The following is a 230,686-nucleotide window of genomic DNA, read 5'->3' on the forward strand; positions in this document are numbered from 1 at the left end:
GCAAGATAAAGGTTTTTGTAATCTTCAGCCGGTTTTAAATTGGCAAAACCTTCTTTAATGGCTTCTTCCGTCAACGAGGAAATCCACAAACGCTGAGTCGGTTTATTGCATTTCGCTTTCTGTAAAACCCATCTCTGAATCAGCTCTCCCTCTTGACCGGCATCCCCGCAATTGATAACCTCATCACATTCTTCTACCAATCTTTCAATCACTTTAAACTGATTTTCAACGCCTTTGTTTGGAATTAATTTGATTCCGAAATTTTGAGGAATAATCGGCAGCAAAAACAGATTCCAGGATTTGTATTGCGGACCGTAATCGTGAGGCTCTTTGAGGGTGCAAAGATGTCCGAAAGTCCATGTCACGCAATAGCCGTTTCCTTCCATATAGCCCTGTTTAGGCGTAGTCGCACCTAAAACTTTGGCAATATCTCTGGCAACACTTGGTTTTTCGGCAATACAAAGTTTCATGAATTTTCGGAATTTTTGAAGAGGGGGCAAAAGTCGGGATTTTTTTTGGATTATCAATTTAGTTGATATTAAAACTCCATTTTTTAACCACACATGAAGCAAAAGATTTTTATGCTGTTAAAGAACTTGCAAAAGAAAACAACAGATTAGTAAAAAGTTTTTCTTTTCTACTTTAACATCCAATTTGTCATTCCGGAGGAATCTAAACTATCATTTTTTAATATATTGAGATTCTTTCAGAATGACAAACACACTGATCAATAATTAAACAATTACATCCAGCCAATAAAAATTAAGCTAATGAATTTCCAAAATACTGAATCGCTCCCACTTCCGACACCTGCATTTCTTCGCATGAATTATGATCTTCTTTTTGAGAATTTTTCAAAAAAGAATGGCTGTATAAAGCATAAGATGGCTGTTCTGCGAAACCATTTTTCAGCATTTGATGAGCTTCTACAATGGGTTTTCCGTAGAGTTTTCTGAAATTACCGATGTTGTACTGCGAAAATTTTCCATAATGAACGATAAACTTTAATGACAGATCAATCGTGGTATTCAACATCTCACTTAATTCCTCAATCTTCATATTGAAAGCCTTTCTCATGTTGCTCAGCATTTGTGAAATCTTTTTATAGGAAGGTTTGCTGTCGTAACGATAAAATAAAATCGCATCGCCTTCAATTTCCGAAATATCAAAATACTGATGGTTTACATCAATTAAAATAGAAAGTAGTTGTCTTACAATATATTCGCCGGTATAAAGTTTTGTATTGAACACAAATTCAGTAAATCCACTGAAATCGGGAATCAAAATAATTCCGTTTTGTGCGTTTGTATTTTCCATAATTTTTAGGTTAAAAACCTTTTAAATACAGACGGAAAAGAGTTTATTTTACTTTAATTTTTTTAAATATTTAAAGTTAAATTTCGATAATCAGCTCTTTATTATAACCATTATACTTTTCAGAGATGTAACCATGCGGATTACAGATAATTTCTGTCTCTCCGATTTTGTATCTTGTCGGGGTATGAATATGACCATGAATCCAATAAAGAGGTTGATGTTCTTCAATAAAATCTTCAAGATTGGAAGCATAAGCTGAAGTAACGGGATCGGTTTTAAAATGCTCAGGAACCGATTGTAAACTTGGTGCATGATGCGTAACGACGATATTTCTCATTCCTTTTGAATTTTCCAGACTTTCCTTTAGCCAATGTCTTGAAATTTGATGAATTTTAAATGTATCAATAGTTCGCAGCTTAGAGTAAGAAGGATCTCTTCGTATTAATTTATAAGCATTCATCTGAGTCTGACAAAGACTTCCATAAGCCATCGGACTTCCGAATAATGAGAAATCTGTCCATAAAGTTGCACCGTGAAATCTAATATCTTGGATATCCACAAAAGAATTTTCCAAAACAGATACATTAGAATTTTCCGCAGCTTCTAAAATTTTATTCAGAGTTTTTGGATAAGAACCTTTGTAATATTCATGGTTTCCTAAGACATAAATAACCGGCTTGTCGGGAATTTTATTTTTAATCCATTCAATTCCTTTTGTACCTAAATTAACATCTCCTGCCAATACAACAACATCAGCATTGTCAAAAGACAAATCGCTGAACCCAAATTCCTGATGTAAATCGCTAATGATTTGAATTTTCATAAATCTAAAATATGATTTCTTTTGATCAATCATCTTTGATAAATGAATTTTAAAAATAATTAACTGATTTACAACATATTAAAATTAAACTTAAAAATAATCACTAAAAAGTCTATAATTTTAATGGACTAATAAAAATATATGTTTTATATTTGCAACCGTATTCAAGTATGGAAATGAAGATGAAATCAAAATCCAATAACAATTTTATGACGAAGATGAACATCAGATTAATGATGATGTATTGCTGTATGCCTTTATATAGGAATTTTTGTGGGTGACCTTACTTTTATTATGACATATTTTTAAAGGCTCTACCACGTTGTAGAGCCTTTTTTATTAAAAAAATTGCAGAAAAAAAATGATAGAAATAAAAAACATTTCAAAGACATTTCATCAGAAAGAAAAAGCATTTAAAGCTTTAGATAATATTAACCTAACGATTGAAAAAGGTGATATTGTCGGAATCATCGGTTTTTCAGGTGCAGGAAAAAGTACTTTAATCAGAACGGTTAATTTGCTTGAAAGACCGGATGAAGGGCAAATCATCATCAACGGGAAAGATTTTACAAAATTAAATTCAAAACAATTAGCTTCTGAAAGAAAGAAAATCGGAATGATCTTTCAACATTTCAATCTACTTTCGTCAAGAACGGTTTTTGAAAATATTGCACTTCCATTAGAATTGGACAACTCAGGTAAAGAGAAAATCAGAAAGAAAGTAAATGAGCTTTTAAAAATAGTCGGATTGGAAGATAAAGCCAATGATTATCCGAAGAGTCTTTCCGGTGGACAAAAACAGAGAGTTGCAATTGCAAGAGCACTCGCAAACGATCCTTATCTTTTGCTGTGTGATGAAGCAACAAGTGCGCTCGATCCGGCAACAACACAATCTATTTTAGAATTATTAAGGGACATCAATTATCGGTTAGGAATTACCATTTTGCTGATTACACACGAAATGGAAGTGGTAAAAACCGTCTGTAACCATGTTGCAGTAATCGATAAAGGACAATTAGTAACAAAGGGAACTTTGAGTGAAATTATTTCTGACAAAGAAAACCCGATCATCAAACAATTTTTAAAATCTGGTGCTATGACTATACCACAAGAACTGAATAAAAAACTTGAAAAAGAACCAAAAGACGGCTTGTTTCCATTGATTGAAGTTGAGCTTAACGAACAAATTTCTGTTGAAGAATTGCTTTCTATAGTTTATGATAAATATAAAATCCCTTACAAGCTTCTGAAAGCTGATGTGGAATATCTTGGCGACTCAAATTTCGGGAAATTGTTGTTACAGCTTAAAGGAGAAGATGAGGACAACCAGAAAGCCATCTATTATTTTAATCAAAACAAAATTCAAAATACGGTAAGAGGATATGCTTAGTGACACGCTAATTTCGCTTCTTTCGAAAGGAGTTTGGGAAACAGTTTTTATGACTTTCGTTTCAGGATTTTTCGGTTTTGTTCTCGGACTTCCCGTTGGAATTCTTCTATTTTTAACACGAAAAGGACAGCTTTTAGAAAATAAAATTTACAACAGAATCTTATCGGTTTTAGTTAATATTTTCAGGTCAATTCCTTTCATTATCCTGATTGTTTGGATGATTCCTTTTACCAGATCTTTGGTTGGAACTTCTATTGGTATGAATGCCGCACTCGTTCCGTTAAGCATCGGTGCAGCTCCGTTTATTGCAAGACTCGTTGAGAACAGTTTGTTGGAAATTCCCAACGGATTGATTGAAACAGCGAGAGCTTTAGGAGCAAGTCCGTTACAGATCATCAGAAAAGTTTTACTTCCTGAAGCATTGCCTTCGCTCATCAATAATGCAACAATTACTTTGATTACGCTTGTCGGATATTCTGCAATGGGCGGAGCTGTCGGAGCCGGCGGATTGGGACAGATTGGTTATCAATACGGTTACATCGGTTATGATGCTTTGATTATGAATCTTGTTCTTGGCTTGTTGGTCGCTTTGGTTTTTATCATCCAGTTTTCCGGTGACCGATTGGCGAAAAGATTTGATCATAGGTAAGTTTGAGTGTTTGAGAGTTTTAGGGTTATTAAGAATGAAAAGTCGATTGACAAAATTTTAATCATACAATCTCTAATCGTATGGTATTACTGAATAAACACCCAACTTCCATCATCCAACACCCAACTAAAAAAAATAAAAAATAATTAACAATGAAAAATATCAAAATTTTAAGCTTAGCAGCGGGATTGCTGTTATTTGGAGCTTGTAATTCTCCAAAAAAAGATGATCCAAATTTTATTAAAGTCGGAATCACTTCAGGACCTGAACATGAAATTGCCGAAACTGCTAAAAAAGTGGCCAAAGAAAAATACAATCTTGAAGTCGAACTGGTTTCGTTCAACGATTACGTCGTTCCCAATGAAGCATTGAATAACGGTGACATTGATGCTAATGCTTTTCAGCACGTTCCTTATTTGAATGAACAGTCGAAGCAGCGTGGTTACAAATTAGCGGTTATCGGAAATACTTTTGTATATCCGATTGTAGCGTATTCCAAAAAGATAAAAAACATCAGTGAACTTCAGAATGGAAGCACGATTGTTATTCCAAATGACCCTACAAATGGCGGTCGCTCTCTCCTACTTTTGCAGAAAAACGGATTGTTAAAACTAAAAGACAATGTTGGCTTATTACCAAAAGTAACCGACATCGTTGAAAATCCAAGACAGCTAAAAATCCTTGAAATTGAAGCACCACAACTTCCGCGAGTTTTGGATGACAAAGAAGTGGTCATTGCGATTATCAACAATAATTTTGCCGCTCAAGCCGGATTGGATGCCGACAAAAATGGAATTTTTAAAGAAGATAAAGATTCGCCGTATATGAATGTTGTGGTCTCAAGAGAAGATAATAAAAATACAGATAAAGTAAAAAACTTTCTGAAAGCCTATCAGTCTAAAGAAGTGGAAGATAAAGCAAGAGATATTTTCAAAGGTGGTGCTATCAAAGGTTGGTAGTCATGTTGTTGGTTGATAGTTGATGGCTTTTAAATTCCCCTTCTCTGAAAGGGTGGATTTTTGCGAAAGCAAAAAGACCGGTAGTGTGAATATCTGAAGTCTTGAATTTTTCATCCCAAAACTTTAAACATTGAATACTAAACCCTGAACCTGCAAGAGATTCTATTATTATATGTGAACATCGTTTCGGAAAAAACCTTTGCCTCCGAAGCGGTGTTTTTGTTTTAAACTTAAACACATTCATACTTTAGTGTTTAAAAATTATCTTTTTGATTAGTTAAATGAAATAGATTTCCCCTTTATCTGCGTAATCCATAAAATCTGCGAGAGTCAAAAAACTTGTTTGATCTCCTTATAAGTATTGGTTATAAATAACCATTTGTTGAAAAATATATTATCTCAATTTGAGAAAATAAATATTTTCCCTATTTTTGTAAACAATCAATAAAAAGTTTTTTATGTTGAAGAAAACTGTAATTCTAAGTTTGTTTACGCTTATATCTGCCTCTTCTATGGCTCAAAATACGACGGTTCCTGTTTATTTGGATGAAACTAAACCTGTTGAAAAGCGAATTCAGGATGCACTTTCCAGAATGACACTGGAAGAAAAAGTGGCCATGCTTCACGCACAGTCAAAATTCAGTTCACCAGGAGTTCCAAGATTGGGAATTCCTGAATTCTGGACAACCGATGGTCCACACGGAGTTCGTCCTGAAGTAATGTGGGATGAATGGGATCAAGCCGGATGGACGAATGACTCCATTATCGCTTACCCTGCCCTGACTGCTTTATCCGCAACATGGAACAAAAAAATGTCATGGAATTACGGAAAAGCTTTAGGCGAAGAAGCAAGATACCGTAAGAAAGATATTCTTTTAGGTCCCGGAGTAAACATTTACAGAACTCCACTCAATGGAAGAAATTTCGAATATATGGGAGAAGATCCCTATTTAACTTCAAAAATGGTGGTTCCTTACATTCAGGGAGTACAATCCAACGGAGTAGCTACTTCTGTGAAGCATTTTGCCTTAAACAATCAGGAAATGTTCCGTCATACGAGCAATGTGATTGTGGATGACAGAACGTTGTATGAAATTTACCTTCCGCCTTTCAAAGCTGCCGTGACTGAAGGAGATTCTTGGACAATTATGGGAGCTTATGATATGTACAAAAATCAGTACGCAAGTCAGAACCAATATCTTTTAAATGATATTCTTAAAGGAGAATGGAAATACAAAGGCGTGGTTGTTTCAGACTGGGGTGCCGTGAATAATACCGAACAGGCAATTCATAATGGTTTAGATGTTGAATTCGGAAGCTGGACAAACGGTCTTTCTGCCGGAACCAGAAATGCTTACGACAACTATTATTTAGCAAAACCCTATTTAGATTTAATTAAATCAGGGAAAGTGGGTACCAAAGAGCTTGATGATAAAGTGACAAGACTTTTGCGTTTGGCTTACAAAACAACAATGAATACCAAGAAACCTTTCGGAAACATTGCTTCTGACGAACATAAAGCGGTTGCAAAAGAAATCGGTGAAGAAGGAATTGTTTTGTTAAAAAACCAGGGAAACGTACTTCCTATCGACATTAATAAAGCTAAAAAAATTGCCGTTATTGGTGAAAATGCTATCAAAGTGATGACTGTTGGCGGTGGTTCATCTTCATTAAAAGTAAAATACGAAACATTACCTTTAGACGGAATTAAAGCGAAATTCGGTAAAAATTCTGATGTACAGTACGCAAGAGGTTATGTAGGAGATATCGGCGGTGAATATAATGGTGTAAAATCAGGACAGGATTTAAAAGACAGCCGCTCGCCTGAAGAATTATTGAATGAAGCCGTTGAGTTGGCTAAAAAATCTGACTATGTAATTTTCGTTGGAGGTTTAAACAAAGCAGATTTCCAGGATAGTGAAGGAAACGACAGAAAAAGCTACGGACTTCCTTACAATCAGGATAATGTTATTTCAGCTTTGGCAAAATCCAATAAAAATTTCACTGTCGTTCTGGTAACCGGAAATGCCGTTGCAATGCCGTGGATTAAGGAAGTTCCTTCAATTGTTCAGGGTTGGTATTTAGGTTCTGAAGCAGGAAATTCTATTGCTTCAATTTTAGCAGGTGATGCAAACCCTTCAGGAAAACTTCCATTTACTTTCCCCGTAAAACTGGAAGATAATTCTGCTCATGCAATGGGAGAATATCCGGGAAATAAAGAAGAATTAGCTGCAGGAAAAGGAAAAGACCAAAAAAACCCTATCAACATCAAATACAACGAAGGAATTTTTGTAGGTTATCGTTGGCATGACACGAAAAAGATCAAGCCATTATTTAGTTTCGGTCACGGTTTAAGCTACACCACTTTTGAGTTCGGAAAAGCAAAAGCTGATAAATCTACAATGACTCAAAATGATAAAATTACCTTCACTGTAACCGTGAAAAATACCGGTAAAAAAGCTGGTGCTGAAGTTGCACAACTTTATATTACCGATATAAAATCGTCTGTTGAGCGTCCTGCAAAAGAGCTGAAAGGTTTTGAGAAAGTATTTTTAAATCCTGGTGAACAAAAAGAAGTCACATTTACGATCGACAAAACAGCGTTAAGCTTTTTTGATGCCCAAAAGCACGACTGGGTTGCAGAACCTGGAGATTTTGAAGCGCAGATCGGAAATTCCTCTGATGCAATTAAAACAAAAGTGAAATTTACCCTCCAGTAATTCCTTTATTTTACTCATATTAACAGAAATCCCCATGACTATTCGAGCCTTGGGGATTTTTATTTAATATCCTGAAATTTAATTCAAATAAAATCAATATTTCATATGTAAATTAATTTAGATTCTGGTCCTCATGCTTCCCTTCATTAATTTCTTCAACCATTTTTGCATTAAAAGCAGGAAGATCTTCAGGAGTACGGCTGGTTACCAATCCGTTATCGACCACTACTTCACTATCTTCCCAAACTGCTCCGGCATTTTTAAGATCAATGCTGATCGAGTTTACAGAAGTCATTTTTCTGCCATTCACAGCATCTGCACTGATTAAAATTTGCGGTCCGTGACAGATTGCTGCGACCGGTTTATGCTGATTAAAAAAATCCTGAACAAAAGACAAAGCTGTTTTATTGGTTCGTAGCTGATCGGGATTAATAACTCCGCCCGGAAGTACAAGTGCATCATATTCTGAAGCTGAAACCTCATCCAAGGTTTTGTCAACGGTATACTCTTTTCCCCAATCCTTTTCAGCCCATGCTTTGATGGTTCCGGATTTAGGACTCACAATCTGTGCTGTCCAGCCCTGTTGTTCCAGATGTTCTTTCGGAGATTTCAATTCGCTTTCTTCAAATCCGTTGGTTGCTAAAATTGCAATTTTCTTAGACATAATATTTTATTTTTAGTGTTAATGCCTATAACTAAGAAAATATAATGCCGTGGTACGAGGATGTGGTATTTAAAAAATGTTAAATTGGTTTTCGGTTTTTAGTTCCTGATTATTGGTTTTTATAGCAAATTTAAATTTTCGGGCAAAAATTTAGTATATCCAACAACAATCAGGATCTGCAATAGAATAATTCCAAAAAACTTCCACAAAAAGCTTCTCTTAGAAATCTTATGTCTGAATATGAGCATGGCCGAAATTGCTCCTGCTGTACCTCCAAAAAAAGTGAGAATCAATAAATTAAATTCTGAAATTCTTCTTTTATGTTTGGTTGCCTTCCATTTATCCAACGAAAAAATGATGAAAGTGATGAGATTAATGATTAAAAGAAAATATAACATATCGCAAATCTAAATATAAAAACGAATACCGCATTCTTATTATCATCGTCTAAAAGTTTTTAAATTTGTTTTTTTTAAATGAATCAATGACAATAGAAGATCTGGTGGGTAACTATTCCGTTCAGGGAAGCAATCAGGAAGCAGAAAATCATATCAGTTACCAAGGTATTCTGACATTATCTCTTGACGAAAATAATCGTATTGTCGCACAATGGATGATTGGTGACCATATTCAAAATGGTACTGGCTTTTACAAAGATGAGATTTTGGTCATTAATTTTAATTATGAAAGTGAAGATCGTAAAATTTATAAAGGTGTTGCCGTTTATCGATGCATTACTAAAGATATTCTGGATGGTTTTTGGTCTGAAAAACACGGCAATCCTCTATACTTAGGGAGCGAGTACTGTGTAAGAATTAGTAATGGTGATTTTTTAAATTAAAAATGCACTTTTTTTAATCATAATATATTATTTAAATCAAATTTATATCAAAAATAATTTATGGTTTGATTATTGTTTAGTCAATCTCACCACCAAAATTATATTATTATGATTACGATACTTAATGATGCACCCGAAAACGTAGCTGCATTCAATGCTACAGGCGAAATTAACCGAGAAGATTTTGATAATCTGGTTATTCCCCACGTAAGAAATAAAGTTGAAAAGTTCGACGAACTGAATTATCTTTTATATCTAGACACCGATTTTACCAATACTGATGTAAAATCCTGGCTCAAAAGTTCTCTTTCCGAGATTAATAATATCTCACACTACAACCGTGCCGCTATTGTAAGCAATGATAACGAAATACAGAAATTTACGGATATTCCGGGATTTTCAAACTTTAAATTCTTTCCGAAGGATAATGTCTACAACGCACTCTATTGGTGCAACAATGGTAATGAACCGGAATATAAAGAATAACACAGGGGCGCTTAATGCGTCCTTTTTTATTGATTCATAAAAATTTTTAAAAGTTAAAACTCCGTATTGAGAATCATATTTTTTTTTGTAGTTTAGTTATTCAAACAAAAAACAGCCATACCGTTTCACAACCATGAAAAAAACATTTATTTTTTTATCCCTTTTCTTAGCAACACAAATTTTCGCCCAGCAACAAGGCAATAAAAATAGTTTCACTCTTATAAAACAAGCTATCGGTGACCTGAACAAAGACGGATTGCAGGATAAGATTATCCTTTCTGAAGATACCTCCAATGCAAAACGGCCATTAAGACTTCAGATATTTTTTCTGGGATCGGATAGAAAATTCAAATCTGCATTCAGTTCTACAGAGGTATTTGAGCCGCAAAATCATGAAGGAGAAAACAACAGTAATCAGATTCCGGATATTCGTGTAGAAAACAACAATCTTGTTATTTCTAAAGAAATAAATGGTGAAAAACAGGAACAGACTTTCCGCCACAACAAAGGAAAATTTGAGCTTATTTCTGTTTTTAAAATTAAATCGGACGAAAATGCAACTATCGAAACAAAAACTGATTTAATCGCCGGAACGATAACAGAAATTACCAAAAAAACGGGTTCGAAAAAATCGAAAAAAAATCAGAGAGAAATTACAGTCAACACACTACCAAATCTTGATAATATTAAATCATTTAGCGCTGAATTTAGTCAATAATCAAATTAGCAGAAAATAAGAATTAAAAACCTTCGATGGGTATAATAATAAAAGATCAAAAACCTCAGCTTATGATTGCTGAGGTTTATCTCTATTGAACTGATAAATTATAAACAAAGCTGTATTTTAAGATTGAGCAAAAAACTTTTCAGGCGTAATCGGCAAATCTCTGAAACGTTTTCCTGTCGCATTAAAAACTGCATTGGCAATCGCAGGAGCAACCCCGATAATTCCAACTTCTCCCAAACCTTTTGCACCACTCGGATTGATGTTTGGATCGGGTTTGTTAATAAATGCAACCTCAATAATCGGCGCATCTGCATTCACAGGAAAATGATAACCAGCAAGATCATTTCCAACCAAGCTTCCCAATCTTTCGTCAATTAATTGTTTTTCCATTAACGCCATACCAATTCCCCCTACTGCAGCACCCGTAATCTGATTGGTTGCGGGCTTCGGATTAATAACTTTTCCGCCATCAACGACAGCAACCATTTTTTCTACAACGATTTTTCCTGTTTTAGAATTAACTTTTACCTTGCAGAAATGCGCTGCTGAAGAGCAGAATGCGTATTTTGACCTTTCGTCTCCCGGACCTGAACTGGCTTCTACCTCAATAAGTGTAAGATTATTTGCTTCCCATATTTTTTGATACGGAACAAAACGCTGACCCGCTGTTTTCAGTGAAACTCCGGTATCAGAAAGAATGATATCTTTTGCTATAGCATTTTTATAAGCCGAATCTAATTTTGTAACATATTCTGAAAGTTTTAGTTTTAAAACATCAATTACCGCAACCACGGCTCCACTGATGGAAGACATCCCAGTACTTCCACCCTGACTTCCTGCGGGAGGCAAATCTGAGTTTCCTAACTGTATTTTAATTTTTGATTTTGAAATCCCTGTAGCGTCGTGCAGAATGTTCAGCATTCCTGTTCCCGTTCCCGTGCCAATATCAGTCATTGCAGTTTGAAGGATAATATTTCCTTCCTTATCCATGATAATTCCTGCACTGGCTTTATTTCTTCCGGCATTCCACATTCCGACTGCCATTCCGTAGCCGATTTTCCAGTCACCTTCCGTTTGTGAATTTGGAACTGCTTTTCTTTGATTCCAGCCAATCATTTCAGCCCCTTTTTGGATGGCCTCTTTTAAATAATTCGTTGACCAAGGCAAACCTGTATCCGGGTTTTTATCTAAAGCTAAATTCTTATACCTAAGTTCAACCGGATCCATTTTAAGCTGATAACTTAATTCATCTATCGCTGATTCCACAGCAAAATCTCCTGTACAATCTCCCGGACCACGCATCCAGGTTGGCGCACTGAGATTGAGCGGAACGACAGCATTTTCAGTTTTTAAATTATCAAACTGATAAATTAATCTTGTAACACGGGTAATTCCGTCACTGAAAGGGTCATAAATCGCACATCCGTTTTTTGCCTGATGATGTATTCCTTGAATCTTTCCTGTAGAATCTGCGCCCAATTTTATTTTCTGCCACGAAGCAGGTCTGTAACCAACAGAATGAAACATTTGAGGTCTTGTCAACATCAATTTCACAGGCCGATTAACCTGTTTCGCTCCTAAAACCGCAGCCAAAACATGAGGCCAGACTTTTAAGCCTGAACCAAAGCCACCGCCAACAAATTCACTGAAAACCTGAATATTATCTGTCGGTAAATTAAATAATCCTGAAATCGTTTTCTGAACACTATTCACTCCCTGATTCTTGTCGTACAATTTTAGTTTGTTTCCATCCCATTGCGCAATTGTTGCATGCATTTCCATAGGATTGTGAACTTCTTCCGCAATATTGTATTCCTGCTCCACCGAAAACGGAAGATTTTTCCAGGTTTCAAGGCTTCCTCTTTCTTTTCCGGCAGGTTTTAATTCTGTATTAATTCTTGCTTTATTAAAATCAACTTCGAAAGGGGCTTTTTCATATTCTGCTTTTACCAAAGAGGCAGCATACACCGCTTCCTCAAAAGTATTGGCAATAACCAGAGCAATTGGCTGACCTTTGAAATAAATCGTATCGGTATGAAAAACCGGTAATCCGAATTTGGACTCTTTTATTTTTGCTTCATCTGCAAATCCGGGAACTTCAGGTTTTTTCAAGTGTGAAATAATATCAATAACCCCCTCTGCTTGTTTCGCCTGTTCAAGCTGTAAAGACTTAATCTTACCCGAAGGAATTTCGCTTGTCACCAATACAGCATAACAAACATTTTCTACTTCATATTCTGCAGCATATTTTCCTTTTCCAGTCACTTTCGCCAAAGCTTCTACCCTTCCATCAACAGGAATTGGATACTTTCCTGTTTCGTCAAAAAATCCCATTCTTTTAATTTTAAATTAAATACTCTTTACTTATTTAAGATTTCAAGCTGTTTTGTAAAGCCGTTTCAATTGCACCTTTCAGCATCGGAATTTTATATCCGTTTTTTGAAAGTGGTTTAATATTTTCTGTTGCTATGGAAGCTGCTTTTGCAAAAATTTCTGCAGAAGGTTTCTTTCCTTTTAAATAATTTTCCGCTTCATACCAACGCCAAGGTTTGTGGGCAACTCCACCTGAAGCTAATCTTGCTTCAATAATTTTATCACCATCTAGATGCAAAGCCGAAGCAACCGAAACCAATGCAAAAGCATACGATGTACGCTCACGAAGTTTCACATACGCAAAGTTTTTAGAGAAAGGTCCTATCGGAATTTCAATATGCGTAATTAATGCATTTTGAGGAAGTGTATTATCCAGTGAAGGTGTATTTTCCGGCAACTTATGAAAATCTTTAAAAGGAATTTTTATTTTCTTTTTGTTTTCAGAAGTTGCAAAAACTTCAGCATCAAGAGCAGCAAGTCCAACACATAAATCGGAAGGATGCACCGCAACACAATTTTCATTATAACCTACCAAGGCACTCATGCTATTCTCACCCTTCAACGCACTGCAACCGCTTCCAGGATTTCTCTTATTACAAGGCATTGTGATGTCGTAAAAATAGACACATCTTGTACGCTGCAATAAGTTTCCTGCCGTACTTGCCATATTTCGAATCTGCGGTGAAGCTCCTGCCAAAACTGCTTTTGCAATCAGTGGTGTATTTTGCAGAATATTTTTATCGGTTGTTAATGCCGTATTCCGAACCATTCCGCCAATGCTGATGTTCTTTTTCGACACAACGATTTCACTGGAAACAGCTGACGTAATGTCTATCAAAGCATCCGGTTGAGCAATGTTTTTTTTCAGAAGGTCAACCAAGTTCGTACCGCCTGCAACAAAATGTGCTTTTTCATTTTTCGAGCGTAATGCAGCATTTGTATTGGCTGCTTTTTCAAAAGTATAAGGTTTCATCGTGCTGCAACTTTTTGGATAGATTGAACAATTCCGTTATATGCTCCGCAACGGCAGAGATTTCCGCTCATAAATTCTTTTATTTCTTCTACCGAATTGGTATGACCTTCGTTCACACAGGCAACGGCAGACATAATCTGTCCCGGAGTACAATATCCGCATTGAAAACCGTCACATTCAATAAAAGCTTCCTGCATTGGATGAAGTTTTTCTCCATCGGCAAGACCTTCAATTGTTGTCACTTCCTTTCCGGGAACCATCACCGCCAAAGTAAGACAGCTTAAAGCTCTTTCTCCGTCAATATGAACTGTACAAGCTCCACATTGACCGTGATCACAGCCTTTTTTCGTTCCTGTAAGATTTAAATCTTCTCTTAAGACATCTAAAAGTGTTGTACGGGAATCACTTTTCAGTTCGTATGATTTTTTATTGACAGAGATTTTTACGGGAAGTACGGTTTTTCTGGGAAGTATAAACGTTTTCACATCATTGTAAAAAGCTTTGACTGACGATGGTATTGCAGCCAATAAAGCGGCCATTGCAGAAGTTTTGAGGAAGAGCCTTCTGCTGTAATTTGATTTTTCAGGCATTGCAGTAGAATTTTAAATTCAAATTGTATGATGTATTTTTGTATTTAAATGAAAAATTGAAAAAAGTCTTTATCTTTAAATAAAAACATCATATCTTTCAAATATACTTAAATAATCAATCGTAATTAAGGTTTAAAACTAATTTAGAGATAAACAAAATAACAGAAACTGATATTGAATCATCATCTTTTCGATGAAAATACAGTTTGTTTTATTACTTAGATTTGGCTTAAAACTTTCATCCGGTTTCTGCAAATTATTGCCATGAGAAAAATTTATTATGTTCCGGGATTAATCAGTGCGTTGCTACTTCCTGTTTTGCTTTGGTATTACATTACACCTTATATAGACTTCACGGTAACCAATGTTATTGATGTACAGCTTCCTTCAAAAGATAAAAATGCAAATATCAATCAGGAAGAAAATAGTATCGGAAATTTCTTGCCTTTACAACGTGACCATTATTCGAAAATAACTGTTAGCGGTAATGAAGCAAAAAAGAATTCTGATTTATATGTTTCAGAAATCAGAAAACTCAGGAACCAAAATTCAGAAAACAAAGGAATTGAATTTGTTTTAAATAAAAACAATACATACGGCGATTTTGTATCATTATTGAATGATTTTCATATTTCAAAGCATGAATATTACGGTATAGATTTGGAAAGCGGAAACTTGGTTGCAAGTACCAATTATAGCGTACCACAACAAGGGGTAAATACTGATAATGTGCAAATGTGCATCGAAATTTTTGAAATCGTTGATGCGCCAAATAAAAATATCTGGAATTATCTGAATGACTTCGCAGACAGAAAATTTGTAAATATCTTTTCAGAAAAAATTGTTCAACTTCCTACAGGAAGCTTTCCCATAATTTTTGGTTTTTTATTATTCCTAAATATTTCACTGCTGAGTATTAAAGAAAGGTTTCAACTATCTTAAACAAAAAAGACTGCCTTTCGACAGTCCTTTCATTTTACTTTATAAGACACTTATTTCTTATCTAAAAGAGAAATATAATCTCCGTAACCTTTGTCTTTCATTTCAGCTTTGGGAATAAATTTCAAAGATGCTGAATTGATGCAATATCTCAATCCGCCTTTATCTTTTGGTCCGTCATCGAAAACATGTCCCAAATGTGCATCTCCGGTTTTACTTCTCACCTCGGTTCTCGTCATTCCAACTGTATTATCCACTTTTTCGTCAATCAGTTTCTGGCTAATCGGTTTTGAAAAACTTGGCCATCCGCAACCAGATTCAAACTTATCGGTCGAAATAAATAATGGTTCACCGGTTGTAATATCCACATAAATTCCTTCTCTTGTCTCATCCCAATATTCATTTTTGAAAGGCATTTCCGTAGCATTTTCCTGGGTTACTTTATACTGCTCAGAAGTCAGTTTCTGTTTCAAAACGTTTTTGTCCTGCTTTTGATATTTCGTTACTTTTTTAGGAGGGTTTGCATTTTTTGCCATTTCAAAAAGTCCCGGTTCGATATGGCAGTAACCTCCCGGATTTTTATCTAAATAATCCTGATGATAATCTTCAGCACTGTAGAAATTTTTCAACGGAATCGTTTCTACTAAAATAGGCTTGCTGTAATTTTTAGCTAATTTTGCCACTTCCTGCTTTACGATTGCCTCTGTTTCTTTATCGGTAGAATAAATTCCGGTTCTGTACTGATCTCCTCTGTCATTTCCCTGTTTGTTTAAACTTGTAGGATCGATTGTTTTAAAATAAAGATCAATTAAAAGTGCAAGATCAACCTGTTCGGGATCGTATTTTACTTTTACGGTTTCTGCAAAACCCGTTGTATGGCTGATTACTTCCTCGTAAGTCGGATTTTTCTTGTTTCCGTTCGCATATCCCACTTCCGTTCCTACCACGCCACGAATTTGTTGAAAAAAATGTTCAGTTCCCCAAAAACATCCGCCTGCAAAATAAACTTCTTTTACATTTTTGTTGTCCATAATGGTCTCATTTTCTTTTTTAGTTTCTGTGGATTTCAGTTTCTTTGAATCTCCACAGCTTGTTGCAAATACTGCTATACTCAGAATCATTCCGAGTAATATAAATATGTTTTTCATTTTTATCTTTTTATTCATTTTAATTCTTTTTGTTCAATTAAATCCGCAATTCTTATTGCAAATTTCGGACTATAACTCATGATCAATTACTGATAATTTCTATTAAAACAATAGTGAAATTACCTTCAATTTACCTAGAATTATATACGATGAAAGTTGAAATGTGGTTTTAAATAAGGAGAACTTTCATTGAGAATGAAATTCATCACCGAGTGTTTAATATCTCGATTATCTTGGTTAATTTTTAAGATCGTTCCGTTCATTTTTTAAGATTTGAATTAATACTTTGTTGTTTTCAAAAGTATAGTCGGAACAAATTCAAAATCCTGACAAAAATTTTATTAAATATCTAAATTTTTAATGATTTTATCTTTAAATGACTGAATTTCAGAATCATTAATTTTAGTACTATTTTCCTGAGCAATCTTTCTTTTCAGAATATCGTCTAAAATTTCCAATTTCTGCTTGTAAGCTCTGCACCATTTACAGATTTTTAAATGCAAAGACAATTTCCAGTTTTCTTTTGAGGAAATATTTTCTGCATTTCGTTTTTCCATCAGTAAAGTTGCTTCACTGCATGGTAAAAATATGATATGGATTAGTTTTCTTAGCATCTTTTAAATCATTTATGACTTGGCAAACCAGTTAAATTCCAGACATTCTCTCAGCTGCATTCTGCTTCTTTGCAGAATCTTCCATAGATTAGTCGTAGAAATATTCAATTCCTGACTTACTTCCGGTGCTTTTTTTTCTTCAAGATAATACATTTTCACCGGAATCTTCCATCTGGAAGGTAAATCTTCAAGACAATTCTCTAATGTTTGATTAAAGTCCCTGTCGTCAAGAAGCTCGGCTTCTCTATTTTCGGTGTTCCAGTTATTTAAAACATCATTATTTCTCCAAGAACCGTTTTCTTCAAAAAAATGGTCGAGTTTAATTTCCGGTTCCGATTTATATTTTTTCCGGTAAAAATCAGCGACTTTATAACTAAGAATCGTCATCAACCAGGTTATAGGTTTGCTTTTCCCTTCAAAAGAATCAAACGACGAAAAAGCCGAAATAAAAACCTCCTGAACAATATCTTCCGCCTCCACTTTATCTGAAACCAGATAAACTGCACGTCTTAACAATGCTTCTGAGTATTGCTCGATCCAGCTTTTGAGGGTTTCATTTTTTGTCATGCTAAACTTTTATCTTTTCAGATCGTAACGAAGATAATAAGTTAAAAGGCAAATAGCAAAAAAATATACGGCATCAAAATTCCCCTCCCTTGGAAATCGAGGAACGAGATTCGCCGAAACAAAAAATAAATAAAAAATAATGAGGCACTGGTGGCGAAAATTCGAAAGAATTTTTGACGGGGTGGTTTTTGTATGCGTACTCAAAATAGTTGAATTTAGATTTTTCCTTCGTCGAAATGACAAAAATTGTAATAACAACCAAAATCCTAGCCCCGATTGCAGCTTTGTTTGAGCTCATTTCGTATGTTTCTACGGCGTGGCTTCGCCACGCCGTAGAAACATACGAAATAGCGAGTGCGGAAAGCGGGAAAGAGCTCCTAAAAAATATTTAAAACTAAATCAGCTAAAAACATTAAATTTGCATCTTATCAAAAATTTAAAAAGCAAAGCTCTATATAAAATGACTTCACAGGAAATAAGACAAAAGTTTTTAGACTACTTTCAATCAAAAGAACATCTTATCGTTCCTTCTGCACCGATTGTGCTGAAAGATGATCCGACCTTAATGTTTTCCAACTCAGGAATGACGCAGTTCAAAGATTATTTTTTAGGATATAAAGAACCTAAAGCCTCAAGAATTGCCGATACGCAGAAATGTTTAAGAGTTTCCGGGAAGCATAATGATTTGGATGATGTAGGTCGCGACACCTATCACCATACGATGTTTGAAATGCTTGGGAACTGGTCTTTTGGTGATTATTTCAAAAAAGAAGCGATTACTTGGGCTTGGGAATTACTGACTGAAGTATACGGAATTCCGAAAGAAAATCTTTACGTAACCATTTTTGAAGGTGACGAAAAAGAAAATCTTGAAAGAGATACAGAAGCTTATGATTTGTGGAAACAGTTCATTTCTCAAGACCGAATTATCAACGGAAACAAGAAAGATAATTTCTGGGAAATGGGCGCAAGCGGACCTTGTGGACCATGTTCAGAAATCCATGTTGATTTGAGAAGTGCTGAAGAAAAAGTAAAAGTTTCAGGATTGGAATTGGTGAACAACGACCATCCACAAGTGGTAGAAATCTGGAATCTCGTTTTCATGCAGTTCAACAGAAAAGCAGACGGTTCTCTGGAAAATCTTCCGGCAAAACACATCGATACCGGAATGGGATTCGAGCGTCTTTGTATGGCTTTACAGCAGAAAGAATCCAATTATGACACGGATGTTTTCACGCCTCTAATTGCTAAGGTTGAAGAGCTTTCAGGTAAAAAATATACAGGAATTTTAACAAACGAAAAAGACATCGCCATTCGTGTTGTGGTTGACCACATCAGAGCCGTTTCGTTTGCAATTGCAGACGGACAGCTGCCTTCAAACGGAGGAGCGGGTTATGTGATCAGAAGAATTTTAAGAAGAGGAATTTCTTACGCTTACCGATTTTTAGACCAAAAAGAACCTTTCCTTTATCAATTGGTTGCAGTTCTTCAGGAACAAATGGGTAAATTCTTCCCAGAGCTTGAAAAACAGGGAACTTTGGTTACGGAAGTAATTAAAAGTGAGGAAGAATCTTTCTTAAGAACGATTGAAACAGGATTAATAAGGGTTGATAAATTAATTCAGCAGACGATTTCTGAAGGTAAAAAAGTATTGCCAACAGAAGAAGTTTTCGAGTTATATGATACTTACGGTTTCCCGGATGATTTAACGAGAATTATTGCTGAAGAAAAAGGTTTAACCATCGACGAAAAAGGATTTGAACAAGCTTTAAACGAACAAAAACAACGTTCAAAAGCGGATTCTGCCCAGAAAGTTTATGATTGGGTAACTTTAGAAGAAAGAGAAGAAAACTTTGTTGGTTATGATAAAATCGAATCTGAAACCTACATTACAAGATACAGAAAAGTAGAAAATAAAGACGGAGAATTTTATCAGGTGGTGTTGAGCGAATCGCCTTTCTATCCGGAAGGTGGTGGACAAATCGGAGATAAAGGTGTCCTTGAAAATGCTACCGAAAGCTTTGAGGTTTTAGAAACTAAAAAGGAAAATGGATTGATTATTTCTTTAATCAGCGGACTTCCGAAAGATGCAGGTGCTGTTTTTTATGCTAAAGTAAATGCAACCGACAGAAAAAATTCTCAGGCGAACCACTCTGTTACACATTTGTTGCATGAAGCTTTAAGAGAAGTTTTAGGAACGCACGTTGAGCAGAAAGGTTCTTACGTTGGTCCAGATTATCTTCGTTTTGATTTCTCCCATTTCAATAAAATGACGGAAGAAGAACTGGCTTTGGTTGAAGAAAAAGTGAATACTAAAATCAAAGAAAGTATTGCTTTACAGGAATTCAGAAATATTCCAATTCAAGAAGCGATTGACAAAGGTGCGATGGCCTTGTTTGGTGAAAAATATGGAGACAGTGTGAGAATGATCCAGTTTGGAAGTTCAAAAGAGCTTTGTGGTGGAACTCACGTGAAAAACACCAGCGAAATTGGTCATTTTAAAATTGTTTCTGAAAGCTCTGCAGCAGCGGGAATCAGAAGAATTGAAGCGATTTCAGGTGATAAATCTGCAGAATATTTTAAAAATTTAGAAAAACAGATTACTGAACTTTCTCAATTGCTAAAATCTAAAGATGTTGTGAAATCTATCGAGAAATTAATCGAAGAAAACGCATCATTGAAATCCGAAGTTGAAGCATTCAAAAAAGAAAAAGCGAAAGGCGAAATCGGTGACTGGAAAAACGCTTACGAACACAAAGGAGACAAGCAACTTTTGGTAAAGAAAACCTCTCTTGATGCAGGTTCTGTAAAAGATATCGTGTTCCAGTTGAAGAAAGAAATCCCAACTTCAGTAACGATCATTCTTTCTGATGCAGACGGAAAACCAATGATTACCGTTGGTGTTTCAGATGATTTGGCAGCAAGTTATCAAGCCGGAACCATCGTAAAAGATTTAGCAAAAGAAATCCAAGGTGGCGGCGGCGGAAATCCGGGCTTTGCAACAGCAGGCGGAAAAAATCTTGATGGTCTGGAAAATGCATACCAGAAGGCGTTGAATGTTTAATTAATTCTTGGTAAAATAGACCATATTGTGGTTTAAAATATTTGATTTTTTATAAATTAACAATCCCTTTCAGTTTGAGAGGGATTGTTTTATTCTACAACATGAATCGTACGTCGTCACTTCTAGTAATGCAACGAAGCGGAGTGTATCGAGAAGTTTTTGTTTAGAAAACAAATTTTGTACTTCGGTTAACGAGTTCTCGATACATTTTCTTCCACTGCGTTGCAGAAAAACACTCGAACTGACGGTTCAACTGACAGTGATAATATCTTATTTTAACAAATCGTCAGTTCGAGTAGCGGAATGCAATGGAGCGTATCGAGAACTTTTTGATGAACAGACAGATTTCGTGCTTTCGTTCATAGGTTCTCGATACATTTTTCTTCCACTTCGTTGCAGAAAAACACTCGAACCGACGACTCGACTGCATATTAATCTTTTTATTTAAACTTCTTTTTCGCAAGATTGGGTAAGTCTTCATATCTTCCTTCAATCAATGCTAATTTTTTCGCTTGAGACCATTTTTTTATCTTTTTCTCAAAAACAATTGCTTGTTCTATATCCATAAATTGAGTAAAATAGACTAATTGTAATGGACGTCTTGAGAAAGTATAAGAGCCAAAATATTTTCCATCCTGATGTTCGTCAAAGCGTTTGTAGACATTTTCGGTTACTCCAGTGTAGAATGTGTTATCAGAACAAAGTAAGATGTAGACAAATGATATTTGCATGATTAATTGTTTAATAGTCTGATTCATAATCCGTCACTTCGAGTAGGTTTTTGAAGAAAACCGTATCGAGAAGTTTGTGATAAGAAAACAAAATATCCTCCAATTCACTAAATTCTCGATACATTTTTCTTCCACTGTGTTACAGAAAAACACTCGAACTGACGACGCGATTTTCCTTACGTCACTTCGAGTAGATTTTTGAAGAAAATCGTATCGAGAAGTTTGTGATAAGTGAACTAAATATCCTTCAATTCGCTAGTTCTCGATACATTTTTCTCCGCTTCGCTACGAAAAACACTCGAACTGACGTACGACTGACGCAGCGCAAACTCACTAAATGTTAACCTGCACCGGATCTGTCGGTGGTACTTCCGGCAAACCGCTTGGGGTGTCGTAGATGATGTAGTCATTGTATTTGGCTTCGTTGGTTTCGTAGAAAATATCCTGACCGATGCCCGCGTATTTGGTGAGCAGTTGGTATAGAATATTGAGGGCTTCTACCCTACCTTCGGCGGCAACATCACGGTCGGAAATTCCCTGAGCCTGTGCATCGATGGCGAGATCCAGCGCGTCGCGTTGGGTAATGAGGGTGTTGATTTTATCTGAGGTCAGACCTTCTTCCGAAAGTTCGGTAAGGTACTTTTCTGCGGTGCTGCTCATGATTTTGGCGACACGGACAATCTCGGCATCGCTTTGCTGACTGATTAAGGCATTGCCGAATTCTTTGTATTTGGCACTGAACTGCCCGAAAACATTTTCTGCCATATTGAAAATACTGCGCATGGATTTTTCCAAGGCTTTTCTGGCGGTATCCTTCTGTTCGGTGAGATTGATTTTAATGGCTTCGAGCTGTTCATCGCTTGGAAAACTGTCTACGGTACTTCGTGCAGCCATCAGCTCGGTCTTTTTTGCGGGACTGTAGCCACGGTCGGTGAATTCTGCAATATCTCTATCGATGAGAGCGATGAATTCATCTGCTTTTTGTTTCAATACGGAATCTGCTAATTTGAAATTACGTACTACCTGTTCTTTTTTCATAATGGATTTGTTTTTGTGTTTAAAATATAGTTCTGAAATCTCAATTTCTCATTTGCACTTATGCGTCAGCTTTTACAAAAAGCCTGTAAAGCACTGATAAATAATAAATTGTACTTGATTGGCTCTTCGGAGTGGTTGATTGCTTCTTCGGAACGGTTGAACGGCTCTTCGGAGTACTTGACTGGCTCTTCGGAATGGTTGATTGCCTTTACAGAACACTTGAACGACCTTTCGGAAGGGTTGATTGCCTCAACGGAATACTTGAGAACCTTTTCTAAACGGTTGAAGCGGTCTTCGAACTCCTTGAGCGATCAAACGGAATGATTTATTGGGTTTTGAGGTTAAAACGTTGTTGTTTAGAATTTGGATTGCTGTGGAATCCTGTGGTGCAGGAAACCTGCGCATGAACTGCGGGATTATTTTTATAAATCATCATTTTGTTTTTTGTTGTTCTTCAAACAAATATAAAAATATTTTGGATAGTATGAGATTGGAAAGTTTTATTTTTTTGAAATGGAAAAACCTCGCATGGGCGAGGCTTTTATTTTATTTAAAGATTATTGTTGAGAAAAAATGATATTATTATATTTAAATTGATTTTACCAATTTTCAGAATTTTCTCCTTTTAAAAAATCAGAAAGAATTGAGATATTTTTATTAAAATAATTTTCAATATCGATTTTTGTTTCTTCCTTTTTTAATTCTCCCTTTTTGTTAAAAATAAAAAACGAGATACCGCCTCCTGTAATATTAAGGGTATAATTTGAATCATTAAATATTCTCAAGTCAATAATTTCATATTTAACTCTACCATCTTTAAACGACAACTCCGTTGTATATTCTACATTAAATGGAACTTTTGCTAATCCGTTTTTAACATTTATAAAGTGAGGTGCGTAAGTTACAAATTTGAGATATTCACCTTCGGTTTTACCTTTAATGACCTCATCAGGATTTTTGTAATTCTTATTTATGAATTTAATAGATTCATCATATAATTGTTTTGATGTTTTGTTCGCAATATTAAGAACAATATAATTTTTTCTGACTTCTACGTTTTCTGCATCCATTAACCCTGTAGGCAATAAAACCATCTTTTGTGCAGACACTAAGAAAGAGACAACTAAAAGTAGAAAAAAGAGTATTTTTTTACAATTAAAAAATTGTTTAAACATTATACTTGGTTTTAATTTTTTGCAAATATCTATATTTATTAAAATTATAGAACTAATTTCTTTACTTAACTTTACTAAAATGATTTGCATATTTTAAGTAATATATATAATAAGCAAGTACATTTTCTAAACTGAGAAGCATATTTTTTTTCTTTGTCTTCATTAAACAATGACTAATATTTTTTAAAAAAGATTTAATTGGTTATCCTTAATTTCTAATTCAGTACTATGTTTATAAGATTGTAAATCTGTGCTAATGCCAAGTTGCCGCATTATTTCTTTAGCTGATTGTAAATCATTATCAGAATAGTAACATAGAGTCCAATTCACAGAATCACCTATTTGTTCCGAAATTCTTTTAAAGTATGGGAAATCAATTTCATTATAAGAATGTCCAATAACAACAATTTCATCAATATCTCTTAAGTTATTAAAATACTCAAAATTATTTTCTATTATTTTTTCTGTTGGTTTACGCATCATATCATAAAATGAATCAACTGCATTTTCTGCAAACTTTTCATGCCCCATTTCTCCAGACTCAACATTGCCATCCTCATCTATTGTAAGAAACGCATTTTCATCACCATATAATGCTTGCCTAACATTGAAATTTTCAGAATTTTTACCGTGACCAAAAATTAATTCTTCACCAACTTTATTATGAATATGCATAATTTTAAGCAATGGTATATTATAAATCCTTTCCAAAATTTCTGTATAGTTAAAAGTAATGTAAAAATCTGACTTATCTAATTTATAAATCCTATTTATATCACTAATATCCAAAGAATTAATCCACTCCTCAAATCCATTTCTGATATTTACTAATAATTCTTCGCATTCATCTTCTACATAAACTTGTGCAGTATACCAATCACCATCACTGAAATCGTCAGATCCACAATTTGGGCTATTTTCACCAATAATTTCTTTTAATGAATCATAAATGATGTCTTCTTCTAAGCTGGTTTCAAAATCAGACCATAAATCGGAATCGCTTTCAACGTAATAGAATTTTTCCATTACTTCTAAGATGTCGTTTCTGTTTTCCAGTAAGTAGCTATAAAAATCAGAGTATCTGCAAGGTATTTGATGACTAATGTCAAAACCATTCCCTAGAATAAATAATTTCATTTCTTATCTTATCTTAATATTTTTGTTAACTGTAATATATTATATATGAGTTATTGATTATTTAAATCCTAACTATCACTTTCGCTAAAATAAATAATTCTTTTTAAAGAACACCTTTTTAATTCAAACCAAAATGAAAAAATTTCTACTCTAACTGACGGAGATTTGACAATAGAAAAATATTTAAGTAAAATACCTTAAAAACTCTTAAACAAAATATCATTTCTCATTCCTACGGGAATTGAATAATATAAAAATCAGCGGTATTGCATTGAAGTACAGCTGATTTTATTTTTAACAAAAGATTATATTTTCTTCCTTCATTTTGTAACTTTCTTATCAATAGTTTTGTCTAATTAATAAAAAGCTACATGACCAAACTTTTATCTGCTCTGTTTTTATTGTCCACGCTCTTGTTTTTCGGGCAAACACAATTGAAAGTTTTAAGCAAATCAACCAAAGAACCGGTTCCCAATGCGGCGGTTTACTGCGATGATGAACTGCTTGGGAAAACCGATTACAGCGGGAATCTCAGTTTGAAAACAAAATGTAAAAAAGTAGAAATTCTTGCCAGTAATTTTGAAGATATTTCCGTAGATGTGAAAAAGAATATGGAAATCTCAATGATTCCGCTTTCTGAAAAAAGAAGCAATATCGACCGCGTGGTTATTCAGGATAAAAGTGATCCAAGAGCATTGAGGATTCTGGATGAAGTGAATAAAAAAGCAAAAGAAAATTCTCCGAAGTCTTTAGATTCTTATCATTTCAAATCTTATTCTAAATTTTCTATCGATGTAGACAAAGATTCTGTCGATGTCTACAAAAACTTTTTAGCAATCAGAAAAGATTCGCTTTCAAAAGTTGATAAGAAAGATTTTATTCAGAAAGAAAAAGACAAAAAAGATTCTCTTACCGCCGAAGATTTCATTGGGGCTACGGAAGAAAGTCAGATGTTTCTTTGGGAAAAAGCTACGGAATACAAATATTCTCAGAAGTTTGGTGAGAAAACCAATATCATCGACAATAGGATGTCCGGTTTCAAAAATCCGATCTATGAAGCTTTAGCCATTAACATTTCTAATTTGGATCGTGTTCCAAGACAGCTTAGACCGGAAAATAGAAAATTATTTAATTTTTATCTTTCTGATACTTTGCAGCTGGACGGAAGAAAAACTTTTGTTATTAAATTCAAGGAAATCACAGACAAAAAGAAGCAAAATCCCCGAAAATTTAACGGAAAAATATATATCGATTCCGAAACTTATGCCTTGAAAAAATTTGAAAGCCAAAATAAGAAACAAAACGAAGGCGACATTGTTTCTGTTTGGAAACCTGTTAATGGAAAATGGTTTTTAGACTATGAAGACATTAAAGTCAAAATGGGAAGCCAAAGTTTCAATACATCAAAAAAAGACAGTATAAAACCCGGACAAACCGCAAAATACAACAGAAAAAAATTCGGAAATTATTTATATGTTAAAAACCGTTTTTTTGATTTTAACATTAATGAAGAGCAAAAAGCGTCAGAGTTCAAAGGTTATTCTCTGGAAATGAAAAATTCTGACGGAAGTCTTCTCGATCAGTACAGAACCGACAGTCTAACTGCAAGAGAAAGCGCAACCTACACCAAAATCGACAGTTTTGTACAAAAACATGACTTCGAGAAAAAACTAAGCTTTTTAACCCAATTAATGAGAGGAAATCTGCGCTACAAAATGATTGATTTCGATATTACCAAACTTTTCAGCTACGATAAATACCAAGGTGTTCGTTTGGGAGCAGGTCTGAAGCTGAATGAGAGATTCAGTAAAACATTTTCTCCGGATGGTTATTTCGGGTACGGATTTAAGGATCATACCTGGAAATACGGTCTAGGTTTAGATGTGAAATTATCAGATAAAAGAACTTCTGTTTTCAGGATAGATTATGTGGATGATGTTTTTGCTGCAGGAAGATTTAGCAACAATATGTGGGATATGATGACCAGAATTAATGATTTGAATCTTGATATTCACAATGCCAATTTCTATAAAAACCAAAAATGGGGAGCATCTTATCTTTATGATATTTCGAATTCTTTAAGCATGAAATTGAGCTTAAATAAAGAAAAACAGTCTGCTGTTTTTGATTATCAGTACAAAAATTTAGGCAACAGCTTCGACAATACAAGTGCTACTTTATCTTTAAAGTTCGCTCCGAATGATAAAAATATTATGACACCAACCGGAAAATATACTTACGAAAAGGCATTTCCACAGATATTTATGAATTTTGAAAAAGGATTTAACGCTTTAGGCGGCGATTTGGATTATCACAGATTAGATGCATTGATCATTCATCAGTTTAGATCAAAATTAGGCTACACAAATATCAAATTGTTTGGAGGACTTTCTTCGGGAACAGCTCCGATCTGGAAAAACTTTGAAATCGCAGGTCATAGAGACGGAAGCCCGGATAAGTGGTATCAGAATATCAACACGCCATCCAATCTAGGATTTACAACAATGCCTGCAGGAACTTTTTATGCGGATAAATTTGTTGGATTTAAAATTTCACAATATTTACCTTTCAGATTTAAAACTTTCGGATCAAGATATTCCAATCTTGAGGTAGAATACCAATCTGCCATTGGGGATTTTAAAAACCGCAGCGATCATCAGTTCGATTTTCAGGTTCTGGATCATTATTATCAGGAAGTCGGAATCATCTGGAACCGTTTTCTGGGAAGAAATTTCGGCGTAGGTTTTTCTTATAGATTAGGACATTATCAAACGTCTGAGTTTAAAGATAATTTTGGGATTAAGCTGAGATTTAATGTTTTGAATTAATCTTTATATGAATGTCCCTCTTTAAGCATAATACTAAAATCAGCAGTTATTTTGTCATTGACTACGTCGAATCATAGATTTCCGTAGGAATCTCTACACACTGAAAATAAATTAGTTTAGATTCCTCCGGAATGACAAACATGCTGGTAAGAATAAATTATTAATAATAGAGAATAATTACTAAAAGTTCAAACAGAAGTTGAATGGCTTCTGTTTTTTTACTATCTTTTCTAAAATATTATTATATGAAAAAATTACTCTTTGTTTTAATGGCTTCAATGCTGTTAATGGCATGTCAGACAAAAAAAGACAAGGTTCAGGATTTTGTGGATATGTACAACCGCTCATCGAACATGATCGCAAATAATAAAATCAAAGCAACCAAAGCTACGGCCGTTTCTCAGGATCAGATCGATATTTCGGTTGAAACAGATTACGAAAAAGGCGAAATGGAAAGCGATCTTGTAACCAGTGCACTTCCAGACCTTATCGGACAGGCGATTAAAAGTGAAAAATTAGGAAAAGAACTTTTCGACAGCGGCGTGAAATTCAATATCAAAGTATATGGTAAAAACGCACAGGTTCTTTTAGATAAAGCCATCGATAATAAAAATTTATCAAAAGATGTAGATTTTAAAGCCATTGCAAAAGGTGATAAGCCAAACAGTGACCAACTGAACAGCATTCTTGAATCATTTAATAAAAATCTTCCGATTGAAGACCCTTCAACAGGGACAAAAATTACCAGCATCAAAGCTGATGCAGAAAATAATTTGGTTTATACCTGTGAAGTTCCTGATAGTTTTAAAACTGCTTTAGCAATTGAAGGAACAGAAAAAGCCATGAAAGAAGCAATGCTGCAGTCAGGGCAAATCAGACAGGTGTTTTCGCAAACTTCAGTTTTAGGAATTAATCATATTAAATATCTATACACCGATAAAAGCGGTAAAGTATTAAAAGAAATTACTATTACTAAAGAAGAAGCTAATTTATAAATTGTATTTTTCGCAGAAATTACAGTCCCGGAAATTCCGGGATTTTTTATTTTATATTGAAGATAAGTTCATTCTAAAACTTTCTCAACACAAGAAATAATAGTAATTTTGAACTGAGAATTTCTGTATGAAAAGGAGTCTGGGTTTTATCTTTTTATGGGCATTTATTTTTGGTTTTTCACAATCAAAAGTTTCTGTTTATAATGATGCAGACCACACTCCTGTAACGAATGCAATTGTTTCGTGTGACAATAAAATTTTAGGCAAAACCAATGCTGAAGGCTTTTTGGAATTCAAAACAAAATGCAGAAATATTCAGATTGAAGCTCCAGGTTTTTATAAAGAAAGCACTTTGGTTGAAGATCAGACGAAAGTGATGCTTACAAAAACTTCATCTCAAACCCATGCTATAGAAACGGTAATTCTTGAGGATAAAAGTGATCCACGAGCTTTGGAAATCCTCAGAAAAGTTGATAAACTTTTTAAAAGCAATTCCCCCGAAAGTCTTGATTCTTATGCTTATAAATCCTACGAAAAGGTTTCATTGGATATTGATCAGGATAGTATTACGGCATTTAACAATGTTTTTACCAATAATTTAGGATTATTTAAAAAAAGTAAAAAAGAAGATTCTCTAAAAGATATTTCGGCCAAAAAGATTTTCGCCAACAGCAAGCTTTTTCTTTGGGAAAGAGCTCAGGAATTTTTGTATTCTAAAAAATACGGTGAAAAAATAAATATTCTCGACAACAGGATTTCCGGACTTAAACAACCCATCTACGAAATGATTGCCTTGCAGAGTAACCGAAACAAAATTCCGAACCAAATCAAACAGGAAAATCGTGGTCTTTATCGTTTTTTTCTTACTGACAGCATTGAAGTTGACGGAAGACAGACGTATGTGATTCGTTTTCGTGAAGTGAACTACAAAAAACCGATGAAGAAAAGAAAATTCAGCGGAACCATTTATATCGACACCGAAACGTACGGAATTAAAAAAATCGAAAGCATCAGCAAAGAAAAAAACGAAGGAAACATAACCAGTACATGGATTTTTTTCAACAATAAATGGTTTTTATCCGAAGAAAACGTAAAACTTCGAATGAGTCGAATGATGATGGGTCAGGACAATGAAAATCCTGAAAAAGAGAAAGAAAAAAAGAGCAGTTTCGGGACGTATGCTTATCTCTATTCAAAATATTTTAACTACACCTCTCCTATCGAAGAAAACCCTGATGATTTTAAAGGCTATTCTTTTTCTGTGAAAAACACTGACGGAAAAACGCTTCATTTCTACAGGACAGAACCTTTATCAGCAAGAGAAAGTCATACCTACAAAACCATTGACAGTCTGGGGAAAGTTTATAAAATTGACCGCACAGCAAGGGTTTTAACCGGTTTGATCAATGGGCAGGTTCGTGTTGGAAATTTAGATTTTGATATTGGAGAAATCGTCAATTACAACCTGTATGAAGGTTTCAGATTTGGGCTCAAAGGAAAGCTCAATGAAAATTTTGATCCGTATTTTTCGCCCGATTATTATTTTGCCTACGGTTTGGGTGATGATAAATTCAAATATGGGATCGGGCTTGATATGAAAACGACCCTCGACAAAAATTCCTATTTCAGAATTGAGTATTATGATGATGTAAATTCTTCGGGAGAATTTTACCGCAGACTCTGGACGTTCAGAATGCGGATGATGAACTATGGAAATAATATCAACAACGACAAATATTACCGTTACAAAGGTGCTTCTTTGTCTTATTTAAATGATATTACCAATGGTTTGACACTGGCTTTTGCGACCAGAAGAAATACCGAAGAAGCCCTATTTGATTACACTTTCCGTGGAAAACAGGGTGCTTTTGAAAATTTTAATACTTTAGTTACCTTGAAATATTCGCCAAACTCAACCAACATCATGACACCACAGGGAAAATCGCTGATCGATCAGAAATATCCTGAACTTTATTTTAATTACGAGCAAAGTGCAAGAGTTTTTGGTGGAGATTTTAATTATACCCGGTTTGATGCACTGTTTGTTCACAATTTCAAAACAAGACTGGGAACAACAGGAGTTCGTCTGTATGGTGGTGTTCTTTTAGGTGAAGCTCCGATCTGGAAAAATTTCACAACGAACGGTTTGGCTTCTCCCAGTCGCGATATTAATTTTAACCTAACCTCTTACCTCGGTTTTGCAACCCTAGAAGGGGGGAAATATTATAATGATAAATTTATTGCCTATTATTTTACCCACAAACTGCCTTTTTACTTCAAAAGCATTGGTCAGAATGTTACAAGTTTTGATTTTGTGCTTAGAGGAACGATTGGCGATATGAAACATCCCGAATATCATGATTTCAGGTTCAGAAAGCTGGATCATCTATATCAGGAAGTCGGTCTGGAGTGGAATAATTTCCTTTCATCTTATTTCAATCTTGGGTTGTTTTACAGAGTCGGATATTATACAACTACGAATTTTAAACAGAATTTTGCGGTACAGTTTAAATTAAAACTTCTTGAATTTTAACATTAGTAATGAGCAATAAATAATAAGTAATTCTAAAGAAATGAAAAAAATAGAAATAAAAGCAGAACAGTTTTTTGAATTATTAAAATTAAAAGACACATCAATGTGGTCGGTTTTCTCCCAAATGATTGATGGTGAAGAAAAAGAAATCATTTTTTTAGATAATGAAGAAAAGATTCTTTTCAATTACATTCTCCCTTCAAATGCTGAAAAACTTGAGGAAGACCGAAAAGAATTTTCAAAACAATTTTCAGATAAACTGACGAACCTGAATTGAGTTGGAGGGCTTGAGAGTTTGTGAGTTTTAGAGTAAATCTTCATCAAAATACTCTAAGACTCTCAAACACGACTACTTTCCCACTTCAAAATGCTTTTCTTCGCTTCTGCAACATCGTGAACTCTTAAAATTTTCGCACCTTGTTTCAAAACCTGTACATGTAATTTCTGAGTTTCTTCGTTAATCTCTAAAGCCGATTTTCCTAAAGGCTTATAAATAAAAGATTTTCTCGAAATTCCAATCAGCAAAGGAAATTTTCCGAACCCGAAAAACTGGGTCTCGTTAATCATTTTCATCTGATCTTCAACCGTTTTTCCGAATCCGAATCCAGGATCAAGAATAATATCTTTAACTCCTTTTTCTAATAGCTCTTTTGTTTTTTTTGTAAAATACTGATTGATCGTCAGTGTAATATCATTAAATTTAATTTTATCGTGCATCGTTCCGTATGAAGGATTGACGTGCATCAAAATATATGGAAGTCTCGTTTCAGCAACAACATCGAACATATTTTCATCAAATTGTCCGCCCGAAACATCATTGACCAGATCAATTCCTTCATTAAAGCCAAATTTTACCGTTTCTGCATAAAAAGTATCCAGCGAAATTAAAGCTTCGGGAAATTCCTTTTTAATTTCAGAAATCACCGTTCCTATTCTTCTGATTTCCTCATTACTGTTCAGAAATTCAGCATTCGGTCTTGTCGATTGCGGACCAATGTCAATAAATTCCGCTCCGTCTTTCAATAATTTTTCAGCATGTTTCAGCGCTGATTGTTCATTATTAAATTTTCCGCCATCAGAGAAAGAATCAGGAGTGATATTTAAAATTCCCATGATTTTTGGGTAGCTTAAATCAACCAATTTCCCGTTGCAGTTTATTGAGTGGGAGAATTTTAGAGTTTGAGAGTTTGAGTTTAATCCGGAGGAGTTATTTATGAACATTTAAATCGGTCAAATTTTATTGCTGTAAAATTAATCAAAATACTTTTCAAAACACGTAAATTCTACAACTCTCAAACTTCAAATCCCACCTCAAAAACCTAAAAATTTGTATATTTGAAAGATTAAGCAAATTTATGTCAAAAACTTCAGAACAGTTCGGTAAAGTTATCAGTGAATGTCGTGATCTTTTCAGTAAAAAAATGCATGATTACGGTGCAGCATGGCGAGTTTTGCGACCAAGTTCGATTACCGATCAGATCTACATTAAAGTCAACAGAATCCGTACACTACAGATGACCGACGTTAAAATGATTGACGAAAGCGAAGAAGGAGAATTTATTGCTATCGTCAATTACTCAATTATCGGGCTGATTCAGCTGGAGAAAGGTCTTTCAAATGATTTTAATGAAAATCCTGAAGAAATTTTAAATCTTTACGACAAATATTCTGCTGAAGCTCAGGCTTTAATGGAAAAGAAAAATCATGATTACGGCGAAGCTTGGAGAGATATGAGAATTTCATCCATCACCGATTTGATTTACCAAAAAGTACTGAGAACCAAACAGATTGAAGACAATCAGGGAAAAACATTAGTTTCCGAAGGTTTGGATGCCAATTATTTTGACATGCTGAATTATGCCGTTTTCTGTCTGATTAAATTTTCTGAACAAACACATCAACCAAAATAAAAACAAAAGTATGATCAAAGGTTTATTACGTATCATTATTGCTATCATTTTCATCGCTTCAGGTTTTGTAAAAGCTGTGGACTTGGTAGGTTTTTCCTTTAAAATGGAAGAATATTTTTCACCTTCGGTTTTTAATATGCCGTTTCTTGAAAAATTTGCCCTGCTATTTTCAATCATTGTGGTGGTGCTGGAATTGTTTCTTGGCTTTTTATTGTTATTAAAATTAAAACTGAAATTCACGCTTTCAGCATTGATTGCGCTGTGTGTTTTCTTCGGATTTTTAACTTTTTATTCGGCATATTTCAATGTTGTTACAGATTGCGGATGTTTCGGAGATGCGATTAAATTTACACCTTGGGAAAGCTTCGTGAAAGACGTTGTTCTTTTGGTTGGTTTAATCATTCTTTTTGTTTTATACAGAAAAGAATTTAGCAAAAAAGATCCTTATGGAGAAAACAATAAGCCTGAAAACAATAAATTTAAATCAGTTGCTTTGGGAGTTTTCTGTGGAATCATGATTGTTATTATGTCGATGGGAATCATCAATGAGCCGATTATCGATTTTCGTGATTATAAAATCGGAACAGACTTAAAAGCAGAAAAAGCTAAAATCAATAAAAATCCTTCTGAATACAAAACTTTTTATACTTTGAAAAATTCTAAAACAGGGGAAGTTTTAAAGGTAAATCAGGATGATTACGTCAATAAAACAGAGTATTGGGAAGAAGGTTCGCCATGGAAAATTGAAGAAGGTAAAAATGAATCTGTTCTCGTAAAAGAAGGTTATAAATCTGAGATTGTAAAATTTAAAATCGAAGATCCGACCGGAGTTGACTTAACTGACGAAATCATCAATGCACCAAAAGCAGTAATTGTATTTGCTTATCATCCCAAAGATGTTTCGCCGGAATTACTGAAGAAAGTGGAAACTAAAGTAAATACTCAAAAAGGAGCTGTGATCTATGGAGTTTCTACCGAACAAAGCACTTTTAAAACCATTAAAAATGCAATGATGGACGGAACTGCCATTAAAACTATTGCAAGAAGCAACCCGTTTGTTTTAACATTGGAAAAAGGAAAAATTGTTGACAAAAAGCCTGCAAAAAACTATGTTAACTAATTTTAGTTAATTGTGAAATGGTGAATTGTCAATTTTAAATATTGAATCTGGAATTTTAAATCTAAAAAAAATGCATAAATCAAATAAGCCTATTGCCGGGTATCACTTGTTAATGATTCTTTCATCTGTTGACGGAGAATTTGCTCCCGAAGAAGGAATGTTGGTACAGCAATATCTTGCTGACGAATTTCCTTTTAAGATGAATTTGGATAATGAATTGGAAACCATCGCATTGCTTCAGCCGGAAGAATGGAAAGATCATTTTGAATTCCATGCACGTTGTTTTTTAGACGATTCTACGGAAGATGAACGTGTAAAATTTGCTGAATTTGCAAAATCGCTTATCAAGGCAGATAACATTGTGACCGATGAAGAACATACATTTTATAAGCTTCTGAAGAATCTTTGGAATTTAAATTAGTACTAAAAAACCAAATATATAAAATGAAAAAAATTTATTTCTCCTTATTAGTTATGAGTGCAGCGATGTTCCAGTCTCAGATATTTCCGGATCTTAAAGCTCCGGTTGCCGAAAAAAAACAACATCTTCGTGAAATTCACGGTGATAAGGTAAATGATCCTTATTACTGGATGATCGACTATTTTAAAAAAGGAAAAGACTCTACACAGGTTGTAGATTATCTGAAATCTGAAAACTCTTACTGGGAAAGAATGATGAAAGATACTGAGCCATTCAGAGAGAATCTTTTTAAGGAGATGAAGGCAAGAATTAAAGAAAAAGACGAATCTGTACCTGTTTTAAGAAAAGGCTATTATTACTATACGAGAACTGAAACCGGAAAACAATACTTCAAATATTGCAGAAAAAAGGGCAATCTCAATGCGCCTGAAGAAATACTGCTTGATGTAGATCAGCTTGCGGAAGGACATGCATATTACTCTGCATCGGGTTTCAGCATCAGTCCTGATAATTCTAAAATGATTTACGGGGTCGATGATGTTTCAAGAAGACAGTATAAATTGTTTTTAAAAGACCTTAATACGGGGAAAACAACCGATTTAGGAATTAAAAATACCACAGGCTCTGCAACCTGGGCAAATGACAACAAAACCATTTTCTACACCGGAAAAAATCCTGAAACGCTTTTAACGGAGAAAATTTTCAGACATTCTTTAGGTACCGATCCGTCGAAAGATGCAATGGTTTACGAAGAAAAAGATAAAAGCAATTACATTGGCGTAGGAAAATCTAAGAACGAAAAGTTCATCATGATTTATTCAGGCGCTACAACTTCTTCGGAAACACTGTATTTAAGTGCTGATGAACCGAAAGCAGCTTTCAAAGTTTTTCAGCCGAGAATGAAGGATGTTTTGTATGATGTAACGCCTTTGGAGGATAAGTTTTTGATCACAACCAACAAAGACGCACTGAATTTCAAGGTAATGGAAACTCCTTTGGATAAAACAGGCGTTGAAAACTGGAAAGATTTTATTCCGCACAGAAAAGATGTTTTGATGGAAGGAATCAGTGAGTTTAAAAATTATCTGGTCTTCAGTGAAAGACAAAACGGGCTTTCTCAATTGGTTATTTTTGACAGAAAAACCAATAAAAAGGAATTTCTGAAATTCGATGAACCAACATATACCGTATACCCTTCAGGAAACCCTGAATATAATACCGATAATTTCAGATTTGGTTATACTTCGATGATTACACCAAGTTCGCAATTTGAACAGGATTTAAAAACAGGAAAAAGAACTTTACTAAAGCAACAGGAAATTTTAGGCGGCTACAATAAAGACAATTATGTAACCGAAAGGCTTTTTGCAACAGCAAAAGACGGCACAAAAATTCCAATTTCCATCGTTTATAAAAAAGGGTATAAAAAAGACGGAAACAGCCCGCTCCTACTTTATGCTTATGGTTCTTACGGAAACTCGATGGATGCCACTTTCAGCAGTACAAGGCTTAGTCTTCTAAACCGTGGTTTTGCCTTTGCAATTGCTCACATTCGCGGGGGGCAGGAAATGGGAAGACAATGGTATGAAGACGGCAAAATGATGAAAAAGAAAAATACATTTACCGATTTCATCGAAGCCGGAGAATATTTAGTAAAAGAAAAATATACTTCTCCAAAACATTTGTACGCACAAGGAGGAAGTGCAGGAGGACTTTTGATGGGAGCTGTTGTGAATATGAAACCAGAACTTTGGAATGGCGCAATTGCTCAGGTTCCGTTTGTGGATGTCATCAATACAATGTTGGATGAAAGTATTCCTTTGACAACAAACGAATACGATGAATGGGGAAATCCTAATAACAAAGAAGCATACGATTACATGAAATCGTATTCTCCGTACGAAAATATTGAGAGAAAAAACTATCCTAATTTATTGGTAACAACAGGCTTGCATGATTCTCAGGTACAATATTTCGAGCCTGCAAAATGGGTAGCCAAATTAAGAGATCTGAAAACCGATAAGAATGTTTTATTCTTAAAAACAGATATGGATTATGGTCATGGTGGAGCTTCCGGAAGATTTGATTACCTGAAAGATATTGCTTTGGAATATGCTTTCATGTTTAAACTGGAGGGAATTAATAAATAGTAAAAACGAGTTAAAATTACAATTAAGACTTATTTTTAACGCAACGTTCGCAAAGTAAATTAGATAGTAATCATTATTTCGTTCACAAAGGCACTTCGTTCAGCAAAGGCTAATTGCGAACATAGCTGAGTGAAACGCCTTTGCGAACGAAAAATATTTTCAAGTAGCTAAAAAAGAACTTTGCGAGCATTGCGTTTAAATAAAATTTAATGTTTAGATAAAAACAAAAGAACAAAAAGATAATATAGAACTATGAGAAGAAAAATAGTTGCAGGAAACTGGAAAATGAACAAAAATGTAATTGATGCTCAGCAATTAATGATTCAATTACTAAGCTATAAAAACAGCAACGCTACTAATTGTGAAGTGTGGATCGCACCACCTTCACTGTATTTAATGATGGCTAAAGATATTTTTGAGAAAGACGAAATCGGAGTTTTTTCTCAGGATATGAGCGAATTTGAAAGCGGAGCTTACACTGGTGAACTTTCTGCAGATATGCTTGAATCGATCGATGCAACAGGATCTTTAATCGGTCATTCTGAAAGAAGACAATATCACGGAGAAACTGACGAAAGCTGCAACAAAAAAGTAAAACTGGCTTTAGATAAAGGTTTAATTCCTGTTTACTGTAACGGTGAAACTTTAGAGCAAAGAAAAGCCAGACAACATTTTGACGTAGTAAAAACTCAGACTGAAAAAGCTCTTTTCACGCTTTCTGCTGAAGAAATCAAGAAAGTGGTAATCGCCTACGAACCAGTTTGGGCAATCGGAACGGGAGAAACTGCAACTCCGGAACAGGCGCAGGAAATTCATGCACACATCAGAGGAATTATTGCTGAAAAATACGGAAAAGAAGTTGCTGACGAAATTTCGATTCTTTACGGAGGTTCGGTAAAACCTGATAATGCAAAAGAAATTTTCTCTCAACCGGATATTGACGGTGGTCTTATCGGCGGTGCTGCTTTGAAACTGGAAGATTTCTCAAAAATTATTGAAGGTTTCAATTAAGATTTAATTCATATTAAAAATAGTAAAGACATATCGTTTGGTATGTCTTTTTTAATTTATTTATCAAAATAGATATTCAAAAAACGACAATTATCTATATTAATTTAAAGATCATTGAATTATTAATAAAATAACAATCAAAATTTAAATAATATCTTTGCAGAAGTTTAAGGTTGAACCATAGCGTTCATTAATAGGGAATCAAGTGAAGTAACATAATTCTTGAGCTGTACCCGCAACTGTAAGCTAATCAAATTATTATAAAAACACCACTGAACTCAGGTTTGGGAAGGTTATAATAAGATGCAAGCCAGGAGACCTGCCTTAGATGAATTTCAACTTTCGGGAATAAAAGTTTATGAGATCAAATCTTCGGATATTTTTTCATGAATGTTTTGTCCTGCAGTGAAGTTTCGGGAATAAAACTTTAATTTAAATTATATCATGAAGAAAATCTATTTTCTTATTCTTGCATTTGTAGTCTTTTTTACCAATGCACAAACTGAAGGAATTCTCGTTCTTAACGAGGGCGGAGCAGGAAGCAATACTGCTGAAATTTCGTTCATCAACAATCAGTCGGTTGTTACCAACAACTATTTTAAGCTTAAAAATAATAATGCAACGTTAGGCGATACGGCGCAAGACATTAAAATTTTTGGCGATAAGATTTTTGTGGTTCTCAATATTTCCAATACGATCAAAGTCATCAACAAATCTGATTTTTCTTTGATTACTACGATTTCAACAAATGTTGCCAATCCAAGATACATCGCATTCAGCGGAAATAAATTTTATGTTACCAATTGGGGAAACAACAACATGGCAAACTATGTGGCGGTTTATGACCTGAATACATACGCTCACGAAGCCAATATTCCTGTGGGAAATGGTCCTGAAAAAATCTTCAGCAAAAACAACAAATTATATGTTTTACTGAAAGGGGGTTACGGACTCAACCATTTTATGGATGTCATCAACACTACAACCAATAGTGTAGAATCACAGGTAAATGTAGGAGACTCACCGAACAGTATTTTTGAAAAAGATAATTTACTGTACATTATGAGTTCGGGAGATCCTTATTCTGCAACATCTTTCGGAACACTTACGGTATATAATACAAACACTCAAAGTACCGCCTCAAGCACAACATTTCCTGTAGGGGTAAAACCTTCTTATATGGACACCGACGGAACAAATATTTACTATATGAATGAAGCTTCTATCTACAAAACACCGATTGCTTCGCCATCAATTAATACTCAACCAATAGCTGTTACGCCGATTACCGTAAACAGTTATGGTACCGCATACGGATTTAATGTTGTGAATAATACCATTTACGCAGCAGATCCTTCCGGATATATTGCTCCCGGGAAAATTTATGCCTACAATTTGCAGGGTACTTTACAAAATACTTTCACGGTAACTTCTTTACCTAATCAAATTATTGCTTACAATAGTGCTTCACTTTCAACAGTTGAAAACACAAAAGCTTCTAAATTATCATTATATCCAAATCCTACAAGTAACAGATTCTTTGTTCAAGGCTTAAATTCAGGAAATATTCAGGTTTATGATGTTAACGGAAGAATGATTATCAACACTCAATACACTCAAAACGGAATTGATGTAACTGCACTTTCTAAAGGAGTTTATGTTGTGAAAATCTCCGGTAAGAACAATAGTTTCTCAGAAAAATTAATCATTAAATAAGATTAAAATGCCAAAAATATTAAGTTTTATATTTACTCTTATTGTTGGATTTTGTTTCGCACAATTTACCGCAAATGATGTAAAGTTTTTTGTAGGAACAGGTTCTCAGACTGCTTACTTTGTAGCAGATTTTAAAGACGGAACAGATGACAGATCTTATGCATGGGGTATAAGATTCAATCCCGGACAAAATCCTACCGGACCACAAATGCTTCAAATGATAAAAAATGCAGAACCTGCGTTTGATTATAATTTGACTTTTAATAATGGATTTCTTGACAAAGTAACCTTCAATGATCACACCGCACAATCATCTCCTGACTGGTGGAGTTTATGGGTAGGAAATGATACCAATAGCTGGTCAACAGTGGGATGGATGAACAGTGGAACCCTTTCAGACGGAAAATGGTATGGAGCAAGTTACGGTTTTAGTAATCCTACCGCTCAAGCTCCTGCAATGCCAATTCCAGCATACAGTTCTTTATGGTACAATTCTTCTCAGATCACCAACTGGATTGGTTCAGGTTCCAATAAAAGTTTAGTTGTTGTAGATTTTGGAACTAATGATTCAAACGGAAATGCCAATTCCTTTGTTTTCGGAATTCAATACAACGGAACGATCACGGCTGAACAGGCTTTACAGCTCATTGATGCGCAAACAAGTTCATTTAATTACACTTCAACAGCAAATCAGGTTTCAGCTCTATCTCTAAATTCTTTTTCAGGAACAGCAAACGGAACAGATTCATGGAAACTGTATAAAGGAAGCAATTTATCCAACTGGAAAACCAACACCAATCTTTCTACTGTTACTTTAAATAATAACGATTGGTTCGGATTAAGCTTCGGAACAAGAAGACCTTTTACCCCAACGGAAGCAAACGTTACACTAAGCGTTTCAGATGTCGTGAAGGAAAAATTTAAAATTTATCCGAATCCTGCAAGCAACTTTATTGTTATCGAAACAAAGGATACTATTAAAGACATCAACATCTACTCGGTTTCCGGGCAAAAAGTAATGAATACCCAGAATAAAAAAATCAATATTCAGAATTTACAGAAAGGAGTTTATTGGGTTGAAATTAAAACCGACAAATCAACAACAACTCATAAAATTATCAAAAAATAATTCTAAAGAATCATCTATAAACATTTTCGGCGCGCCCTTTGGGCGCGCCGAAACTTATTTTTAAACCAAAAAAACTATTTTTCTTTAGATCTTTGTAGAACTTCATCTACCATTCCAAACTCTTTCGCTTCGGTAGAAGTCATCCAGTAGTCTCTGTCTGAAGCTTTTTCAACCCACTCGTAAGTCTGTCCCGAATGATCTGAAATGATATCGTAAAGCTCTTTTTTAAGCTTCAACATCTCTCTCAAATTGATTTCCATATCAGAAGCAACACCTTGAGCTCCACCGGAAGGTTGGTGAATCATCACTCTTGAGTGTTTCAGCGCAGAACGTTTCCCTTTTTCACCTGCAACCAATAAAACAGCTCCCATTGAAGCGGCAATACCGGTACAGATTGTAGCAACATCCGGTTTAATAATCTGCATGGTATCGTAAATTCCTAAACCAGCATAAACACTTCCTCCTGGAGAATTGATGTAGATCTGAATATCTTTCGAAGGATCAGCACTTTCTAAGAATAGCAACTGAGCAGTAACGATGTTTGCAACCTGATCATCAATCCCTGTTCCTAAGAAAATAATTCTGTCCATCATTAAACGAGAGAAAACGTCCATCTGTGCAACGTTCAATCTTCTTTCTTCCATGATGTACGGTGTAAGATTGGTTGGGTTGAACATTCCCATATACTGATCGGTTACCAAACCGTTGTTTCCTAAATGTTTTGTAGAAAAATCTCTGAATTCTTTTTTAATGTCCATATTTCTATTGGTATTTTTAAAATTTATTTAAACTCTAAATTACAACTTTTATTCCTAAAAATTTATAAGACTTTTTGTCCGATTTTAAGCTTTTAAAATTAAAAAGTTAGAGTTATTTGTAAGTGTAAATACCCGTAATTGCAGAATAATCCAGAATTTTGGCAAGCTCTACACGAACTTCAGAAAGCATCTGTATTTTTTTTATCGCCGCAAAATAGAATTCCGGATCGGGAATTTCAGAAAGTTCTTTTGTAAATTTAGCAATGAGGAAATTAACGTATCTGAATTTGTGAATCAGAATATCTCCGGCAACCTGTTCAGGCATTTTATCACCATAATTGGGTGCATCAATATTTCTGGTCGTCCAGTCCTGAAGATCATTGTAGATATTCATCGAATTGGCGGCTGCAGAGCTTATTTCTTCATCCATCAAGGTAAAAAAGAAACTTCCTTTGCGGAGCTCTTCATTGTCAATCCCTTCTTTGATGTGTCTTACAATCTCTTTATTGATTTCAACCTGGAACTCATAGTTATCTTCTTCGAAATGATGCAGAATCTCTTCAATCACCGTGATGTCATACTTTTGATTGTCGGGTGTAGTTCGATGAAGAATCATGTCACCATAATTCAGAATATGTTTTATTAAATCATTTTCGAGTTTTGTTACAGGAAAAAGAATTAAATCTAATTCTGAAACAGGCTCATCGGAAACTTTCAGCTGAATCGGTTTTTCTTCCGCTTTTGCCTGAGCTTTCTGAGTCTGATTTTGGGTAATCTGTTTCTGAATATCAAGTTCATTAAATAAACTCTGCTCCGACAGTCCGAATTTTGTGGAAACTTCTTTTAGATAAACTTCCTTTTTCAAAGCATTCTGAACAAAAGAAACCGATTTTACAATATCCCTGATTGCTTCAGCTTTTTTGATCGGGTCATTTCCGACTTCTTTTAAAAGAATTTCCGCTTTAAAATCAATAAAATCCATCGCCTGATTTTCGATGAATTTCTCCACATATTCCTGCGAATGTTTTCGGGCAAAAGAATCCGGATCGTCACCATCAGGAAAAAGCAGCACTCTGATGTTCATTCCTTCCGTTAAAAGCATATCGATACTTCTGAAACTCGCTTTTATTCCTGCATTATCACCATCAAAAAGAATCGTTACATTTTCCGTAAGCCTTTTTATAAGTTTAATTTGTTCCGTCGTTAAAGAAGTTCCCGAACTTGCGACAACATTCTCAATTCCGGACATATGAAGTGAAATTACATCCATATAACCTTCGACCAAAAGACAGACATTTTTTCTTGAAATTGCCTGTTTGCTTTGATTTAAGCCATAAAGAACATTCGATTTATGATAAATCTCGGTTTCAGGTGAGTTGAGATATTTGGCAGTTTTAATATTATTCTTAAGAATTCTTGCGCCAAAACCTAAAACCCTTCCCGAAAAACTGTGAATCGGGAACATCACTCTTTCACGGAAACGGTCGATTCCATTCGGAGCATTTTCAGGAAAAATAGAAAGTCCGGATTTCTCTAAAACTTCTTTGGTATAACCTTTTTCAATCGCAAATTCTGTAAAAGCATTTTTCTTTTCGGGCGAAAAACCAAGCTGGAACTTTCTGATAATATCATCTTTCAGTTCACGCTCTCTGAAATACGAAAGTCCGATTGCTCTACCCTCTTCGTTTTCCCAAAGTATATTCTGAAAAAAATCGTTCGCTACTTCATGAATTTTATAAAGCAAATCTCTTTCAGATTGGGCATTTTTTGCTTCCTCTGAAAATTCACGCTGATCTTCTTCAATTTCAATTCCGTATTTTTTGGCAGCGTGGCGAAGTGCCTCAGGATAGGTAAAATTTTCGATTTCCATTAAAAAAGAAATCGCTGTTCCTCCTTTTCCTGTCGAGAAATCTTTCCAAATCTGTTTACTCGGTGAAACTACAAAACTGGGCGACTTTTCTTCATGAAACGGACTCAAACCTTTAAAATTTGATCCCGCTCTTTTCAGCTGCACATATTCACCAACAATCTCTTCTACGCGGATTGTTGAAAATATTTTATCGATCGTCTGTTTGGAAATCATACTGCAAAAATAATGAAATGATTTTGAGCTCAAGCTAATTTACATCTAATTGCAAAAATTTCAGTTTAAGTCATTGTTTTTTAGTGTATTTTTAGCAAAAAAAATAAATGAAGAAAATTTATTCTGTTTTAGTTTTTATTTTGAGTCTTCACCTTTTGATGTCTACAGATTGTTCAGGCTTTCATGAGGAAGATATTGAAGTAGTACCGAATAAAATAAAAATCAGTTTAGATAATTCGAAAGTATATCATGTAAATGATACCATTACCATTTACGGTCGTGTTTCTGTAAAAGGATTTAATGTGGTTTCAAAAGATTCGGTGAAAATGGAAGGAAATCCACTTTTCATGATTTCTGCTTCTAAGTTATTAAAAAATCAGAGTGCTTATAATTTAAAATATTCGCTCGATAAATTTAAAATTATATCAAAAGATTTTCAGATCGATAATTATGTAAACTGCCCTAACTCTATGCTGTATAACTCTGCAACAGAAGATACGGGATCAAAACTTTTTCGATATGAAGTTAAACTCATTCCTCAGGAAACAGGAGATTTTTTAATTTATTTTGATGATACTTTTTCACTTCAAAATATAATTAAGAAGCAGAACATACTTCAAAGCTATCCTATTTCAGATACAAATCCAATGGTTTGGGAAGCTTGTGGAAACAGCAGTGTAAAGGCAAATCTTGCGGAAGGAGATGTGTTTATTGAAGTAAAATAATTTAATGATGAAATATCTCAAAAGAATATTTTTTCTGTTTCTTACATTAATTTCTCTGTTTATTTTATATCTAGGATTTGGCGGAAATTATATCTTAAATATAGATGCAAAAAGAATGATAACTAATAATTTAAAAACTAATAAAAGTCTTCCGCAAAACATAACCAGCTTTTACAATACTATTTACAAAAATTCGTTATCAAAAAATTCGTGGAACTTTCTTCTTAATTCCTATTCTCAAAAAGATTGCCCTTGTTATCAAATGACGCATAAAATTATGCCTCAATTAAATATCAAAAATCTATCTGCACTTGATTACATCCTTGTGACACGATATATAGAACATAATTTTAGCCAAAATGAATGTTTAAACTTTAATTTAAGCAGTTTTGATTTTTTAGAAAATAGAAAGGGAATTGAAAGTGTTTCAAAATCTTTATTCAATAAATCAGTTGAAAATTTAAAACCTATTGAAGTTGCAGAAGTTTTCGCATTATATGAAAAACCTTTAAAAAATAACCGAAATAGAAATCCTGCAAATGCCAAGAAAAGAACTGAACAGTTATATCAGTTGTATTTAAAAAACTCAAACAATTAATAATTCTGTTTAAAATTTATTTATACCTAAAAGGTTTATTAATTTTGTAGTCTTAAATAAATTTCATGCATTTCGAAATTAAAAACATCAGCGACTGGCAAAATGTCGTAAACTCAATTTTACCCGAACTGAAACACAATATTCTTTTATTAAAAGGAAATTTAGGAGCCGGAAAAACAACCTTTACACAGTTTTTATTGAAAAATCTTGGCAGTGAAGATGAAGTAAACTCCCCTACTTACTCGATTGTAAACGAATACAAATCACCCAAAGGAAAAATTTATCATTTTGATTTATATCGTCTAAAAAATATTGATGAAGTGTACGATATTGGTATCGAAGAATATCTCGACAATTCATTCCTGTGCATCATAGAATGGCCGGAAGTGTATGAAGACGAGCTTTACGGTTTAGAATACCATTCAATGAGCATCAATAATACAGGTGAAAGCAGAGAAATCACATTCGAATAAATAGTATATCTTTGCTTAAAGAAATCGATTGTACAAAATAATTTTCTGTAAGCCATAATTGTATCAAAAATGAGTACGACAAATATTTTTACTCCTTTTTCCGAGGAAGAATTAATGCCAAAGGAGGAGAAGTTAGAAGTTATAAAAAAAGGGAAACAATTCAGTATAGGAATTCCTAAAGAGACCTGCCTCAACGAAAGAAGAGCATGTATTACACCAGATGCGGTACAGGTTTTAGTAGAGCACGGCCACGAAATTATCATCGAATCCGGTGCAGGACAGGGCTCATTTTTTACAGACTTACAGTATTCAGAATCAGGTGCAAGAATTACGCAGGATGCAAAAGAAGCTTTTTCTCAGGATCTGGTTTTAAAAGTAAATCCTCCTACAGAAGAGGAAATAGATTATTTTAAACCCAATACGTATCTGGTTTCTGCCCTTCAGATCAATTTAAGAGACAAAGATTATTTCTTAAAATTAGCAGAAAAAAAAGTCAACGCAATTGCTTTTGAATTTATTGCTGACGAATACAAACAATTGGCATTGGTAAGACTGATTGGCGAAATTGCAGGATCCGTTTCTATTTTATATGCATCAGAATTATTAGCCCTTTCAAATGGCTTAATGCTGGGCGGAATTACAGGTGTAAGACCTACCGAAGTTGTCGTTTTAGGAGCAGGAATTGTGGGTGAATTTGCCACAAAAGCCGCAATCGGTTTGGGAGCGAGTGTAAAAGTTTTTGATAATTCACTTTCAAAACTTAGAAGACTTCACACATTGGTTGACAGCCGTGTTCCGACATCGATTATCGATCCTAAAGAATTAAGCAAAAGCTTAAGAAGAGCCGATGTCGTTATCGGAGCTTTACCAAGACTCAATATGCAGCCAATCGTAACCGAAGATATGGTCATGAAAATGAAAAAAGGCAGCGTTATTATCGACATTGTGATCGACAACGGAAAAGCCATCGAAACTTCCGAGCTGACGACAATGGAAGATCCTTATATCATCAAACATGGCGTTATTCACTGCGGATTACCCAATCTTACTTCGAAAATGCCAAGAACAACCACAAAAGCAATCTCCAATTTCTTCCTTTCTTATATTTTGAATTACGATGAAGAAGGTGGTTTTGAAAATATGCTGATCCGTAAAAACGAAATGAAACAAAGTCTGTATATGTATAAAGGAAGACACACCAAGAAAGTGATCTGCGACCGTTTCGGACTTACCTATCACGACATCAATCTTTTAATTTTCTAATTTTCTTCATGAAAAAAATAAAATTCTTTTTAATCGGTCTTGTTCCGGGATTGATTATTGTATTTTTTGTTCTTAATAAAAAAGGGGTTAGCTGCAGCGGTTATTTACCAAACAGCCGTGTGATTGCAGAAACACTTTCAAAAGATTTTACGTATTCTGATCAGTTTAAAGCTGAAATGACAACTTTAAAGATTAACGAAAAATTCTTAAAAGACAGCATCATTACTTTAGGAAAAATAGATTTTGACCGTAGCCATGCTCAGAAAAAGCCTTGTCCGGATTACGTTATAACCTATCCTGAAAAAAATCCTGTTTATGAAGTTACATTTGAAAAGTGTGAGGAAAAAGCAGTTCTGAACAATCTGAAAAAGCTTAAATAAGTCTCAATTCTTAATTAAAATGGAAGGCAATCTCTATCTGGTTCAGGATTATCTGATTTTCATCGGAGTTTTTGCCATTTTCCTTTTTCTTGCAGCAAGTATTTATCTTTTCGGGCAAAATCAGCGTTTAAAAAACAGAAATCTAAAGCTAAACGCAGCCAACAAATTAATAGAGCAGAAACTAAACGATGTACAGCTTGAGCATATCGGTACAAAGCTCAATCCGCATTTATTTAAAAACATTCTCAATTCTGTACAGTCACACGCTTATCAGACCTATATGTCGCTTGATAAATTGGCAAATGTTCTGGATTACATTTTGTATGAAAGCAACAACAAATTTGTAAGCCCAAAAGAAGAGCTGCAGTTTGCTTTGAGCCTTATAGAAATTAATAAGATAAAGATCAACCCGCTTTTTGATTTCAGAATTAAGTCTAAAATTGACAAGTCAGATTCTATTTTTGAGGAAAAAGTTTTTGCACCGCTTATTTCGGTTGATCTAATTGAAAATGCTTTTAAACACACCGATTTTTTAGCACAGGATTCATTTATTTCTATACAAATGGAACTCGAAGGCGGAATTTTCTCCATGAAAGTAAGCAATAAAGCTTCCCTGAAAAATGTTTTGCCCAAAGAAAACAGCGGATTCGGAAGCCAGTCTTTAGATCAAAGGCTTAAAATGATTTATACCAATTTTTATTCGCTTCAGAAAAACTCAAAAAACGGTATCTTCACGGCAGAATTAACAATCAATTTAGGAGAATTCTATGATAAAATGCGTTATTCTTGATGATGAATTGTTAGCGATAAGCTATCTTAAACTTCTCTGCGAACAAATTGATAATGTAGAAGTTGTAAGAGCTTTTAATGATCCTAAAATCTTTTTGAATGAAATTGAAAACATTGATTGTAACCTCTGTATTTTAGATATCGAAATGCCGGGAATGACCGGCTTACAGGTTGCAGAACTGATTTCAGGCTCAAAAAAAATCATTTTCACCACTGCATACAAAGAATATGCAGCCGAAGCTTTTGACCTCAATGTTGTGGATTACGTAAGAAAACCGATCAAAAAAGAAAGGCTGATTCAGGCATTTGAAAAGGCAGCCGATCTTTTAAGCAGTACTCAAAAGAAGGAATTCATTGAATGGAATACCAATATTGGTAAATCTACCATTTTCACAGAGCAGATTGCTTACATCAAAACTTCGGAAATCGACAGTCGAGACAAAGATATTATCCTGAAAGACGGTACAATGATCGTTCTAAAAAATCTCAATTTCAAATCTCTTCTGGAGATGCTTCCTTCAAAGGATTTTGCACAGGTAAATAAAAAAGAGATCATTGCTTTATCATCGGTAAAAGTTTTATCTACCAACGAAATTATCACCACAATTTCTACAGATTCTGATCAGTTTCTAAAGCTTCATATTGGTGAAACATATAGAAATTCTTTGATGGAAATGTTCGGAAAGTAGAAACTGTTTTCTTTTATTTCAGATTAAAATTTCGTCTGCTTATTTCTAAAAAGTCTTAAATTGCAAATCACTTTCAGATTCAATTTTAATCAAAATAATATGAAAAAAATAAGCTTTCTTTTCCTTTTGATCTCGGCATTTGCTTTTGCCCAGCAATCTGTTTTAGACCAGAAAATAAGCTCCATTATTAAAGATAAAAAAGCAACCGTAGGAGTTTCTGTTTTAGGATTTGAGGATGGATTTAAATATGATAAAAATGCCAATAAAAAACTGCCGACTTTAAGTGTTTTCAAGTTTCACATTGCTTGCGCGGTCTTAGATCTTGTTGATCAGGGAAAATTATCCTTAAATCAAAAAGTTGTTTTAAAAGAATCTGAATTATTACCAAAAACCTGGTCACCGATAAAAGAAAAATATCCTACAGGTGATATTGAACTGACTTTGGATGAAATTATCGACTACACCGTTGCATTAAGTGATAATAACGGCTGCGACAAATTATTAAAAATGATCGGTGGAACACAAACTGTTCAGAAATTTATGGATTCTAAAGGTGTAAAAGGCTTTCAGATCAAAGTAAATGAAGACGAAATGCACAAAGACTGGAAAAATCAATACAAAAATTACAGCACTACAAAATCTGCTGTAACTCTCCTTAAAAATTTTGATGCCGGAAAAATTCTCTCGAAAAAATCAACTGATTATTTAATGAAAATCATGCTTGGAACAAAAACCGGAATGAATAAACTGGTAGAACAGCTTCCTAAAAACACTCCTGTTGCCCATAAAACAGGAGCTTCCGGGAAATATGATGATGATTTAACGGTTGCAGAAAACGATATGGGAATTGTAACCTTACCGAATGGCAAACATTATGCAATAGCTGTATTTGTAAACAATTCTACAGAAACAGATGTTGTAAATTGTAAGATGATTTCAGACATTTCAAAGATCGTTTGGGATTATTTTAATAAGTAAAATTTTAAGCTTAATTTTAAAACCATTAAAATGAAAAAAATATTTTTAGTTTTCGGAGTCTTTGTAAGTACATTTTTCTTTGCCCAGAAAAGTGAAAACTTCTATGAAATAAGCTACAACAGTATTTGTTGCGGACCGCCCTCCACAGCTCCGGTGATGAATTATGTTGAAACTTTTCAAAGCAAAAACAAAAGAAAAGCGATTGAAATCTTCAGACAGTCAGGTTTGGGAAGAGAAGGCGAATTTAAACTGTTTATCGGAATTGATGCACTTTCGAAATCTCAAAGAAGTAAGTTCTTAAAAGGTCTGGAAACAGCAGTAAATTCGCAGAATAATGCAAAAAACCAAAACAGTGACGGAATCGTGAACTTCAGTTCTCAGCCTGTAAAAAAAGAAAATCTTAAGCAAATTAATAATTTAACTATATATAAAAAAGAAAAAGTAAAATGATCAAAAACATTGTCGTTATCGGAGCAGGAACCATGGGAAATGGTATTGCACACACTTTCGCACAAAGCGGTTTTAAAGTAAATTTAGTTGATGTATCTCAGGACGCTTTAGACAGAGGATTAAAAACGATAACCACTAATCTTGACAGAATAATTGCCAAAGGAAATCTTACAGAAGAGCAAAAAGCTGAAACCTTAGGAAATATTACGACCTTCACGGAACTGAAAAATGCGGTAACCAATGCTGATTTAGTTGTAGAAGCTGCGACTGAAAATCAGGATCTGAAACTGAAAATTTTCGCTCAGATGGATGAGTTTGCCCCTGAAAACTGCATTTTATCAACCAACACTTCTTCAATTTCTATTACAAAAATTGCTGCTGCGACAAAAAGAGCCGACAAAGTAATCGGAATGCACTTCATGAATCCTGTGCCGATTATGAAATTGGTAGAAATTATCAAAGGCTACTCTACTTCAAAAGAAACTTTTGCTTCGATTTATGAAATGAGCAAAACTTTAGGAAAAGTTCCGGTAGAAGTGAATGATTATCCTGGTTTTGTGGCCAACAGAATTCTGATGCCGATGATCAATGAATCGATCGAAACATTGTATAATGGCGTTGCAGGTGTTGAAGAAATCGATACCGTAATGAAATTAGGAATGGCTCATCCGATGGGACCACTTCAACTAGCAGACTTCATAGGTTTGGATGTTTGTTTAGCGATCTTAAACGTTATGTATGACGGCTTCAAAAATCCTAAATATGCACCAAACCCTTTATTGGTAAACATGGTAATGGCAGGAAAATTAGGTGTAAAATCGGGAGAAGGTTTCTACGATTATTCTGAGAGCAAAAAAGCCGAGAAAGTAGCGAAAATGTTTTCAAAATAAGAAAAATCCTCAGTGATTTGAACTCTGAATTTTAAAGTAAATTTTTATTCATTGTTTTGAGACATTCGCTCAGTTTAAAAAATTGAATTCAACAAAATTATACCTCAAAGAGAACAAATACCAATAATTTTATTATCTTTGATTTAAAGTTAAAACATTAAAAAAATGAAATTACCAAAGTTTTTATTAGCAGACAATTCGGAATTTCCTGAAGATTTATTTGTAGTTCATACAGAATATCCAAGATTCATCTTAAACGTTGAAGAAGAGGAAGTTGAGTGGCTTGATGATTTGGAAGGTGACGATGAAGAAACAATGGCAGACGAAGCTACTAAAGTAGTGGAAGCAGCTTTCAAGTGGTGCGACGAAGAGTTGGCTAAGTACGACGAAGAAGAGGAAGAATAAGAAAATTCACTTATAAAAAGAAAGGAACTCATTGCGAGTTCCTTTTTTATTTTATTCTATTTATTCAGTTTTATTGAATTTCAATAACAACAGATTATCCTGATACAATTCTAAAGTAGTTCCAGAAACTACATATTTATTGGCTTTCTGAATCATATCCATAAAGTTTTTCTCAACGCTCATATTTTCGCAAGCCATTTTGGTAGATCCCATCTGCGACGGAGTGAAAGTTCCCGAAGCGGTTTCCATCACTACAGAACCGAAATATCTGTTGCAACCTGCATTACCATTCAGTTTTGATCCTTCAATATTCAATGTAGGAGTCTGTCCTTTTACGTTATCCGCTAAAGTCCATTTTGTATTGGCAATCGAGGGTTGTGCTTTACCCACTTTCGATGTTGACGAATTTTTCATTGTTCCGCACGATGCTACAAGCGCCATTGCGAATATTCCTAGAACTATATTTTTCATGTTACTTTTTGATTTAGCTCAAATTTACGGAAATTATTGATAAAAACTCCGAACAAATAAAAAGACTACCTTAAAAGATAGTCTTTAGTATATATGAAATGAATATTTTTATCCTCTCAATTCTGCATTGAATTCTTTCTGGAAAGACTTAATTAAAGAATCCATTACCTGAGAAATTTCTTTTTCCTCAAGCGTTTTTTCTTCGTTTAATAATTCAAAACTCATTGCATACGATTTTTTGCCTTCCGGAAGATTTTTCCCTTCGTAAACATCAAAAAGATTAATGTTTTTAATGAAAGGAGATTTATTCTTTTTAGCGGTCTGATACAGTTCCTGGTAGGTAATATTTTTATCAATCAACAATGCCAAATCTCTTCTGATCTTGTTGAATTTAGGAATATCTTTGAATTTCAGTTCATTCTTAGAACGCAATTCCTGAGCAAATTCAAGCTCGATTTCTGCATAGAAACACTCCTGGTCTACATCGAAATCTTTCAGCATCTGAGGAGCAACTTTTCCTATTCTTACCAAAGTTTTACCTTCAGCTTCATAAGCAATCGCATCAGAGAATCTTTCGTCATCCAAAGCAACTTCTTTATAATCAATGGTCAGTCTCTCCAACAAAACTTTTACATAAGCTTTCAGATTGTAGAAATCGGTCGCTGATTTTGGCTGCAACCAGTTTTCAGCAACATTTCTTCCGGAAACTAAAATTGCCAACTGCTTTCTCTCTTCGTACTTTTCTCTTTTGTGATAGATTTTTCCGAATTCGAAAAACTTAATATCCTGGTTTTTTCTGTTGATATTGTACACTGCATTCTGCAAAAGACCTTCCAATAAAGACTTTCTCATAAATGCCAAATCTCCGCTTAAAGGGTTTAATAATTTCACAGCATCAGTTTCATCTTTTACAGAAGTTAATGAATTGTTCATCACTTCGTTGAAACCTAAACTCTGTAAATTTCTTGCCCAAGAATTCTCCAGTTCATCCTGGTCGTTTGCGCTTAATTTTACAGGGGTAAAAGAGATTTTTTGGGGAGCATCAATTTTGTTGTATCCGTAGATTCTTAAAATCTCTTCAATAACATCGATTTCTCTAGTTACATCAGCTCTGTAAGCAGGAACAGAGATTTCAAAGCCATTTTGAATTTCATTCAATACCTGAATTTCAAGTGCTTTTAAAATTTCTTTTACTTTTTCTCTGTGAATTTTTGTTCCTAAAATCTGTTCGATTTTTGAAAATCTGATGATCACATAATTATCTTCGATTTTCTTAGGATATTCTTCCAACAACTCTCCTACTAATTTTCCTTCTGCTAATTCTTCAATTAATTTAATGGCATGAGTAATTGCTGTTCTTGTAATATTCGGATCAACCCCTCTTTCAAATCTGAAAGAAGCATCCGTATTCAAACCATGGAATTTTGCACCTTTTCTTACTGCAACCGGATTAAAATAAGCGCTTTCCAGGAAGATCGTTTTTGTCTCGTCAGAAACTCCAGAATTCGCACCACCGAAAACTCCGGCAATACACATTGGGTTGTCCTGACCGTCTTTAATGATTATTTCAGAACCGTTCAGCGTTCTTTCAACACCATCCAAAGTTGTGAATTTTGTACCTTCTGTAACGGTTCCTACTTTTACTTTTTTGTCTGCAATTTTATCGGCATCAAAAGCGTGAAGCGGCTGTCCGAAACCGTGAAGAATATAGTTTGTAATATCTACAATATTGTTGATCGGGCTCAAGCCGATAGCTTTTAATCTGTTTTTTAACCAAGATGGAGAATCTGCCACTTTTACGTTTTCAATAACGGCACCGATATATCTTGGCGTTAATTCTGTATCTTCAACTTCAAGAGTAAAATCGTGGGAACCTTCGTTGTTTAAAGCCACTGAAGACACTTTTTCAAAGTCGGATTTCTGCTTGTTTGTTGAAAGAAAGGCATAAAGATCTCTTGCAACACCATAGTGTGACATGGCGTCGGTTCTGTTTGGCGTTAACCCGATTTCCAGAACTTCATCATTCGTTAATTCAAAATAATCTGCAAAGTTTTTCCCGACTTCGTATTTTGTTTCGTCTAAAACCATAATTCCACCGTGATCGTTGCTCAAACCTAACTCATCTTCTGCACAGATCATTCCCTGAGAAACTTCACCTCTGATTTTAGCTTCTTTAATTTCAAAAAAACTTCCGTCTTTAGCATAAATTTTAGTTCCCACTACAGCAACAGGTACGGTTTGTCCTTCTGCAACATTCGGAGCACCACAAACGATGTTTAAAACTTTCCCGTTCCCAACATCTACAGTTGTTTTGTTTAATTTATCCGCATTCGGATGTTTCTCGCAAGTCAGAACTTTTCCTACAACGATGCCTTCAAGACTTCCTTTTACACTTTCAAACTTTTCTATTCCCTCAACTTCAAGACCAATATCCGTAAGAAATTCGCCGATTCTCTCGGTTTTCAAATCTGTTTTGATGTAGTCTTTCAGCCAGTTGCTTGATATTTTCATTAGTAGAAATTTTATAAAAATTAATCTTCAGATTTATATTCGCTGTTTTTAACAACAAGCAATACCTCTGAATTTTGCGTCTACAAATGTCGTGTTTTTTTAAGAAATACCGAAATTCAAAAAGGTTAAAAAAATCATATAAACGCTTATTTGGATTGAAGAAAAACTATTATCAGATAAATTTATTTTCTTGAAAATTTTTGGAGTCTTGTTGGAAAACACAAAGACGTAAAATATTTAATTCTATTATTTTGAAAATGATGCAAAGATTTTACCTCCCCACAGCATCACTTTTCTTAAACGCATCAACAGGTTGATAAGAATCATTCTTTTCTTTTTCTTTTTTATCTGAAATTAAAATTCCAAAAAGATGGTCTATTTCATGTTGGAAAATAACCGCTGTAAAACCCTCTACCATTTCTGAAAATTTCTGACCTTTTAAATCAACATATTCCAGCTGAATCACTTTGCTTCTGTAAAACTGGTCTCTAAATTCTGGAATCGACAAATCTCCTTCCGGACCGAGATTCTGTAATTCTGATCTCCATGTAATGACCGGATTGATGAAATATTCCAACGGTTCACCTTCTTTATCAAAACGCTGTACCCAAATTACTTTTCTATTGATCCCGACTTGTGGTGCAGCAATTCCTACTCCACCGTCGGTAGACAAAAGGGATTCTTTCATTCTTTTCACCAAAGTCGCCGTGTTTTTATCCAGTGGATCGATTTCTGTGGAAAGACTAAGTAAAGTTTTATGCTGATGTTCATCCGTTGTCTGATAAATAGGTAACGCTGAATTGATATTTCCCTGATTAATCAGTTCTATCTCAGATTTTGAAAATTTTTGTGCGTTGATGAAACCGATGAATAGAACGAAAAGTATGGAGAGTTTTTTCATTTTTAAATTATATCAAACAAAGATAAAGATGTTTTTAAGTTTTGGCTAAAGCCAATGGAATTTTTCAAATTAAAAAACGGGCTAAAGCCCGTTTTTATTGAATATTTCAATTTGCCATTCTGACACAGCATGAATGACAGACCTCACCATTTTTTTTCTCGCAGATTTAGGAGATTTCGCAGATTTTTTTCTGCTTAATTTGCTCAATCTTCCAGAGTTTTAAAATTGGCTCTTTCTACTTTTTACTTGTCTCTTTAAACTTAATAGGTTTTCGTCATATCCGCCGGAACAATCAGATTAAAATCTGTTGGGATATAATCTTTTTCAGGAACTTTCAATTCAGAATTTTCAGATTCGAAAACGGAGATCACTGCCATTTTCAGATTCGGGTTTTTCTGTTTGATGTACCAGTAGATTCCACCAAATTCTTTGCTGTGGAAATTTCCGTTGTAATGAATGAAGGTTTTTCCGGGTTGAAGATTTTTCAGAATAGATTCTGCCATTGTAGCATCTTTTGTTGCCTGAGCTGAAATAAAATTCATCACTTTCGTTCCTTCTGCGTGATCACCCATCATTTTTTTCATTTCCTGATAGCCGGGAGTATCTAGCGTTACATTGATCGGCAACTGAGCGATGTAGGATTTTTCTTTTTCGCTTAATTTATTCAAAGATTCAAGACCTTCTTTTGCCGTTTGAGAAGCGTATCGTCTCGGAATATTGGTTGCGATAAAATTCAGATTTTTATCTTTTGCAAAATCAACCAGAGGCTTGTAATCTGTTGTATAATTGTTCCATAAACGTACTGAATCTTTCAGGTTTTTGGCTTCTATTTTACCTGCAAGATATTTATTAAGCTGAATCTGATTGTCTCTTTCAAACATTTCAGCTCCCAAAGTAATCTGCTTATTTTTTTTCTCATACAAAGCTTCTGTCACTTTCAACTGAAGCCAGTGAACGATTGAATTATTGTGCAGCTCACCAAAGAAAACCACATCATAATCGGCAAGCTGTTTGATCATTTTCTCGGTTTTAACCGCTTTTCCTTTTTGGTTATAAAACTGGTAAGGCTTAAAATTCTGGGCTTTAAATGCAGAGAATGATAAAACTAATATGGCAATAAGTATATTTTTCATCTTATATTTTTTGGTTATTAAACACGAAGGGCACAAATTATTTCACAAATATCAAAAATTATTATTGGATATCTTTTCGATAAATCGATATTTGTTTTTCCCATCGCATGAATGTAAATTTACAATAAGAAAAAGTAAAGTCACATAGCTAAAAAGTGAAGTTACAACTTAAGAATGTAAACCTACAATGCAAAAATGTGAACTTACATTACAAGAATGTAAACCTACAATGCGAAAATGTAAAGTTGCAACACATAAATGTGAATTTACATCGTTAAAATGTTATTTTGCAAAGGTTTAAACACTAATGACACTAATAATTTTCACAAATATCACAATTAAACTGATTAAAGACTTGTTAGTTTTTCGCAAAGGCGCAAAGATGTTTTTACTTCCATTCTTTTTTAAGGCGCAAGAAAATCAAAGATTTTCAGCAAATAATTAACTAATCGAATTAAGTAAATATGCAGTTTTTAAATTTTATCTTCGATAAAATCCTTGCGCCTTAAAAACGTAAGATTTCAAAACTTTTGCGTCTTTGCGTTTTCCAACACGAATATTACATTATCAAATAATTATAAATTTACAAATTAGTGTCGTTAGTGAAGAATACTTGTGCAATTTATGTTTCAAATAAAGCAAAAAAGACCGCTTTGAATTTTCATACAAAACGGTCTCGGCAAATCATTTAATTCTTATTTTTCTAAATCTGCTACAAGATCTTTCCATTCCTGCAGTTCAGGGATTCCCGGTTTTCTTTTTCCGAAGAACTGTACGATGAATTCTCCGTCTTTGTTGAATACTTCAATTGCTGTCACTTCACCATCTTCAGTCGGTTTTTTCACGATCCACGCTTCTGCAATTTTAGTTACGTCTAAATGCAAGTTGAAATCAGGATCCATTACGTTGAACCATTGCTGATGCCATAAGGTTTTCTTCACATTTCCTGTATGAATCTGAATAATTCCTCTGTTTCCAACAAAGATCATGATCGGAAGTTGTTTTTCTGAAGCATCTTCCAACACATTCACCACTTTTGAAGGATCAATTTTCTTAGCATAACCTTCCGGAGCGAGTCTCAAAGCCTGAGTTCTTGATACTCCGAATTTTCTGGTCATCATAAAGAAATCGTGCGTATCTTTTAGTTCTGTCCATGCTTTTTTGAAACCTTCAGCATCAATTTCTGAATCTGCTTTTTCAGGAGCTTTTGGAGCGACTGCTTCAAATTCTGAAACTTCATTTTGATTTTCAGCTTTAAACTGATCAACGATAACGTCGAATGCTTCAACATTGCTGTCTTTTGTAAGGTAAATTTTATGAAGTGCTAAACCGTCTTTTCCGAAGAACTGAAGACTTCTTTTATCGCCTTCCACCACCGCAAAAGCAAACTTCCAGTGGTTCATAAAGATTCTCAAATCAATCTCTTCACCTACGAAAAGCTGCGCATGAGGACTGCTGAAATCACCATTCAGGTAAGTTCCTTTTCTTTCGTGAACACATTCATCATTTCTTGTAAGAGCCATTACTTTACCTAATTTTTCAACCTCCGTTAAGATATTTTGAAATTCAGGTTTTAAAACTGTTACACTTTCTCCTACGTTCGTTGCCAACAATTCAGCTTCGCTTACTCCCAACTGATCGGCAGCATTTCTTATTCTTAAATGTGGATTTTCTGCTTTCAGAGCTTCCCACTTTTCTTTTAAATCGTTAACTAATGTGCTCATTATTTATTTTTTTATGGTTAAAACTGTGTAAATTCTATTAATGGTTTCGTTACCCGTTTTGCTTTTTATTTCTTCTCCTTTTTCGGAGATTTTCATTCTTTTAAAATGACTTTGAGAAATCAATTCTTCCAGTTCGGAGTTGTTGTAAAGCCTAAAATCATAAGCCGTAAATGGTAATTTCTCCATAAAATCTTTTTGGGCAAACGTTAAAACAAAAGTTCCGCTGTCTTTTAGAACCCTGTAAATCTCGTTCAGAAAATCGACAGGATTCTCCCAGAAATAAACCGTATTTACCGTAAAAATTTTATCGAAAACCTCATCCTCAAAAGGAAGTTTTTTTCCTTCATATAAAATAAATTCAGCCTGATCTTTAAACTCTTTATTCAGATTTCTGGCTTCTTTATTCATGGTTTCAGAAATATCAATTCCTGTGTACTTCAGTTCTTTGGCTTTATCTAAAATATTTTTAAGATGTCCTGCATTTCCGTGACCAATTTCAAGGATGTGCTCATTATCTTCAATTAAAAGTGTTTTGATGCTTTCCAGCGTCATCCCAATATTGGTGGCATTCATCATTTCACCGATCTCAATGCCTTTTTCACCCTGTGGATTGGCAAGGTTCTGTGCTAATATTTTTAAATCTTTTGCTTCCATTTTATCCAAAAATAATCATTGGGGTAGCATTCACAGGATGCGGACAGATCGTGCATGGAAAGTTATAAGCTTGAGAAATATTCTCTGAGGTAAACACCTCTCCCGGAGTTCCGTAAGCCGAAACTTTCCCGCCTTTCATCAACAGAATTTTATCTGCAAACTGGGCAGCAAGATTCAGGTCATGCAAAACTACGATCGCTGAATTGGCATTGTTTGTAAATTTTTTAATGATTTCCAAAGCTTTATACTGATGTTTTACATCAAGATTGTTTAAAGGTTCGTCCAAAAAAACAAGCTTTTGCTCGATTTCATTTTCAAGCTGAGCCATTACTCTCGAAAGATGCACCCTTTGTTTTTCGCCTCCTGATAAAGTGTTATAATCTCTTTCTTTCAGATGATAAACATCAGTTTCGTACATCAATTTGTTCATCGCTTCGAAATCCTCTTTTCTAGGTTGAGAATCAAAATAAGGATATCGCCCCATCATTACTACATCTTTTACCTGTAAAGGAATTTCATTGGAATTGTGCTGAGAAAATTTAGCTTTATGAACCGATAATTCTCTGACTTCCCATTCATAGATCGATTTATCTTTAAACAGAATGTTCTGCTTCCATTGCTTTACTTCATTGGCAAGAATACTGAGCAAGCTTGATTTTCCGGCTCCGTTCGGACCAACAATAGCCAGAAATTCACCATAATTTAATGACACATCTACACCATCCAAAATATGGAAATCTTTGTGAAGATAATTGATCTGATGCGCTTTTATCATTAGAGTGATTTTTTAAATTTAATTAAAATAGCAATGAAAATCGGACCACCCATCAATGCCGTCAAAATACCGATCGGTAATTCCGAAGGCTGTACAATACTTCTGCTGAATGTATCGGCAACCAAAAGCAAAATACTTCCGCAAACTGCAGACAAAGGCAAAATGAAGGTATAATTTGATTTAAATAAAAGCCTTAAAATGTAAGGCACAATCAAACCTACAAAACCAATCGTCCCTGAAAAAGCGACACAAGTTCCGACCATTAAAGCCGTTATAATCACAATCTGCTTTTTTAGTTTTTCAACATTGATTCCTAAATGCTGTGCATCTTTTTCACCCAACATCATTGCATTTAAAGCTTTCCCTTTTGGAAGAAGAACCGTGTAGGAAATGATAACAACGACTGCCAAAACAATATTTTTCGTCCAAGTTGCAGCTGCCAAACTTCCCATATTCCAGAAAGTAAGGTCTCTTAACTGCTCATCTTTAGATATATAAATCAAAAACCCGGTGATCGAAAAACCGATTGCCGTAATCGCAACACCACTCAGCAACATCATGACAACATTGGTTTTTCCACCGCTTGTAGAAATCCTGTAAACCAGCATCATTGCCAATAAAGCTCCTATAAAAGCCGCGATACCTGTGAGTGAAAACTGAACCATCTCAGGAAGATATTCTTTGAAATACCCTCCTAAAACAATTGAAATTGCGGCAAGTAAAGTCGCTCCCGAAGTAAGACCTATTAAATCTCCCGTTGCCAAAGGATTTTTGAATAATCCCTGTAAGCTTGTTCCTGAAACCGCCAACATACTCCCAACTAAAATCGCCATCACAATTCGAGACGCTCTCACATCCCAGATCACATATTTATCGCTTAACTGTAAATTCGGATCTCCCTGAATAAACTGAATTAAAACCGTAAAAGGCGAAACCCCATTGAAATCATAAACGCCAACATAAAGTGCCACAATTGCCAGTATAACCAGCAAAAGGACACTCGTGACGAAATAAAAATATAATTTATTTTGTGTTTTCAACTAATAATTTGTTTAATGCAACTGCAGCCTCACCCAATCTAGGTCCGAAACCTGAAACTAAACCTCCGTCCATAGCGATAATTCTCTTGTTTTTACCCGCATTGGTTTGAGAAACACCAGGCATTTCCAAAGCGCCCTTATTTCCACCAGAACTTTCAAGACCTGATGAGAAAAAGAATAATACGTCCGGGTTGGCTTTCACAACCGCTTCCGGAGTTAAAGGTTTGAAATCTTCAAAATCATTTATTGCGTTTTCACCTCCTGCAAGACCGATCAAAGCGGCCATTGGCGTATTTTTACCGGAAACCATCATCATATTACCTCTTGCGTAGATAAATAAGACTTTCGGTTTTTTAGCTAATGGCTGAATTTGCTTAAAATCTGCATCAATTTTATCGTTTAATTTCTGATAATCTGTGTTGCCGATAGCTTTTGCTACATCAGTAATCAATTTTTTGGTTCCTTCTACCGAATATTCCTGCTTGAAAGTCTCGGTTTTGATTCCTGAAGCCTTGATTTTGCCCATCAATTCCGGATTGATGTCTTTATCTGAAGCTAAAATCAACGTAGGACTCACTGCCATGATCGGCTCAATAGTAATTGATCTTACGTGACCTAAATTCTCAGCAGAAGACTTTAAAGATTCAGGATAGGTACTTGTAACATCTGTTGCTACAATTTCCTTTTCGTGGCCTAAAGCCGCTACGATTTCTGTAATTCCTCCATTTAAGGTTACAATTTTATGATTTGATTTCGGAGTTTCAGCAACCACTTCATTTCCGTTTTCGGTAGGTTTATAAGCTTCTTTTTTGCAAGAATACACTGCCATTAAAACAGAAGCTGCAAGGATGAATTTTTTCATTTTATACTGATTATTATTGGATTATTACAAAGGTTCAAATTCAAAGTTCGGATGACCACGTTCTCCGCTATCATTTTTCATTTTATTAAATCTTAATTTAAAATAAAATCCTTCGGCATCTTTTATCACAAAGAATCGATCGGTATGAACAAATGCACTTGATGTGGTATTATCCCCGGTTGTAGTTCTCCATTTCTCACCGATAGCTCTGTGATCATTAAAAATAAACTTTGTCTCGTCTATATTTGCCAGTTTAAAATTGTTGTATTCCTGATCTAAGTTTGAGCTTACTGTAACCTGATAAGCACCAACACCACTTGCTGTATTTGTAATTACGTAATCTGCATAGAAATAGGTTCCCTGACTTACGCCATTTAGGAATACTTCATTAATAAAAGTTGTAAATCCTAAATCCCAGTTATTTTTTGTAGGATGAATATTTACTTTTGCCCCTTTTTCGATACTGAAAAAATTAAAGTTATAATCAGGATCTTTTGTCATGATAAACTCCTGATGTGTAGTATCATTAATATTGGCGTATTTAATTTTATAGCCATTCGCTATTCTTATAAACTGTACTTTTTTCCAGCCTCTCGCATCACCAACTAAGGTAACCGATCCGGGAGCCACTACAGTGCCGCTTGTAGGAAGACCTCTACCCATATTTACAAGATAGATCGGGTTTTCATTCTCATTTGTTTTAACCTCGGCAATTCCTGAAGTCTGTGCTAAAAAATTTCCGTTCGGATTATCTACAAATTGTAAATTGGTGCTTGTGAATGTTCCGACCTGTACTTGTGTCATTAAAGCATTAACGTCGGTCTGTTTTACATTATCAATATTTGTAGCGCCCGAAATTTCACCTGCTGCCATCGCAATTGATCCGTTCATAATAATTCTGAATTCATCACCGTTATAAAACCCAAAATCCCAGTCTGTTCTTTTATTGACACGTGAATCGCTCACGTTACTAAGATCGATCCAAACCTGATTAGGCTGTGTTCCGCCCATATTCTGCTCATCACCGTGAACATTGGGTGCTACTACAGAACCTGTCATTGGTGGTACTATAACAATATCTTCATCTGCAGGAAGACAAGACTGTACTGCTACAATGCTAAGAATAAATAATATTTTTAAATATTTCATATCTGATTTTATTTTTTAAAACTGAAACATTAACCTTGCGAAATAACTTCTTCCGTAGAATAGATTTAACCTGTCTGTTCCGGCATTATGACCTGTAGATGAAGCAGTAGAATTGTTTACACTCGTCACATCAAATATATTTTTCACACCTACAGAAAGTTCTAACCGTTTGTTCCAAAACGGCTGGCTCACGATAAAATCCATCATATGAAAATCATCCACTGTACCCAAACGGAAACCTTCGCCTGTATTTACATATCTTCTTGCCGGACCTGTGAATTTATAATATAGCGCAAAAGAAGTTAAAATATCTTTCAGCCTATAAGTAGCTGATGCTCCTGCCTGAAAGTTGTAATAAAAATCTGTAGGAGTAGAATACTCAAGCTCTGTCATATCAACAGAAGTACCCAATAATGAAGCTCTCAATCCTAAAGCAAACTGATTTTTATTGAAGTCTACGTTTGCAGAAAATAGCATGCTCTTGTACTTATCAAGATTCATAAACTTATATGTTGAAGGTTCTTTTACCATCACCATTTCTATTCTGTCTTTTACATCCAGATATAAAGCGTTCGCTCCGTAAGAAATCTTCCAGTCGTTCGATGCAGTAAAGCGCTGATCCCAGAGTGCACTGATGGAGTATCCTTTTTCAGGATTCAGGTTTGGATCTCCCTGAATATCGTGATTAATATTCACCATATAAGTAAACAGCTCATCATAAGTAGGATATCTGTTCGCAGTACCAAAAACAGCTCTTAAATTAGAATTTTCTGTGGTTTTCAGACGTGTGGAAATTGAGTAATTAAACTGATTATCAAATCGGTTGCTTGCTGAAAATCGTGCTCCGGGTCTTAATGAGAATTTATCTGAAACATTCCACTCCGCTGAAAGAAAATTTGAATAGGTAAAAATTGCGCGGTTGATATTTTCACTGTTAAATTCACCAGCAATAAGCGCAGCAAATCCGTTTGTATGATCTAATTCATACCCAAGCTGGAAATCAAACTTTTTATTATCTAAAAAATTACTGAACATTCCTCTAGAATAGATAACATCCGTATTGTAATAAGATCTCTCCTCCCCCTTTGTTCTGACAGATCTTTTAGGAATATCATAGTTATAATCAAAATATCTTCTATCCTGAGTCTGATAAGAGAAATCTCCCATATAGTTGATATGCCCTAATTTCGACTGAACATTTAGCTGATGAATCCATCTCTCCGTATTGTATTCTCTGTCTGTACTTTCGTAAGTGACACCTCCCATTCCGTCGTTAAGAGGTTCGCGAATCACAATTGGATTATAAAAATTGAATTTTTCGTTTAAATAAGAAACTTTGTAGAATAATGATGTTTTATTTTTTGTGTATCGGAGAATAGCTGATGCATCATATTGGTCTTTCGGATTCCAGTCCATCCCTCTGGTTCTGGTTTTATCTGAACTGTCAAAGAACTTATACCCTTCTCTACTTCCTTCATATCCCATGAACTGATTATGATTAAAGCTGATTCCTGCAAACCAGTTTGAATTTAAATTATAATCAACATTAAGATTCTGAATATGCCTGCCGTTTCCTTTCTTCTTTATATCATAGCTATCACGTACAGTTTCCTCCTGTAAAGATGCTCTTACGCTGATTTTTTTTGTTGTATTTTTCCTTGTAATGATATTGATTACTCCTGCAAGAGCACCATTCCCATATTCAACCCCCATGCTTCCTTGTACAATTTCTATTCTTTCGATATTATTAAGGCTCAGTTTAGTAAGGTCGATATTGCTTCCCAAGCCTGTATCACCAACAACCGGAATATTATCTATCAAAATCTTTACGTAATCTCCTCCAAGTCCTAAAATATTTGCTGTCGAGTTTCCGGAATCAGTATCCGGTGTGATCAATATGTTTAAACTTTGGTTTAAAACTTCTGCAACATTTGTAGCGGCCAAATTTTTAATCTTCTGAGCATCGATCACTTCTACTTTATAAATAGACTTATCGATTGATTGCTGCATATATTGTCCGGTAATAATAACTTCTTCTATTTTTTTCTGTTTTAGAGAATCTTGCACCTGCGCTTTTATACATAAAAACACAGACATTGTAAGTATAGAAAGTACTTTCTTCTTCATGGATGCAAAAAAATTTTGACAAATATAGCGTTTTATTTAGAACAATTAAAAATAATTATTTACTTTTGTAGAATAATTCTAAATAAACATAAAATAAATATTTTACTTATGAAAACAAAGCTACTATTAGCCTCTCTATTAGCTGTCGGTGTACAACAAACCGTGCTTGCACAAACAGATGCATTGGGTTACACCACCGTAAACCTTACAATGGGGCCTGCTTATGCAAATCGCGTATTCTTTGATTTTTCTGGTAATAATACCGTTTCTCAGGTAGGAGACAACTGGGATATTGCTTTCTATAGAAACAGTGCAATGGATGTGGGTGTAAAGATTAATGATGCGAAAAATGCAACTGTGTATCAGGTTTCTGCTACTCCATCAGATTTCGACACCGTTTTACCATCTCAGAAAAGCACTTGGGGTAGTCCACTTTACAATCCTGATATTACGACACGTATTCAGGACGGAGCATTTGATCAGTCAAATTTATTACCTGCAGGTCCTTTCAATTTCGGATGGGGCAACTATGATATCTTAACACATAAAGTAAACGGACAGGTAGTTTTTGTAATTGATTATGGTAATGAAAATTATTACAAATTCTTTATTTCTGAATTTTCTGCCGGTTATGCATTTAAATATGCACAATGGAATGGAACATCTTGGGGCGCTACACAAACTAAGACTTTAGCAAACGGTACAGATGATGCTTACTTCAACTATTTCTCTTTTACTACAGGAGATAAAGTTCCAAATATGGAACCACCAAAAGCTAACTGGGACTTAATGTTTACAAGATATTATACCTATTATACTTCTCCAATGGGTTCTATGATGTATAAAATGGCAGGTGTAATTCAGAGCCCGAACACAACCGTTGCGATGGTAAGACCAGAAACACAGGAAACCGCTACATTTACAGCTCCTGCATCAACCGCATATTCAAACAACATTACAACAATTGGTCACTCTTGGAAGCCAACGACTGGTTTTTACACCGATGCAGTTTATTATGTAAAACAGGGTTCTGAATATTACAGAATGTATTTTATTTCAAACGGTGGTACAACCAACGGAAATATGTACTTCAAATACAAAAATATTACCTCAACATTAGATATTACCGAAGTAAGCAAAAAAGCATCTTTCGGAATTTATCCGAACCCGACGACTGCTGATAAAAAAGTTACGGTTTTATTTGATGTAAAAGAAAAAGCAAACAACAAAGGAAGCGTTGAAGTTTATGATCTTACAGGTAAGAGTGTTTACAATGCAGAATTAAGCAATCAGACAGGCTTCTACAAACAAGATATGAATTTATCTCACCTTCCGTCAGGAAATTACATCGTGAAAATTTCTTACGGAGGCAAAACAGAAGCAAAAAAACTTATTGTAAAATAAGACGATGTAAATAGTGAATCAGCTTTGCTGTCAAGATTAAATTTTAAAATTGACAATTATCTGCAAAGCAAATTAACAATTTACTTTTTTAATTAATACTTTCTATTTTTTCTAATAAAAAGGCAGTTTCAAAGAATGATGAAACTGCCTTTTGACTTCTAGCTTCTAGCTTCTAGCTTCTAGCAAAATTAATAAATCTTAAAACCTTTGTAAACCTGCGCCGATTCTTCAGAGATTTTGGATGCATTTTTTCTGAATTCCATTAAATGATCTGTTCCGTTGTGAGCATTGTGATGCTCTACACTTTCCCAAAGTTCAACAAGGAAAAAAGTTCCTTTATTTTCTTTGTCTTCGATAAGGTCGTATTGCAGGCAACCCGCTTCTTTTCTGGTTTCTCTTACCAAAGTCTGGAACAATTCTACAGCTTCCATCAAGTGATTCTCTTTAAACCTGAACAATGCAATGATATGTAAATTCATGTATTATTTTTAGGCTATAAATGTAAATTATTTTTGATTTTATTCTAAAAACAATTCTGCTAAATTTTTCACAAAAAAAAATAATGTCTTTATTTTAAACGCAAAGGGCGCAAAGTTTTTTTAATATCAGCTTGTATATTTTCCGTTCGCAAAGGCGTTTGACTTCGTCGAATCTTCTATTTCACTCAGCTAAGGTTTGTAACACATTCAGATGACAAGCTAAATCTTGAACTTTAAATTTTAAATCTTGAATTAAAAAACTGATTTAAAAATCGTGATTGAGCTCATTACAATCACCAAAGTTCCGATGATGATGAACATGTTTTTCACAGGAAGCTTTGCAGTAAGCATTGCGGAAAAAGGCGCAGTAATAATTCCGCCAATTAAAAGTCCTAAAATAATATTCCAGTGTTGAATTCCCAAAGTAAAAAAGAAAGTTACTGCTGCTGTAATGGTTAAAATAAATTTAGCAACCGTCGAACTTCCCACTGCAAATCTTGGCGTAAAAGAATTTTTAATTAAAGTTCCCGTTACCAAAGGTCCCCATCCTCCACCTGCAAATGAATCGATAAATCCGCCGATGATTCCCAATCTTGTAAGATTTGTTTTTTTCTTTAAAGATTTATTCTGTTTTGGTTTAAAAGCATTCGAGAAAATTTTAAATCCAAGATACAAGGTGTAGAAAGAAATAATTGTTTTGGTAATTTTAGAATAATATTCTCCTAAATAAGTGAGAGAAATAGCTCCGATAATCGCTCCAATTATAGCAGGAATGGCCAATTTTTTAACCAAACTTTTGCTGACATTTTTCAATTTAATATGACTGATACTTCCTGCTGCCGTCGTAAAACTTTCCGCGGAATGAATACTCGCACTTACTGCATGCGGAGGAATTCCCAAAAATAAAAGCGTCGTTGTACAGATCACACCATATCCCATTCCCATTGAGCCGGCAACAACTTCAGCAAAAACTCCAACCAAAAGCATCCAATAAAAAATGTAGTTGTCTGTGGCAAGAATTATCTGAAGTTCATCTAAATATCCCAAGCTGTAAAGCGATATAAATGCAATGACCAAAACAATGACGGTGATCAGAAGTACATTGAGCCTGAACTGAATTTTCGGGGTTATTACCATAAAATATAATGTTTAAAAAAATGAAACATTAAGGGATTTAATTTTTTAAGAATTTAATTTGTTTACAAATCTTAATCATTCTTTATAACTTATCAATCTTAATGGTTAAATGTTTAGGTTTTAAAATTTATAAAATCATCACCGCACCAACGGTTGAATTGCTTGTTTCATCAATCAGAATAGCATTTCCGGTTGATTTGCTTTCTTCGAAACTGTCAAAAACCAAAGGTGACGCCGTTTTTAATCTTAATTTTACCACTTCATTCAGTTTGATACTTTCTGTAATTGGCGTTTGTTCAAGAGTATTCACATCAATTTTATATTCGATTTCTTTGATGATTGCTTTCAGGGTTTTGCTTTTATGCTGAATAAAATATTTGTTGCCTTCATTCAGTTCTTTTTTGTCGAGCCAGCAAACAACGGCTTCAAACTCATTTTCAACTTTAGGCTGCTGATTGGTTTTCACTAAAAAATCACCACGACTGATGTCTATATTATCTTCAACATGAATCACTGCAGGTTGGTTGGTAAATACAAATTCGGTTTCTTTTCCCCCTGTTTCTATTTTTGAAATTTTGGTCTGAATATTTTGTGGCAGAACTGTAATCTCGTCTCCCTTTTTATAAATTCCAGAAATCACTTCTCCGGCATAACCTCTGTAATCATGCAGTTCATCGGTTTGCGGACGAATCACATACTGCACCTGAAATCTAGGGTTTTCATTTTCCTGATTGCCGTTGATCTCTACATTTTCCAGAAAGTTTAAAAGAGTTTCTCCGTTGTACCAATCGGTTTTTTCAGATTTAGAAACAATATTATCTCCATGAAATGCCGAAATCGGAAAATAATTAACGTTTTCCAGCTTCAGTTTTTTAGCAACCAGTTCATATTGTGCTTTAATATCATTGAAAACTTCTTCGGAATAATCAACCAAATCCATTTTATTAATGGCCACGACAACATTTTTCATCTTTAATAATGAAGCAATAATCGAATGTCTTCTTGTCTGTTCAATTACTCCTTGTCTTGCATCAATCAGAATGACAATTAATTGTGAATTTGAAGCTCCCGTAATCATATTTCTGGTGTACTGAATATGTCCAGGTGCATCCGCAATAATAAACTTTCTTTTCGGCGTCGAAAAATATCGGTACGCCACATCAATCGTGATTCCCTGCTCTCTTTCGGCTCTCAAACCGTCCGTTAGAATCGCAAGATCAATTCCGTTTTCGTTTTTATTTTTTGATTGTTTTTCCAATGCTTCAAGCTGATCAATCAGTATATTTTTGCTGTCGTAGAGAAGTCTTCCAATCAGCGTACTTTTGCCGTCGTCTACACTTCCTGCAGTTATAAATCTTAGTATGTCCACGTTTATTTTATTAGTAATGAGTAATTGGTGATGAGTAATTAGGTTAAGGTTAAGGTTGAGATTAAAGCTAAGGTTGAAAACTTAATTTTGTAAACTTCCAGCTTCCCTCATCCATCTTCCAGCTTAAAAATAACCTCCTTTTTTTCTATCTTCCATCGCAGCTTCTGTCACTTTATCATCGATTCGGGTTTCGCCACGTTCGGAAATTTTTGAAGCAGTAATTTCGTTGACTACCTCATCCAAAGTTTCGGCTGAACTTTCAACAGCTGCAGTACAGGTCATGTCTCCTACTGTTCTGTAACGAACTTTTTTATTCACAATCGTATCGCTTTCATCAATCTGGATAAAATCTGAAACGGCAATCAATTGTCCGTCATATTCAATCACATCACGGTTGTGGGCAAAGTAAATTGACGGGAGTTGTATGTTTTCTTTTTTAATATAATTCCAGACATCCAATTCTGTCCAGTTTGAAATCGGAAAAACTCTTACGTTTTCTCCTTTATTGATTCTTCCGTTGTAAATATTCCACAATTCGGGACGCTGAAGTTTTGGATCCCATTGTCCGAACTCATCACGAACTGAGAAAAAACGTTCTTTAGCTCTGGCTTTTTCTTCGTCTCTTCTTGCTCCTCCAATACATGCATCAAACTGAAATTCTTCAATGGTGTCTAATAAAGTATGTGTTTGAAGCCAGTTTCTTGAAGCAAATTTGCCTTTGGGTTCGGTTAATTTTTTAGCTTTAATCGTATCTTCTACTTTTCGCACAATTAATTCGGCGCCAAGACTTTCGGTAAAATAATCTCTGAACTGCAATGCTTCCGGAAAATTGTGTCCTGTATCGATATGTACAAATGGAAAAGGAATTTTCATCGGAGCAAAAGCTTTTTTCGCCAAATGAACCAAGGTAATTGAATCTTTTCCGCCACTGAAAAGCAAGGCAGGTTTTTCAAACTGAGCCGCAATTTCGCGCATAATGTAAATGCTTTCGGCTTCCAGTTGTTCGAGATAATTTAGTTTATAGTCACTCATTATTATTTGAAAGATTAAATGTGAATTAATGTGAATGCAGACCGCATTCTTTTTGTGAAGTTTCCCACCACCAACGTCCTGCTCTGGGATTTTCGCCTTCTTCAATAGCTCGAGTACAAGGTTGGCAACCTACACTTATGAAGCCCTTTTTGTGTAAAGCTAGTTCCTGAACTTTATTTTGTTCCAGATAATTGAGAACGTCCTGATAAGTCCAGTTGATTAATGGGTTGTATTTGTATAGATTTCTTTGCTCATCCCACTCCAGAATCGGCATATTTTCACGGTTTTCCGATTGTTCGGCACGAAGTCCGGTAATCCAGACTTTAGCACTTTCTAAAGCACGTTTTAAAGGCTTCACTTTTCGAATGAAACAACATTCCTTCCTATTTTCTACGGAATGATAGAAAGCGTTAATTCCTTTTTCTACAACATATTTTTCAACATCGGCAGATTCAGGAAAATAAACTTCAGTTTTCTTTTTGTAACGTGAATTGTTTTTTGAAAGTAAATCGTAATGCTCATAAAAAAGTCGACCTGTGTCTAAGGTGAAAACTTTTATCGGTAAATCATTTTTAAAAATAGCATCGGTAATAACCTGATCTTCCTGACCAAGTGAAGTTGAGAAAACAACTCCTTCTAAAATTTTAGACGAAATAAACTGTAATCCGCCTTCTAAACTAAGCTGCTGTAAGGTATTTATATCTTCTTTTGAAAACATAATTTTTTGTTTGATACCAACAAATATCGAACAAAAATATTATCCTACCAAATAAGTAGACTTGTGAATTTGAAATTTATGATTTATTTAATCAATCAAATCCAGCAATGTTTTCTCTTCCAGAATCTTGAGTGAAGCATCTCTTACCTCTATCAAAACATCGTGTAAGCTGCAATGTGCTTCATTGCAATCTGCACATTTTTCGTAAAAATTAAGACTTACGCAAGGAAGCATGGCAATCGGACCATTCACGAGACGTATAATCTTTGCAAGATTTACATTTTGAGGATTTTCTTTAAAAAAATAACCGCCTCCTTTTCCTTTTTTACTGTCGAGGATGTCAGCTTTTTTCAGCTCGAGAAGAATATTTTCAAGAAATTTCAACGGAATTTTCTTATGTTCTGCGATTTCCGAAATAAGAATCGGGCCTTCATTTCTCTTTTCTACGAGATACGAAAGCGCCTTAAAAGCATATTGAGATTTTTTTGACAGCATTTCAGCAAAAATAGGAAAAAGTTTTTTTAAAGAACCAAGGCAAAAGTAAAAAGATTCAAGGATAATTCTTCTGCAATCTATCGTAGGGAATTTTACCTGGCTCTTTTTACTTTTCACTTGGCTCTTTTTACTTAAATTTGTTCCATGTTCAGTAAACAGGAAGCACAGCAATTAAAGAAAGAATTTTGGACGGCCTTCGGAAAATCGTTTCCGAGAAAATGGATTTTGTATGATACTAAAATTAAGAATCTTTCGTTTAAGTTTTACGCTGACAAGAAAAAGGCAGAAGTTTCTTTGGATATTGAAATGAAAGATGAAGTTTTCAGAGATGCTTATTACAATAAAATCTGGTCGCTCGAAGATATGCTGAAAGATTATATCGGTGATTTTCATAAAGAAGAGTTTTACACTTTGGAAAACGGAAAAGTCATCAGCAGAATCTGGGTTGAAAAAGAAGGAGTTTCTGTTTTCAATAAAAACACATGGCAGCAAACCTTTGAATTCTTTGTTGAAAAGATGGATGGCTTTGAAAGGTTTTATTATGAATTTGAGGATTTTATAAAGGATGTTTAAATCATGATTTTAGAAATTTTAGCAGAAATATTATTTGAACTGATTTTTTTCAAGTTTCCTTTTTACATTTACAGGAAAGCAAAATTGTTTTTTTATCAGGAAAAATAAAATTAAAAAAATACTCTAAATAAACCATGAAAATCAGATATTGCTGGAGATGCAGAACAGATGTTCCTATGCTAGATTCTGAGGAAGGAAAAATTGCTTCAAAGTTATTGGCTGAAGGATTTAAGGAAAGTAAAAGACAAAGAAAGCATTCACCTGAAAATTTCAGAAAATTGCTTGATTATTATAAAGATTTAACAGGTTATGAAGAAACAAACCCTAATGCAATTATGCACCATTTTATAGATATGTATGGTCCGGATTGTGAAAACTGTGGGAAACCTTACAGAACTGAAACTGCTACTTTTTGTCCTAAATGTGGAAATAAAAGAGAAATATAGATAATAAAACTTTAGTCTAACAAAAACACACTTATGAAAAAAATTATTTTACTGCTATTTCTATTGGTATTTCCCTTATTTTCAGCTCAAAACGTTTTCAAATCACAAAAACAAATCTACTTAGCTGAATATTATGCCCATCAAAAAGAGGATAAAAAAGCTTTGAAGCATTATTTGGAAGCAATTAAAATCAATCCTAAAGTACTGATAAGTGATTCATATTTAGAAGCTGCATCAATAGCATTTAAATTAAATGACAATAAAACAGCTAAAGAATTACTTACACAAAGTATTACCAAACAATTAGCTCCTTTCGATTTTTTAAGAGAATTTAAAAGCCTTCAGCCTTATAAGGATTCAAAAGAAATGAAAGAAGTTCTGTCTCAATATGACGATTTGGAAAACCAGTATTACAGAGAGCTTAAAAATCCTGCAGCCTACATGGAAATTCAAAACATGATTGCTTTAGATCAACTCATCAGAGAAGAAGAAAATACTTTTCTAAAATTATCTGATAAGGTAGACTCTGTAAATATTGTGAGACTTAAAGAGCTTACAATAAAGTATGGTTGGGAACCAAGAGCATGGCTTTTACTTTGGCACCATAGAGGATTTACAGAAAATCAAAAATTTGTTTGGGATTTTTTCAAACCTTATTTGGAAAGTGAAATTAAGAAAGACAACGTTAATAAAGATTTTTTTGTTGACTTTGAAGAGTTTGATAAATCGATGAATGATTTTAGAAACCAAACAAAGTCTGGTTCACTTTATACTTTACAAAGTCTTGGAAATATAAATCGCAACACCGATTTCATAGATATCAAAAACCTGGATAAAAGAAGAAAATCCGTAGGTTTGCCCCCGTTATATTTTGATCATTTGGTTTATGGTTCAGAGCTTCCCAAAGATTATCAGTACAATCCCGAAAATCTTCTGACAGACTTAGAAAATTTATAGTTAAAAAAATTTAAAATAAATAAAATTAAACTCCTGTTTAATTTATTTCCGTATTTTAGTAATCCAAAACATTAAAATCTATCTATTCATCAAGCTTTTGGGCAGAATATCTTTTGATGTTTATTTTAAACTAAATCACAAATCTTTACAATACAATGGAAAACAACTCGTTTATTTTCTCAGACGGAGCAGACCCCAAAATGATTGCAGCATACAAAAAAGCACAGGAAACCTTTAAATATTTCTGGAGAGAATTGTCTTGGGAATACCGAAGAGTTATTCCCGCATTGAATCTGGCTTGTGTAAAAGCTCAGTTTTCTGAAAATCATCCCGATTCCGGTGAAAAAATCGTAGAGCATATGTGGCTGAATGACATTAGTTTTGATGGCGACACCGTGAGCGGTTTTCTAATTAATGAACCCAATAACCTTATCACAATACAACCGGGAGATTATTTTGAAATTCCTCTGAATGAAATCAGCGACTGGCTTTTTGCAATTACGCCAGCTCAAAAGAAAACCAAAGGACTTTCTAAATTATTTTCATCTTCATCAGAACCTATTCCAAAAGCTTATGGCGGATTTACCATCCAAAAAATGCGTGCCGATATGTCTGAAACCGAAAGAAGAGAGCATGACGAAGCTTGGCAACTGGATTTTGGAGATTTTAATGACATCGAAATTGTCAACGAACAAAAAGAGTATCCCGAAAACCTCATTGAACATCCGATGAGCAAAAATATGCAGGAAAGTTTTGTGAAATTTCTAAGTGATTATCCAACAGAACTAACAAATGCTGATGAAAACGGATTCACGCTTCTTCACACAGAAACCATTGCAGGAAATCTAAGCTCGGTAGAAATTCTTCTTCAGTCAGGAGCTGATAAAAATTTAAAAACCAATAAGGGAAAAACAGCTTTGGATTATGCAAAGCAACTTAATTGGGAACATCTGATCCCGGTTTTGGAAAATTAATTTAAAAGAGAAGCTTTCGGGTTTCTCTTTTTTGTTTCATAATTTTTCCTTAATTGGTGATATTTAAATAAGCTTTTTATATCTTTGGATGCTTGAAATAATGATCAATAAAAGATTTAGCCAATTGACTCATTAGTTTTTAAATAAAGAATATTTACTTGCATAAAATTTACAGACATTTTCAATTCAGATTTAATCAGAGTTTCAGGATTTTTAATTTTAATCCGAAAGTCAGCCTGCCTGTATTTCTGATTTTTGGAGTATTGATGATCATTGAATTACCCGAAATATATCTTTATCCTCTACTTTATTTTTCGTTGGTGTTAGTTTTTCATATTAACAGAAAAGACATTCCGTTTCTGAAGAAAATATTTATACATAACTGGAGACTAATCATTTTCCTCGAATCTGCCATTATTTATACTATTTTTCTAATGGCAAACATCAATTACAAGATTGAAAAATTTGGTTTAATGATGTTTGGATCAGTAGTTTTATTGTGTTTTTTACAGCCAAAACCCAAACCTTTCCCTACTCTGCAATGGAATTTTATTTCTAATGATTTATTTGAATGGAAAAGCTATCTCAGAAAAAATACATGGATGTTTATTTTGACTTACCTTATTATAATTGCATCTGCTTATTATCCTGCAAGTCTTATTTTATGCGGAATTTTCCTGCTTGATTATTTATCTCATGTTTACGAACATAACGAGAACAAAGAAATGCTTGAAGTGTATTTCAAAAAGATGTCTTTTAAAGATAAAATCTATAAAAATCTGATATTCTTCAACTCACTCCTTTTACCGACTTACATCGTTTTTATAATCATAAATTTTAACGAAAGTCTGTATCTGCTTTATTATATTTTCTTTATGAATCTTTATTTCTTGCTGATTATTACGAGAAAATATAAATTGTATCATCATCACGAAAAGTCAAGTTACTTCAGCATCATCGTATTTATTGAATTTTTCACGTACAGCATGTTGATTATCCCTGCATTTATTATGATTCGTTTACATATGAAAGAAGCTCAGCAAAACATTAATCAATATGTTGGAAATTAGAAATCTTTCGGTCAGTTTTAAAGATAAAAATGTACTTCAGGATTTAAATTTAAAAATTGAAGAAGGAAAAATTTTAGGCATTTTAGGTAAAAACGGAGCCGGAAAAACTACTTTTTTTGAATCATTGTATCAAAGTCAGAAATACAATGGAGAAATTTTGTGGCAAAACAAAAAAATTCTTCGTGAAAATATCTCTTACCTTGAAACTGAGAACTATTTCTATCCATACATTACCGGAAGAGAATATCTGTCTTATTTTTCAAAAGAAAAGCTTGCAAAAACTATTGAATTGGCTGAAAAATTCCAGCTTCCGCTAGATAAATACGTGCAATATTATTCGAGCGGAATGAAGAAAAAACTGGCTTTGATCGGAATGTTGATGCTTGATAAACCGATCAATATTTTAGACGAACCTTTTAATGGAGTTGATTTTGAAGGTGTTCATTTATTGTATGATATTATTTTAGAATTAAAACAAAACAATAAAACCGTTATTATCAGTTCTCATATTATTGAAACGCTTTTTCACACCTGCGACAGAATCGTCACTTTAGAAAACGGAAAGATCAGCAATATTTTTGAGAAAGATAGGTTTGAAGAGCTGAAACATTTTAAATTTTAAACTACAAAGGTAGCGCTCCTACGGAGCGCGCCATCCAAAATACACAATCATTCTACAAAGATTTTACTTCTCCGGAGAAAGTAAAATCTGTCATTTTACAAATGAAAAAGACATCTGCATTTCTACAGATGTCTTCCTATTTTTATTACTGATCAGATTATTTTTGGTCAGCTTTTACATCGATAGCAATTTCGATGTCTTTGCTGATCATCCACTCTGCAGGATCAGTTTCGTCGGTTCCGAATTTAATTCCCCAATCAGCACGATTTACTGTGAATTGAGCTTTTACAGTTGCAGATTTTTCAACGATATCTACTTTTGCAGGGAAAGTTACGTTCATTGTTTTACCAAGAAGAGTAAGGTTTCCACTTACTGTTTTGTTTGCTCCAGCTACAGCATCTGCTCCAGGAGTTGCAAGATCTTCCACTTTAGTGATTTTGAAATCAGCCGTTGGATGTTTTTCAACATCAAAGAAATCAGCATTTTTTAGGTGACCTTCAAGATCTGTGTATTTCTTGTCTTTTTCAGTTACAGAAGCTGGGTCTACTTTTAGAGATTTCATGTCGATTACAAATTCTCCGGATGCCAATTGATTGTCATTAACAGATAATTCTCCTGTACTTACGTTAAGCGTTCCCCAACGTGGAGCAAAACCTCCTTTGTGGAAAGCTTTCCAGTTTACTTTAGAAGCTGTAGTATCAACAGTGAATACATTACCTTGCTTTTCAGCTACAGTTTGTTCCTGACCTGCAGTTGCAGCTTCTTTTTTATCACCACACGATGCAAGAAGTAAACCTAAACTTGCCAAAGCGATTACGCCAATTTTCTTCATTTTTTAAAGTATTTAATATTAATATTATTTGTTGTTACTGTTAAAACCACAAAACAATTATTTTATTGTTTCGACTTTGCAAACCTCCGAAAAAAACATGATCCGAATCATTAACATAGGGTAAGAAAACTAAAATTATAAAAAAGATTTGAAAAACTGTGTTTAAATCATTATTAAATTAAAGAAATATGAATAATTGACGACAATTCAGAAGGTATAACTTTTCTTTCACAGGTGATTTTACTTAAAGATTTTTCTATATTTGAAGAATTACTAAAACTAAAAACAATGCGAAAATTTTTGCTGTTTACCATTATTCCGATTTTAAGTTTTTCTCAAGACAGAGATGCCGCTGAAAGAAAAGTTACTGACGGCGTTACTCTTCACGATGAAGGTAAATTTAGTGAAGCTCTTGACAAATATGACGAAGCCCTAAAACTTGATAAAAATAATCTGCTTGCACTTTCAGAAAAAGCAATGACCCTTGAAGCTTCAAAAAGATACGACGAAGCTATCGATATTTGCAAATTAGCAATCGCAACACACCCAAAAGAAGATATAAAAACCATTTATCTTACTTATGGCAACAGTTTAGATCAAGCGCAGAAACCAAAAGACGCAATAAAAATTTATGATGAAGGAATAAAGAAATACCCGGAATATTATCAGCTTTATTTCAATAAAGGAATTACTCTCGTGAAAGAAAAACAAATCGAAAAATCTTTAGAATTGTTTCAAAAATCAGTGACGTTGAATCCTAATCACGCTGGTTCTCTCAATGCTTTAGCAGCACTAAACCGCGACAAAAGAATCATATCTATTTTAGCTTCTTTAAGATATCTTTCTGTTGATAATAAAACTTCACGGGCACAAGGAAATTTAAATTCTGTAATTGATCTAATGAAATTAGGTGTTTCCCAAACTGATGAAAAAAACATCACTTTAACTATTGACCCAAAAACAGTTGAAGATGCGGGTAAGAATAAGAAAGGAATGGATAATTTTTCGACAGTTGATATGGTTTTATCAATGACTGCTGCATTGGATTTTGACGAGAAAAACAGAAACAAAACACAGTGCGAGAAAGCTATTGATAAGTTTGAAAGTATTTTTGCCGTTTTGAAAGAAGGGCAAAATGACAATAAAGGTTTCTATTGGGAATTTTTAGCACCTTATTTTATTAAAATGAAAGAGCAAAAATTAACAGAGCCTTTTACCTATATTGCTTTTCTACCTTCCCAGACTGAAGATGTAAAAAAATATCATCAGGATAACGCAAAAGAAATTCAGCGTTTTTATGATTGGAGCAAAAATTATGTTTGGAAATAATATTTTAAACAAAAAAAGAGAAACCTCACAGTTTCTCTTTCTTATACATTCTATCCAAATTTCTTTTTTCTCAACCAGAAGAACAATCCTCCTAAAAGTCCGATGATTGTTAAAGGCAACAGTAAATTCAGGTATTGCCAGTTTGTTCTCTCATCATTAATTCTTTTTCTGTCGAGAAGACGTTCTTCGATGTTTCTGTTTCGCAGTTCCATCAGATTGCTGTCATCGAGAAGATAATCTAAAGCATTTCTCAGGAACTGTTCGTTACCAAACTGTTCGTCAGTCAGCATATCAACTCCTAAAGGTAAAGCCTGACCTTTGATGACTTTATTTCTACCCACATCTCCGTCTGCAATCACAATCATTTTATTTTCAGGACTAGTTGCTTTAAAGCCTGGATACGATTTTCTTTCAATTCTTGAAGCATATGCCGAATTAAATTTCCCTTCCAAAGCCACTGCAAAAATCTTTGGAGTGCTTGGTTTTTCCATTTGTCCGAGACTGTCGACGCTTGCAATTTCTTTGAGTTCAACATAATTCGGAACCTGCTTTAATAAAGTTCTTTCACTCGATTCAAATAAAACATGGGTTTTAAATTTCTTTCCGCCTAAAGTATCAATAGAAGTTGGAAATTCTAATTTTACAGGATTGATATTTTTTGTAATCGGATGGTCGTGTTCTGCAATTCCTAAAGGAAAATACGGCCATGGCAGACTTGAATATTGAGCATTTCCACCCACTTCACCGGTTACTAATTTTAAAAGCGCATATTTTTTCACATCTTTTACCAAAGCCGGATTGATTCTTAAACCATAATTGAAAAAGAAATCAGTCATGTTGATATCGACTGGGAAAGGCATCACTTTTTTAGCTCTTGTCAGCGTATCCATTTCGGCATTTACAGCATCGATCATCCAAAGTGTTTTACCACCGTTCATGATATACTGATCCAAAATTACTTTCTCGCCGTCTGTAAAAGCTTTTCTAGGTTTTGCAATCACCAGGGCACTCATTTGTTTCAGTAACGGAATGTCTGCCTGAATAATTTCGACATTGTTTTTAGGAACAATCGGACCTGCGTCATAGCTCTCGGTTGCCAATCTCATAAAGCTTTCAAATTCTGTAGGGCTTAATTCGTCCTGATTAACCAGAATTCCGACTTTTTTTCTTTTATCTGTCGCAACTGATTTTATATTTGAAACTAAATTATATTCTAAATTTTCTATCGACTTTCTTAGCTGATCATCTGCATTGATATTCGCCTGCTGCACCACCAACGGAATAGAAATTCCTCTTTGGTTGTATTTTACCACTGCATAAGGAAACAAATAGATCTGCGTCATTTTACCATCTTTGAAATCCGGAAGCACTGAAGGCTGCATTCCCATTGCCATCAAAGTATCCTGAGACATTTTGGTTTTCATGGGATCTATGAATTTAAAATCAATCTTCGGATTGATCTTTCTGAATTCTTCGAGCATAAATTTAGTCTCACTCTGAAGCTGTTTAAAGCTTGCCGGAAAATCTCCTTCAAGGTAAACATCAACGGTTAAAGGCTTTTTTACTGATTTTAAAACTTTGATGGTACTTTCTGAAAGAGTATATCTTTTTTCTTTGGTTAAATCTAATCTGATGCCCGAAAATGCAAGAACCAATGCAATGACAAAAGTTCCTATCAATAAAATAGCAGATGGAGATTTTAGGTTGATCTTCTTCATGTTTTTACTTCTTTTTATTGATAAAATGATTAGACAACGTTAGCGTAAGACCGATGATGAAAACAAAATAGGCAACATCTTTAAAATCGATAAGACCTCTTGTAAAGCCTAAGAAATGCTGGTAAAAACCTACATTCTGCAAAATAAAATCTGCTCCGCCCAACAATTTATAACTTGCCAACTGCTCAATCCCAAAATACATAATGAAACACATGAGAACTCCCAAAAGATAAGCCATAATCTGGTTCTGAGAAAGTGAAGAAGCTAAAATTCCCACTCCGGAAAATGCTGCAATCAGAATAATTAAGCCAAAATAACTCCCAAAAGTCATTCCCATATCGATATTACCTTCCGGAACTCCCAAAACATACACTGTATAAAAATAAATGATCGAAGGGATCAGACACAATATTCCGACAACCCAAACCGAAAGAAATTTCCCTGAAACCAATTCTGAAACTTTCAGAGGCTGAGAAAATAACCAGTTTAAAGTTCCTGTTTGTTGTTCTTCCGCAAAAGTTTTCATCGACAAAGCCGGAATAATAAACATCAGCAACCAAGGTACTAAAACGAAGTAGCTCTGTAAGGAAGCTAATCCAATGTCGAAAATATTAGAATCATTCTCGAAAAAAAACAGAAACAGAGTCGTTATCAGACTGAATGCCGCAATGATGATCCATGCGCTCCAGTTCCCGAAATAACTCCAAAGTTCTTTTTTTAATATTGCAATCATATGTTGATTTGAAATTTAAGATTAATAATCAGATTTGAGATTCGAAGTTTGATATTTGAGATTCATCCTGTCACTACATTTTACATTCTCTTTTCTCAATGACTCTTTCCATCTGGCTCTTTTTTACTTTTTACTTGTCTCTTTTACTTTTATTCACCAGCTTCACTGTCATCATGATTAAAAACACAAGAACGAAAAATCCGGTAATTAATTGCCACCAATATTCTATGACCTGAGATTTTAAGATAACCGTAAACACGACCAAAAATAAAATAAATGTGGCAATTTCGTTTGCCTGTCTCAATTTTAAATTGGCTGTTTCTAAAGTATTTCCTTTAAACTGGACTAATTGTTTCACTTTTTTCCAGCACCAGTAATGATAAATTGCCAACCCTACAAGAAAGGTAAGTTTTAAATGAAACCACGGCGTTTTCATTAAACCTGTATTCAGAAATATCATGATAATGCCACAAACAGCCATGATAATTCCTGCAGGAACGGTAATGATATTCCATAATCTTCTCGCCATGAAAGTGTATTGCTCTCTGAGAATCAGCTTTTTTTCTTCTGAGAAAGCATCAGTATCTTTATAGTACACAAAAATTCTGACGAGATAAAAAACTCCCGCAAAATAACTGACCATAAAAATAATGTGCAACGCCTTGATGATGGTATAAAGCATCGTAAAAATTTGTGTGCAAAGATAGTATTAATGATAAAGATATGTACAAAAAAATAGAATATATACTTTTAATACTTATGAAAATTATATTTATTTTTAAGTATTGATTTAAAATTAGAACAAGAGAAGAGTATATGAATAAAATTTTACAAAAGCTAAATGATAATAAGATAGTTTCTTTAATCAAGGATTATTCTTCTTTTTTTCTTTTAATAATAACTATTCTAGGAGGAGCAAAACAATTTGCGGTTTTATTTTATTACTCATCCAACTTAACTCAATACTTTTCAGTTTCTCAAGTTCTAATTGATGGCATTGCTTTAATAATTAAATTTTGTATTTTTCTTTTAGGAATATTTTTTTACTTAAGCCTCTTTAATTATTATGGTAGATTAAGACATATTATATTTTTCTCTCTTTTACAAGCACTTTTATTTATCCCATTAACTTTATCTAAAATTTCAAATCTAGGATTTGTGATTGTTAACCTATTTATTATAATTATTATGGGTATGCTTTTTACAGCAATATATATTAATTCTAAAAATGAAGTTCAAATTGATTACGAATCAAAGTATGATGGGAGAATAATTTCAATATCCTTTTTTATTCTATGTATAGCTTATATCTTCTTTTCAGAAAAGAAGCCTAATGATATTGTAAATATTAACGTGAACACTTCAAAAGTTAGAAACAAATTACCTAATGCAGAATTGATTTATTTTAATGACACATATTTAATCTATGGAATAAGAATCAAAGAAAAAACTCCTGATTATAAAAAATTATATGATAGTTTGAAAAATAAACCAAATTTTGACAAACGTTTATTAGTTATACCTCCAAACAGAGGAGGCACTAGCTATTCTGGCTTTTATATACAAAAGCATGAGACATTATTTACTGATTAAAAATTATTGATGAAAAGAAAGACTGTCAACTTTCTTACCGTCGGTATATTTTTTAATATATTTAAGTTTGCCGTTTTCATCGTAAAATTTCCAGTCGCCGAAATAATACCAGTGACGTTCGTTTTCTGAAATATCGAGTTTGCTTTGTCCACGCTCCATGATATTGCCATTCTTGTGATAAACGAACATTTTGGTTTGCTTCTTCCCTATTTTTTCTTTTTGATAAAGCCTGTTTCCTAAAAATGTTTTCCAGACTCCTACTCTTTCTCCTTTTTTATATTTTCCGAAAGTGACTAAAGTATCTTTTTCTACCGGATATTCTTCTTTCCATTTCCCGTGGCGTTTTTGAGACTTTTCCGAAATCTTGATATATTGATTCATCTTGGTTTTACAAGAAATAAAAACTGTCGCCGAAATTATTATTAATAAGAAATTTTTAAGCATAAAAAAACAGAATTTCTGTAAAGATAGAAATTCTGTCTTATTCTACAAATGTAGAAGTGTTTATTTTATGAAATTACTCCCAAATCTTTTCCAACTTTTTCAAAAGCAGCAATGGCTTTATCCAAATGTTCTCTTGTATGCGCTGCAGAAAGCTGCACTCTGATTCTCGCTTTCTCTTTTGGTACAACCGGATAGAAGAAACCAATTACATAAATTCCTTCATCCATCAATTTCTCAGCCATTTTTTGAGCTAATTTTGCATCGTATAACATTACTGGAACAATGGCAGCATCTCCGTCAGGAATGTCGAAACCTTTCGCCTTCATTTCTGTTCTGAAATATTCCGCATTTTCCATTACGGTATCACGAAGTGAAGTATCGTCAGAAATCATTTCTAAAACTTTCAAAGCTGCACCTACAATTCCCGGAGCCAAAGAATTTGAAAACAAATAGGGTCTTGAACGCTGTCTCAACATATCGATAATCTCTTTTTTACCGGAAGTAAATCCGCCTAAAGCACCACCCAAAGCTTTTCCTAATGTAGAGGTAATAATATCTACTCTGCCCATCACTTCATTGGCTTCGTGAGTTCCACGACCAGTTTTTCCAATGAAACCAGTTGCATGAGAATCATCAACCATTACCAAAGCATCATATTTATCTGCCAAATCACAAACTCCTTTTAAATCTACAACGATTCCGTCCATTGAGAAAACGCCGTCTGTAACGATGATTTTAAATCTATGATTTTTTTCTGAAGCAGCAATCAACTGGGCTTCAAGATCTGCCATATTGTTGTTTTTATAACGGTATCTTGCTGCTTTGCAAAGACGAACTCCGTCGATAATCGATGCATGATTCAGTTCATCAGAAATAATTGCATCTTCTTCTGTAAATAAAGGTTCAAAAACTCCTCCGTTCGCATCAAAACATGCTGCATAAAGAATAGTATCTTCAAGACCTAAAAATTCAGCAATTTTTTCCTCCAACTGCTTGTGAATATCCTGAGTTCCGCAGATAAAACGTACAGAAGACATTCCGTAACCATGAGATTCGATCATATCCTGCGAAGCTTTCATTACTTCAGGATGATTGGAAAGTCCCAAATAGTTGTTGGCACAGAAGTTTAACAGCTTTTTTCCGTTGGCTTCAATTTCTGCGCTTTGCTGAGACGTGATAATTCTTTCTCTTTTGTAAAGCCCATCGTTTTCGATATTTTTCAGTTCGTTCTGTAGATTTTCAAGATATTTTCCGGAGATCATTATAATTAAATTTAAGTTGCGCTAATTTAATAAAAACGCTTTAAACCGGGCAAAGATTCTCGTATTAAAATAAATCTGCCGTAATTCCGAAAGGTTTATTATAATGTACCATTTTATTTCTTGATAAACTTTTTGGTAAATTCTGATGTTTTGGTTTTCACTTTAATTAGATAAACTCCAGCAGCAAATTCCGAAACATTAATAGCTCTTCCGTTCGAAATTCCATTTTCCTGAATATTTTTAATCAAACTTCCTTTAGCATCAAAAACTGTAATTGAATTGATTTTTTCCTCGGTTTGTATATTTAATCTTTCAGTTGTGGGATTAGGATAAATTTTAATCAATTCTTTTTTTGAAACTTCATTAGTAGACAATACCGGAAGATTATTGATCTGAATATTATCAACTCTGAAGCCCGTTCCAAAATCGTCGTACACAAAGTCGATTGCCTGTACATTTTTATTGGTTCCTAAAGCTCCGGAATAAATTTGATTTCCATTTGAAAAGTACTGAAGCGTATTATCCGACTGCTTAATAATTATTTTTAAATTATTCCATGTATTAGCCGTTAATACAGGTCCGTTTGCCAGTCCTGTTGCGGTTCTGTACTTCAGCATTCCGGTTTGATAATCTATTTGAAAAGAAGCCGTGTAATCTGAGACTAATGCATTATTGTATATAGCAATTTCATAAGATGACGAATTAAGTCCGCCAAAATTATAATCAAACGAAATTTCTACATCGCTACTGGTCACAAAACTGGTTATATTTTTCTCAACTCCACATGGCTCCAGTATCAATCCATTACTAATCATGCTAAAAGACCTTGTTCCATCTGTCGGAAGTGTACTTACAACCTGTGCATTTCCAACAGGAAGTCCACCCCAAGCAACCCAACCTTGTTGGCCGGCTAAATTTCCAACAGCATATCCTTCTGAACTTTCAAAAGATATTTTTTGCACCTGCGCTTTAAAATAAAACGCTCCAAACGACATAAATGCCATTAAAGTAAATAAAGTTTTCATCATAGAAAATATTTAACAATTAATGAATCAACAAGTTATAATTTCACAAGGCTGCAAAATTAATACCTTATTTTCAATAATTTAATAATTTCTTATTATATTTATTTAATATTCAAACTTTAAAACATATAACACCTTCATCATTAACGTCTGATAAATATTTTCACGAAATTAATTTCACAAAATAGAGAAAACAAAAGCTTTCAAAAAATGAAAGCTTTAATATGAATAATAAAAAGAATAATTTTCTCTATTCTTTTACAAATTTAAAATTCGAATTGGCAACTGTAATAAGATAAACTCCTTTTTCTAAAAGAGAAATATCAATCTTCTTATCTGTTTTTCCTTTTTTCACCAATCTTCCATCAGCTGTAAAAATCTGGTACTCCGTTTCTTTTTTCAATCCTGAAACAAATAACTCATTTTTTGCGGGATTTGGATAAATGCTAAATTTTTCAGTAATAAAATCAACTGTGCTCAAAGTATTATCCTGCGTAACCGTCGAATTTCTCTCCAAAATCTGGTATTCATAATTGAACTGAACGCTTGAAATCGGAAAACTCACTGTTTCTGTAAAGTATTGATTGTTTGAAGTATTATTTAAAGCAAAAAAAGCAGTCTGACCTCCTGTTCCGGTTACCTTGATAGGCAATGGCATCTCGAAAAAGCCAACAGAAGAATGACTTTGTGTTTGTGAAGCCTTGAACGTTACCTGATTTCCCACTTGTTTCCAACGAATATCATAGCTTGGATGACCTTGTCCGTAAATCCAGTCATTAAAGAATTCGGTGAAATCTTTTCCTGTTGAAGCTAAAAAAGAAGCATTTAAATCTGAAGTTTTTGCATAACCATATGCTAAATTCGGTCTTGCATGATAATCTTTCAGTGCCTGATAAAATACGGTATCACCTAAGATCCATTTCATCATTCTTACAACGTATCCTCCTTTAGAATAGGTTAATCTGCCATTAAAAATAGAACCAATATTACCTAAACTGCTGTCAGGAACATAAACACTACCTCCTCCTGCTACACTTGTGATATAATTTTTTTCACCTAAAAGATAGTTTAGAAAATCGGCATTGCTCATGATGAGTTTTTCATAAGCTACATGCTCACCAAATGTTGCAAAACCCTCATTCAGCCAAATATCATTCCATGCACCGCAAGTAACTTTATCGCCAAACCATTGATGCGCCAATTCATGAGCGATTAATTGCTTACTCCATGATCCCATCGAAGACATGGTTTGGTGCTCCATTCCACCTCCGGCCTGAAATTCCATGTGACCGTATTTTTCATTTCTGAAGGGATAAGGTCCAAAATAATTTTCGAAAGTATCCATAACGGTTTTCGTCCAGTTAATATTTGCCATACTTCCTGCATCAGCATTAGTAGAAGGGAAAATATAATTGACGAATGGAAAAGGCGGCGTTCCCATCGTATCATTCAGTTTAACAAAATTGGTAACTGAAATTGCTACGAGATAAGCAGTTACAGGATATTGTGTTCTCCAGAATGTTCTTTTTTGCCCGTTTCCTAAATTGGTTTCAGACATTAATTTTCCGTTTGCCGCAACACTGTATTGACTTGGAGTGGTTATTTTAATATCAAATTTTTCAATCTTGTCATTTAAACTTTGCTTTGTCGGAAACCAGTCTTGCGCTCCGTAAGGCTCATTTAAAGTAGATAAGACAGCAGTACCTCCTTGTGTACCATTAAAAAAAGCATTATTTGCAGTTGAAGGAGCACCATTATACTGAATGGTAAGTGAATCGAGAACATTTGCAGCTAAGGCAGTTGTAAAATTAATTTTCAATTCTTTCGTAGAAAGCTGCTGAAAAGTAAGGTTCTGACCATGATAACTCACCTGAGAAACATTCATGTTATTATTTAAATCAAAATAAATATTGCTCATTACCTGGTTCGGCTTGAAATGAGAAGTCACAGAACCCGAGATATTATAAACCGCAGGATCAATGGAAACATCCATTCGCTGATACTGTAAATCGTAATTTAAAGTATTCGGATTAATATTTCCTGCAGTCATTTTTGCTGCGTAAGATTTCATTTCTTTTTTAATTAAACCCTTCTTTTCAATGTTTTCATGTGAGTTTTGAGCTGATAATGCATGAACAGCAAAAATACTTAAACATAGAAGGTAAAATTTTCTCATAGTCAGATAATTAGGCAATAAAGATAAAAAAAACCTTTCAATCAGAGATTAAAAGGTTTTATATGAAATTAATTTTATTTATAAATCCAAAGCCGGTTTCAGTATTTGTTCCATTTTACTTTTCACCTGACCAACTGAGCCTGCATAATTATTAACCATTAATGAAAAACAAAGTGTTCTTCCTGAATTGGTTTTTAAATATCCTGCCAAAGTTTTTACTTTATTTAAAGTTCCTGTTTTTGCAAAAACCTGCCCGTTTCCTTCTGTTACAAACATACTTTTCAACGTTCCCGATTGTCCGCCAATTGGCAAAGAATTAAAATAGGTTTTGTAATATTTCTCATTCATCAGAGAAGTTAAAAATTTCACCTGAGAAATTGGCGTTACATGATTGCTTCTTGACAAGCCGCTTCCATCCATATAATTTAAACCTTCAAGGTCAAATTCAATATCTTTAAGGTGATTATTAACAACGATTCTACCTGATTCTGAAGTCTGGTCACCCATTTTGAAATAACCCACAGTTTTTAATAAAGCTTCCGCTAACGAATTATCACTTCTTTGATTTGTGTAATAAATAATATCACCTAAAGTCGGAGATTTATAGGCAGAAATCATTTTTCTCACTTCCGGGGAAGCATCAGTCGTTTTAGGTGTTACTTTTCCTGTAACTGCTACTCCACTTTTTATTAAGCTTGCTTTAAATGAATTTGCTAAAAAAGCCGGAGCATCCGGTAATTTTGTGGTTAAAGTTCCGTCTCCGTCATATTTTTCAGCATACACCATTTGATTGGCATAAGGAGAAACATAAAAGAATTTTTTGTCTGAAGCAGAATTCATAGATTTTTTTACGATCAGCTTCTCATTTGCCGGGTTAATTTCACGGGTTGTACCAACTGGTAAGTAGTAATTATTGCTTTCTAACCACACAACATTTTCCGGAAGTCTCGAAATGTTACCTTTGAAAAGCGCTGTCTGAATAATAATATCACCATTTACCTTTTTGATGCCTTCACGTGCAATACCGCCTGCAAAATCCGAAACAATATCTTTGTAAGACCAAGCTCCTGCTTTATTGGTTCCCAAACTCGGGTCACCACTTCCTACGATGTAAAGATTACCGTTTAGAACTCCATTCTCATCAATTTCTCCAGAATATTCCAACTGCGTCATCCAACGGTAGTTTTCACCCAACATACTCATAGCCGTTTCGGTGGTCAACAATTTCGTTGTAGAAGCAGGAACAAGCGGAGTATTTTCGTTGTACGAAGAAATTACTTTCTTTGTTTTTGGGTCATATACTACAAATCCCCAAGTTGCATTTTTCAGCACGGGATCAGCTATCATTGTATTTACACTGATATCTACAAGCTCTTTGGGCGACAAAATAGCTTTCTCCACATACGCAGCAGGCGAAGGAAGGTTTAAGCTACTTTTCTGATTGTCATAATTCTGAGAGTAAAGAACTGTAGAAACGGTCGATTGAGCAAGTAGAAAACCAGCAGTCAAGACCGTAATACCTGAAATATATTTTCTGAAATTTACCATCTAATTTTTCTTTTTGTCATATTTTGGATGGGTTAAAAAACGATTGGTTAAATCATTAGTTAAAATCCAAACATATAATCAACGTCCAAATGTAGAAATTATTGTTGTATGGCAGTTCAGTAGACTATTATAAAACACCATAAAGTTTGTTAAAGTTTGTTAAAAATCCACAAAAACATCTTTTTTAATACTTTGATAGGCAGTGATTTCGTCAAATTCTTTCAAACTTAGTAAAACTAAACTTTTAAACTTCTCATAATTTTTTCCGCGTGGAAGTTTAAGCAAAATCTGAAACTGGTAGAGGTTATTCAATCTTGCAATCTGCGCTCTTTCAGGACCTAAAATACAATCTTCAGGAAGATATTTTCTTAAAATCGAACCTAAAAACTGAGAAGCACGATTCACTTTTTCGTCTTTTCTGTGTTTCAGCTCAATCATAATTAATTTTGTGAAAGGCGGATAAAGAAATTTCTGGCGTTCTGTAAGAAAATATTTATAAATCTTAGAAATATTATTCATTTTAATCAACTGAAAAACAGAATGATCCGGATTGAAGGTCTGAATTAAAATTCTTCCCTGCCCCGAGACTCTTCCTGCTCTTCCGGAAACCTGAGTAATCAGTTGATATGCTCTTTCTTCTGCTCTGAAATCCTGCACATAAAGCATAGAATCCGCTTTTGGAATGGCAACCAGTTCGATATGATCAAAATCCAGACCTTTTGAAATCATCTGCGTTCCGACAACAATATCGGTTTCTCCTTCTTCAATTTTCTCGTATAATTTTTCGTAGGCAAACTTTTTCCGCATCGAATCGACATCCATTCTATCAACTTCACTGTCTGGAAAAATCTTGGAAATTTCTTCGTGAATCTGTTCTACCCCTACTCCTCTCTCATTTAAATTTTCAGAATAACATTTCGGACAGGCTTTTGGTTTTGAGGCTCTTTGTCCGCAATAATGGCATTTCATTTCGTTTGCGGCCTTGTGATACGTCATTACAACATCACAATTTGAGCAGTAATTTACATAACCGCAAGATTCACATTCCAAAACACTAGCGTAGCCACGACGGTTGTGAAGAATCATCGTCTGATTTTTTTCTTCTAAAGTTTTTTTGATCTCATCAATTAATTTCAAAGAAAAATTTCCGGAAACTTTTTTCGAATCCTGTGCTTCTTTAAAATTTATCAACTCAAATTCAGGAAGCTTTACATTTCCGAATCTTTCATTCAGAAAAATATATTTCATCTTCTCTTTTCGTGCTAAATAATAGCTTTCCACAGAAGGCGTTGCAGAACCTAAAATCACATTCGCTCCATAAAAATTCGCCAAAACTAAAGCAGAATCTTTTGCATTAAAAAACGGAGAAACTTCTCTTGGTTTATAACCAGAATCGTGTTCTTCATCCACAACAATTAATCCTAAATTCTGATAGGGTAAAAACAAAGAGTTTCTTGTCGCAATAAGGATTCTGATGTCGTTATTTTTAATTCTTCTCCAGATTTCAACCTTTTCAAAATCGGTGAGTTTCTGATGATAAAAACCAAGTTGTCTTCCGTATTTTTTCTCTAATCTTTGGGTAATTTGTTTCGTTAAAGAAATTTCAGGAAGCAAAAACAGAACATTCTTTCCTTCAGCAATACATTCTTCGATTTTCTCTAAATAAATATGAGTCTTTCCCGAAGAAGTTACGCCGTGAAGCAAAACATTTCGACCTTCTTCAAAGGCTTCATCTACTTCAATTTTTGCAGATTTTTGAACTTCAGTAAGCTCTTCAACTTCTTCAATTTCACCTTCATAACTTTCGATTCGGTCTTTCTGCATATAATATTCTTCAACAAGATCTTTATCTGCTAAAGATTTAAAATGTGAACTCGCAAAATAACCGTCTTCAAATAATTCTGATTTTTTAATAGGCAAATCAGGGTTTTCGGTCTGTTTTTCCAAAATATGAAGGAAAAGATCTTTCTGTTTCTGGGCTCTTTTTAAGCTTAAAAGAATCTCGGTAAGATTGTTATTTTTTAAAACCTCATCGTTGATTTTCACATAAGCAACTTCTTTTGCTTTGTATTTTTCAGCGATTTTCTCGTCAATTTCAATGTATTGTAAATCAATAAGTGAATTGATGGTTTTAATAATATCTTTTTTCGGGATAAACGCTTCAATATCCGTTAAATTAATCAGCTGTCGAACTTCCAATGCCTGAATCAGGTACATTTCGTTGACATCCAAATTTTCAAACTCAACGGTCACATTAGGTTTTAATTTAAGATACGTTTCACTTTCCAGTTTTAATGATGAAGGAAAAGCAAACCTGTAAATTTCGCCAAGATTGCACAGATAATAATCTGAAAGCCATTTCCAGAATTTAATCTGTTGTGGTGGCAAAATCGGCTGTTCATCCAAAATACTAATGACTTCCTTGGGAACAAACTGAGTCGGTTCTTCATCATGAAACTCAAAAACAATTCCGGTGTAGATTTTCTTCCCGCCGAACTGCACTAAAACTCTCATTCCGGGTTGAATTACAGAAAATAATTCTTCAGGAACTTTATAGGTGAAAGTTCCTTTCAGGTTGAGCGGTAAAATAATTTGAGCGTATTGCAAGGGAATAATTAAAGTGTAAAATTAGATTTTTCTTTTTAAAAACAAAAGTTTTCCTTGGTTGAAACCCAACAGGCTTTAAAAACCTGTTAGGTTTAGTTTTTGCAGCAACAATTAACAATATTGAAACTACATTCAGAATTCAAAAAAACTTTATCTTTGCGACTATGATTTTACGAGGAGAAAACTTAATCAAAGAATACGGTCCCAAAAAAGTTGTAAAAGGCGTTTCTGTACAGGTTCAGCAGGGAGAAATTGTAGGTTTGCTTGGCCCGAATGGTGCCGGAAAAACCACTTCATTTTATATGATCGTAGGTTTGGTGAAGCCTACTTCAGGAAGAATTTTCCTCGACAAACAAGAGATTACCAATGATGCAATGTATCGCCGTGCCCAAAAAGGTATCGGTTATCTTGCTCAGGAAGCTTCGGTTTTCAGGAAACTTTCAGTTGAAGATAACATTCTTGGGGTTTTACAATTGACTAAACTTTCAAAAAGAGAGCAGCAGATCAAATGTGACGAGCTGATTGAAGAATTTTCTCTTCAACACGTTCGTAAAAACAGAGGAGATCTTCTTTCCGGAGGGGAAAGACGTAGAACAGAGATTGCAAGATGTTTGGCAACAGATCCGAGCTTCATTCTTCTGGATGAACCATTTGCAGGAGTTGACCCGATTGCCGTGGAAGATATTCAAAAAATCGTAAGAAGTTTGACCGATAAAAATATCGGAATTCTGATTACCGATCACAACGTACAGCAGACTTTGGCAATTACCAACAAAACATACATCATGTTTGAAGGAAAGATTCTGAAAGAAGGTCTTCCCGAAGATTTGGCAAATGATCCGCAGGTAAGAGAAGCATATTTGGGTGAAAACTTCGTTTATCAGAGTATTTTCGACAAACCAAGCAAGAAAAGCTATGCTTACAATATCTGGGCTGGAAATTTTGATTCTAAATCACAGCTTCAGAGTTTTGTTGATGAAAATCTTAGTCAGTTTGATGATTTGAGATTGATGTACGGATTTGAAGATATTAGTTTTGCTTCATTAGGAAATTCAGAAATTCAGCATATTTTCAATGATGTTGTTGATAAAAATGCCAATAATTCTTTTGTTTTCCAGAAAAAAGAAATCAATTCAAATTATTCATTGGAACAGGCAAAGGCAGAGTCTAAAAAGGCCAGCAATCCTGAATTGCATTACCTGACGACGTATGTTTTTGAGGGATAGATTTTAATTTTACTAAAGATGTTTTTTAAGAATTTATTCAAAGATAATAAGTCAAATGCTTATTATAAAACAGATCGGCTATCGAAAATTGAATATTTTGAAAAATATCAGCTTAAAGAATTATTCAATCTATTACATCAAGCCGAAGAACTACTTGAAGAAGTTTGCTCAGAAAATTCACATACTGATTTTATAAATTTCAAAAAACTTTTTGTAGAAGAAATTTATGAATTGGAAGGAGATAATATAGCTGATTTTACAAATATTTGGAATTGGTTTCAAACTAACAAAGAATGGAATCAGTTTACAGGATTGACCGGTAAAGAACTCGGTCATAAAATTCTAAACATTACAACCAACTGGAAAATTGATGATGACTTCATTTCAGGATTTAAAGTCTTTTTAGATAACGAATACGGAGTGATTCTCGATAAGGAGAGAAATAATAATTTTGGAATCATCAGATGGGATACTTTAAAAGAAGTTGATGAAGAAGATTGGATTGGGATGTTTTGGAATTTTAAACAGATGGGCGGAAAAGTTATTAGTCAAAATCATCAATTTAAATATATAAATGATAATGGGAACTTAAAAGATGAATTTAAAAGCAAATAACCTCTTGTACTAAAAAATAATAAAACGTACCTTTTCTCTCAGAATGGTACGTTTTTCATTAAAACCAAATCATGGCAAAACCTTTTAACAGAACAGTGACTTTATTCGGGATCTACAGACAGCTGGTTCCGTTTATAAAACCTTACCGACCGATGATTTACGGAACTTTGTTTCTTACTTTTCTCGGCGCTTTGGCAGCTCAGGTAAACCCTTTAGTTTTAAAATATACGGTGGATGAAGTTACAAAACTGACGCATTTACCCAATCCAATGAGTGAAGGAATTCACATTTTAATTATTATTTCGATTATTTTATTGGGAAAAGAATTGTTGAATATTTTCATCAATTTCGGGCAGAAATTTTATGGTGAGAAAATCAGGATTAATGTAAGTTCGGTTTTAGCACAGTCTGCCATTGATAAAATTCTTACATATAGAGTCGCTTATTTTAATGACGAAAACCACGAATCAGGGAAGCTTCAAATTAGGATCGACAGAGGAATTGAAAGTTTAACGAGATTGGTTCAGAACTTTTTCATTGATATTTTACCGCTTTTCTCAAATGCGATAATTGCTTTGATTATCATGTACATTCAGAATGTATATGTTGGACTGGTTTCTACGATTATTGTTCCGATTTATTTTTACATCAGTTCGTTACAGGCAAAAAAACTCGGCGGTGTGAGACGAACGTTGAGAAATCAGCGTGAACAGAAAACTTCAGGACTTTTAAATCTAATCAATTCTATTATGGTGATTAAAAGTTTTGTGCGTGAAAAGTTTGAAGGTAAAAAGCAGTACGATTTGCAGTTGCAGTTGATGGATAGCCAAATGTTTACCCGAAAAACCAATTTTATTTATGACGGTTTAAAAACATTTATCGAGCAGTTTGGGGTTGTTTTAATCATTCTTTTGACGGTTTATCTGGTTTTAGACCAACAAATGACGATTGGAGCCATCATGCTTCACATCATGCTTTTCAACAATGTTTCTTCGCCCATAAGACAGCTTCATAGAATCTATGACGATATGAATGATGCGATGATTTATGCGGAAGGTTATTTTGATATTTTAAATGCTGAAAACGAGATTGAACCGAACGGAACCTTTGTAGAAAATGAAATCAAGGGTAATTTTGAACTGAGAAACGTAGATTTCACATATCCAAACGGAACAAAAGCTTTGAAGAATGTATCGATGACAATAGAAAACGGGAAAACTACGGCTTTAGTAGGATTAAGCGGTGCCGGAAAATCTACCATTATCAATCTTCTTTGTAAATTTTATCTTCCGGATTCCGGAGAAATTATTTTAGATAAAGTTGATTTAACCAATTACAACAATACTTTTTTAAGAGACGATCTAGGTTTGGTATTACAGAAAAATCACATTTTCCAGGGAAGTATTGAAGATAATATTCGCTATGGAAATATGAATGCGAGTTTTGAAGAAATTGAAGAAGCGGCCAAAAAAGCCTATCTGCACGAACAGATTTTAGACCTTCCGGAAAAATATCAACACGATGCGACTCAACTTTCCGGTGGACAACAACAGAGAATTGCGATTGCAAGATTATTTCTGAAAAACCCACCCATTATTTTCCTTGACGAACCGACTGCAAGTCTTGATGCGATTGCTACCGAACAGATTAAAAATTCTTTGGATGCAATAAAAGAAGGCAGAACCGTTGTAATTATTTCGCACTCGCTTTCACAGATTTTAGATTCGGATAAAATTTATGTCATGAAAAAAGGTGAAGTTGTAGAAAGCGGAACTCACGATGAATTGGTACAGATGAATGGAACTTACCGAGAAATTTTTGATGCTTCTGCGAGAAGTCTGAATCTGGATAAATTGGTGAATACTTTTAAGAATTAATATGTCATTTTTTAAGAATTAACGATTTTTTATGAATGATTCTTACCACAAAGTGCACCAAGAATTTCACAATGAACTCAAAGTTTTGTGCTCTTTGTGAAAAACCTTTATATACCTTGTGGTAAATAAAAGTTTAATATTCATTTGCATTAAAGTAAATTTACATCAACAAATTCTTCACTTCTCACTACAAATTTATCACTCAAAAATGAACGACCATTACCTCAAGAAACTCGACCGTGTCACCGCCATTCTTACGCAACTGCAATCAAAACCGATTGTAAGAGCACAGGATTTGGCAGAAAAATTCGACGTGAGCATAAGAACGATTTACCGCGATGTGAAAACTCTGGAAAATGCGGGAATTCCAATTATTGGAGAAGCCGGAAGCGGATATTCTCTGATGGATGGTTACAAACTTCCGCCTGTGATGTTTACCAAAGAAGAAGTTCTGAGTTTCATTACAGCTGAAAAACTGATGCAGCGTTTTTCACACGAAAGCCTTGGAAGTCATTATAAAACTGCGATGGAAAAGGTTCGATCGGTTCTGAAATATTCCGACAGAAATCTATTGGCAAACATCGAAAAGCAAATTGATATTTTTGATAACTATCCAAAAACTGAAGATAAAATTAAAAATATCATCCCGACTATTTTGGAAAGTATTGCCGAAAAAGTACAGATTTGTATTGATTATAAAACGGTAAATGAAGAAATTTCTACACGAACGGTTGAAGTGGTCGGTGTTTTTTTTGAATTTAATTATTGGTATATCATTGCGTACTGCACGTTAAGAAATGATTTCAGGCAATTCAGAATTGACCGTATTTTAAAGCTTAGTAAAATGCAAACTCCTTTTCTACAGGAATACGGACAAATCAACGATTACCGAAAAAATCCGAATGGAAATAAAACCATCGTCAAGCTTTTAGTCGATAAAAAAATCATGAGACATTTGGGAAATTCCAAAGTGTATTATGGTTTAACCGAAGAAAAAGAAGCCGAAAATGGTTTTGAATTAACCTTTGAAACTGAATGGATTGACGAAGGATTTCCCCGTTGGTTGATTACTTTTTCTGATTATGCCGAAATCATCGAACCTGAGTCTTTAAAAACGACAATGAGGGAATTGGTTCAGAAAGTTTCGAAGAATTTTTAATTATAAAATATTCGTGTCTTGATGACAGTAAAAATCTCCCACTGATTTCACAGATACTCACAGATGATTGAAAATAAAATCTGCTGAATTTGCAAAATCTGCGAGAGATTTAAATTTTAAGTATAAAAAAAATGCTTAGAATCTTTCCCAAAAGAAAGGCGGCTCAATTCCTAAAGCTCTTAAATAGGTATAACCCTGCCCACGATGATGAACTTCATTATCAATAAAATAAAGAATATTCTGATACACCGGAAATTCGTACTGACCAAATAAATTGAATGTTTCCTGAAATCTTTCTTCAGAAATCTGATTGAAATAATGATTGATTACCTGCGTTTCAGAATCCCATTTTGCCAAAAGCTCTTCTTTTGTTTTTGGCTGAAAAGCTTCCTCCGAAAAACCTTCGATCTGCTGTTCTACAATTCCCTTCAAAGCAGGACCTGCAATGCTGATCAATTCAACCGCCAATTTTGCGAAAGGTCTCATTCCGCCTACTGAAAATTCAAATAATTCTTTTTCAGGAAATGATTCGATTACTCTTCTTGTTAGATTTCTGTGACCTTGCCAATGCTCTAAAAGTTGGTCTGAAGAGATAAATTGTTTCGTTGCTGTTGCTGTAGTTGTCATAACGTTTTTATTTTGTTTGTTAATGTTAAGACAAAGGTAATCCCAGTTGATGACAACAGTTTGTCAGTAGGTTTTTTTATAATAAAAAAAATTTAAAATTTTTAAAATAAATAGATATTTCTCACGTTAGATTGACATCCGATACACAAATGTTTTAACTGCAAATCATGTAGAGGTAGATAAATTTGAATTAGGCCGGTTTTTAAAATCGGTCTTTTTAATTATTCATGGTATCCCAAAGACTCATCACCTCAACTTTCTCCAAAGGCTTAAAAAGTGTAATTCTCTTTGAAGTTTTTGGAAGCAAATCGAAGAAATTATCGCTAAAATTAGTATCTCCCATTAAATAAACATCTTTCGCCAGAACGTCTGTGGAAACTTCAATTTCTGTTGATGAAATCCTCTTGATTTTTATGGTTGGTTTTGATAATTTTAAATCTTTTGGTTTTACTAAGAAATGATTGTTTTGAGCAATGATTTTCCTGTTTTTGTCTTTTAGGGTTAATTTTAAAAAGACTTCATTTTTATTGGAATATTTAATTAAATTTTTGATTTCAATATGCTCAAATTTTACAATTCCGTCCAACGTTTTTCCATTTTGAACAGCTGTCAGATCATTTAAAACTTTTCCATTGAAACCAACAACCTGAATTTCAACTTTTATATCTTCAAACTTTTTCAATTCATCATTAATGCCATAAAAATTCAAAAAATCATCTTTTTCCTCCGTTAAAACCACTTGATTTTCAAAGCTTCTTTTGATCTGATAATGCAACGCTTTCCAATTTCCCAAATAATCAATAGAAGCCCACGAAACCACAGGCCAACAATCATTCAATTGCCAATACAAAGTTCCCATATTATAAGGTTTTGCACGACGATGCGCTTCAATGGCAACCTGCATTCCGCGAGCCTGAAGCAGTTGAGAAACGTAATTATATTTCACAAAATCGGCCGGAATTATATAATCCCTTTTCATGTACAAATCGATGATTTCCCAACCTCTGGAATGTTTTTCGTGTGCTTTTATTGTTCCATTTTGTAAACTTAAATCAGGAGTTTCGGAGAACATTGATTTTGTCGTTCCCAATGTTGGCATTCCCTGAAATCCGTATTCAGAAGCAAATCTCGGAACTTTTTCATTAAAAATCTCAAATGGCTGTTCGCCCCACCAAACGCCCCAATAATGAGAATCTCCTTCAGTTAAACTTTCTTTATTTCCCCAACCGATTGACGGTGAACTCGGCCAGTAAATAGATTTGTCGCTTGTTGCGTATTTTTTTATAGCATTTGGAATCACTTCATGAAAATTTTTTTTGTAATCTTTCCAAACCTGTAAAGAATCTTCTTTTGAATATTTAAATTGTTTCTGATATCCCCAATTGACAATCGCTTCGTCCACCTCATTATTTCCACACCATAAAGCCAATGAAGGATGATTTTGCAGTCGATTGATCTGATCCCGAACTTCAAATTCCACATTTTTCTGAAAATTTTCATCTGATGGATAAAAACTTCCTGCAAACATAAAGTCCTGCCAAACTAAAATCCCGTTTTCGTCGCAGGCTTTATAAAATTCGTCGTCTTCATAAATTCCGCCGCCCCAGACACGGATCATATTCATATTTGCTTCTTTGGAATCTTTGATGAGTTTCTGATATTTTTCTTTGGTAATTCTCGGGGTAAAGCTGTCGGAAGGAATCCAGTTTGTGCCTTTCGCGTACATTGAATTTCCATTGATTTTAAAATAAAAAGATTTTCCTTTCTCGTCTTTTTCCTGAATTAATTCAACCGTTCTCAATCCGATTCGTTCAGATTTTTCATCAATCCATTTTGAATCTTTTTGTAAGGAAATTTTTAATTGATATAAATTCGGATCACCCCAACCATTGGGTTGCCACAATTTCGGATTATCAATAGTAAAAGGAAGCGAAATGGTATTTTTTCCTTTTTTTAATTGAATAGTATTGATTGTATTGTTAATCGAAAACAAACATTTCCCTTCTTTATCCGCTACAATATCAGCGTAAATATTTAAATCCGCTTTTTGCTCTGTTAAAACTTTTTGTTCGATTTTTACATTTTCAAGTTTTGCCTGATTCCAGAAATTTAGTTTTACATCTTTCCAGATTCCTGCCGTCACCAATCTTGGTCCCCAATCCCATCCAAACTGATATTGCGCTTTTCTTACATAACTTCTTGGAGATTCTGGCGTTGTGAAAGGAACTTTTTTCGCCAATTCTTTTCCTACATTTACAGCAGAGCTGAATTTGATCTGTAAAATATTTTCGCCAATTTTTAAATTTTGTTTCACCGGAATCGTCCATTTTCTGAACATATTATCTGTTGATTGTATCAACTTTCCGTTTAAATAAATTTCAGAAAACGTATCCAATCCATTAAAAACCAATTCAATATTTTGATTCTTTAATTCGTTTGAAGAAATCTTAAAATTCGTCTGATAATCCCAGTCTTCATTTTCTATCCACTGTACTTTTTTCTCATTTTCATCTTTATAAGGATCGGGAATAATTTTATTTTTCATTAAATCCAAATGAACCGTTCCCGGGACCGTGGCTGTCAGCCAATTTTTATCTTTTGAATTTTTGAATTTCCAATTTTCTGAGGATAAATTTCGCTCAGAAGATTGTGCGTTGACTAAAGTTAGTATGAAAATGAAAGAAAAAAGTAAAATTTTGTTCATCAATATTTTGATTTATATTTAAATTAAACGCAATCTTTATCATTCTGACGAAGGAAGAATCTAAGCAATGGAAATTGAGATTATTCACTCCGCTTTGCTTCGTTCAGAATGACAAAGTGAACGTATATTTTTAATGTTTATTTACTCTTCAAAGCAATAATCTCATCTGCAACCGCAAAAGCGCCGCCATCCGTAATCGCAGAAGAATGAAAATATCCGGCCTTTGTAAAGTCTCTGATTTCTTCAATATTTGTTGAACGAAGTCCGCCACCGACAAGAATTTCGATTCTTCCGTTGGACAATTCAACCAGCTTCTTCAGATTTTCTTTTCCCTCCAAAACATTTGGTTTTTGGCCTGAAGTCAGAATGGTTTTAAAACCACATTCAATTACTTTTTCTAAAGAGTTCTCTAAGTTTTTTGCTCTGTCGAAAGCACGGTGAAAAGTACATTGATAAGGTTTTGCCAACTCCACCAATTCTTTATTTTGTTCCATATTCACCTCATTATTTTCATCTAAAATTCCAAAAACGAAGCCGTCGACATTTAATGATTTTAATCGAATTAATTCTGATTTCATTTGTTCAAACTCAGCATCAGAATAGGTGAAATCTCCTCCACGAGGACGAATCATTACAAAAATGGGACTGTTTATTTTTTCTCTAAGCTGTTTGGTGGTTTCAAAATCGGGTGTTGTTCCGCCTTCGCTTAATCCGTCGCATAATTCTATTCTGTCTGCTCCGTTTTCGTACGCAATGATTGCGGATTCGGGGTTGAAGCAGGCTATTTCTATTTTTGACATTTAGTTTTCTTTTAAGTTTTGGCTAAAGCCAATTGATTGTTTATATTCTGAAAACGGGCTAAAGCCCGTTCCTATTGATATTTTAATGTATAAAATTATGATCTCAACACAAAATCAGGTTTTTCAAGACGGTTTCCTTTTTGGTCGTAAACGGCAAAATTAAACCCATCCTGAATACAATACGAACCATATTCACCCTTTTTATTGATCGCAATAAAACCAACCTGAATATCTTTTAGATTTTTCTTTCTTGCTTTTGTAATTCTCACGATCCTTTCAACTGCTTCTTTACAAGCCTGTTGTGGATTCCTGCCCTGTCTCATTAATTCTACAACCAAATGAGTTCCCACCGTTCGAATTACTTCTTCACCATGACCTGTCGCCGTCGCTGCACCTACCTCATTATCAACAAATAAACCCGCTCCAATGATTGGCGAGTCACCCACTCTTCCATGCATTTTGAAAGCCATTCCACTGGTTGTACATGCTCCGGAAAGATTCCCGTTAGAATCCAAAGCAACCATCCCAATCGTATCATGATTTTCTATGTTTACAATAGGTTGATATTTACTGTCTTTCAACCATTCTTTCCATTCTTTTTCAGATTCAGCGGTAAGAATATTTTCTTTTTTAAAACCCTGAGAAACTGCAAATTGTAAAGCTCCATCCCCAACCAACATCACATGAGGCGTTTTTTCCATCACGGCTCTTGCCACTGAAATCGGATTTTTAATATTTTCCAAAGCAGCAACTGAACCAATATTATAATTTTCATCCATAATACAGGCGTCCAACGTTATTCTTCCGTCTCTGTCTGGGCGGCCTCCATAACCCACACTTCTTTCTGTAGGATCATTTTCAACCAAACGAACTCCTTTTTCCACAGCATCCAAAGCTCGACCTCCTTTTCCAAGAATTGTCCAGGCTTCTTCGTTAGCTTTTAAACCAAAATTCCATGTAGAAAGAACGATGGGTTTGTTAACTGTTTTTGTATTGTTTTCAGGTAAATCTTTTGCAATTAAATCCAATGGATTCAATAATAATGCTGATGATGCTATTGCTGTATTTTTTAGAAATTTTCTACGTGAATTCATATTTTAGATTGAGGTTGAGGTTAAGGTTGAGTTTCAACTAATTTTGAATGTTAAATTTTAAATATTGAATTAATTAGCACCGATTTCATCAACAAAAAGCCATGCTTTCGAATCTGCACCGGGATTTCCTGCCGGAATAATTCCTGCATTTTCTATTTGAATTTTGAAATATTTCGAATTTTGATTTCCTACATTTAATTTAATTTTACCTTTTGCAGCAAGAATTTCATCTTTCCCTATCTCTTTAATCATTTTAAAATTCGTTCCGTCATCAGAAATAAAAACCTGAGCTGATTTTGCAAAGTGAATCCAGCTTCCTTTATTATCCAAAGTATTGAAATAAATTTCCGAAAACTGAGTTTTTTGTCCAAAATCAATGGTTGCAACTACATCCTTTCCTTGGAAACCCAACCAAGTTTTTCCCAGTTGTCTTTGATTTCCGATAATTCCGTCAACCAAAGTAAACGCTCCCCCGAAAGAATAATTTTCACTAGGTTGCTGTTCTAAGGTAATTTTTTTCCCAGTCGTTTTTGAAATTGTGAAAGTCTGTGAAGAAACTGCACTTTTCAATTGTCTGTTTTCAAAATATGCAGATTTTATAGTCATCGATTTTGAAACAGGAATTACCTTCTGATACGTTTGGGAATTTACATTTGGCTCCTTTCCGTCCAGCGTATATCGGATTCCGTTTTGATTTTGGGATGTTGACAATTCATAAGAAACTCCATCATTTGCTGCTGCGGCTTTTCCTGAAATGTTGTAAATACTTTTCGCATAATTTACCCCCATTTTATCCAACACCTTGAATTCATTAATCACTCTTCCTTCAAATTCTTTATAATTTTTAGGATCTGCTGTTCCCCAACCCACTTCTGAAAGTGCCAACAATCTCGGGAAAATCATATATTGAACCTGCTTGAAATCAAGAATATATTCCGTCCATAAATTGGCCTGAACACCTTTGATGTATTTTGCCTGTTCTGCATTTAATTCAGTCGGAATCGGGTTGTAAGAATAGACTTTATCCAAAGGTGTAAAACCTCCGAAAGCATTTGGCTCTGTTGCCGGATCTCCTTGATAATGATCGAAATAACAATAAGATCCTGGTGTCATAACAGCGAAATGTCCTGATTTTGCTGCCTCAACTCCTCCTTTTATTCCTGTCCAGCTCATTACGGCTGCGTTTGGAGCTAATCCGCCTTCCAAAATTTCGTCCCAACCTATGATTTTTCTTCCTTTTAAATTTACATATTTTTCAATTCTATGAATGAAATAACTTTGCAAACCATGTTCATCCTTCAGATTATTTTTCTTAATTAATTCCTGACAATGAGCACATTCTTTCCATCTTGTTTTCGGACACTCGTCACCTCCGATGTGAATGTATTGAGAAGGGAAAAGCGTGATTACCTCATCCAAAACATTTTCTAAAAATGTAAATGTTTCATCTTTCGGGCAAAAAACATCATCAAAAACGCCCCATTTTGTTGCGGGTTCGAAAGGTCCTTTTGTACAAGCTAATTCCGGATAAGCAGATAAAGCCGCCAAAGCGTGACCCGGCATTTCTATTTCCGGAACTACTGTGATATGCCTTTCTGTCGCATATTTTACAACATCTTTAATTTGTTCCTGAGTATAAAAATACGGTCCGTAAGGTTTTCCGTCAAAAGTATTATCAACATACGCTCCAATCATGGATTCTTTACGCTTTGCTCCTACAGTTGTTAATTTCGGATATTTCTTAATTTCAATTCTCCAACCCTGATCGTCTGTTAAATGCCAGTGAAAAGTATTCAATTTATACATTGCTAAATAATCGATGTATTGTTTTACTTCTTCAACCGTGAAGAAATGACGGCAGACATCGAGATGCATTCCACGCCATGCGAATTTTGGCTGGTCTTCTATAACCATTGCAGGAATTTTTTTGGAATCTTTGAACTGATCTATAATTTGGATTAGAGTCTGAAGTGCCAGAAAATAACCCCGATCTGTTACCGATTTAATATGAATGTATTTTGGTGAAATTTCCAATACATACTTTTCTTTATCCTGTTCAGTCATTAAATGGTTTGCAGGCAATGAAGAATTTTCAAGCTGAATATTTCCTTCCTTTACTCTATTTTCAAATTTTAATATTGAACTCAATTGTTTTTTTAAGTAATCTGTTTCTTTTTCGGGAAGATTTCCACTTAGTACAAAAGTTTCAGGAATAATAAATTCTCCCTTTTGAAATTCCACTTTTTGTGGATAAGGAATTAAATTTAATCTATTCTGAGAGAAAAAAACAGTAGAAAATAATAGACAAAAGACTAGTAAAATACGCTGCATTCTGAATTTGATTTGAGTTTAGCGAATATAATTCTTTTCTTACGATTTTTGGATAATTCCTACTATGTGTGTCTCCTATGAAGCTCAAAATTTTTGAAACTTCTTTTTCTATAAAGGTGTCGCTCCTCCGGAGCTCGCTAAAAACCTGCATTATTTAAATTTTTGTTTAAATATAAAAGTCTGCATTTAACTTTTCTGTGTTTAAAATATCTAATTTTGCATAAAATAAAACGATGAAAAAAACAATTTTATTGACGAGCGTGTTATTATTTTCAGTTTCTACGAACGCACAAATTTTTGAAGCTATAAAATCTTCCGTAAAAGATCAGCTCAAAAAACCGACAACCACTACAACGAAAACCAATTCTACAACTCCAGCTAATTCTTCTTCGCCAGTGAACTTAGGAAGCCTAACTTCAACCCAGATTTCATCAGGTTTAAAGGAAGCTTTAAATCTTGGAGTAAATGAAGGAGTAAAAAAATTAGGAGTAACAGACGGTTTCCTGAAAAATGAAGCAGTAAAAATTCTAATGCCTGAAAAATTAAAAAAAATTGATACTACTCTTCGTACTTTAGGAATGGGAAGTTTGGCAGATCAGGGCGTGAAATTACTAAACAGAGCTGCTGAAGATGCAGTTGTAGAAGCTGCTCCAATCTTTACAAAGGCTATTACTTCAATGACCATCACCGATGCTAAAAACATCTTATTGGGAAGTGATAATGCTGCAACAAGTTATTTGCAGGGTAAAACCCAGAGTCAGCTATTCAATGCATTTCAGCCGAAAGTAAAAGCTTCATTGGGAAAAGTGGGTGCAGATAAAGTATGGACTAATCTAATTTCGAAATATAATACATTAACCGGACAAGCTGTTTCTACAGACCTTAACGAATATGTTACCAACGAAACCATCAATGGTGTTTTCAAAATGGTAGCAGAAAAGGAAAGCGGCATCAGAAATAATTCTGTGATGAGAACCACAAGTCTTTTGCAGAAGGTTTTTGGAGCGCAGGATGGTAAATAGTTTTTTCTTAAATTGTTCATTTTGCCTTGATGCAAAACGAACCAAAAAATCAAGACTGGGAACTCTTCGCTAAAAATAAATTCTGTTTTCTAAAAATTCTAAAACTCGTGCGGATTTAATATTGTTAATTCGGTTGAATATTTGTTCCGCACTCAAACAGTAGAATTTTCTTAACGTTCACAGATTTTATTTTCTTAACGCTACGATTTCCTATGTCGGTTTTTCACTACTAACCTTAAATATTTCAATAAAAAAAAACCTTGTCGAGCGGACAAGGTTTTCTTTATCTTAAAATTGCATTTCAGGAATTTCTCCGTCAATGATCAAATCTGCTTCTGTTGACTGAATAATGTGCTCTACTGAAACTCCCGGAGCTCTTTCAATAAGCTTAAAACCTTCCGGAGTCACATCTAAAACTGCTAATTCAGTTACTACCCTTTTCACACAGTTAACCCCAGTTAAAGGAAGTGTACATTTTTTGAGAATTTTACTTTCTCCGGCTTTATTGACGTGCATCATTGCAACGATAATATTTTCTGCAGAAGCTACCAAATCCATTGCCCCCCCCATTCCTTTTACCATTTTCCCGGGAATTTTCCAGTTGGCAATATCTCCGTTTTCTGAAACTTCCATCGCTCCAAGAATCGTTAAATCTACTTTTTGAGCTCTGATCATCCCAAAACTAAAGGCTGAATCGAAGAATGAACCTCCATCCAAGATCGTAATTGTCTGTTTTCCGGCGTTGATGATGTCTGCATCTTCTTCCCCTTCGAAAGGAAAAGGCCCCATTCCCAATACTCCGTTTTCACTCTGAAACTCTACGGAAAGATTGTTGGGAACATAATTCGCAACCAATGTTGGAATTCCGATTCCTAAATTTACATAATACCCGTCTTTTACTTCTCTGGAAATTCTTTGTGCAATTTGTTCTTTCGTTAGCATAGCATAATCTTATCCCGCCAAATTAGCCATTTTTTCAGAATTACGAAATAGTTTCTTTTCTTATCCTATGATAAATCTTTCGATGTAAATTGTTGTAAATTTGTGCGCTTTAAATTTACAAATGAAAATTCTATTACAATATTTAAAACCCTATAAATGGCTTATCATCGCATCATTGTTATTAGCCGCTATAAATCAAGTGTTTTCACTTTTTGCTCCTGCAATTACCGGGAATATTCTTGATAAACTTGTTAATCAGCCCAATCATTTTGATAAAGAAAAACTGATTCCAAGAACTTTAGAACAATATCTTTACGGAACCGATATTTATCACGGTGTTTTCTATTTTTTAGGACTTTTGATAGGAACCGCAATGATCAGTCGAATTGCCAAGGCTTTTCAGGATTATGTGGTGAGTGTGATTATTCAAAAATTTGGTGCAAAAATTTTCACGGATGGTCTCCAACATTCGATGAGACTGCCTTTTCAAGAGTTTGAAGACCAAAGAAGTGGTGAAACACTCTCTATTTTAACAAAAGTTCGTGAAGACTCAGTGAAATTCATTAATAATTTCATCAATGTATTTTTTGGAATTCTGGTAAGCATTATTTTCGTTTCTGTGTATGCCATTCGTCTGCACTGGTCGATTATGCCGGTTTATGTAGTCGGAATTATCTTCATTGCGGTTGTTACCAATTTATTGAGTAAAAGAATAAAAAACATTCAGAAAAATATAGTTACTGAAACTACCAATTTGGCAGGAAGTACCACAGAAAGTCTTAGAAACATTGAGATCGTAAAAAGTTTAGGACTTACCAATCAGGAGGTTGAACGTCTGAATAACAATACCTACAAAATCTTGAATCTGGAATTGCGAAAAGTAAAAAGTATTCGTTCTTTGAGCTTTGTGCAGGGAACTTTGGTTAATTTTCTGCAACAGGTAATCACCTTCACATTATTATTATTGATTTTTAAAAATATTGTAACTCCTGGACAATATTTATCATTAATGTTTTACGGATTCTTCATTTTCGGACCGATGCAGGAAATCGGGAACATCATCATTTCGTATCGTGAAGCCCAAGCTTCATTAAATAATTTTGACCGGGTGATGAAAAAAGAAGTTGAACCAAAACCGCTGACTCCAAAGAAAATCGGAGCTATTGAAGAATTAGAATTTCAAAAAGTTTCTTTTCAACATCAAAGTGCGCATTATAAAGCTTTAAATTCTATTTCATTTCATGTAAAAAATGGCGAAACGATTGCTTTTGTAGGGCCAAGTGGATCAGGAAAAAGTACATTGGTGAAATTGCTAGTCGGTTTATACAGACCGCAGGAAGGTTCTATTCTTTACAATAATATTGACGGAAAAGAATTTGATTTTGATGAATTGAGAAACCAAATTGGTTTTGTAACTCAGGATACACAACTTTTTGCAGGAACAATTAAGGAAAATCTTTTATTTGTAAACCCCTCTGCCACTGAGGAAGATTTACAATTAGCCTTAAAAAAATCAAGCTGTACTGCGCTTTTAGAACGTGCTGAAAACGGAATTGAAACGGTAATCGGAGAAGGTGGATTAAAATTAAGCGGTGGTGAAAAACAGAGAATTGCCATTGCCCGAGCTTTATTGAGAAAGCCTCATTTGCTAATTTTTGATGAAGCAACTTCTGCTTTGGACAGTATTACAGAAGAAGAAATTACGACAACCATTAAAGAAATTTCAAGAGAAAAGGAACAAATTACCGTTCTTATTGCACATAGATTAAGTACGATTATGCACGCCGACAGAATTTTTGTTTTGGAACGCGGAAATATTATAGAAACAGGCTCACATTTACAATTAATAGAAGAAAAAGGATTATACTACGCGATGTGGAGACAGCAGATCGGAGAAAGGAAAACTCTGGCTTAGATGGATGATGGAAGATGGATGATGGAAGTTTATATGATTGAGAATAATAGATTCTTCACCACGCTTTTGCTTCGTTATGAATGACAGTTTAAAATAACTGATAAAATAAAATTACCCCGAAATTGACTTTCGGGGTATTATTTTTCAGGAAATTGATTAGAAATTAATCTTTTTTTCTAACGGTTCTCTGTTCGATTCTTTTTTCAAATTTTTCTCCCTGGAAAATTCTTTGGATCATAATTCCCGGAATGTGAATCTGGTTTGGGTCTAGTTCTCCCGGTGCAACCAGTTCCTCCACTTCAGCGATCGTTATTTTTCCTGCTCCTGCCATCGGATGATTGAAATTTCTTGCCGAACCTTTGAAAATAAGGTTTCCTGCATGGTCACCTTTCCAGGCTTTTACGATGGAGTAATCTGCTTCGTAAGCGTGCTCTAAAATATGAGGTTTTCCCTTGAAATTTTTTACTTCCTTACCTTCCGCTACTTCAGTTCCGAAACCTGCAGGCGTATAAAAAGCAGGAATTCCCGCTTGTGCCGCTCTGCATTTTTCCGCTAAAGTTCCCTGCGGAGTCAGTTCTACCTCTAATTCTCCCGAAAGCATCTGTCTTTCGAACTCAGCGTTTTCTCCAACGTAAGAAGAAATCATTTTCTTGATTTGTCTTTTGTGAAGTAATAATCCCAATCCGAAATCATCGACTCCTGCGTTGTTTGAAATACAAGTTAAGTCTTTTACATCACTCTCTACCAAAGCATTAATTGAATTTTCAGGAATTCCGCAAAGTCCGAATCCGCCCAGCATTAAGGTCATTCCGTCTTTGATTCCTTCGATTGCTTCGACCGCATTTTTTACTCTTTTATCTATCATTTTTAAGTATAAAATTTGAAGGTCTTAAATTAGTATTTTTATTCGAAATTGAAAATGTTTTTATTTCCCACAGATTTCACGGATTTCCACAGATTTTAATTGAATTAGTTTAAATAATTCTTCACGCAGATTGTCATGCTGTAAGCATCTCCTCCTAGATTCAGTATGAAAATATATCATGTCATCTTTGATAATTAATATCGAAAGAAAAACGAATTTTGTTTTGCGTGAGCGATGGTAGTGAAAATCCTTTTGTCTTGGCGGCGGCTTTGCCGCCGCCAAGACAAAAGATTGTAGCGGACGTAGCGACCCGAGATGTGGGTATTGCGATTGAGAGGGACACGCCCAAAATATAAGTAATGGATAATGAGCAATTTACAACAATGGATTGTTTGTAAATATTTTAATAATAATATTTGCTATATTGATTTTTAATTGTATTTTTGCAATCTGTTATTCAACCTCTAGCGATAGACGCGTAAGTTGCTTAGCTTTAAACATTTTTATATTATTAATAATGGATTTATTAAAGTACGTACAAGACCAGTACATTACAAAAAAAGAATTCCCTGAATTTAAAGCAGGAGACACAATTACTGTGTATTACGAGATTAAAGAAGGTCAAAAAACGAGAACTCAGTTTTTCAAAGGAACCGTAATCCAATTGAGAGGAACTGGTGCTACAAAAACTTTCACTATCAGAAAAATGTCTGGTGATGTAGGTGTAGAAAGAGTTTTCCCTATCAACATGCCGGCTTTGCAAAAAATTGAAGTTGACAGAAGAGGTAAAGTTAGAAGATCTAGAATCTATTACTTCAGAGATCTTAGAGGTAAAAAGGCTAGAATTAAAGACGTTCCTTACAAGAAGTAATTCAGACAACAACACATACGAAAAGAGGCTTTCTATTTTAGAGAGCCTCTTTTTATTTTTGGTATTTTCCAATTTGCATTTTGATAGGATTTTATCTTATTATTTAGAAGAGCGTTCCTTTGGGACTTATCGTGGAAGTATTTTTAAATAATTTATTTTTAACCACCCCGTCAAAAATTTCTGTGAAATTTTCGCCACCCCTCCAATGGAGGGGAATTTTGAAAGTGTGCAAAACACGAGTGTTTTATTTCCAGTATTATAAACTTCCCACCTCACTTCAAACTTTCATCCTACTTAATAAAATCATACAAAGCACTCCAGAATTTATCATAAACTTCGATGTGCGGAAGGTGACCTACGTTTTCTAATTCTACGAGTTTTGAACCTGTAATCTCTCTTTGGGTTTTCTTACCAAGTTCTTGATATTGTCCCATTGTCGGCTGAATTTCTTTTGGAGCACGGTCTTTTCCGATGGCAGTTCTGTCTCTTGTTCCGATGATCAGTAAGGTCGGTGCTTTAATGTTTTTAAATTCATAAACAACTGGCTGATTAAAAATAATATCACTTGTTAATGCAGCATTCCAGGCAACTTGGGGATAATCTTTGTGTAAAGTCCAACCTGCGATTAAGTCAAGCCAGGGTTGATATTCTGATTTCCATTTGTTATCGTAATAAAATTTCAGCTGGTAATTTTTATAGGTTTCTGCAGTGTTTTTTAATTCAGACTGATACGCCTCATCGACCGTCTGATATTTTGCTAAAGTTTTATAATCTTCTAATCCGATTGGATTTTCAAGAATTAATTTTTCTACGGTTTCGGGATACATTAAAGTGAATCTTGTCGCAACCATCCCACCCATCGAATGTCCTAAAACAATGACTTTATTGATTTTTAGTTCATCTAAAATCGCTTTGGTGTTATCTGCCAATTGTGCAAAAGAGAACTGATAATTTTGAGGTTTTGAAGATTTCCCAAAGCCAATCTGATCCGGAATTATCACTCTGAAACCTTTGTCTGAAAGATCTTTTGCTGTTTTTTCCCAATACGCTCCATTAAAATTTTTCCCGTGAAGAAGCATAATGGTTTTCCCATTGGATTTTTTCGGATTAACATCCATATATGCCATTTTCAGGATTTGTTTCTGAGAATTCAAATCTTTAAAATGAACTTCAAAAGGATATTGGTAGTTAGAAAGTGTTGCGTCTAAAGGTTTTATCTGTGAAAAAGCTAAAGCTGATGTGATGGTTAGTGAAATTCCGGTGATTATATTTTTGAAATGGTTCATGAAAATTGAATTTAGATATAAATTTAAAAAAACCGCTTCAAAAGAAACGGTTTTGGGTGTTATTTATAATTTAATTATGATTGTTGTTATTAATTTTTAAACGCAAAGTTCGCTAAGATTTTTCTTTAATGTGTTTGAAAATATTTCCGTTCGCAAAGGCGTTTCACTCAGCAAAGACCGCAATATTTTCTAATTTAAATTTTAACATTGGCTCTAAGAAATTTCTTGAGGAATCAGTTTTTCTTTTTTGGAAGGTAAATTCATCAAGACGATTGCCATTAAAATCAGAATAATTCCAATCCATTGAATAAGGATTACTTTTTCACTTAAAAGAACAAAAGCCATTGTTACGGAAACCGGAAGTTCAAGTGATGAAATAATGCTTCCCAATCCCAAACCTGTATTTGGAAATCCTAAATTGAATAAAATCGGCGGAAGAACAGTTCCGAATAGTGACAGTATAAAACCATACGACCAAAAAATTGAGTAATCAAAAGGTCTTATGTGTTCGGTGTTTTCAGTGAAATTTAAATAAAATGACTTTAAAGTTTCAGAATGCAACGGTCCGATCTGGGCAAAAAACAAGAACAGCATTACGATTACAGAACCGCCTGTAAGCATAATGATACTTTTTCTGAGAACCGGTAAATGTGTTGCCAAAGTATTGGATGTAAACATCGTCATCGTAAATGATGCTGCAGCCATTAATCCCCAAAAGATTCCGTGTCCGTCTAATTTCACTTCCAGATTGATGAGATTAGTAGCTAAAACCGTTCCGAGTAAAACGACTAAAGTTGCCACTACTTTTTTGGTATTCGGAAATTTTTTAGTGATAAAACTTTCTACCACCACACTGAACCAAACGGATTGCATTAACAATACAATCGCAATAGAAACAGCAATATACTGAACTGCAATGTAATAAAACAAACTTGTACAACCCAAAGAAGTTCCTGCCAACAAGAGCATTCTGAATTCTTTACGGCTTGGTGATGATAATCTTTTTTTTGAGGTAATGGTCTGAATGAAATTTAAAACCAAAAGTCCGATCAAACCCAATACAAACTGAGAGGTTGTAACTTCTGATGTTGTAAAACCGTCTTTGTATGCCATTTTCACAAAGGTTGCAAGCATTCCGTAGATACTTGCACCCAAACCAACAAACAATACTCCTTTAAAAATATTTTTCTTCTTCATAAATTTTTTCACGGCCGGCAAAGTTACAACATATTATTTTAAAAATCAGATAACTGTGTAATAACAAAAATCACCTTAGAAATTCTAAAGTGATTTTATAATTATGAAATTTAGATGATTATTTTTTTACTATAATTTTTGTGGAGGAATCAATTCCGATACCCTGAATTTTCACAATATATACTCCGTTCTCAAAGTCTTTGGTAGAAACCGGAATTCTTGCATCCTGTGAAGATCTGTTTTCAGAAAGCACTAATTTTCCGGAGATATCGTAAATCTGCAGATGAAGACTTCCAATCGTAAAATCTTTTAAATAAATAAAAAATTCATCTTTTGCCGGATTCGGATAAATTGATATTAAATTTTTATCCGGCTGAACATTTGAATTTCCGTCGGTACAGTCTTTAGGAATCGAAAAATCTTCTACCTGATCATTGATATTCATTTTATTTCCCGGCAAAGCATTTAATCCTAAACCTCTTCTGGCAAAGGTTTTCCAGATCATACAACGGTCTTCTCCTTTGGTTGTGAGCATTTCAGCAGATAAAATTGCATTTCGTCCGTCGATAAATGTAGGGTTACAAGTCTGTAATTTTAAGGCATCGGTTACCAATTGTAAAACTCTTGCACTTCCGCTGTTTATGCTTGAAGTCACATCTGAAGAATAGCCGTATTTTGCAGCATATTGCCAATGCAGATCCCAAAGCATTGATGCCCAAATAAAACCAATTCTGTGCACATCGGGAACAATTTCGCCATCTTCCTCAATTTCCATTCCGTTGGTATCACCGTAAGTGTAATTATTAATTGAAAAATCAGGGGAATATTTTGTAGGTCTGAATCCTGCTCCGCTTACAGATTGTCCGCTTGCATAAGTTCCGATACTTCTTGGAACACTCGCATCATCGCCCGGTTTATTTGTAAGCATTAAAGCAAAAAAATCTGACCAGCCTTCTCCCATTTGCTCTTTGCTTGCAGATTTTAAAAGACAGGTATAGCCATTTCCTGTCAATCTATTGGAGATTCCGTGTCCGTATTCGTGAGTAATAATTCCGTTGTCAAAACTTCCGTCTGGTGTTAGTGCAGTTGCCGGATCACTTTTTAAAGTTACATTTACAGTTAACGAATTATTGAGCTGGGTTTTAATAAATTCACCTTCGTCATTGGTAATTAAAACTGAAGGAATTGTAATTGTAGTATCTGTTCCGCCCATTGAAGAAGGAAAATTTGCAGCAGTCGGATTATTGTAAATAATTGCCGCAACAGCTCCTGCAGCTTGAGCGTTTTTCACTTTAGAAGCGAATGTACAGTTTGTTACACCTCCTCTTTCAATCAAGCCTATTTTTCCTGCTAAAGAACCTGAAGGTAAATCCGAACAGCCATCAATCACAGAGGCTAAAACAACATCTCCAGTGACTCCGGTTCCGTTGAGTTGCGGGCCAAATTGTGCAGAACTTGCCTGTGGAATTCTCGGAATTGCTGTAATGGGCGCATTATAAAAGAAATACCTGTTTACAGTCGACCAGAGATACATTTGCATCAAAGGTCTGTTTCCGTCGGAAGGAGTTGTGAAATTGGCGTTATTCAAACCACCACCATCCTGGGCTTCTGCCAAAACATAATCGTTTCCAATCCCTCCTTTTCCGAAATTATTTTGCTGAAAATTTCTGGCGGATTCTGTAAATCCGAATTTGTAGAAAATATCGTGTACTTTATTATTAATATAAAAAAGATTCGTGATGGCTGCGTTTCTGTTGAAAGTAGGAGTTCCGTTTATCGAAAATGGAAAATCAAAATTTCTTGCAGCACCACCATCAGGAGAAAAACCGGGCAAATTTTTATCTGCTGTATCTTCATAAGCATACACATTGTTTCCTCTTGTGATCGTATAATTTGCAGCTCCTGTCGAGTGCCATCCTTCAGGTGACGAACTTAAAATCCATGGATTTGAAACAACAGATCGACTTCCGAAAGTTGGCGCTTCCACTGGCAATGGAAAAACATTATAACTTGCGTTATCTGCTAACTTAAAAAAATTATCCTGAATATTTTGAGGTTTTATAATATCACCCGATCCTCTTGAATAGGCATCTGAATGAAAATTACAGGATATATTTAAATTTTCTTTCGAAATAATCTTGCCCGAATTAGCATCCACTAAAACATTCCAATAGTTTGGAGAATCAGGTTCCTGCAAAGAAAATTCATAAGCAAGTTTTAAATCTGAATTTAATTCCCAGAAAACCAATCTCTGCTTAACGAAATTTTTATAACCTGAGTCATGGGAAGAACTTTCTAAAATCTGAAAATCTGCTATTTCATTTTTATTTAAAGCAAGAGCAATATTTTCAAGTGCTTTTTCTTTATTTATTGCAGTTGTTAATGATGCCGAAGAATTATAATCTTTAATGAATGAATCTGAGTAGTAAAGAACTTTATTGTCTTTTATCAAAGCTGTTCCGACGGCATTGTACACAGGATAGCCTTTAAATTTTTGTTGAATTTTTACAATATCTCCGTTTAAGGATTCAGATTTATCAACATTATCTATTTCAAAATCTCTGAGATCAGATTTTTTGAAGCTCTGATTAAGTTTTGTCGAGATATAATTTTGTAAAACTCTTTTGTGATCCTGAGAAAACGCCGATAGTGGTAATAAAGCAAAAACAAGAAGTAAGATCTGACTTCTTTTAAATTTTACGTGCAAAATAAAGTTTCTGATCATGGTTATCGTATTACTTTATAAAATTAAGAGATTTTGTGCAATATATTCTCCTTTACTATTAAAAAAAGCTGCCTTATAGGTAAGACAGCTTTCATTATTAGTACTTAAAAAGTTTTATTTGCTTATAATCACTTTTGAAGTTGTGTCGATTCCTAAACCTTTTACTTTTACTAGATAAGTTCCGTTGATTAATTTATCAGTAGAAATTGCCTTTTTCGATTCCGGAGAAACTTTACTTTCTGTTGAAACCAATTTTCCTGACATATCGTAAATTTCAACATTTACTTTTCCTAAAGTATTGCTAGGGAAATTGATATAGAATTCATTCTTCGCCGGATTTGGATAAATTGAAATTCCAACATTTTTAACATTGTTTGTCTCTGATGTAGAAAGTAAACAATCGGCAGGAACTGTAAAATCCTGAACCTGATCATTTATGCTAGTTTTAAGTCCTGCAGATGCATTCACACCTAATCCTCTTTTCGCAAAAGTTCTCCAGATCATGCATCGGTCTGCACCATTTGTTTTTGCCAATTCTGCAGCCAAAATTGCATTTCTACCGTCTACAAATGTAGGATTACATGCCTGTAGCTTTAAAGCATCGGTTACTAATTGCAGCACTCTCGCGCTTCCGCTCGTCGTATTTGCAGTAACATCAGAAGCATAGCCATATTTTGCAACATATTCCCAATTAAGATCCCAAAGCATCGTTGCCCATACAAAGCCAATTGAATGTACATCCGGAACTATGGCAGAACCATTGTTGTATTCCATACCATTGGTATCGGTATAAGTATAATCATTAATCGTGAAATCGGGTGAATATTTTGCAGGTCTGATTCCGCCTCCTGTTATAGACTGACCGATAGGATAAGTTCCCATTCCTCTTGGTACAGAAGCATTATCTCCTGGTTTATTGGTAAGCATTAATGCAAAAAAATCTGACCAACCTTCTCCCATCTGCTCTCTACTTGCTCCTGCATTTAAACAATTATATCCCGTTCCCGTTAATCTGTTTGAAATACCGTGGCCGTACTCATGAGTAACAATACCATTATCAAAACTTCCGTCATACTTAGCGTCTACTCTCAGATCAACATTTACCGGAATATTTGAAGACAGTTTTGTTTTGATATACTCTCCTTCAGCATTGGTAATCAGAATAGAAGGAATTGTGATTGTAGTATCTGTTCCGCCCATATTTCCTAAATTAGAACCATTCGTCGTATCATTATAAACAATAACTCCAATTGCTCCTGCATTTTGTGCGTTTTTTACTTTAACAGAAAAAGCACAATTTGTACCACCACCTCTTTCAATCAGTCCAATTTTTCCTATAAATTCTCCAGCCGGGAATGCTGTGCAACCAGTAATATTGCTGGCAAATTTTACTTCTCCGGTAACTCCGACATCATTAAGACCAGGCCCAAACTGAGCCTGCCCTCCAATCACAGTACGAGATACAGCATCCGTAGGCGCATTGTAAAACAATACTTTATTTGACCCTAACCAAAGATACATCTGCATCACCGGATTATAATTATCCGGATAAGGAGCAAAATTAGCATTATTGTAACCTCCTCCATCTTGAGATTGTGCAAAAACCTCATCATCATCCAATCCACCATTTCCGAAATTGTTGCTCTGGAAGTTTTTGGCAGATTCAGTAAAACCAAATTTATAGAATACATCATGCACCATATTGCTTATGTAAAACAAATTGGTGGTAGATGCAGGTAAATTATTAATTGCTTTCGCACTTGCGCTGTATGGGAAATCAAAATTACGTAATGTACCACCATCTGGAGAGCTTCCAAATGTCGTTTCATCATCATCTTTATCATCATAAGCATACACATTATTTCCTCTTGTAATTGTATAATGTGTTGTTCCGTTAGAATGCCATCCTTCCGGTGAAGAAGCAAGAATCCAAGGATTCGTAACTAAGCTTCGAGATCCGAATGTAGGTGCTTCTATAGGTAATTTGAATACATTATATGAAGCATTATCCGCTATTAGAAGCAAATTTTTATTATCTACAACCGGATAATAATCTTTATTTTGTGGTAAAGCTAAAATCTGCGAGTCATGCGAATAAGCCTCTTCGTGAAAATTACAAGATAAATTCAGGTTTAATTTATTGATTATCTTTCCTGAATGAGCATCAATTACATAATTCCAGTGATTAGAAGTTTTTGGCTCGTGAACTAAATATTCATAAGCAAATTGTAGATTTTCATTTTCATCTATTGCATATACCAATCTTTGTTTAGCAGCAATATGTTTATTTTCTCCTTTCTGAAAAAAATCTAAAATAGGAAGTTCTGAAATTTCACTCTTACCAAGATCTGCCGAAATTTTATCTAATGCTGCTTTTTTATCTAATGAGGCAGTTGCAGGTGATGAAGTCTTATAATCTTTTATAAAATTATCTGTAAAGTAAGTTATATTATTATTCTTAATCAATGTGGTAGCAATTGTACCATATACAGGAAAACCGTTGTAAGTCTGCTGAATCTTTAATATATCACCATTTAATGATTTTGAAGAATCTGTATTTTCTATAATAAATTGATTAAGATCTGATTTTTTATATTCTCTCGACTTATTTTGAGAAATATAATTTTTTATAAGTATTTCATTCGTCTGAGCAAATGATTTTGAAGGCACCGCTGTAAAAACAGCAATAACAAGAGGCAGAATTACTTTTTTCATTTTCACTTTAAAGGCGCAAATGTACAATTAAAACCATAATAAAAATATAATATTTTTACATTATTCATAAAATAAATAAAATAAGAAAATCTAACAGATTACATCAAAATAGTAAATAAAAAAACCACTCTTTCGAGTGGTTCATATTTCAAAAAAGTCTGGTGGATTATTTACCTCCTTCCATTTTCTTTTTCAATTCTGCTAAAGCATCGATATCTCCAAGAGTTGATCTTTCTTCATTACCAGAAGAAGTTACATTTCTAGAAGAAGATTCTTTCACATTTTTCTTCTCTTCGTCTCTGAAGATACCTGTGTGAGAAACAACTACTCTCTTGAATTCTTTGTTGAATTCGATTACTTTGAACTCAGCAGTTTCACCTTTCTTGATTTTAGATCCGTCTTCCTTCTCTAATAATCTTGATGGGCAGAATGCTTCAACTTCAGCATCTTCGAATTGTACAGAAGCTCCTTTATCGTGAACTTCTACAGCAGTTCCTGTGTGTACAGTTCCTTCAGCATATTTAGTTTCGAATGCATCCCAAGGGTTGTCAGTCAATTGCTTGTGACCTAGAGATAATCTTCTAGCCTGGATGTCTAGTTCAAGAACGATAACATCTAATTTGTCACCAACTGCACAGAACTCAGATGGGTGCTTGATTTTCTTAGTCCAAGAAAGATCAGAGATGTAGATTAAACCGTCGATACCTTCTTCTAACTCTACGAATACACCAAAGTTTGTGAAGTTTCTTACAGTTCCTACATGCTTAGATCCTACCGGATATTTAGCTTCGATATTTTCCCATGGATCTTTGCTTAATTGCTTGATACCAAGAGAGATTTTTCTGTCTTCTCTATCTAAAGTAAGTACTTCAGCTTCTACTTCATCACCTACTTTCACAAAATCACCTGCAGATCTTAAGTGAGTAGACCAAGACATTTCAGAAACGTGGATCAATCCTTCTACACCTGGAGCGATTTCTACGAATGCACCATAATCAGCAAGAACTACTACTTTTCCTTTTACTCTGTCACCAACTTTCATATCAGCAGAAAGAGCATCCCAAGGATGAGCTTCTAACTGCTTCATACCCAATTGGATTCTTGTTTTCTCATCATCAAAATCAAGGATAACAACTTTTACAGTCTGTCCGTCCTCAAGGATTTCAGATGGGTGGTTCACTCTAGACCAAGAAAGGTCTGTAATGTGGATCAATCCATCAACACCTCCTAAGTCGATGAATACACCGTAAGAAGTAATATTCTTAACAGTACCTTCAAGAACCTGACCTTTTTCAAGCTGAGCGATGATTTCTTTTTTCTGACCTTCGATATCTGCTTCGATCAATGCTTTGTGAGATACTACTACGTTTTTGAACTCAGGGTTGATTTTCACAACTTTGAATTCCATAGTTTTACCTACGAACTGATCGTAATCTTTAATTGGCTTAACATCAATTTGAGAACCTGGTAAGAATGCTTCGATTCCGTGAACGTCAACGATCATACCTCCTTTAGTTCTAGATTTCACAAAACCGTTAACAATTTCTCCAGTTTCGTGAAGCTCATTTACTTTATCCCAAGCTTTAAGCGTTCTAGCTTTTCTGTGAGATAATTGTAACTGACCTGTTTTGTCTTCTCTTCTGTCTACCATTACTTCAACTTCGTCACCTACACTTAGGCCTTGGTTGTAACGGAATTCGTTAAGAGAAATAACACCTTCAGATTTGAAGTTGATGTCTACGATAGCTTCTTTGTCAGTTAATCTTACAACTTTACCAACTAAAACGTCGTTATCGCTTAGGTTGTTAAGAGATCCGTTGTAGATTTCTTCTAAATCGCTTTTTTCTTTTCTCGCATCTGCATCAAGACCTGATTCGAAAGAATCCCAATCAAATTGTTCTGGTGCTACGTTTTGGTTTAAAATAACCTCTGCTGAATTTGTCTCTTTTGACATTTTCTAATAAAATTTGTATTCCTTCTTTCTTAATGGTTTGAATAAATGTGGATTTAAAAAATATGGAAGTAATTAATTTATAATAATTTAACTTTTCAAACCTTCCCACAAAAAGTGACTGCAAAAGTACGATATTTTTTTATTTTAACAATAAAAATTCAAAAGTTTATTAATTCAATATAATTTCATTTTCAAACCGTCAGTAAAGCAAAAGAGGCTGTCTCCTGAGACAGCCTCACAAAAAAACACAAATCATGTAAAATCTCTAATTCAGAGACTCTACTACCGTAGTACTTAGAGAAATTTTAGATAAAAAATTACTCATATTATCGCAAGGATTTCCATTTTCGTATCTCGCAACTCCTCCATAAACAATTTGTTGTGTAGAAGAATTTGTTGTTGAAGAGATATTTCTGGCCATCACTTTTATTGTATGATTTCCTATACTCAAATCATTCACCACTCCGTTTAGAATAAATTTGTGCCAAGAACAAGTAAATGCTTCTGCCTGCTTATGATACTTTCTCACTACAACCAGCTTATCATCAACAAAAACTCCAATTGCATATTCATAAAACTGGTCTGTACTTTTGTCAAGCTGCGTCATGCCTTCAATTGTAAAAGCCAGAGAATTTTTTGATCTCGAAAACGTTTTTGTATCAGCAATTCCTAAAGAAGTCCAGCCGGATGTTCCAGTTCCCAAAGAAATGGCTCCTGGAGTGAAACCGGTAATTGTAATATTTCCGGGTGAAGAAACAGCACTTACGCTTACCAGATCAAGTTTAGAAACTACATGTTCTTTCGTATAGAGTGCATTCCATTTTCCACTATCAAAATAAGCCACGGTTTGTGGAAGTGTTGAGGTAGAATTTGTATTAAATACAATGTTCCCGTTTTGAGGATTTGCAACAGTTGTAATATCTGTATTGGAAGTCAAGGGAATTCTTGGGTACAAAATTCCTTTTTTATCAGAATCCAGTTTTAAAATAGCACTTTTATCTACAATTGCCTGAGCTTTATCTGTCATCACAACCTGCGAAAACATAAACATGGGAAACAGTATTAAAATAAATAGGTTGATAGATCGTTTCATAATTAATAAGGTAAAGGTTGATTAATTAAAACAATAGCACTTATTTTTGTTTCATCGCTAGAAATATTTGTACAGCCGGCTGCCTTTTGTCCGTAAGAAACTGCCGCAGTTGTTGTGCTTGATCTGTTCATGACCGCCAATCGCAAGGTATGATTACCTATCAAAAGATTATCTTTTAATCCTGTAATAGTAAATTCCTGGAAAGCGCACGTATTATCTACATTCACCGAAGCAGATTTAGATGAAATAAGCTTATCGTCGATAAATATTCCCAGTCCATAAGTTAAATTACTTCCTGCTGATAAAGTATTATTGAGCTGAAGCATTCCTGTGAAAGTAACCACTATGTTATTCACTGGTCTGTCGACCGTAAAATTTAAAGTTGAACCATCGGTGATCTCAAGCCATGGAGAAGACAGTGAACTTCCATTCACGAAAGAAGTAACTGAAGTTGCATCTGAATTATAAACATTTGTAGAAGTTCCCGAATTATAAATTTTTGAATAATATTTTGTGATGCCTAGTAAAAGATTAATATTAGCCGAATTGAAGTAATAGCTCCATCTTGCACCATCCCAATAATAAATTCCTCTTCCACCCGGAAAGCCAGCATTCGTATTGTATATCAGAAGTGATTCTGTAGGTGCGGAAGCCATAAAACTGTAATCTGAAACATTGGAAGGATTAAGAGAAATCTGAGGAAGCATAATTCCTTTATCAGAAGATACCATATCTAATATTGCTGATGAATTCGGCGAACTCGTTCCAATCCCAACCGATCCAGTTTGAGCAAAAATTTTGCTCCAAAAAAAGATCAATATTAAACTAAAAAATAACTTTTCCATTTGTGCTTGTATTTTATCTTACGATTTTTCTGTTAGTTTAATAAACATATTTATCTTAGACATATCTGCATTCACCGAAGAAGTATCTGCAGCCCCTCCAAATCTCCACGAAGAAGCATTGGAGTAATTATTTACTCTCACTGTAACATACGTTTTTATTGTATGATTACCTAAGCTCAGGTTTTTAAACAACGTATTTATTGAGAAGAAATCATATTGATAAGATTTACCGTAATTGGCTGAGTAGTTTCTTACGCCGGCCAATTTGCCATCCACAAAAATCCCTACAGCATAAGTAAAGGTATTGGTTCTGCTTGCAATCGTATTATTAGACTGTACCATGCCTTCCGTAATAACAAAAATACTGTTGTTGCTCTGAGTAATGGTAATATCTTTTGCAAGACCGGGAACTTCAGTCCAGATTGTACCGGGCAATGAGTTTTCTGCATAATTCAATGCTCCGGAAAGAGTTGTGATACTTGTAGGTGACGAGTTTGATGTACTGTAAGAAATTGTTAAGCCTAAAACAGAATAAATATTTCTCGAATCTACCAATTCATTCCATTTATTTCCGTCCCAAAAATTAAAACCTTTTTTACCGTTATAATTATTATAAGCAAGTAAACCTAAGGTCGGAGAACTCACAGGACTAGCAACATTGAGATTAGGAATTGCAAGATTGGGAATAAGAACCCCTTTATTTACCGAAGAAATCTTCAATAAAAGATCATTTTCAACCGTAGTTGTACCTATCCCTACTTGAGCTTGATAATTCTTAAAAAACAGCAAACTATAAGCTGCCATCAATAGAAACTTTTTTTTCATCTTGAATGCATTTGTGTTTATAATCAGGCTTAAAGCTTTTTCAAATATTACTTTGATTACCCAACAAATATACACTTAATTCTATTATGTGCAAAATAATTTATAAATAAAAGTTGCTTTATTGAAAGAATCAATAAAGCAACTTTTATTTATAGTCATTTTCAGGAGAATTATTATTCGAAAGTTTTGCTGGAATCCTGTAATAAAAAATTCAGATTTTTCATTTCTTCATCTGTGAGATCTCTCCATTTTCCAACGGGTAAATCCAGCTTAATATTCATTATTCTGATGCGTTTCAGCTTCTTTACATCGTATCCGAGATATTCACACATTCTTCTAATCTGTCTGTTCAGACCTTGGGTGAGAACAATACGAAATGTCATGTCATCAATTTTTTCAACTTCACATTTCTTGGTAACAGTATCCAAAATAGGAACACCATTTCTCATTTTCTCTAAAAACTTAGGATTGATGGGCTTATCAACTCTTACCAAGTATTCTTTTTCGTGGTTGTTTCTTGCTCTTAGAATCTTATTTACAATATCTCCGTTGCTTGTCAGCAAGATTAAACCTTCACTGGGTTTATCTAACCTTCCGATCGGGAAAATTCTTTTTGGATGATTGATAAAATCTATAATATTATCTTTTTCTCGTTTGGTATCTGTAGTACAGACAATCCCAACAGGTTTATTAAAAGCGATATAGACAGGTTTTTCTTCAGAATCACGAATAGTTTTCCCGTCAACTTCTATTATATCTTCGTCTGAAACTTTTGTTCCCAGCTCAGGAATTTTACCGTTAATGGTAATTCTGCCCTCTTCCAAGAGTTTGTCGGCTGCTCTTCTTGAGCAATAACCAACTTCTGAAAGATATTTATTGATACGTGTCTTTTCCATTAATCTATTCCTTCTATTGTATAATTCTTATTACTGAAAATGGTAATTCCGTAGCTTAAGCCTATAAAAAAAGGATTATTTCCTCCCAATTTATGACCTTCAAAAAACAAACCACCTTCTTGGCTTAGCCTTTTTGAGTAAGACATCTGAACTCCTAATCTTGCGCCCCAAAATTCAGAATTTGAAACAGCAGAATTATTTAATTGCTTCCCATAATTTAAATCAATATAAAAAGCTTCATCACCGGGAGTGAAAATAACTTTAGGTTGAATCACCCAATACATCAGATGAAAATTATCTTCAGCATACATATACTTCAAACCCGTTCCCAGTGCAAAATTAGGAAGAAAATGATAACCACCAACAGCGGTAATGCCATAAGTAAACTTCCTCACTCTTTCGGGCTGAATGTATTGAGTTGTATTTGGAATTTCAGGCTCCTTTTTTAAATTTAAACCTGCGTTGATAGATGGATTCACATAAAAGCCCATTTTTTCTTTCTTCCCCGTATCAACCTGAGAAAAAGCGGTAATTGAGAGAATAAGAAAGGATAAAATAAATAAATTTTTAATCATAAGATTTCAAATCTGTAGTCGTTATTTAAAAAATCGGACGTTGCACGGTCAACATGGTAGTCTCCGATTTTCGTTCTTCTTAATTGTGTTAAATAGGCTCCAACTCCCAATTCCTGACCGATATCGTGCGCTAAACTTCTGATGTAGGTTCCTTTTGAACAACCAACCATAAAACTTATCAAAGGAAAATTAATTTCAATATCTTTTATATAATGAATGGTCGTTTTTCTGGACTTCATTTCTACTTCTTCTCCTGCTCTTGCTAAATTATAGGCTCTTTCACCGTCAATTTTTATGGCTGAAAAAACAGGTGGTTTTTGTTCAATTTCACCTAAAAATTTGTCTAATGTATTCTTTACATCCTCTTCAGTAACACTTGAAAAATCCTGATGAAGGATTTCCGGTTTTTCGGTATCGTATGATTCGGTCTGAACTCCTATTTTTATTTCCGTCCAATATTCTTTCGGAGCATCCTGAATTTCCGGAATTTTTTTTGTGAATTTCCCGGTACAGACAATCAACAAACCTGTTGCTCTCGGATCTAAAGTTCCGGCATGACCGATTTTAAACTTTTTAGGAAGATTAAATTCACGTTTAAGCTTATATTTCATTTTATTGACCGCCTGAAAAGAAGTCCAATCCAGCGGTTTGTCTAATAAAAATATGTGTCCTGACTGTAATTCTTCTGCGGTCATTGGGATATTTGAAATTTGAGGTTCGAGATTCGAGATTCGAGATTATTGAAGCTGAAGTTAAAGTTTTATTAAAAATTTCTTATTCTGACTTTCTTGCAGCCCGACTTGAGCGGAGCTCTTTTTGCTGTAGCGAAGCGGAGGCAAAAAAGCGGGAGCGGAAGGCGGAAATTGCTGCCCAAATAAACATAAATAATGTGTAATTGGTAATGATTAATGATATTATTTGAAATAATAAAAATAGATCAGCAATGCAACCCCTACAAAAATACGATACCAACCCCAGGGTTTGAAACCATATTTGTTTAGAACACCTATAAATGCTTTAATGGCAATAAGTGCTACAATAAATGCAACAACATTCCCAACGATAAAAATGATGATGTGATCCTGAGATTCAAGAATCATTTCATAACCTTTACTTTCGTTTGGAGTTCCTTTACCCCACGTTTTTACAAAAACGGAATAAACAGTTACCGCCAACATGGTAGGAACCGCCAGAAAGAATGAAAATTCTGCCGCTGCTTTTCTGCTTAAACCTTGTGTCATCCCACCGATTATCGAAGCCGCACTTCTGCTCGTTCCGGGCATCATCGCAAGACACTGCCAAAAACCGATAGTTACTGCTTTTTTAATCGAAATATCTTTCTCGTCATTGATCACAGGATTCTTAAACCATTTATCCGCAAAAAGCAAAACCACCCCACCTAAAACTAAAACGGATGAGATCGCAATCTGATTTCCAAGAACTGCTTCGATCTTATCATCGAAAATATAACCTAAAACCAAAGCCGGGATCACTGCAAAAGCAAGCTTATAGTAAAACTGAAGGTTTTTGAGATCAAAAAATTTTTTCCAGTAGGCAACAACCACCGACAAAATCGCTCCAAACTGTATGGAAACCTGAAACATTTTTAGAAATTCATCCTCTTTCAAGCCCATCAGATTGGCGGTAAAGCCCATGTGAGCGGTCGATGAAATCGGTAAATATTCTGTAAGTCCTTCTACAATGGCAATAATGATTGCTTTGATTAAATCCATTTTATTGAGTTAAAAAAATTAAAAGACTAAAAAATTAAAAGATTCAAATAGGTATTCAAATCTTTTAATTTTTTAATCTTTATTGATAAGAGTATTTTATTTTCTTTTTAAAATTGCGTACACTTCAATGGCGAAACCAATGACAACCAACAATGGAGCAATCCTGATTCTTCTGATCGAGAAAATATCGTCGTTCCACACATTGGGGTCCAGCTTTCCGTCAACTGTATTTGCATCGGGTCCCATCATCAGAAGAAAACCAACAATGATGCAGGCAAGACCGATCAGCATCCATTTAAAATTCTCTTTACCGAAGTAAAAATTACTTTCTTTGGAAACTTCTGTTTCGTTACCATAATCTGATGCCGAAAATTTATTTGTTTTTTTGCTCATTTTTAAGAATAATATAGATCGTCAACGTTGGATCTCAAAAATCTCCAGGTTGCAATAATTGTACTTAATACTGTAATAAAAATACCCACTCCGAAGATTGAAACAACTAGCCAAACATATTGGTTGGTGTCTTGTACAAAAGGAGTCTTTATGGTTGTTGTGAAATAATACCAGATTCCGAAAAGCGCCAAAAGACCGATTACCGCTCCGAGAAGTCCTAAAATAAGTGCTTCTTTGATAAACGGAGTCAAAATGAATCTTCTTTTCGCTCCTACCAACTGCATTGTTTTGATAATGAATCGTTTGGAGAAAACCTTCAAACGAATCGAATTGTTAATCAATACGATAGCAAGAATCAAGAATAAAACACAGAATGCAAGAATCCATTTTAAAATTTTATTCAGGTTATCATAGATTTTTTGTGAATCTGAATCGTTTTTAACATCAACAATTCCCGGAACAGCTTTAATATCTTTCAAGACCGCACCAATTTTTGTAGAATCCGTATATTGAGGTTTCAGAGCAATTTCAACAGAAGCGGGGAAAATATCTTCTTCAAAAAGAGCTTCACTATTGATGCCCAAACTTTTCTTCGCTTCTTCAGAAGCCTGTTTTTTTGAAATATAAGTAGTACGCTTCACCGATTCCATTCCTTTGATCACTTCAACGGCAACGGCTTCCTGTTTCGCTATTTTAGCTGAATCTTTAATATCGTAGTTTTCATCAAAATAAGCATTCACTACAAGCTGCTCTTTCAAATAGTCTGAATATTTTTGTGCATTGATCAAAATAAGCCCCATCAATCCCAACAAAAACAATACTAAAGCGATACTTACTACGACTGTAATATTGCTGGACCGAAGCCTTTTCTTATTAAACTCATCTACAGATTTAGCCATTAATATTAAAATTTTTGGCTAAAATAGAAAAAATCTTCCGAAATTTGGGACGAATTAAAGAAAATCATTGTTAACAAAATCATAAAAAACATTGAGTGTAAAAGCAAAAAAACATCTCGGTCAGCACTTTTTGACCGATGAAAATATCGCAAGGAAAATTGTAGAAGGTCTTAGCTTTGAAAACTACGGAAACGTACTTGAAGTAGGTCCCGGAATGGGTGTTCTTACCAAATATCTGATTGAAAAAGAACAAAAAGTATATCTTGCCGAGATCGATACAGAATCGATCGAATATCTGAAGCAGAATTACGATAAAATTAAAGAAGAAACATTCGTTGGCGATTTTCTGAAGCATGATTTTGCTGATTTGAATGGAGAGCAAATTGCTATTATCGGAAACTTTCCTTATAATATTTCGTCACAGATTCTTTTTAAAATTATCGATCATTACAAACAGATTCCTGAAATGGTGGGAATGTTTCAAAAAGAGGTTGCAGAGAGAACAGCTGCTGTACCAAGAACGAAAGATTACGGAATTTTATCTGTTTTAATTCAGGCTTATTATGATGTAAAATATCTTTTCACAGTTCACGAAAATGTTTTCAATCCGCCTCCAAAAGTAAAATCGGGAGTCATCAGGCTGACAAGAAATCCTAAAGAAGGTCTTGCCGGAAATGAAATCCTTTTTAAACAAATTGTAAAGGCAGGTTTTAACCAGAGAAGAAAAAAACTTTCGAATGCCTTGAAAGTTTTAAACATTCCTGAAGCCTTAAAAGCTCATGAGTTTTTAGACAAAAGAGCAGAAGAGCTGAGCGTGACAGATTTTATTTCGTTCACCCAACTTTGGATAGAAAATCAATAAAAATAAAAAATGCCTTTCATATCGAAAGGCATTTTTTATTTTAATCTTGAGAATTATTCTCTGTTTTTCAACATAATCCAACCAGATCTGCTCATCTGAGTTTTAGACTTGTTGTATTCAAAATTGAATTTGTACCAGTAAGTCGCAGTTGGTAGTCTTTTCCCACCCACAGTACCGTTCCAAACCGGGTTTTCTTTTGTAAACTTAAATACTTCAACGCCATATCTGTCATAGATTGAGCCCGTAAAGTTTTTGAAGCTTCCTAAAGAAGTAAGATCCAATACATCATTCACCCCATCATTATTCGGAGTAATGACATTATTAATTTTTAATGTAAAGAATTCTATAGAATTACTACAGCTTGTCCCTTTGATTCTTACATGCAGCGTATAATTTGTGTTGTCTAATAATCCTGAGAAAACATTAGACTCCTGCCAAACCACACCATCAATTGAATATTCAAGAGTTTGAGGAATATTGTTGATTGTCGGATTATGCGCTGTAACGGTTAATGTCTTGTTATCATCATAACTCATATTAACGAAATAAGGCAAAGCTGCAGCCTGAACTTTCACTTTAAACTCATCCTGACAAACTCCATTATCAATTACTACACTGTAAATTCCCAACTCATCGGCAACAATTGTTTGTGTCTCTGCTCCGGTGTTCCAAAGATACGTATAGTTTGTACCTGCTCCTGCATCTAAAACAATACTGTCACCTATACACATTTCAACATCCAATAAAGGCGAAGTAATGGCAGGAATCACCTCGATTCGTACTTTTGCAGGTTGCAAAGATTTACATCCTTTGGTTCCAACCGCATATACTTCAAAATCTGTAGACTGATACAGTGTAACGGTCTGAGTATTTCCGTTTCCGCCAAAGTTTGGCCATTCGTAAGTAACACCACCAGAAGCGGTAAGTGTAACAGATTCTCCCGCACAAATTCTGAACTGCGAAGCTGTAAGATCAGCTACAGGTGTTTGCTCTTTCAACAAGGTAAGTTCAACCAATTCACTACAAAAGCCACCGTTTGAGACTACAACATACAAAATCTGTCCGTCTGTACCGTTATAATCGTATATATTGGAAATGAAACTACCGTTTTGCGCTAACGCATCTGCCTGATTTTCGTAAAAATGGAATGTTGCAGTCAATGCATCATTACTGATTGCCGGTTTTGTTGCATTTAAATTGAATGTATTAACATCCGGTGTAGCACATAGTAAATAGGTTCCGTTATGAGCTTCAGGCGTTGTTCCGCCATTGATTTTTATGCTCGCAGATCCAGGACAAGGATTTCCAGGAATGCTTACTTCAATTTTATAATCTCCCGGCTGAATTGCTGTAATGGTGTTGGTAGTAGCATTCGGAATCGCAACGCCATTGAAATACCACTGATATACCAAATTAGGACCGCTGGTAGAAGCAGTAATCACCTGTGGCTCATTATCACATACATTGATCTCTGCTGGTAAGACAGCACCAGACGGATCCTGTAAATTTACACCAATATCGAAAGAACCTGCTTCCAGGAAAACCGCTGAATCATAACTTCCGTCTCTTGCATCTGCTATTACCATTTTAATATGATAACTTTGCCCCGGAATTACCGTTGCTTCTGCTGTAAGAGGTATTGTTCTTCCGTAATAGTTTACCTGATTTGGTGGTAAAGAACCAAAGTATTGTGCATTAATAGGTCCACAAGAAAACAAAGGATCCTGAGGTACAATATTGGTGGCAGAAACTGGTCCTGCACCACCCGGTAAAACCGCCAAGTTTGTGTAGGTAGATCCTGCTATATTCGGTTTTAACAATAATGCAAATGCATCATCATAATTTGAACATGGGAATCCTCCGGTATATTCTTCTGAAGCAAATATATAATTAAACTTCATCTGAGTACTTGTAGGTACAAAGTCAAATTCCAAAGTGACAGCATCAAAAAGCTGCTGTGTTGTACCAATTGCCGCAACCAGATCGGGATCAGACATTGTACCCGTACTTCCAAGAAGCACATCACCAATTGCATCATTACCTGCCTGTCTTGCATAACCAGTAGTTAATACAATACCTTCATTAAAAGGGAATCCTGAAGTTGATTTATTAAAGTATCCCCAAAATCTATCGGTGTCTGACACAGGTTGATTGGGTGTAATGGTAACATTCGAAATATTAGGTGTTCCACAAGAACCCGAAGTACCAACCAATACATCAGTAACCAGTTGAGTGGGTGTATAATTACTTTCCGGATAAGGAGGAACATTTACATCTATATAGTCACCTGCTTTTGCATTGATCGGAATGCTTTTTTTGAGGATTGGTCTTTTAGTCTGAGAATACGAGAAATTAAATAAAGTTAATAAAAAGAGTGAGAAAAGCAGTATTTGTCGATTCATAATAAATTTTGTTTCAACAAATTTATGTTTTTTATGCATATTATCTAAATAACTATAATTTTTTAACATAAAAAAATAAAGCTTCTCAATGATGAAAAGCTTTAAAAATTATTATTATCGTTTTTTACTCTCTGTTTTTCAACAATATCCATCCTGATTTCATTTCAAGTTTTTTGCTTGCAGGATTCTCCCATTGTACTCTATACCAGTAACTTGCCGTAGGAAGATTGATTCCTTTTAAAGAACCGTTCCACATTGTGTTGTCTTTACTTGCTTTAAACAATTCCGCACCATATCTGTCGAAAATTGATGCAGCAAAGTTTTTGTAACCACTTATTCCAGAGAAGTCTATAAAATCATTTAAGCCATCATTATTTGGAGTAATAGCATTATTTAAAACAAAAGTAAAATACTGAAGAGAAGTTGCACATTTTGCTCCTTGTGCTCTTACCACCAAATTATAATTCGTGTTTTTGAGTGCATTATAGAATATATTAGAAGCCTGCCAAGTTACTCCACCGTCAATAGAGTATTCTAAAGCTCCTCCTGTTGGATTTGTAGCTGTAATCGTAAGAGAGTTATTACTGTTGTCATAAACCACATTTGTAAATTGCGGCAAATCAGGATTTATGACTTGCGCCGTAAATAATTTTGAACAAGTTCCGTTACTGATCGTTACAGAATATGAGCCCGGAACATTTGTCGTAATTGTCTGTGTCGTTTCACCCGTACTCCAATTATAGGTATAACCCGGACCTGCTCCTGCATCAAGTGTTGCAGGATCTCCTGCGCAAACATTTACATCTGCTAAAGTTGAAGTAATCGCAGGAACGACCTCTATGGTAACTGTTGCCGGGGTCGTAGAAACGCAACCGTTTCCTCCCAAAGCAAATACCTGATAAGTGGTTGTGGTTGTAGGTGTTACTATTTGTGTATTTCCATTTCCTGTAAGACCAACCCAGTTGTAAGTAAAACCGCCCCCTGCCGTTAAGGTCACTGGTTCACCTGCACAAATTTTTATTTTAGAAGCCGATAATGTAGCGGTTGGCGGTCCTACGATCACTGTAATTGTTGCTGGGGTAGCAGAAACGCAACCGTTTGCTCCAACAGCAGTAACCGAATAAACAGTAGTAGTTGCCGGTGATACAACCTGAGTGTTTCCATTTCCAGGTAAGGTTGACCAATTGTAAGTAACTCCACCCGATGCAGTAAGTGTAACCGATTCTCCGGGACAGATTTGCCCAACAGAAGTTGCTAGCGCAGCAACAGGAAGAACTTTATCTTCTACAACCGTAACATTCGCCGTAAAAGTACAGGTAAGATTTCCTGGTTGGGTAATATTAGTTACCGTCAAGGTATAGGTACCGCCTGCATTTACTACAGGATTCAATGTAGTCGCTCCCGAAACAATGTTACCTCCCGTTGTTGTCCATTGTATTGTAGATCCTGTAGGAATTGTTGAAGATGATGCATTCAGTGTAATCTGAGGTACTGTACAAGTTATCGTCTGTGGCGCAGCAATCGTTAAATTAGTTGGCGCTGTCGCTAATAATTGTAGGGTAACTACATAAGAACATCCTCCATTTTTCACAAGAACATAAATTGTCTGATTTCCGGTACTTGGAAAGGTTGTTGGAGCAGCAATTGTACTGGTATTACCTGCATTTGCATCCGCCTGATTTAAATAATAAGCAAAGGTAGCGGAAGGAGCTGTTGTTATCTGAGTTTGAGCTGAAGTAAGATCATAAGTGATATTTCCCGGCTGATAACATTTTAAAAGTGTTGCATTTTGTACCGTGATTGGTTGTGAAACTTCTATCGTGATTGTTGCTGGATTCGTAGAAACACATCCGTTTGCACCAACCGCCGTTACGGTATAGGTAGTCGTTGTAGCCGGAGTTACTGTTTGTGTATTACCTGTTCCTGTAAGTGGTGCCGTCCAATTATAAGTTGCTCCACCTGAAGCAGTAAGTGTAACAGATTCTCCTGCACATATTAATATTTTACTTGCAGCCAAACCAGTTGTCGGAGGTGCACTGTTACCAGCTACGGTAACCGTTGATGCACCGGTACAAACAACGTTTCCTGGCTGAAAAGTATTTGATATTGTTAAAGTATAAGTACCTGCAGCATTTACAACAGGATTCAAAGTATTACCTCCGGAAACAATATTACCTCCGGTTGTAGTCCAAGCAAAAGTTGATCCTGCCGGATAAACAGAAGCAGAAGCATTTAATGTAATCTGTGAATTTGTACAGGTTAATGTCGTTGGTGTAGCAATCGTAGCCGTTATTTGTGGGGCTTTAATCAATTGCAGCTCGGCAACTTTTGAGCAAAAACCATTTTTTACCAATACATAAATTGTTTGCCCTCCTGCACTTGAAAAAGTCGTAGGAGCAGAAATTGTACTTGTATTTCCTGCATTTGCATCTGCCTGATTTACATAGTAAGAAAACGTTGCTCCGGATGTTGTACTGATGGCTGATTCTGCTGCCGTAAGATTAAAATTTACATTTCCAGGACCGTAGCAACTGGTAAGTGTTGCATTCTGAACTGTTGGTGAAGTTCCTCCAACAATTGTAACTGTCGCCGATCCCGGACAAGAATTTCCAGGAATTGTAACCTCAACTTTATAAACACCCGGTTGAGTTGCGGTATAAGAAGCTCCTGTTGCTCCAGGAATAACTCCATTATTTAAATACCATACATATGTTGCATTCGGAATCTGAGTGGACGCGGTTAAAGTTTGAGGTGCGTTATCACAAACATTAATCGATGCCGGTAATTGAACACCACCCGGACCTAAAATCTGCACACCGATATCAAATGAACCCGCTTCTAAAAAAACACCTGAATCATATTGGTGATCCTGAAAATCTGCCAAAACCATTTTAAAATGATAAGACTGTCCCGGAACTACAGTTGCCTGCGCTGTCATCGGAATAGTTCTTCCACTGAAATTCGTTTCTATGCTTGATGTATTGTAACCTCCAAAATAAGAAGCATTCAATGCGCCGCAAATTAAAGAAGAGCCATCAAATTGATTTCCCGGGCGAATATTTTTCACACTTACCACACCTGCACCACCAGGTAATACCGCCAAATTTGTATAAGTGGAACCCGGTGTATTAGGCTTTAATAATAATGCAAAACCATCTGTAAAATTACAAGGGAAATCGCTGAAATATTCCTCCGATGCAAACAGATATCTAAATTTAACTTCAGTCGCTGTAGGAATAAAATCAAACTCTATGTAACTGGCATCTTTTAAAAGATTGGTAGAAATTCCCAGTGCAGCAGCAAGATCCGCATCTCCCTGTACAGAAAGAGGGTCACTTAGTTCTCCTGATATTAATGAGTTACCAGACTTTCTCGCATATCCTGTCGATAAAACAATACCTTTTGCAAAAGGAAAATTGGTAGTACCCTTATTAAAAAAACCCCAGCTTCTGTTTGGATCCCCTGCAGAAAGATTGGGAGAAACTACAACGTTCGATACATTAGCCGTTGAGCAGGTAGAACCACCTGCAATTAAAACATCTTTTACAAGCTGAGTAATACTGTAAGCAGATTCAGGGTAAGTTGCTGTATTTACATCGATAAACGCCCCTGCCTTCATAGATTGACTTGAAGGACTTGGCAGACTTTTATTTTTTATTCTCTGCTGAGAAAAACCTAAGTTGCCAAGAAACATCAAAATCAAAACCGGAAGTAAATTTTGTATTCTGCTATTTAACATTTTTAAACTATTTTCAACAAAAATACTATTTTTTTAATTTAAAATTAAAGCAAAGTTCATTTATATTGGTATTATTACAATCGTACAACCAACATATTTTCAGTTTCTTTTACATCATAACAAAAAAAGACCGAAAAATCGGTCTTTTTAGAATTTATCATTTTAAATATTATTCAAAGTTTTTCAGCAAAATCCAGCCGGTTTTTACCGTAAGTTGCTTACTTGCAGGGTCTTCAAATGTAACCTGATACCAGTAAGAAGCTGTTGGTAATTTTTTGCCCTGGAAATATCCGTCCCAGAAAGGTCTTGTTTTTTCTGCCTTGAAGACTTCTTTTCCATAACGGTCTGAAATTACAGCCTGGAATTTATTGTATTCGCTCACACCACGGAAGTCGATCATATCATTTACATTATCTCCGTTTGGCGTAATCACATTCTGCATTACAAAAGTAAAATATTCAAGGAAGCCTACACAGCTTGTTGTTTTTACTCTTACTCTTATAGAAACAATTTTATTATTTGCAACGTTGTTGAATACATTTGATCCTTGCCAAGTTAATCCTCCATCTATAGAATATTCTAAAATACCATTACTCGGATTAGACGCTGTGATGATTAAAGTACCACTTTGATTATAATTTACATTAATAATTTCCGGTACGATAGCAAGCTTTACTTCTGTAGTATATCTTTTCATACAAACTCCGTTGCTGATGTCTACATAATAAGTTCCAGGAGTTTCAACACTGATCGTCTGAGATGTAGCTCCGTTACTCCAAGTATACGTATAGTTTGGTCCTGCTCCTGCATCTAATATTATTCTGTCTCCTTCACAGATAAGCCCTCCTTTAAGGTTTGAAGTTATCGCCGGAACTACTTCCACGGTTACGATTGCAGGTTGTAATGATTTACATCCTTGCGCTCCGATAGCGTAAACGGTATAAGTTGTGGTCTGAGTTGGAGAAAGTGTACGTACTCCGGTACTGATTGCAGAATCACTCCATTGATAGGTAGCTCCTCCTGTTGCAGTTAAAGTTATAGATTCACCCACACAAATTTTCACTTTTGAAGAGGTAAGCAGAGCAACCGGAGTGGCTTCTTTATGAAGAGTAAGTGTTACAAGTTTACTACAGAATCCGCCGTTCGAAACAACAACATGTAAAACCTGACCATCTGTACCCGGATAGGCTGCTAAACTTGCATCGGAAAGATAATTACTGTTCTGTGCCTGAGCATCAGCCTGATTTACATAAAAACGGAATACAGCTGCTGCTGTTGTACTGATCTGCGGTTTTGCATCATTTAAATTAAAAGCAATAATACTTGGCGTGGTACAAAGTTTCAAAGTAGCATTCTGTGCTGCAGGAGTTGTACCTCCAACTATAGTTACTGTGGCAGATGCGGGGCAGTTATTCCCCGGCACAACAACTTTTACATCATATTTCCCAGGTGTAGTTGCTATATAAGTTGATGATGTAGCACCATTTATTATTGCATCATTTAAATACCATTGATAAGTCGCTCCCGGAACTGCATTTAACTGTGCAACTAAAGTCTGAGGTACATTATCACATATATTTAAAGTTGAAGGCAATACGACACCATTGCCATCTACAAGTTTAATCCCGATATCAAAAGATCCCCCCTCAATAAATACTGCTGAATCAAAGCCGTGATCTCTGTAATCTGATAATACCATTTTAAAATGATATGCCACTCCGGGCGTCACCGTTCCGACAGCAGTTAAAGGAACCGTTCTTCCATCATAATTGGTTACGATATTTGGTGAAGAATTGTAGCCTCCAAAATATTGCTCATTGATTGCAGGACAACCGAAACTACCAGGAATAAGAGGGTGAATATTTGTCATGGCAACCGGTCCGGCATTATTTGGCAATACCGCCAGATTAACATACGGACCACCCGAAACAGGTTTGATCAATAAAGCGAATGCATCGGAGTACTGACAAGGATAAGTTCCCGAATATTCTTCTGAAGCAAAAATATAATTAAATTTCACCTGATTGGAATTCGGTACAAAATCAAATTCCAACATGACGTTATCATTATAATCATCATTAGGATTCGGATTGGGTACTGCTACAAGCAAGTCCGGATCATTGATTCCCGAATTCGGAATCGTATAACTGGCTCCGGAAGCAACGTTTCCTGCTTCTCTGGCTCGGCCTGTTGTCAAAACAATTCCATCAGTAAAAGGAAAGTTTGTCGTACCTTTATGAAAATACCCCCAAAATCGATCTGTACTCGTAACCGGTTGTGCAGGAGTAATTGTCACATTTGATACATCAGGAACAGAGCAGGTAGAACCCCCATTAATGAGAATGTCTTTTACCAATTGCTCTGGAGTATAATTGGAAGGAGCATACCCTGCTGCATTTACATCTATAAATACTCCGGCTTTTTTGTTGATTTCGTTGACTACATTTTTAGGTGGTTTTCTTTGAGCAAAAATTGAAGTAGAAACAAATAATAGTACTGAAAGAAAAAGATAATTTTTTAGTCTATATTTTAACATTTTGTAATTGTTTGTTCAAAATTACCATTTTTTAATGATTTAAAACACACCTTTACAGACATTATTGGCAGTAATATTGTAATTTGCTTAAATTCTAATGAAATTTTAATTTAAATTTAATTTCGATACATAAAAAAGACTTTTAAAAGGTAAATTTTTAGATAATTTTTTTAGGAAATTTTTTAATCTTTCTTCATTTCGTCAATTTTATTCTGAAGTTCAGCAATTTTATCTTTTAAAGCTTTGATTTCGTTTTTATTAGAGCTTACATTGCTTTTAAGGATCACATTTTTTGCTCTTTCATTGTGGTCTTCATCGTCTTCATCTTCGTTGATTTCTTCAATGTCTTCCTGAATATCTTCAATATCTTCGCTGATCTCTTCCAGATCCTCAGAAATTTCTTCAATGTCTTCACTGATTTCCTCAATATCTTCCTGAATATCTTCAATATCCTCCTGGATATCTTCAATTTTTTCGTGACTCTTGTTCACCGACATCTGGATGAGAATCGAGAGATAAATAGCTTCCAGAGATAAAACCGTCGTTAAAACAAGCAGCATTTTATCAAAATCAATAATTCCTAAAGCAGGCAATAAAAATGCAGTAATAAAGAATAAGGTATGCAGAATAAGAGATGGAATAGATCCAATCCAGGAAGTGATTCCGTCTGCCAGTTTTTCTAAAAACTCTATTTTCTCGTGCGGTGTTTTCATTATTCTTTATTTAAAATAATTCTTTCGTTACTCCCAATCCAAACAATGCAAAATCATATTTTGCAGGATCTTTTTCATCAAATTTTCTGATGATGAGATCCAATTCTTCCACTGTTTTCCAGTCATTCTGAGTTCGGGAAATCAATCCGAGTTTTCTCGAAATATTTCCGGTGTGAATATCCAAAGGAATCGACAAAAATTTCGGATCAATGTTTTCCCAGATTCCAAAATCTACACCGCGGTTATCTTTTCTGGTCATCCATCTCAAAAACATGATGATTCTTTTTGAAGATGAATTCTTGTAAGGAGAACTTACGTGTTTATGGGTTCTGTGTTTTTCAATTCCTAAAAAATGAGCCCTGAATCTTTCAATCGAATGATAAAAATTGTTTTCATCTTTATGAATTAAAAACAAATCCTCAAGACTTTGATTTTCCTGATAAATTTTGCGAAACTGTTTAATAAAATAAGAAAAATCTTCTCCGTTAAATGTTCTGTGAATGCTTTTATCTTTAATTATATTTAAATCAGATTCAGAATGATTCAAAACAAAATCATACGGAGAGTTTCCCATAATGTCGAGCATTTTCTCAGCCGATTTTATAATTGATTTTCTGTTTCCCCAAGAAATTGTCGCTGCCAAAAAACCTGCAATTTCAATATCCTGCTTCAAAGAAAACCGATGCGGAATCTGAACTGGGTCATCCTGAATAAACTCAGGATTATTGTAAACATCAGCTTTCTCATCGAGAAAATCTTTTAATTCTGAAAAATTCAACTTCATTATTAAACATTTCTTTTATCAAACTATTTTTAATTGAAACATTAAGATTTCGTTAAGTTTAATAGATAATTTAAGAAAAATATCTCCAGATATTTATTAAGCTACTGCTTAACTCCACTTTATCTGCCCCTTAAACATTCTTAAAACTAAAAATCTTAATGTTTAAATATTTTTAATTTCAAAACTAAAATTTCACACATTCCAAAGCTTTAGGAAGATACGTATTCGGGAAAATCTGTCTTGCTTCATCTGTAAATACCGTCAAATCTCCGTAACGGTTTGAAAAATGTCCCAAAATAAGTTTTTTAACTTCCGCTTTTTTAGCAATTGTTGCTGCTTCCAGAGCTGTTGCGTGACCTGTATAATCTGCCATTTCTTTTAAATCGTGTAGAAAAGTCGACTCGTGGTACAAAACGGTCACATTTTTCACAATCGGGATTACAGATTCCAAATATCTTGTATCACTACAGAATGCGTAGGAAACTGAAGGCGCGGGTTCGGTCGTCAGAACTTCATTTTTCAGAACATAGCCGTCACTTAAAACAAAATCTTTCCCGGCTTTTAAATTGTGATAATCGCAGGTTTCAATCTCGTCATATTTTGCCACTTCTTTCATATTGATATGACGGTCTTTTGGTTTTTCCCTGAAAAGATAACCATTACAGTAAATCCTGTGATCGAGCGGAATAGTAAACACCTCTACTCTATTATCCTCATAAATTTTCTCGGAATAATTTTTATCCAGCTCGTGATAAATCACTTCAAAACCACGATGTGTTTCCGTAATCGTAAAAATGGTTTCGAGCATATTTTTAATTCCTTTCGGACCATAAACATGTAATGGATTTTCTCTTCCCAAAAGTCGGAAAGATGCAATCAAACCAGGAAGACCAAAACAGTGATCTCCGTGAAGATGCGAAATAAATATATGATTGATTTTTGAAAATCTTGCTTTTGCTTTTCTCAGCTGAACCTGCGTTCCTTCCCCGCAATCAATCAAAAAACATCTTTCCTCCATTTCCAGAATCTGTGATGTAGGTGATGTATTGACAGTAGGAATTGCCGAATTAAAGCCTAATATCGTTAAATAAGTACTCAAATCAATAGTTTATTAAAGCAAATGTACAACAAAAGGTTGAAGTTGAGAATTTAGGTCGAGGCTGAGGTTTAGGCTAATATTAAAAATTAAAATAAACTAAGCGGCAAGCTCAGCCTTAACCTTAACCTTTCAAAAACTCAAGAAACAGATCCAAAGCCTGTTTTCTGTGGCTGATTTTGTTTTTATCTTCAGGATTCATTTCTGCGAAAGTCATTTCATAACCTTCAGGAAAGAAAATAGGATCATAACCGAAACCTTTGAAACCTTTATTCTCTGTCAGCAAATTCCCATGAACTCTTCCGTCGAAATATTGAGCTCCGTTTTCATCATAATAACAAAGAACGGTAATAAAATAAGCTTTTCTGTTTTCAACACCTTCCATTTCGCTTAAAACTTTTTCGATGTTTTTCGCAAAATCATGGTCTCCTGCATAACGGGCAGAAAAAATCCCGGGTCTTCCATCCAAAGACTCTACAACCAAACCACTGTCATCGCCCAAACTCGGAATTCCTGTTTTTTCGAAACAGTATTTAGCTTTAATTAAAGCATTGGCGTTGAAAGAATCTCCATCTTCAACGATTTCTTCATGAAGATTATAATCGGTAAGGCTTTTTACGACAAATTCGTTTCCTAAAATCTGTTGAATTTCTTCTTTTTTATGCAGATTGTGGGTTGCAACTAATAATTCCATTTTTTTTTAATTATTTTTTTTAAACACAAAAAGCACTAATTTTTTCACTAAAAAACACAATTCCTGCATTGTGAAACTTGTGAAAGCATTCGTGAGATTAGTATTTAGTTAGATTTCAGAATAATACACTTTGTTTTTCCTCATAAACAAATAGTAAAACAAAGAAAATAGCACAATTCCTATAGCCAGAATAGTGTATTCTGAAACTTTAAAAGCTTCGGCAAAGCTTTCTTTTTCTGTATAAAATATTAAAGCCGAAGAGCAAAGATTATTGAATCCATGCAAAAGCATCGGCAGAAGCAAAGATTTTGTTTTATAATAAACTAAACCTAGAACAGCACCCAATAAAGTCGCACCAACAAATTGCCACGGATTTGCATGAATAATACCAAATAAAATACTTGAAAGCAGAATTGCCTTCCAAGGTTCTACTCCTTTATTGATCAAACCTTTCTGAATAATTCCCCTAAAAATAATTTCTTCAAAAATCGGTGCCATAATAACCGCAGTAATGATCATAACAATCGGGTCATCAACAAGATTTGACATTAGATTTTCAAAAAACTCATAATAATCACCAAAAAAAGGTCCGGTTGTCGGAATTTGTGACGTAACAAACTCACCGATAAACATCATCCCCAACATTAATGGAAAAATTAGTAAATAGGTATAAAAATTAGTTGGTGAAAAATTGAAATTGAGCTTTTTACCCGTCTTTGGACGAACCATCAGAAAATCAAAAGCTGCAATCATCAGACAAAAAACAACAGCATTAGAAAGCATTAAAAACCATGGTTTTTGCATAAAATCTACTCTGAAAACAAATTTTGATCCTAATCCCACAAAACCAACTGCAATACTTCCTGCGATATAACCTGCAAAGAGTATTAAACCGCCAATCCAGTCAAAAATATATTTCGGATACCTTGATCGCTCCATAAAGTCTGATTTTTTTTAAGAAACAAAGATAATTTATTTTAGCTCAAAATCTTGAGCAATAAAATATTTTACTCTACGGATGCTTCATTTTGTCAATATGAAACAATAAGTTTTATCTATCATATTCTTACCGATTTCAACTCACATCAAACTATCTTTGCAGCTTAATTTTTTCTTTTACATGGACAGCTCTTTACACCGCAAAGAAAATGTGAATCTTCAGCTCCTTACATACGTCTGTTTCACATTTGTCGGTTATTTCATTATTGGTTTATCATTATCGGTTCTTCCGATCTTCATTAGCAAAAATTTAGGCTTCAGTCTTTTAATTGCCGGACTGGTTATCAGCTTGCAATATGTTTCAACGTTTTTTCTTAGAGCGTACTCGGGAAAGGTCATTGACGGAAAAGGTCCAAAACCTGCTGTTTTATTCAGCATGATCAGCTTTTCTTTGACCGGAGTTTTTTTGATCTTAGCTTATTATTTTAAACTCTCACCTTTAATCAGTCTTTCGTTTTTGGTTATTACCCGTTTATTGACAGGCTGTGCTGAAGGAATGATTGGTGCAAGTCCTATTAACTGGGCAATGATGGCGGTTGGCGAAAAGCATACGGCAAAAATTATTTCTTATAATGGTGTTGCCTGTTACGGAGCGTTGGCAATCGGAGCTTCTTTAGGTGTTACCATTGAGCATGAATTCGGTTTGTATGGAATCGGGATTCTTTCCATAATTCTGGGAATTTTAGGATTTCTTTTTGCAAAAACCAAAGAGAATAAAACAAATACCAATCCGCAGGAGGCCCAGTCTTTCTGGAAAGTCTTAGGAAAAGTTGCTCCTTTCGGAGTTTGTCTTGCTTTAGGCGGAATTGGTTTTGCAAGTATTTCTACATTTATTACTTTATATTATAATCATTTTCACTGGAACAATGGTGCGTTGTGTCTTTCCGTTTTTGGAGGATTATTTGTTGCGGGAAGACTGGTTTTCAGTAATGTTATTAATAATTATGGTGGAATTAAAGTTGCTATTGCCTGTCTTTTAGTTGAAACGATTGGCTTGCTTTTCATAGCCTTTGCCCCGAATGCACAAATCGCATTAATCGGAGCAGGAATTACAGGATTAGGATTTTCATTAATATTTCCGGCTTTGGGAGTAATGGCCATAAAAAGTGTTTCTCCATCCAGTCAAGGATCTGCTTTGGCAGGTTACGGACTTTTCATTGATATATCTTTAGGCGTTGCAGGACCAATTATCGGTAGTGTTGCTGATTTTTTCGGGATGCAGTTTATCTTTCCGTTCAGTGCTGCAATGGTTTTTATAGGATTGGGATTGGCGTATTTCCTTAAAATGAAATCAGCAAAACATTAATGACAGGAATGTCTTTCAAAAATGTGATTGTATTTTCTAAAATCTATCATATTTATTCTTATAAAAATTGATAATTTGAATTTCAGGTTGGTGTTTCGCAAAGGCACCAAGCTTTTATGTAATGCCATACTTTAAGGCGCAAAGATTTTATCTACGATAAAATTATCATCTGCATTATAAAAGAAAATCTCCGATTTTCTCCTTGCGCCTTAAAAACAGAAAAATTCTTATTAAACCTTGCGCCTTTGCGTTTTTCCAATAAATTTAAACTTAATCATAAGTTCTAAAGAAAAAATAAAAAAATCAAATTTTCAGGATTCGACAAAATTCACGATTTTTGCAACTTCAAAATACGATATGTCAGACTTAATCAAAGAAATAGAAAAAAGAAAAACCTTCGGAATTATCTCTCACCCCGATGCCGGAAAAACCACTCTTACAGAGAAGTTACTACTTTTCGGGGGTGCGATTCAGGAAGCGGGCGCGGTAAAATCCAACAAAATAAAAAAAGGAGCAACCTCCGATTTTATGGAAATTGAAAGGCAGAGAGGGATCTCTGTGGCAACGTCCGTGTTGGCTTTCGAATACAGAGATCACAAAATCAATATTCTGGATACTCCGGGTCACAAGGATTTTGCAGAAGATACTTATAGAACTTTGACCGCGGTTGATTCTGTAATTGTTGTCATTGATGTTGCAAAAGGAGTTGAGGAACAGACTGAAAAACTGGTTCAGGTTTGTAGAATGAGAAACATCCCGATGTTGGTTTTCATTAATAAGCTTGACCGTGAAGGGAAAGACGCTTTCGATTTGTTGGATGAAGTTGAACAAAAATTAGGATTAACGGTTTGTCCGCTTTCTTTACCAATCGGTATGGGTAGCGACTTCCAGGGAATTTACAATATCTGGGAAAACAATATTCAGTTATTCTTGGAAGAGAAAAAACAGAAAGTTGGTGATTCTATTAAGTTTGATGATATTAATGACACATCTATTGATGAGGTGATCGGTGAAAAAGCAGCTGCCACTTTAAGAGAAGAATTAGATTTAATTCAATCGGTTTATCCTGAATTTAATCGTGAAGATTATATGAAAGGTGATTTGCAGCCTGTTTTCTTTGGTTCTGCTTTGAATAATTTTGGAGTTCGTGAATTATTAAACGCTTTCATCGACATCGCTCCGATGCCACAGCCAAAAGAAAGCGATACCCGTCTGGTAAAGCCTGAAGAAAGCACTTTCACAGGGTTTGTTTTCAAAATCCACGCAAATATGGATCCGAAGCACAGAGACAGGCTTGCCTTTGTGAAAATTGTTTCGGGAACATTTAAAAGAAACGAAAATTATTTATTGGTAAGAGAAGGCAAAAAAATGAAATTCTCTTCTCCAAACGCATTCTTCGCCGACAAAAAAGAAGTAGTGGACGAAAGCTTCCCTGGAGATATTGTTGGTCTTCATGACACAGGAAGCTTCAGAATTGGTGATACGTTGACAGGTGGCGAGAAATTAAGCTTTAAAGGTATTCCGAGCTTCTCCCCTGAACATTTCAGATATATTAATAATAATGATCCATTGAAGGCAAAACAATTGGCAAAAGGTATCGATCAGCTGATGGACGAGGGAGTTGCCCAGTTATTTACGCTTGAGATGAACAACAGAAAAATCATCGGAACCGTTGGAGCCCTTCAGTATGAAGTTATCCAATATCGTTTGGAGCACGAATATGGTGCAAAATGTACTTATGAACCCCTTTCTATGCATAAAGCCTGTTGGGTTGAAGCTGATGAAAAATCAGACGAATTCAAAGAATTTGCAAGATTGAAACAAAGATTCTTGGCAAGAGATAAATATAACCAATTGGTTTTCCTGGCAGATTCTTCTTTTACCATTCATATGACACAGGAAAAATTCCCAAATGTGAAACTGCATTTTATAAGTGAATTTCAAAATGCTTAATCAGTATTAAATCTGATGAGTTTAAAATAACAACCCGCTAAGTCTTTACTTAGCGGGTTTATTATTATTGATAATTATAATCTTATTTTCTAAGCATCAATAGCTTCTTAACAATTTTCTCTCCCTGTAGCTCAACTTCGATCATGTAAGCTTCAGTAGGTAAATGTGTCAGATCAATTTTCTCTAAATGCTCTGCGAAGAAAAGGCGATTTCTCTTAGGAATTACAAGCTTCCCATCCATTGCATAAATAGTATACGAGAATGCATAAGGTGCAAGCGGACTTAGTCTAGGGAAATCTAATTTGATGTAAACATACCCGTCATAAGAAGGAATAGGATAAATCATTAAACCTTGGTAAACAATAGAAGGTGAAGTTCCCGGTGTTCCAGGAGTACCCGGTGTACCCGGAGTTCCAGGGTTGGGAATTGGCGGCACCACAACAGCAGAAGAATTAACTGTGAAATTCTGTGAATTTACATTTAAAAACACGTTTTCTACCGCTTTCACCATGATTCTTGAAGTGGTACTGTTACCTAAACCTCCCGGAACGTTGAACGTATGAGTTCCGTCATTTGGTGTACTTGCAACCAAAATATGAGGGAAAGTAAGACCGCCGTCAGTCGACAACAAAATACTTACGTTTGGTGTGCTTACCGGAGCAGTTGTTGTGTTCGCAACATCCCAAGTTACAGTCTGAGATTGTCCTTCCGTCCACACAGTTCCCACAGTATTTTGAGAAGTTACCACAAAAGGACCTGCCGTATCAATAACGGTGAGTTTTACATCATCACGTCCCGTTTGCCCTCCAAGTGAATTATTATCTCTTACCATGACAGAGAAATTTAAAGCTCTGGCAACAGAAGAAAGTTTTTCCCACGCTTTTACATCTGCCGGATTCACTATTGCTGGATTATAACCCGAAACAATCGTTGAAAGTCTTGGGAAATATCTTGATGGTGAAGCTGTAGGCATTACAGATCTGAAAAGAGGTCCGACCGTATTTGTCGGTTGAGGAGGCATTGGAGCAACACCCGCATCAATCTGTTCCCATGTATATGTTAACGGGTCATTATTAGGATCTGTTGCTGTTGCTGTTAACAAAAACGGTGTGCTCTTCGGAATATTTCTGTCTAAACCAGCATTTACAACCGGTTCTCCGTTTGCAATTGAAGTTTTAACTCCACAAGTTGATGTAGCACCTGATGTCAGTCTGGTGTACATCTCATTAATGCTTATCGAATGGAAATATGCATCACTGTTTGACTGAACATTGGGAGGACAAATACCCGCATACCCCATGATTGAACTTGCACTTCCCGGCTCAATAGTCGTAGGCACATTTCTGTTGCAGTTATTGTTTTGAGTATGCATTGCGCCAAACTGGTGACCCATTTCATGGGCAACATAATCTATTACGAAAGGATCTCCAACCGGAACGGCAGATCCCGTTACACCACCTGCTTTACTTCCCCCGCAGATTGAAGGTGTTGCCGCAAGACCATTGTCATTTCCTGCGTTTGCCTGGAAGAATAAGTGACCGATGTCATAATTAGCCGCACCTATAATATTATTTGTAACCGTAATATTTTCACTCAACATCTGCCCTGCATCCAACGCATTAAATGTATCTGTACTGATAAAAAACAAAGCATCTGTATTGGCAATAAGCTGTAATCTTACCGCAATATCCCTTTCAAAAACCTGATTTAATCTGGTTACCGCTAAATTTACTGCCGCAAGTACAGCCGCTTTTTTCTGAGCATCCGTTCCTGAACCTACACCCGCCTGTCCAGCAATGTAAGCTGTATATTCTGTGGTTGTAGTAATGGCAAGACGATACTTTCTGTTTAATCCGTCGATCACCGTTTTTTGATTGAGAGCAGATTCTTTCAGCTCGCTGTCCCCATTAAAAAGACATTCAAACTGGTTGAGAGAAGATGCTTTTTTTCGGTCGTAGATTTTATACACTTGATTATCTTTTGTATAAGAATCAATGTAATAAATCCCTTCGTTATTCGAGATCATCCCGTTAAAACCGAAGTAAGGATCAATGGTAAATCTGATAGCAGATGATTTATCCCCTTTTTTAAATCCTATATAAGATTTGATTTCGGAATATCTGTTCTGAAGATCAGGATGCATTGTTGATGACTCATAAACTTCGTAGGTATCATAACTTCCAGCAAGATTCGGGAAATTCATCAATATCCCTTTACGACTGGAGCTATAATCTCTGTCAGCAACATTCATCAATTGGTTTTGAATATCCTGAATATTCAGTGTAAAAAGAGAATAGTCTGTAATTCTCACATTATTCTCACGAACTTCACTGTTGTTGATATTAGAATCAAATTTCTTCCAGTGATTCTTCTGAGCAAAACCTGCTGCAGAAAACAAAAGTAAAGTACCCAGAACGAGTAGTTTTTTCTTCATATATTTTTTTATTTTTTTAAATATTAACGGCTACGAGTTTTACACTTTTAGGAATATTTCCTTTTATTTTTAAAATCAGAATAGGATTTTTTTGTTTCTCGGCTAAATATTCATCATTTGAAACTTCTTTATAATAAACATGTAAGACAGAGTCATTTTCTTTTATTTCAGTAACCTCAATATCTCCGAAAATCTGCTTTTTCATTATTGGTTTTAATACTAAAAGAAATTCATCATCCGAAATTGTAGGAATAGGTGCTGATCTGGAAAATTTTTTATCATCCAGTTGTTTATAAATCGCTAAAGTTTCATTAAAAGTTGTAATGATTGTTGCCTCTTTTAATGATACCTCTCTATTCAGCCTTCTCACTTCGGAAAACTCTACCGATTTATTTTTTTCAGTCATTGAAACCCTTTGATTTAAATCATTTTTTAAGCCCGCAGAGTTTGTGCAATTATTCCCTAACGCAACAAACAAAAACGAGAAAACAATCAGACAAAGGAATTTCATATCAAACTCTTAAAAAGCAAAGTTAAATATTATTATATTTCCAAAGAAAAAAAACTTTTAACATTTTTTATAATTTATTAAATCCGTTGTAAAATACCATATTTTAATTTACAAAAAGCTCATTATCAATGAAATAAAATTTTACCAAAATCATACATTTCTTTTACAATCATTACAAAAAATTCAACCATAATTTTACTTCAACAAAAAAATAATCTTATGAAAAAGTTCATTTTATTAGTTGCGGTATCAAGCATGTTTATCATGTGTAAAAAAGGTGAAGCAGCAACATCTCAGTTAGAAGATGCGATAAGCAGCACAGATAGTGCCGTTACAAAGGTTAGTGAGAAAATTAATTCAATTAATGATGAAGCGAATGCAGTTTTTGATTCTGCAAGTATCCGAATTAAAGACTTCGAAAAAACAAAAAGTGAAGCCGAACAGAAAATCGAAGCAACTTCCAAAAGCATTGATTCTTTATCAGATAAAATTATCCATCTGAAGCTTGAGTCTAAAACTGAAAAGAAAGATTCTGCTGAGAAGAAAATCGTCGTGAACGTTCCTGCTCCGAAAGTCATTAAAGAAACCAAAATTGTTTATAAAAACAAACCACAAGTTCATGAACCTATTTCTAAAAATAAAATGATAAAAACAGGTGTTCTGGAATTGAATGTGAATGATGCCGAAACCGCAAAAGAAATTGTAAAAGAAGAGGTAAGAAAATATGACGGTTTTATAAAAAGCGAAAATATTTCTTTAAACAACAATGAAAATAAAACGGCTTATTTAAGAGTAAAAGTTCCGATCCAGAAATTTGATTATCTGATGGATGATTTGAGCTACAACATCGGTGAGGTTGAAAATAAAGGAATTGATGTAACCGGACAGGATTTTGTAAATAATACGATGTGTGATGTTGAAATTACGCTTTACGGAATTACAAAAACTGCTTTGGTAAAAAATGAACCTGAAACTTTTGGCGGAAAATCTCTTGCTGCCGTTTCTTCCGGATGGAATGTTATTACCTCAATTTTCCTGTTTATCCTCCCGCTTTGGCCACTTTTTGTAATCGCAGGAATTGGGTATTATTTTTACAAAAAGAAAACCAGTAATCAATCCGGAAATCATTCCAATTAAGAATAAATTAATTTTTAAGTAAATTTTAAGGGAATAATTTACCAAGTAATCGGTTTTTCTATTAATTTTATCACCTCATAATATTATTAATATTTGTGGTTTGGTGAAAGTAAAAGGCTCTCGATTGAGAGCCTTTACTGTTATACTGTTATTTCATATTCACTACTTTGTCTACGACATATCTTGTGTTTCCACGCCACGGCAGAGCGCCTTTGTATTCTTTATAATGAAGATCAAAGACTTTCCCGCTGTTGAGTTCCAATTGTTTGAAAACTTCCGGGTCAGAAATAGAAAATTCAAACTCATAGCTTGTAATTGTTCCGGTTTTTCCTTTTCCAAAACCTTCCTGAATTAATTTCCCTTCATACGTTTTAAAAACATATCCTTTTTTAATTGCATAATTAAGGTAACCTGATTTCACTCCTTCTCCGAAAACGAAGAAAAATTTATACCAGACGAAAACTCCAACAAGTAGTAAAATTACTCCAACGGTGATCCACAAAGATTTTTTCATAAGTAGTGTTTTGTTTTAAATATAATTACATTTCATACTTGTTAATAAAGATTTCTAATTTATCTTTATCTAAGTTTCCGTCATTTGAAAAAACTTTTTCCTTCAAAAGCCATTGAATTAAGTTTTTCATCATGCTCTTAGAACCTAATCCAGCTATTTTTTCAAAATTGGTTGAGCTAAATTTCACGCCAATACCAACAAAATTAAATACCATATAATCGTCTGATTCATAAGCTGTACCGTTATCTTTAAATTGAAGGTTCAATACTTCATCATTCTTTAAATCGAATAATGAATATTCAACAAAACTCTGTTTTTCATATTTAAAGACTTCTTTATTATCTATAACAACTTTATCTTTAGTTAGTTTTAAGTCTTGAGCAGAAATAAAACCATTTATTAAAGCCATAAAAAATAATGATAAAAGAATTTTTTTCATCATTTAATTATTAGAATTATTTTGAAATACTTCTAGAAATCACAATTTTCTGGATTTCAGAAGTTCCTTCATAGATCTGAGTGATTTTTGCATCTCTCATCATTCTTTCTACGTGATATTCTTTTACATATCCGTATCCACCGTGAATTTGCACCGCTTCAATTGTAGTGTCCATCGCAACCTGAGAAGCGTATAGTTTTGCCATTGCTCCACTTTCAGAAATGTCTTTTCCGGCATCTTTTTCACAAGCAGCCTTGAAGCAAAGCATTCTTGCAGCCGTAATCTGAGTTGCCATATCTGCCAATTTAAAAGCAATCGCCTGGTGATTGATAATTTCAGTTTTGAAAGCTTTTCTTGTTTTAGCATATTTTAAAGCCAATTCGTAAGCTCCAGAAGCGATACCTAAAGCCTGAGAAGCAATACCGATTCTACCACCGTTCAATACAGCCATTGCAAAATTGAATCCGAAACCGTCTTCACCGATTCTGTTTTCTTTCGGTACTTTTACGTTGTTGAAGATCAAAGAATGCGTATCACTTCCTCTGATTCCCAACTTGTCTTCTTTTAATCCGATTTCGAAACCTTCCCAACCTCTTTCAACGATGAAAGCATTGATTCCTTTATGTTTTTTTTCAGGATCAGTTTGAGCGATGACGATATAATAAGAAGCCGTTCCACCATTGGTGATCCAGTTTTTGATACCGTTTAATAAATAGTAATCTCCTTTATCTTCAGCAGTCGTTTTCTGAGAAGTTGCATCAGAACCTGCTTCAGGTTCAGACAAAGCAAAAGCTCCGATTACCTGTCCGCTTGCAAGCGGCGTAAGATATTTTACTTTTTGTTCTTCAGAGGCAAATTTTTCAAGACCTGCACATACCAAAGAGTTGTTTACAGACATTACAACAGCCGCAGAAGCATCAATTTTTGCAATCTCTTCCATCGCCAAAACATAAGAAACACTATCCATTCCGGCACCACCGTATTTAGGATCAACCATCATTCCTAAAAGCCCCATCTCCCCCATTTTTTTCACTTGCTCAGTCGGAAATTTCTGATCACGATCTCTTTCGATAACCTCCGGTAATAGCTCGTTTTGTGCAAAATCTCTCGCTGCCTGCTGAATCATCAGCTGTTCTTCTGATAAATTAAAGTCCATAAAAATTTTCTATTATATGGTCGCTAATTTACACTTTTTGTACAAATCTGAAAACAGAATTAATAATTTGAAATTAGGCTCATTAAATTATATTCATTAAAATCAAATTAAAATTAAATTATAGAACATATTATGGCATACATTTTACTAATTTTTAAATCATTAGTTCTAATTTCCGCAATTAAAAAAAATGCTTATATTTAAAATTCTAACTATATAATAAATACCATGTCTATAAAAAGATTATTCGATATACCCCATTATGCGCTACAGCATTTTCCTAAAAGTGACATGTTTGTTACAAAATATCACGGAGAATGGAAAAAAACGTCGACCCAGGAGTTTATCAATCAGGGAAATAAAATTTCGAGAGGGCTTTTAAAGCTTGGCATTAAACCTGGTGATAAAATTGCGCTCATCACCACAAATTCCCGTACTGAATGGGCAGTAATGGATCTTGGACTTTCACAGATCGGTGTGGTTTCCGTTCCCGTTTACCCGAGTATTTCACCGGAAGACTATGAATTTATCTTTAATAATGCTGAAATTAAATACTGCTTTGTTTCCGATAAGGATCTTCTGGATAAAGTCATGAAGATTAAACATAATGTTGCGAGCTTGCAGGGCGTTTTCACTTTCGACAACATCAGCGGAGCAGCCAACTGGAAGGAGATTCTTGACTTGGGTGAAGACGATTCTACCCAAATTGAAGTGGAAGATCTTTCAAAAGCCATTAATCCCGAAGATTTAGCAACCTTAATTTATACTTCCGGAACAACTGGAAAACCGAAAGGCGTAATGCTGACTCACGAAAATATTGTTTCGAATGTTTTAGGTTCAATTCCTAGAATACCTAAGAAAAAAAGTTTAGATTATAAAGATACACGTGTTTTAAGCTTCTTACCGATCTGCCATATTTTTGAAAGGATGCTGTTTTATCTTTTCCAATACAATGGTTTCTCCATTTGGTTTGCAGAGAGCATCGAAAAAATGGGTGAAAATGTAAAAGAAGTAAAACCTCATTACATGAGTGTTGTTCCAAGACTGGTAGAAAAAGTTTACGATAAAATCTATGCAACCGGTTCTTCTGCGGGCGGAATTAAACAGAAAATTTTCTTCTGGGCATTAGATATAATCCAAAAAAAGAAAGAGGTTTCAAAACCTTCGGGATTGTTTGAAATCATTGCCGATAAATTAGTCTTTAAAAAATGGAGAGAAGGTTTAGGCGGCGAGATCATCACTTTGGTTTCCGGTTCAGCAGCTTTATCGAAAAGATTAAATTTGATGTTTCAAAACGCTGGAATTCCTATTCTGGAAGGTTATGGTTTAACAGAAACTTCGCCTGTAATTTCGGTAAATTCTTTCGGAAAAATGAAAATTGGAACTGTAGGTCATCCTCTGGATAATTTAACGGTAAAAATTCAGGAAGACGGTGAAATTACGGTAAAAGGTCCTTCTGTTTTTAAAAGCTATTTTAAAAATGAAGAACAAACTAAAGAAACGTTCACAGAAGACGGATTTTTCAAAACAGGGGACATCGGTCACATCGACAGCGAAGGATTTTTACAGATTACCGACCGTAAAAAGGAAATGTTTAAAACTTCCGGAGGAAAATATATTGCTCCGCAAACGATTGAAAATTTAGCCAAAGCTTCAAAATTTATTGAACAGATCATGGTTGTAGGAGACGGTGAGAAAATGCCGACTGCTTTGGTTCAGCCTGATTTTGAATTTGCTAAAAGCTGGGCAATGAGAAACAATCTCAGCATCGGAACAACACCCGCTGAAATTGCAAAAAGTCCTGAATTAAAAGCGAGAATTGAAAAAGAGATTGATGATATCAACGAACATTTAGGTAATTGGGAAAAAATCAAAAAAATTGAACTGACGCCTGAAGTTTGGGCAATTGAATCCGGACTTTTGACACCAACTTTAAAGTTGAAAAGAAAAGCAATTAAAGAGAAATTTACTGATCTGTATAATAAGATGTATGAACATCATGAATAATATGAAACCGCTTCTTTTGAGGCGGTTTTTTTTGATTTAAACACTAATGACACTAATGTTTTCACTAATAACACTAATTTTATTGAAAAAGATTCTTCACTCCACTTCGTTCCGTTCTGAATGACAAGTAGGACATATAAATCATGTAATATCTCACGAAAAGGATTTGAGCTATTAGTGAAAACATTTGTGCAATTCGTGTTTTAAAAACAAAAAAGCTGTCTCAAAAATTTGGGACAGCTATTATATTTTTAGAAATAAATAATTAAAACTTAATTACAGATTTCATTTTTTCGTTTTCTTCCATTACCAACTCGTCGTCAACAAGGATTTTCCCTGAATGCTCATCAATAATGATTTTCTTTCTCTGAGCGATTTCCATTTGCTTTTGTGGCGGAATTGTGAAGAACGATCCTTTCGGAGCACCTCTTTCAAGACCTACAACCGCTAAACCTGTAGAAGAACTTGTTCTGATTCTGTTGTAAGAAGCCAATAATCTTTCATCGATTTTAGAAGCGAATTCTTTAGATTTTTCGATAAGATATTCTTCTTCTTTCTGAGTTTCAGCGATCAGACCCTCTAATTCTTCTTTTTTGAATTTAAGGTGATTCTTAAGATCGTTGATTTTATTATTAAGTTCTGCTAAAGTTTCTTCTTTGTGAGCGATTTTAGCACCAAATTCTTTGATTCTTTTTTCAGAAAGCTGAATTTCAAGCTCCTGATATTCCATTTCTTTTCCTAAAGCTTCAAACTCTTTATTGTTTCTTACATTATCCTGCTGAGATTTGTATTTCTCGATAAGAGTTTTTGCGTGGTTGATCACTTCATTTTTGGTGTTGATCTGATCATTTTGCTCTTTAATATCTGCATGAAATTTTTCAGCTCTTGTTTCAAGACCTTCTATCTCGATTTCAAGATCTTCAACTTCGATTGGCAATTCTCCTCTTGTATTACGGATCTCGTCTAGTCTTGAATCTATGATCTGTAAATCATATAAAGCTCTTAATTTTTCTTCAACTGAAATATCGGTTATATTCGCCATATCTAAAGGAAATAATTTACGGGGTTTGTTTTTTCACTAGATTTTAAGATTGCAAATGTACTAATTTTTTGCGACAAAATTTCAAATAATTGTTGAGCAACCCATTGTTCTGATTCATAATGCCCTACATCACAAATCAGCATTTTAGATTCTGCCAGGAAATAATCATGATATTTAAGATCTCCGGTGATATATGCATCACATTTTTTAGCCAGAGCAAATTTAATTCCGCTTGCTCCGGAACCACCCAAAACCGCTACTCTTTTGATTTTTTTATCTGTAAAATCTGAATGTTTAATCACCTCAACATTAAATTTATCTTTAATAAATTTCAGAAAATCTTTTTCATCCATTTCTATATCAAATTCGCCATACATTCCCAAACCTGAATATTGATTTTCATTGTCTAAAGAATAAATCTGATGTGCTACTTCCTCATAAGGATGCGCTTTTTTCATCGCAGCAATGATCTGATTCTGTTTGTACGCTTCAAAAATTACAGAAATCATGCTTTCATCAGCATTTTCTGTTACATTTTGTTGACCTGAGAAAGGATTTGAACCTTCAATCGGTCTGAAAGTTCCGTTTCCGTTAATCTTAAAGCTGCATTCGTCATAAAAACCGATATTTCCTGCTCCGGCTGAAAAAAGAGCTTCTTTTAACTGTTCAGAATGTTCATTCGGAACATATACCGTAAGTTGCTTTAAATTATTTTTTTTAGGCTGAAGTATTTTTAAGTTTTTAAGACCTAACTGATGACAGATTCCTGCATTGACTCCAAAATAATCATTATCGAAAGCGGTGTGAATGGCATAAATCGCAATTTTATTTTCAATAGCTTTTAAAACAGCTCTTTCAACATAGTTTTTTCCTGTGATTGATTTTAAACCTGAAAAAATAATCGGGTGAAAACAAACAACCAAGTTACAGTTTCTGGTAACCGCCTCATCAATAACACTTTCCAAGGCATCATGACAAAACAAAACTCCACTCACATTACGATCGGGAACTCCGCATAAAAGTCCGACATTATCGAAATCTTCCGCCTGAGGAATGGCAATCTGACTTTCTAGGATAGAAATTACTTCTTTTATTGTCATTTTATTCTGTAAGTTTGTTACGAAATTAATTATAATTTTATTCAAAACAAAAACACTCATGGAAAGAGAACACAATCTTGTTCCGGAAGATAAGCTCTGGAAAAGGTTTTTGTACCGAATCATCTACCGCTCTGATACGAAACTCGGAAAACTTTTCGACGTCATCCTTCTATCACTCATATTGGTGAGCACTTTTATTATTATGATGGAAAGTGTGCCCAAACTCGACAAGAAGTTTCACACGTATTTTATCATTTCTGAATGGATTATTTCGATATTTTTCACCGCAGAATACTGGTCGAGAATTGCAGTTGTAAAAAACAAAAAACATTACATCTTCAGTTTCTTCGGGATTATTGATTTTCTAGCATTAATTCCTTTTTATCTGAGCTTCTTTTTCCCGGTAACCAAATATTTTTTAATTTTCAGAATGTTGAGAATGCTGAGAGTTTTCAGGGTTTTCAATCTTTTGGATTTCATGAACGACGGAACTGTGATTGTGAGAGCTTTGAAAAACAGTTCAAGAAAAATTTATATCTTTTTATTGTTTCTTATTATTTTCTCAGTTATTGTTGGTTCATTAATGTTTATGGTGGAAGGCGGAAGACCTGGTTTTGAAACGATTCCACAATCTATTTATTGGGCTGTAGTGACGGTAACAACGGTAGGATATGGAGATGTTTCACCCATAACTCCGATGGGGAAATTTTTTGCTGTTATTTTGATGCTTGCCGGTTATTCAATTATTGCTGTTCCTACCGGAATCGTAACTGCCGAAATGAGAAATAAAAGACAGAATCTGGAGCTTATCTGTGAACGTTGCGGAAATGAAGATATTGACGATGATGCGCGCTACTGCAAACAGTGTGGCAAGAAATTGGCTTAGTAGATTTTATACGAATTGATCTATTAACCTAAATCGACAAAATCATGGAACCACAAAAGAAAAATACGCCTAATAAAGCTATTATCATTCTATTCTCTTTAATTGTACTTACCGTAGTTGTTTATTTTATCCTGCAAATGGTTTTACCTGAGTTATTTCAAACGATGCCGACCGGAGAAGTACAACCTGTGAAGCCAAATGAATAATGGTACTTCTAATAAAAATTAGAGCTTTCTGTATTAATGGAAAGCTTTTTTATTTTAAGCTAAATAAAAAAGAGACTGATCTATTGACCAGCCTCTTCTAAAAAGGATTTTAAAAATAAATTATTTTTTAATTGCTTTAATAGTTTGCTTAGAACCATCTTTCATCTGTAAGACAATCATATACATCCCTGATGGTAAACCTGCCAAATAAATCCTTGTTTCCGGTTTATTAAACGACTTAATAATTTTACCAGAAACATCCACTACAGAAATTGTCTGTACGCCCGATATATCCGTAATGTTTAAAACGTCAGCAAAAGGATTAGGATATGCCTGGATTTTATCTTTTATTTTATTTGTTTCGCTTGTTGACAGTGTTGTATTTTCAACCGTAAAATTATCAATGAAAAATTCTGTATCGTTCTGATCTATAACATCCCCATTGGTTGCATAGAAAGCAAATTTCGTGTTGGCGCCAGGATAATTGGCCAAACTAAACGAATATGGTGTTGAAGTATTTGACACTGCGCTTGAGGCATCCCAAGTTTGGAGTACGTTCCACGTTGTACCACCGTCTTGAGAGATCACAAACTGAACAAGATCATCAGATCCCAAAGAACTTGGATCTGTGCTATTATACTGAGTTAAACCATAATCAAACTTCACCTGATACGCTCCTCCCGAAAGGTTAAAGGCAGGAGTTATCAGCCATGAATCAAATCTACCTACCCATGCATTTGAGTAAAGGTTAACTTTCATGGCACCTTCATATCCGTTATTTAAGAATCCATCTTCATACCAGTTCGAATCATTTCCTGACGGTGTTCCAGCAGGCGTTCCTGCATCTGCACGTTGCCAGCACTCAGTTACACCACCAGTAAAATCAAAAGTGTAGTTTGGTACTTCTACAGCACACAATGTTTTAAATATCGTTGAAACAGACCAGCTGCTTTTTGTGGTAGCAGTACAGACAGATCTTACCCATACATAATAATTTGTTACAGGCGCTAAATTAGATAGTGGGGTTGTGAGAACCGCAGATCCTGTTACTGATCCTGTTGCCTGCGTCGTATTTGTAGGTGCTGTTTGAGAGGTCGAAACGTAATACTCGTAACCTACCCCTACAGCACTTGAAGAAGCTGTCCACGAAAGTGTGGCACCACTGGCCGTTATTGCTGAAACTGTAGGAGCCGTAGGAGCAATGCAACTAGGAGCCGCTCCCACAACAACGGTGTAATCATGCGCTTCTCCATATCCGTCTGTATTACAAGGTATTGGATCTGTACTATATCGGTCGCCTACACGCATTCTATATGTTCCAGGTGTTACTGTCGCCGGAATCGAAAGGTTACCGTAAGTAATATTATCATTACCCTGTAAAATACTTGAAGCTGTTGCAACAAGTTCCGGAGCTGCATCCGTAAATGTTCCGTTATTATCAAAATCGATCCAGATTTTAACGATTTGATCTCCAAACCCATGGGTAATCTGAAAAGGGTAATTGACTCCAGCATTCAAGTTAATAGACTGTGATGTAAAATCTCCATACGCTCCTGTAGAGCATACTGTATCCGTATGACTGAATGCAACACTTGGGATTTGGAAACTATCAATCTGATCTCCATAAGTGCAACCTGAAGCAAAACTAGGTGTGCAATAAGTTTGAGAATACAAAAATGATGAAAACAGAGCAGCGGCTCCGACAAGTAGATTTTTTTTCATTATCAATATAAATTATTTGTTATTACTAAATTAAATAAAATACTTTTAAAATGGTAAATATTTTAATAATTCATTAATAAAAAAAAGAGATCGATATAAATCGATCTCTAAAAGTAATAATATAATAATATACTATTTTTTAATTGCTTTTATAGCTTGTTTAGAACCATCCTTCATATTAAGGATAACTAAATACATTCCTGAATTTAATTCTCTTAAATGAAGCGTAGATTCTGGTTTATCAAACGTTTTAACCAATTTACCAGAGATATCTACCACAGAGATAGATTTTACATTTGAAATGTCTGAAATATTCAAGACATCAGCAAATGGGTTTGGATATGCTTTGATATTGTTTTTGTTTGATACATTCTCAACCGTACCTAAACTAGGATCTTTTTGTGCATATGATAAGAATCCTGTATAATCAATATTATTCATAGCAACAGCAGACTGAATATTATTAGGCACTGTAGCAGTTCCTGCAACATATGCAGCAGTATCTCCAAAAAGATTTAAGTAAGCACCTGATGCAGCCGGAGCATGTACAGGAATATATCCTGTTTGAATATTACTGTCACCTAATCTTACATTAATACCTGTCATTGTTCCAGAAACTAATGGAGCTTCCCATCTTCTTGTTGCAGAAAGGTTTATTACACCAAAACCTGCAGTACCTGAGTTAGAATCAAATGCTTCAGCTTTCATCACTGAAACAGCTGTAGTAGCCGGTGATAACCAAACCGGAGCATAAGCAGTTTTACCAACCGGATAATGGATATAAGCCGTGTTAGAATTACCAATAGTTCTTGCAAAAGGTCCACTAATATAAGCAGTAGGTGAACCTCCTGATAAAGTTCCGGCAGCTGTTGCTGTACCTAATGTTAACAAATTGGTGTTGGTTGTAGTTACCAAACCTTGAGTTAAAGTTAATGTACCACTTACTGATAAAGGTACATTTAATGTCACTCCACCTGTGCTGGTATTATTTATAGTGAAACTAGTTAAACTAGCAGTAGGCGATGCAGCTAAATTTCTAAATACACCTGTACCAGATATAGTTTGTGCATTTGTAGATGCCACGCTAGAAGTAGAAGATGTTAAATCTGCTCCCCATAATGCTAATTCTAAAGTTCCAGTAGAAGTAAGTGTACCATTATTTACAATATTACCATTAATTTTTGAACTAGGTAATCTTATCTCACCAGAAGTAATTGTTAAATCTTTTTCAACACCTACTGCATAAGGAGGTACAACAAATCTATTTGTACCTGTCGATAAATTAATAACTAAATTACCCGCAATAAAATATCCAGTGCCTGGCCAAGTATTATACTGAAGACCACTTGTATTTCCACCTGCGTCAGTAGAAACTCCGTCTCCTAATTGAATTGTATGATTTGCTCCTGCACGGTAACCATTACCCCAATAAGCGAAAGCGTGTCCATTTGAAGTACCTCCAGCTGCTGAAGTTGCAACATGCGGATCTACAATAACAATTTTACCGCCTGTTAAATTTAATGTAGCACCTGTTCCCGAAGTACCAAAACCAAATATATTAGTACCAGAGGCAACAGAATTAGCTACTACACCTGCATCATTACCATCTACAATAATATCTCCACCTGATTGATTAAATGTTGATCCATTTACATTATTTACATTACCATTTACATTTAGTATACCACCTGAAACTGTTAATGTTCCATTATTTACTAATGAATTATTTTTAAGAGTACAACCTATTGTAAGATCACCGGATGCATTTACTAATGTTCCTCCTGTATTAATAGTAACATTTTTAGAAACATTTCCGGTAGAATTTACTGTTACCGTTGTACCCGCTGCAATTTGCACTATACCCGTACAAGTTGGTACAGTTCCTTTGTTCCAGGTAGAACCAGTGCCCCAATTACCATTGGCAACAGATACAAAAGGAACATCCGAAGCAGAGATACCTAAATAATAAGTATCAGCTAAATTAGCCAATGGAACAGCTGTTCTTTGAGCATTCACATAAACTGTTCCTGCCTGATGTGTTCCTGAAGCCGGAGCCGCAACCAATGTGATTCTGCTGTTTCCATTACCAGCTAGATAAATATCTTGTCCATTTATCGCCATATTATAAGTAGGCGTTCCTGTAATCCCAGATTGAGAAACAATCCAATTAGATTTTGCCTGCGTATCTACAGTATAAGTTCCATCTACAATATTTACACTATTAGTTCCTGCAACATCATTGTATTTTACTGCAATTTTTCCACCAGTTGTAGCAGCAGCCGTTTGGTTTAAGTAAAGGTTTCTTGCAACAAGAGCGGTTGAGGCTCCTGCAGCAAAAGGATAAACACCAGTTCCTGTTCCAGAAGGAGTAGTATTAGCTGTAATAGTTGCCCCTCCTGTTGTAGTAGGCCACCATCTTGCAAAAGTACTTCCTGTGCTAAAGCCACCTGCAGTATAAGATAAAGTTCCGTTAGAAGTAGCTGAAGTTCCTAAAACAAATGTATTAGCACCCGTATTTAAAAATCCTGTTGTAAAGGTTAAAGTTCCTGATGCTGTACCCGTATTTGCACCGCTCAATAATGAATTTGCATTGGCAAAAGTAACACCAGTTGAAGAGCTATTATTAATTGTTACTGAATTAAAATTAGCAGTAGAACTTGCTGTAACAATATTATTTCTAAATACACCAGTTCCTGAAATAGTCTGAGGTGTAGTAGAAGCTGAAGCAGTTGCATTTTTGAAATTTTGGAAGCTCAAAGTGGAAGCAGTGTGCGTAAATGTACCGTTATTGGTAAAATTACCAGCAATACTAATTCCAGATGTTGGCATTCTAAACTCACCATTGGCATTAATCGTTAAAGTATTAATACCGATCGTTGTAGCAGAGTTCGATACATATCTATTTGTACCTGAAGCTCCATCAATGATTACATTCTCAAAATATATTTTGCTTCCAGCATTATTCCAAATAAATCCTCCAGCTGCTGTAGCAGTTGCAGCAGTTCCTCCTGCGTCAGTAGAAACTCCATCACCAAACTTCAGTGTCCAGCCAGTTGTATTATCAATAGCTGTTCCACCAGAATAAGAGAATGCGTACGAACTTGTACTATTCGCTGCATGAGGATCAACTATCGTCATTGTTCCACCAGTAAGTGTTACGTTACCAGTAGCTATGTTTACAATATTTGTACCTGAAGCTACACTTGTTGCAGCAGTACCTGCATCGTTTCCATCTACATTTATATTTCCTCCTGTTTGAGAGAAAATAGATCCCGATGCATTATTCAAATTACCATTTACAGCTAGATTTCCTCCAGTTACTGATAAAGTACCACCGTTATTAATATAATTGTTTTTACTAGTACAGCCAACCGTAATAGACCCCCCTGTAACAGCTAAAGCCCCCCCTGGATTAATAATTACATTACTTGGAGTTGCAGTTGTAGAAGAAGATACAGTAACTGTATGCCCCGGAGCAATACCTACAGTCACACAAGAAGGTACTACTCCGCCTACCCATGTACTTGCACTTTCCCATGGACCTGATTGTGCAGACTCTATAGGAGCTTCTGATGTAATCGAAGCCAATTTATATGTTGCAGCTATATTTGCAGCAGGTACTGAAACTCTTTGTCCCATAGGCTGGTTTGTACCTGCTTGTGCAGTACCTACCAATGCTCCGTTGTTTAAAACTGTAACATTTGGAGTGATAGCCGTATATGTTCCTTGCCCTTGAATAGCAAAAGTATGTGCCGTGGAAGATGCATATCCTGCAGAAGTAGTCACTACCCAATTAGCGTTAGTCTGTCTATCGTAAGTCAATGAACCTTCGGTTAACGGAGTTATCGCAGAAGTACCGGTAGCACCATTAAATTTAACCGCCATTTGACCTGCCGCTGTTAAGGCTGCTGTAGCTTTATGAAAATGATCAGTCGAAAGTCCAATTGCAGGATTTCCCATTACAAAAGGATATGTTCCTGCACCTGGAGATGGAACTGTAGATGCAGCTATTGTTGTTCCTGATCCTGCTGTTCCGTACCATCTGCTGAATGTAGAACCTGAACTGAATCCTCCTGCTGTATAACTTAAAGTTCCTACACTTGCACCGGAAACTCCAAGTACAAATGTATTAGAGCCCGTATTAACAATACCATTTGTAAAAGTTAATGTTCCTGATACCGTACCTGTATTTGTGCCAGTCAATAAGGAGTTGGCATCTGCGAAAGTAACACCGCCTGTACTTGTATTATTGATGGTTAAACTTGTAAAATTAGCGGTTGGAGAAGCTGCTAAATTTCTAAAAACGCCACTACCAGAGATAGTTTGAGTTTTTGTGGAAGGTGCATCAACACCATTGGAGTAAAACTGAAAAGATGTTGTACTCGTGTTTGTGTACGTATCGTTATTAATCAGATTACCTCCTATTCTATTTATTGAGCTAAATCGAACTTCTCCAAGAGTAACTCTGAAATCTCCACTAAAACCCAATGAATATGTTGTAGAACAAAGTCTTCTATTGCCTGTTCCTGCTGTATTCAGAGTAAAATTGCCAAAGTATAGTCGACCTGAGCTGACAAAAGTATTCAAGTTAAAACCCGCTGTGTTCGTAGTAGCGTCAGTAGATACTCCATCTCCAAATTGCAAAGTATGTGTCGATGTATTGGATGGATTAGCCATCGAACCGCTGCTATAACTGATAGCATCTCCTGATCCAGCGTTGGGATCAACAATAATGAGTAAGCCAGATGTCCAGTTGATGTTTGAGCTGGTAATACTTAATGTAGCTGTGCCACTGGCTACACTTCCTGTGGTATTGCCTCCATTATTCGGATCTATTGTGATAGTACCTCCAGATTGATTGAATGTACTGGTACCTGAAACAATCATGTTTCCATTAACATTCAAATTCCCTCCCGAAACATCTAATGTTCCACCAGCTACATTTAATGTAGAGTCAAATGTTCCCGCTTTACTCACCGTAAGGGTATTTGCTGCAACAGTTAAACTTCCGGAATTAATGGTTAGTTGTCTGACAGATGCGCTACTAGGAAGCGTCATCACAGAAGCATTTTGTATAACAAAATTGTCTGCATTGCTAATGCTGGTTGGTGAAGTACCGGTACCATCTGTTGCGGTACCCCAACTGCTCACAGCTGTAAAATCCGTGGCCGAGGCTTTTGAATAGTACGTCGTTTGTGCTGTCATTGTGGCAAAACCGCCCAACAATGAGAGCCAAAGATAAGTTTTTTTCATACTCAGTTAAATTAAAATTAGAGGGCTAAATTAATAAATATTAACATTCAAATTCAAAAAAAATGTTAATATTTTAAAAATATATTAATATCTATCAAAAATGATTACAAAATCATTAAACAAACATTTAATTATTTTTTAAAAATGACAATTGTAATTTATTGGAAACAATGCAATATCAAGACTTTAAGTCCCAAAACCCACCTCTACAACAAATAAGAATTTTCATTTTTTTCAGTAAATAAATCAGGCTCTATAAAAACAATCGCAACCCAAAAAAATAAGGTTGCGATTGTTTTTAAATTATAAATATCGAATATTAATTCAAATAAAACTCATATTTATTCAACAGTTGAATCTGTTTTATCAAATCACCGTTCAGATTAACCGAATGTTTCATCGATTGAACTTCCAGATGTTCCGTATTTAAATCTTCATCAACATTTTTTATATAAAACTTCAGCTTTTGATCACCTTGATTCCTCTCTAAAACAGATCTGAAGAAACTCAGATCTTCCGGTCGGAAATCCATCACATCCATCACCAGAGAAATACTTTTTGCAAATCGTTCGAAAGCTTCCTGTAATTCAATAACATCAATAACATTCACAAAAACCCTTCCGTCTTTTACCTGAGCAAATTTTATTTTTAAAATAACAAAACGCTGAACTTCCAGCTTTTCTTTCAGTTTCATATAATCCCTGTCTCCCAATCTGAAAGAATATGATCCCGAGTAATCCTCCAATGTCAGAAAAGCCACCTTTTCACCACTACGAAAACCATCTTTTACGACATATTCTGTGATTAAGCCCGCAACAGTATACTCTTTTCCGCCCCCGCCGTTTTCTCTTTCCTTTTGTAAAGTCTTCCAGTCTTTTTTCTTTTCTTCAAAAAGTTCTTCCTGCTTATTGGCAAAAGCCAGTTCTTTATAAGCATCCACCTCATCAAGATTTAGAAACCCGAAAACACCTTTTGGTTCTGCTTTTTTTATAACTTCTTCGATAATTTCCTCTTCTTCTCCTGCTACGATATCATCAGCAACAATTTCTATTAAATCTGCCACTTCATCCACAGAGTCTTTTTCCAGAACAGGAGTTTCATCGATAACAATTTTTGCTTCTTCATCTTTTTCTAAAACAGATTTTTTAGAAAGACTTCCCTGCATAAATTGAAACTGATATTTGAATTCGTCCAAAGGATGTGCAGAAAGGTAAAATCCGATGGTTTCTTTTTCTTTATTTAATTTATGCATATTTGGCCATTCCGGACATGGTGCCAATTTCGGCTGTTCAATCTGAACTTCCTCCGCGAAGTCTGCGAAAAGAGAATTCTCCATCTCATTTTTACTTTCCTGAAAGCTTTGTCCGTATCGGATTAATCTTTCGAGATTTGTTCTTCCCGCCATATCAATATCAAAATACTGACCTCTATGGAAAGAATCCAACTCATCGAAAGCTCCTGCAACAACCAAACTTTCCGCAACTCTTTTATTCATCTGTGAAGGCAGAATCCTTTCAAAGAAATCATAAATATTTTTAAATCTTCCGTTTTGTCTTTCACGGGTAATCGCCTCACTTGGTCCTTCACCAATACCTTTAATCGCACCCAGGCCGAAACGGATTTGGCCTTTTTCGTTTACCGAAAATTTATATTGAGATTCATTAACATCAGGTCCCAAAACATCAACACCCATACTTTTACAATCTTCCATGAACATCGTGATAGAATCGGTATTGTTAATGTTATTACTCATCACACTCGCCATGTATTCAGCAGGATAATTAGCCTTTAAATAGGCTGTCTGATAAGCAATTAAAGCATAGCAGGTTGAGTGAGATTTGTTGAAAGCGTACTCCGCAAAGGCTTTCCAGTCGTTCCAGATTTTTTCTAAAGGACCTTCATCAAGATTATTTTTTCTCCCGCCTTCGATAAATTTAGGGTACATTTTATTAAGAACTTCAATCTGCTTTTTACCCATCGCTTTTCTCAAAGTATCGGCTTCACCCTTGGTAAAGTTGGCCAATTTCTGAGACAGCAACATTACCTGCTCCTGATAAACCGTAATTCCGTAGGTTTCCTTTAAATATTCTTCAGTTTCCGGCAAATCGTAGACAATTTCCTCGATTCCGTGTTTTCTATTAATAAAGTTTGGAATATACTTAATCGGACCCGGTCGGTAAAGAGCATTCATCGCAATCAAATCTGCAAAAACCGTAGGCTTAAGTTCCCTCATGTACTTCTGCATTCCCGGACTTTCGTACTGAAAAATCCCAATCGTTCTTCCTTCTTTAAATAACTGATAGGTCTTGGTATCTTCAAGACCTATTTCATCAGGATTAATATCAATTCCATGTCTTTCTTTTACTAATTTTAAAGCATCTTTAATGATCGTTAAAGTCCTAAGACCAAGGAAATCCATCTTTAAAAGACCTGCACTTTCGGCTACCGAGTTATCAAACTGAGATACCAAAATATCAGCATCTTTCGCAGCAATAGTTACCGGAACAAGATTACTTACATCTTCCGGTGTAATGATCACACCACAAGCATGAATTCCTGTATTTCGGATACAGCCTTCCATTTTTTTTGCACTCGCCAAAACATCGTGACGTGCATCATCTGGTGTATTCAGAACATATTTCATCTCATCGACGAGTTGCTGTTCTTCGGGTTTTAATTTATCATATTTAGATAAAGCTTTTGCAATATTCATCCCCGGACTTGGAGGAATCAGTTTCGCAATATTATTGGTATCAGGAATCGGAACATCCAAAACTCTTCCCGCGTCTTTGATGGCAGATTTTCCACCCAAAACGGAATACGTAATGATCTGCGCCACCTGATTTTTACCGTATTTTTCAACTACCCATTTGATGATTTTATCCCGCCCTTCATCATCAAAATCGATATCAATATCGGGCATAGAAATCCTTTCCGGATTCAGGAAACGCTCAAAAAGGAGGTCATATTTAATAGGATCAACATTGGTAATTCCGGTACAATATGCAACTGCAGAACCTGCAGCAGAACCACGACCAGGGCCAACCCAAACTCCCATTTTTCTTGCCTCATTACAGAAATCCTGTACAATCAAAAAGTAACCGGGGTAACCTGTATTTGCAACTACTTCAAGTTCAAAATCCAGACGTTCTTTAATTTCATCAGTAATTATTTCATATCTTTTTTTAGCTCCTTCATAAGTTAAATGCGTCAAGTAAGCCATTTCCCCTCGTTTCCCACCATCAATTTCATCTTCTGCGTGAATAAACCGTTCCGGAATATCGAATTTTGGAAGGAGAACGTCTCTTTTTAAAGTATAAGGTTTAAATTTTGCCGTAAATTCTTCATACGCATCAAAAGCATCGGGATAAGCCAAAAATGCTTCTTTTATTTCATCTGAATTTTTGATATAGTATTCTCCGGTAGCCAGACCTCTTCTCTTTCCAAAGCCTTTTCCGACAGGTGTTGTTAATTTTTCACCATCCTTAATACAGCTTACAATATCCTGAATATTAGAATCGTCTTTGTTGGAATAAAACGTTTCGTTCTGCGCTAAAATTTTAACATTATATTTATCGGCAAAATGTAGAAGGACATCATTCAAATGCTCCTCTTCGGGCAATTTATGATTTTGAATCTGAACATAAAAATCATCCTCAAAAGTATCTTTCCACCATTTGAAAAGCTCCTCCCCTTTTTGCTCACCGGTATTTAAAATTGCATCCGGAATATCTCCGTGAATACCGGATGTTAAAGCGATAATACCTTCTTTATATTCGGCAATCAGTTCACGACTGATCCTCGGAACTCCAAAATAAAATCCTTTAAGAAAACCAATACTTGAAAGTTTTGCCAAATTTTTATATCCATTAAAATCCTTTGCCAATAAAACAACCTGCGTTCTTCTATCGGGATCGTCTTTGGTAAACTGCTTCTGTTCGTAACGGTCTGAAATATAAAATTCACACCCAACTACAGGAATTAAAGGTTCTGAAACAGGTTCTTCTTCATTAAATTCTGTTCCATTTTCTTCCGCTTCCTGTTTTTTGATTAAATATTCTTTATGTTTTTTGGCGCGGTCACTATTCGCTCCTTCAACTGCTGAAACAAATTTAAAAGCACCCATCATATTTCCCAAATCCACCATTCCGACGGCAGGGAAATTGTCATCTGAAGCTTTTTTAATCAGATCATTAATGCTTGAAGTAGCCATCAACGTAGAGAAAACACTGTGATTGTTGAAATTGAAATATTTACCTAAATCAATCTCATCGACACTCCCAAAATCCTGTTGTTTTTTCTTATTATTAAAGTCAGCAACCTGTCTTCTGATAATAATATTGAAAGGCTTGATCGGATCAGGATACAGCGTTTTGAAATACGCTAACTGGTCTTCCGAAGTTTTTAAAACTTCAGCAGGAATTATTCCGATACGCATCATCTCGAAGAAAACCTGAGCCGTTGCATTTACGTCGGCTGCCGCGTTATGCGCTTCATCAAACTTATGACCGTATAATTTTTCGTAAAGCTCCTCCAATTTTGGAGGTTTGAACCTTCCTCCACGACCGCCTCCAAGCTGACAAAAATCGGTTCCCAAAATCATGGTATCGGCTTTTGGCTTTTCCTGAAGGTTATCCTTTATATTTTTTCTAAAAAATTCGGCTCCCACGATGTTGTAATCGAATTCAACATTGTGACCGGAAACAACTCTTACTCTTTCTAAAACTTTGGAAAATTCATTCAAAATTTCTTCAAGATCACGACCTTCCTCATTGGCAATTTTGGTAGTAATCCCATGAATTCTTGCAGCGTTGAAGGGAATATCGTACCCTTCAGGTTTTATAATATAATCCTGATTTTCAATTAATGTTCCGTCATCATCATGCAACTGCCACGCAATCTGTACCATTCTTGGCCAGTTGTCTGAATCTGAAAGCGGTGCGTTGAAATTCTTTGGTAAACCTGTGGTTTCTGTGTCAAAAACTAAATACATCTAAATTATTCGCCGTTTTTATTTATCAAAAGAGAATGTAAAGTTAGGGTAATTTTTTGTGTTTTGGAATTTGTTTTGGCTAAAATATTATCCGTTTCTCAACAGCATTTTGGTAATTATTAATCCAGCCTAAAACTTTAATATTTAAAACAAAATGTTAAAAACCAATCAGATAAACACAATAACTAACAATTGTTCGGATTTCTATTTTTATGTATATTTGCTTTCTATGGAAAATACACTTCACGAAAAAGTTTCTCAGGATATATTATTAAAGGCTTATAACCACATGATGCTTGCCAAAGCGATGGCAGATATTTACGAAGAAAACAGAAATGTTTGTAAATATGTTCATAGTACATCAAGAGGTCATGAAGCGATTCAGTTGGCAACCGCTTATCAGCTAAAAAAAGAAGACTGGGTTTCTCCATATTACAGAGACGAAAGTATTTTGTTGGGAATTGGTTTCGAACCTTACCAATTGATGCTGCAGTTATTGGCAAAAGCTGATGATCCTTTTTCTGGAGGCAGATCTTACTACTCTCACCCTTCGAGCAGAGATGAAGACAAACCAAAAATTATTCACCAAAGTTCGGCAACAGGCATGCAGACAATTCCAACTGCGGGAGTTGCGCAAGGGATAAAATATATTCAGGATTTCAATTTACAGCAATTTGAAAACAATCCGGTTGTGGTTTGCAGCCTTGGAGACAATTCTGTGACGGAAGGTGAAGTGAGTGAAGCACTTCAGTTTTCAGCATTACACCAACTTCCGATTATTTTCTTAGTTCAGGATAACGAATGGGGAATTTCTGTAACGAAAGAAGAAGCGAGAACATGCGACGCTTATGATTTTGTTTCAGGATTCACTGGTTTAAGCAGAATGAGAGTCGACGGAACAGATTTCGTTGAAAGTTTTGAAGCGATGAAAAAAGCAGTGGATTTCGTACGTACTGAAAGAAAACCTATCGTTGTTTGTGCAAAAACTGTTTTGATTGGTCATCACACTTCAGGAGTAAGAAGAGAATTCTATAGAGATGAAGAAGATTTAACAAAACACAGAGCCAAAGATCCGGGAGAAATCCTTAGAAATCAATTGCTTGATGCGGGTGTTGATGAAGAACTATTAAAACAAATCACCAAAAAAGCTCGTCTTGAAGCTGAAGAAGCTTTCGAAAGGGCTCAAAAAGCTGAAGATCCAAAACCTGAGACGGTAATGAATCATGTTTTCGCACCAACTCCGATTACGGAAGAGGTGGGAACTCGTGAACCAGAAGGTGGAGAAAAAATTGTAATGGTAGACGCTGCGATTCATGCGATTCAGGAATTGATGTGGAAGCATCCGGAAGCTTTGTTGTACGGACAGGATGTTGGAGAAAGAATTGGTGGAGTTTTCCGTGAGACCGTGACTTTAGGAAAAAAATTCGGGAGTAAAAGAGTTTTCAATACAGCTATTCAGGAAGCTTATATTATTGGTTCTACAACGGGTATGAGTGCAGTTGGTTTAAAACCGATTGTTGAAGTACAGTTTGCAGATTATATTTATCCGGGAATCAATCAGTTGATTACTGAGATCTCAAAATCCAGCTATTTAAGTCAGGGTAAATTCCCTGTAAGCAATATCATCCGTGTTCCGATTGGAGCTTACGGAGGTGGCGGCCCTTATCACAGCGGAAGCGTTGAAAGTATTTTAGCGAATATTAAAGGAATTAAAATCGCTTATCCAAGTAATGCAGCTGACTTTAAAGGTTTATTAAAAGCAGCTTATTATGACCCGAATCCGGTTGTGATGTTGGAGCATAAAGGTTTGTATTGGAGCAAGGTTCCGGGAACTGAAGACGCTAAAACGATAGAACCGGCAGAAGATTATATTTTACCTTTCGGAAAAGGAAAAGTAATCATTGAAGCTGATAAAAATGAAACAGAAAAAGGAAGAACTTTATTGGTAGTAACTTATGGAATGGGCGTTTATTGGGCAAAAGAAGCTTCGAAAAACTTTAATGGAAGAGTTGAAGTGATTGACTTGAGAACTCTGATTCCTCTTGATGAAGAATTGGTTTTCGAAAGAGTAAAAGCTCACGGAAAATGTATCGTTCTTACGGAAGAACAATTAAACAATTCATTTGCAGAAGCATTTGCACACAGAATTTCAAAGAACTGTTTCAAACATCTTGATGCTCCGGTGGAAACGATGGGATCTTTAGATACTCCTGCAGTTCCGATCAACTTGGTTTTGGAAAAAGAAATGCTTCCAAATGCAGAAAAGCTGGCTACAAAAATCGAAGAAATGCTGAAATATTAATTCAGACAAAAATAAATTTAAACCTCTAAAATTTTTTAGAGGTTTTTTTGTACACTTTTTGCTAACTTGGATTGAATAAATTTTTTGCTCTAAATGATTACCACAAAATACGTCAATTATAAACAGGTTCTCAACTTATCGGGATTTCATCTTATTCTGATTTCCATTTGGTGTACTTTGATCGCAATTCTTTTTCATTATTTCCATTGGGACTGGATGATTATTCCTTGGGTTCCGGTGGCGCTGATTGGTACAGCTGAGGCCTTTTTGGTGGGTTTTAAAAATAATCAGGCATATGACAGATTATGGGAAGCAAGAAAAATCTGGGGCGGAATCGTTAATTCCAGCCGAATGTTGGGCTCGATGGTATATTCTTTCGATACTGCGAATGAAGTTATTGGGAAATTTGATCTTGAAGACCGAAGAAAAAAGATCGTTTTCCGTCATATTGCATGGTTATACCAGTTTCGTGACCAACTTTTGATTCCGGCAGAATGGGAGCACATTAAAGTAGAGGAAGAACATTTTAAGAATATTGACCACAAGCGTAACAGATTAATTAAAGCAGGATTTCCCGATTATGGAAGAACTCCGATTTTTCTTAATAAATATCTGAGTGAAGAAGAAGTAGAATTACAATCTCAATATAAAAATTTTGCCACGTATCTCATTGCGCAACAATCGAAAGATGTGAACGAGCTGAAAAACATGAATGCGATTTCAGAATTCAATCAGATACAGTTACAGGATTGTTTGAATGAATTTTATACTTTGCAGGGACAGGCCGAAAGAATTAAAAAATTCCCTTTACCGAGACAGTTTGCGAGTACCGCTTTTGTGTTTAATATAATTTTTATTATGTTGCTTCCATTAGGTTTGGTAAGTGAATTTGCCAAATTGGGAGATTGGGGAATCTGGGCATCCATTCCGTTTTGTATCACCATTGGCTGGATTTATATTATTATGGAATTGGTGGGAGATTATTCTGAAAATCCTTTCGAAGGCTTGATGTTTGATATCCCGATGCTTTCGATTTGTCGAGCTATTGAAATTGACCTTCTTCAAATGGCAGGAGAAACCGATTTACCGGATGCTATTACTTCTAAGAATGGGGTTTTGGTTTAGTTTTACTTAAAAGTTATTTTTTAATTTAAATTATTTACATAATTTTTATCATTTCGGATTTTTCTATATTTTATTTGAATAACTGCGACCCTAGCTCCGATTGTATACTTGTCTGAGCTCATTTTATTTATTTCGGCGCGGCAGCTTCGCTGCCGCGCCGAAATAAATAAAATAGCGCGTGCGGAAAGCGGGAAAAAGCTCCTAAAAAATATTTACAAAACAATTTCTGTCGTATTTTTCACTTCAGAAATCGTGAAAGAGCTGTGCGTACTTGCAATATGCTGTAAAGTTGTGAGTTTGGTTACCATAAAATTCCGGTAATCATCCATATCTTTCAGGCTGATTTTAAGAATATAATCGTAGTCTCCGCTTACGTGGAAACATTCTGTGACTTCCTGTAAATTCAAAACTTCTTTTTCAAACTGCATCAGATACTCTTTTTTGTGCTGAGTAAGTTTTACATGACATAAAATAAGAAACTTTTTATCAATTTTTGTTTTATCGACCAACGCCACATATTTGGAAATCACCCCAGAATGTTCAAGCTTTTTAATCCGTTCATAAACAGCCGTTACCGACAATCCTAGCTTGTAAGATAGTTCTTTGGTGGTTTGTTTACAGTCTTCCTGTAAAAATTGCAGTAGTTTTTTATCGGTTTCGTCAAATTGCATAGATAATTTTTTAGTAAAGTTTAGATTAAAACAAATATAACCAACTTTTATTCTATAAGAATAAATTTATATAGTTTTATTTTCTAAAAATCTAATTTATCATTGTAATAATTACCAGAAAGATTCATTTTTAAAACAAAAAAATATGGATCGATTCAATGCGGCAAATGAGATACAGGATCTTCAGTATTTCGGAGAATTCGGAGGAGTAAATCCTTCAATTTCAGACAGCTCTACGTACACTTTTCTTTCAGCAAAAACAATGTTTGATACCTTTGAAGGAAATGCAGACGGTTGCTATCTGTATTCAAGACATTCGTCGCCGATGAATCTTTATCTTTCACAAGCTTTAGCAAAAATGGAAAATACCGAAACCGCAAACGTTACCGCTTCGGGAATGGGCGCAATTACTTCTGTTTTGATGCAGGTTTGTAAGTCGGGAGACCATATTATTTCGAGCAGAACTATTTATGGTGGAACGTACGCTTTCCTGAAAAATTTTCTGCCACCATTTCAAATTGAAACTTCGTTTGTAGATATCAACAATTTTGAATCTATTGAAAACGCTATTCAGCCTAACACAAAAATAATATATTGCGAAAGTTTGAGCAATCCGCTTTTGGAGGTTGCGGATCTGAGAAAGTTATCGGAAATCTGTAAAAAACACAACTTAAAACTGATCGTAGATAATACTTTCTCTCCGCTTTCTATATCACCTACTCTTTTGGGAGCCGATATTGTCATTCATTCTTTAACCAAATTTATTAACGGAAGCAGCGATACTGTTGGCGGCGTTTATTGCGGAACTCAGGAATTTATCAATGATACCAAAAATGTAAACAACGGAGCATGTATGCTTCTGGGACCTACAATGGACAGTTTTCGATCGGCAAGTATTCTTAAAAACCTGAGAACGCTTCACATTAGAATGAAACAGCACAGTCATAATGCAATGTATCTTGCTAAAAGATTCGAAGAAGATGGTTTAAAAGTTTCTTATCCCGGTTTGAAATCTCACAAGAATCACGATTTAATGAAAAGCATGATGCATGAAGAGTACGGATTTGGCGGATTACTGACTTTAGATGCAGGAACAACCGAAAAAGCCAACGAATTGATGGAAATGATGCAGCAGGAAAATCTTGGATATTTAGCGGTTAGTTTAGGCTTTTATAAAACATTATTTTCATGCTCCGGAAGTTCAACCTCATCAGAAATTCCTGAAGAAGAACGTGAAGCTATGGGAATTTCAGACGGACTTATAAGATTCTCAATCGGTCTCGATCATGACATCGAACGAACATACGAAAAGATGAAAGAATGCATGCTCAAAACAGGCGTTCTAAACCATGAAACCATTTCATCCATATTCTAATTATTGTATAAAAGCTGTCGATATTCGGCAGCTTTTATTATTTATTTTTAACCGCAAAAGTCACAGAAGATATTTTTGTGTAATATTTTGAGCTCTTCACAAGCTCACAAAATGTAAATTTATTTAGTTTGAAAAGTTTCGCTCCTACGGAGCTCAATATATTCGAAATCATTTTCTACAAAGGTTTTGCTCCTACGGAGCAAAATTTTACTGCAATCAAAAATCATAGTTTTTTTAACGCAAAGTCTAATTTAACCTATCTTTCTTATTTAAGGAATCAACGAGTTGATTGATGAAGCGTATGTTTCCCGTTTCGAGCAGCAAATTTATTTGCCCTTGCTCTCTAAAATCAGCGCTTTGCTAAAATATCTTTGCTTTAAAAAATTCACACCGAGAAAATATCCGATAAGACTTTTTTGATTAGTTTAAACCTTATGAAAATGTTTCGGGAATGCGTTCTCTGGTTTCATTCTGAAAATATTCAGCAGAATCCAGGATTTTAAAAATCCATAGCCGTAAGAAAACATTTGGATGTAGGTGGAAATAACTGCCATTCCTGCGATGGCGATATTTTTAGTAACAATCATTGAATGAATCAGCACCATAAAAGTGTATAGTCCGTAAAGAGCAAGAATAAAACCTTTTCCTAAAATAAAATATTCTATAAATCCTAAAACATAACCCAACAGAAACAAAGTCGGGAATGCAAAAGAAATTTTCACATAGTTCGGATGTCTCTGATTCAGAATAGGTCTTGCACAACCAAACTGATACACTTGTTTTGAGAACTTTCCAAAATCAACTCTTCGTTTATGATAGACTGCGATTGTATCAAAAAAAGCCGTTGTAAAACCATTTTCCCAAAGTGTCATCGATAAATCCGGATCTTCCCCGATTCTCATCTCTGAAAAACCGCCAACTTTCTCGAAAACTTCCTTTTTTACACCCATATTAAAACTTCTGGGCTGAAATTTAGAAACCGCTTTTTTATTTCCTCTTATTCCGCCTGTTGTAAAAACGGAAGTCATCGAATAGGAAATTGCTTTTTGCATCAGGTTGAACCCTTTATGTGCTTTATCGGCTCCACCAAAGGCATCACAAGGAATGCTAAGAATACTGTTTTTAATATTTTCAATATAATCTTTCTCCACAATCACGTCACTGTCTACAAAAACCAACCATTCGTTTGCAGCTCTTTTTGCTCCATAATTTCTCGACAAACCGGGGCCTGAATTCGTTTTTTTAAAATATTTGATGTTTAAAATTTCTTCAAAATTATGAACCGTTGGTTTCAAATCGATTAATGAACCATCATCAACAATGATTACTTCAAAATCTTTATCCGTTTGGGCATTGAGCGAATTAAGCAGTTCGAAAAGTTCATCTTTTCGGTTAAATATGGCAACAACGATGGAAATAGTAGGTTTCAAATGGAAAATTTTTCAAAATTAAAGATTTGAAAAGGAATCACAATGTATTTTAAAACAATTTATGATTTAATTATAAAGTCTGTGTAAGATTTACTTTCGCCGAATGATTTTGAAAACCATAAAAAATGGAAGCAATTACAAGAAAGCTTCCACTCTATAATTTGTTTGTATAATTTGATTTTTTTGAATAATTATTTTTTCTCTTCAGCGTTTTTTGATGAGTTTTTAGAAAAATCCAAAATCAGCATTTCTGCAAAAATTCTAAACCATCGAGAAATCAAAAGGCATAATTATTCTTTATTAACTTGAAACCTCTTAGGTTTTAAAAACCTATGAGGCTTGATTAAATCTTATTCTTTATCGCCAAGTTTATGCACTTTTTTCGTTCCTTCATACATTTCGTACTGCAAGAATCTTGTTTCCAGTTTTCCGTTGAAAAGCTTTATTTTTCTTGAAGGTCGAAGTCCGATTTTCTTTACCGCTTCCAGATCTGAAGAAATCAGCCAAGCTAAAGTATTCGGATAATGCGTTTTGAAAGTATCTCCTACTTTTTTGTAGAAATCATCGTCATTAATCGAAATCCTCTCGTCATACGGCGGATTGAAAACCATCAATAAAGGGAACATATCTTTTTTAGAATCAAAGAAATTCTGCTTTCTTACTTCAATGATGTCTTCCATTTCGGCAGATTCGATATTCGTTCTTGCAGCATTCAGCATTCTTGCATCAATATCATAACCAACAATTTTTCCTGTAAATTCTTTCACACGATTCACACGAACCTCTTTTATTTTTGAAAACAATTCGTGGTCATAATTTTTCCAGTTCTGGAAAGCAAATCTCCTTCTGAAAATCTGTGCAGGAAGGTCTAAAGCAATCATTGCCGCTTCAATTAACAAAGTTCCTGAACCACACATCGGATCAAGGAAATTTCCTTTTCCGTCCCAACCAGCCAATTGCAGCATTCCGCTTGCTAAAACTTCATTGATTGGTGCTTCACCCTGCTCTTTTCTGTAGCCTCTTTTAAACAAAGGATCTCCCGAAGAATCTAAAGAAATGGTTACCAATTCTCTGTCGATGTGCAAATGAAATTTGATGTCCGGAGATTTCGTTTCAATACTCGGTCTTTTGCCGTATCTATTCTGAAAGAAATCTACGATAGCATCTTTCATTTTAAAAGTCATGAACTGAGAATGCTTGAATCTTTCAGAATTTACGGTAGAATCAATCGCAAAAGTCTGGTCAACACTCATAAAATCATCCCATTCAAATTTGAAAAGCTTATCGTAAAATTTACTTTCATTGAACGCTTTAAACTCTACAATCGGAATAAGGATTTTAAGGGCAGTTCGTGCAGAGTAATTGATTTTATATAAAAAACCTAAATCGCCTTCGCAGTTTACGGCACGGTTTTTAAGTTCTACATTTCTTCCGCCTAATTTTTTAACTTCCTCAGCAAGAATTGGTTCCAAGCCAAAGAATGTTTTTATCTGAATTTTTAGATTTTCTGTATCCATTTTGCAAAAATAGCGATTTTAGTTATTGGTTGTCAGTTAATAGTTGATAGAAATCATCATTATTAATAAAACCATCAACCAACCACAATGAACCATCGACCAAAAAACACTATTTTTGCAGGATGGAATGGTTTGAATCTTGGTTTGACACCCCTTATTATCACTTGCTGTACAGCAACAGAGACTATACAGAAGCTGAAAATTTTATTACAAAGCTTACCTCAGAGCTACAGCTTCCTCAATCGGCGAAAATCATTGATCTGGCTTGTGGAAAAGGAAGGCATTCGGTTTTTTTGAATAAACTGGGATATGATGTTTTAGGTTTGGATCTTTCGAGACAAAGCATTGAGCATAACAAACAATTTGAAAATCAGACCTTGATTTTTGATGTACATGACATGAGAAATCCTATTGATTATGATCCTGTAGATGCGGTTTTTAATCTTTTTACAAGTTTCGGATATTTCGACAATGAAGAAGATGACAAGAAGGTTTTCAAATCGGTTAGCAATGCTTTAAAAAGAGAGGGGTATTTTGTTTTAGATTATCTGAATGAAGAGTTCGTGAGAAACAATCTGGTTCCTGAAAGCAGTATTCATAGAAAAGGAATTGATTTTAAAATTTCAAAAAAAATTGAAGGCAGACATATTGTAAAGGACATTAAGTTTGAAGCAGACGGAAAATCTCATCATTATTTTGAAAAAGTAAAACTTCATACCTTGGAAACCATTAAAAATTACGCTGAAGAAAGCGGTTTTGAAAGAATTAAAATATGGGGAGATTATCAACTGAATGATTTTGATAAAGAGATTTCGCCACGTTGTATTAATTTGTTTAAAAAGAAATAATGATTTTCATTTTACTTATTTTAAGCGTTGTAGCCGGAGTACTGTTAGGGAAATATTTTGGTCAGAAGGAAAAGTTTGCCAAAAATCTGTTAATTCTAAGTGCCGGTTTTTTAATTACCATCTGCCTGAATGAAGTTTTCCCGCAGGTTTATGCTTCAGATATCGGGAATTTGGGAATTTTCGTCATTGGTGGAGTTTTACTTCAAATGATTCTTGAAGCTTTGACAAAAGGTTTCGAACACGGGCATTTCCATCACCACAATGAAAACAGTATTCTTCCGATGGCTTTGATGGTCGGGCTTTTCATTCACGCTTTTATTGAAGGAATTCCTTTGGCTAATGAAACGAATCCGCTTTCTCCTTATTTATTGGGAATTTTGTTTCACAACCTTCCGATTTCATTTATTTTGGGAGCATTTTTATTTAACAGAACGGGTTCAAAGGCGTCTTATCCATCAATTTTAATTGTAGCATTATTTGCCTTGGCATCACCTTTCGGAATGCTTTTAGGAAATTATTTTAACCCAGATTGGCAACCTTACTTTTTAGCGATTGTTGGCGGGATTTTCCTTCACATTTCATCAGTTATTATTTTTGAAAGTAATAAAAACCACAACATCAATTGGTCTAAAATCGGTTTGGTTATTTTGGGTGTTTCATTAGCTTTAATGATGCATTTATTCCATGATCATTCCCACGTAGGACATCATCATTGATTTAATTTCAATTAAGATAAAAATAAAATAAAAGGCTTCGAGAAAATTTTCTCGAAGCCTTTTGTATGTATTAAAATATTAATTTAGAATTTCCATCCTACTGTTACGAAGAAATTATTTCTTACGTTTTTCACATCTGAAACTATAGAATTAGGAGTTGCTACATCGAAATCTCCAGAATAATATCCTGTTCCGAAACTTTCGTTTCCGCTTATAAAAGGATTCTTGTATTCTGAAGTAATGTTCTGGTAAGCAGCATCAATAAAGAATTTTCCGAAGTCATAACCTACACCTGCCCCGATAGTATTTCTATCTCCCAAGATCAGGTTACTGTAACTACGATCTCCTGCATTTCCGTTATTGTCAAATGCACTGATTGTCAAATTATCAAACGGACTTGATGCGTAAGAATAACCTCCTCTCAATCGTAATGATTTGATTCTGTATTCTGCACCCACTTTTATTTCAGACAAATTTTTGTAAGAATCACTGAAGAAAGAATTCAATTCACTTTCAGCTTCACCCTGAACTTTATACTGAGGTTTTGTTAATCCTAAAGTATAGTCTACATTGATCGCAAAGTTTTTAGTCGGAACAAATGCACCACTCAACGTTGCTTTCATAGGAGATCTGAATCTTCTGTCTTCAACGAAATTATCTGCATAAATATAGCCGTCAGTTCCAGTATAATAATCTGTATAAATTCTGTCTAAAGACCACCAGGTTGGAGATTCAATCGATGCTCCCAATCTTAATTGATTGGTAATTTTCCCAATAACCCCCACACTTGCAGAGAAACCATTTGATTTTTCTGAATACGGAGTATATTGTTTATCGAATGAATAAGCTGTATTATCTAAATCTAACCCAAATTTTGCGCTATCATATTGTTCAAGATCTACATAATGCATGTTGATACTCGCACCCAAGTATAAAGAGTTGTTATAATTTGCACCAACCCCTAAATTAAATTTAGTCTGAGTTCCATATCTGTTATAGGCGTGTCCTAAATAAGCAAGATTACCCACAACAGCATTTCCGTTGCTGTCAACAAGGTCTTTTGCAATGGAGATATTGGTATTTCCCGGAGATTCTACATAGTTTTCAATTGTTTGTGTAGACAAACTAGCACCGAGGTTAATAAATTTCCAAGGAGATTCAGTCATCAACTGAAAGGTTGCAACCCCACCAACATTACCGATGTTTGCTTTATTAATTGTATAGTTGGAAGAAGCACCAGCTAAAGAGCCTGTATTTTTGTTGTTATCAACTGATAAAGTAACAGAAACATCACCTGCAATCGCTACCCCAAGACCTGCCGGGTTGGTAAGCAACGAAGTTGCATCACCACCTAAAGCTCCATTGGAACCCGCCATAGCATTGAATTTAGATGAACCAACCATTGGTGTATTAGAATATACATCAACAGAATTTCTTATAACTGATATATCCTGAGCCTGCAGATAAAATGCTGCAGTAATACCCATTAATACTAGAGATTTTTTTAACATTATTTTTTAGAATAGTTATTAAGTTTAAATTATCTACCTCCCGATCTGAAACCGCCGCCACCGCCGCCGGATCTCATTCCACCGCCACCGCCGGAAGAACCACCTCTGAATCCACCGCCGCTGCTTCCGGAATTAAATCCGCCAGATCTGAAACCACCATTGTCTCGTGGTGTATAGCTTTCATTTCTTCTAGGAGTAGATTGCTGCTGGTTATAATTATAATTTGGTCTTGAAGGTCTTACCCCATTATTCATATTCGGATTACGGAATCCTCCCTGACCATTTCTGTAGCCACCATTGGAGTTTCCATTTCTGAAACCGCCATTGTTCATCCCGTTTCCGTTTCTGTAACCATTCCCGTTTCTGTAACCGTTGTTGTTTCTGAAGCCGGAATCATTATTGTTTCTGAAACCTGATGTATTAGGTCTTCTGTATGAAGAAAGATTATTACTGTTTCTGAATGCTCCCACTCTTCCGTTAGCACCACTTCTTACATAAGGAACTCTGTTATAACCCCAGTAACCGGCACCACCCCAATAAGGGCTTCCGTAGTAACCTCCCCAGTAAGGGTTGTATCCCCAATAATTGTTCCAGCCCATTCCCCAATAAGGATAGCCGCCCCAACCCCAAGAATTACCCCAGCCCCAACCAAATGACATTCCCATGCCCCAGCCAGAACTCCAGTAAGGATTGTAGCCCCATCCCCAAGGTGAGCCCCAACCCATTCCCATACCCCAACCCCAAGAGTTGTCGTAGTAGTTGGTTTCATTACCGGCAAAATTACCCCAGTCTGAATCGGTTGCAGTAGAATTCCAATCTGAATCGCTCCAGTTGTTGTAACGGTTGTTTTGCTCTGATGTATTTAATTGTGAATTGTAGATAACATTAGAATCATCCTGGTAGTAGTCATAATATTCTCCTACTCTGTTACCTTCATTACCATTGATGATAACACCTTCCGGCAACGTATCTTTATTCGGGTCATAATACACCCCATCTGTCTCGCTGTATCCGCCCATCTGTGCACCACAAGACATTAATAGCAGCCCACTTGAAACAGCCAAAATACCTTTCGATTTTAGCATTCCAAACAAACTTTTATGTATATTTCTTTTCATGATAATGTAAAATTTTTTTAATTTAAATTATATTTGCATTCTGTACCAAAAATATACCAATTTATTGGCAACAAAAATCTATCAAAAATAGATTTTTATTTTTAGATTACATAATTTTAGAAAAGTTAAAAAATTAAAAAAAAATTAATGGCAAAATTAACTTCAAGAAGCGAAGATTACAGCAAATGGTATAATGAACTGGTTGTAAAAGCAGATTTAGCTGAAAACTCAGGAGTGAGAGGTTCTATGGTTATTAAACCATATGGCTATGCGATCTGGGAGAAAATGCGTGATGAAATGGATAAGAAGTTCAAAGAAACAGGTCACGTGAATGCTTATTTCCCGCTTTTCGTACCCAAAAGCTTATTTGAAGCAGAAGAAAAAAACGCTGAAGGTTTTGCTAAAGAATGTGCTGTAGTAACTCATTACAGATTAAAAAATGATCCGGACAACCCAGGAAAACTCATTGTAGATCCGGAAGCTAAACTGGAAGAAGAGCTAATCGTTCGTCCGACTTCTGAAGCGATCATCTGGAATACCTATAAAGGATGGATTCAATCATACAGAGATCTACCTATCCTTATTAATCAATGGGCGAATGTTGTTCGTTGGGAAATGAGAACCCGTTTATTCCTGAGAACTTCAGAATTTTTGTGGCAGGAAGGTCACACTGCGCATGCGACAAGAGATGAAGCGGTGGAAGAAGCTGAAAAAATGAATAAAGTATATGCTGATTTTGCAGAAAACTTTATGGCAATGCCTGTGGTACAAGGAATAAAAACTCCATCAGAAAGATTTGCAGGAGCAGATGAAACCTATTGTATTGAAGCATTAATGCAGGATGGAAAAGCGCTACAGGCAGGAACCTCACATTTCCTTGGACAGAATTTTGCAAAAGCATTCGATGTAAAATTTACCAACAAAGAAGGTAAAATCGAGCACGCTTGGGCAACTTCATGGGGAACTTCAACACGTTTAATGGGTGCTTTAATTATGACACACTCTGATGATTTCGGTCTTGTGCTTCCACCAACTTTGGCACCGATTCAGGTGGTAATTGTTCCTATTTTTAAAGGAGAAGAGCAGTTAAATCAAATCAGTGAGGTAGCATTGGAAATTCAGAATAAATTAAAACTGAAAGGAATTTCCGTGAAATTTGATAATGATACTCAAAACAAACCGGGCTGGAAATTCGCAGAATATGAATTAAAAGGAGTTCCTTTGAGAATTGCAATGGGTCCTAGAGATTTAGAAAACAAATCTGTAGAAATTGCCAGAAGAGATAGTCTCACAAAAGAAACGCGTCCTTTGGAAGGATTAGATTCATACATCGAAGATTTATTGAAAACTATTCAGCAGGATATGTATACTAAAGCTTTTCAATTTAGAAAAGATAATTTTACAAAAGTAGATTCTTATGAAGAGTTTAAAAAAGTTTTAGAAGAAAAAGGAGGATTTATCTATGCTCATTGGGACGGAACAGCTGAAGAAGAAGAGCAGATCAAAGAAGAAACCAAAGCAACCATCAGGTGCATTCCTCAGGATGACGATATTGAAGAAGGGGTTTCTCTAATCTCCGGAAAACCATCAAAAAGAAGGGTTTTATTCGCAAAAGCTTATTAAAACTTAACATAATAAATTATTGAATCTGCAAAAATTATCTATTTTTTTGCAGATTTTTTTTATAATTTAAGATTTGGATAGATTTTTGTTTAAATTTATACAACATTAATTTCAAAATATTTTATTATGTCATTAAACATCATCGATCTAATCAAAGGGCAATTGGGCTCTACCCTTGTTTCTCAGGCTGCATCGCAACTTGGAGAAAGTGAAGCCGGAATTTCAAAAGCAATTTCAGGATTACTTCCGGTCATTGTGGGCGGATTAGCCAACAATTCTGACAATCCGGTCGTGTTGGATTCTATTTCAAACACATCATCAAACAGTGTTTTGGGCAATATTTGGGAAAGCGCAATGGGTAATTCTTGGATTACCGGAATTTTGTCTTCATTATTTGGCGACAAACTGAACGGAATTGTTAATGCGATTGCTACTTATGCGGGAATCAGCAACCATTCTTCTTCTTCCCTCCTTAATCTTGTCACTGGTGCAACCGTAGGATCTATCGGAAAATATGCAGCTGACAATAATCTGGATAAATCATCAATATCTTCTTTATTAGACGATCAGAAAGGGATTGTTTCAATATTATTGCCTGCAGGACTTTCTTTAGCGTCTTTAAATGTCGGAGACTGGGCAAAACGCTATGAATTTGACAATGACCAGGACGAGATAAAACCTGTAACTCATGAAGAACCAAAACCTGAAGTAACCAGAAGTGTTGCAGAAGGCGGAACTTTTCCGGACAGACCAACATCTTCAGAAGGTGGTTCAATCTGGAAATGGTTGCTTCCTCTATTGTTATTAATTGCAGCAGGATACTTTTTATGGAAACAATGTGAGAAAAAAGAAAGCACCACTACGACAACAGTTACCGGTGATTCTCTAAACACGACAAATGATACCTCTTCTACAATGTCGGATACAACATCAACATCAATGACGACAAGAGTTGACGAAGATATTGATCTAAATGGAACTGTGCTAAAAGGTTACAGAGGCGGAATGGAAGATCAGATGATCACTTTCTTAAAAACTGACGGCTATAAAAATGCAGCCAACGATGAAGCTTTAAAAGATAGATGGTATGATTTTGACCATGTTAATTTTAAAATAGGAAGTGCTAATGCTTTAGAAGCAGGTTCTGAAGAACAATTAAAGAACTTGGTTGCCATTTTGAAAGCATATCCTGATGCAAAAATTAAAATTGGTGGATATACAGATAAAACCGGAGACGAAGCTAAAAACAAAAAGCTTTCTGCAGACAGAGCTAATTTTATCAAAGATTGGTTATCAAAACAAGGTGTAGGAGCACAAGTTATTGCTGCTGATGGTTACGGTAGTGAATTCGCAAAAGTTGATGCATCTGCTTCTAATGAAGAAAGAGCGATAGACAGAAAAATGTCCGTAAGATTTGCAAAATAATCTGATTTCAAGGTAAATACTTAAAATCCCGAAAATATTTTCGGGATTTTTTGGTAAAATAGATTTCCTTTTCATTTATTTAATTAAATTTGTTAGTCATTTCTAACATTTATGAATTTCAATTTAAAAAACGCCTGGCGTAAAGATAAAACCTCGCACTCCCTACCGGAAGTATTTTCTTCCATTCCGGTTCCGAAAAAATCTACTTTTTGGAGAAAGTATCTTGCATTTGCAGGTCCCGGACTAATGGTTGCTGTCGGGTACATGGATCCGGGAAACTGGGCAACCGATATTGCTGGAGGATCTCAGTTTGGTTATACTCTACTCTCAGTTATTCTTATTTCCAATATTTTCGCAATGGTTTTGCAGCATCTTTCTGTAAAATTAGGGGTTGTTGCCGAAAGAGATTTGGCTCAGGCTTGCCGGGATCATTTTAAACCGACTACCAATTTCATCCTTTGGATATTTTGTGAGATTGCCATTGCTGCTTGTGATTTGGCAGAAGTTATAGGTTCTGCCATTGCATTAAATTTACTTTTTGGAATTCCTTTAACGTGGGGAATTGTGATTACAACTATTGATGTATTAATTATCCTATTGCTTCAGGCAAAAGGTTTCCGCTGGATAGAAAGTATTGTTGCCGGATTAATGTTTATCATTCTCGTATGTTTCGGATATGAAGTCATCATTTCAAAACCGGAAATCAATGCTATCTTGGGAGGACTTGTTCCGCAAAAAGAAATTATTACCAACCCTGCAATGCTCTATATCGGGATAGGAATTCTCGGAGCTACCGTAATGCCGCACAACCTTTACCTTCACAGTAGCATCGTACAGACAAGAGATTATACAAGAGATAGTGAAGGAAAAAAAGAAGCGATAAAGTTTGCCACTTTAGACAGCACCGTTTCTTTATTACTTGCATTTTTTATTAATGCCGCTATTTTGATTTTAGCCGCAGCAACTTTTCATACAACAGGAAATCAACACATTGCAGATATTCATGATGCTTACAAAATGCTGACTCCAATTTTAGGAGCTTCCATGGCAAGTATTGCTTTCGCTGTTGCACTTTTAGCTTCAGGACAAAACTCGACCTTAACAGGAACTCTTGCCGGACAAATTGTGATGGAAGGTTTTTTGAATATTCGCCTAAAACCTTGGTTACGTAGATTAATTACCAGACTAATTGCTGTAATTCCCGCTTTGATCGTCACTATTATTTATGGCGAAGAAGGAACAACAGATCTTTTGGTTTTGAGCCAGGTTATTCTTTCGATGCAACTGAGTTTTGCGGTTGTTCCATTAGTGATGTTTACCAGCGACAAAGCCAAAATGGGTGAATTTGTGAATAAACCATTCTTAAAAACCTGCGTCTGGATTATTACTGCGATTATCATTGTTCTGAATCTTTATCTATTGTTTCAGACATTTTTTGGAGAATAATTTTTAGAAGCTATTTGATTACATCGAAAAGCTAATGTTTAATTTTTATTTGAAGCTTTTTCCCGCTTTCCGCACTCGCTATTTAAGAATTAGGCTGCGGCGGCTTCGCCGCCGCAGCCTAATTCTTAAAATGAGCTCAGACAATTGCTGCAATCGGGGCTAAGATGTTCGTTCTTTCTTACAATTTTATCCTTAAAATCTCAATTTTACTGCTTTCAAATAGCCCGGATAGAAACGACATCCTTTTTTGTGGCAGACAGATCCCGAAGCTTCGGGAGGAGATGGTCACAAAAAAGATACAGTGGATAGCCGGATTAAGCTCCTAAAAATATATTAAGAATCTTTACTTAATTTTCATGTGAATCTTTTTACTTGATTCTTTTTACTTTTACCTTGACTTTTTTCCTGCCTAAATGTCACGCTTTTTTATTTGGCAGAATGTTTGTGAAACAACCTTGTAAAAAGTTATTGAAATATGGAAAATCAGGATATCAACGAAGAAAACATCAATAAACAAGAAGAAAACAATACCCAGACTGAAGCAACAGCTCAGGAAAATGTGACAGAAACGCCTACTCCAGAAGAACTTTTGGCAGTAGAAAAAGACCGTTACATCAGATTGTATGCAGAGTTTGAAAACTATAAAAAAAGAACTTCAAAAGAAAAGATGGAATTCTTCCAGTATGCGAATCAGGATATGATGATTTCTATGTTGGGCATTTTGGATGATTTTGAAAGAGCTTTGAAAGAAATTGCTAAAAACGGTAACGAAGCAGACCTTCAGGGTGTTGAATTGATTTACAACAAATTCAAAAACAAACTGACCGAAAAAGGACTGAAAACGATGGAAGTAAAAGCCGGAGATAACTTTGATGTAGATTTCCACGAGGCAATTACCCAGATCCCTGCTCCTTCTGAAGAGCTAAAAGGTAAAATCGTAGATGTTATCGAAACAGGATATACTTTAGGTGATAAAGTGATTCGTTTTGCAAAAGTTGTAACAGGAAACTAACAATATAAGTAATGAGTAATGGGTAATGAGCAATTGCAGATTACCAATTACTTATTACCAATTACTCATATAAAAAGATGTCAAAAAGAGATTATTACGAAGTTCTTGAGATCAGCAAATCTGCAAGTGCCGACGAAATAAAGAAAGCATACCGTAAAATGGCTATTAAATATCACCCAGATAAAAATCCGGGAGATAAAGAAGCCGAAGAAAAATTTAAAGAAGCTGCAGAAGCTTACGAAGTCCTGAGTGACGATAACAAGAAAGCCCGCTATGATCAATTCGGTCATGCAGGAATGAGCGGAAACGGAGGCTTCGGAGGAGGCGGTTTCGGCGGCGGTATGAACATGGAAGATATTTTCAGCCAGTTTGGAGATATTTTCGGTGGTGGTTTCGGAGGATTTGGCGGTGGCGGCGGTGGTAGTCAACAAGCTAAAGGATCCAATTTGAGAATCAGAATAAAGCTGAATCTTGAAGAAATGGTGAACGGAACCCAAAAAACTCTTAAAGTAAAAAAAATGAAGATGGCGGAAGGCGCCACTTCTAAAACTTGTCCTACGTGTAACGGAGCCGGAGTGCAGATGAAGGTGATGAATACGATGTTCGGACAAATGCAAACCCAAACCACGTGTGGAACTTGTCAGGGAATCGGTAAAGTTGCCGACAAAATTCCGGCAGGAGCCAATGCACAGGGTTTAATAAAAGACGAAGAAGAAATTACGATCAATATTCCTGCAGGAGCAAGAGACGGAATCCAGCTTAATGTAAGAGGAAAAGGTAATGACGCTCCGTTTGGAGGTATTCCGGGAGATCTTTTGGTGATTGTGGAGGAAGAAGTAGATAAGACCATCAAAAGAGAAGGCGACAATCTTCATCAGGAACTTTATGTTTCGTTTGCTGAAGCCGCATTAGGAACGAAAAAAGAAATTCCTACCGTTGGCGGAAAAGTAAAAATCACCGTTGATGCAGGTACACAATCCGGAAAAATCTTAAGATTGGCAGGAAAAGGTTTACCAAGCATCGATAGCTACGGAAAAGGCGATATGTTTATTCACATCAATGTATGGACGCCGCAAAAACTCACCAAAGACCAGAAGGAATTCTTCGAAAAACAAATGAGCAGCGGAGAAATGGTTGCAGAGCCCTCCGGAAAAGAAAAGACCTTCTTTGATAAAGTAAAAGATTTATTTAATTAAAAATACTAAAAAAGAGGCTTGTAAAAAGTCTCTTTTATTTTTAAATTTACATCAATTTTTAATTTGACATATTTCCTAAAGGATATAGTAAAAAACATCTCATGAATTATAAGCTTGAACTGCGTACACCCGATTCTCAACCAAAATTGATCTTTCATGCAATAACGTTTGATTCTTTCAAAGTAAACATTGTAGAAAGATATTGTGGTGTAAAACCATTGTTATGTGATGTATTGTTCAGAGTAAGAACTCTGGATGATCAGATCATCAAAAGAAGAGATGGTCATGTAAAGATCCGCATCAAAGATGAAGAGCTTGAAACCTATCAAAGATTACTGAAAGTATTTAAATCTTACGATTATAAAAACCGTTTGATCAGCAGAAGAGATGCAGAACAGGATTTCGTTCATTTCTTCCTGAGAATGGTGATTATGAATTATGAATTAAACTAAAAATTTTCTCTATTTTCGTAGTATTCTAACTGCGAAAATATATTTTATGGGAAAAGCATTTGTTCTTTCATTCATGTGTGCAATCGGTTACGCACAAGAAAATCCGAAGTATCTTTTTGATGATTTGTATTTTGCAGATCCTTCTACCCGAATATTTGATGATAAAATATACATTTATGCTTCTCACGACATTCAGACAGATGTAAAAGATGCAGCCAACGGAGCACATTTTAATATGAAAGATTATAATGTTCTTACGTTGGATAATATCAATGAAAAAGCAAAAGATAACGGAGTTGCTTTAAAACTCGAAGATATTCCTTGGGCAAAACAGCAGCTTTGGGCTCCCGATGCCGTAAAAAAAGGAAACAAATATTATCTGTATTTTCCGGCAAAAGATAAAGACGATTTATTTAAAATCGGTGTTGCTGTAAGCAAAAGTCCTACAGGTCCTTTTAAATCCGAAAAAAATCCGATTACAGGAACATATAGTATTGATCCGACTGTTTTAGATGATCAAGGTAAATATTACATTTATTTTGGAGGCTTGAAAGGTGGGCAACTTCAGAATTACAGAAACAATCAATACTCAGAAAATTATCCTGAACTTCAGAAAGATGAGAATGCTTTGCTTCCAAAAATAGCAAGGCTGAAAGATAATATGAAAGAGCTTGCTGAAGCGCCAAAAGATGTTTTGATTTTAGACGAAAACGGAAATCAGCTAAAATCCGGCGATCAGCATCGTCGTTTTTTTGAAGGAATCTGGGTTCATCAATACAACAACAAATATTACCTTTCCTATTCTACCGGAGAAACTCATAAGCTCGTCTATGCAATTGGAGACAATCCTTACGGACCATTTACCTTTAAAGGAGAAATTCTGACTCCGGTTGTGGGGTGGACAACTCATCACAGCATCGTTGAAATCAATAAAAAGTGGTATTTATTTTATCACGACAGCAAAAAATCAGGCGGAAAAAGTTATCTGAGAAGTTTAAAAATCAGAGAATTGAAATATGATGAAAATGGTTTGATTCAAACAATGAACGGACAGGATTAATTACAGCAAATACTTCAGTTTTCTATTTAATAAAACCAATAATAAACTTACAGGAATTAGAATTAATAAGAAAATTAGAATTTTATATTCCGAAGTCATATCCTTATAAAAATCCGATTTCATAATGAAAGGATGTACTACATAAATTGCCGTTGACAGGCTTGCCAAAACTTTCGATTGCGTTTTAACATAGATTTTCTGACAATATAAAAAGAGAATCGGACTTACAAAAAACAAGGAAAACAATATGTCTGTACTTTCCGAGCTGACCATTATATAATTGAAGTAAGCTTCCGCAACGATCATTAATACTGAAAAAACAATCAGTAAATAAGAATATCTGTATTTTTCGAAACTGATTTTCATTTTATTTATTAAAAAGCCAATCGTCAGGAAAGGAAAGCATACAAAAAGAAAATTCCGGTAGATAAGATAATCATTTAAAACCGAATCCTGTTCTCCTTTAAAATAATGTGCATTTCCTAAAATCTGGACAATATAGCCAATTCCAAACAACAGAAAAGCAAAAGCAAAAAGTAAAACAGCTTTTTGATTTCTCAAAAGAAATAAAATAATTCCCGAAAAAAAAGTTCCGATCAAATACCATAAATGATGATACCCAAAAATTACGGTAAGCCAAACCTGATCGTTATCTTTCCAATACGAAAAATAAATAAGCATCCAGATTGCATAGAGTAAAAATGTTCTGAACAACCATTTCTGAAGCTTTTTACCTGTATCAATATGAAAAAAATAAAATCCCGTAATCACCAAAAAAACAGGAACCGCCATTCTGAAAATACCATTAACCAATAAAAAACTAAGCATTGGATGGGTTTCTTTAAGAAAATTCATGTGCAGAAATACGACAAATAATGCCAGAATTATTTTTAAAACATCAATGCTTAAATTTCTACCCATAAATAAACCAAGAGAAACATGATGGTATCCCTTTTATGGTGCAAAAATAAATATTTCCTGTAAAGCCTATGAAATATTAGTCATTCATTTCGTATAAAAAAGAAAATCCTGCTCCAAAATATTGAAGCAGGATTTTTTATAAGGATCTAACAATTATTTTTTCGTTGCTAATGCATAAACTTTTTTACCACCACTGATTAAAAACAGAGCGATCAATCCACCTACAATGCCGAAAATTACCTGTTTTAAAGTCTCATGCCAAGTCGGTAATGCGTGATGAAGCTGATCAATATTATGATCAAAAATTCCTCCGGCAACAAGTATAAGTGCAATTGTTCCTATTACTCCCAAAGCCTTTATTACAAAAGGAAGTGCCTTTACCAGCAAATGCCCTAACTTTCCGAAGAAACCTTTATCGTTGCTTTTTTTAATTAATTTAAAACCGGCATCATCCATTCTTACAATTAATGCAACAATCCCGTAAACTCCTACTGTCGCAATAATGGAAACAACAGAAACGGTAACAACTTCTACAAGAAACGGATCAAACTGTGATTTTAATGCTTCATAACCATCTTTTGCAGCTGCCAATGCAATAATTACAATCTCAAGAGATAAGATAAAATCTGTAGTAACGGCAGATTTTACTTTAGCCTTTTCTGCAACTTCACCATCTTCCACAATATCATCAGATTCTTCAATAACTTCATGCCCTTTTTTCTCTCTGTGAAATAAAAATTCCACAATTTTTTCAACACCTTCATAGGCAAGGTAAAATCCGCCAATAATCAGAATAATTTTTATAGCCGGTGAATAAAGCCATTCCAGAAGAAAAACGATAGGAACAATAATCAGCTTATTGACGAAAGAACCTTTCATAATTTTCATCAAAACAGGAATTTCTCTTGAAGAAAGGAAACCGGTCGCTTTTTCAGCATTTACGGCAAGATCATCCCCTAAAATCCCAGCTGTTTTCTGAGTCGCAATTTTACTTGTTACTGCCACATCATCCATCAAAGCAGCGATGTCATCCAAAATCGCAAAAAAACCAGAAGCCATAGTATTTTAATATTTTTTTAATAAATGTTAAGTCTTACAAAAATATAGATTTAATTTGGGATTTAAAGATATTTTGAAATTCAATTATCGGATTAAAACAGTAATTTTATAATACGTTTAAACAATTTTAATGAAATCATTTGCAAGTATTTTTATTCAGATGGTAATTTTTTTATTATTTACCAACTGCAGAGAAAAACTGGAAGAGCCTGTTTCATTTTTCGAAAATTATGATGTTAGTTCCGGAAGATATAAACTGGAAATTCACCAGGTTGAAGGAGAACTTATTGATGATTTTAGAAATTTTTATATTGATGATCCACTGACTTTAAATAAAATGAAAAGACAATGGGTTTTTAAATATAAGTCCGATATAAAATCGTGCGGTTATGGATATTTAATTGCCCTAAAAGAAGATAATAAATCGATAAAACAGACTTTAGTAAATTTGGATTGTGAATATATGTCGGGATGGATATATTTTCCAAAAAAATATCTTTTAGACCACAAAAATCATTTCAAAAGAATAGACTAAATTTCATTTTCTCCTTACCTTTACTCTATGAAGAAGCTGGTTCTCAATTACCATTTTTTTGTTTTGGGCTTAATGAGCTGCATTCTGAATTCATGTAATACAAAATTCAGGGTTTGGGTGGGAAAAGACAGCCAGAAAATCTACAATCTCAAATACGGTGAACATAAACGCCAGAAAATGGATGTTTTTCTTCCGGCAGATTATCCGCAAGATTCTCCTGTCGTTTTGATTGTTCATGGTGGAGCATGGAAATATGGCAGAAAAGAACACATGATCCAGATTCAGAAATTGCTTTTTAACAGTAATATTCCGAGCATTAATATGAATTACAGATTGGTTTCTAAGCATCTTACTTACAAAGAACAGCTGGAGGATATCAATGCTGTGATTGAAAAGTTCAATTCGCTTTCAGATAACGCCGAACTTCTTCCTAACAATTATATTCTGCTTGGTGAAAGTGCAGGTGGGCATTTAGCTTTATTGTACGGCTATCAAAATCCCGATAAAATAAAAAAAATTATTTCTCTGAGTGGCCCGACAGATTTTTATTCTGAACAATATTTAAAATCGTTTTACTCGAAATATACTTCGGGAACGATTCAAAAAATGGTGGGAACTAAGTTTAACCGCAAAAGTTTGTCTGAAGATTTCCAAAAAGCAAGTCCGGTTGCAAATGTGACGAATGTTCCGACCCTTTTGTTTCAGGGAAATCAGGATTTTCTGGTGAATCAGAAACAGGGTTTAGCGCTGGATTCTGTTTTAACGAAGATGAATGTGCCACATAAATTGATTTTTATGGATAAAACCGGTCATGCACCAAGATTTTTCAATAAGAAAAAAAGAGACAGTATAATTTATCCAAATATTTTGGAGTGGATACGGGATTGATTTTCTTTCGTCCTTTCAGGGATCAATTTGACATCATTTTCTATTTCACAGGGTTTTAGCCTGCGCTTTAATATGTCGCCCTTTCAGGGCTTGCAAATATTTAATCAAAAAATAACCCGCTAAAAAGCAGGTCATTTATATAATTTAAAAATTGATTATTTTTCTTTGTCAATTAAATCATCCAAAACTTCATCTTCCGTTTTTGGGTCACCTTTAGGAGCGCCGAACATAAATTTAAGAATTACTGGAACGGTAGTGATCAAAACAATTACAATGATAATAAATTCAAGCTTTTCTTTAAGGTTAATACCAAATTGAGCCATGAATAATTCATTAAGATAATGCCCTGCAAAAATCAAGATAAAAGACCAAAGAACACCACCAATGATGTTGTCTCGTACAAACTCTTTTCTATCCATTTTCACAATACCCGCAACAATCGGCATAAACGTTCTTACCACCGGTAAAAATCTCGCCATAATAATTGCTAAGGCACCGTTTTTTTCAAAAAAATCATGCGCCTGATACAAATATTTTTTCTTGAAAAGCATTGTATCTTTTTTGTTGTATAAAGCCGGACCAGTTTTTCTTCCGAACCAATACCCTACCTGATTACCAACAATTGCAGCAAGAGCAACGGCAGTTGCTAAGATAGTTGTATCTAGAAGGTCACTTCCTGTAGATCCAAAAGTTTCTTTAATAATTTCTACCGCATAAATCCCCGACACGAAAAGTAATGAATCTCCCGGAAGGAAAAACCCTACGAACAAACCAGTTTCGGCGAAAACGATAAACAAAATCAGCCAAAACCCACCCATTTTTATATAAAATTCTGGGTTTAATAAATCTTTCCAACTATTGAAATCTTCCATATATAATGCTATCTCACAAAAATAAGCTTAATCCCCTATACAAGGAAATTTATTAGCATATTTTAACGAAAATTCAAACATGATTTTTTATAGGTCTAAATCGTCATCCGAAACGGCTGTTCCGTCTGCCATCAGATAAGCTTTCAGGAAAGGGGTAAGGTTTCCGTTCATCACCCCATCAACATCTGAAGTTTCGTGAGCAGAACGAACATCTTTTATCAGTTTATAAGGATGCATCACATAATTACGGATTTGACTTCCCCACTCGATTTTCATTTTTCCGGCTTCAATCTCATTTCGAGCTTTCATACGTTCCTCCAACTCCATTTCATAGAGTCTTGAACGAAGCAACTGCATTGCTTTCTCTTTATTCTGAAGCTGAGAGCGGGATTCTGAGTTTTCGATGATAATTCCTGTCGGAGCGTGACGAAGACGAACTGCTGTTTCCACTTTGTTTACGTTTTGGCCACCTGCTCCTGAGCTTCGCATAGTTTCAAATGAAATATCGGCAGGGTTGATGTTGATTTCAATCGTATCATCCACCAACGGATAAACGTATACCGATACAAAACTTGTATGACGTTTCGCATTGGAATCAAAAGGAGAAATTCTCACCAATCTGTGCACCCCGTTTTCGCCTTTAAGATAACCAAAAGCATATTCGCCGTCGATTTCTAAAGTCACCGTTTTCACACCGGCAACATCACCTTCCTGAAAATTCAGTTCTCTGATTTTGTAGCCTTGTTTTTCCGCCCACATCGTGTACATTCTCATCAGCATCGATGCCCAGTCACAACTTTCTGTTCCTCCTGCTCCTGCTGTAATCTGAAGAACAGCCGAAAGCTCATCACCCTCGTTGGAAAGCATGTTTTTAAATTCAAGGTCTTCGATTTTTTCTAAAAGCTGAGGAAAGGTTTCATCCAATTCTTTTTCAGAATCAGGATCTTCTTTAGCGAATTCCATTAAAACCTGTAAATCTTCAAACTGAGTATTGATCTCTTCATAATCTTCTACCCATTTTTTTTTCGAACGAAGCTGCTTCAGAAATATTTCTGCTGTTTTAGGATTATCCCAAAATTCCGGGGCAGCAGTTTTTTCATCATCGTTGGAAATTTCTATCTTTTTTTTGTCGATCTGAAGATATCGGTGTAAATCTTCAATTCTTGACTGAACTTCTTTTATCTGGTCGTTGTTGATCACGAATTTTTTCTTTTTGCAAAAATACGGATAAAATCATGAGAAATGAATAATGTGCAATGAGTAATACTTTTAAACTATATTTATTGGATTAAAATTTAAAATATATGAGTAGAAATGAAATCAATGATATTATTAATCAACGAAAATCTTCATTATCACGTTTAAACAAATTATTTTATACAATTGATCTATTTAAAGGAACAAATCAAAATGAATATCTTAGGCTTTCGGAAAAAGTTTTGGTACAACTTGAAAAAGGAGTCGATTACAATAAAATGAAAGAAGTTTTAGAATATGAATTAGTTGTTGGATATGGTCTTTTTCATTCTGAATTTGACTCTGAAAACATTGCTAAAGATATTTTGGACTTGTGGGAACATAACTGATTAGTGAAGGTAAAATTAAATTTTTATCTCGCAGATTTGACGGATTGCGCAGATCTTTTATTATGTTTTTAGATTGATTTTCAAAATCCAACTCTCAAATCATCTCCGCAACCATCTCTCCTATTTTCGGAGCCAGCGCAACTCCCATTCCTGAAAGTCTCACTGCACAGAATTGTCTTTCAGAAATTTGTTTTACGATTGGCGTTTTTTCTGAGCCCATTGCCATAATTCCTGACCAGCACATGAAAATTTTAAAGTCTTGATTGGGCAAAATGACTTCTTTCAAAAAAAATTCCAGATGATTTTGAAGAAATTCTGTCGTCTCGAAATCAGTTGTTTGTTCTGTTTCAAAATCTTTATTTCTTCCGCCACCCAATAGCACGCGATTTCCGAGATTTCTGAAATAATAAAACCCCTCATCGTAATGGAAGGTTCCTTTTATTTTTAAATTTTCAATAGGTTCGGTTAAAATAATTTGTCCGCGAGACGGAATAATTTCTTCTTTTTCTAAAAATTTTGAGGCAAATGCATTGGTACAATGAATAATTTGATTGGATTTTATGGAAAGACTTTGCGAAAGCTGAACTTCAACATCATCTGTATTTTCTACAATATTCTTAACCTCAGTTCCAAAGAGAAATTCAATTTGGAGCTGATAACATTTTTCTAATAATCTTTGCAGTAATTTTCCGGAATGAAGACTGCCTTCAAATGTGTTCTCAATTAAATATTCAGATTTTCCAAGTCCGGATTCTTTGATTTTTTTCTGATTAAGAAAGTAAGTTTTTTCTGATCCTGTAATTGATTTAAGCTTTTCATTAACCTCATCAATTTTTTGCAATGGTTCATTATCATTTAGAATTTCGAAACCACCGTTTAATTCAAAATCAATTTCTGTGCTTTTAAAATAAGACTGAATTTTTCGTAAACCATTAAACCTCATTTTTACCAAATCCAATGTCTTTTCCCATCCCATTTTCTCAGAATCGGCAATGACTTCGGTTAAACTTCCAAAGCATGCAAAACCTGCATTTCTGGTAGATGCTCCCAACGGAATAGAATTTCGTTCAATAATTACAACTGATTTTTTAGGATATTTTTCTTTGATGGAAATTGCAGTCCACAATCCTGTAAAACCGGCTCCGATTATAATTACATCATGTTTTCTGTAAAATGTTTCAAGCTCCCAAATGCTGTTATTCATGAGTAAGAATTATTGGTGAAGGTAATCATTGAACATAAATTTCAATCACAATTACACGTTAAATTTAACCAAATATTCATCAAAATCTAAAAAATAAGCCAGTTAATTAAAACCGGCTTATTGTACAATCATTTTTTCTATTTTGTGTAATAATAAAAGCAAAAAAATACTTCATATTATTTTTTAACTACTTTTTGAGAAGTTAAAGTTCCATTTTTGTTTTTTAGAACAAGGATGTAATATCCTTTATCCAAGAATGAAAGATTCAGTTTTGATTCGGGTTGAATATTAGCTTTAATTGTTTTCCCTGCAAAATCTAAAACTTCAATTGAAGCAATCTCTGAAGAGTTCCTCAAATTCAATTCACTTGCAAACGGATTAGGGTAAATTGCGATTTCGTTTGATTTTTTCGCGTCAGAAACAGAGAGATTAGTAACTTGAGCAGAAACTGCAAAGACATTTATTACTGTTGTCGCTGTAGATGTTTTTTTAATATTCACTGAAGTAATTAATCTGTTATAACTTACCGGGCTTATTGCTAAAGGGATCTGGTAAATTCTTGGATTTGTACCTCCTGCTGCATCCAAAGCATTTGTAGCTCTATTGATTCTTCCGATTCCCTGAATAGCTGCACTTGTTCCGCCATACCAATCCTGAAAATTGATATTCGTAAAAACCTGAAATGACCCGTCTGAAAAATTAACCGTAATATCTCCGGTAGAAGGACCACTTCCACTTACGGCAAGAACATATAAATTATTTGTTGAAGTTGGTGTTACTAAAGTAAGCGTTCCTGTGTCATTTGCATTGGGAAGTCTCAGAGAGTTATTTCCTGAGTAAGAAGCCAACTGATAGGTTAAACCACTTGTTGCCGTTACTGCAGAAGTAATGAGTCCGTTTTCGGGCAATCCGTAAGTTAATGCTGTTGCGGAAGAATTTACTTTAAAATCTTTCGACATATACGCAAAATTGTCGGTGTCTTTGTCTAAACTCATGGTTGTAGAATTCAAAGAAGGTCCGACTCCGTTTGCAATAACATCTGCATTAAATCCTGTAACGGTTAAAGGCTGATAAGTCTGTGCATTTAATTGAGTTAAAGCTAAAACGGCACCAAGAGAAAGGAGTTTTCTTTTCATAGATTATATTATTGTTGATTAGTTTTAAGAAAAAGATGAGTTTTTTCAGAATCAAAAACCTCAACAAATATAGAAGACGAACCACAAAAAAAGCTACTCTAAGCGCAGAATTACCTACTCAACACATACTCACCCATCTTTGAATTGCTTTAAAAACAACATTTCAAATAAATTAGATAATATTTAACAATAAAAACAATAATAAAAGAAACAATTATTACCAATCAACAAAATACTATAAAAAATTTACAACAAATAAAGTCATCAAATATTTATTAAAAAAAATCCACCACTAATAAAAGTGATGGAAAAATATAATTTCTTGAGAATAGTTTATTGATCTTTCTCTTCCGCATCATTATGCTGAAAACCAATTTCTCTTCTCGGTGTTTCCACAGCCTGATAAGTTTCGAGTTCAGATTTCAGGGCACGAATTCTCATTTGGAAATCATCGAGATTATTGATAATAACATCATTTAAAAACTGAGCAATCTGATTAAGGTATTCTTCGGTAAGTTTTGCAGCTGCATCTCGCAAAGCACCATTCAGAAGAACCTCATCAATAACCATTTTCTCGTTTTTGACTCTCTGATAGCGGTTTTTAATTCGTTTTTTCAGACTTTGGGTAAAATCAATCAGCATGGTGTTGCTGAAAACCTTCATTTTGGATGCAATATTGTTCCAGAAAGGAATTTTATCGGCTTTATTATTTTTAAGAATTTTAAAAAGCAGAGAATCTTTATCCAAATTTTTGGTCATCGAATACAGGATAATTTCTGATCTTTCGGCAGCATTTGGCGGAAAAACGGGAATCAAAACATCAAATCTTCCGGGAGCCAAAATTTCCTCATCAATATCAACAACTGTATTTGCAGAGCCCACCATTAAAACATCCTCACTTTCAAATTTAGAAATATAATGGAGAATAATTTCCTGAGTTTCAAGATTACAGGAAGCGACATTGTTTTCTGCTCTTCTTTCCATCATAATATCATCAAAGTCTTCAAGAAAAAGTAAAACTTTGTCTTGTTTCATCATTGCCACAAGATAATCGTTGAAATTAGTCTGATTTCCATCCACAAAAGAAGTTCCGAGATAATATTTTTTGACTTCTTTAAATTTATAATTGATGATTTCTGCAATTTTATTCGCCCAAAAAATTTTCCCGCTTCCGGGAGGGCCATACAAAACAATCCCTGCGGGTTTGTTTATTCCCCAGTCTTTTATCTGCTGTGGATTTAGAAAAGGTTCCAAAATTCCCGAAATATGAAAATAAAGATCCCTGTAACCGATGAAATCACGTTGCTGTAAACTGGTTTTAGTTCCGAAATAATTATAAACAAACTTATAATTTCCGCCCAATTTCTGATCAATTCCATAACTTGAAATAGATGAACGGAATAATCCGTTATCAAAAATATTTGCATCGGTTTCCTTAATCGCTTTTTCTACCTTTTCTTTGGGCTGATTGATGGTTTCTGCGATCTGCTCTACAGTTTTGTTCTCATCCAGATCTTTTTCATATAATTTTAAAAAATCTACATTTTCACGGGCAAATTTTTCAAAATCTTCTTTCACTTCGAAATTGGTGGTGATACAGTCGATCAAATCGAGATCAAAATCCTGAATAAACTGCTTAATGGCTTCAGCGGAAACATTTAATTCTTTTGCAAGCTGGATTAACTTCATACAAACATCTTTAACTCAAATATAATGAAAAATTTTTGAGATTTGGGATTTGAAATTCGAGATTCGGGATATAGATGTTTAGCACTTTTACTTGATTCTTTCTACTTTTTACTTTTTTCTTAAAAAAAATTGTAACATTTCACAAAAAAGAGAAACTTATCAAAATATATAACTGAACTACATGGAAAAAATTTTATCAGTAAAGAATCTGACAAAAAAATTCAAGAGAGTCGTTGTTAACAATATTTCTTTCGATGTGGAAAGAGGTAATGTTTACGGACTTCTCGGTCCCAACGGAAGTGGAAAATCTACTACTTTTGGGATGCTCCTTTCAACCATCAATCCTACGAGTGGCGACTGGTTTTGGTTTGGTAAAAAGGGAACTGATCCCGAAACACTGAAAAAAATAGGAGCGATTATTGAACAACCCAATTTCTACCCTTATTTAAGCGCAGAAACCAACTTAAGAATTGTTGCCCAGATCAAAGGAACTCCTTATTCAAGAATTGACGAAGTTCTGAATACCGTGAAACTTTTAGAAAGAAAAAAAGACACGTTCAAAACGTATTCTTTAGGAATGAAGCAACGTCTGGCTATTGCTTCGGCTTTACTCAACAATCCTGAAGTTTTGATTTTGGATGAGCCTACAAACGGTTTAGATCCTGAAGGAATTATCCAGATCAGAGAAATCATTGGTACTATTGCAAAACAGGGTATTACGATCATTATTGCGAGTCACCTTTTGGATGAAATCGAAAAAATCTGCAGTCATGTAATTGTTTTAAAAGAAGGAAATGCCATTTATTCGGGAAGAGTAGATGAAATTACCAGCAACCAAGGCTTTTTTGAATTGAAAGCAGATAATAATTCCGCTCTTTTGAGTGCTTTGGAAGAACTTCAGTGGTTTACTTCAGTTTTTGCAGAAGGCGAACTAGTAAAAGCACAGGTTCGCGATGACGCGTCGATTTCTGCATCAACACTAAACCAGAAACTTGCCGAAAAAGGTATTTTCTTGTCGCATTTAGCCAAGAAAAAACAATCGCTTGAAAATCAATTCCTTGAACTTGTAAAAAACACTAATTAATCATGATGAAATTATTAAAATTAGAATATTATAAAAATCTGAATTATACACCGTTCAAGGTTTTCACGATTTTATATTTTGTGATATTGATTATTTTCCTTTGTATCGGATTGATTGATTTAAAGCTCTTCGGAGATACCATCAACCTAAAAGAACAAGGAATGTACAATTTCCCGGAAATCTGGAATTTTACAACCTGGACCGTCGCTTTACTGAAGATATTTTTAGGGTTGATTATTGTATTTTCAATCTGTCAGGAATTCAGCAACAGAATGTTTAAACAAAATACCATTGATGGTTTAAGCAGAGAAGAATTTATTGGTTCAAAACTTTTAACCATTATTATTTTCACATTCATTTCAACTGTTCTTGTGTTTGGAATTACGATGTTTTTAGGATACCGATATTCAACCTCAACAGAGTCGTCGTTGGTTTATAAAGAAATATTTTTTATTGGAAATTATTTTCTGAAACTTTTTGCATTCTTCTGTTTATTAATGTTTTTATCAATTCTGTTAAGAAAATCAGTTTTTGTATTCCTTGCATTTTTTGTACTTTGGGTAGGAGAATCTATTCTTGGAGGAATTGAAACTTACACAAAAGTTGCAGGAACACAGGCGGCTCAAAGAAACGAAATTCTACAAAATGATTTTTTCTTCAGCAAACTTTTCCCACTGGAAAGCATATCTAATTTAATACCTAACCCAATGTTAAGATTAAATATGGCAAAAGCACTCGGTTTAAAGTATGAATTTACCTATCCTACAGAAAGCTTAATTGCTTGCTTGGTTTGGTGTGGTTTATTTATTTTGGGATCTTATTTGATTTTAAAGAAAAGAGACTGGTAAATTTGTTTTACATATTATTCAAAATTAAAAGTGATTCGTTGAGTCACTTTTTTTGTTTTTATTAATTATTTCATCGGGCTTTACCCGATGCTTTATGAGGTCGCCCTTTCAGGGCTCTCAAATAATAAAAATGTCTTAGCTTAAAATATAAAAACAAAAGCCCCGAAATAAAATTCCGGGGCTATATTTATACAGGCAAAAATTACTCATTACCTATTATTTATTACTCATTAACCAAGATATGGGTATTTGTAATCTTTAGGAGAAACGAAAGTTTCTTTAATCGATCTTACAGAAGTCCATCTCAGTAAGTTCATTTTAGAACCTGCTTTATCATTAGTTCCTGAAGCTCTACCACCACCGAAAGGTTGTTGACCAACAACCGCACCAGTTGGTTTGTCGTTGATATAGAAGTTTCCTGAAGCATTTTCTAATGCTTTGAAAGCTTCATTTACAGCATATCTGTCTTGTGCGAAAACAGAACCTGTTAATGAATATGGTGAAGAAGAATCTACCAATTGTAAAGTTTCTGCCCATTTTGCGTCTTCGTAAACATAAATCGACAAGATTGGACCGAAAATTTCTTCCACCATACTTTCGTACTGAGGATTAGTAGTTTCGATAACTGTCGGGTTTACAAACCATCCTTTAGAATCATCTACTTTTCCACCAATCACAACATTTGCTTCGTTTGAAGCATTTGCTCTGTCGATGTATCCTTTACATTTTTCGAAAGAATTTTTATCGATTACGGCATTTACAAAATTTGAAGGATCTTCAGGAGAACCGACTTTAATTGAAGCGATCTGAGTTTCCATCACTTTTTTCACATCAGCCCAAAGAGACTGAGGAATATACGCTCTTGAAGCAGCAGAACATTTCTGACCCTGATATTCGAAAGCACCTCTTACCAAAGCCGTTGCCACCGCTTCTACATTTGCAGAAGGATGTGCAATTACAAAATCTTTTCCACCAGTTTCTCCAACAATTCTCGGATATGTTCTGTAATTGTGAATATTGTCACCAATCATCTTCCACATTCCCTGGAAAACTTTTGTAGAACCTGTAAAATGAAGTCCTGCAAAATCTCTGTGCGCTAAAACTTTATCAGCCGTTTCTTTTCCATCCGTAAAAATCATGTTGATAACGCCTGCAGGAAGACCAGCTTCGATCAAAACATCCATGATTACTTTTGCAGAATAGATTTGTTTGTCTGAAGGCTTCCAGACCACAACGTTTCCAAGCATTGCCATACATGTTGGCAAGTTTCCTGAAATTGCTGTAAAGTTGAATGGAGTTACTGCAAAACAGAATCCTTCCAATGGTCTGTACTCTACTCTGTTCCAGATTCCTGCATCAGAAACCGGTTGCTCAGAATACATTTCTGTCATAAATTCTACATTGAATCTCAGGAAGTCAATAAATTCACAAGCTGCATCAATTTCAGTTTGATGAACATTTTTAGACTGCCCGATCATGGTTGCTGCATTGATCACATCTCTGTAAGGTCCAGCCAAAAGATCAGCCGCTTTTAAGAAAATCGCTGCACGGTGTTCCCATCCAAGCTCATTCCATTGCTTTTTTGCTGCTAAAGCCGAGTTGATTGCATCATCTACATGCTGCATTGTTCCTTTATGATAAAAACCGAAATCGTGTGAATGATCCTGTGGAGACTGAAGCTGAACAGTATCGCCCGTTTTCACTTCTTTACCGTTGATAATCATTGGGATTTCTGTCTTTTCTGCCCACATTTTTTTGTACGTTGCAAGTAGAGATTTTACTTCTGCTGATCCCGGTTCGTAAGAAGTTACCGGCTCATTTACTGCAAATGGTACTTGCGAAATTGCTTTTGACATATAGTTGTATTGTTTGTTTTTGCTTTTTACAAATTTACAACATTTAAAATTTACTTCTAGGAAATGCAAATAGTCAATTTTTGTGTGAGTGGAAATATTAGAAAAAAATATTAACGCAATGAGCGCTGAGATTTTTTAGAATTGAAAATATTTTCCGTTCGCAAAGGCACTTCGTTCAGCAAATGAAATATGCACCATAGCTGAGTGAAACGCCTTTTCGGACGGAAACAAAAAGTTTTTTAGTGAAAATTTCTTTACGGACTTAGCGTTAAAAGATATTTATAATATGAAATTCGCAATCCAAAAAATTGACAAGCGAAGCGAATTGACCGTTCAATTCACTTTTTCACATCTTCTCCGTTTCAAGAATTTTTAACACTAATTTTTCTTCGTGAGTTAATCCGGCTTTTCCATCATTTTCTTCAATGATTTCCAATTCGTCAAGATATTTTTTAATCGTATTATTTTCGTAAAGGTTGATGACTAAAGGGTGTACATAATATTTTCGGCAAACCGTACTTGTATTTCCCAAATGTTCAGCAACAATATCTAAAGCGGCTTTTACTTTCTTTTTGTACTGAGAATTGTTTTCGGCATAACCGATTTCTTTAAAAGCAATTAGGGCATTTACTGTTCCACTCCATGTTCTAAAATCTTTAGCTGTAAAATCTTCACCGCTTAATTCTTTAATATAATCATTCACCATGCCTGAATCCACAGAATGTCTTTTTCCTTCATCATCAAAATACTGAAACAATTCTTTTCCCGGAATTTCTTTGCATTTCATAATTAACTTAGCCAATCTTTTGCTTTTCAGACTGACATTATGCATAATTCCTTTTTTCCCTTTGAATGAGAATTTTATTTTTTGTCCCTCGATTTTCACGTGTTTTTCTTTCAAAGTTGTTAAACCGAAAGAACCATACAATTTTTCGTAAATATTATTTCCGATACGGATATTGGTTCGCTGCATCAAGCTGACAATTAATGCCAAAATTTTTCTTTTTTCAAAATTTCTTAGGGCTAAATCTTTTTCTAGCTGCAAACGAATTTCAGGCAAGGCATACCCAAACTGAAGCATTCTGTAAAACTTAGTATGGTTTCTCAGTGCACTCCACAACGGATGATAACGGTATTGCTTTCTGTTTTTCACATCAAAACCTGTTGCCTGAAGATGACCGTTGTCTAAAGCACAGATCCATACATTTTCCCAGGCCGGCGGAATAACTAAGCTATTTATTCTTTTAATTTCTTCTTTATCCTTAATTCTTTCATCACCTTTAAAATACTGAAACTTTTTACCTCTTTTTCGGCGAATAATACCGGAAGCTTCAGCATCAGTGGTATAAATAAGATTTACCGCCTTTGCAGAAGCTACCGGATCCTTCATAATTTTGACAATCTTCGATGGCTTAAGATGAGAAATAATATCTAAATCTGATTGATCCATAAAAGTTGGTTAAGAGTTTTTACCCCGAGAAAATAGCCATAATAAAATGCCTACTACGCCGACAACCAGAATTATTCCCCACCACATTCCTGCTTTAAAGATCGTTTCTACCGCTTCACAACTTGTCAAAAGCATCAGACTAATAATAGTCATGCTGTATAAAGTTATTTTTTTCATAATAATTTATTTTTTAGGTTTAATATTATTTGTTGGATGAGGGATGTATAATCAATAAATTTGATATTTGATATTTGATATTTGCTTAATTAACCAAAATTTCGAATCTCAAACTTCAAATCTTAAATCCTATTCCGGTCTTCTCTCCATTTTTTGATAGATTTCTTAATTTCATCTCCTGAAATATTTTCATGCAAAGCTTTATATAAAAGCTCTTTAAATTCATCATCATAAGCAAAACGCAGTGCTGCAATCTGACTGAAATTCAGCTTCTCTTCTACTTCATCCGACCTTTTACTGAACAGTTCAAAATATCTTTGCTTAAACTCAAGTCTCACTAAACGGTTCTGAAGTCCGAGAGCATAATGTTGACGAACCATAATGGCGAGATACAGAATCAGGAAAATAATGACAGAGAAAAGAATCCATAAAAGCTCATGTTCTGAATCTTTAAAAACTTTATAAATTCCAAATATTTCTAAAAAGAATAACAATGGAAGAAAAATAAAGTGATGGGGTGGATAATATTTCCTGTGATTGGTGTAATTCTGTGTTTCCATAGAGGTATAGTAGCAAGAACCTTTCCAAAATGTTTTGACTTATTAATTTGTGGTATTTATTTGGGCTGGAAGCTGGGTGTCGGAAGCTGGAAGTAATTTTTGGTCTGCAAATTTGTGATGTATTTTTTACAAGAAATTTTCTAAAAAAATGAAAAAAAATTAATACTATATCCTAATTAAACTTCCCTCGTCCAGCTTCCAGCATCTATCTTCACCTTACAAAACTTTCTTAGATATTTTAACTTTCCGATTGATCTTTGAGCCTCAAAAATGCGTAACTTCACGTCTTTAAAATTATTAAAATAATGACTTCAAAGGAAAAAGTAGCTGCACTTCGTGTAGAAATGCAGAAAAACAATGTTGATGCATTTATAGTATACTCGGCAGATCCTCACATGAGCGAATACTTGCCTGAAGAATGGCAGGAAAGAGCCTGGATTTCAGGTTTTCTTGGTTCTGCAGGTTTTGTGGTAATTACAAAAGATAAAGCCGGACTTTGGACAGACGGAAGATATTTCACTCAGGCTCCGATTGAATTGGAAGGTTCAGGAATTGATCTTTTTAAAGACGGAATGGAAGGAACGCCCAATTATATCGACTGGATTATTTCTGAAATTCCTGCAAACGGAAAAGTGGCTGTCAATGCTTTGGCAACATCACATTCTAACTGGGAGCTTCTGTATCAAAAACTGAATGCAAAAAACATAACTTTAGCTGATCTTCCTTTATTGAAAGAAGTCTGGAAAGAAAGAGGAACTCCTTCAAAAAAACCTATTTATACTCATCCAGTAGAAAGAGCAGGGAAATCTGTGACTGATAAAATTTCTGCGATCCGACAGAAAATGGAAGAGCAGGAAGTTGGTGTTCATGTCATCTCAAGTCTTGATGACGTTGCATGGACTTTGAACCTAAGAGGAAGCGATGTAGAAAGCAATCCTGTATTTTTAGGATATATTTTAATTACTAAAAATGATGCAATTCTCTTCACCGACCTTGAAAAAATGGAAGTTGAAGCCAGAAAACAAATGGATGAAGCTTGGGTAAAAATGATGCCTTACGAAGAATTCTACAATCATCTGAGAACCATTAAAAACGAAAATATTTTAGTATCACCCAACAGCAACCAATCGATTTTTAAAGCTTTAAAAATTGAAAATACCTTTGTAAAAGCCGCTGTTCCGGGAAATCTGATGAAAGCTCAGAAAAACGAAACCGAGCTTGAAGGTTTCAGAAAAGTGATGGTAAGAGACGGCGTTGCGATGGTGAAATTCCTTTACTGGCTGACTCACAATGCAGGAAAAGAAGCAATGAATGAATATTCTATCGGACAAAAACTGAGAGAATTCCGTGCTGCAGGAGAAAATTTTGTGGGTGAAAGTTTCGGAAGCATTGTTGGTTTTAAAGAAAATGGAGCAATGATGCACTATTCTGCAAAATCTGAAGGAAGTAAAGACGTGACGAATGACGCCAGTATTTTGGTAGATTCAGGAGGTCAATATCTTGAAGGCACAACCGATATTACGAGAACTTTGGCTTTAGGAGCAGTTTCGGAAGAATTTAAAATCAATTCAACATTGGTTTTGCAGGGAATGATCCGTTTATCGATGGTGAAGTTTCCGAAAGGAACGAGAGGCGTTCAGCTTGATGCCATTGCAAGACTTCCTTTATGGATGAAAGCAAAAGATTATAACCATGGAACAGGACACGGTGTAGGAAGTTTTATGAACGTTCATGAAGGACCGCAAAATATCAGAAAAGATATGAATCCACAGGAACTTTTGGTGGGAATGGTTGTTTCTAATGAGCCCGGTTATTATCTGGAAGGCGACTACGGAATCCGTCATGAGAATCTGATTGCCGTGAAAGAATCTGAAACTAGTTTGCATGGAACTTTTTATGAGTTTGAGACATTGACGTTCTGCCCGTTCTTTAAAAATGATATTGTAAAAGAAATTCTTTCTGAAGAAGAAATCAACTGGCTGAATGCTTATCATAAAACCTGTGAAGAAAAGCTTGCCCCACATTTGGAAGGTGAAGTGAAGGAATGGTTTTTAGAATTGGTAAGCCCGATTTAACAGTGAATTGCGAATGGTCAATTGTAAATTTAAACCATTGAGATCAAATTAAGAAGTTTAGATTATTAAGATTGATTAAACATATAAAAATTGTCCTGTAAATAACTTTGCAGGACAATTTGTTTTTGCAACCGTATTTTCACGGTTTTATTTTCAGTGGAAATCCTGAGAAATATTTCACAGCACTACTTTAGCTTTGCATCAACCGACCACTTTATATATAAGAAAGTTTATTTCTTTGAAAAATCATCTCTGAATATGGGATGATTTTTACTTTTTTACTAATTCAATATATTTTTCCCCACATTCTTCAAATACGACATAATAATTCATTGAGTTGCCATAATTTTGAATAATAATTTCTTCTTTATACAATGTTCCCGACACGTTTCGAGGAAGTGGTAAATCTTTCTCGAGGGGTTTGCCTTCATTATCCAGTCCGCCCAAATATTCGCTCCATTCAATATTTTTGAACGTAATATAATAACCGTCTTTTTTCTCATTCAATTCAATTTCGGCATGATCTGAAAATTTATGGGAATCTGTTTCTAACTTATATTTCAACTGATTTTTTTGATAATATAATGTCATATTCATTTTGCAGGTTGAATTTCCTTTTTTAAATTCATAATTACCTTCAATACTGAATATTGTTTTTGGGGTTTCATAATTCTTTTCTACATTATTGGTGTCTTCAGCGACCGCTTTGGTGTCGGTTTTTTTTATCGTATCGAAATTCTCCTGAACAGATTGTATTTCTTCCCTTTTGGGCATTCGGCCACGTTCAAAACCTGTTATGAAAATAAAAGCCATGATAATTATGCACAATAACAAAACAGAAATAACAATGAGAATCTTCTTTGCAATAGTCAGTTTTGGAATTCTTAGAATAAAGAATATCAAGACTAAAATGACAATTAAAAATAATGCTGCAATACCCATTTTCTAAGTCTTTTTATGTATTTGTTTTAAAATTGAATGAAAATATAATCTGCATTTTGAAATTGCATTTGCTTTATCTAAATCTACAAAAAATTGATGATTTTTCATACTTTGGAGAAATTTTTAAGTTACACACTACTTTTTAGCCCTGATTGAACGGCATGTTTGAGCTCTTTCCGGGATTTTTGGCGGCGGCTTTGCCGCCGCCAAAAATCCCGGAAAAGCGAGTAGTGAAAGCAGGTTCCCGGCTCTTAAAAAAGTTGGAATGTAGAAGAGTTTGAAGGTTTTGAGAGTTGAGAATCTTAAGTAATTAGAGTATTTAAATAACTGAATTTTGAACATGAAATTTTGACTGTTTTGCCATTTAAATTTCCGTAATTTTGCAGCATGAATAACGATACCATTTGCGCGCTTGCAACCGCCAACGGAATAGGAGCTCTAGGAATCATCAGAGTTTCAGGAGATGAAGCATTAACTGTGGTTCAGAAATGTTTTCCTTCAAAAAATCTTGAAAAACAAAAATCTCACACCATTCACTACGGTTATTTTATGGATGAGGAAGAGGCGATTGATGAAGTGATGCTTTCGATTTTTTTGGCTCCGAGAACTTTCACGACGGAAAATTCTGTGGAAATAACCTTCCACGGTTCGCCGCATATTGGTAAACGTATTCTGGAAACACTTATTAAAAACGGAGCCAGAATGGCAAAGGCGGGAGAATTTACACTCCGTGCTTTCATCAATGGAAGAATTGATCTTTCTCAGGCTGAAGCAATTGCCGATGTGATTGCTTCCGAAAATGAGGCTTCAAGAAAAGTGGCAATCAATCAGCTTAAAGGTGGAATTACCAATGAAATTTCGTTTTTGAGAACCGATCTGCTAAATTTTGTTTCTTTAATTGAATTGGAACTTGATTTTGCCGAAGAAGACGTTGAATTTGCAGACCGTTCTGCATTGAATCAGCTTTTAGATAAAATTGAATTAAAATTAAATTCCCTGATTGAAAGTTTCCAATACGGAAACGCCATTAAAAACGGAACTGCCGTTGCCATCATCGGAAAACCGAATGCCGGAAAATCTACCCTTCTGAATGCTTTACTAAAGGAAGAAAGAGCGATTGTGAGCAATATTGCAGGAACAACGAGAGATACGATTGAGGAAATTCTTCACATTAAAGGTCATGCTTTCCGCTTAATCGACACTGCAGGTTTGCGTGAAACAGTTGATGAAATTGAAGCCATCGGAGTGAAAAAGGCCAAAGAAAAAGTGGAAAATGCAGATATTTTGGTGTACCTAGCTGATGCAGCAACAGAAGATTTTTCTGAAGATATTGAGATGATAAAGTCTTTACTGAGAGATGATCTGAAACTTATTATCTGTGCAACAAAAATTGATGAAGTTATTCCTACTCTACACGAAAAAACTGAAGAAATTTTCAGAAATGAAATTGCCCATGAGTTTGATTTTATAAAAATATCCGCCGTTGAAAATCAAAACATTCAGGATTTGAAGAACGAATTATCTTCTTTTGTAGAGCAATTGAAAACTTCCGAAAATAATGTCATCATTACCAATCAACGACACTTTCAGGCACTACAAAAGTCTTTGGATGCCGTGAATAAAGTGAAAGAAGCTATTAATTTTCAGATTTCAACCGAGCTTTTGGCTTATGAACTGAGAAATGCTCTGGAACATCTTGGCGAAATTTCAGGTGAAGTGACGAATGATGAAGTTTTAGGAAATATTTTTTCTAAGTTTTGTATCGGCAAATAAATACAGTTTCTTTTAGTTTCTTATTTTGTCTTTTGTTTGATTTACAAGCATTTATACAATAAACATTTTCCCATATTAATCTTTATTTTTATATTTGGTACAACTTATGTACAACTCGAAACAAAAATCTGTACACCTTTGTACACCTCCAAATATAAAGAAGTAATATGTTAATAACACTAAAGCAAAAAAAAACTAAAAGATGGAATAATAAGTCTCTTCATCGAATATTATAAAGGTTCGAATATTGACGAACAGGGGAAACGTATACATATAAGAGATTTTGAATATCTAAAAATATATCTACATGCCAATCCTAAAACACCAGCTGAAAAAAAAGAAAACAAGGAAAATCAAAAATTAGCGGAAAGTATTTTGGCAATTCGAAATGCCGAGTACCTTCAGGGTAAGTTTAAAATCCGAGATAAAGCAAAAGATAAAAAGAGATTTCTAGATTACTTTGAAGAGATAACTGAAGAGAAAATAAATTCTTTAAATAACTACGGTAACTGACTTCTACATTAGTGCACCTCAAAAAGATTATTCCAGCCAATTTTCTATTCGAAGAAATTGATGAAAACTTTATAAAAAAAGTAAAGAATTATATCGATAATAATGCTAGAACAAAAAGCGATCTTCCGTTATCAACAAACTCAAAATACTCCTACTTCAATAAATTCAAAGCATCTTTAAGAAGAGCTTTTGATGAGGGTTATTTACCGATTAACTATTCAGCAAAAATAAAATCGTTTGAACAAGCAAAAAGTCAGAGAGAATATCTAACACATAGTGAGCTACAAAAACTGGCAACAACTTCTTGTAAATACGAAGTTTTGAAGAAAGCATTTATTTTTTTATGTCTTACCGGATTGAGATGGTCTGATATCAATTCTTTATTGTGGTCAGAGGTTAGGGACGAGGGAGATGTTAGTAGGATTAACTTTAGGCAAGAAAAGACGGACGGTGTTGAATATCTTTACATACCAAAACAGGCAAGACAGTTACTTGGAGAAAGGGGTTTAGGAAAGTGAGAGTTTTTAAAGGTTTAAAATATGGTGTCGTTTTTAATAATGAAATAGTGAGATGGTGCAATAGGGCAGAAATTTCAAAGCATATAACTTTTCACAGTGCCAGGCACACCAATGCTGTCCTATTGTTAGAGAATGGAGCAGATATCTATACAGTTTCTAAGAGACTGGGACACAGAGAGATCAGAACAACAGCAATTTATGCTAAAATTGTGGATGAAAAAATGAAAGAGGCAGCTGAAATATACCACAGTTAGATATTGATATCTAGCCTTCCCCAAAAAATATATTTGAAATATTTTTTGTTCCCAATCTGAAAAATAAAGTTGATACAGAAATGATTCCATACTATTTTTTTGACCGTACATAAAGTGAAGCTTCTTCTGTTATTTCAGAATTTGATTTGCTGCTGTTTTGTAACAACCACAAATCAATCTTTTTTCTTTCGAAGAACAGAACTTTTCCACCAGGTTTTGAAGATGGAATTTGAGATGTATGCACCAACTTGTAGATGTAAGACTTGGTAAATCCAGTATAATCGGATAGCTCTTCAACATTTAAGATTTCTTTTAATCCAAAAATAAATCTCTCAATACGATTTAGTTTCTGGATAATAGTTTCGTTTTCCATAAATCTGATATTAATATGAAAACAAAATTCAGCATCAGAAGGCACATACGCAATAAATCAGGGCATTACGGTTTAAAAAATAGTATAAAAGAATAATTACTTGTTTCAGAATTAAATATTGCTACATTTTAGCTCTTTTTAATTGATTTTACTATTTGGTGTGAACTTCTAGCTGAAAATCTTTTGAATCTCATTTAGCATCTACTTATGATAGTAAGCAATATTACAGTTTTGTAATCGCGCGAGAGATTAATTCAATATTAGAATCCAAAATTCCATATTCTTTAGCTAAATATGGCCAATAGCTCAATGCAAACCGTGTTTGTTCAATAATACCATTAATAATTGCATTTGAGAGCTTTGCTTCTTCACCGAGTTTTATAAGATGCTTAACCTCTATATTTCGCCCTTCTCCCATTACCATCATACTCTGCTCACCACCAGGTCCACTAGAAAAAGTAAGATCGTACGCAGGTGATAATTTCCATTCCCCTGTTTCATCCATTAAAAAACTAAAATTTTTAGCATGGTCATCACGGTTATTTGCAAACACATTAAAAACAGCCATACGAAACATTTTTTCAACTTCCCTGGCATCTTTAGTTAAAGCAAATGTAAGCCCTATGAGGTCTTCGTAGTCTAGTGACGGATATCTGAAATTAGTATGTATCAAGCCTGCTACTGTATGCATATGCAACCTTCTATTACCATCTCTATCAAATCTTTTTACCGCAAAGTAACCACAACCTTTCTTTGCCTTAAATAAGTGCACATCAGGAATATCTAAACCTGCCTCTTTAGCCATCAAAGCATACACATATTCGATTGCACCAGCATCTAAGCCATCCTGCGAATTAGGAAATTTGACTAACCAGTTTTCAAAACCTTCGCCTAATTTTTTTGCTCCGTATGAAATATTTTTTCTATCAAAATCAACCCCAATTAATGCTTTAGGCCTAGCTCCTGCTGAAGATCCATTTAAAACTAAAAGCTCTTTGAGTACTTCTTCTGAGTTCCCTTCCAAAACTTGTTCCGCTTGACTAGCAAGTTGATCTAAATCAATTAACTCATCTTCCAATGAGTGACTATTGTCAGGTTCATATACCAAAGCTCCCATGCCATATAATCCAACATTAGCCAAGCGGTCAAGTGAATTAATATCGGTCGGCAAAATTCCTTTAGCTCGCATTATACGGTCGAATAATAATCGCCCCCAGCCGTCAGGCAAACTATCACCAAACACCCCCGCTAAACCATCAAAAGGAGTCTGTGGCAATTCTGACAGACCATTTTTAAGAGGAAGATGAAAAGGTGATATTTCTAATCCCCTCTGTACAAACTCTTCATCATATTCAAAATATATGATATTATCCCTGATAGCCAAACGACCTACTGGATCTGCCTTGGATCCGAAGTCCAGTGCTACTTTTATCTCTTTTATACTTTGCATTATTTCTTTCTACCTCTTTGTCTTTTGGCTACATTATCATTTTCTTTCAAGACATCATCTATTGTCTTAAAATTGATTTTGGGAGGTTCAAGACTAGTCACTAATTCTTCTAGCCCTCCAACTACGGAAAGTAATTTTAGAAAGGAGTTCAATGATATCACACCTTTCTGCTCATATTTTCTTAATGTAGATAAAGCAACTCCTGAACGTTCTGCTAACCCCTCTTGTGTAAGTTCCAAATTCAATCTTCTAGCACGTATACTTTGTGCTAGTTTTCTTTGAGCTTTTGCTGGCGATATAAATACCATTATTGTAATATTTAAATATATAATTGTGCAACAAATATCATTATTGTATTACAAATATACGATAATAGTAGAGCATTTCTCTTAAATTTTCCTTAAGAACTACCGTTTTAAGTAATTAAATTAAAAAAAACACAACTTGCATCTAAAAACTTGTTTTAGTATAAACTTACTCTAAATTTTATACTTACAGAAACGCAATTTGAAAGTTAGCAACAATAAATAATAATTTACAATTTTAAGAAGTAATATCCACAAAATCAAATATATCAATACCTCTTTCGAACAATAGTATTGTAGTCCTTTTCTTCATGTGACCATTTAAGGCTGTCGATCGTTTTCTTCAATCATTTATTTTTGAAATACATATTACTACTTTTTAAAATTTAGTAAAATTAATTACTGATTTTGTTACAATAAATTGTATTATGGAAAAAGAAAATCAATCTCAGAAGAAATAATACTCGAATTGTACGGAGATTATGTCCTCAATCACGGTGAAAAGCCAAAAAACATTTATCGTTTTGCCAAAGACAATGAGTTTGAAAAAAAAAACTTCTATGATTACTTTGCCAGCTTTGAGCAGATTGAGAAACAAATGCTCGTTAACTTGTTTCTAAAATCTGTTGAACTTGCGGCTGAAGTAAACGAAGCTGAAGAAATTACTTCAAAAGAAAAACTCTTAAACGTTTAATCAATACATCTAAAACATTTATTGTTGTAGATTTTCACCTTCACCAATAGTAACAGTTAAAGCACCTGTAGAATATAGATGATCAAGAGCTTTATAAGTATTTGCTTCAAAATCATTGTATTTACTGTAATCTCTATCTTTTTCATATGAATATACATGCTCGCCAATTCGAATATCCCTACTATCTGGATCAACAAATAATATAGGATTATTAACTGCATAATTATAGGGACTATGTCTTCTGTGTCTTTCCGCCAGTGGATCATTCACACCCCATCTACCAATATCAGCCATATACATCCTTGCTCCATAATCATACATTCCTGTCTCTTGTAGTTCTTTGCCGTTATACTTGTAGTTTTGGTATGCTTCTGCACCATAATATGCTCCGCCAGTTTTTAGGTGATTCATTCCAAAAGGGTAATAATCATTAGCGTCTACAATCTCAAGAACTCCTGCGCTGTTTCTGCCATAAGAAACTATTACATTTCCCAAATGATCTTTGTATTGGTAAATATTCTGATCTTTTATATAATCATAAAACCCTTCTGCAGTAGGAAAAACTGCAATTCTGGATTTTTAGCATTTAAAACTTTTTTCATTTAATTAGGACATCATAAGAATGATAGTTATAAAAACAATAATTTAGTTGGTACAAGAGGCTTGTCTTATACGATAAACTTTTGCAGATTTTATGATGAAGTACCGAAATGACTATTATAATTTAACAAATTACTGCTCGTCTACATTATTAAACTTACTTGTCTTTCAACCGATGCTGCGCACTCCATTTCTTGGGTTTCATCCCGTGATGTTGCTCAAACAACCTTCCGAAATAACTCAAATTGGTAAAACCTAACTGATATCCTGTTTCAGAAACCGACAGATAATCATCCTTCATCAATCTCGCTGCCTCCTGCATCCGTAGAAATTGACTATACTCATAAATACCTTTCCCAAAAATTTGTGTAAAAAGCTTTCGCAGTTTAAGTACATTCATACCACTGATTTTTACCATCTCATCCTGTGGCAAACGCTTTTCTGATGAATTCGAAATCGCATCCCGCACACGGTAAAGAGCGGCTATCTCGTCTTTTCGGAGACTTTGATATTTGATATGTTGCCGTTTAGAAAGATTCTTAAAAAGCAGATACAGCAGCTCCAATGTTTTCAATTTGTAGTACGCTTCGGACAGTATGTCCAATTCCGCAATTGTGGCAATTATATTAACAAGATCTGCCATCTCCGGAGACATGAATTCTTCTATTAACAATGTTTTGTCATCATTAAAGAGATAACGGAATGCCTCCTGATCTTTGCCGATAAAACGTTTGAGAAAATCAAGATCGATCAGTATCGTAATTTGGGTGATCGTGATTGCTTTAGGAAATACCACTTCACTTTCCATATGTAAGGGAGATATCCGGATGTGAGGTCGGGCCTGAATTGATTTTTCTTCATTATGCTTCTGACGATCATCTGAAGAATGGCTAAAAATGTTCTGGAAAGAAAAAAGCAGACCTTTTTTTACAGCATCAATAGGTTTCCTTCGATATGTAAATGTCTCTTTCGCAATGACAGAACGAATCATTAACAGCATTTCCGGAAGCATATCAACGATATGAATCTCATTGAGTCGTAAAAGATCCAGCGTATTGCCGAATTCAGATGCAGGCATTCCCAATTTCTCTGCCAGCTCAAGCATCTGTTTCTTATTATCAGTCAAATTCATTTTATGGACTATTTTTATTCCAAAAAGGACTATTTTATTCTTAAATGTAAAACTAATTTTGTAATAAGCATTTAAAAATTATAAAAATGAAAAAGAATATTTTAATATCGGGTGGCGGAATTGCAGGACTGACAGCCGCAAAATTTCTATCAAAACAAGGACATCACATAACGGTGATCGACAGGGCTCCTTCTTTTACGAAGGCAGGTTTCCTCATCTCTCTGAAGAGTTTTGGTATCCGGATAATGGAAGAACTTGGATTGATAGAAGAACTTCAAGCCGCCTCCTCCCCATCTGAGTTCGTGAGTTTTTTAGAAAAAGATGAGCAACTTATTCAACGCATCAGCTACAAAAAAATGAACCAGAATATTGAACGTTCAGTGCTGATCTCCCGCGGTGGACTTCATAACGTGTTGTATGATAATCTAAAAGATCAGGTGGATATTCTTTTCAACACCACGATTTCCGGGATTTCTTCAAGAGGTAATAAAAGCGAGGTGATGTTATCTGACGGAAACAGTATGGAAGCCGATCTTGTTATTGTTTCTGAAGGCTTACGTTCATCAACGAGGGAATGTTATTTTACAGATTCACAAATGGAAGATTTCAATACGTTGTACATGGGTGGAAGACTAAAGACGAAACACTCGTTGACAGTGGGCAATTTTAAAATTTATATTGATGTGAACAAAATGCTCTCTATCTACCCGATTGCAAACAATGAAATCGCTATCCAGTGCTACATTCGTCATATGAGTGATATTGCAACAATAAAGCAAAAATCAGCAGACCTGTTACTTAATTCTTTCAATGATTATAGCATCGAGGTAAGGGATCTGCTCGATCGTTTTACTGAAGAAGGCTTAATGTTTGTTGATAAAATGGGCATGGTAGACGCGCCTGATCTTGTTAACGGAAATATGGTTCTGCTGGGTGATGCTGGATACTGTCCCACGGCTCTATCCGGTATGGGAGCATCGCTTTCTATCTATGGAGCGAAGGCATTATCGCATTTTATCAGCAAAACACCTGATGATTTAACATCCGCCTGCAGCAATTATAATAGATTGATGCAACCCATCATCAGTAAATTCCAGAGCAATGCCAGAAATAACGCGTCTTCGTTTATCCCTCATGATACGCAAAAGCTTGATCACTTTATAGAATCTTTCAGGTCTGCTTCCGACAAGGAAATAAAAGGAATAATGACCGATCCGATCATACTCACCGAAGACCAGTTGAATTTTAAAACCAGTTAGGTTATGAGTTTTAAAAAAATACTTTCCATCATCATGGGTTTTGGAAGCATTGGTGTTTTAAGTTCGGTACTTGCAAAAATACAAGGGGTTTTGTTTCCGACTTCTATGCAGCTGTTTGAACAGACCATCTGGACTTCTGATGATATCATTCAGCTTATTATCAAATTAGTTTGTGTTTATGTAAGCTGTATCACAGGAGGTATTGTAACAGCGTTGTTCGGAGGTGAAAAGAGACAGCTAATTGTTGTGGGAATAAGCATTATGTCAGTGATTATCTGGCTATGGATAATTGTCATTCATCCGTTATGGTTCTGGGCATTATTGCTCGCGGGAATTATCCCTTTTATTCTAATCGGAAATAAAATCAAACAAACATTTCTGTGAACGCTCCTTGTAAGTATTCCGTCCATATTTGCGGTATTTTATAGGCTGCAAAAGCATCTTTATAATATCTTGGAATATATATTACAATCTTATGTCTCTATTAAGAATAATCAGTTGGTTTGTTACAATGCCAATTCACCTGCGGCTTGATAATAAAATCCACACTCAATCCTAAGATCAGATATGAGATCAGAATATTCTTGATGTCGCCTGATTTGAGAATCTTGAAGTTAAGTGGTTGTAGATTTCCATTTTGCAAGTAGGTACTGGTCAAAATAAATATAATGATAACACAGAAACTATACGGAAATTTAGTCAATGGATTGTATATGAACAGAAAAGACAGGGTAAGCAACTAGTGACAGCAATTTCATTGTCATCATTCTAAAAATATAGTTTGAACATCTAAGATGCCGGCAGGATATCTTCAAAGAACTTCGCAATATTCTTTTTCAATTTTTTAAAAATGCCCGATTCACCAAATTCCTTATTATCATAGCCTATTGGAAAACCCTTTTCTACATATTGATTGTTTTTCTCAGTGGTAAGATTTTGAAAGCCATCGTTCACAAATCCAATTTTATCGGTATGAATATCCAAGTATTTTATAGAAGTATTTTTGGAAAAATTTAACTTTCTGATATTGATGGTCTTAATCTCTTTCTTCAGATCAGATCTAAAATACAGATTCATTTTCTTGGTATCGATGACCGTTTGCCATTCGCCGGGATGTATTGAATTTAAAATATTCCAGGCATAGTCGACAGGCTTTTCATCATAGGTATAATTTTTCAGCATGTAATATGCCCGGTTATAGCGATCTTCCCAATTTTTGTTTTTGTCGAAATCAAATTTTTCATTTCCGCCCAGAAAATCATATTTTTTAGCAGCCGTGAGATCTTTATGATACTGATTATTGCATAGTAAAGGTACTGGCATTTCCTTATTTGTAAGGACTTTATATTGACCATCTAACAGGGCAATTGTTGCAGAATTTCCTTTGGCATCAGTCAGGAAAAAATGGCTTCCGGCCGCGTTGGGCCACCAGTTGATGTTAGGCCCATCATTCAGATGATCCACCACTTCTTCTACACTTTTGTAGTTATCCAACTGGTATTGGATCCATTGTGCCCAGAACATATCAGGCTGTTTTGGATGATATACTTTACTGGTCTCTTCCAGATATAATTCAACCAGAAAGAGACCTTTTTCATTAACTCCGTAACAAGGGAAATCATATCCCAAAAGATTAAAGGTGACAGATCCGAATTTTGACGTCCATCTTTTCTGAGCTTGTAGCTGATCAGTTGTCAAATTCTGCCAGCTGATATTCCTTTTTGGGATATCGCGCTTGTTGATCACAACCATTCCCGGCATGGTTTTCCAGTTTTCGTTAAAGCCAACAACGTTATAATCTTTACCTGTCAGCAAGAATGCCGAGCATGCTTTACTGTGGACTGAGAAGATGAAAGCAAACATTAAGATACAGCGCAGAAAGAAAATTTTCATTAAGTATATTATTTATTTTAATGACCGGCAGGAATAGATAGATTGGCGGGTCTGGATCTCTTCATAGAACTTTATGTTATATGATTTAAATAATTAATTCTAAACAAATCTACAATTATTACCCCAATAAAGTCAATGGTTATTTGTAACCAAAATTTGATCAAATCTTAAAAATTCTGACTGGAATAAATCTTACAGATAAACGTTCTTTATGTCTCACCTCTGTTCAATGTACGGCCAGTAAGCAACTATATAGGATTATATACCAAATAATTATGATAGGAGCTAAAGATTTTTTATTTTTAGTGACCTGTCTTTTTCTTAACACCGGAAATTAAAAAGCAATGATTTGACTATGCAGTCAAATCATTGCTTTAGAAAAAATTCATAATGGTTGGTTATATTACTATTAGTCTCCTAAAAATATCAAACTGTAGGCGATGATCCGCTATCTACAGAAATTCGCTCCTGTTATATATTGAGCTTCGGAAGAAGCCAGAAAGGCAACGATAGTAGCGACTTCACTTGGTTCTGCAATCCTTCCTAGCGGTACGCCAACCGTATTGATAATGTTTTGGAACGTATCGTCAAAACTTTCTCTTCAAGATAGATGATACTTACTATAGCATTAAGCTTCAGTGCATTGCTGAAAATCCCGATGACCGATGTGGGAGAATAGACCGGATAAGTAATTTCTTGTTCTGATATAGATAAACAAAACCGCTTTAAAACCTCATCACCATAAAAAAGGTGATTAGATAAGGCATACTAACAAATTTTAAATTCATGACAAATCCCGACGAATGTCGGGATTTGTGTTATTCAATAGGTTAATTCTCTATTCCATTCTAGGCTATCATCAATTATTGACAATTACGCGGTATATTCACCTTCTTCCTCTTTATGCCAGAATCGCACCTCGGTTGCACGCACTTTGATCAGACAAATCCCGGGAGTCTCAATTCCTTGCGGAAACCATTGGTCAAGGCCTTCAATCCATTTTTCTTTAAGCGTGTCCTTATCCTTAATAATTTCACCGGTACCGGTACATTCGATAAATAACAGGTCATCAGTCTGGTAAATAAGATTGACATGATGATTGTTCATGATCTGGTCGACTTTATGGCTGTCCTCATAGGAAAAGAACCAGGAGTCGCCATCATACTCAACTTTACCGTTGTTGCTCATAGGCCTTGAATGGGAGACCTGTTTTTTGTCCTGCGTGACCATCATACAGAAATCGAGGTTCTTCATTCTTTCTGCAATGGTTTTCAATGATGCTTTTTTCATAATACTGATATTTTGGTTTAGTGGTGATCATATCCTGAGTTCACAAATATCAAGGAATTGATCTGCTTTGCTAGCACAAACCAAAATGCATACCGATACATGATGTCTGGTGCGTCAGCATTCGTTTATCAAAATAATATGCTTCAATTAATTGCTCATTTAAATCTTGATAAAAACGAAAAAATGATTTTTATTCTATAAACTTGAAAATTTCTCATTAGAGATTTCGGTTTTATTGTTTTTAAGGAATGGTACTTTGTATTACAAAACCTTTATATTAAAAATAGCAGCAAATTTAAATACCTAAACACCTTCAAAGTTTTGGTGGCTTTTTCTATTTAAAACAAATGAATAAACCGTGTAGTTATTTTACTACATAAACTTCCATTTTCCACTACAAAGAAACTTTTATCGCTGCCGTAGATTTGTATTGTTCAAAAGAGGATAACTAAATAAAAAAATAAAAAATACGATCATGACAAAACAAATAGCAACCGCAGTCTTAACTATAGCAGCAATCATATTAGGAACTAATAATGTTCAGGCTCAAAATACAAATGCAACAACAACAGTAAATATTACCCTGAATGATGTGATCTCCATCGACGCCGGAAGTACTGCAATCGGTAATACGGTTGACTTCAACTATGCTACTGCAGCAGACTACAACTCTGATCAAACCGTTACCAAAGCCAACTCTTTGAAAGTGACTTCAACAAAGAACTTCAATGTAAAAGTAAAAGCAGGAGGTGCTAATTTCTTGAACGGAACAAATACAATTCCTGTAAATGTTTTAACCATCAAAGCAGCTGCAGCGGCCGGAACAATGGGCGGAACAAAAACGGCTGTCGTTTTATCTGCAACTGATCAGACTTTAGTGTCAAATGCTCCACTAGGAAGTGCATTGACATTGAATTTGGATTACATGATTCCAGCTTCGAAATCATCATCTTCGGATATTTTAGGTAAACCAGCAGGAACTTATACGCAAACAGTAACTTATACTGCAACTGCTTTATAAATAAATTTTTTCATATTAATATTTTGTGATTTGGTGTTTCGAAGGCTTCCTACAGGAAGCCTTTGATTTTGTATGTGTTGATATTGATATAGAAAAAATCAAAATCCTGTAATAAGTATCTATCAGCGGACGAACAATAAAAGTATTAGCAGGATCAATAACCGAGATCATAGAATTCAATTCTTAGAATTCTCTATGATGGAAACTACAATAGGAGTGGAAAATATAATTTATGATTATGATTACGCGCAGGTATGAATAGGAATTTTTCGAAAATAATTTTTATTTTAGTCTCAAAGCAAAGCTATGATCATACCGGAAGAACTTTTATTTCAACATGGAGCAGTAGTTAAAAACTATTCTGAATCTGAAATTATTTTCAGTGAAGGCCATAGTTCGAAATATTATTATCAGATACAGGAAGGTACTGTAAAAATCAGCAATATTTTTGGTGATGGTAAAGAATTCGTTCACGGTTTTCCTTTTAAAGGTCATTGTTTCGGTGAGTCGTACTTACTGACCGATAAACCGTATGCAATCAGTGCAACAGCCTTGACTGCATGTACAATAATCTGCTTAGCTAAGGATGCATATCTGAATCTCGTAAAAAATAATCTGGAAGTGTTGCGTGATGTTAATCGCTACACGGCAGAGCGTCTTCATTTCAGATACTTGATATCTTCTTTTTTAGCGATAAGTGATCCGTTGATGAGGATTCAAAAGCTACTTGATCATCTAAAAGATTATTATGGTTACTCTGAACCCTATAGCTTCCCTGTGCCATTTACCAGACATCAGCTGGCAAGCCTTACTGGTTTACGAGTGGAAACAATCATCAGGGTCATTAAAAAAATGCAGGCTCTGCAAATCTTAAGAATCGAACACAGCAAAATTTACTATTAAGATTTTTTTATGATATCATAATTGCTTTGGTTCTATATTTGATACCTCTCTCCTACACCAAAAATATTCATATGATTTCTTTACTCAACGATGCTCCGGAAAACGTGGCAGCATTCAGTGCAAGCGGCGATATTAGTCTAACTGATTTTGAAAACATTATCATTCCTCATGTGGAAAAGAAAATGGAAAGGTTTAATGAATTAAACTACCTCCTCTATCTTAATAATGATTTACCAAAAACTGATGTCGATGTATGGTTATCCCAATCTCTTTTAAAACTAAATAAAATTTCATCTTGCAATCGTGCTGCCATTATAAGTGATGATTTCGGATTGCAAAAGATTACCGCCTTACATACAAATAAGTTCAGAATTTTTTCCACCGATAATGTCTATAATGCAATGTATTGGTGTAACAATGGCAACTGAAACCCAGCATAATTTGTATACGATTAAACTACTATTAACTGTTCAAATAAGTACAGGTGAATATAATATCATTTGAAAAAAATGTTTCTCGGGAAACAATCGATAACAATCGGGAGAATTTAAAAATTGCTCAACTCAATCTTTCAGATTTTAACAAAAGAATGGGAAAAGACTATGATCTTCTTTGTAGGTTTACAAACGACCATCCTAGATTTTTTTTACTGCAGGACTTAAGATATCCCGAAAACACCAATACAATAGCAAGTCAAATCAATTGGCTGCTAATGTGGAAAAGGGAAATTAAAGACAGAATATATTTTAAGATATTTTTTAATGATATTCAGAGAGAATTTGAAGAAATTAGCCGATACCATTCTCCCTACATTCAAAAAGACAACGTATATTATAAAGCGGTGGAAGATTTTAAAAAGAAATATACAGACTATGCCCCGCTAGGTTTTTTAAGTAAAGAAGATGAAGATTATATCAAAGATGAAATAAATAAAAAATTTTTAAAGTATATCGAATAACGATAAAAATATTCTGCTTATAGAAATAGTGAAACACAAGTGTATTTACAGTTCAGAATTTACAACTAATAATCGAAATTATTTTTCCTTTCTCTAATTTACATTGTACTATATTCGACTACGATCATTTAAATTAAAGGCATGTTTTTAGATTACTTTAATTTTCATTCATTAAAAAACAAATACAATGAATTTAAAACAAATACTAAAAGAAGCCAATGCGTGCATAGCTAATGGTAACTACGATCAATTTTTAACATATTGTACAATTGATACCCACTGGACATTCGTAGGAGAAACATCTCTAACAGGAATTGATGAAGTCAGGGATTATATGAATGAAGCCTATATTAAACCACCTAAGTTTAAGGTTGATATAATGATAGAAGAAGGAAATTATTTAACAGCAGTAGGTACAATAAGCATTGTAAACACAAACTCTTTATGGATAGATTATGAGTATTGCGATGTATGGAGATTTGAAAATGGTAAGTTGGCGGAACTAAAAGCCTTTGTTGTCAATTGATTAAATTCGTTAACACTTTGTAATATTGGATGACCTGGATCACTATGAGGCAATCTCATTCACCTTACGAAAAGTAAGATTGATTCGTTCTTTCATTAATTTAGATGATTTGGCAATACGATGTTCCCAATGTTCCTGAAGGTCCCCTTTCATCATCAGCAACGAGCCATGGGGAAGCGGAATACTATGCCTGCTCTGATGGTGGTTCAGCTTTCTGAAATCAAATCTCCTTGTTTGTCCGAGGCTTAGTGATGCGATAACTGGGCGATTTCCATACCTGCTTTCCTTATCTCTGTGCCAAGCCACGGAATCGTTGTGATCCCTGTACAGATTAAGAAGAACTGAATTGAACTCATAGCCAAAAGCTTCCTCTATTCTACTTTTCAAGGAAAGTAACTCAGGTGTCCAGGCATTTACTTCAAATTCACTGCCTCCTAATTTGTAGGATTTCTCACTATCGCCATACCATGCTGTCAGGCGCGGAGTTACCACCTTTTTGTCATATATCGTCTGAACCCGCTGTTTCCATGGTGTATTATCAAGAAGTTTTGCAAAAAGTAAATCTGATTCTTCAGATGTTAAGAAGTGTTCTCTGAATTCCAACAAATCCTTTGGAAAAGTATAAAATTCCTCTGCGCTGAATAAACTGAGTTGACCCATTGTGATATTAACTTTAATATTAATTGTATAAGATTCTATTCTTTGTTATAATAGCATTTTTTCATCATTTGTGTGTTTACTTCTCTTCCGGGAAGTTTTTTATTTTAAGAGGTAAACCCTGAAATTTTATGTTCCATTTTCTGAACGGTCTTTTTAAGATCATCAATCATCCCATTTAATTCATTTTGATCCGGCAGGAAAGGTTTGTAATTCTTAGGTAATATTCCGTAGGAATAACTCCAAACTTCCAAAACATCCTCCATTGCAATATCATAAGGCTGGTAAAATGAATTATCAGATTTTACAGTAATTGATTTTCCTGCTTTCCCTAAAAAAATTTTGTATGTGATTCCGTCGTTGGTCACAAAAATATATTCCTTGTTTGTTTTTAGCTGTTCCAAATTTTCAACATATTCTCCAATGATAATTGAACCATCTGCAAAAGGCGGCATGGAATCACCATCTGCAAGGAATGCTCTGAACTTTCCGTTCTTAAGAAAAGGCAGTTGCATTTTCTGCAAATTGTCAATAAATTCAGGATCACTGTAGCCACTTAAATATCCCATCGATGCTTTTTGCGGAACAATCTCTATGTAATTTTCACCCGTTTCATTGACAACTATCGGTAGGATAACTCTATTATCCGGAAGGTTCAACATCTCATCAACAGGATATTTTCTGATATCGACAGTCAGCAGTAAATCAATGCTGATTTTAAAATATTTGGAAATCCTGATCAGCACTTCAAGAGGCGGCTCAGAACGATCTTCCTCATAAGTTGCATACCGACCTCTTGTGATGGAAAGATCATCAGAAATTTTCTGCTGAGATACTTTTTGCCTGTCTCTGAGAAACCGCATGTTTTCGGATAAAATTGACATTGCTATAATTTATAGCAACAAATATACAATTTTTTGCTACAAATCGTAATAATTTTACAGCATGGAAAGAGCAATAGTGCATATGGATTTGGATACGTTTTTTGTTTCCTGTGAGCGGCTAAAAAACTCCGAACTGGAGAAAAAGCCTATCATCATTGGAGGCGGAGACCGTGGTGTCGTGGCATCCTGCTATTATGAAACCCGCTTTTTGGTGTGCGAAGTGCAATGCCCATTAAAATGGCATTAAAGCTATGCCCCGAAGCAAGGGTTATTAAAGGTGATATGGAAATGTATTCTAAAATATCTCATGTGGTTACAGAGGTTATTCAGGAAAAAGTTCCAGTATTGGAAAAAGCGAGTATTGACGAGTTTTACCTTGATCTTTCAGGAATGGACAAGTTTTTTGGATGCTACTAATGGACCAATGAAATTGCAAACGCTGTTACTAAAAATACAGGTTTGCCCATCAGCTTTGCCTTATCCACCAATAAAACCGTGGCAAAAATAGGAACTGGAGAATCTAAGCCTACGGGTAAATTTGAGATCAGGGAGATACTGCACCATTTCTATTCAGGATTTTGGAAAATATTTCAAATCTGCAAACAGAGTTTCTCCCAACAGTTATAGAATTAGCAACTCCCAACGCCCTTTAGTAATACAAATCGATTTTTAAATAAACCCAGATAAATAGAAAAAAAACAACTGAACAATGATGATCAGTTGTTTTTTTTGTTACGGTTGCCCGCTTCCGCCTGCTGAACCATAAATTTGTCCTGTTGCGAAACTAGCATCGTTTGCTGCAAGTTGCACAAAAATGGATGCCAACTCCGCTGGTTGACCAGGTCTTTCAAAGGCTGTATCCTGACCAAAAACCTCAATATTTTCCTGAGTCTGACCACCACTTATTTCCAGTGCAGTCCAAACAGGACCCGGTGCTACACCATTTACTCTGATTCCTTTTGGTCCTAATTGCTTAGCCAAAGATTTTACGTAGCTTGTGGTTGCTGCTTTTGTCTGCGCATAATCATATAAATCCTCGGATGGATCGTAAGCCTGAACAGATGATAGGCCTATAATGCTTGAACCTGGCTTTAGATGAGGCAATGCTGATTTTATCAACCAAAACGGCGCATAAACATTAGTCTTCATTGTTCTGTCAAATGCTTCAGTACTTATATCTAAAATAGATTCATTGGATTTTTGATGTCCTGCGTTGTTAACGAGAATATCCAATCCATCAAGCTTTTCAACAGCTTGTTCAATCAACTCCTTACAAAAAGATTCTTCACGAAGGTCGCCCGGAATTCCAAAGGCTTTGACTCCTGCTTTCCTCATATGCTCAAGAACCTGATCAGCATCAGATTGTTCCTCTGGGAGATAACTGATAACGACATCAGCTCCTTCGCGAGCATAAGCAATAGCAGCAGCTCGGCCAATTCCTGAATCACCACCAGTAATTAACGCTTTTCTACCTTTTAATCTATTCGATCCAACATAAGTTTCCTCACCGTGATCCGGAACAGGATTCATTTTATGAGCCAGACCCGGAAATGGTTGAAATTGTCTTTCGAAAGGTGGTTTAGGATATTTTGACCTTGGGTCTTCTAATGCATTACCCTGTTTACTAATTAATACTTCTGCGTCTTTTGACGTTAATTTTTCCATAATATATATTTTAAGTTAATGGTGTTGATATAACAAGTATGGCATATCGTGCCCGATTTGGCATTAATAATACATTTATTACAAGGATTATTCCAACAAAATCAGATGTGGTATATGTTTATTTTAAAGAAAATATAATTAGTATCTACAATTATAAAGCAGCAATTATTTTTACATAAACGATAAGAATAGGAATGTAATTTGAATAAGTAAGAGCAAAATAATCTATTATGAGTAATATACATTGGCCATAATAGGTCGTGCCTTCGGCAACATATAAATCTGAATTGGGATTCTCTCTATCAGAAGCTTATTGTCCCTCTAATATTTTTAAGAAATAAAATAATGAGTAACCAAAAAGTCTCTAATCGAATATCAGATATCTTTTCAGTATCAGAAAGACGCATTTTTCTAATTTTTATTATTTCTTGAGTGTATAGATGTTGCTTTTCTTTTTACTGAAACCTAACTTTTTATATAAGCTGATGGCCGAAATCCGGTGTTCTTCAGTAAAAAGCAATACTTCACTCAATTGTAGATCGTTAGAAATGGACAATAGTTTTTCTATAAGCTTTTTCCCGATCCCCAGTTCACGATGATTCTCATCCACGATCACATCTTCGATCCAGCCTTTGCTACCAGAAATCACTTTATATACTGCCATTGAAGCAATTCCCACGATCTTATCTTCTATGAGGCAGCCAAGTAATGTCACATGGTTGTTCTCTATTAAAATCTCGTTCAGTTTCAACTGTTTTTTGTTAGGGCTTAGTTGCTTGAATAGTTCATAAACCTGATCTTGGACGCCTGCGCTGAGATTGGCTTTGTTTAAAACAACGATCTGCATTATTCTATATCTTTTAATTTTACAACTGCATTTGATTGCATCTCCTCTGTTAAGTTCAGTGTTTTTCCTAGCTTTTGTGATGCATTTACAAAAGTAATAAACACACATAATTCCGAAATTTCTCTATCCGAAAAATATTCCCTAAGCATATCAAAATGTGCTTCCGAAATAGAATGATGGTTCTTGCAAAATAATTCTGCGAAGGCAGCCGCCATGGAGATTTTCATTTGCGACTTGTCGAAGTCAGGTTTTCCGCCCTTTACCATGCAGTATTCACAGCCATTTTCAAAGGCCATTGTCCTACGCACCTGCTCCAGCAACTCTGTGTCCAGCGAATTTCCCTCCCACAAAGTTTCTTCCAGATTATTCCATTTTTTAAGAAAATCTTTATTATGCCCAATAAGCCTTTCAAATGGAGTATTTCCATTGTTTGAAAATTGTATTCTTACCATATCTTTCTTATTTATATCACAAATTTCAATATTTAACTGAACATAGAAAAACGAAATTAACTGAAATTTCCGTTATTTTTGCTTGATTTAATTGTTAATAATTAATTTTAAAATGAAAATAACTTTAGATGATTTTGATCACAAGATCCTTCAGATCTTAAGAAAGAATTCAAGGCTTAGCTATGCAGAAATAGGTAGAATTATTTCGCTGTCACAATCAGCTACAAAAGAACGCGTGATGAATTTGATAGATAACGGAATAATTCGTCAGTTTAGCATGGAGATAGACTATCAGAAATTAGGGTATGATTTGAAGGTACTTATAAGTATGAAATTTAAAAATGATGATTTCAGAAAATTTATTGCTGATCTGGAAAAATTTCCTGAAGTTCTGAACTGCAAAAGAGTGACAGGCGAGTACTGTCTAATTACTGAATGTATCCTAAGAGACAGCTCTCACCTTGAAAACCTTATAGACAGGCTAATTCCTTATGGAATTCCAACGACATCCATCCAGCTTTCAGAAATAAGTTTGCAGAAAATCTAAAATAGCAGAAAGTATTAAAAAGGCAAGATATACGAAGTATCGCTTAACCTTTTAATGATTCTCTTACCACACGTTTTTCGGTATAGGAAAGAAACACCACCGCTGACTCCGGACAAGTCAATATCATTGAGTGCTTCCGGATCTAACCCTAACCACATTATATTGAAGATGCTTAGGGTATCTCCGTGAGAAACAATGATTATGTTTTCGTTGTCACTGTCCATTATTTCATTGTAGAAAGGCAGTAATCTATTCCAGACATCAAATCTGGATTCTGCATCGCTGAAGCATTTATCAAAGATTGTTTTCTCTTCGTTTTCAATGTTTTCTTTCAGCCATTGAACAGATTTTCCGATAGCTTTGCCTAAGCTTCTTTCTTTTAGCGCATCTCTCAGGTTGGCAGTCATATTTAACTCTTTTCCAAGAATCTCAGCAGTTTGTCTTGTCCTCTTAAGGGGTGATGTATAAATTGTATAATTGATGTCCTGAAATTCTTCCTTTATTTGGCATGCAATGTTTTCTGCCTGCATTGCTCCTTTCTCAGTCAGTTCCCAGTCCGTCAATGAACCTATCATACCATTTGTATGATGAATAGATTCAGGGTGTTGAATTGTGATTATATTTTTATTTAATAGCATTAATTTATTGTCGTTTAAAAAAACAAGAAATAATAAGCAAATATAAGCAAGTTCACATTTTCTGATTAATTAAATTTTAGAATGAGATTAATAAAACTATGATAAAAAGTGAAAAATAATTTTTAGAACAAAGTAATTACAGTTTCTAAGTTTCCTGGCCGGAAAGGATTGTTGAATTTAATTTTAACATTGACCAGCCAGTTCAATGTGACCCAGCTGGCCTTTCCCAAATGATCTTCAACCTATTATCCAACGCTCTCTCACACGGATCGGTAAATACACCAGTACTTTTAAAAGCAACTGTGAATGATCGTTTTTGGAAATATCATTGATTAACATCGGAACACCAATTCCTGAATCAATGATAGATCATTTATTTCAACCATTTCACAGGGTCAGCGGCCACTCCAATAATAATGGTTTTACCTTTCAAGTAGATTTATAGGTTATTGAAACATTTTCTTTCTAATTAAAAGCAGTTCATGAAAGTGCATTTTTCAGAATCTTATTTATTTACTTCAAAAAGCATGTAGCTTGAAGCAACAGCACATACATCATAAAATGGACTGATGGCATGTAACAATAAATAGCTCAGGATTGTCATAATAATGAACTATTAATAGAATCATGAAGAAGAAGACATTGCTTTCAATTATTTTAATAATACCTTTCCTTGCTTTCTCACAAAGTATCACAGGGAAGATCACACAATCAGGGAAACAGGTTTCATATGTAGAGATCATCGCGGTAAAAGATCAACTCAAACAAACTGCCATCTCTGACGAACAAGGAAATTTTGCTCTGAAGCTTCCTGAAAATGGAATTTATCAAATAGTTTGTATTCTCGACGGAATCGAAGTTTCAAAAGATGATATCACTGTCAACGGAAGTACAAAGTACGATCTTGCTTTTGAAAACAACCCTATAAAAGAGATCGAAGGCATAGTCGTAACGGCGAAAAAGAAATTGATCGAAAGAAAAGCAGACCGGTTGGTCTTTAATATCGCCAATTCACTAGCCTCGCAGGGGATGGACGGCATAGAAGCACTTAACAATACACCACAGATCAAAGTTGATGAAAATGCGGGGATCTCTATGGTCGGGAAAAGCGGGATCGCAGTGATGATCAATGATAGAATGCTGAACCTTTCCGGAACAGAACTCATTAATTACCTCAAAGGTCTGCGTTCGGAAAATATTGAAAAAATAGAGGTGATCACCGCACCACCATCCAAATATGAGGCGCAGGGAAACAGCGGACTGATCAATATTGTTTTGAAGAAAAACCAAAACATGGGCTGGAATGGTAATCTGACAACCAGTCTTTTTCAGACCACGTATGCAGGGTTTTCCAATTCCGCGACGGTCAATTATCAAGGTGAAAAACTGAGGTCATCACTGAAGTTGAGACAATACGACAGTCAGAAACATTCGTATGAGAACTACAAGATCGCGGGTTCAGATGGGATGGCAAGCTCAGATGACAGGAGAGATTTCTGGAACGGCGGAGGTCTTAATTACAGTCTGGACTATGAGTTCAATAAAAAATCAACTGTAGGATTGGTGTACGATTACGGACTGGGAAATTCAGGGATGGATATAACGAACACTTCAGATTATTTTCAAAATGGAAACTATACCAACTCGCTGTTTACCTATGCAGAACACCGCACCAAAAATAAAAACAACACCATAAGCGCCTACTATGACCTGAAATTCGGAAAACGGGATAACAAAGTGAGCATTACAGGAAATTACTTTTCCAATACGCCCGCAAGCAATATTGATTTCACAACGAAAGACAATTCCGGCAATTTTTTCATCGTAAAAACCCCGTCCGAACTGAATTACAAAATATATTCCGGTCAGGCCGATCTCACGCTTCCGTTTGAATTTGCAAAGACAGAAACCGGAATCAAATTCACAACTTTCGATAACAATTCAGACGTCAAGTATCAGAATCTGATCAATGGAACTTATATTACAGATCCGCTGAGAACTAATCTTTTTAAATATCAAGAAAAGAATTATGCTGCATATATGAGCCTTGAAAAGGAACTAGCTGAAAAATGGACCGTAAAAGCAGGCTTAAGATATGAATATTCTACCGTAATCGGCGCATCTGCTTCCACTGGACAGAAAACAGAAAACTCTTATGGTAAATTGTTTCCCACTGCCTATCTGACCTACAAAGCCGATGAAAATAATACCTTTAACATCAATTATTCCAAAAGGATCAATCGACCGGGCTTCCGTGCAATCAATCCATTTCGCTGGTACACGAATATTAATTCTTACTATTCAGGAAACCCAGCTTTAAATCCTTCTATCAATCATAATGTTGAACTTTCTTACCTGTATAAAGGAAAATTTTCTGCCTCGGCGTATTTTCAGAGAGAATTAGATGCTTACAGCCAGCTCGTAGTTTTGGATGGAGAAAATAAGACAAGCAATTTCTATAATTTCTTCAATAAAAACAGTACAGGAATTTCCTTGAGTTTTTCCGATAATTTATTTAATTTCTGGGAAGTGAATTACTCAGGTGATTTCTCTCATATGCAAACTCAGGTTTTTACGACCGACGCAGCTTCCAGAAAAGGAAACAGCACGTCTTTTAACCTACAGAATAGCTTTGCTTTAAAAAAAGACAAAACAATTCAGTTTTTTATGAATTACTGGTTCCGTCTGCCTTCAAATATTGGGAATGTCTATTCTTATTTTGTCGGAAATTTAACTTCCGGTGTAAAAATGAATTTGATGAACAAAGATCTTCAGATAAATGTCTATGTTTCTGATATTTTCCGTCAAGCGAAAAGCCATGGAGAGATCTATTATCAGAATTCTGTCCACTCATTCGACAATTACTATGATGGACAAAACCTTACAGTCTCTTTAACTTACAATTTTGGAAATAAAAAAGTAAAAGCACAGGAACGCAATCTGAAATTTGATGAAAAAAATAGAGCAAATTAACAATTAGTTATAGTGATGCTTCTCAAGTAGATTAATTATATTATAGTAAAATGAAACTGTATCAATATATACACG

201 protein-coding genes, 2 pseudogenes and 1 riboswitch (1 of these 204 running past the window's edge) are annotated in these 230,686 nt (G+C 34.9%); of the genes and pseudogenes, 88 read left to right on the forward strand and 115 right to left on the reverse strand.

Annotated features, from left to right (window positions below):
• The 3 genes from BM371_RS13510 to BM371_RS13520 form a co-directional block, all read right to left on the reverse strand.
• Positions 1–470, reverse strand: the 5' portion of a protein-coding gene (locus BM371_RS13510; RefSeq protein WP_034678541.1) for a type IA DNA topoisomerase. Its footprint begins 1,657 nt before the window's first position; the window shows 470 of its 2,127 coding nt (coding positions 1–470); it begins with the start codon at positions 468–470; its stop codon lies off the left edge, out of view.
• Positions 471–762: 292 nt separating this feature from the next.
• Positions 763–1,317 (reverse strand): DUF2652 domain-containing protein, encoded by a 555-nt coding sequence (locus BM371_RS13515; protein ID WP_034678544.1) that lies wholly within the window; start codon positions 1,315–1,317, stop codon positions 763–765.
• A gap of 76 nt (positions 1,318–1,393) precedes the next feature.
• Positions 1,394–2,140 (reverse strand): metallophosphoesterase, encoded by a 747-nt coding sequence (locus BM371_RS13520; RefSeq protein WP_034678853.1) that lies wholly within the window; start codon positions 2,138–2,140, stop codon positions 1,394–1,396.
• Between the two features lie 361 nt (positions 2,141–2,501).
• Here BM371_RS13520 and BM371_RS13525 point away from each other — a divergent pair, with 361 nt between their 5' ends.
• The 4 genes from BM371_RS13525 to BM371_RS13545 all read left to right on the forward strand — a co-directional run bounded on the left by BM371_RS13525 (position 2,502) and on the right by BM371_RS13545 (position 7,858).
• Positions 2,502–3,530 (forward strand): methionine ABC transporter ATP-binding protein, encoded by a 1,029-nt coding sequence (locus tag BM371_RS13525; RefSeq protein ID WP_034678547.1) that lies wholly within the window; start codon positions 2,502–2,504, stop codon positions 3,528–3,530.
• Entirely contained in the window at positions 3,523–4,179 is a 657-nt protein-coding gene (gene metI, locus BM371_RS13530; protein WP_034678548.1) for a methionine ABC transporter permease MetI, read from the forward strand. Before BM371_RS13525 ends, metI begins: the two co-directional genes overlap by 8 nt.
• Positions 4,180–4,331: 152 nt before the next feature.
• Positions 4,332–5,138, forward strand: coding sequence for a methionine ABC transporter substrate-binding lipoprotein MetQ (gene metQ, locus BM371_RS13535; RefSeq protein WP_034678549.1), 807 nt, complete (start codon positions 4,332–4,334; stop codon positions 5,136–5,138).
• Positions 5,139–5,596: 458 nt separating this feature from the next.
• Positions 5,597–7,858: a glycoside hydrolase family 3 C-terminal domain-containing protein gene (locus BM371_RS13545; protein WP_034678553.1), complete on the forward strand. Its 2,262-nt coding sequence runs from the start codon at positions 5,597–5,599 to the stop codon at positions 7,856–7,858.
• 112 nt (positions 7,859–7,970) lie between these two features.
• Here the strand turns inward: BM371_RS13545 and BM371_RS13550 are convergent, their stop codons facing one another.
• Positions 7,971–8,522, reverse strand: a complete 552-nt coding sequence (locus tag BM371_RS13550) for a type 1 glutamine amidotransferase domain-containing protein (RefSeq protein ID WP_034678555.1) — start codon at positions 8,520–8,522, stop codon at positions 7,971–7,973.
• 119 nt (positions 8,523–8,641) lie between these two features.
• A complete protein-coding gene (locus BM371_RS13555) occupies positions 8,642–8,920 on the reverse strand; it encodes a DUF1294 domain-containing protein (RefSeq protein WP_034678557.1) in 279 nt (92 codons plus the stop codon).
• Positions 8,921–9,006: 86 nt separating this feature from the next.
• Between BM371_RS13555 and BM371_RS13560 the strand changes: the two genes are divergently transcribed.
• The 3 genes from BM371_RS13560 to BM371_RS13570 all read left to right on the forward strand — a co-directional run bounded on the left by BM371_RS13560 (position 9,007) and on the right by BM371_RS13570 (position 10,567).
• Positions 9,007–9,363: a hypothetical protein gene (locus tag BM371_RS13560; RefSeq protein ID WP_034678559.1), complete on the forward strand. Its 357-nt coding sequence runs from the start codon at positions 9,007–9,009 to the stop codon at positions 9,361–9,363.
• A 108-nt stretch (positions 9,364–9,471) separates the two neighbouring features.
• A complete protein-coding gene (locus BM371_RS13565) occupies positions 9,472–9,849 on the forward strand; it encodes a SpoIIAA family protein (protein WP_034678561.1) in 378 nt (125 codons plus the stop codon).
• A gap of 133 nt (positions 9,850–9,982) precedes the next feature.
• Positions 9,983–10,567, forward strand: coding sequence for a hypothetical protein (locus BM371_RS13570; RefSeq protein WP_034678562.1), 585 nt, complete (start codon positions 9,983–9,985; stop codon positions 10,565–10,567).
• A gap of 126 nt (positions 10,568–10,693) precedes the next feature.
• Here BM371_RS13570 and BM371_RS13575 read toward each other — a convergent pair whose 3' ends face one another.
• The 3 genes from BM371_RS13575 to BM371_RS13585 are packed head-to-tail and all read right to left on the reverse strand — an operon-like array spanning position 10,694 to position 14,512.
• Positions 10,694–12,910, reverse strand: a complete 2,217-nt coding sequence (locus BM371_RS13575; RefSeq protein ID WP_034678563.1) for a xanthine dehydrogenase family protein molybdopterin-binding subunit — start codon at positions 12,908–12,910, stop codon at positions 10,694–10,696.
• 34 nt (positions 12,911–12,944) lie between these two features.
• Positions 12,945–13,922, reverse strand: a complete 978-nt coding sequence (locus BM371_RS13580; RefSeq protein WP_034678564.1) for an FAD binding domain-containing protein — start codon at positions 13,920–13,922, stop codon at positions 12,945–12,947.
• A complete protein-coding gene (locus BM371_RS13585) occupies positions 13,919–14,512 on the reverse strand; it encodes a (2Fe-2S)-binding protein (protein WP_034678565.1) in 594 nt (197 codons plus the stop codon). Before BM371_RS13585 ends, BM371_RS13580 begins: the two co-directional genes overlap by 4 nt.
• Positions 14,513–14,776: 264 nt before the next feature.
• Between BM371_RS13585 and BM371_RS13590 the strand changes: the two genes are divergently transcribed.
• Entirely contained in the window at positions 14,777–15,454 is a 678-nt protein-coding gene (locus BM371_RS13590) for a hypothetical protein (protein ID WP_051882969.1), read from the forward strand.
• Positions 15,455–15,504: 50 nt separating this feature from the next.
• On the opposite strand, the gene msrB is transcribed toward BM371_RS13590, so the two are convergent.
• The 3 genes from msrB to BM371_RS13605 all read right to left on the reverse strand — a co-directional run bounded on the left by msrB (position 15,505) and on the right by BM371_RS13605 (position 17,780).
• The gene (gene msrB / locus BM371_RS13595; protein ID WP_034678857.1) at positions 15,505–16,599 is read right to left on the reverse strand and encodes a peptide-methionine (R)-S-oxide reductase MsrB; all 1,095 of its coding nucleotides are present in this window, start codon (positions 16,597–16,599) and stop codon (positions 15,505–15,507) included.
• 341 nt (positions 16,600–16,940) lie between these two features.
• Positions 16,941–17,213: a hypothetical protein gene (locus BM371_RS13600; protein WP_034678567.1), complete on the reverse strand. Its 273-nt coding sequence runs from the start codon at positions 17,211–17,213 to the stop codon at positions 16,941–16,943.
• A gap of 12 nt (positions 17,214–17,225) precedes the next feature.
• On the reverse strand, positions 17,226–17,780 hold the full coding sequence (locus tag BM371_RS13605) for an RNA polymerase sigma factor (protein ID WP_034678569.1): 555 nt from the start codon (positions 17,778–17,780) through the stop codon (positions 17,226–17,228).
• 236 nt (positions 17,781–18,016) lie between these two features.
• Between BM371_RS13605 and BM371_RS20585 the strand changes: the two genes are divergently transcribed.
• Positions 18,017–18,172 (forward strand): hypothetical protein, encoded by a 156-nt coding sequence (locus BM371_RS20585; RefSeq protein WP_165571794.1) that lies wholly within the window; start codon positions 18,017–18,019, stop codon positions 18,170–18,172.
• Between the two features lie 68 nt (positions 18,173–18,240).
• On the forward strand, positions 18,241–20,844 hold the full coding sequence (gene alaS / locus BM371_RS13615; RefSeq protein WP_034678572.1) for an alanine--tRNA ligase: 2,604 nt from the start codon (positions 18,241–18,243) through the stop codon (positions 20,842–20,844).
• 440 nt (positions 20,845–21,284) lie between these two features.
• Here alaS and BM371_RS13620 read toward each other — a convergent pair whose 3' ends face one another.
• From BM371_RS13620 to BM371_RS13645, 4 genes are all read right to left on the reverse strand, one after another.
• Complete coding sequence (locus BM371_RS13620; protein ID WP_034678858.1) at positions 21,285–21,575, reverse strand: GIY-YIG nuclease family protein; 291 nt, start codon at positions 21,573–21,575, stop codon at positions 21,285–21,287.
• 333 nt (positions 21,576–21,908) lie between these two features.
• Complete coding sequence (locus BM371_RS13625) at positions 21,909–22,613, reverse strand: hypothetical protein (RefSeq protein ID WP_034678573.1); 705 nt, start codon at positions 22,611–22,613, stop codon at positions 21,909–21,911.
• Positions 22,614–23,212: 599 nt separating this feature from the next.
• Positions 23,213–23,878 carry a DUF4468 domain-containing protein gene (locus BM371_RS13640; RefSeq protein WP_081874582.1) on the reverse strand — a complete coding sequence of 222 codons (666 nt, stop codon included), beginning with the start codon at positions 23,876–23,878 and terminating at the stop codon, positions 23,213–23,215.
• 93 nt (positions 23,879–23,971) lie between these two features.
• Positions 23,972–24,925, reverse strand: a complete 954-nt coding sequence (locus tag BM371_RS13645) for a bacteriophage abortive infection AbiH family protein (RefSeq protein ID WP_034678578.1) — start codon at positions 24,923–24,925, stop codon at positions 23,972–23,974.
• Positions 24,926–25,296: 371 nt separating this feature from the next.
• Between BM371_RS13645 and BM371_RS13650 the strand changes: the two genes are divergently transcribed.
• The 4 genes from BM371_RS13650 to BM371_RS13665 all read left to right on the forward strand — a co-directional run bounded on the left by BM371_RS13650 (position 25,297) and on the right by BM371_RS13665 (position 31,558).
• On the forward strand, positions 25,297–27,753 hold the full coding sequence (locus tag BM371_RS13650; RefSeq protein ID WP_051882971.1) for a DUF5686 family protein: 2,457 nt from the start codon (positions 25,297–25,299) through the stop codon (positions 27,751–27,753).
• Positions 27,754–27,998: 245 nt separating this feature from the next.
• Positions 27,999–28,748: a hypothetical protein gene (locus tag BM371_RS20590; protein ID WP_034678581.1), complete on the forward strand. Its 750-nt coding sequence runs from the start codon at positions 27,999–28,001 to the stop codon at positions 28,746–28,748.
• Between the two features lie 127 nt (positions 28,749–28,875).
• On the forward strand, positions 28,876–31,281 hold the full coding sequence (locus tag BM371_RS13660; RefSeq protein ID WP_034678582.1) for a hypothetical protein: 2,406 nt from the start codon (positions 28,876–28,878) through the stop codon (positions 31,279–31,281).
• 40 nt (positions 31,282–31,321) lie between these two features.
• Positions 31,322–31,558 carry a hypothetical protein gene (locus tag BM371_RS13665; protein ID WP_034678583.1) on the forward strand — a complete coding sequence of 79 codons (237 nt, stop codon included), beginning with the start codon at positions 31,322–31,324 and terminating at the stop codon, positions 31,556–31,558.
• A 62-nt stretch (positions 31,559–31,620) separates the two neighbouring features.
• Here BM371_RS13665 and folP read toward each other — a convergent pair whose 3' ends face one another.
• Positions 31,621–32,394: a dihydropteroate synthase gene (gene folP / locus BM371_RS13670; RefSeq protein WP_081874583.1), complete on the reverse strand. Its 774-nt coding sequence runs from the start codon at positions 32,392–32,394 to the stop codon at positions 31,621–31,623.
• Positions 32,395–32,636: 242 nt separating this feature from the next.
• Here folP and BM371_RS13675 point away from each other — a divergent pair, with 242 nt between their 5' ends.
• The 7 genes from BM371_RS13675 to BM371_RS13705 all read left to right on the forward strand — a co-directional run bounded on the left by BM371_RS13675 (position 32,637) and on the right by BM371_RS13705 (position 40,738).
• On the forward strand, positions 32,637–33,191 hold the full coding sequence (locus tag BM371_RS13675) for a DUF1599 domain-containing protein (protein ID WP_034678584.1): 555 nt from the start codon (positions 32,637–32,639) through the stop codon (positions 33,189–33,191).
• 10 nt (positions 33,192–33,201) lie between these two features.
• Complete coding sequence (locus tag BM371_RS13680; protein ID WP_034678585.1) at positions 33,202–34,311, forward strand: BT_3928 family protein; 1,110 nt, start codon at positions 33,202–33,204, stop codon at positions 34,309–34,311.
• A 70-nt stretch (positions 34,312–34,381) separates the two neighbouring features.
• Positions 34,382–34,732 carry a tellurite resistance TerB family protein gene (locus tag BM371_RS13685; RefSeq protein ID WP_034678862.1) on the forward strand — a complete coding sequence of 117 codons (351 nt, stop codon included), beginning with the start codon at positions 34,382–34,384 and terminating at the stop codon, positions 34,730–34,732.
• Between the two features lie 23 nt (positions 34,733–34,755).
• Positions 34,756–36,882, forward strand: a complete 2,127-nt coding sequence (locus tag BM371_RS13690) for a S9 family peptidase (RefSeq protein WP_034678587.1) — start codon at positions 34,756–34,758, stop codon at positions 36,880–36,882.
• A 252-nt stretch (positions 36,883–37,134) separates the two neighbouring features.
• Complete coding sequence (gene tpiA / locus BM371_RS13695) at positions 37,135–37,893, forward strand: triose-phosphate isomerase (protein WP_034678589.1); 759 nt, start codon at positions 37,135–37,137, stop codon at positions 37,891–37,893.
• A gap of 153 nt (positions 37,894–38,046) precedes the next feature.
• Positions 38,047–38,234: riboswitch (cobalamin riboswitch) on the forward strand.
• 103 nt (positions 38,235–38,337) lie between these two features.
• Positions 38,338–39,609: a YncE family protein gene (locus BM371_RS13700; protein WP_034678590.1), complete on the forward strand. Its 1,272-nt coding sequence runs from the start codon at positions 38,338–38,340 to the stop codon at positions 39,607–39,609.
• 7 nt (positions 39,610–39,616) lie between these two features.
• A complete protein-coding gene (locus tag BM371_RS13705) occupies positions 39,617–40,738 on the forward strand; it encodes a T9SS type A sorting domain-containing protein (protein ID WP_034678592.1) in 1,122 nt (373 codons plus the stop codon).
• 74 nt (positions 40,739–40,812) lie between these two features.
• Here the strand turns inward: BM371_RS13705 and clpP are convergent, their stop codons facing one another.
• Positions 40,813–41,496 carry an ATP-dependent Clp endopeptidase proteolytic subunit ClpP gene (gene clpP, locus BM371_RS13710; RefSeq protein ID WP_034678594.1) on the reverse strand — a complete coding sequence of 228 codons (684 nt, stop codon included), beginning with the start codon at positions 41,494–41,496 and terminating at the stop codon, positions 40,813–40,815.
• 112 nt (positions 41,497–41,608) lie between these two features.
• Positions 41,609–43,579: a DNA primase gene (gene dnaG / locus BM371_RS13715; RefSeq protein WP_034678595.1), complete on the reverse strand. Its 1,971-nt coding sequence runs from the start codon at positions 43,577–43,579 to the stop codon at positions 41,609–41,611.
• Between the two features lie 107 nt (positions 43,580–43,686).
• On the opposite strand from dnaG, the gene BM371_RS13720 reads away from it, so the two are divergent.
• From BM371_RS13720 to BM371_RS13770, 11 genes are all read left to right on the forward strand, one after another.
• Positions 43,687–44,304, forward strand: coding sequence for a hypothetical protein (locus BM371_RS13720; protein WP_034678597.1), 618 nt, complete (start codon positions 43,687–43,689; stop codon positions 44,302–44,304).
• 277 nt (positions 44,305–44,581) lie between these two features.
• A complete protein-coding gene (locus BM371_RS20755) occupies positions 44,582–44,902 on the forward strand; it encodes a transglycosylase domain-containing protein (protein WP_165571795.1) in 321 nt (106 codons plus the stop codon).
• Positions 44,903–44,967: 65 nt separating this feature from the next.
• The gene (tsaE, locus tag BM371_RS13730) at positions 44,968–45,375 is read left to right on the forward strand and encodes a tRNA (adenosine(37)-N6)-threonylcarbamoyltransferase complex ATPase subunit type 1 TsaE (RefSeq protein WP_034678601.1); all 408 of its coding nucleotides are present in this window, start codon (positions 44,968–44,970) and stop codon (positions 45,373–45,375) included.
• A gap of 69 nt (positions 45,376–45,444) precedes the next feature.
• Entirely contained in the window at positions 45,445–46,638 is a 1,194-nt protein-coding gene (locus BM371_RS13735; RefSeq protein ID WP_034678602.1) for an alanine dehydrogenase, read from the forward strand.
• Between the two features lie 8 nt (positions 46,639–46,646).
• Positions 46,647–47,018 (forward strand): hypothetical protein, encoded by a 372-nt coding sequence (locus BM371_RS13740; protein WP_034678604.1) that lies wholly within the window; start codon positions 46,647–46,649, stop codon positions 47,016–47,018.
• Positions 47,019–47,037: 19 nt separating this feature from the next.
• Entirely contained in the window at positions 47,038–47,808 is a 771-nt protein-coding gene (locus BM371_RS13745) for a histidine kinase (protein ID WP_034678606.1), read from the forward strand.
• Entirely contained in the window at positions 47,786–48,496 is a 711-nt protein-coding gene (locus BM371_RS13750; RefSeq protein ID WP_034678608.1) for a LytR/AlgR family response regulator transcription factor, read from the forward strand. The genes BM371_RS13745 and BM371_RS13750 overlap by 23 nt, the downstream gene beginning before the upstream one ends.
• A gap of 99 nt (positions 48,497–48,595) precedes the next feature.
• On the forward strand, positions 48,596–49,474 hold the full coding sequence (gene bla-A / locus BM371_RS13755) for a CGA/CIA family class A beta-lactamase (RefSeq protein WP_034678610.1): 879 nt from the start codon (positions 48,596–48,598) through the stop codon (positions 49,472–49,474).
• Between the two features lie 30 nt (positions 49,475–49,504).
• Positions 49,505–49,924 (forward strand): hypothetical protein, encoded by a 420-nt coding sequence (locus BM371_RS13760; protein ID WP_034678612.1) that lies wholly within the window; start codon positions 49,505–49,507, stop codon positions 49,922–49,924.
• A complete protein-coding gene (locus BM371_RS13765; protein WP_177225355.1) occupies positions 49,924–50,814 on the forward strand; it encodes a 3-hydroxybutyryl-CoA dehydrogenase in 891 nt (296 codons plus the stop codon). The genes BM371_RS13760 and BM371_RS13765 overlap by 1 nt, the downstream gene beginning before the upstream one ends.
• A gap of 165 nt (positions 50,815–50,979) precedes the next feature.
• Positions 50,980–51,219, forward strand: coding sequence for a hypothetical protein (locus BM371_RS13770; protein WP_007845674.1), 240 nt, complete (start codon positions 50,980–50,982; stop codon positions 51,217–51,219).
• A gap of 60 nt (positions 51,220–51,279) precedes the next feature.
• Here BM371_RS13770 and BM371_RS13775 read toward each other — a convergent pair whose 3' ends face one another.
• The 11 genes from BM371_RS13775 to BM371_RS13825 all read right to left on the reverse strand — a co-directional run bounded on the left by BM371_RS13775 (position 51,280) and on the right by BM371_RS13825 (position 64,566).
• Entirely contained in the window at positions 51,280–51,690 is a 411-nt protein-coding gene (locus tag BM371_RS13775; RefSeq protein WP_034678617.1) for an META domain-containing protein, read from the reverse strand.
• Positions 51,691–51,798: 108 nt separating this feature from the next.
• Positions 51,799–54,201, reverse strand: a complete 2,403-nt coding sequence (gene pheT, locus BM371_RS13780; RefSeq protein ID WP_034678619.1) for a phenylalanine--tRNA ligase subunit beta — start codon at positions 54,199–54,201, stop codon at positions 51,799–51,801.
• A 271-nt stretch (positions 54,202–54,472) separates the two neighbouring features.
• The gene (def, locus tag BM371_RS13785; protein WP_034678620.1) at positions 54,473–55,102 is read right to left on the reverse strand and encodes a peptide deformylase; all 630 of its coding nucleotides are present in this window, start codon (positions 55,100–55,102) and stop codon (positions 54,473–54,475) included.
• A gap of 260 nt (positions 55,103–55,362) precedes the next feature.
• Complete coding sequence (locus BM371_RS13790) at positions 55,363–56,235, reverse strand: ChaN family lipoprotein (RefSeq protein WP_034678621.1); 873 nt, start codon at positions 56,233–56,235, stop codon at positions 55,363–55,365.
• A 695-nt stretch (positions 56,236–56,930) separates the two neighbouring features.
• Positions 56,931–57,959, reverse strand: coding sequence for a hemin-degrading factor (locus BM371_RS13795; RefSeq protein ID WP_034678622.1), 1,029 nt, complete (start codon positions 57,957–57,959; stop codon positions 56,931–56,933).
• Positions 57,960–57,962: 3 nt separating this feature from the next.
• Entirely contained in the window at positions 57,963–58,613 is a 651-nt protein-coding gene (locus BM371_RS13800) for a class I SAM-dependent methyltransferase (RefSeq protein ID WP_034678623.1), read from the reverse strand.
• Between the two features lies 1 nt (position 58,614).
• Complete coding sequence (locus BM371_RS13805; protein WP_034678624.1) at positions 58,615–59,388, reverse strand: heme ABC transporter ATP-binding protein; 774 nt, start codon at positions 59,386–59,388, stop codon at positions 58,615–58,617.
• A complete protein-coding gene (locus BM371_RS13810) occupies positions 59,388–60,428 on the reverse strand; it encodes a FecCD family ABC transporter permease (protein ID WP_034678627.1) in 1,041 nt (346 codons plus the stop codon). The genes BM371_RS13805 and BM371_RS13810 overlap by 1 nt, the downstream gene beginning before the upstream one ends.
• The gene (locus tag BM371_RS13815) at positions 60,412–61,290 is read right to left on the reverse strand and encodes a heme/hemin ABC transporter substrate-binding protein (RefSeq protein WP_034678628.1); all 879 of its coding nucleotides are present in this window, start codon (positions 61,288–61,290) and stop codon (positions 60,412–60,414) included. Before BM371_RS13815 ends, BM371_RS13810 begins: the two co-directional genes overlap by 17 nt.
• A gap of 24 nt (positions 61,291–61,314) precedes the next feature.
• Positions 61,315–62,439: an HmuY family protein gene (locus BM371_RS13820; RefSeq protein WP_034678630.1), complete on the reverse strand. Its 1,125-nt coding sequence runs from the start codon at positions 62,437–62,439 to the stop codon at positions 61,315–61,317.
• A gap of 15 nt (positions 62,440–62,454) precedes the next feature.
• The gene (locus BM371_RS13825) at positions 62,455–64,566 is read right to left on the reverse strand and encodes a TonB-dependent receptor plug domain-containing protein (RefSeq protein ID WP_034678632.1); all 2,112 of its coding nucleotides are present in this window, start codon (positions 64,564–64,566) and stop codon (positions 62,455–62,457) included.
• 108 nt (positions 64,567–64,674) lie between these two features.
• Here BM371_RS13825 and BM371_RS13830 point away from each other — a divergent pair, with 108 nt between their 5' ends.
• On the forward strand, positions 64,675–65,970 hold the full coding sequence (locus tag BM371_RS13830) for a T9SS type A sorting domain-containing protein (RefSeq protein WP_034678634.1): 1,296 nt from the start codon (positions 64,675–64,677) through the stop codon (positions 65,968–65,970).
• Positions 65,971–66,158: 188 nt separating this feature from the next.
• Here the strand turns inward: BM371_RS13830 and BM371_RS13835 are convergent, their stop codons facing one another.
• From BM371_RS13835 to BM371_RS13860, 6 genes are all read right to left on the reverse strand, one after another.
• Entirely contained in the window at positions 66,159–66,449 is a 291-nt protein-coding gene (locus BM371_RS13835; protein WP_034678636.1) for a putative quinol monooxygenase, read from the reverse strand.
• Positions 66,450–66,701: 252 nt separating this feature from the next.
• The gene (locus tag BM371_RS13840) at positions 66,702–67,586 is read right to left on the reverse strand and encodes a sulfite exporter TauE/SafE family protein (RefSeq protein ID WP_034678637.1); all 885 of its coding nucleotides are present in this window, start codon (positions 67,584–67,586) and stop codon (positions 66,702–66,704) included.
• 127 nt (positions 67,587–67,713) lie between these two features.
• The gene (locus BM371_RS13845; protein ID WP_034678638.1) at positions 67,714–68,955 is read right to left on the reverse strand and encodes a sulfate adenylyltransferase subunit 1; all 1,242 of its coding nucleotides are present in this window, start codon (positions 68,953–68,955) and stop codon (positions 67,714–67,716) included.
• A 123-nt stretch (positions 68,956–69,078) separates the two neighbouring features.
• Positions 69,079–69,987 (reverse strand): sulfate adenylyltransferase subunit CysD, encoded by a 909-nt coding sequence (gene cysD / locus BM371_RS13850; protein WP_034678639.1) that lies wholly within the window; start codon positions 69,985–69,987, stop codon positions 69,079–69,081.
• A gap of 25 nt (positions 69,988–70,012) precedes the next feature.
• Positions 70,013–70,705: a phosphoadenylyl-sulfate reductase gene (locus tag BM371_RS13855; protein ID WP_034678640.1), complete on the reverse strand. Its 693-nt coding sequence runs from the start codon at positions 70,703–70,705 to the stop codon at positions 70,013–70,015.
• Between the two features lie 87 nt (positions 70,706–70,792).
• On the reverse strand, positions 70,793–71,200 hold the full coding sequence (locus tag BM371_RS13860) for an RrF2 family transcriptional regulator (RefSeq protein ID WP_034678866.1): 408 nt from the start codon (positions 71,198–71,200) through the stop codon (positions 70,793–70,795).
• Positions 71,201–71,344: 144 nt separating this feature from the next.
• On the opposite strand from BM371_RS13860, the gene BM371_RS13865 reads away from it, so the two are divergent.
• The 6 genes from BM371_RS13865 to BM371_RS13890 all read left to right on the forward strand — a co-directional run bounded on the left by BM371_RS13865 (position 71,345) and on the right by BM371_RS13890 (position 75,842).
• Entirely contained in the window at positions 71,345–71,773 is a 429-nt protein-coding gene (locus BM371_RS13865) for a DUF4268 domain-containing protein (protein WP_034678643.1), read from the forward strand.
• 134 nt (positions 71,774–71,907) lie between these two features.
• Positions 71,908–72,219: a hypothetical protein gene (locus BM371_RS13870; protein ID WP_034678646.1), complete on the forward strand. Its 312-nt coding sequence runs from the start codon at positions 71,908–71,910 to the stop codon at positions 72,217–72,219.
• Between the two features lie 33 nt (positions 72,220–72,252).
• Positions 72,253–73,176, forward strand: a complete 924-nt coding sequence (locus BM371_RS13875) for a tetratricopeptide repeat protein (protein ID WP_034678648.1) — start codon at positions 72,253–72,255, stop codon at positions 73,174–73,176.
• A gap of 155 nt (positions 73,177–73,331) precedes the next feature.
• Entirely contained in the window at positions 73,332–74,150 is an 819-nt protein-coding gene (locus BM371_RS13880) for a DUF2314 domain-containing protein (RefSeq protein WP_034678650.1), read from the forward strand.
• 158 nt (positions 74,151–74,308) lie between these two features.
• The gene (locus BM371_RS13885) at positions 74,309–75,220 is read left to right on the forward strand and encodes a hypothetical protein (RefSeq protein WP_034678652.1); all 912 of its coding nucleotides are present in this window, start codon (positions 74,309–74,311) and stop codon (positions 75,218–75,220) included.
• The gene (locus BM371_RS13890; RefSeq protein ID WP_034678654.1) at positions 75,207–75,842 is read left to right on the forward strand and encodes an ABC transporter ATP-binding protein; all 636 of its coding nucleotides are present in this window, start codon (positions 75,207–75,209) and stop codon (positions 75,840–75,842) included. The genes BM371_RS13885 and BM371_RS13890 overlap by 14 nt, the downstream gene beginning before the upstream one ends.
• Positions 75,843–75,999: 157 nt before the next feature.
• On the opposite strand, the gene BM371_RS13895 is transcribed toward BM371_RS13890, so the two are convergent.
• Positions 76,000–76,674 carry a YceI family protein gene (locus BM371_RS13895; RefSeq protein WP_034678656.1) on the reverse strand — a complete coding sequence of 225 codons (675 nt, stop codon included), beginning with the start codon at positions 76,672–76,674 and terminating at the stop codon, positions 76,000–76,002.
• Positions 76,675–76,962: 288 nt separating this feature from the next.
• On the opposite strand from BM371_RS13895, the gene BM371_RS13900 reads away from it, so the two are divergent.
• Positions 76,963–78,003, forward strand: coding sequence for a tetratricopeptide repeat protein (locus BM371_RS13900; RefSeq protein WP_034678657.1), 1,041 nt, complete (start codon positions 76,963–76,965; stop codon positions 78,001–78,003).
• A gap of 50 nt (positions 78,004–78,053) precedes the next feature.
• Here the strand turns inward: BM371_RS13900 and gldG are convergent, their stop codons facing one another.
• The 3 genes from gldG to BM371_RS13915 all read right to left on the reverse strand — a co-directional run bounded on the left by gldG (position 78,054) and on the right by BM371_RS13915 (position 81,136).
• A complete protein-coding gene (gldG, locus tag BM371_RS13905) occupies positions 78,054–79,721 on the reverse strand; it encodes a gliding motility-associated ABC transporter substrate-binding protein GldG (RefSeq protein ID WP_034678659.1) in 1,668 nt (555 codons plus the stop codon).
• Between the two features lie 4 nt (positions 79,722–79,725).
• Entirely contained in the window at positions 79,726–80,454 is a 729-nt protein-coding gene (locus BM371_RS13910; RefSeq protein ID WP_034678662.1) for an ABC transporter permease, read from the reverse strand.
• 130 nt (positions 80,455–80,584) lie between these two features.
• Entirely contained in the window at positions 80,585–81,136 is a 552-nt protein-coding gene (locus BM371_RS13915) for a CopD family protein (RefSeq protein WP_034678664.1), read from the reverse strand.
• Between the two features lie 134 nt (positions 81,137–81,270).
• Here BM371_RS13915 and BM371_RS13920 point away from each other — a divergent pair, with 134 nt between their 5' ends.
• On the forward strand, positions 81,271–82,047 hold the full coding sequence (locus BM371_RS13920) for an MFS transporter (RefSeq protein WP_034678667.1): 777 nt from the start codon (positions 81,271–81,273) through the stop codon (positions 82,045–82,047).
• Positions 82,048–82,050: 3 nt separating this feature from the next.
• Here the strand turns inward: BM371_RS13920 and BM371_RS13925 are convergent, their stop codons facing one another.
• From BM371_RS13925 to priA, 6 genes are all read right to left on the reverse strand, one after another.
• Positions 82,051–82,428 (reverse strand): hypothetical protein, encoded by a 378-nt coding sequence (locus BM371_RS13925; RefSeq protein ID WP_034678867.1) that lies wholly within the window; start codon positions 82,426–82,428, stop codon positions 82,051–82,053.
• A 128-nt stretch (positions 82,429–82,556) separates the two neighbouring features.
• Positions 82,557–83,753 (reverse strand): glycine C-acetyltransferase, encoded by a 1,197-nt coding sequence (kbl, locus tag BM371_RS13930; protein ID WP_034678669.1) that lies wholly within the window; start codon positions 83,751–83,753, stop codon positions 82,557–82,559.
• A gap of 113 nt (positions 83,754–83,866) precedes the next feature.
• On the reverse strand, positions 83,867–84,781 hold the full coding sequence (locus tag BM371_RS13935) for a T9SS type A sorting domain-containing protein (protein WP_081874584.1): 915 nt from the start codon (positions 84,779–84,781) through the stop codon (positions 83,867–83,869).
• 247 nt (positions 84,782–85,028) lie between these two features.
• Positions 85,029–86,954, reverse strand: coding sequence for a M1 family aminopeptidase (locus BM371_RS13940; protein ID WP_034678672.1), 1,926 nt, complete (start codon positions 86,952–86,954; stop codon positions 85,029–85,031).
• A gap of 78 nt (positions 86,955–87,032) precedes the next feature.
• The gene (dacB, locus tag BM371_RS13945; RefSeq protein ID WP_034678674.1) at positions 87,033–88,502 is read right to left on the reverse strand and encodes a D-alanyl-D-alanine carboxypeptidase/D-alanyl-D-alanine endopeptidase; all 1,470 of its coding nucleotides are present in this window, start codon (positions 88,500–88,502) and stop codon (positions 87,033–87,035) included.
• Positions 88,503–88,661: 159 nt separating this feature from the next.
• A complete protein-coding gene (gene priA / locus BM371_RS13950) occupies positions 88,662–91,109 on the reverse strand; it encodes a replication restart helicase PriA (protein WP_034678675.1) in 2,448 nt (815 codons plus the stop codon).
• 164 nt (positions 91,110–91,273) lie between these two features.
• Here priA and lptB point away from each other — a divergent pair.
• The 4 genes and pseudogenes from lptB to BM371_RS13970 form a co-directional block, all read left to right on the forward strand.
• A pseudogene (gene lptB / locus BM371_RS13955) lies at positions 91,274–91,999 on the forward strand (LPS export ABC transporter ATP-binding protein); the annotation flags it as partial.
• 354 nt (positions 92,000–92,353) lie between these two features.
• Complete coding sequence (locus tag BM371_RS13960; protein ID WP_034678676.1) at positions 92,354–92,950, forward strand: hypothetical protein; 597 nt, start codon at positions 92,354–92,356, stop codon at positions 92,948–92,950.
• Between the two features lie 152 nt (positions 92,951–93,102).
• Positions 93,103–94,827, forward strand: coding sequence for an ABC transporter ATP-binding protein (locus tag BM371_RS13965; protein WP_081874587.1), 1,725 nt, complete (start codon positions 93,103–93,105; stop codon positions 94,825–94,827).
• Between the two features lie 208 nt (positions 94,828–95,035).
• Positions 95,036–95,986 (forward strand): helix-turn-helix transcriptional regulator, encoded by a 951-nt coding sequence (locus BM371_RS13970; RefSeq protein WP_034678678.1) that lies wholly within the window; start codon positions 95,036–95,038, stop codon positions 95,984–95,986.
• 135 nt (positions 95,987–96,121) lie between these two features.
• Here BM371_RS13970 and BM371_RS13975 read toward each other — a convergent pair whose 3' ends face one another.
• From BM371_RS13975 to BM371_RS13995, 5 genes are all read right to left on the reverse strand, one after another.
• Positions 96,122–96,613, reverse strand: a complete 492-nt coding sequence (locus BM371_RS13975) for a DinB family protein (protein ID WP_034678680.1) — start codon at positions 96,611–96,613, stop codon at positions 96,122–96,124.
• A gap of 217 nt (positions 96,614–96,830) precedes the next feature.
• On the reverse strand, positions 96,831–99,317 hold the full coding sequence (locus tag BM371_RS13980) for a beta-mannosidase (protein ID WP_034678683.1): 2,487 nt from the start codon (positions 99,315–99,317) through the stop codon (positions 96,831–96,833).
• A gap of 137 nt (positions 99,318–99,454) precedes the next feature.
• Positions 99,455–100,117 (reverse strand): copper homeostasis protein CutC, encoded by a 663-nt coding sequence (locus BM371_RS13985; RefSeq protein WP_034678685.1) that lies wholly within the window; start codon positions 100,115–100,117, stop codon positions 99,455–99,457.
• Between the two features lie 95 nt (positions 100,118–100,212).
• Positions 100,213–101,211, reverse strand: coding sequence for an isoaspartyl peptidase/L-asparaginase family protein (locus BM371_RS13990; protein ID WP_034678686.1), 999 nt, complete (start codon positions 101,209–101,211; stop codon positions 100,213–100,215).
• A 69-nt stretch (positions 101,212–101,280) separates the two neighbouring features.
• Positions 101,281–103,542, reverse strand: coding sequence for a glycoside hydrolase family 20 protein (locus BM371_RS13995; RefSeq protein WP_034678688.1), 2,262 nt, complete (start codon positions 103,540–103,542; stop codon positions 101,281–101,283).
• A gap of 233 nt (positions 103,543–103,775) precedes the next feature.
• On the opposite strand from BM371_RS13995, the gene BM371_RS14000 reads away from it, so the two are divergent.
• Positions 103,776–104,564 carry a DUF4197 domain-containing protein gene (locus BM371_RS14000; protein ID WP_034678690.1) on the forward strand — a complete coding sequence of 263 codons (789 nt, stop codon included), beginning with the start codon at positions 103,776–103,778 and terminating at the stop codon, positions 104,562–104,564.
• Between the two features lie 288 nt (positions 104,565–104,852).
• Here the strand turns inward: BM371_RS14000 and BM371_RS14005 are convergent, their stop codons facing one another.
• Positions 104,853–105,506, reverse strand: a complete 654-nt coding sequence (locus BM371_RS14005; protein WP_034678693.1) for a CoA transferase subunit B — start codon at positions 105,504–105,506, stop codon at positions 104,853–104,855.
• A 121-nt stretch (positions 105,507–105,627) separates the two neighbouring features.
• Here BM371_RS14005 and BM371_RS14010 point away from each other — a divergent pair, with 121 nt between their 5' ends.
• Positions 105,628–107,421, forward strand: a complete 1,794-nt coding sequence (locus BM371_RS14010) for an ABC transporter ATP-binding protein (RefSeq protein ID WP_034678695.1) — start codon at positions 105,628–105,630, stop codon at positions 107,419–107,421.
• 163 nt (positions 107,422–107,584) lie between these two features.
• Here BM371_RS14010 and BM371_RS14015 read toward each other — a convergent pair whose 3' ends face one another.
• Positions 107,585–108,286: a CoA transferase subunit A gene (locus BM371_RS14015; RefSeq protein WP_034678698.1), complete on the reverse strand. Its 702-nt coding sequence runs from the start codon at positions 108,284–108,286 to the stop codon at positions 107,585–107,587.
• A gap of 517 nt (positions 108,287–108,803) precedes the next feature.
• Here BM371_RS14015 and rplS point away from each other — a divergent pair.
• Positions 108,804–109,157: a 50S ribosomal protein L19 gene (gene rplS / locus BM371_RS14020; RefSeq protein ID WP_034678700.1), complete on the forward strand. Its 354-nt coding sequence runs from the start codon at positions 108,804–108,806 to the stop codon at positions 109,155–109,157.
• Positions 109,158–109,447: 290 nt separating this feature from the next.
• On the opposite strand, the gene BM371_RS14025 is transcribed toward rplS, so the two are convergent.
• From BM371_RS14025 to BM371_RS14095, 14 genes are all read right to left on the reverse strand, one after another.
• Positions 109,448–110,443, reverse strand: coding sequence for an alpha/beta fold hydrolase (locus BM371_RS14025; protein ID WP_034678701.1), 996 nt, complete (start codon positions 110,441–110,443; stop codon positions 109,448–109,450).
• A gap of 213 nt (positions 110,444–110,656) precedes the next feature.
• Positions 110,657–111,640 carry an EamA family transporter gene (locus BM371_RS14030; protein ID WP_034678703.1) on the reverse strand — a complete coding sequence of 328 codons (984 nt, stop codon included), beginning with the start codon at positions 111,638–111,640 and terminating at the stop codon, positions 110,657–110,659.
• Positions 111,641–111,758: 118 nt separating this feature from the next.
• The gene (locus BM371_RS14035) at positions 111,759–114,365 is read right to left on the reverse strand and encodes a T9SS-dependent M36 family metallopeptidase (RefSeq protein ID WP_034678704.1); all 2,607 of its coding nucleotides are present in this window, start codon (positions 114,363–114,365) and stop codon (positions 111,759–111,761) included.
• Positions 114,366–114,479: 114 nt separating this feature from the next.
• A complete protein-coding gene (locus BM371_RS14040; protein WP_034678705.1) occupies positions 114,480–117,080 on the reverse strand; it encodes a T9SS-dependent M36 family metallopeptidase in 2,601 nt (866 codons plus the stop codon).
• A gap of 166 nt (positions 117,081–117,246) precedes the next feature.
• Positions 117,247–119,034, reverse strand: coding sequence for a 30S ribosomal protein S1 (gene rpsA, locus BM371_RS14045; RefSeq protein WP_034678708.1), 1,788 nt, complete (start codon positions 119,032–119,034; stop codon positions 117,247–117,249).
• Positions 119,035–119,299: 265 nt separating this feature from the next.
• Positions 119,300–120,127, reverse strand: coding sequence for a hypothetical protein (locus BM371_RS14050; protein ID WP_131431005.1), 828 nt, complete (start codon positions 120,125–120,127; stop codon positions 119,300–119,302).
• 2 nt (positions 120,128–120,129) lie between these two features.
• Positions 120,130–120,972 carry a hypothetical protein gene (locus tag BM371_RS14055; protein ID WP_131431007.1) on the reverse strand — a complete coding sequence of 281 codons (843 nt, stop codon included), beginning with the start codon at positions 120,970–120,972 and terminating at the stop codon, positions 120,130–120,132.
• 18 nt (positions 120,973–120,990) lie between these two features.
• A complete protein-coding gene (locus BM371_RS14060) occupies positions 120,991–121,797 on the reverse strand; it encodes a hypothetical protein (protein WP_131431009.1) in 807 nt (268 codons plus the stop codon).
• Positions 121,798–121,970: 173 nt separating this feature from the next.
• The gene (gene rluF, locus BM371_RS14065) at positions 121,971–122,693 is read right to left on the reverse strand and encodes a 23S rRNA pseudouridine(2604) synthase RluF (protein WP_034678714.1); all 723 of its coding nucleotides are present in this window, start codon (positions 122,691–122,693) and stop codon (positions 121,971–121,973) included.
• On the reverse strand, positions 122,693–123,268 hold the full coding sequence (locus BM371_RS14070) for a hypothetical protein (protein ID WP_051882978.1): 576 nt from the start codon (positions 123,266–123,268) through the stop codon (positions 122,693–122,695). The genes rluF and BM371_RS14070 overlap by 1 nt, the downstream gene beginning before the upstream one ends.
• Positions 123,265–123,963, reverse strand: coding sequence for a tRNA pseudouridine(55) synthase TruB (truB, locus tag BM371_RS14075; protein WP_034678716.1), 699 nt, complete (start codon positions 123,961–123,963; stop codon positions 123,265–123,267). Before truB ends, BM371_RS14070 begins: the two co-directional genes overlap by 4 nt.
• Before the next feature lie 219 nt (positions 123,964–124,182).
• The gene (locus BM371_RS14085) at positions 124,183–125,001 is read right to left on the reverse strand and encodes an undecaprenyl-diphosphate phosphatase (protein ID WP_034678719.1); all 819 of its coding nucleotides are present in this window, start codon (positions 124,999–125,001) and stop codon (positions 124,183–124,185) included.
• A gap of 96 nt (positions 125,002–125,097) precedes the next feature.
• On the reverse strand, positions 125,098–125,394 hold the full coding sequence (locus BM371_RS14090; protein ID WP_034678721.1) for a DUF3098 domain-containing protein: 297 nt from the start codon (positions 125,392–125,394) through the stop codon (positions 125,098–125,100).
• Between the two features lie 2 nt (positions 125,395–125,396).
• A complete protein-coding gene (locus BM371_RS14095) occupies positions 125,397–126,293 on the reverse strand; it encodes a cell division protein FtsX (protein ID WP_034678724.1) in 897 nt (298 codons plus the stop codon).
• A 91-nt stretch (positions 126,294–126,384) separates the two neighbouring features.
• Between BM371_RS14095 and rsmA the strand changes: the two genes are divergently transcribed.
• Positions 126,385–127,155, forward strand: coding sequence for a 16S rRNA (adenine(1518)-N(6)/adenine(1519)-N(6))-dimethyltransferase RsmA (gene rsmA, locus BM371_RS14100; protein WP_034678725.1), 771 nt, complete (start codon positions 126,385–126,387; stop codon positions 127,153–127,155).
• 53 nt (positions 127,156–127,208) lie between these two features.
• On the opposite strand, the gene BM371_RS14105 is transcribed toward rsmA, so the two are convergent.
• The 8 genes from BM371_RS14105 to BM371_RS14140 form a co-directional block, all read right to left on the reverse strand.
• Positions 127,209–129,557 carry a T9SS C-terminal target domain-containing protein gene (locus BM371_RS14105; protein WP_034678877.1) on the reverse strand — a complete coding sequence of 783 codons (2,349 nt, stop codon included), beginning with the start codon at positions 129,555–129,557 and terminating at the stop codon, positions 127,209–127,211.
• A gap of 124 nt (positions 129,558–129,681) precedes the next feature.
• Positions 129,682–133,296, reverse strand: coding sequence for a choice-of-anchor L domain-containing protein (locus tag BM371_RS14110; protein WP_034678727.1), 3,615 nt, complete (start codon positions 133,294–133,296; stop codon positions 129,682–129,684).
• Positions 133,297–133,465: 169 nt separating this feature from the next.
• On the reverse strand, positions 133,466–135,832 hold the full coding sequence (locus tag BM371_RS14115; RefSeq protein WP_034678729.1) for a T9SS C-terminal target domain-containing protein: 2,367 nt from the start codon (positions 135,830–135,832) through the stop codon (positions 133,466–133,468).
• A gap of 182 nt (positions 135,833–136,014) precedes the next feature.
• On the reverse strand, positions 136,015–136,545 hold the full coding sequence (locus tag BM371_RS14120) for a DUF1003 domain-containing protein (RefSeq protein WP_034678732.1): 531 nt from the start codon (positions 136,543–136,545) through the stop codon (positions 136,015–136,017).
• Positions 136,546–136,555: 10 nt separating this feature from the next.
• A complete protein-coding gene (locus BM371_RS14125; RefSeq protein WP_081874588.1) occupies positions 136,556–137,323 on the reverse strand; it encodes a TIGR02757 family protein in 768 nt (255 codons plus the stop codon).
• 190 nt (positions 137,324–137,513) lie between these two features.
• Positions 137,514–138,428, reverse strand: a complete 915-nt coding sequence (locus BM371_RS14130) for a ribonuclease Z (protein ID WP_034678736.1) — start codon at positions 138,426–138,428, stop codon at positions 137,514–137,516.
• Between the two features lie 121 nt (positions 138,429–138,549).
• Positions 138,550–139,119 (reverse strand): RdgB/HAM1 family non-canonical purine NTP pyrophosphatase, encoded by a 570-nt coding sequence (gene rdgB / locus BM371_RS14135; protein WP_034678737.1) that lies wholly within the window; start codon positions 139,117–139,119, stop codon positions 138,550–138,552.
• Between the two features lie 108 nt (positions 139,120–139,227).
• Positions 139,228–140,058: a CPBP family intramembrane glutamic endopeptidase gene (locus BM371_RS14140; protein WP_034678739.1), complete on the reverse strand. Its 831-nt coding sequence runs from the start codon at positions 140,056–140,058 to the stop codon at positions 139,228–139,230.
• Positions 140,059–140,239: 181 nt separating this feature from the next.
• Here BM371_RS14140 and BM371_RS14145 point away from each other — a divergent pair, with 181 nt between their 5' ends.
• Together BM371_RS14145 and BM371_RS14150 are read left to right on the forward strand one after the other, a co-directional pair.
• Positions 140,240–141,424 (forward strand): MFS transporter, encoded by a 1,185-nt coding sequence (locus tag BM371_RS14145; RefSeq protein ID WP_034678740.1) that lies wholly within the window; start codon positions 140,240–140,242, stop codon positions 141,422–141,424.
• 357 nt (positions 141,425–141,781) lie between these two features.
• Positions 141,782–143,377, forward strand: coding sequence for a peptide chain release factor 3 (locus BM371_RS14150; protein ID WP_034678742.1), 1,596 nt, complete (start codon positions 141,782–141,784; stop codon positions 143,375–143,377).
• A gap of 82 nt (positions 143,378–143,459) precedes the next feature.
• On the opposite strand, the gene BM371_RS14155 is transcribed toward BM371_RS14150, so the two are convergent.
• Positions 143,460–145,811 (reverse strand): reprolysin-like metallopeptidase, encoded by a 2,352-nt coding sequence (locus BM371_RS14155; RefSeq protein ID WP_051882980.1) that lies wholly within the window; start codon positions 145,809–145,811, stop codon positions 143,460–143,462.
• A 16-nt stretch (positions 145,812–145,827) separates the two neighbouring features.
• Positions 145,828–146,217, reverse strand: a complete 390-nt coding sequence (locus tag BM371_RS14160; protein WP_131431011.1) for a hypothetical protein — start codon at positions 146,215–146,217, stop codon at positions 145,828–145,830.
• Between the two features lie 324 nt (positions 146,218–146,541).
• Between BM371_RS14160 and BM371_RS14165 the strand changes: the two genes are divergently transcribed.
• Positions 146,542–147,459: a DUF4349 domain-containing protein gene (locus BM371_RS14165; RefSeq protein WP_034678745.1), complete on the forward strand. Its 918-nt coding sequence runs from the start codon at positions 146,542–146,544 to the stop codon at positions 147,457–147,459.
• Positions 147,460–147,607: 148 nt separating this feature from the next.
• On the opposite strand, the gene BM371_RS14170 is transcribed toward BM371_RS14165, so the two are convergent.
• From BM371_RS14170 to BM371_RS14180, 3 genes are read right to left on the reverse strand one after another with little or no spacing between them, the layout of a single operon-like run.
• Positions 147,608–147,973, reverse strand: a complete 366-nt coding sequence (locus tag BM371_RS14170; RefSeq protein ID WP_034678748.1) for a hypothetical protein — start codon at positions 147,971–147,973, stop codon at positions 147,608–147,610.
• Positions 147,974–147,998: 25 nt separating this feature from the next.
• Positions 147,999–148,415, reverse strand: a complete 417-nt coding sequence (locus BM371_RS14175) for a hypothetical protein (protein WP_051882983.1) — start codon at positions 148,413–148,415, stop codon at positions 147,999–148,001.
• A 13-nt stretch (positions 148,416–148,428) separates the two neighbouring features.
• Positions 148,429–149,568: an acyl-CoA dehydrogenase gene (locus BM371_RS14180; protein ID WP_034678751.1), complete on the reverse strand. Its 1,140-nt coding sequence runs from the start codon at positions 149,566–149,568 to the stop codon at positions 148,429–148,431.
• A gap of 228 nt (positions 149,569–149,796) precedes the next feature.
• On the opposite strand from BM371_RS14180, the gene BM371_RS14185 reads away from it, so the two are divergent.
• Positions 149,797–151,575: an AMP-dependent synthetase/ligase gene (locus BM371_RS14185; protein WP_034678754.1), complete on the forward strand. Its 1,779-nt coding sequence runs from the start codon at positions 149,797–149,799 to the stop codon at positions 151,573–151,575.
• A gap of 265 nt (positions 151,576–151,840) precedes the next feature.
• On the opposite strand, the gene BM371_RS14190 is transcribed toward BM371_RS14185, so the two are convergent.
• Positions 151,841–152,617: a zinc ribbon domain-containing protein gene (locus tag BM371_RS14190; protein ID WP_034678756.1), complete on the reverse strand. Its 777-nt coding sequence runs from the start codon at positions 152,615–152,617 to the stop codon at positions 151,841–151,843.
• A 2-nt stretch (positions 152,618–152,619) separates the two neighbouring features.
• Positions 152,620–153,717 carry a Nif3-like dinuclear metal center hexameric protein gene (locus BM371_RS14195; RefSeq protein ID WP_034678881.1) on the reverse strand — a complete coding sequence of 366 codons (1,098 nt, stop codon included), beginning with the start codon at positions 153,715–153,717 and terminating at the stop codon, positions 152,620–152,622.
• Positions 153,718–153,775: 58 nt separating this feature from the next.
• Here BM371_RS14195 and BM371_RS14200 point away from each other — a divergent pair, with 58 nt between their 5' ends.
• Both BM371_RS14200 and BM371_RS20595 read left to right on the forward strand, forming a co-directional pair.
• Complete coding sequence (locus tag BM371_RS14200; RefSeq protein ID WP_034678758.1) at positions 153,776–154,603, forward strand: ion transporter; 828 nt, start codon at positions 153,776–153,778, stop codon at positions 154,601–154,603.
• A 44-nt stretch (positions 154,604–154,647) separates the two neighbouring features.
• Positions 154,648–154,809 carry a hypothetical protein gene (locus tag BM371_RS20595; RefSeq protein ID WP_156124879.1) on the forward strand — a complete coding sequence of 54 codons (162 nt, stop codon included), beginning with the start codon at positions 154,648–154,650 and terminating at the stop codon, positions 154,807–154,809.
• A 120-nt stretch (positions 154,810–154,929) separates the two neighbouring features.
• Here the strand turns inward: BM371_RS20595 and BM371_RS14205 are convergent, their stop codons facing one another.
• The 3 genes from BM371_RS14205 to dnaE form a co-directional block, all read right to left on the reverse strand.
• Positions 154,930–156,531, reverse strand: a complete 1,602-nt coding sequence (locus tag BM371_RS14205; protein ID WP_034678759.1) for a GEVED domain-containing protein — start codon at positions 156,529–156,531, stop codon at positions 154,930–154,932.
• Between the two features lie 132 nt (positions 156,532–156,663).
• Complete coding sequence (locus BM371_RS14210; protein ID WP_034678761.1) at positions 156,664–161,784, reverse strand: T9SS type A sorting domain-containing protein; 5,121 nt, start codon at positions 161,782–161,784, stop codon at positions 156,664–156,666.
• A 319-nt stretch (positions 161,785–162,103) separates the two neighbouring features.
• Positions 162,104–166,777 carry a DNA polymerase III subunit alpha gene (dnaE, locus tag BM371_RS14215; protein WP_034678762.1) on the reverse strand — a complete coding sequence of 1,558 codons (4,674 nt, stop codon included), beginning with the start codon at positions 166,775–166,777 and terminating at the stop codon, positions 162,104–162,106.
• Between the two features lie 229 nt (positions 166,778–167,006).
• On the opposite strand from dnaE, the gene BM371_RS14220 reads away from it, so the two are divergent.
• Together BM371_RS14220 and BM371_RS14225 are read left to right on the forward strand one after the other, a co-directional pair.
• The gene (locus BM371_RS14220) at positions 167,007–169,079 is read left to right on the forward strand and encodes an alpha-ketoacid dehydrogenase subunit alpha/beta (RefSeq protein WP_034678764.1); all 2,073 of its coding nucleotides are present in this window, start codon (positions 167,007–167,009) and stop codon (positions 169,077–169,079) included.
• Positions 169,080–169,172: 93 nt separating this feature from the next.
• The gene (locus BM371_RS14225) at positions 169,173–170,204 is read left to right on the forward strand and encodes a bestrophin family protein (RefSeq protein WP_034678767.1); all 1,032 of its coding nucleotides are present in this window, start codon (positions 169,173–169,175) and stop codon (positions 170,202–170,204) included.
• Positions 170,205–170,416: 212 nt separating this feature from the next.
• Here the strand turns inward: BM371_RS14225 and BM371_RS14230 are convergent, their stop codons facing one another.
• Positions 170,417–170,875, reverse strand: a complete 459-nt coding sequence (locus BM371_RS14230) for an Lrp/AsnC family transcriptional regulator (protein ID WP_034678768.1) — start codon at positions 170,873–170,875, stop codon at positions 170,417–170,419.
• A gap of 145 nt (positions 170,876–171,020) precedes the next feature.
• Between BM371_RS14230 and BM371_RS14235 the strand changes: the two genes are divergently transcribed.
• Positions 171,021–172,250: an aminotransferase class I/II-fold pyridoxal phosphate-dependent enzyme gene (locus BM371_RS14235; protein ID WP_034678770.1), complete on the forward strand. Its 1,230-nt coding sequence runs from the start codon at positions 171,021–171,023 to the stop codon at positions 172,248–172,250.
• A 425-nt stretch (positions 172,251–172,675) separates the two neighbouring features.
• Here the strand turns inward: BM371_RS14235 and BM371_RS14240 are convergent, their stop codons facing one another.
• Together BM371_RS14240 and BM371_RS14245 are read right to left on the reverse strand one after the other, a co-directional pair.
• A complete protein-coding gene (locus tag BM371_RS14240; RefSeq protein WP_034678771.1) occupies positions 172,676–173,680 on the reverse strand; it encodes a glycosyltransferase family 2 protein in 1,005 nt (334 codons plus the stop codon).
• Between the two features lie 350 nt (positions 173,681–174,030).
• Positions 174,031–175,197: a THUMP domain-containing class I SAM-dependent RNA methyltransferase gene (locus tag BM371_RS14245; protein ID WP_034678772.1), complete on the reverse strand. Its 1,167-nt coding sequence runs from the start codon at positions 175,195–175,197 to the stop codon at positions 174,031–174,033.
• Positions 175,198–175,319: 122 nt separating this feature from the next.
• Between BM371_RS14245 and BM371_RS14250 the strand changes: the two genes are divergently transcribed.
• The gene (locus BM371_RS14250) at positions 175,320–176,045 is read left to right on the forward strand and encodes a class I SAM-dependent DNA methyltransferase (protein WP_034678774.1); all 726 of its coding nucleotides are present in this window, start codon (positions 175,320–175,322) and stop codon (positions 176,043–176,045) included.
• Positions 176,045–176,761 (forward strand): ZIP family metal transporter, encoded by a 717-nt coding sequence (locus tag BM371_RS14255; RefSeq protein WP_034678777.1) that lies wholly within the window; start codon positions 176,045–176,047, stop codon positions 176,759–176,761. Before BM371_RS14250 ends, BM371_RS14255 begins: the two co-directional genes overlap by 1 nt.
• 83 nt (positions 176,762–176,844) lie before the next feature.
• Here the strand turns inward: BM371_RS14255 and BM371_RS14260 are convergent, their stop codons facing one another.
• Together BM371_RS14260 and BM371_RS20940 are read right to left on the reverse strand one after the other, a co-directional pair.
• The gene (locus tag BM371_RS14260; protein WP_228376795.1) at positions 176,845–178,248 is read right to left on the reverse strand and encodes an OmpP1/FadL family transporter; all 1,404 of its coding nucleotides are present in this window, start codon (positions 178,246–178,248) and stop codon (positions 176,845–176,847) included.
• 53 nt (positions 178,249–178,301) lie between these two features.
• Positions 178,302–179,390 (reverse strand): hypothetical protein, encoded by a 1,089-nt coding sequence (locus tag BM371_RS20940; RefSeq protein WP_034678780.1) that lies wholly within the window; start codon positions 179,388–179,390, stop codon positions 178,302–178,304.
• A 147-nt stretch (positions 179,391–179,537) separates the two neighbouring features.
• Between BM371_RS20940 and proS the strand changes: the two genes are divergently transcribed.
• The 7 genes from proS to BM371_RS14300 all read left to right on the forward strand — a co-directional run bounded on the left by proS (position 179,538) and on the right by BM371_RS14300 (position 187,604).
• Positions 179,538–181,013, forward strand: coding sequence for a proline--tRNA ligase (gene proS / locus BM371_RS14270; protein WP_034678781.1), 1,476 nt, complete (start codon positions 179,538–179,540; stop codon positions 181,011–181,013).
• 126 nt (positions 181,014–181,139) lie between these two features.
• Positions 181,140–182,438, forward strand: coding sequence for an OmpA family protein (locus tag BM371_RS14275; RefSeq protein WP_034678782.1), 1,299 nt, complete (start codon positions 181,140–181,142; stop codon positions 182,436–182,438).
• Positions 182,439–182,549: 111 nt separating this feature from the next.
• On the forward strand, positions 182,550–183,884 hold the full coding sequence (locus tag BM371_RS14280) for an Nramp family divalent metal transporter (RefSeq protein ID WP_034678783.1): 1,335 nt from the start codon (positions 182,550–182,552) through the stop codon (positions 183,882–183,884).
• A gap of 475 nt (positions 183,885–184,359) precedes the next feature.
• The gene (locus BM371_RS14285) at positions 184,360–184,896 is read left to right on the forward strand and encodes a nucleotide exchange factor GrpE (RefSeq protein ID WP_034678785.1); all 537 of its coding nucleotides are present in this window, start codon (positions 184,360–184,362) and stop codon (positions 184,894–184,896) included.
• 77 nt (positions 184,897–184,973) lie between these two features.
• Positions 184,974–186,092 carry a molecular chaperone DnaJ gene (gene dnaJ / locus BM371_RS14290; RefSeq protein ID WP_034678786.1) on the forward strand — a complete coding sequence of 373 codons (1,119 nt, stop codon included), beginning with the start codon at positions 184,974–184,976 and terminating at the stop codon, positions 186,090–186,092.
• Positions 186,093–186,193: 101 nt separating this feature from the next.
• Positions 186,194–186,544 (forward strand): hypothetical protein, encoded by a 351-nt coding sequence (locus BM371_RS14295; protein ID WP_034678787.1) that lies wholly within the window; start codon positions 186,194–186,196, stop codon positions 186,542–186,544.
• A gap of 46 nt (positions 186,545–186,590) precedes the next feature.
• Positions 186,591–187,604: a glycoside hydrolase family 43 protein gene (locus BM371_RS14300; protein ID WP_228376796.1), complete on the forward strand. Its 1,014-nt coding sequence runs from the start codon at positions 186,591–186,593 to the stop codon at positions 187,602–187,604.
• On the opposite strand, the gene BM371_RS14305 is transcribed toward BM371_RS14300, so the two are convergent.
• Together BM371_RS14305 and BM371_RS14310 are read right to left on the reverse strand one after the other, a co-directional pair.
• A complete protein-coding gene (locus tag BM371_RS14305) occupies positions 187,605–188,525 on the reverse strand; it encodes an acyltransferase family protein (RefSeq protein ID WP_034678788.1) in 921 nt (306 codons plus the stop codon).
• Positions 188,526–188,678: 153 nt separating this feature from the next.
• Positions 188,679–189,584, reverse strand: a complete 906-nt coding sequence (locus tag BM371_RS14310) for a DUF808 family protein (protein WP_034678789.1) — start codon at positions 189,582–189,584, stop codon at positions 188,679–188,681.
• 130 nt (positions 189,585–189,714) lie between these two features.
• Between BM371_RS14310 and BM371_RS14315 the strand changes: the two genes are divergently transcribed.
• Together BM371_RS14315 and BM371_RS14320 are read left to right on the forward strand one after the other, a co-directional pair.
• Positions 189,715–190,119 (forward strand): hypothetical protein, encoded by a 405-nt coding sequence (locus tag BM371_RS14315; RefSeq protein WP_034678790.1) that lies wholly within the window; start codon positions 189,715–189,717, stop codon positions 190,117–190,119.
• 27 nt (positions 190,120–190,146) lie between these two features.
• Entirely contained in the window at positions 190,147–191,007 is an 861-nt protein-coding gene (locus BM371_RS14320) for an alpha/beta hydrolase (protein WP_034678791.1), read from the forward strand.
• Between the two features lie 155 nt (positions 191,008–191,162).
• Here BM371_RS14320 and BM371_RS14325 read toward each other — a convergent pair whose 3' ends face one another.
• Both BM371_RS14325 and prfB read right to left on the reverse strand, forming a co-directional pair.
• Positions 191,163–191,879, reverse strand: coding sequence for a DedA family protein (locus BM371_RS14325; protein WP_034678793.1), 717 nt, complete (start codon positions 191,877–191,879; stop codon positions 191,163–191,165).
• Positions 191,880–191,966: 87 nt separating this feature from the next.
• Positions 191,967–193,079, reverse strand: coding sequence for a peptide chain release factor 2 (gene prfB, locus BM371_RS14330; RefSeq protein WP_034678794.1), 1,113 nt, complete (start codon positions 193,077–193,079; stop codon positions 191,967–191,969).
• A gap of 104 nt (positions 193,080–193,183) precedes the next feature.
• On the opposite strand from prfB, the gene BM371_RS14335 reads away from it, so the two are divergent.
• On the forward strand, positions 193,184–193,465 hold the full coding sequence (locus tag BM371_RS14335) for a hypothetical protein (RefSeq protein WP_034678795.1): 282 nt from the start codon (positions 193,184–193,186) through the stop codon (positions 193,463–193,465).
• 94 nt (positions 193,466–193,559) lie between these two features.
• Here the strand turns inward: BM371_RS14335 and BM371_RS14340 are convergent, their stop codons facing one another.
• The 3 genes from BM371_RS14340 to BM371_RS14350 form a co-directional block, all read right to left on the reverse strand.
• The gene (locus tag BM371_RS14340; protein ID WP_034678796.1) at positions 193,560–194,669 is read right to left on the reverse strand and encodes an NAD(P)/FAD-dependent oxidoreductase; all 1,110 of its coding nucleotides are present in this window, start codon (positions 194,667–194,669) and stop codon (positions 193,560–193,562) included.
• Between the two features lie 176 nt (positions 194,670–194,845).
• Positions 194,846–195,805, reverse strand: coding sequence for a T9SS type A sorting domain-containing protein (locus BM371_RS14345; protein WP_034678797.1), 960 nt, complete (start codon positions 195,803–195,805; stop codon positions 194,846–194,848).
• Between the two features lie 333 nt (positions 195,806–196,138).
• Positions 196,139–197,494 carry an AAA family ATPase gene (locus BM371_RS14350; RefSeq protein ID WP_034678799.1) on the reverse strand — a complete coding sequence of 452 codons (1,356 nt, stop codon included), beginning with the start codon at positions 197,492–197,494 and terminating at the stop codon, positions 196,139–196,141.
• 181 nt (positions 197,495–197,675) lie between these two features.
• On the opposite strand from BM371_RS14350, the gene BM371_RS14355 reads away from it, so the two are divergent.
• Together BM371_RS14355 and BM371_RS14360 are read left to right on the forward strand one after the other, a co-directional pair.
• Positions 197,676–198,578 (forward strand): ABC transporter ATP-binding protein, encoded by a 903-nt coding sequence (locus BM371_RS14355; protein ID WP_034678800.1) that lies wholly within the window; start codon positions 197,676–197,678, stop codon positions 198,576–198,578.
• 2 nt (positions 198,579–198,580) lie between these two features.
• On the forward strand, positions 198,581–199,426 hold the full coding sequence (locus BM371_RS14360) for an ABC transporter permease (protein WP_034678801.1): 846 nt from the start codon (positions 198,581–198,583) through the stop codon (positions 199,424–199,426).
• A 230-nt stretch (positions 199,427–199,656) separates the two neighbouring features.
• Here the strand turns inward: BM371_RS14360 and pruA are convergent, their stop codons facing one another.
• The 4 genes from pruA to BM371_RS14380 all read right to left on the reverse strand — a co-directional run bounded on the left by pruA (position 199,657) and on the right by BM371_RS14380 (position 203,469).
• Positions 199,657–201,282 carry an L-glutamate gamma-semialdehyde dehydrogenase gene (pruA, locus tag BM371_RS14365; RefSeq protein ID WP_034678803.1) on the reverse strand — a complete coding sequence of 542 codons (1,626 nt, stop codon included), beginning with the start codon at positions 201,280–201,282 and terminating at the stop codon, positions 199,657–199,659.
• A gap of 346 nt (positions 201,283–201,628) precedes the next feature.
• Positions 201,629–202,732, reverse strand: a complete 1,104-nt coding sequence (locus tag BM371_RS14370; RefSeq protein ID WP_034678804.1) for a DNA topoisomerase IB — start codon at positions 202,730–202,732, stop codon at positions 201,629–201,631.
• 9 nt (positions 202,733–202,741) lie between these two features.
• Positions 202,742–202,909 (reverse strand): hypothetical protein, encoded by a 168-nt coding sequence (locus BM371_RS14375; RefSeq protein ID WP_034678805.1) that lies wholly within the window; start codon positions 202,907–202,909, stop codon positions 202,742–202,744.
• Positions 202,910–203,031: 122 nt separating this feature from the next.
• Positions 203,032–203,469 carry a DUF6526 family protein gene (locus BM371_RS14380; protein WP_034678806.1) on the reverse strand — a complete coding sequence of 146 codons (438 nt, stop codon included), beginning with the start codon at positions 203,467–203,469 and terminating at the stop codon, positions 203,032–203,034.
• A 305-nt stretch (positions 203,470–203,774) separates the two neighbouring features.
• Here BM371_RS14380 and BM371_RS14385 point away from each other — a divergent pair, with 305 nt between their 5' ends.
• Positions 203,775–205,544 (forward strand): aminopeptidase P family protein, encoded by a 1,770-nt coding sequence (locus BM371_RS14385; protein WP_034678808.1) that lies wholly within the window; start codon positions 203,775–203,777, stop codon positions 205,542–205,544.
• Between the two features lie 270 nt (positions 205,545–205,814).
• On the opposite strand, the gene BM371_RS14390 is transcribed toward BM371_RS14385, so the two are convergent.
• On the reverse strand, positions 205,815–206,486 hold the full coding sequence (locus BM371_RS14390; RefSeq protein ID WP_131431012.1) for a hypothetical protein: 672 nt from the start codon (positions 206,484–206,486) through the stop codon (positions 205,815–205,817).
• A 387-nt stretch (positions 206,487–206,873) separates the two neighbouring features.
• Here BM371_RS14390 and mnmE point away from each other — a divergent pair, with 387 nt between their 5' ends.
• The 4 genes from mnmE (at position 206,874) to BM371_RS20775 (ending at position 209,544) form a co-directional block, all read left to right on the forward strand.
• Positions 206,874–208,259 carry a tRNA uridine-5-carboxymethylaminomethyl(34) synthesis GTPase MnmE gene (gene mnmE, locus BM371_RS14400; protein WP_034678811.1) on the forward strand — a complete coding sequence of 462 codons (1,386 nt, stop codon included), beginning with the start codon at positions 206,874–206,876 and terminating at the stop codon, positions 208,257–208,259.
• Between the two features lie 246 nt (positions 208,260–208,505).
• Positions 208,506–208,772, forward strand: a complete 267-nt coding sequence (locus BM371_RS20765) for a hypothetical protein (RefSeq protein WP_262486427.1) — start codon at positions 208,506–208,508, stop codon at positions 208,770–208,772.
• An 11-nt stretch (positions 208,773–208,783) separates the two neighbouring features.
• Positions 208,784–209,290, forward strand: a complete 507-nt coding sequence (locus BM371_RS20770; protein ID WP_228376797.1) for a site-specific integrase — start codon at positions 208,784–208,786, stop codon at positions 209,288–209,290.
• 47 nt (positions 209,291–209,337) lie between these two features.
• Positions 209,338–209,544 carry a tyrosine-type recombinase/integrase gene (locus BM371_RS20775; RefSeq protein ID WP_228376800.1) on the forward strand — a complete coding sequence of 69 codons (207 nt, stop codon included), beginning with the start codon at positions 209,338–209,340 and terminating at the stop codon, positions 209,542–209,544.
• Between the two features lie 91 nt (positions 209,545–209,635).
• Here the strand turns inward: BM371_RS20775 and BM371_RS14410 are convergent, their stop codons facing one another.
• The 3 genes from BM371_RS14410 to BM371_RS14420 all read right to left on the reverse strand — a co-directional run bounded on the left by BM371_RS14410 (position 209,636) and on the right by BM371_RS14420 (position 211,675).
• Positions 209,636–209,917, reverse strand: a complete 282-nt coding sequence (locus BM371_RS14410) for a helix-turn-helix transcriptional regulator (RefSeq protein ID WP_034678812.1) — start codon at positions 209,915–209,917, stop codon at positions 209,636–209,638.
• Between the two features lie 223 nt (positions 209,918–210,140).
• Complete coding sequence (locus tag BM371_RS14415) at positions 210,141–211,367, reverse strand: type II toxin-antitoxin system HipA family toxin (RefSeq protein ID WP_177225353.1); 1,227 nt, start codon at positions 211,365–211,367, stop codon at positions 210,141–210,143.
• Positions 211,367–211,675, reverse strand: a complete 309-nt coding sequence (locus BM371_RS14420) for a helix-turn-helix domain-containing protein (RefSeq protein WP_034678816.1) — start codon at positions 211,673–211,675, stop codon at positions 211,367–211,369. Before BM371_RS14420 ends, BM371_RS14415 begins: the two co-directional genes overlap by 1 nt.
• A gap of 418 nt (positions 211,676–212,093) precedes the next feature.
• On the opposite strand from BM371_RS14420, the gene BM371_RS14425 reads away from it, so the two are divergent.
• The gene (locus BM371_RS14425; protein WP_051882986.1) at positions 212,094–212,366 is read left to right on the forward strand and encodes a hypothetical protein; all 273 of its coding nucleotides are present in this window, start codon (positions 212,094–212,096) and stop codon (positions 212,364–212,366) included.
• An 18-nt stretch (positions 212,367–212,384) separates the two neighbouring features.
• Here BM371_RS14425 and BM371_RS14430 read toward each other — a convergent pair whose 3' ends face one another.
• Together BM371_RS14430 and BM371_RS14435 are read right to left on the reverse strand one after the other, a co-directional pair.
• The gene (locus BM371_RS14430; RefSeq protein ID WP_034678817.1) at positions 212,385–212,861 is read right to left on the reverse strand and encodes an RHS repeat-associated core domain-containing protein; all 477 of its coding nucleotides are present in this window, start codon (positions 212,859–212,861) and stop codon (positions 212,385–212,387) included.
• Between the two features lie 262 nt (positions 212,862–213,123).
• Positions 213,124–214,098 carry a helix-turn-helix domain-containing protein gene (locus tag BM371_RS14435; RefSeq protein WP_051882989.1) on the reverse strand — a complete coding sequence of 325 codons (975 nt, stop codon included), beginning with the start codon at positions 214,096–214,098 and terminating at the stop codon, positions 213,124–213,126.
• Positions 214,099–214,184: 86 nt separating this feature from the next.
• Between BM371_RS14435 and BM371_RS14440 the strand changes: the two genes are divergently transcribed.
• Positions 214,185–215,357 carry an FAD-dependent monooxygenase gene (locus BM371_RS14440; protein ID WP_034678819.1) on the forward strand — a complete coding sequence of 391 codons (1,173 nt, stop codon included), beginning with the start codon at positions 214,185–214,187 and terminating at the stop codon, positions 215,355–215,357.
• A 3-nt stretch (positions 215,358–215,360) separates the two neighbouring features.
• A complete protein-coding gene (locus BM371_RS14445; RefSeq protein ID WP_131431013.1) occupies positions 215,361–215,741 on the forward strand; it encodes a hypothetical protein in 381 nt (126 codons plus the stop codon).
• 405 nt (positions 215,742–216,146) lie between these two features.
• Here the strand turns inward: BM371_RS14445 and BM371_RS14450 are convergent, their stop codons facing one another.
• The 3 genes from BM371_RS14450 to BM371_RS14460 all read right to left on the reverse strand — a co-directional run bounded on the left by BM371_RS14450 (position 216,147) and on the right by BM371_RS14460 (position 218,540).
• Positions 216,147–217,250: a linear amide C-N hydrolase gene (locus BM371_RS14450; protein WP_081874586.1), complete on the reverse strand. Its 1,104-nt coding sequence runs from the start codon at positions 217,248–217,250 to the stop codon at positions 216,147–216,149.
• Between the two features lie 448 nt (positions 217,251–217,698).
• Entirely contained in the window at positions 217,699–217,821 is a 123-nt protein-coding gene (locus tag BM371_RS14455; protein WP_081874589.1) for an SDR family oxidoreductase, read from the reverse strand.
• Between the two features lie 302 nt (positions 217,822–218,123).
• Positions 218,124–218,540, reverse strand: a complete 417-nt coding sequence (locus tag BM371_RS14460; RefSeq protein WP_034678823.1) for a pyridoxamine 5'-phosphate oxidase family protein — start codon at positions 218,538–218,540, stop codon at positions 218,124–218,126.
• Between the two features lie 475 nt (positions 218,541–219,015).
• Between BM371_RS14460 and BM371_RS14465 the strand changes: the two genes are divergently transcribed.
• From BM371_RS14465 to BM371_RS14485, 5 genes are all read left to right on the forward strand, one after another.
• Positions 219,016–219,561 carry a peptidoglycan-binding protein LysM gene (locus BM371_RS14465; RefSeq protein ID WP_074958757.1) on the forward strand — a complete coding sequence of 182 codons (546 nt, stop codon included), beginning with the start codon at positions 219,016–219,018 and terminating at the stop codon, positions 219,559–219,561.
• Between the two features lie 306 nt (positions 219,562–219,867).
• The gene (locus tag BM371_RS14470) at positions 219,868–220,464 is read left to right on the forward strand and encodes a Crp/Fnr family transcriptional regulator (protein ID WP_034679569.1); all 597 of its coding nucleotides are present in this window, start codon (positions 219,868–219,870) and stop codon (positions 220,462–220,464) included.
• A 71-nt stretch (positions 220,465–220,535) separates the two neighbouring features.
• On the forward strand, positions 220,536–220,892 hold the full coding sequence (locus BM371_RS14475; protein WP_034679567.1) for a SpoIIAA family protein: 357 nt from the start codon (positions 220,536–220,538) through the stop codon (positions 220,890–220,892).
• A 56-nt stretch (positions 220,893–220,948) separates the two neighbouring features.
• Positions 220,949–221,422 carry a hypothetical protein gene (locus BM371_RS14480; protein ID WP_131431025.1) on the forward strand — a complete coding sequence of 158 codons (474 nt, stop codon included), beginning with the start codon at positions 220,949–220,951 and terminating at the stop codon, positions 221,420–221,422.
• 187 nt (positions 221,423–221,609) lie between these two features.
• Positions 221,610–221,948, forward strand: a complete 339-nt coding sequence (locus BM371_RS14485) for a nuclear transport factor 2 family protein (protein ID WP_034679561.1) — start codon at positions 221,610–221,612, stop codon at positions 221,946–221,948.
• A gap of 42 nt (positions 221,949–221,990) precedes the next feature.
• Here the strand turns inward: BM371_RS14485 and BM371_RS14490 are convergent, their stop codons facing one another.
• Positions 221,991–222,608, reverse strand: a complete 618-nt coding sequence (locus BM371_RS14490; RefSeq protein WP_034679558.1) for an alpha-ketoglutarate-dependent dioxygenase AlkB family protein — start codon at positions 222,606–222,608, stop codon at positions 221,991–221,993.
• Between the two features lie 104 nt (positions 222,609–222,712).
• Positions 222,713–223,489: a helix-turn-helix domain-containing protein gene (locus BM371_RS14495; RefSeq protein ID WP_034679555.1), complete on the reverse strand. Its 777-nt coding sequence runs from the start codon at positions 223,487–223,489 to the stop codon at positions 222,713–222,715.
• A gap of 61 nt (positions 223,490–223,550) precedes the next feature.
• Here BM371_RS14495 and BM371_RS14500 point away from each other — a divergent pair.
• Positions 223,551–224,041 (forward strand): annotated as a pseudogene (locus BM371_RS14500) (DNA polymerase Y family protein); the annotation flags it as partial.
• 180 nt (positions 224,042–224,221) lie between these two features.
• Here BM371_RS14500 and BM371_RS14505 read toward each other — a convergent pair.
• From BM371_RS14505 to BM371_RS14515, 3 genes are all read right to left on the reverse strand, one after another.
• Positions 224,222–225,154, reverse strand: coding sequence for an SDR family oxidoreductase (locus tag BM371_RS14505; protein ID WP_074958759.1), 933 nt, complete (start codon positions 225,152–225,154; stop codon positions 224,222–224,224).
• A 421-nt stretch (positions 225,155–225,575) separates the two neighbouring features.
• Positions 225,576–226,001: a GNAT family N-acetyltransferase gene (locus BM371_RS14510; RefSeq protein ID WP_034679552.1), complete on the reverse strand. Its 426-nt coding sequence runs from the start codon at positions 225,999–226,001 to the stop codon at positions 225,576–225,578.
• Positions 226,001–226,453, reverse strand: a complete 453-nt coding sequence (locus tag BM371_RS14515; RefSeq protein WP_034679549.1) for a carboxymuconolactone decarboxylase family protein — start codon at positions 226,451–226,453, stop codon at positions 226,001–226,003. The genes BM371_RS14510 and BM371_RS14515 overlap by 1 nt, the downstream gene beginning before the upstream one ends.
• A gap of 112 nt (positions 226,454–226,565) precedes the next feature.
• Between BM371_RS14515 and BM371_RS14520 the strand changes: the two genes are divergently transcribed.
• Positions 226,566–227,000: an Lrp/AsnC family transcriptional regulator gene (locus BM371_RS14520; protein ID WP_034679546.1), complete on the forward strand. Its 435-nt coding sequence runs from the start codon at positions 226,566–226,568 to the stop codon at positions 226,998–227,000.
• A 14-nt stretch (positions 227,001–227,014) separates the two neighbouring features.
• On the opposite strand, the gene BM371_RS14525 is transcribed toward BM371_RS14520, so the two are convergent.
• Positions 227,015–227,638, reverse strand: coding sequence for a histidine phosphatase family protein (locus BM371_RS14525; RefSeq protein WP_034679544.1), 624 nt, complete (start codon positions 227,636–227,638; stop codon positions 227,015–227,017).
• A gap of 627 nt (positions 227,639–228,265) precedes the next feature.
• Between BM371_RS14525 and BM371_RS14530 the strand changes: the two genes are divergently transcribed.
• Positions 228,266–230,611, forward strand: coding sequence for a TonB-dependent receptor domain-containing protein (locus BM371_RS14530; RefSeq protein WP_051883072.1), 2,346 nt, complete (start codon positions 228,266–228,268; stop codon positions 230,609–230,611).
• The last annotated feature ends 75 nt before the right edge of the window (positions 230,612–230,686 follow it).

Origin of the sequence: Chryseobacterium formosense (genome assembly GCF_900116415.1) — a bacterium.
GTDB lineage: Bacteria > Bacteroidota > Bacteroidia > Flavobacteriales > Weeksellaceae > Chryseobacterium > Chryseobacterium formosense.

Bases quoted from the DNA above. Each gene is read 5' to 3' on its own strand.
- BM371_RS13515 (WP_034678544.1), bottom strand. From the start codon at position 1,317: ATGGAAAATACAAACGCACAAAACGGAATTATTTTGATTCCCGATTTC.
- BM371_RS13520 (WP_034678853.1), bottom strand. From the start codon at position 2,140: ATGAAAATTCAAATCATTAGCGATTTACATCAGGAATTTGGGTTCAGC.
- BM371_RS13525 (WP_034678547.1), top strand. From the start codon at position 2,502: ATGATAGAAATAAAAAACATTTCAAAGACATTTCATCAGAAAGAAAAA.
- metI (WP_034678548.1), top strand. From the start codon at position 3,523: ATGCTTAGTGACACGCTAATTTCGCTTCTTTCGAAAGGAGTTTGGGAA.
- metQ (WP_034678549.1), top strand. From the start codon at position 4,332: ATGAAAAATATCAAAATTTTAAGCTTAGCAGCGGGATTGCTGTTATTT.
- BM371_RS13545 (WP_034678553.1), top strand. From the start codon at position 5,597: ATGTTGAAGAAAACTGTAATTCTAAGTTTGTTTACGCTTATATCTGCC.
- BM371_RS13550 (WP_034678555.1), bottom strand. From the start codon at position 8,522: ATGTCTAAGAAAATTGCAATTTTAGCAACCAACGGATTTGAAGAAAGC.
- BM371_RS13555 (WP_034678557.1), bottom strand. From the start codon at position 8,920: ATGTTATATTTTCTTTTAATCATTAATCTCATCACTTTCATCATTTTT.
- BM371_RS13560 (WP_034678559.1), top strand. From the start codon at position 9,007: ATGACAATAGAAGATCTGGTGGGTAACTATTCCGTTCAGGGAAGCAAT.
- BM371_RS13565 (WP_034678561.1), top strand. From the start codon at position 9,472: ATGATTACGATACTTAATGATGCACCCGAAAACGTAGCTGCATTCAAT.
- BM371_RS13570 (WP_034678562.1), top strand. From the start codon at position 9,983: ATGAAAAAAACATTTATTTTTTTATCCCTTTTCTTAGCAACACAAATT.
- BM371_RS13575 (WP_034678563.1), bottom strand. From the start codon at position 12,910: ATGGGATTTTTTGACGAAACAGGAAAGTATCCAATTCCTGTTGATGGA.
- BM371_RS13580 (WP_034678564.1), bottom strand. From the start codon at position 13,922: ATGAAACCTTATACTTTTGAAAAAGCAGCCAATACAAATGCTGCATTA.
- BM371_RS13585 (WP_034678565.1), bottom strand. From the start codon at position 14,512: ATGCCTGAAAAATCAAATTACAGCAGAAGGCTCTTCCTCAAAACTTCT.
- BM371_RS13590 (WP_051882969.1), top strand. From the start codon at position 14,777: ATGAGAAAAATTTATTATGTTCCGGGATTAATCAGTGCGTTGCTACTT.
- msrB (WP_034678857.1), bottom strand. From the start codon at position 16,599: ATGAAAAACATATTTATATTACTCGGAATGATTCTGAGTATAGCAGTA.
- BM371_RS13600 (WP_034678567.1), bottom strand. From the start codon at position 17,213: ATGCTAAGAAAACTAATCCATATCATATTTTTACCATGCAGTGAAGCA.
- BM371_RS13605 (WP_034678569.1), bottom strand. From the start codon at position 17,780: ATGACAAAAAATGAAACCCTCAAAAGCTGGATCGAGCAATACTCAGAA.
- BM371_RS20585 (WP_165571794.1), top strand. From the start codon at position 18,017: ATGACAAAAATTGTAATAACAACCAAAATCCTAGCCCCGATTGCAGCT.
- alaS (WP_034678572.1), top strand. From the start codon at position 18,241: ATGACTTCACAGGAAATAAGACAAAAGTTTTTAGACTACTTTCAATCA.
- BM371_RS13620 (WP_034678858.1), bottom strand. From the start codon at position 21,575: ATGCAAATATCATTTGTCTACATCTTACTTTGTTCTGATAACACATTC.
- BM371_RS13625 (WP_034678573.1), bottom strand. From the start codon at position 22,613: ATGAAAAAAGAACAGGTAGTACGTAATTTCAAATTAGCAGATTCCGTA.
- BM371_RS13640 (WP_081874582.1), bottom strand. From the start codon at position 23,878: ATGCAAATCATTTTAGTAAAGTTAAGTAAAGAAATTAGTTCTATAATT.
- BM371_RS13645 (WP_034678578.1), bottom strand. From the start codon at position 24,925: ATGAAATTATTTATTCTAGGGAATGGTTTTGACATTAGTCATCAAATA.
- BM371_RS13650 (WP_051882971.1), top strand. From the start codon at position 25,297: ATGACCAAACTTTTATCTGCTCTGTTTTTATTGTCCACGCTCTTGTTT.
- BM371_RS20590 (WP_034678581.1), top strand. From the start codon at position 27,999: ATGAAAAAATTACTCTTTGTTTTAATGGCTTCAATGCTGTTAATGGCA.
- BM371_RS13660 (WP_034678582.1), top strand. From the start codon at position 28,876: ATGAAAAGGAGTCTGGGTTTTATCTTTTTATGGGCATTTATTTTTGGT.
- BM371_RS13665 (WP_034678583.1), top strand. From the start codon at position 31,322: ATGAAAAAAATAGAAATAAAAGCAGAACAGTTTTTTGAATTATTAAAA.
- folP (WP_081874583.1), bottom strand. From the start codon at position 32,394: ATGGGAATTTTAAATATCACTCCTGATTCTTTCTCTGATGGCGGAAAA.
- BM371_RS13675 (WP_034678584.1), top strand. From the start codon at position 32,637: ATGTCAAAAACTTCAGAACAGTTCGGTAAAGTTATCAGTGAATGTCGT.
- BM371_RS13680 (WP_034678585.1), top strand. From the start codon at position 33,202: ATGATCAAAGGTTTATTACGTATCATTATTGCTATCATTTTCATCGCT.
- BM371_RS13685 (WP_034678862.1), top strand. From the start codon at position 34,382: ATGCATAAATCAAATAAGCCTATTGCCGGGTATCACTTGTTAATGATT.
- BM371_RS13690 (WP_034678587.1), top strand. From the start codon at position 34,756: ATGAAAAAAATTTATTTCTCCTTATTAGTTATGAGTGCAGCGATGTTC.
- tpiA (WP_034678589.1), top strand. From the start codon at position 37,135: ATGAGAAGAAAAATAGTTGCAGGAAACTGGAAAATGAACAAAAATGTA.
- BM371_RS13700 (WP_034678590.1), top strand. From the start codon at position 38,338: ATGAAGAAAATCTATTTTCTTATTCTTGCATTTGTAGTCTTTTTTACC.
- BM371_RS13705 (WP_034678592.1), top strand. From the start codon at position 39,617: ATGCCAAAAATATTAAGTTTTATATTTACTCTTATTGTTGGATTTTGT.
- clpP (WP_034678594.1), bottom strand. From the start codon at position 41,496: ATGGACATTAAAAAAGAATTCAGAGATTTTTCTACAAAACATTTAGGA.
- dnaG (WP_034678595.1), bottom strand. From the start codon at position 43,579: ATGATTTCCAAACAGACGATCGATAAAATATTTTCAACAATCCGCGTA.
- BM371_RS13720 (WP_034678597.1), top strand. From the start codon at position 43,687: ATGAAGAAAATTTATTCTGTTTTAGTTTTTATTTTGAGTCTTCACCTT.
- BM371_RS20755 (WP_165571795.1), top strand. From the start codon at position 44,582: ATGCCTCAATTAAATATCAAAAATCTATCTGCACTTGATTACATCCTT.
- tsaE (WP_034678601.1), top strand. From the start codon at position 44,968: ATGCATTTCGAAATTAAAAACATCAGCGACTGGCAAAATGTCGTAAAC.
- BM371_RS13735 (WP_034678602.1), top strand. From the start codon at position 45,445: ATGAGTACGACAAATATTTTTACTCCTTTTTCCGAGGAAGAATTAATG.
- BM371_RS13740 (WP_034678604.1), top strand. From the start codon at position 46,647: ATGAAAAAAATAAAATTCTTTTTAATCGGTCTTGTTCCGGGATTGATT.
- BM371_RS13745 (WP_034678606.1), top strand. From the start codon at position 47,038: ATGGAAGGCAATCTCTATCTGGTTCAGGATTATCTGATTTTCATCGGA.
- BM371_RS13750 (WP_034678608.1), top strand. From the start codon at position 47,786: ATGATAAAATGCGTTATTCTTGATGATGAATTGTTAGCGATAAGCTAT.
- bla-A (WP_034678610.1), top strand. From the start codon at position 48,596: ATGAAAAAAATAAGCTTTCTTTTCCTTTTGATCTCGGCATTTGCTTTT.
- BM371_RS13760 (WP_034678612.1), top strand. From the start codon at position 49,505: ATGAAAAAAATATTTTTAGTTTTCGGAGTCTTTGTAAGTACATTTTTC.
- BM371_RS13770 (WP_007845674.1), top strand. From the start codon at position 50,980: ATGAAATTACCAAAGTTTTTATTAGCAGACAATTCGGAATTTCCTGAA.
- BM371_RS13775 (WP_034678617.1), bottom strand. From the start codon at position 51,690: ATGAAAAATATAGTTCTAGGAATATTCGCAATGGCGCTTGTAGCATCG.
- pheT (WP_034678619.1), bottom strand. From the start codon at position 54,201: ATGAAAATATCAAGCAACTGGCTGAAAGACTACATCAAAACAGATTTG.
- def (WP_034678620.1), bottom strand. From the start codon at position 55,102: ATGAAAAAACTCTCCATACTTTTCGTTCTATTCATCGGTTTCATCAAC.
- BM371_RS13790 (WP_034678621.1), bottom strand. From the start codon at position 56,235: ATGAAAAATATACTTATTGCCATATTAGTTTTATCATTCTCTGCATTT.
- BM371_RS13795 (WP_034678622.1), bottom strand. From the start codon at position 57,959: ATGAGCACATTAGTTAACGATTTAAAAGAAAAGTGGGAAGCTCTGAAA.
- BM371_RS13800 (WP_034678623.1), bottom strand. From the start codon at position 58,613: ATGGAAGCAAAAGATTTAAAAATATTAGCACAGAACCTTGCCAATCCA.
- BM371_RS13805 (WP_034678624.1), bottom strand. From the start codon at position 59,388: ATGATAAAAGCGCATCAGATCAATTATCTTCACAAAGATTTCCATATT.
- BM371_RS13815 (WP_034678628.1), bottom strand. From the start codon at position 61,290: ATGAAAAAATTCATCCTTGCAGCTTCTGTTTTAATGGCAGTGTATTCT.
- BM371_RS13820 (WP_034678630.1), bottom strand. From the start codon at position 62,439: ATGAAATATTTAAAAATATTATTTATTCTTAGCATTGTAGCAGTACAG.
- BM371_RS13825 (WP_034678632.1), bottom strand. From the start codon at position 64,566: ATGAAGAAGAAAGTACTTTCTATACTTACAATGTCTGTGTTTTTATGT.
- BM371_RS13830 (WP_034678634.1), top strand. From the start codon at position 64,675: ATGAAAACAAAGCTACTATTAGCCTCTCTATTAGCTGTCGGTGTACAA.
- BM371_RS13835 (WP_034678636.1), bottom strand. From the start codon at position 66,449: ATGAATTTACATATCATTGCATTGTTCAGGTTTAAAGAGAATCACTTG.
- BM371_RS13840 (WP_034678637.1), bottom strand. From the start codon at position 67,586: ATGGTAATAACCCCGAAAATTCAGTTCAGGCTCAATGTACTTCTGATC.
- cysD (WP_034678639.1), bottom strand. From the start codon at position 69,987: ATGAGTGACTATAAACTAAATTATCTCGAACAACTGGAAGCCGAAAGC.
- BM371_RS13855 (WP_034678640.1), bottom strand. From the start codon at position 70,705: ATGTTTTCAAAAGAAGATATAAATACCTTACAGCAGCTTAGTTTAGAA.
- BM371_RS13860 (WP_034678866.1), bottom strand. From the start codon at position 71,200: ATGCTGTCAAAAAAATCTCAATATGCTTTTAAGGCGCTTTCGTATCTC.
- BM371_RS13865 (WP_034678643.1), top strand. From the start codon at position 71,345: ATGTTCAGTAAACAGGAAGCACAGCAATTAAAGAAAGAATTTTGGACG.
- BM371_RS13870 (WP_034678646.1), top strand. From the start codon at position 71,908: ATGAAAATCAGATATTGCTGGAGATGCAGAACAGATGTTCCTATGCTA.
- BM371_RS13875 (WP_034678648.1), top strand. From the start codon at position 72,253: ATGAAAAAAATTATTTTACTGCTATTTCTATTGGTATTTCCCTTATTT.
- BM371_RS13880 (WP_034678650.1), top strand. From the start codon at position 73,332: ATGGAAAACAACTCGTTTATTTTCTCAGACGGAGCAGACCCCAAAATG.
- BM371_RS13890 (WP_034678654.1), top strand. From the start codon at position 75,207: ATGTTGGAAATTAGAAATCTTTCGGTCAGTTTTAAAGATAAAAATGTA.
- BM371_RS13895 (WP_034678656.1), bottom strand. From the start codon at position 76,674: ATGAAGAAAATTGGCGTAATCGCTTTGGCAAGTTTAGGTTTACTTCTT.
- BM371_RS13900 (WP_034678657.1), top strand. From the start codon at position 76,963: ATGCGAAAATTTTTGCTGTTTACCATTATTCCGATTTTAAGTTTTTCT.
- gldG (WP_034678659.1), bottom strand. From the start codon at position 79,721: ATGAAGAAGATCAACCTAAAATCTCCATCTGCTATTTTATTGATAGGA.
- BM371_RS13910 (WP_034678662.1), bottom strand. From the start codon at position 80,454: ATGATTGCAATATTAAAAAAAGAACTTTGGAGTTATTTCGGGAACTGG.
- BM371_RS13915 (WP_034678664.1), bottom strand. From the start codon at position 81,136: ATGCTTTATACCATCATCAAGGCGTTGCACATTATTTTTATGGTCAGT.
- BM371_RS13920 (WP_034678667.1), top strand. From the start codon at position 81,271: ATGAATAAAATTTTACAAAAGCTAAATGATAATAAGATAGTTTCTTTA.
- BM371_RS13925 (WP_034678867.1), bottom strand. From the start codon at position 82,428: ATGAATCAATATATCAAGATTTCGGAAAAGTCTCAAAAACGCCACGGG.
- kbl (WP_034678669.1), bottom strand. From the start codon at position 83,753: ATGATCTCCGGAAAATATCTTGAAAATCTACAGAACGAACTGAAAAAT.
- BM371_RS13935 (WP_081874584.1), bottom strand. From the start codon at position 84,781: ATGATGAAAACTTTATTTACTTTAATGGCATTTATGTCGTTTGGAGCG.
- BM371_RS13940 (WP_034678672.1), bottom strand. From the start codon at position 86,954: ATGAGAAAATTTTACCTTCTATGTTTAAGTATTTTTGCTGTTCATGCA.
- dacB (WP_034678674.1), bottom strand. From the start codon at position 88,502: ATGGTAAATTTCAGAAAATATATTTCAGGTATTACGGTCTTGACTGCT.
- BM371_RS13960 (WP_034678676.1), top strand. From the start codon at position 92,354: ATGTTTTTTAAGAATTTATTCAAAGATAATAAGTCAAATGCTTATTAT.
- BM371_RS13965 (WP_081874587.1), top strand. From the start codon at position 93,103: ATGATTTACGGAACTTTGTTTCTTACTTTTCTCGGCGCTTTGGCAGCT.
- BM371_RS13970 (WP_034678678.1), top strand. From the start codon at position 95,036: ATGAACGACCATTACCTCAAGAAACTCGACCGTGTCACCGCCATTCTT.
- BM371_RS13975 (WP_034678680.1), bottom strand. From the start codon at position 96,613: ATGACAACTACAGCAACAGCAACGAAACAATTTATCTCTTCAGACCAA.
- BM371_RS13980 (WP_034678683.1), bottom strand. From the start codon at position 99,317: ATGAACAAAATTTTACTTTTTTCTTTCATTTTCATACTAACTTTAGTC.
- BM371_RS13985 (WP_034678685.1), bottom strand. From the start codon at position 100,117: ATGTCAAAAATAGAAATAGCCTGCTTCAACCCCGAATCCGCAATCATT.
- BM371_RS13990 (WP_034678686.1), bottom strand. From the start codon at position 101,211: ATGAATTCACGTAGAAAATTTCTAAAAAATACAGCAATAGCATCATCA.
- BM371_RS13995 (WP_034678688.1), bottom strand. From the start codon at position 103,542: ATGCAGCGTATTTTACTAGTCTTTTGTCTATTATTTTCTACTGTTTTT.
- BM371_RS14000 (WP_034678690.1), top strand. From the start codon at position 103,776: ATGAAAAAAACAATTTTATTGACGAGCGTGTTATTATTTTCAGTTTCT.
- BM371_RS14005 (WP_034678693.1), bottom strand. From the start codon at position 105,506: ATGCTAACGAAAGAACAAATTGCACAAAGAATTTCCAGAGAAGTAAAA.
- BM371_RS14010 (WP_034678695.1), top strand. From the start codon at position 105,628: ATGAAAATTCTATTACAATATTTAAAACCCTATAAATGGCTTATCATC.
- BM371_RS14015 (WP_034678698.1), bottom strand. From the start codon at position 108,286: ATGATAGATAAAAGAGTAAAAAATGCGGTCGAAGCAATCGAAGGAATC.
- rplS (WP_034678700.1), top strand. From the start codon at position 108,804: ATGGATTTATTAAAGTACGTACAAGACCAGTACATTACAAAAAAAGAA.
- BM371_RS14025 (WP_034678701.1), bottom strand. From the start codon at position 110,443: ATGAACCATTTCAAAAATATAATCACCGGAATTTCACTAACCATCACA.
- BM371_RS14030 (WP_034678703.1), bottom strand. From the start codon at position 111,640: ATGAAGAAGAAAAATATTTTTAAAGGAGTATTGTTTGTTGGTTTGGGT.
- BM371_RS14035 (WP_034678704.1), bottom strand. From the start codon at position 114,365: ATGATCAGAAACTTTATTTTGCACGTAAAATTTAAAAGAAGTCAGATC.
- BM371_RS14040 (WP_034678705.1), bottom strand. From the start codon at position 117,080: ATGAAAAAAGTAATTCTGCCTCTTGTTATTGCTGTTTTTACAGCGGTG.
- rpsA (WP_034678708.1), bottom strand. From the start codon at position 119,034: ATGTCAAAAGAGACAAATTCAGCAGAGGTTATTTTAAACCAAAACGTA.
- BM371_RS14050 (WP_131431005.1), bottom strand. From the start codon at position 120,127: ATGAAACGATCTATCAACCTATTTATTTTAATACTGTTTCCCATGTTT.
- BM371_RS14055 (WP_131431007.1), bottom strand. From the start codon at position 120,972: ATGGAAAAGTTATTTTTTAGTTTAATATTGATCTTTTTTTGGAGCAAA.
- BM371_RS14060 (WP_131431009.1), bottom strand. From the start codon at position 121,797: ATGAAAAAAAAGTTTCTATTGATGGCAGCTTATAGTTTGCTGTTTTTT.
- rluF (WP_034678714.1), bottom strand. From the start codon at position 122,693: ATGGAAAAGACACGTATCAATAAATATCTTTCAGAAGTTGGTTATTGC.
- BM371_RS14070 (WP_051882978.1), bottom strand. From the start codon at position 123,268: ATGATTAAAAATTTATTTATTTTATCCTTTCTTATTCTCTCAATTACC.
- truB (WP_034678716.1), bottom strand. From the start codon at position 123,963: ATGACCGCAGAAGAATTACAGTCAGGACACATATTTTTATTAGACAAA.
- BM371_RS14085 (WP_034678719.1), bottom strand. From the start codon at position 125,001: ATGGATTTAATCAAAGCAATCATTATTGCCATTGTAGAAGGACTTACA.
- BM371_RS14090 (WP_034678721.1), bottom strand. From the start codon at position 125,394: ATGAGCAAAAAAACAAATAAATTTTCGGCATCAGATTATGGTAACGAA.
- BM371_RS14095 (WP_034678724.1), bottom strand. From the start codon at position 126,293: ATGGCTAAATCTGTAGATGAGTTTAATAAGAAAAGGCTTCGGTCCAGC.
- BM371_RS14105 (WP_034678877.1), bottom strand. From the start codon at position 129,557: ATGAATCGACAAATACTGCTTTTCTCACTCTTTTTATTAACTTTATTT.
- BM371_RS14110 (WP_034678727.1), bottom strand. From the start codon at position 133,296: ATGTTAAATAGCAGAATACAAAATTTACTTCCGGTTTTGATTTTGATG.
- BM371_RS14115 (WP_034678729.1), bottom strand. From the start codon at position 135,832: ATGTTAAAATATAGACTAAAAAATTATCTTTTTCTTTCAGTACTATTA.
- BM371_RS14120 (WP_034678732.1), bottom strand. From the start codon at position 136,545: ATGAAAACACCGCACGAGAAAATAGAGTTTTTAGAAAAACTGGCAGAC.
- rdgB (WP_034678737.1), bottom strand. From the start codon at position 139,119: ATGGAATTATTAGTTGCAACCCACAATCTGCATAAAAAAGAAGAAATT.
- BM371_RS14140 (WP_034678739.1), bottom strand. From the start codon at position 140,058: ATGGAGCGATCAAGGTATCCGAAATATATTTTTGACTGGATTGGCGGT.
- BM371_RS14145 (WP_034678740.1), top strand. From the start codon at position 140,240: ATGGACAGCTCTTTACACCGCAAAGAAAATGTGAATCTTCAGCTCCTT.
- BM371_RS14150 (WP_034678742.1), top strand. From the start codon at position 141,782: ATGTCAGACTTAATCAAAGAAATAGAAAAAAGAAAAACCTTCGGAATT.
- BM371_RS14155 (WP_051882980.1), bottom strand. From the start codon at position 145,811: ATGAAGAAAAAACTACTCGTTCTGGGTACTTTACTTTTGTTTTCTGCA.
- BM371_RS14160 (WP_131431011.1), bottom strand. From the start codon at position 146,217: ATGACTGAAAAAAATAAATCGGTAGAGTTTTCCGAAGTGAGAAGGCTG.
- BM371_RS14165 (WP_034678745.1), top strand. From the start codon at position 146,542: ATGAAAAAGTTCATTTTATTAGTTGCGGTATCAAGCATGTTTATCATG.
- BM371_RS14170 (WP_034678748.1), bottom strand. From the start codon at position 147,973: ATGAAAAAATCTTTGTGGATCACCGTTGGAGTAATTTTACTACTTGTT.
- BM371_RS14175 (WP_051882983.1), bottom strand. From the start codon at position 148,415: ATGATGAAAAAAATTCTTTTATCATTATTTTTTATGGCTTTAATAAAT.
- BM371_RS14180 (WP_034678751.1), bottom strand. From the start codon at position 149,568: ATGGACTTTAATTTATCAGAAGAACAGCTGATGATTCAGCAGGCAGCG.
- BM371_RS14185 (WP_034678754.1), top strand. From the start codon at position 149,797: ATGTCTATAAAAAGATTATTCGATATACCCCATTATGCGCTACAGCAT.
- BM371_RS14190 (WP_034678756.1), bottom strand. From the start codon at position 152,617: ATGGCGAATATAACCGATATTTCAGTTGAAGAAAAATTAAGAGCTTTA.
- BM371_RS14195 (WP_034678881.1), bottom strand. From the start codon at position 153,717: ATGACAATAAAAGAAGTAATTTCTATCCTAGAAAGTCAGATTGCCATT.
- BM371_RS14200 (WP_034678758.1), top strand. From the start codon at position 153,776: ATGGAAAGAGAACACAATCTTGTTCCGGAAGATAAGCTCTGGAAAAGG.
- BM371_RS20595 (WP_156124879.1), top strand. From the start codon at position 154,648: ATGGAACCACAAAAGAAAAATACGCCTAATAAAGCTATTATCATTCTA.
- BM371_RS14205 (WP_034678759.1), bottom strand. From the start codon at position 156,531: ATGAAAAAAAATCTACTTGTCGGAGCCGCTGCTCTGTTTTCATCATTT.
- BM371_RS14210 (WP_034678761.1), bottom strand. From the start codon at position 161,784: ATGAAAAAAACTTATCTTTGGCTCTCATTGTTGGGCGGTTTTGCCACA.
- dnaE (WP_034678762.1), bottom strand. From the start codon at position 166,777: ATGTATTTAGTTTTTGACACAGAAACCACAGGTTTACCAAAGAATTTC.
- BM371_RS14220 (WP_034678764.1), top strand. From the start codon at position 167,007: ATGGAAAATACACTTCACGAAAAAGTTTCTCAGGATATATTATTAAAG.
- BM371_RS14225 (WP_034678767.1), top strand. From the start codon at position 169,173: ATGATTACCACAAAATACGTCAATTATAAACAGGTTCTCAACTTATCG.
- BM371_RS14230 (WP_034678768.1), bottom strand. From the start codon at position 170,875: ATGCAATTTGACGAAACCGATAAAAAACTACTGCAATTTTTACAGGAA.
- BM371_RS14235 (WP_034678770.1), top strand. From the start codon at position 171,021: ATGGATCGATTCAATGCGGCAAATGAGATACAGGATCTTCAGTATTTC.
- BM371_RS14245 (WP_034678772.1), bottom strand. From the start codon at position 175,197: ATGGATACAGAAAATCTAAAAATTCAGATAAAAACATTCTTTGGCTTG.
- BM371_RS14250 (WP_034678774.1), top strand. From the start codon at position 175,320: ATGGAATGGTTTGAATCTTGGTTTGACACCCCTTATTATCACTTGCTG.
- BM371_RS14255 (WP_034678777.1), top strand. From the start codon at position 176,045: ATGATTTTCATTTTACTTATTTTAAGCGTTGTAGCCGGAGTACTGTTA.
- BM371_RS14260 (WP_228376795.1), bottom strand. From the start codon at position 178,248: ATGGGTATTACTGCAGCATTTTATCTGCAGGCTCAGGATATATCAGTT.
- BM371_RS20940 (WP_034678780.1), bottom strand. From the start codon at position 179,390: ATGAAAAGAAATATACATAAAAGTTTGTTTGGAATGCTAAAATCGAAA.
- proS (WP_034678781.1), top strand. From the start codon at position 179,538: ATGGCAAAATTAACTTCAAGAAGCGAAGATTACAGCAAATGGTATAAT.
- BM371_RS14275 (WP_034678782.1), top strand. From the start codon at position 181,140: ATGTCATTAAACATCATCGATCTAATCAAAGGGCAATTGGGCTCTACC.
- BM371_RS14280 (WP_034678783.1), top strand. From the start codon at position 182,550: ATGAATTTCAATTTAAAAAACGCCTGGCGTAAAGATAAAACCTCGCAC.
- BM371_RS14285 (WP_034678785.1), top strand. From the start codon at position 184,360: ATGGAAAATCAGGATATCAACGAAGAAAACATCAATAAACAAGAAGAA.
- dnaJ (WP_034678786.1), top strand. From the start codon at position 184,974: ATGTCAAAAAGAGATTATTACGAAGTTCTTGAGATCAGCAAATCTGCA.
- BM371_RS14295 (WP_034678787.1), top strand. From the start codon at position 186,194: ATGAATTATAAGCTTGAACTGCGTACACCCGATTCTCAACCAAAATTG.
- BM371_RS14300 (WP_228376796.1), top strand. From the start codon at position 186,591: ATGGGAAAAGCATTTGTTCTTTCATTCATGTGTGCAATCGGTTACGCA.
- BM371_RS14305 (WP_034678788.1), bottom strand. From the start codon at position 188,525: ATGGGTAGAAATTTAAGCATTGATGTTTTAAAAATAATTCTGGCATTA.
- BM371_RS14310 (WP_034678789.1), bottom strand. From the start codon at position 189,584: ATGGCTTCTGGTTTTTTTGCGATTTTGGATGACATCGCTGCTTTGATG.
- BM371_RS14315 (WP_034678790.1), top strand. From the start codon at position 189,715: ATGAAATCATTTGCAAGTATTTTTATTCAGATGGTAATTTTTTTATTA.
- BM371_RS14320 (WP_034678791.1), top strand. From the start codon at position 190,147: ATGAAGAAGCTGGTTCTCAATTACCATTTTTTTGTTTTGGGCTTAATG.
- BM371_RS14325 (WP_034678793.1), bottom strand. From the start codon at position 191,879: ATGGAAGATTTCAATAGTTGGAAAGATTTATTAAACCCAGAATTTTAT.
- BM371_RS14335 (WP_034678795.1), top strand. From the start codon at position 193,184: ATGAGTAGAAATGAAATCAATGATATTATTAATCAACGAAAATCTTCA.
- BM371_RS14340 (WP_034678796.1), bottom strand. From the start codon at position 194,669: ATGAATAACAGCATTTGGGAGCTTGAAACATTTTACAGAAAACATGAT.
- BM371_RS14345 (WP_034678797.1), bottom strand. From the start codon at position 195,805: ATGAAAAGAAAACTCCTTTCTCTTGGTGCCGTTTTAGCTTTAACTCAA.
- BM371_RS14350 (WP_034678799.1), bottom strand. From the start codon at position 197,494: ATGAAGTTAATCCAGCTTGCAAAAGAATTAAATGTTTCCGCTGAAGCC.
- BM371_RS14355 (WP_034678800.1), top strand. From the start codon at position 197,676: ATGGAAAAAATTTTATCAGTAAAGAATCTGACAAAAAAATTCAAGAGA.
- BM371_RS14360 (WP_034678801.1), top strand. From the start codon at position 198,581: ATGATGAAATTATTAAAATTAGAATATTATAAAAATCTGAATTATACA.
- pruA (WP_034678803.1), bottom strand. From the start codon at position 201,282: ATGTCAAAAGCAATTTCGCAAGTACCATTTGCAGTAAATGAGCCGGTA.
- BM371_RS14370 (WP_034678804.1), bottom strand. From the start codon at position 202,732: ATGGATCAATCAGATTTAGATATTATTTCTCATCTTAAGCCATCGAAG.
- BM371_RS14375 (WP_034678805.1), bottom strand. From the start codon at position 202,909: ATGAAAAAAATAACTTTATACAGCATGACTATTATTAGTCTGATGCTT.
- BM371_RS14380 (WP_034678806.1), bottom strand. From the start codon at position 203,469: ATGGAAACACAGAATTACACCAATCACAGGAAATATTATCCACCCCAT.
- BM371_RS14385 (WP_034678808.1), top strand. From the start codon at position 203,775: ATGACTTCAAAGGAAAAAGTAGCTGCACTTCGTGTAGAAATGCAGAAA.
- BM371_RS14390 (WP_131431012.1), bottom strand. From the start codon at position 206,486: ATGGGTATTGCAGCATTATTTTTAATTGTCATTTTAGTCTTGATATTC.
- mnmE (WP_034678811.1), top strand. From the start codon at position 206,874: ATGAATAACGATACCATTTGCGCGCTTGCAACCGCCAACGGAATAGGA.
- BM371_RS14410 (WP_034678812.1), bottom strand. From the start codon at position 209,917: ATGGAAAACGAAACTATTATCCAGAAACTAAATCGTATTGAGAGATTT.
- BM371_RS14415 (WP_177225353.1), bottom strand. From the start codon at position 211,367: ATGCAAAGTATAAAAGAGATAAAAGTAGCACTGGACTTCGGATCCAAG.
- BM371_RS14420 (WP_034678816.1), bottom strand. From the start codon at position 211,675: ATGGTATTTATATCGCCAGCAAAAGCTCAAAGAAAACTAGCACAAAGT.
- BM371_RS14435 (WP_051882989.1), bottom strand. From the start codon at position 214,098: ATGAATTTGACTGATAATAAGAAACAGATGCTTGAGCTGGCAGAGAAA.
- BM371_RS14440 (WP_034678819.1), top strand. From the start codon at position 214,185: ATGAAAAAGAATATTTTAATATCGGGTGGCGGAATTGCAGGACTGACA.
- BM371_RS14445 (WP_131431013.1), top strand. From the start codon at position 215,361: ATGAGTTTTAAAAAAATACTTTCCATCATCATGGGTTTTGGAAGCATT.
- BM371_RS14450 (WP_081874586.1), bottom strand. From the start codon at position 217,250: ATGAAAATTTTCTTTCTGCGCTGTATCTTAATGTTTGCTTTCATCTTC.
- BM371_RS14460 (WP_034678823.1), bottom strand. From the start codon at position 218,540: ATGAAAAAAGCATCATTGAAAACCATTGCAGAAAGAATGAAGAACCTC.
- BM371_RS14465 (WP_074958757.1), top strand. From the start codon at position 219,016: ATGACAAAACAAATAGCAACCGCAGTCTTAACTATAGCAGCAATCATA.
- BM371_RS14470 (WP_034679569.1), top strand. From the start codon at position 219,868: ATGATCATACCGGAAGAACTTTTATTTCAACATGGAGCAGTAGTTAAA.
- BM371_RS14475 (WP_034679567.1), top strand. From the start codon at position 220,536: ATGATTTCTTTACTCAACGATGCTCCGGAAAACGTGGCAGCATTCAGT.
- BM371_RS14485 (WP_034679561.1), top strand. From the start codon at position 221,610: ATGAATTTAAAACAAATACTAAAAGAAGCCAATGCGTGCATAGCTAAT.
- BM371_RS14490 (WP_034679558.1), bottom strand. From the start codon at position 222,608: ATGGGTCAACTCAGTTTATTCAGCGCAGAGGAATTTTATACTTTTCCA.
- BM371_RS14495 (WP_034679555.1), bottom strand. From the start codon at position 223,489: ATGTCAATTTTATCCGAAAACATGCGGTTTCTCAGAGACAGGCAAAAA.
- BM371_RS14505 (WP_074958759.1), bottom strand. From the start codon at position 225,154: ATGGAAAAATTAACGTCAAAAGACGCAGAAGTATTAATTAGTAAACAG.
- BM371_RS14510 (WP_034679552.1), bottom strand. From the start codon at position 226,001: ATGCAGATCGTTGTTTTAAACAAAGCCAATCTCAGCGCAGGCGTCCAA.
- BM371_RS14515 (WP_034679549.1), bottom strand. From the start codon at position 226,453: ATGGTAAGAATACAATTTTCAAACAATGGAAATACTCCATTTGAAAGG.
- BM371_RS14520 (WP_034679546.1), top strand. From the start codon at position 226,566: ATGAAAATAACTTTAGATGATTTTGATCACAAGATCCTTCAGATCTTA.
- BM371_RS14525 (WP_034679544.1), bottom strand. From the start codon at position 227,638: ATGCTATTAAATAAAAATATAATCACAATTCAACACCCTGAATCTATT.
- BM371_RS14530 (WP_051883072.1), top strand. From the start codon at position 228,266: ATGAAGAAGAAGACATTGCTTTCAATTATTTTAATAATACCTTTCCTT.